Raw genomic sequence first — 224,228 nt, 5'->3', positions numbered from 1 at the left:
GCTCGCCGAACGAGACCAGGCTTGGCGCGACGGCATCGAAGTCGTCGCGATGGACGGCTTCGCCGGGCTTGAGACCGCCACCACCGAAGAGCTACCCGGCGCGGTGTCGTTGATGGATCCCTTCCACCGGCCCCGCCGCCCGGCCGCGCGCCGGGCGGCGGGGCTGGGTGGCGCGGCGCCGTGCGCCGCCGGCACTGGGGACGGCCGCCAGGGTGCGGCGCAGCGTGCCGGTGCGTCCGCGCAGCGCCTCCTCGGCACCGGGCAGCGAACGGGCCAGGGAGAGCAGCAGCCCGATGCCGATGAGCGCCGCGATGAGCGCCGACCCGCCGCTGGAGACCAGCGGCAGCGGCACCCCGATGATCGGGAGCATGCCGATGACCGAGCCGATGTTGATGAGTGCCTGGCTGAGGAACCACACGAGGATGCCCGCGGCCGCCAGCCGGGTGAACATGTCCTCCGCCTGGGTCGTGACGCGGAAGCAGGCGTAGGCCAGCACGGCGAAGAGCCCGAGCACGGCCAGGCTGCCCGGCAGGCCGAGCTCCTCCCCGATGATGGCGAGGATGAAGTCGTTGTGCGGCTCGGGCAGGATGCCCCACTTCTCCCGGGACTCCCCCAGTCCCAGCCCCCACCAGCCGCCGTCGGCGAGCGCGTACTCCGCGTGGACCTTCTGGTAGCAGCCCTCGACGTGCGGGCTGTCGCAGATGCCGCCGATCCAGGTCTGGATGCGCTGCATCCGGTTCGCGCTGCCCACGGCCAGCACGGCCACGCCGACCGCGGCGACGGCACCCAGCCCCACGAACCACCTGGCCGGCAGCCCGGCCGCCCACAGCAGCCCGACGACGATGGCGAGCATGATCATGCCCGTGCCGAGGTCGTGGCCCTGCAGGACCAGGCCGACGAGCAGCAGGCCGAAGGGGAAGACCAGCGGGACAGCGGCATGGAGGGGCTTGTGGATGACTCGCCTCTTGGCGGCGAGCACGGCGGCGCCGAACACCACGAGGGCGAACTTGGCGAACTCCGAGGGTTGCAGCGAGAACCCGCCGAACGAGATCCAGTTGCGGTTGCCCTGGAAGTCCATGCCCAGGGGGGTGAAGACCGCGACCTGCAGCGCCAGGGCGAGGAAGACACCGGGCCAGGCCAGCTTCTTCCACAGCTGCACCGGGAGCCGCGAGCCGATGACCGCTAGCACCACACCGACCGTGCCGAAGGTCAGCTGGTTCAGGAAGACGGTGTAGGAGCTGCCGTTCTCCCGGTAGGAGCCGACGCTGGACGCGGACAGGACCATGACCAGGCCGAGCCCGGTGAGCACCGACGCGGACACCAGGGCGAGGTAGTAGGGCGCCACCGGCGAGCGCAGCCACGCGCCGACCGACCGCAGGCTCCAGCCCGCCGTCTCCCCGGCGGTGCCGTGGGACGCCGCTCCCTGGGGGCGGTCGAGGATGGTGGTCACGGGCGCGCCTCCCCCAGCCGGCGCCGCACGGCGGCGGCGAAGGTGTCTCCGCGGCTGCCGTAGCTGGGGAACATGTCGAGCGAGGCCGCCGCGGGCGAGAGCAGGACGACGTCACCGGGCCGGGCGCGCTCGGCGCACCGGGCCACGACGTCGTCCATCACCCGGTCCAGCGCAGCCATGTCCCCATGGTCGGTGACACCCGCGTCGTGGACCGGGACCTCGGGCGCGTGTCGGGCCAGCGCCTCGGCGATCCGCCCCCGGTCGGTCCCGAGGAGCACGACCGCACGCAGCCGGGGGGCGACCTCGGCCACCAGCTCCTCCACCTCGGCCCCCTTGAGCTGGCCACCGGCCACCCAGACGATGTCCGGGTAGGAGCGCAGCGCGGCGAGGGCGGCGTGCGGGTTGGTGGCCTTGGAGTCGTCGACCCAGGTGACGCCGTCGCTCTCGCCGACGACGCTCATCCGGTGCGCGTCGGAGCGGAAGCGGCGCATGCCCTCGCGGACGGCGGCCGGGGTGATGCCGGCCGCGCGCGCCAGGGCGGCGGCCGCGAGCGCGTTCGCCACCAGGTGCGGCGCGGGGGCGGTGGTGCCGTCCCCGCCGGAGGCCTGCGCGAGGTCGGCCAGGGTGCCCAGCTCGGCCGCCGAGGTGCGTCGCTCCTCGACGAAGGCCCGGTCGGCGAGGACGTCGTCGACCAGCCCGAGCATGGACAGGCCGGGCGTGCCGAGGGTGAAGCCGACGGCCCGGCAGCCCTCCACCACCTCGGCCTGCTCCACCATCGCCTCGGTCTGCGGGTCCTGGACGTTGTAGACGCAGGCCACCTGGGTGCGCTCGTAAATGCGCGCCTTGTCCGCGGCATACGCCTCCAGCGACCCGTGCCAGTCGACGTGGTCGGGCGCGAGGTTCAGCACGCAGGAGGCCAGCGGGCTCATCGAGTGGGTGAAGTGCAGCTGGAAGCTGGACAGCTCGACCGCCACCAGGTCGTAGGGGTCCGGGTGCTGGACGGCGTCCAGCACCGGGGTGCCGACGTTGCCGGTCGCGATGGCCCGCAGGCCGGCGGCCTGCAGCATGGAGGTCAGCAGCTGGACGGTGCTGGTCTTGCCGTTCGTGCCGGTGACCACGAGCCAGGGCGCGGCGCCCACCCGGGGCCGCAGCCGCCAGGCCAGCTCGATCTCGCTCCAGACGGGTATGCCGCGCTCCAGCGCCGCCGCCAGGACCGGGTGGGTCGGCGGCCAGCCCGGGGAGGTCACCACGACGTCGACCTCGAGCGGCCCCCGCGCGTCCTGCGGCCATGCGGCCACGTGCTCCGGTCCGCGGCGGACGTCGGCGCCGAGGATGCCGAGGATCCCGGCCTGGGTCTCCTGCTTCTCGGTGGCGTTGCCGGGGTCGAGCACGGTCACCTGCGCACCGTGCTGCAGCAACGCGTCGGACGCGGCGAAGCCGGTGACCCCGAGACCGGTGACGAGGGCGCGCAGCCCGCTCCACCCGGCGTCGCGGTGGGTGAGGTCGTCGAGCGGTCTCACAGGTTGGCCACCCACTCGCCGTAGAACAGCCCCAGGCCCACCGCCACGCAGATGCCGGCGATGATCCAGAACCGGATGACGATGGTCACCTCGGCCCAGCCGAGCAGCTCGAAGTGGTGCTGCAGCGGCGCCATCCGGAACACCCGCTTGCGGGTGAGCTTGAAGCTGGCGACCTGGATGATGACCGACAGGGTGATCATGACGAAGAGGCCGCCGAGCACCGCCAGCAGCAGCTCGGTGCGGGTGGTGATGGCCAGCCCGGCGAGCCCGCCGCCGAGGGCGAGCGAGCCGGTGTCGCCCATGAAGATCTTGGCCGGCGAGGCGTTCCACCACAGGAAGCCGAAGCAGGCGCCGGCGACCGAGCAGGCCACCACCGCGAGGTCCAGCGCGTCGCGCACGTCGTAGCAGTTGGGGCCGGGCGCGAGCTGGCAGTTCTGGTTGTACTGCCAGATCCCGATGACCGAGTAGGCGGCGAAGACCATGACCGAGGCGCCGGTGGCCAGGCCGTCGAGGCCGTCGGTGAGGTTGACGCCGTTGGAGGCGCCCGCGATGAGCACGTTGGCCCACAGGATGAACAGGATCACCCCGAGCACCGGCCCGGCGAAGGCGAGGTCGACCGCGGTGTCGCGCACGAAGGAGATCGCCGTGGACGCGGGGGCCCGGGTGCTGTCGCCCTCCAGCAGCAGCGCGAGCAGCGCGAAGACGATGGCCACGACCGTCTGCCCGGTGAGCTTCTCCGCGGAGGTGAGGCCGAGGCTGCGCTGCTTGGAGATCTTGGTGTAGTCGTCGAGGAACCCGATGAGGCCGAGGCCGGTGATGAGGAACAGGACGAGGATGGCGCTCAGGCTGAAGCGTGAGTGGGTGACCTCGAGGATGCCGGTGACGTCGAGCAGGATGAGCAGCACGTGCGAGAGCACGTAGCCGGCGAGGGTGGCGCCGATGATGACCGCGCCGCCCATGGTGGGCGTCCCCCGCTTGGTGTGGTGCGAGGTGGGCCCGTCGTCGCGGATGAACTGGCCGTAGCCGCGGCGCACCAGGAACCGGATGAACAGCGGGGTCCCGAACAGCGAGAAGACCATGGCCACCGCCCCGGCCAGGAGGACGTTGACCATCAGCCGCCCACCCCGGCCAGCTCGTCGCCGAGCAGTCGCAGCCCGGAGTCCCGGCTGCTCTTGAGCAGGACGACGTCGCCGGGGCGCAGCGTCTCCTGGAGGTGCTCCCGCGCCTCGTCGCGGTCCGCGACGGTCGTCACCCTGGTGCCGCCGGCCGCCTGGTATGCCGTCGCCGCCGGGCGCGCGACCAGGCCGACGACGACGAGCTCGTCCACCCCCAGCTCGGCCGCGTGGGCGCCGACGCGCTCGTGCTCGAGGTCGCTGTCGGCCCCGAGCTCCAGCATGCCGCCGACGGCAGCCACGGTGCGGCCCTCGCCACGGCGCATCGCCGCGAGGGCGCGCAGCGCGGCCCGCATCGACTCGGGGTTGGCGTTGTAGGCGTCGTTGACCACGGTGACGCCGTCCGGGCGCTCGGTGACCTCCATCCGCCACCGGGACCGGGGCGCCGCGGCGGTGAGCGCGGCCGCGACCTCGCGCCACGGCATACCCCACTCGGCGGCGACCGCGGCCACGGCCAGGGCGTTGCCGACCTGGTGCTCCCCCGCGAGCTGCAGGGTCACCGGTTCGGCCACCCCGCCGGGCGCGGTGAGCACGAACGACGCGCGGCTCAGCGCGTCCAGCCGGACCTGCTCCGCGCGGACCTCGGCGTGCGCCCCGAGCCCGACGAGCACGGTGCGGGCCCCGACCCCAGCGGCCACGTCGGCCATGGCGCTGACGACGTCGTCGTCGGCGTTGAGGACCGCCAGCCCGCCCTCGGGGAGGGCGGCCACGATCTCGGACTTGGCCAGGCCGATGGCCTCCCGGGAGCCGAACTCGCCCAGGTGGGCGCTGCCGACGTTGAGGACGACCGAGACCTGGGGCGGCGCGACCTCGGTGAGGTGGGCGATGTGCCCGGCGCCCGAGGCTCCCATCTCCGCCACGAGGTATGCGGTGTCCTCGGTGAGCCGGCACACGGTCAGCGGCAGCCCGACCTCGGAGTTGTAGGACGCCTCCGGCGCCAGCGTGGGCCCCAGGTCCACCAGGACCTGGGCCATGAGGTCCTTGGTCGAGGTCTTGCCCGAGGAGCCGGTGATGGCGACGGTGCGCAGGCCCCCGTGCGCGGCGCAGCGCTCGTGCACCTCGCGGGCGAGCGCGGCGAACGCCCGGGTGACGGCGTCGTAGGGGGGCCGGTCCGGCCGGGGCGAGAGGCGGGCCGGGTCCTCGTCGACGACGACGCAGGGCAGGTCGTCGACGGGTCGGTTGGTGAGGGCCGCGACGGCACCGCGCTCGGCGGCGGCGGCGACGAAGTCGTGCCCGTCGGCGCTCTCTCCGCGCCGGGCGACGTAGAGACCACCGGGCCCGGCCTCCCGCGAGTCGGTGACGACCGGGCCGGTGACGCGCAGCGCGGCACGGTCGGACGAACCCGGGTGCACGCGGCCGCCGGTCAGGCGCGCGACCTCACCGAGGGTCAGGGGGATCACCCATCGGTCCTTTCGTCCTTGATGGCGAGGTCTCCCAGTGTGACACCCTTCTGGCCGGGCACCGGCTCGTCGGGGTCGAACTCGATCTCGAACTCCGCGGGCGGGGTGGTGGCCGGGGCGATGCCCTCCTTCTGCAGCGCGTAGCGCATCAGGTCGGCGAAGACCGGACCGGCGATGACCCCGCCGAACTCGCTGATGCGGGTGGGGCGCTGCACGACGACGGCCACGACGTACTTCGGGTCGTCCGCGGGCGCGAAGCCCATGAACGAGGACGTGACCCCGCCGTTGTAGCGCCCGGTCTCCGGGTCGACCCGGGTGGCGGTGCTCGTCTTGCCGGCGACGTGGTAGCCGGGGACCGCGGCGAGCGGCGCCGTGCCCTGGGTGGAGGGGACCTGCTGCATGATCTCGGTGAGGCTCTGGGCGGTCTCCTCGGTGATGACCCGCCGGTCCGGTTTCTGCGCCTCGGCGGAGTACCGGCCGTCCTCGTCCACCGTGCCGGCGACGATGCTCGGGGGCACCATGACGCCGTCGTTGGCGATCGTCTGGAAGACACCCATCTGCTGCAGCAGGGTGCCGGACAGGCCCTGGCCGAACATGAAGGTGTAGCGCGTGGTGGCGCTCCAGGTGGACGGCTCGGGCACCAGTCCCGCGGACTCGCCGGGCAGGCCCAGACCGGTCCGGTCGCCGATGCCGAAGCGGCGCATCCAGTCGTAGAGCTGCTGGTCGCTCAGCTTCTCGCCGTAGAGGATCGTGCCCATGTTGGAGGACTTGGCGAGCACACCGCCGAAGGTGAGGTACTCCACCGGGTGCGGCTCGGCGTCCTTGAACCGGGTCCCCGCCCGGCTCATCGTCACCGGCACCTCGATGGGGGTGTCCGGCTCCATGATGCCCTCCTCGAGGGCGGCCGCGGCCGTGATGAGCTTGGAGGTCGAGCCGGGCTCGTAGACGTCCTCGATCGCGGCGTTGCGCATGGCCGCCGCGTCCTGGGTCGTCTCCGAGGGGTCGAAGGCCGGGTAGCTCGTCAGGGCGCGCAGCTGACCGGTCTCGACGTCCATCACCGCCGCGTAGCCGGAGAGGGCCCCCGCCTCCTTCACCCGGGTGCGGACCGCGTCGTAGGCGCGCCACTGCAGATCGGCGTCGAGGGTGAGGCGCAGGTCCTGGCCCGGCTGGGCCGGGTCCTCCTCGTAGACCCCGGTGCTGATGCGCTGACCGTCCTGCCCGATCTCGTAGAGCGCCTCGCCCGGCTCGCCGGTGAGCTCCTCGTCCTTGACCAGCTCGATCCCGCCGGCGGCCATCTCGCCCGAGCCGATCCAGCCGAGCAGCGGGGCGGCGGCCTCGCCGAGGGGGTACTCGCGCCGCATGAGCTCCTCGCTGGACACCCCGCGGATGTTGGCGGCCTTGATCTCCTGCCACTCCTGCGGCGAGGCGTCGGCGACGAGGACGGCGTACTGCTCGCCCAGCGGCTCCACCAGGCGGCTCAGCACCTCGGACTGGTCGGCCCCGGTGATCTCGGACACCACCTGGGCGGCGGCGGCATACCCTGTCCCGACGACCCGGCGCTCGCCGTCCGGACCCTCCTCCTTGCGCTCGTAGTCGACCACCAGGGTGGGGTCGGCGACGATCCGGCGGCGCTCGACGCTGACCGCGAGGTCGCCGCCGTGGACGTCGGTGATGCTGCCGCGGGCGGCCGGGATGGTGCGGGACTGCAGCCGCTCCCCCAGCGCCGCCGCGGAGACGCTGGCGGCGTCCAGGCCCTGCAGCCGCACGAGCTGCGCGGCGAACAGGCTGAGGACGATGAGGACGCCCAGCATGAGGGCGCGGGCCCGGCGGGCGGGGTGGGCGACGCCGGCCGCGACGGCCGGGGAGGACGGGGAGCGGGGGCCGGTGCGCGGTCGTGCCACGGTGCTCACCCCTTGTCAGTCGTCCTTCGCCGGAGCCGTGCCCGTCGAGGGCAGGTCAACGGTAAGCGTGCGCGAACCGTCCACCTTGGACGCCACGCCGGTGATGGAGCCGTCGGACAGGCGCAGGGTCGCGGTGGACGTGGAGGGCACCATCTTGAGCTTCGTCGCGGCCTTCGCCAGGCTGTCCGAGGACTCCTTGCCCGCCAGCTCGTCGGCCAGGGTGACCTTCTGATCGTGCAGCGCGGTGGCCTCCACCTCGAGGTTGCTCAGGACGTAGGACCCCTCGGCGCGCACCGTGTTGAGCAGCAGCACGGCGGTGAAGGTGAGCGCGACCAGGAAGACGCAGAGCAGGCGGAAGCCGTTGTTGGCGGTGGCCGGCGCGGCGTCGACGGCGCGGGCGCGGGCGCGGCTACCCGACGCGGGCGCGGAGACCCGGCCGATCCGGCTGGAGATGGTCATCTGGCTCATGGTGTCGGGGGCTCCTCGCGCGTCGTGCGGGTGGGACGGACGGACTGGTCGGGGGTGGTGCGGGTGCGCTCGGCGGCCCGCAGGCGGACCGAGGCGGACCGAGGGTTGGACTCCTGCTCCTGCGCGTCGGCCCGCTCGGCCCCACGGGTGAGCAGCCGCAGCCAGGGCTGGTGCTCGGGCAGCTCCACCGGCAGGTCCGGCGGGGCCGAGCTGGTGGCCCCGGCGGCCAGCCCCTGCTTGGTGATGCGGTCCTCGAGCGAGTGGTAGGACAGGACGACGATGCGGCCACCGGTGGTCAGGGCGCGCAGCGCCGCGGCCAGCCCGGCCCGCCAGGTCGACAGCTCGGCGTTGACCTCGATGCGCAGCGCCTGGAAGGTGCGCTTGGCGGGGTGCCCGCCGCTGCGCTGCGAGGCGGCCGGGACGACGTCGTGGAGCAGCTCCACCAGGGGGCCGGAGGTGGTGAACGGCTGCTCCTCGCGACGGCGCACGACGGCCCGGGCGATGGGCCGCGCGAAGCGCTCCTCGCCGTACTCGCGCAGGATGCGGGTGAGGTCGCGGACGTCGTAGGTGTTGAGGACGTCGGCGGCCGTGCCCGGGACCGACTGGTCCATCCGCATGTCCAGCGGGGCGTCGGCACGGTAGGCGAAGCCGCGCTCGAGCTCGTCCAGCTGCAGCGAGGAGACGCCCAGGTCGAAGAGCACGGCGTCGGCGCCGTCGACCCCGACCTCGGCCAGAAGACCCGGCAGGTCGTCGCTCACCGCGTGCACGGGGGTGAACCGCTCGCCGAAGGGCGCGAGGCGGGCGGCCGCGAGCGCCAGGGCCTGCGGGTCTCGGTCGACGCCGACGGCGCGGGCCTGCGGGCAGGCCCGCAGCAGCGCCTCGGTGTGACCACCCATGCCCAGGGTGCCGTCCACGAACACCGCGCCCTCATGCTGCAGGGCGGGGGCGAGCAGCTCGACGCAGCGCTCCAGCAGGACCGGGACGTGCCGGTCCTGCGTCGGGCGCGAGGTGTCTGCTGCCATCGCCGTCGGTCCCTGGTGGCTCGTGGCCCCCGGTGGCCGGACCCTGGTCCCCCACCGTCCGCCTGGTCCCGGCCCGGGGGAAGTCGGGTCGGGTCCGAGGTGGTCCCGGCTCCGGGGAAGAGGAGTCGGGCGACGACGGACGGGGGGAGGCCAGGGCGCGGCCCCCGCGGTCACATGAGTCCGGGGACCACCTCCTCGGACAGGTCGGCGAAGGAGTCCTCGTGCTCTGCGGTGTAGGACGCCCAGGCCTGGGTGTCCCAGACCTCCAGGCGGTTGCCCGCACCGATGACCGTGCAGTCCCCGGTCAGCCCGGCGTAGGACCGCAGCAGCGGGGGCACGGTGATGCGTCCCTGCTTGTCGGGGATCTCGTCCGAGGCGCCGGAGAGGAAGAAGCGCTGGTAGTCCCGGACCGTCTTGGACGAGGTGGGGCTGTCCTGCCACTGCTGGACCAGCCGCTCGAAGTCGGCCTGGGTGAAGACGTAGAGGCAGTGCTCTTGGCCCCGGGTGATGACCAGGCCGCCGGCGAGCCGCTCGCGGAACTTGGCCGGCAGGATCATCCGGCCCTTGTCGTCGAGCCGGGGCGTGTAGGTGCCGAGGAAGAGCACGTCACCACCCCTTCGGTCGATCGGCCGGCGTCTCCAAGTGTCCCCACTCTACTCCACATCACCCCACCTGGACCAGCAAACCGCGGTCATCTTCGCATGATCTTCCTCGTCCTCGCAGGTCAGCCCCGGTGGGGCGAGGTGGGGGGTGATCTCGCACCCAGGGGTGGCCCGGAAGCACACCCCCGACGTGCGCCAGCAGGCTGTGCCGCATCACCGCAGGTCAGACTGTCGACCCGACCAGTCCGGCCCCTGCCGCAGCCCCTGGTCCCCCTCTCCCGAGGCGGGGGTGGGGAGAAGTGGGGGAAGACGCCCGGGGTGTGGTGAGGGCGGGACCACGGCGCGGCCCGGCGCGACGTTTGGCAAGATCGGGTCATGTCTGTCATCCCGTCCGCGCCCGACACCGTCGACCTGGAGGCGGTCAAGTCCGTGGCCGGTGCGGTGCACCGCGCCATCGCCACCGTCATCGAGGGCAAGGACGAGGCGGTCGCCACCGCGGTGACCGCGCTCCTGGCCGAGGGGCACCTGCTCGTCGAGGACGTGCCGGGGGTCGGCAAGACCATGCTGGCCAAGGCGCTGGCCCGGGCCATCGACTGCCGGGTCAGCCGGGTGCAGTTCACCCCCGACCTGCTCCCCAGCGACATCACCGGGGTCAGCGTCTTCAACCAGGACTCCCGCGAGTTCGAGTTCCGCCGAGGCGCCATCTTCGCCAACGTCGTCGTCGGCGACGAGATCAACCGGGCCTCGCCCAAGACGCAGTCCGCGCTGCTGGAGTCGATGGAGGAGCGACAGGTCACGGTCGACGGGCAGACCTACCCGCTGCCCCGCCCCTTCCTCGTCATGGCCACCCAGAACCCCATCGAGATGGAGGGCACCTACCCGCTGCCCGAGGCGCAGCGCGACCGCTTCATGGCCCGGATCTCCATGGGCTACCCCTCCGCGAGCTCGGAGATGACCATGCTGGAGTCGCACGGCTCGGTGAGCCCGCTGGACCGGCTGACGCCCGTCACCACGGCGGCCGACGTGGAGCGCCAGATCGACAACGTGCGCGGCCTGCACATCTCGACCGCGCTGCGCCAGTACGTCGTCGAGCTCATGTCGGCCTCCCGCAGCCACCGGATGCTGCGCCTGGGCGCCTCTCCCCGGGCCGGCCTGCAGCTGCTGCGGGCGGCCCGCGCCCACGCGGCGCTGGCCGGACGCGACCACGTCCTGCCCGAGGACGTGCAGGCAATGGCGGTGCCCGTCCTCGCCCACCGGGTCCTGCCGACCGGGGAGGCCTCGCTCGCCCACCGCGGCACCGCCGACATCGTCCGAGACCTGGTCGAGCGCACCAGCGTCCCCTCCGGACGATGAGGCCGGACCACCCCCGATGACGCCTGGCACCGGCCCCTGGGGAGCGCTGACGACGCGCGGCAAGGCGTTCCTCGTCCTGGGTCTGCTCATGGCCTTCGCCGGCGTCGTGCTGGGCTACGAGGACGTCACCCGCATCGGTCTCGCCCTCGTCGCGCTGCCGGTGCTCGTGCTGCTGCTCATGCCCCGACGCGCCCCGCGGATGACCGTGGCCAGGGAGGTGGACCCGCCACGGCTGGTCCCGGAGGAGCGCGGGGAGGTCGAGGTGCGCTTCCGCAACCTGGGGCCGCGGTCGGCGGTCTACCTCGCCGAGGAGCACGTGGACTACCAGCTGGGTGAGCGTCCGCGTTACATCCTGCCGCGCATGGTCACCGGCGAGGAGCGCCGCCTGCGCTACACCGTCCGCTCCCGGCACCGCGGGGCCTACGCGCTCGGCCCCATCGTCCTGCGCCAGCGCGACCCCTTCGGCCTGACCTTCCGCACCCTGCAGCTGTCCTTGCGCACCGAGCTGCTCGTCCTGCCCCGGGTCGTGAGCCTGGGCGAGGACCGGATGCGGGGCAGCTCGCGCGGCAGCGAGGGCGAGATGCCGCAGATGATCGCCCTGCACGGCGAGGACGACGTCAGCATCCGGACCTACCGCGACGGCGACGAGCTGCGCCGCGTCCACTGGCCGGCCACGGCGCACCGCGGGGAGCTCATGGTCCGCCAGGAGGACCGTCCCGCGCGCCGCCGGGCCGTGCTGCTCCTCGACTCCCGGGCGCAAGCCCACCCCGGCTCCGGCCTGCGCCCGTCCTACGAGTGGGCGGTCAGCGCGCTCGCGTCGGTGACGCGGCACCTCGTCGCGGACGGGTTCGTCGTCCACCTCCTCACCGACGCCGCGCTGCGGGACGGCAGCGTGCAGCATCCCGTCGAGCTGGGCCCGGCGATGGACGCGCTCGCGCGGGTGCAGCCGGAGACCGACGCGCGGCTCGACCGGCTCTCGGCGGCCGCCTCCTCCTTCACCTCCGGCGGGGTGCTGCTCGTCACGGCCGTGGTGGCGCACGACGAGCACGAGCTGCGCACCCTCGCGTCGATCCGCCAGCCCGGCTCCCGCGCCCTGGCCTTCGTCCTGGACCCGGCGCGCTTCGGTGGCACCGCCGCCCCGGACGCCCCGACCGGGGTCCTCGCCGACGCGGGGTGGCGCACGGTGACGGTGGGGCCGCACACCGGCATCCCCGAGGCCTGGACCTCGCTGCGCGCGACCGCGGTCGGGAGGTCGGCGTGAGGCACGACGAGCGCGACTGGGTGAGCCGCGGCCTGTGGGCCGAGGGGCTCGTCGCGGCCCTGGCGACGCTGTCCGTCGCGTGGCCGCTCACCGACCTGCTGCGCGAGGGCAGCTGGCTGGCCCCGGCGGTGACGATGGTCGTGCTCGTGGCGCTCGGAGGAGCCGTGCTGCGCTCCCTCGACGTCCCCCCGACCCTGGTCGCGCTGGGGCAGCTCGTGCTCGGCCTGGCCGGCCTGGCGGTCATCTACCTGCGCGAGACCCTGTGGCGGGGCGTCCTCCCGACCCGGGAGACGATCGAGCTCGTCGGAGCCCTGCTCGCGCAGGCGGGCACCGTGCTGCAGACGTATGCCGCGCCCGCCCCCACCACGCAGGGGGTCTCCTTCCTCGTCGTGGCCGTCCTCACCCTGACCGCGGTCTCCGTCGACTCGATGGGGGTGACCGGGCGCGCGCCGGCGAGCGCCGGCATACCGCTCGTCGCCGGCTTCCTGGTCTCGGTGTCCAACACCGGGCAGGCGATGGAGCCGTGGTACTTCGCCGCGGTGCTCGTCATGTGGCTGCTCATGCTCGCCCAGCAGGGGCGGCGGCTGAGCCTGTCGTGGCCCTCGGCGGGCCGGCGCGAGTCCCGCGGCGCGGGCGACGTGTCCGAGGGGCCGCGCAGCTACCGCGGTCTGGCGCAGGTGGTCGGTGCCCTGACCGTGGTGGCGGCGGTCCTGGGCGCGTCCTTCCTGCCGCACCTGCCGCCGACCTTCTTCGGCGACGGGCTGGCCCGCAACCCCGAGGCCCGCGACGTCGACGCCGACGCGGGCGACGTGGCCTTCACCGAGACCATGGACCCGGGGCAGGACCTGCGCAACCAGTCCCGCGCGCCGGTCCTGACCTACCGCACCACCGCCATCAGCCAGCCGCCGTTGCGGGTCACCGCCACCGAGCGCTTCGAGGACGGTCGGTGGGTGGCCCCCGAACGCCTCACCTCGGCGCTGCTGCCGCAGGACGCGCCGATCCCGGACCCCCCGGGTCTGGGCGAGGACGTGCCGGCCGGGGAGGCCGAGTTCCAGGTCCTCGACAACGAGCTCGAGCCGCCGCACCTCGCGGTGCCCCCGCTGCTCACCGGGCTGCAGCTGGACGGCGCCGGATACCGCTACGACCCGCGGGACGCCACCGTCGTCCTCCAGGGGCAGCCCGAGCAGTACGACGCGACCTACCTCACCCTGGACCCCGGCGGCGCGCTGCCGGCCGGGGTCGGCGAGCAGCCGGCGCTGGCCGAGCAGTTCGACGAGGACCTGCTGGCCGTGGACGAGGTGTCCCGTGACCAGGTCGCCGCGCTCGTCGAGGAGGTCGTCGGTGACGAGGACAACGCCCTGCAGACCGCGGTGCTCATCCAGTCCCACCTGCGCACCGACGGCGGCTACGAGTACTCCCTGGAGCTCGAGCCCCCGGCCGAGGCGGGGGCCGACGACCCCATCGGCGGCTTCCTGGAGACCCGCCAGGGGTACTGCGTGCAGTTCGCGACCGCCATGGTCATGATGGCGCGCCACGAGGGCATCCCGGCGCGGATGGCGGTCGGCTTCCTCCCCGGCACCACCCAGGAGGACGGCACCCGCCAGGTCGTCGCGGCCGACGCGCACACCTGGCCCGAGCTGTGGATCGACGGCCTGGGGTGGACCCGCTTCGAGCCGACCCCCGGTGTCCGGGCGGGCACGCCGCCGGCCTACGCGCGGTCGACCGACGAGGGGGACGCCGCCCCCAGCACCTCGGAGGTGCCGCAGGAGCTCACCCCGACGCCCGAGCCCACGGCGGCGCCGGCCCCGGCCGACCCGACGCTGCTCGACCGGCTCGGCGACCTGCTGCCCACGGTGCTGCGCACGCTGCTCGCGCTGCTGCTCCTCGGGGCGCTGGCGACGGTCCTGCCCTGGGCGGGCCGACGGCACCGGGAGGCCGGGGTGCGGGCGGCCACCACCGCGTCCGAGCGGGTCGAGGGCGAGTGGCAGCGGCTCACCCGCTCGCTGAGCGACCTGGGGGTGAGCACTCCCCCGGAGCGCAGCCCGCGCAGCATGCGCCGGCACTACCTGGGCGGCACGACGATGGAGGAGTCCGGCGACCGGGCGCTCGGTCGCGCGGTGGCCACCCTCGAGCGCGCCCGGTATGCCGCACCCGGCACCCTGGGCGAGGACGAGGCGGACCGGATGGGCGACGACGTGCGCACCGTGGTCGACGAGGTACGGCATACCTCTCCCTGGAACCAGCGGGTCAACGCCGTGCTGCTGCCCGGCAGCGGCGTCGCGGGGCTGCGCGAGGGCGCGCGTCGTCTGCTGCGCCGCTGACCGGCCCCGGCACCGCCGTCCCGGGCCCGGGGTGGCGTCGGGCAGCGGGAGACGACAGAGTGGTGACCCATGACCGCCCCACTGACCGTCGTCCTCTTCGGTGCCACCGGCGACCTGGCCCGCCGCAAGCTCATCCCGGGCGTGCTGCACCTCTTCCTCTCCGGGCTCGTCGACGACCTGCGGGTCGTCGGAACCTCGCTCGACGACCTGTCGGCGGACGAGTTCCGCGACCTGGCGCTGGAGGCGGTCAAGGAGTTCAGCGTGCGCGAGGCCGAGAACTCCGACCTGCGCGACTTCGCCCAGCACCTGGACTACGTGCCCGGCTCGGCCGGGCCGGACGCGCTGCGCTCGGCGGTGGACCGCAGCGAGGAGCAGCTCGGGGGCGGTGAGCCGCTGCGGTTGCACTACCTGTCGGTGCCCCCGAGGGCGGCGCTGAAGGCGGTCGGCACCATCGCCTCGGCCGGGCTGGTCGAGCGCAGCCGGATCATCATGGAGAAGCCGTTCGGCACCGACTACGCCTCGGCCGTCGAGCTCAACGGGCGGCTCCACGAGGTGTTCGACGAGGACCAGATCTTCCGCATCGACCACTTCCTGGGCAAGGAGCCGGCGCAGAACATCCTGGCCTTCCGGTTCGCCAACGGGCTGTTCGAGCCGATCTGGCACCGCAACCACATCGACCACATCCAGATCGACGTGCCCGAGACCCTGGGGTTGTCGCAGCGGGGCGACTTCTACGAGCAGACCGGCGCCTACCGCGACATGGTGGTCACCCACCTGTTCCAGATCCTGGCGTTCACCGCCATGGAGCCGCCCACGTCGCTGGAGCCCAAGGCGATCAGCCGGGAGAAGAACAAGGTCTTCCGGTCGATGCTGCCGCTGGAATCCAGCGACGTCGTCCGCGGCCAGTACGTCGGCTACCGCGACGAGAGCGGCGTCAGCGACGAGAGCCAGACCGAGACCTTCGTGGCGCTCAAGTGCTTCGTCGACAACTGGCGCTGGGCCGGCGTGCCGTTCTACCTCCGGACCGGCAAGCAGCTGGCCGAGGGCGCCCGCATCATCTCCATCGCGTTCCGGGAGCCGCCGCAGTCGATGTTCCCGCCCGGGTCGGGGGTGGGCGACCACGGGCCGGACCACCTGACCTTCGACCTGGCCGACCGGGCCCGGATGTCGTTGAGCTTCTACGGCAAGCGGCCCGGGCCGGGGATGAAGCTGGACAAGCTGTCGATGCAGTTCTCCATGCAGGACACCGACTGGGCCGGCAGCGTGCTCGAGGCCTACGAGCGGCTCATCTACGACGCGGCCCGCGGCGACCGCACGCTCTTCGTCACCGCGTCCGGCATCGAGCGGCTGTGGGAGATCAGCCAGCCGCTGCTGGACAACCCGCCCGTGGTGCGGCCCTACCAGAAGGGGTCCTGGGGGCCCAACCAGATCCACCAGCTCATCACCCCCTTCACCTGGCGGCTGCCCTTCGAGCGGCAGTGGCGCGAGTCGTCGGGCCAGGGCCAGCGCAACTGAGGCCGCGCAGCCTTCCCCGGGGCTGGACACGTCGGCGCCCCCGCTCCGTCCTGCGGAGCGGGGGCGACGTCGTGCGGTCCTGCTAGGTCACCGGGCCTGGCGTCGGGCCACGACCAACCCACCGGTCCCCACCAGGACGGCCAGGCCGCCCGCGGCGATGAGGCCGAGGTTCTCGGGTCCCGCCGTGGGGCCCCCGCCCGTGGCCACACCGCCCTGGGGCATGGCGGCCATCTGGTCCTCCTCCCCCGACGGGACGGTGGCGCTGCCCCCGCCGAAGTAGGTCTCGCAGGCGATCCCGTCGTCGTCGGCGTCCAGGCCGTCGGGGTCGTCCGCGTGCGCCAGGAAGTGCCCCTGCGCCTCCGCCTGGGTGGCGAAGTCGGCGCAGTTCAGGTCGTAGCCGTGGTCGGCGCTGGCCGGGGACGCGACCAGGAGCGAACCTGCCAGGAGGAGTCCGCTCGCGGCGGTGGTGCGACGTACGGTGCGCATACACATCAGTCCTTCACATCGGTCGACTATGACCCCGGCGAGGCTACGTGGCGACAGCGAAGGATGCGCGCGCAAGCGACACGGGTCCTGGTATGGCGTCGGCGCGGTCGCTCCAGGACGTCCGGAGCGCACCGCTGCCGGACCGACGCCGGTGACGCGACGAGCCCGACCGCCCGGCAGGTCGCCGGATGGTCGGGCTCGTGGGGACGGGCTCAGTCCAGGTAGTCGCGCAGGACCTGCGAGCGCGAGGGGTGGCGCAGCTTGGACATCGTCTTGGACTCGATCTGGCGGATCCGCTCGCGGGTGACGCCGTAGACCTTGCCGATCTCGTCCAGCGTCTTCGGCTGACCGTCGGAGAGCCCGAAGCGCATCGACACCACGCCCGCCTCACGCTCGGAGAGCGTGTCGAGGACGGAGTGCAGCTGCTCCTGGAGCAGGGTGAAGGACACGGCGTCCGCGGGCACGACCGCCTCGGAGTCCTCGATGAGGTCGCCGAACTCGCTGTCGCCGTCCTCGCCCAGCGGGGTGTGCAGCGAGATGGGCTCCCGGCCGTACTTCTGGACCTCGACGACCTTCTCGGGCGTCATGTCCAGCTCGGCGGCGAGCTCCTCGGGGGTGGGCTCGCGGCCGAGGTCCTGCAGCATCTGCCGCTGGACGCGGGCCAGCTTGTTGATGACCTCGACCATGTGCACCGGGATGCGGATGGTGCGGGCCTGGTCGGCCATGGCCCGGGTGATGGCCTGCCGGATCCACCACGTGGCGTAGGTCGAGAACTTGTAGCCCTTGGTGTAGTCGAACTTCTCCACCGCGCGGATGAGGCCGAGGTTGCCCTCCTGGATGAGGTCCAGGAAGAGCATGCCGCGGCCGGTGTAGCGCTTGGCCAGGGAGACGACCAGCCGCAGGTTGGCCTCGAGCAGGTGGTTCTTGGCGTTCTTGCCGTCGTTGGAGATCCACCACAGCTCGCGCTTGAGCTTGGCCTCGATCTTCTCGCCGGAGTTGAGCTTCTCCTCGGCGAACAGCCCGGCCTCGATGCGCTTGGCGAGCTCGACCTCCTGCTCGGCGTTGAGCAGCGCCACCTTGCCGATCTGCTTGAGGTAGTCCTTGACCGGGTCCGCGGTGGCGCCCGCGGTGACGACCTGCTGAGCGGGGGCGTCGTCGTCGTCGGCGGTGGACAGGGTGAAGCTGTCCTCGTCGCCCTTGGTGGCGGGGGTCTTGGGCTTGGCGACCTCCGGGGTCTCGGGGGCCTCCTCGACCTCCTCGAGCTCCTCCGCCTCGACGTCCTCGGGCGAGGGCGCCTCGACGATCTCGTCGACGACGTCCTTCTTCTTGCGGCCCCGTCCCTTGGCCGGCGCGGCGGCCGGCTCCGTGGGGGTGGTCGCGGCCGAGGCGGCACGGGTGGTGCCCGCCTTGGGCGCCGCGGCCTTGCCGGTGGTCGAGGTCTTCGACGCGGACGAGGTCTTCGTCGCCGGCGTCGTGGCCTTCTTGGTGGTGGACGTCTTCGCGGCGGACGGGGACGACGTTCTCTTGGTCGTGGAACCCGTGCCCGCCTTCGTCGAGGCGCCCTGGGCCGCCGTCGTGCTCTTGGCAGAGCTCTTCGTCGATCGGGTGGCCCGCTTGCGGGCGGGGGCGGGCTCGGCGCGCACCTCGATGGCCTGGTCGCTGAAGACCCGGAGCACCTTCTTCTGGGTCGCGGCGGAGGTGACGTCCGCGGCCTCCAGGGCCGACTTGACCTGCTCGGCCTCGACGTAGCCCTGCTCCGTCCCGGTCATGAGCAGGGCGCGCAGCGCCTCGTGCTCGAAGGCAGGCGGGAGCTCGGGGGTGCTCGTGCGGGTCGTCCTGGCTGTCACGGGGTGGACCAACTCTCTCTGAGGCAGCAGGTGTGGCGCAGCGGGCATGACGGAACCCGACACGGCTCAAGAAGTGGAGATCGGTGCCGGGTGCGGCACGCGGCTCATACCATTATAAAACCTGCACCCCCCTCCGCACATTCCCCGGGGCGGTGCAGACCTGCGCGGACACCCGCGACGGCCCGGAGGACGGGCCCCACGGACGGCTCAGTCGCCCTCGCCGGCCTTGACCGCCAGCACCGGGCACTGCGCCTCGAGGAGGATCCGCTGGGCGTTGGAACCGAGGATGAGCTTGCCGATGGGCGTGCGGCGGCGCAGCCCGATGACGATGAGGTGGGCGTCGGTGTCCGCGGCCACCTCGATGAGGTCCTCGGCCGGCTCGTTGCCCCTGGCCAGCGCCCGCACCTCGTGCTCCACGCCCGCGCCGTCCAGCTCCTCGCCCACCGCGGCCAGCTCCTCCTCGAAGCGCCGCGCCTCCCCCGCGTCGAAGTCGCGGCCACCCCGGTGCGAGTTCACCACGATGAGCTTCACCTTGCGCAGCAGCGCCTCGGTGCGGGCGGCGACGAGCGCCGCCCTGCCCTCGCGGGTGGGGATGTAGCCAACGATGATCGACATGGGCGGCGCCCTCCTGCGTGACGAGACTTGCCGCGAGGCTACACCTCAGGCCGCCGGTCGCCCGCCCGGTCGCCCCCCGGCGCGTCGGTCGGCTCGCCGCACGCCCGCGGGCCGGGGCGGGCGCAGCCCGACCTCGAGCGCCCGGCGGAGCAGACCCGCCAGCCGGGAGCCGGGGTCGACCTCCAGGGCCAGGTCGCAGGCCTCGTTGGCGACGGTCCCGTCCCCCCGCGTCCAGGCGACCATCGCTGCGAGCGTGAGCAGCGGGCCCCCGAGGTCGCGGGGCACCTGCGACACGAGGGTGAGCAACCGGTCCAGCCCCTCCTGGTATGCCGTGGTGGGCCACGGCCGGAGCTGCCGGGCCACCGCGCCGAGGTCCTCCGGGAGCGGCACGTCCGCGACCCAGTCGAGGTCGGGCAGCCAGCGCGCCAGCACGGCGTCGCGCACCCACCGGTCGTGCAGCACCAGGGCGATGCAGGCCCGCTCACGGGCCGTCGGCGCGGTGCCGCGGTGGACCCAGTCGGCGAAGGCCTGCAGCGCCGCGGGGTGGTCCATCCGGTCGGGGGCGAGGTCGAGCAGGCTCAGGGCCACCTCGGTGGCTCCGGTCGCGGCCTCGTCGCGCCGCCGCACCACGTCGGCGACCGCCGACCGCGACGGCAGCACCGAGCGGCCGTGCAGGACGAGGTCCGCCGCCGCGGGCACGTCCCGGGCAGGGGGCACGGGCTCCCAGCGACACCCACCCTCGGTGGCGTCGTCTCCCCCGGAGACCACCGGGCACAGCTCGCGGCCGTCGCGGACACCCCGGACGATCAGGAGATCGTGCACGTGGCTCCCGGTCGCGTCGGCCAACCGACGGGACGCCTCCAGCAGGGCGGTCACCGCGTCGTCGTCGACCTCGCCGTCCGGTCGCGCGGGCAGGTCGTAGCCGACGACCGTCAGCAGGGTGACCCCCGGGGCCGAGTCCACCGTCTGCTTCACCGAGAAGCCCAGGGTGCCCAGGGCGGCGTCCAGGTGGTGGGTCGCCGGCAGGTCGATCCTCCCGGTGAAGACCAGCTCGCCCAGCGAGGAGCGCGGCCGCAGGGCGGTCACCACGACGACGAGGCTGCGCTCCAGGCGGTAGCCGAGCAGGTGCGGCAGGACGGCCAGCATCTGGCCGGCACCGGCGAGCCGCAGCGGAGGGTCCTGCGCCGGGGCGGGGGTGCAGACCGCGTCAGCGGTGCCCGCGGTATCGGTGGACGCCGCGCCAGCGGCGGTGGTGGACGTGGTGTCGGTGGTGGACGTGGTGTCGGGGAGGTCGGGCTCCGGCGAGCGCCCCCCGGGCTCGTGGTCGGTCATACCCCCAGCGTGCCGCGAGCGGGCCCGCCGTGGCGGACCCGCTCGCGATCTGTGGATAACCCTCAGCCGGCGGAGGCGTCCGCCTGCCGGTCGGTGAACTCGCGGCGCGCGTGGTCGGCGATGCGCTTCATGAGGTAGCCGTCCAGCCCGGCACCGATGACGCCCCCCGCCACCGGGACGAAACGGACGACCCGGCCCAGGGCCCGCCCACCGACGGCCGTCAGCAGCCGGAACCCGACGGCCTTGTTGACCATCATGGCCGCGGCCTTGGGCATCCGGGACGTCGCCAGCCTGGCCAGCCGCCCGGACCCGGTCATCCCCATGGCCGTGGTGACCCCGGCCTTGCGCATGAGCTCGTCCGCGTCCGCACCCACGAGCGAGAGCAGGACGGCGGACCGGGTGGACCGGCTGCTCACGTCGTAGCCCCGCTCCTCGGCGATGGCGGCGACCATGCGGGTGGCGAAGGTGTAGAACTCGAGCACGTTGACCGGGATGGCCACCGGCATGGTGAAGATGCCCCCCACGCCGGTGACGAAACCGCCGACCGCACCCTTGCGGATGTGCTCGGAGACGATGGCGTCGACCACCTGGTCACGGTCGTCGCCGTGCTTGCGCCGCACCCGGGCCAGGACCTCGCTGGAGGACTGCAACGGACCGATGCCGTCCACGCCGAAGTCCAGCAGCTTGCCGATGAAGGCGTTCGCCAGGGCATCCAGCCGGCCGCCCTCCTCCAGCTCGGGGTCGGGCTTCACGGCCACGTCGGACTCAGGTCCAGCCACGGCGTCTCTCCTCTTCTCGGGGCTCAGCATCGCGCTCATCCTGACACGCGGTGGGTTAGGTTGCGCGGTATGACGTCACGCCGGCGGACGGCCGGAGCCGGGCTGCTCTGGCCCCTGGCCGCCCTGCTGTGCCTCGTCGGTCTGGTGCTGCTGGGCCTCGGGGTCGTCGGCACCGCGGGTCGCGACGACCCCGACATGGTCGGGGTGGTCCCCGGGCAGCACGTGAGCGTGCCGCCGGAGGGCATGTCGGTCTGGTCGCGGTCGCCGCAGACCCGGGAGAGGACCGCCTGCACGGTGGGCGACACGCTGCTGCTGCGCCCGGAGCAGGACTTCACCACCCGGGTCGCGGGGCAGGACTTCCACGAGGTCGCGCGCACGGGGCCCGGCCAGGCCGGCAGCACGGGGGCGCTGGTCTGCGACATGGCGGACGCGCTCTACGCCGGGCCGTACGGTCCGGCCACGGCCCCCACCGGCCTGCGCGGCGGCACCGGCCTCACCCTCGGCCTGCTGCTGCTCCCCCTGGGGCTGGCCTGCGGCGCCCTGGCCCTGCTGGCCCGCCGTCGCGAGACCGTCGAGCGCGGCCCGGACCCCGGTGCCTACACGCCGGCGCTGCGGCATACCGCCGCACCCGGCGGCAGCCGGGCCCGCACGACCGCGACCGATGCACCCACCGGCCCCCGCTACGACCTTCCGCCGCCGTCCTGATCCTCGGCCGGCGGCGTCGGACCCTCGTCGTCGCCGCCGTCGTCCTCGTCGACCGAGTCCGGGTCGCGCAGGAACGCCTCGAACTGCGCACCGATCTCCTCGGCGCTGGGCAGGTTGGCCACCTCGGCCGCCAGCAGGCTCCGGCGCCGCTGGCCCTCGACGAAGTGGTCGTACCTCTTCTCCAGCCCCTCGACGACCTCGCGAGCCTCGTCGTTGGTGGCCAGCTCCTCCTCGATCCGGCCCCGGGTCAGCCCCGCCATCGCCACCAGGTCGGCGGTCGGCAGCACGAGCCCGCTGAGGTCCATGATGGCGTCCGCCGCCGCCACCACCGCGTCACCGAACTGCGTCTCGGCGAGGTAGTGCGGCACGTGGACGGCCACGCCCATGGTCAGCAGCCCGGACTCGGCGAGGCGCAGGTGCAGCAGGGAGTCCGCGCTGGACGGGATGCGCACCTGGCCGAAGAGCGGCGTGTAGTCGCCCAGCACGCTGTTGTCGCTGGCGAAGCGGGTGGTGCCCACCGGCCGGGTGTGCGGGACGGCCATCGGGATGCCGTGCGCGCTGACCATGCGGCGCACCCCGAAGGCGAGCCCCAGCTGGCGGACCGCGTCGACGAACGCCTCCCAGCGGTAGTCCGGCTCGATGCCGTGCAGGAGCAGGAACGGCTCCCCGGCGGCGTCGACGACGCGGTACAGGACCAGGGAGGGGTCGTCGTAGTCGGTGTAGTGGTCGGAGTCGAAGGTCATGAGCGGCCGGCGCGAGCGGTAGTCCACCAGCTCGTCCACGTCGAAGGTGGCCACCACCTCGTGCTCGAGGGTGTCGAGCAGGTGCTCGGCGAGCGTGGACCGCACCTGACCGGCGTCGAGGAAACCCTCCAGCGACACCAGCAGCAGCGGGGCTGGCTGGGGCTGGCGGGCGGCGTCGGCCTCCAGCGTGAACAGTGGCGAGTGCGTCGTCACGGTGTCTCCTCTCTGGTCTGCCCTCTCAACGCGCCGACCCGGTGGGTGATTCCGTGACGACGGAGGTCGCCGGGACGGGTGGTGGGGGTGTCGGACCCAGATGATAGGAACGGAGGTATGACGTCGCCGGCGACCCCCTTCCACGACCTGTCCCACTACGTCGCGCTGCCCCGGGTCTCCGGGCTGGCCCTCAGCGCGGACGGGAGCAGGCTGGTGACCTCGGTGTCCACGCTCAACCGGGCGGGCACCGGTTACGTCTCCGCGCTGTGGGAGCTGGACCCCGCCGGTGAGCGGGCGGCATACCGCATCACCCGCAGCGCCAAGGGCGAGACCGGGGCCGCGTTCAGCGCCACCGGCGACCTCTACTTCACCTCGGCCCGCCCCGACCCGGACGGCGGTGACGAGGGGGAGCCGTCGGCGGCCCTGTGGCAGATCCCCGCGCACGGGGGCGAGGCCCGGGTCGTCCTGCAGCGGCCCGGTGGGGTGTCCGGGGTGGCCTGCGCGCGGGACGCCGAGCGCACCCTCGTGGTCGCCGGCCTGCTGCCCGGGGCGTCGAGCGAGGCCGAGCACAGGACGCTGCACGAGGGGCGCACCAAGGCCAAGGTCGACGCGATCCTGCACTCCTCCTACCCCGTCCGCTTCTGGGACCACGACCTGGGGCCGCACGCGCCGCAGGTCTTCGCGCTCGAGGACGGCCCGGACCCCGACGACGAGACCGAGACCGAGGACGACCTGCCCGGCACGGTCGACCAGCGCCGGGACGTGCACCTGCGGCTGCTCACCGGCGGTCCGCACGCGCCCCTGCACGAGCCGAGCCCCCGGCTGGCGCCGGACGGGACCTTCGCGCTCGTCGACGTCAACGTGCCGATGGGGCGCGCGGAGCTGCGCGCCACCGTCGCCCGGATCGACGTCGGGACCGGTGGGCTGCGCACCCTGGTGGACCAGGAGGGGAGGGAGGCGCACGCCGGGCCGGTGAGCCCGGACGGCACCCGGGCGGTCGTCGTCGTCGGCGAGATGACCGCCCCGGACCGCCCGCCGCACCCGCGCCTGCACGTCATGGACACCGCCACCGGCGAGCTGACCCCGCTGGCCCACGACTGGGACCGGTGGGCCCAGCCGGTCGCGTGGACGCCGGACGGCGCGTCGCTGCTGGTCCTGGCCGACAGCGAGGGCCGTCGCCCGGTCTTCCGCATCGACGTCGGCAGCGGCGCCGTGGAGCAGGTCACCCACGACGACGCGGCGTGGAGCGACCTGGTCGTCTCCCCGGACGGCGCGACCGCCTACGGCGTGCGCTCGTCCTACCTCTTCCCGCCCGAGGTGGCCCGGCTCGACCTGGCCTCCGGCGAGGTGACCCCGCTCCCGGGTCCGGCCGAGCGCCCGCAGGTCCCCGGCCGGCTCGAGGAGGTCGAGACCACCGCCGAGGACGGCAGCCGGGTGCGGGCCTGGCTGGCGCTGCCCGAGGGCGAGCCGGACGCCGCCGGCCACCCGCTGCTCCTGTGGATCCACGGCGGTCCGCTGGGGTCCTGGAACGCCTGGACGTGGCGGTGGAACCCCTGGTTGATGACGGCGCAGGGGTATGCCGTGCTGCTGCCCGACCCGGCCCTCTCCACCGGCTACGGCCAGGAGTTCGTGCAGCGCGGCTGGGGCGCCTGGGGTGACGCGCCCTACACCGACCTCATGGCGGTCACCGACGCGACGGTCGGGCGCCCTGACATCGACGCCGACCGGACGGCGGCCATGGGTGGCTCGTTCGGGGGCTACATGGCCAACTGGGTGGCCGGGCACACCGACCGGTTCAAGGCCGTCGTCACGCACGCCTCGCTGTGGGCGCTGGACGGTTTCGGTCCCACGACCGACGCGGCGTACTACTGGCGGCGGGAGATGACACCGGAGATGAGCGCGGCCCACAGCCCGCACCGGTTCGTCGACCAGATCGTCACCCCGGTGCTCGTCATCCACGGCGACAAGGACTACCGCGTGCCCATCGGCGAGGGCCTGCGGCTCTGGTACGAGCTGCTCTCCCAGTCCGGCCTCCCCCAGGCCGAGGACGGCACGACGCCGCACCGGTTCCTCTACTTCCCGCAGGAGAACCACTGGATCATGAGCCCGCAGCACGCCAGGGTCTGGTACTCGGTCGTCAGCGCATTCCTGGCCGAGCACGTCCTCGGCGAGGAGCCGCCGCCGGCCGCCGAGCACCTCGGCCTCACGCCCCCTCCCGCACCGGACGCGTCCTAGGGTCGCACCGGACGCACGGTCAGGCCGCACCGGACGCGTGGTCGGGACACACCAGACGCGTGGTCGGGCCGCACCAGACGCATGGTCAGAACACACTGGACGCGTGGCCAGGCCGCACCGGACGCACGGTCGGGACACACGTGAGACGCGCGCCGGTGGCAGGACCGTCAGCCCACGCGGAGGCGCAGCCGCGCCGCCGACGCCGGGTCCGCCGAGGCGATGACGACCTCGTCGGACGCGCCTGAGGCTCTCCCGTCGACGCCGGCCTGCCCGTCACCGGTCAGCACGAGCAGGCCACGACGGTGCAGACCGTGGCGCGCCGCTGGTTCGTCGAGAATGTCTGGGTCGACGCCCTCGCCGAGCGGCCGCCCGAGCGCGGCCTCGACCCGGGCGCGGAGGCGTTCTCCCTCACCGGCGCGGGCAGCCCCGGGCGCCGCCGATCCCGGTATGCCGTCCGCCAGGTGGTCACGGAACGGCACGATCCGGCCGGACCACAGGTCGTTGACGCGTGCGTGCAGGTCGTCCAGGGTGCCCGCGTTGTCGAGGAGCACGTCGGCCGCGGCCCGTCGCTGCTCGTCGTCGGCCTGCGCCCGGATCCGTGAGCGGGCCGCCTCCTCGTCCATGCCCCGCAGCTCGACCAGCCGGCGCAGCCGCTCCTCCTCGGGCACGTCGACGATGACGGTGAGGGCGTAGTCGGCGCCCATCCCCAGCTCGACCAGCAGCGGGACGTCGTGCACCACGACCGCGTCGTCCGGGGCGGACTCGAAGAGCTCCTGCGACCGGCGACGGATGAGCGGGTGGGTGATCCCCTCCAGGTCGCGGCGGGCCCGGGCGTCGCCGAACACGACCTGCCCCAGGGCGGGGCGGTCCAGGCTGCCGTCCGCGGCGATGACGTCAGGGCCGAAGCGGTCCGCGATCTGGGCCAGCCCGGGCGTCCCGGGGCCGACGACCTCACGGGCCACCGTGTCGGCGTCCACGACCACGGCACCGAGCGACGCCAGCTGCGCCGACACCGTCGACTTGCCCGAGCCGATGCCGCCGGAGAGGCCCACGCGCAACGTCATACCGGCTGCTCGCCGCTGCCCTCGCGGCCCTGCCACGTGCACACGCACACCTCGTTGCCCTCGGCGTCGGCCAGCACCCACCAGGACGGGGCGAACTCGTCGGTGACGAGGCGGCCCCCGGCGGCCACGGCGGCCTCCACCCGCTGCCGGGCGACATCGTGCGGCACGGTGATGTCGAGGTGGAAGCGGCCCCGCCCGGGGCGCGCCTCGTCCATCTGCTGGAACCACATCGGCGCGAGCCTGGCCGCCGCGTCCACGAGCTGGTCCTGGCCGTCGGCCTCGTAGCCGAGCACGGCGGCCCAGAACGGCTCCACCGCGGACCCGTCGAGGACGTCGAGGGCGATCTCCACCGCGCTGACCTGGTGCGGCGCGGCCTCGACCCCCTCCTCCCGGGCGAGCCGGCTGATGGCCGACGCCAGCCGGCGGTCCCGGCCGGTCAGCCGCCCGACGTCGTGACTGATGGTCGTCACCGTGACGTGCGTGTGGCGCAGGTCGACGTCCGGGTGGTGGTCCAGCTCGTCGGCCAGGTCGGCGATCCGCGCGACCAGGCGCGCCCCGGTCGCGAAGTCACCGGTGAGCAGCCGGGTCTGCAGCCGGCCGAGAATGACCCGCCAGTCACCGAGCTCGGGGTCGGTGGACAGGTCGTGGTCGCTGGGGCCGGTGGCAGGCATACCCCGACTGTGCCAGACGGGCCGACCACTGCGCGCTCACCACCCTGCGCGACCCCGGTGCAGGTCCCAGCAACCATTCGCGACGCCCGGTGCAGGCCCAGCCAACCATTCGCGACGCCCGGTGCAGGTCCAAGCAACCATTCGCGACGCCCGGTGGGAAAGTCAGGTCAGGTCGCGGCCTCGGCGCGGTCCATCGCGGCGTAGATGCGCTTGGCCGAGACCGGGGCGGGGGTGCCGAGCCGCTGGGCGAAGAGCGAGACCCGCAGCTCCTGGACGGACCAGACGACGTCCATGACGTCGGGGTCCTGGCGCCGGTGCGGCGGGAGCGCCTGGAGGAAGTCGGCGAGGTCGCGCTCGACGACGTGCACCTCCTCCATCCGCTGCCGGTCCCGCGGCAGGTCCTGCACGCCCTTGTCCAACCGCTCGGTCATCGCCCGCAGCCAGACGACCATCCGCGGCAGCCGGGCGTACCCGACCTCGGTCACGAAGCCGGGCCGCACCAGGGCGTCCAGCTGACGGCGCAGGTCGGTCGCGAGGTCGGCGGCGGCCGGGGCGTCCAGCCGCTGCAGCCGCAACGACACCTCCCGTGCGGTGTCGAGGATGGGCACGAGCGACTCGACGATCTCCAGCACCCGGGGCACGCTCTGCTGGCGCACCCCGGTGAGCGCCGCCTCGAACTGCGCCGGGTCGCGGACCGTCGCGCCGGGCTGCTCGGCCACCACCGAGTCCACCGCCGCGGCGAGCGCGTCCTCGAGCAGCGCCGGGACCGACCCGTGCGGGTTGTGGCCGAGGGAGAGCTTCTGGCTGTTGCTCAGCAGGGCCAGCAGCCGCTTCCACGGCGGGGTCGTGCCCAGCAGGAGCAGGCGGCGCACCCCGCGCAGCGTCTCGCGGTCGGCCTCCGACCGGGTCGCGAGCACTCGGACGTCCACGGCCGCCCCGGTGTCGACCAGCGCCGGGAAGCCCTGCACGGTGCGCGGCCCGACCGTCCGGCTGAAGCTCTCCGGCAGCGGGTCGAGGTCGGTCGGCCACGCCGTGAGCCCGGTGCGCTCGACCCCGGACGCGGCGGCCGCCATGGTGCTGCGCACCTGCCCGGCGAGCCGCTCCTGCAGCACCGCGAGGTCCTTGCCCTCCCCCAGCACCTCGACCCGGCCCCGGCCGCGCCGGCCCTTGCCGCCGCGCTGGCCCTGCTGCGCGCCACCGCTCTTCCCCGCACCGCCACCCTTGTCCGCGCCTCCGGACCGGGACCGACCGCCGTCCCCCGGACGCACCGCCCGCTCCACCCGGAACGTCATCCGCAGGTGGTCGGGCACCCGGGCCCAGTCCATGTCCTGCGGCGAGACCCGCACGAGCCCGCGCCGGGTCAGCTCCTCGGCGAGCGCCTCCCGCACCGGCGCGACGCCGACCGTGCCGGCCTCCCGCATACCCCGCAGGGCGGCCCGCGCGTGGTCCGGCGCCGGGACGAAGTTGCGGCGCACGTCCTTGGGCAACGCCTTGACCAGCGCCGTGACCAGCTCCTCGTGCATGCCGGGGACGAGCCAGTCGAAGCCGTCCGCGGAGACCTGGTTGAGCACCTCGACCGGCACGTGCGCCGTCACGCCGTCGGCGTCCGCGCCGGGCTCGAACTGATAGGTCAGGCCCAGGGTGAGCTCCCCCTGGCGCCACCCGGTCGGGAAGTCCTGGGCGCTGACCTGGTCACCGGCGTCGCCGACGAGCAGCTCCTCGGTGAAGGTGAGCAACCCGGGGTCCTGCTTCCGGGCGGTCTTCCACCACGTGTCGAAGTGGGCGCCGGAGACGACCTCGGCCGGGATCCGCGCGTCGTAGAACTCCACCAGCGTCTCGTCGTCGACGAGGATGTCGCGCCGCCGGGCCCGCGCCTCGAGCTGGCCGAGCTCCTTGACCAGCCGCCGGTTGGCGTGGAAGAACTCGTGCCGCGTCTCCCAGTCCTCCTCGACGAGGCCCTGGCGGATGAAGAGGTCCCGGGCGGTCACCGGGTCGATGCGGGCGAACGGGACGGTCCGTCCGGCGACGAGCGGTATGCCGTACAGCGTCACCCGCTCGTCGGCGACCGCCGACCCGGCCGAGCGCGACCAGCGCGGCTCGCTGTAGGACCTCTTGACCAGGTGCGCCGCCGCCCGCTCGACCCATGCGGGGTCGACGACCGCGTTGGTGCGCGCCCACAGCCGGGTCGTCTCGACCAGCTCGGCGCTCATCACCCAGTCGGGGTTGCGGCGGTGCAGCACCGAGCCGGGCTGCAGGACGAAGCGGGCGTTGCGCGCGCCCAGGTAGGCCCGGGCCTCCCGGTCCCACATGCCGACGTTGGACAGCAGGCCGGTGAGCAACGAGGTGTGCACCTGGTCGGCGTCCGCCGGGTGCTGGTTGACCTCCAGCCCGAGCTGCTTGGCGGCCCGCTTGAGCTGGGTGTGCAGGTCCTGCCACTCCCGCACCCGCAGGTAGTGCAGGAACTCGGCCTTGCAGAGCCGCCGGAAGGCGCTGCCGGACAGGTCCTTCTGCTGCTGCTGCAGGTAGCGCCACAGGTTGAGCACGACGAGGAAGTCGCTGTCGACGACGTCCTTGGCGGACGCCTCGCCCTCCTCCCGCTGACCGCCGCGGCGGGCCGGGCCGGTGGCGCCCCCGACCCGGCGGAAGCGGGCGTGCGCCTGGTCGGCCTGCTGCTGGTGGTCGGCGGGCCGCTCGCGCACGTCCTGGATGGACAGCGCGGCCACGACGACGAGCACCTCCTTGAGAGCGCCCTGCCGCTCGGCCTCGATGAGCATGCGGGCCAGGCGCGGGTCGACCGGCAGGCGCACGATCGCCCGGCCGTAGGCCGTGAGCCGCTGGCGCGGCAGGTGCGCGGGGGCGGTGGGGTCGATGGCCTGCAGCTCGGTGAGCAGGCGGACCCCGTCGGCGACCTGGCGGGAGTCCGGCGGCTCGAGGAAGCCGAACCTCTCGATGTCGCCCAGCCCCAGGTTGGTCATCTGCAGGATGACGCTGGCGAGGTTGGTGCGCAGGATCGCCGGGTCGGTGAACTCGGGGCGCGCGGCGAAGTCGTCCTCGCCGTAGAGGCGGATCGCGATCCCGTCGGCGAGCCGGCCGCAGCGGCCGGCGCGCTGGTTGGCGGACGCCTGGCTGATCGGCTCGATGGGCAGCCGCTGGACCTTGAGCCGCTGGCTGTAGCGGCTGATCCGCGCGGTGCCGGTGTCCACGACATACCTGATGCCGGGGACGGTGAGCGAGGTCTCGGCCACGTTGGTCGACACGACGATGCGGCGCCCGGCGTGCCGGGAGAACACCCGGTGCTGCTCGGCGGCGGAGAGGCGGCCGTAGAGCGGCAGCACCTCGGTGCCGGGCAGGTCCAGCCCGGTCAACGCGTCGCAGACGTCGCGGATCTCCCGCTCGCCGGAGCAGAAGACGAGGACGTCCTCACCCAATCCGTCGCGGCCGGTGGCCTCGGTCCACAGCTCCTCGACCGCCTCGACCACCCCGGTGACCTGGTCGACCTCGATCTCGGTCGCCGAGCCGTCCTTGCGCGGCGGGCCCTCGCGCACCAGGGGCCGGTAGCGCACCTCGACCGGGTAGGTGCGGCCGGAGACCTCGATGACCGGGGCCGGCTCGCCCTGGGCGTCGGCGAAGAACGCGGCGAAGCGCTCGACGTCGATCGTCGCGGAGGTGATGACGACCTTGAGGTCGGGGCGGCGCGGGAGCAGCTGCTTGAGGTAGCCGAGGATGAAGTCGATGTTGAGGCTGCGCTCGTGCGCCTCGTCGATGATGATCGTGTCGTAGCGCCGCAGGTCGCGGTCGCGCTGCAGCTCGGACAGCAGGATGCCGTCGGTCATCACCTTGACGAGGGTGTCGTCGCGGGAGACGTCGGTGAAGCGCACCTGGTAGCCGACCACCGTGCCGAGCTCGACCCCCAGCTCCTCGCTCACCCGCTCGGCGACCGAGCGCGCGGCGATGCGACGGGGCTGCGTGTGACCGATCATGCCCTCGATGCCACGCCCCAGCTCCAGGCAGATCTTGGGCAGCTGCGTGGTCTTGCCGGACCCGGTCTCGCCGGCCACGATGACGACCTGGTGGTCGCGGACCGCCGCCAGCAGGTCCTCGCGCCGCTCGCTGACCGGCAGCTCGGGCGGGTAGTGCAGCGCCCCGGGGGCCGGTGCGGCAGCCCGCCGGGCCTCGATGCCGGCCGAGGAGGGGGTATGCCGTGCCTCACGTCCGCCCCGACCCCGGCCTGAGCCCCCGCCGCGGCCTGCGCGCCCTGCGCGGTCTGCCCCTCCACCCGGGCGGCCGCCTCGACCCCGCCCGCGGCGGCCCTCGCCGGTGCCTGCCGGTGACCCGCCTCCGGTGCTGCCGGACCGGTCGGGTCGCGGTCGTCGGTCAGGCTCGGGCACGTCTCCCACTGTAACCAGCGGGCACCAGCGGGTTCCCGCCCGTGCGTGCGGGTCAGGCGGCGCCGTGCCGGCGCGCGAGGCCGTGCGCCACCGGCAGGTGCGTCACCCCGGCGTGGGTGGCGAGGTAGGTGCCCCACAGCGTGAGACCGGCCGCCGCGCACGCGTCCAGGGCGTGCTGGTGCAGGCGCCGGTCGGCGTCACCCACCAGCCCCCTGGCGCGGGCGACCGCCAGCACGAAGCCGGGGGTGTCCGGCAGGTGGGCGACGACCTCGACCATCCGGTCGACGACGACGAGCGGGTCCTCGCCGCGCAGGTCGCCCACGACCACGGGCTGCGCCAGGGTGCCGCCGGGCCGGCACAGCAGGAAGCCCAGCGCGCCGGCGCTGCGGTCGGCGTCGCTGACGACCAGGTCGACGACGTCGGCGGTCACCACCGGGTCGTCCAGCACCCGGGCGGGCCAGTCACGGGGAAGGTCCTCGAAGCTCATACCCCAGAGCCTCCCGCCGACCCGCGACCGCGCGCAGAAGTTGTCCACAGGGTCGGCGCGGGCATTCGCCCCCCCGGGGGCCGTCAGAGCAGCTGGGACAGCGCGTGGATGGTCACGCCGACGAGGGCGCCCACGACGGTGCCGTTGAGCCGGATGAACTGCAGGTCACGACCCACGTGCAGCTCGATCTTGTCGGAGGCCTCCTGGGCGTCCCAGCGGCGGATCGTGCCGGAGATGACGGAGGTGAGCTCGGTGCCGTAGCGCTCCACCAGGGCCACGACCGTGTCGGCGGTCCAGGCGTCGAGCCGGGCCTGCAGCCGCTCGTCCTCGGCCAGCTGGCGCCCCAGGCCGAGGAGCGCGGAGTACATCCGCGTGCGCAGCGCGCTGTGCGGGTCCTCCAGCGCGCCCAGCACCGAGGTGACCAGCGTCTCCCCGAGGGCGACGCCGGTGGCGCTGACCTGCGGGTGCTCCAGCACGCGCTGCTTGAGCGTCTCGAAGCGCTCCTGGGTGCGCGGGTCGTGCTGCAGGTCCCGACCGAGGTCCGTGAGGTAGGCGTCGAGCGCGTGCCGGACGTTGTGCTCCGGGTCGTCCTTGACGTCCTTGGCCCAGCGCAGCACCTCGGTGTAGACCCGCCGGGTGACCTGGTCGTTGACCCAGGTCGGGGCCCAGGCGGGGGCGCGGGAGCGCACGATCGACTCGACCTGGTCCTGGTGCAGCGCCAGCCAGGCGTGCAGCTCACGGGCCAGGAGGTCGACGAGGCCACGGTGCGAGCCGTCCTCGATGACCCGCTCCAGCAGGTGGCCGGCCACGGGTGAGAGCGGCTCTCGGCGCACCCGCGGCAGGATGACGTCGTCCACGAGGACCCGGATCTCCTCCTCGTCGACCCGCTCGACCGCCCGCACCAGGAAGGGCACGGCCTCGGTGACGACGCGCTCGGCGTGCTCGGGCACGCGCAGCCACTCCCCCAGCCGCCGCACGACCTGGGCGTCGAGGATCTTCTCGCGCAGCACCGGCGCGGTGAGGAAGTTGTCGGAGACGAACTGCTCGAGGCTGGCGCCGAGGTCGTCCTTGCGGCGGCGCACCAGCGCGGTGTGCGGGATGGGCAGGCCCAGCGGGTGCCGGAACAGCGCCACCACGGCGAACCAGTCCGCGATCGCGCCGATCATCCCGGCCTCGGCGCCGGCGTTGACGTAGGCCCACACGCCGGTCCGGTCGTGGGTGAGGACGTAGACGACGGCCATGAGCACGAGCAGCCCGGTCGCGACGACCCGCATCTGCCGCAGCCCGGCCCGACGCTCGGCGTCGTCGAGGCGTGTGCCGCTGCTCTCCACCGGTCCTCCTGCCGCCGCGCGCGGTGGTCGCCGTCCGGGCGACCTCATGACGCTCCAGCCTAAGCCGTGGCGGTCCCGACCCTTCCGGCAGCAGCGGCGCCAGCCGGCCAGGGTCACGTCCCGCGCTGCCCTGACCTGCAGGCATACCGCGCCGTTATGCCTCTTCCGTCACCAGGCGCGTTGTGCCGGCCGGGGCGGTTCGGCACGCTGGGCGCCATGACCACGCAGAGCCCGGCGCCGCCGACCACGACGTCCGACCCCGGCGACCACCCGCTGCTGCGCCGGATCCGCGAGTCGGTCATCGGTGAGGACCACGTCATGACGACGCCGTACGGCCGCCGCCGGGTCACCTACGCCGACTACACGGCGTCCGGCCGGGCCCTGACCTTCATCGAGGACGCGATCCGTGACGTCGTCCTGCCGGGCTACGCCAACACGCACACCGAGTCCAGCGGCACCGGGCTGCAGACGACGCGGCTGCGCGAGGACGCCCGCGCCGCCATCCACGAGGCGGTGGGCGGCGACGAGGACACCGTGGTGCTCTTCGCCGGCTCCGGGTGCACCGGTGCGATCGCCAAGATGGTCGGGGTCCTCGGGCTGCGGATCCCCTCCGTCCTGGAGGACGCGCACCACCTCTCGGCGCACATCCCCGCCGACCAGCGCCCGGTCGTCCTCATCGGACCGTTCGAGCACCACAGCAACGAGATCCCCTGGCGCGAGAGCATCGCCGACGTCGTGCAGGTGGCGATGGACGCCGACGGGCACATCGACACCGCCGACCTGCGCGCGACGCTGGAGCGGTATGCCGACCGTCCCCTGGTCGTCGGGTCCTTCTCGGCGGCGTCGAACGTCACCGGCATCATCACCGACACCCACACGGTCACCGAGGTGCTGCACGAGCACGGCGCCCTGGCGTTCTGGGACTTCGCCGCCGCCGGGCCCTACGTCGACATCGAGATGAGCGCCCCGGCCGGCCGCTCGCAGGCCTACAAGGACGCGGTCTTCCTGTCCCCGCACAAGTTCATCGGCGGGCCGTCCACCCCCGGTGTGCTGGCCGCCCGCCGGGAGCTCTTCACCAACCGGGTGCCGGACGTGCCGGGCGGGGGCACGGTGGCCTACGTCAACCCGGCCGAGCACTCCTACCTCGCCGACCCCGAGCACCGCGAGGAGGGCGGCACCCCGGCCATCGTCGAGGCGATCCGGGCCGGTCTCGTCTTCCGGCTCAAGGAGGCGGTGGGCGTCGCCACGATCCGGGCGCGGGAGGACGAGTTCCTCGGCCGGGCGGTCCGCGCGTGGTCGGCCGAGCCCGACCTGCAGCTGCTCGGCAACCTCGACGCCGAGCGGCTGTCGATCCTGTCCTTCGTGGTCCGCGGCCGGCAGCGGGCCTACCTGCACCACAACTACGTCGTCGCCCTGCTCAACGACCTCTTCGGCATCCAGGCGCGCGGCGGCTGCTCCTGCGCGGGGCCCTACGGGCATACCCTCCTGGGCATCGACACCGACCGGTCGCACGCCTTCCAGGAGCGGATCACGAGCGGGTGCGAGGGCATCAAGCCGGGCTGGGTCCGGGTCAACTTCAACTACTTCATCTCCGACACCGCGGCCGACTACGTCGTCGAGGCGGTGCGGATGGTCGCCCGTGACGGCTGGCGGCTGCTCGGTCACTACCGGTTCGACGTCACGACCGGGCTGTGGAGGCACCGCGAGGGCGTCGTGGAGCCGCCGGTGCGGCTGGCCGACATCACCTTCGGCGCCGACGGCGCGGTCACCCTCCCCGAGCCCGGCCCGACCGGTGGCGAGGACCTGCTCGCCGAGCACCTGGAGGACGCGCGCCGCGTCCTGGCCGCTGCCACCGGCGAGCCCCTCCCCGAGACCGGGGACGAGCAGGCGGGCGGCGCCCCGGAGCTGCGGTGGTTCGACCTGCCCGAGGTATGCCTGCGCTGACCCGCCGGGCCGACGCCGTCCACGGCCGCAGCGGAGCGCGGGCTCAGGGAAGCACCACGCGTCACTTCGGTACCACGGGCATCGCGGTGCAGAGATGTTGCCCTTTGCCCGGGATATCACCCCTGCGTACGGCAACGTCCCCGCACGGTGGTGAGCCTGTGGCTTCTGGGGCGGGTGTGCCGGGGCGAGCGGGTGGACCGACCGCGTCCCACCCTCCTGACCAGCCGGGCAGACTCAGACGAAGACGATCTGGGCGCCCTGCGCGATCTCGATGAAGTCGCCGGCGCTGATGACCCCTTCGACGCCGGGGTGCAGGTCCGCCTCCAGCATCTTGGCCATGTCGAAGCTGAGCTTGCAGGCATACAGGTGCGCTCCCGAGGCCTGCAGGAGGTCGAGGAACTCCGGCACCGTCGGGATGTCCTGCTCGGCCATCTGCCGCTTGAGCATCCGGGTCGCCATGCCGGTCATCCCGGGCAGGTTGCCCAGCGCCTGCGGCATCGACGCGTGCTCCAGCCCGGGCCGGACCCGGCCGAGATCGTCGAGGTGCATGGCGGTGTTGCCGGCCATGGTGAAGCGCAGCTTGTCGTTGGTCTTCGTGTTGATGATGTCCAGGCCCCAGAAGGTGAAGAAGAGGTGGACCTCCACCCCCTCACCGAGGGCGGCGTTGCCCATGATGAGCGCGGGGTAGGCCATGTCGAGGTTGCCCTTGGAGCAGATGAAGGCCATCTTGCGCGGGCCGTCGTAGCTCGTCGTGGTGGTCACCGCGGAGGACTCGCCGGTCTGCACCGTCCGGGTCGTGCGCGGGGCGTCCCCGAAGTCGGGGAGGATGAAGCCCTCGGGCAGGGTGCTGGTGGTCGTGCTCACGGGGGGTGCCTTCCTAGACGCAGCCGACGGGTTTGCGCAGACCGGCCAGCCAGGCCATCTTCTTGGCCGGCTTGCCGGGGTAGAGCGCGAAGAGGGTCTTGATGTCGAAGCCCCCGACGGTCTGCATCCGGCGCAGCGTCGGGGTGACGCCGGTGCGCGCGGAGTCCTCCCGCATGAAGCGCAGCGGAGCCAGGTGCTCCTCGTCCAGCTCGATCCCGATGAGCGCGGCGAGCTCGGTCGCGAGCTCCTCGCTCCACTGGTCGCGGTCGGTGAGGAAGCCCTCCTCGTCGACGGCGAAGGACCGTCCGTTCAGGGTGTTGGTGGGCATCTCGGTCAGTCCTCCTCCGGCGGCTTCTTGCCGGCCATCGACATGTGGGCGGTGACGGGGAGCCGGTGACCGGGCAGCAGGACCTTCCAGTAGAGCTGCTCGAAGACGAGCTTGCCGAGGTGGTTGGCCCGGGAGGGGGTGAGCAGCCGCATCGGCCCGGCGACGGGCACCGGGAAGGCGCCCTTGAGCGGTTGGGTGTCGTAGTTGAAGTCGAGCAGCAGGGCCTGGCCGCGCCCGGACTCGACGAAGCAGTTCGCGTGCCCGTCGAAGGAGTTCGGCAGCGGCCGCCCGGCGACGGCGGCCAGGAAGTTGTCGACGAACAGCTCGGTGGCGAAGTGCGCGACCGAGCCCGCCTTGGAGGTGGGTATGTCGCTCGCGTCGCCCAGGACGAAGATGCGCTCGTGCTCGAGGCTGCGCAGCGTGTGCTTGTCCACGGGCACGAACCCGGCGTCGTCGCCGAGCCCGGAGTCGGTGACGAACTGCTGGCCGGTGTGCGGCGGCACCGTCACGAGCAGGTCGAAGGGCAGCTCCCGGCCGTCGTAGGCGACCAGCCGTCGACGCTCGTTGTCGATCCGCTCGACGGCGAAGTCGGCGGCGAGGCGGATGCTGCGGTCCTCGAGCAGGCCACCGAGCTCGGCGGAGGCGACCGGCTTGGTGAAGGCGCCGTCCAACGGGGTGACGTAGGTGATGTCCACCTGGTGCCGGATCCGGCGCCGGCGGTAGTGGTCCTCGGCCAGGAACGCGAACTCCAGCGGCGCGACCGGGCACTTGATGGGCATCTCGCTCACGTGGACGAGCAGCCGACCGGAGTCGAAGCCGGCGAGCGCGTCCCTCAGCGCGACCGCGCCCTCGTGGGTGTAGAACTCGTGCACCGCGTCCCGCCACAGCGCCCCGTCGCCCATCCCCGGCACGAGGTCGGGCCGGGGCACCGTGCCGCTGGCGATGACCAGCCAGTCGTAGTCCAGCAGGTCGCCGCCCGCGAGCTCGACCTGCCTGCGCTCGGGATGGACCAGCCGGACGGCCTCCTGCCGGAAGGTCGCCCGCGCGGGCAGGAAGTCGCGGCGGTCCTTGACCACCCGGTCCGGCTCCATCCAGAACGGCACGAAGAGGTACCCGGGTTGGTAGTGGTGGTGGACGTCACGGTCCACCACGGTGATCGACCAGTCGTCGTCGAGGACCTTGGCGAGGTGGTTGGCGGCCATCGTGCCCGCGGTGCCCGCCCCCAGGATCAGGAGCCTGTTCATGTCGACATACTACGGCATGTCGTAGGCGGGCTGGGCAGCGGGCTCCCGGCTCCTCACGGACAGCCCTGGTCCGCCCGGCGCACTAGCGTGGCGGCATGGACGAGCCCCCGGACCTGGAGTTCACCGGCGAGGTGGTCGAGTGGCGCGGGCCGGCGCCGTACCACTTCCTCGTGGTGCCGCAGGAGGAGGCCGCGTGGCTGACCCAGGTCATGCGGGAGGTCACCTACGGGTGGGGCATGGTCCCGGTCACCGGCCAGGTGGGGGGCACCGGCTTCACCACCTCGCTGTGGCCTCGCCAGGGCACCTTCTGGGTGCCGCTGAAGGACGCCGTCCGCCGCGCCGAGGGGATCGAGCTGGGCGACGTCGTCACCGTGGCACTGACGATCCGTACCTGAGGGTGGTGGCCCCCGTGTGAAAAGGTGGAACTCGGGACACAATGGGCACGTCGCAGCGGGTGCGCCCGCGTCCCGACGGGGGCGTCGGCCCCCGCACCAGGCACCTCGAGGAGAGACGATGACCGACCAGCCGCAGCCGCTCGCCGCGCCGGAGCCCCAGGCGGAGCCCCTGGTGCTGACCGCCCCCTCCCCGTCCGAGCCGGTCGCGCAGACCGCGGCCCCCCGGATGGCGCCGCAGGTGGACCCCGAGGCGATGCCGGCCCTCGACGCCAAGGTCGAGGCATACCTCACCGGGCTGACCCAGACCGAGACCCGGTCGCCGGAGTTCGCGCAGCGGGCCGCGGACGTCCGCACGATGGGCGACGCCGACATCCGGGCCGCCGCCGAGACCTCGAACCGGCTGCTCAAGTCCCCCGTCCGCGCGATCCAGCAGGGCGGGGTCTCCAAGGAGTCCAAGGTCGCCCAGACGCTGACCGAGCTGCGGCACACCGTGGAGGACCTCGACCCGGCGCAGGCCACCGGGGTCAAGAAGTGGTTCGAGCGGCTGCCGTTCTCGGACCGCATGACGAAGTACTTCCAGAAGTACGAGTCCGCGGAGAAGCACCTCGACGCCATCCTGCACGCCCTGCGCAGCGGGCAGGACGAGCTCGGCAAGGACAACGCGGCGCTCAACCTGGAGAAGCAGCAGCTGTGGGAGTCGATGGGGCGGCTCAACCAGTACGTCTACATCGCCGAGCAGCTGGACGCCAAGGTCGCCGCGACCATCGCCGAGCTGGACGCCAGCGACCCGGACCGCGCCAAGGCGATGCGCGAGGACGTGCTCTTCTACGTCCGGCAGAAGCATCAGGACCTGCTCACCCAGCTGGCCGTGTCGATCCAGAACTACCTGGCCATCGACATCGTCATGAAGAACAACATCGAGCTCATCAAGGGCGTGGACCGCGCCTCGACCACGACCGTCTCGGCGCTGCGCACGGCGGTCCTCGTCGCCCAGGCGCTGAACAACCAGAAGCTCGTGCTCGACCAGATCACCGCGCTCAACCAGACCACGTCGCAGATGATCCAGAGCACCAGCGAGCTGCTGCGGGACAACTCGGTCGCCATCCAGGAGCAGGCGGCCTCCTCGACCCTCGGGCTGGAGCAGCTGCAGGCGGCGTTCGGCAACATCTACGCGACCATGGACGCGATCGACGAGTTCCGGGTCCAGGCGCTGGACGGCATGTCGCAGACCATCGGCGTGCTCGAGGGCGAGGTCGAGAAGTCCCGCAGCTACCTCGACCGCGCCCGCCGCACCGACATCCGCCTCGCCGGCGGCCAGCTGGACCTCGACGGTGGCCGGCCGGGCGGCTCGCTCTCGTCGGGACCGCGCTGAGGTGGGCTTCTCCGACCTGCTGGACCGCATGCTGGGGCGGTCCGCGCCCGCGGACGACCGGCTGACGCTGCCCGCACCGCCGACCGCGCAGGACGTGCACGACGCGCTGGCCTCGACCGAGGAGCTCCTCGGCTCCAGCGCCCTGCCCTCGGTCGTCGTCGCCCGGGGCACCCGGGTCATCGACACGGTGCGCGACACGCTGCCGCGCCTGGAGAAGCTCAGCGGCAGCGACCTGGGCTACACCGTCGTCGCGACCGCGACCGACTACCTGCCCGAGGCGATCGGTGCCTACCAGCGGCTGCCCCGCCGGTATGCCGACACGCGCCCGGTCGACGGCGCCAAGACCTCGCTCATGGTGCTCGTCGACCAGCTCGACCTGCTGGGGCTGACGATGGACCGGGTCTTCGACGCGGTCTACCGCCAGGACGCCCGCGAGCTGGTCGCGCAGGGCCGGTTCATCGCGGAGAAGTTCGGCTCCGCCGGCAGCGGCGGCTCGCTGCGGCTCGACGAGGACGACCACGCGCCCGTGCCGAAGGAGCCGACCCCGGCCCCCGTGGCCACCCCGCACCTCGACTCCGCCGAGGCCGACGGCGTCAGCCCGCTCGCGCCGCCGCAGGCAGGCACCCGATGAGTCAGGTCGGCGACGCGGTCGAGCTGCTGGCCCGGGTCGGCCGGGAGGCCGGCCTGGACGAGCGGGCGGCGCGCGCCGAGGGCCAGGTCATCGCCGCGGCGGTGCTCGAGCAGCCCGGACCCAGCAGCGCGCACACCCTGTGGGCCAGTGCGTTCGACCGGCCGGCCAGCGACTTCTTCGGCGCGGTGCCCCGGGGCCGCCGGTACGCCTCGATCCCCACCCCGCTGCTGGCGACCCTCGTCGCCGAGCGCAGCCCCCGGGCGGCCGGGTATGCCCAGGCCCTCGCCGACGTGGCGACCGCGGCCTGCGCGCTGCCCGAGGCGGGGCAGCTGAGCCTGGGCAAGGCGACCTCGGTCGCACGGACCCAGCTGGCGGCCGCCGGGGTGGCACCGGCCCACGGGCCGGGCACGCCCACCGAGGGCCTGACGCCGCCAGGAGTCGGACCGACGTCCCCCGGATCAGGCACCGGCGCGGGCGCGCTCGACCCGGGTCAGCTGCATACCTGGTCCAGCGAGCTGCTGCGGCGGGCCCAGGAGCAGTCCGCGCGCCTGGGCGAGCTCCTGGGCCGACCATCCGCGGCGCCCGGTGGGGACACAGGCCAACCATCCGCGGCGCCCGGTGGGGGTGGTGGCCCGGCGGCGGGGGTGCCCGAGCCGGAGCCGGAGGGCGGACAGGTCGCGTCCCAGGACGGGACCGAGGACGGGTCCGGGACCGACGCCGAGACCGAGCCCGAGCCGGAGCGCTCGGTCGAGGAGCTGCTGGACGAGCTGGACGAGCTCATCGGGCTCGAACGGGTCAAGGCGGAGATCCACCGGCAGGTCGCGCTGCTCAAGATGGACGCCCGCCGGCAGGAGGCGGGCCTCAAGGTGGCCACCCTCACCCGGCACCTGGTCTTCGTGGGCAACCCGGGGACCGGCAAGACGACGGTGGCCCGGCTGGTCGGCGGCATCTACCGCGCGCTCGGCCTGCTCAGCAAGGGCCAGCTCGTCGAGGTGGACCGCAGCGAGCTGGTCGCGGGCTACCTCGGGCAGACCGCCGCGAAGACCGCCGAGGTGGTGGGGAGCGCCCACGGGGGCGTCATCTTCATCGACGAGGCGTACAGCCTCGGTGGCGACCAGTACGGCAAGGAAGCCATCGACACCCTCGTCAAGGAGATGGAGGACCACCGGGACGACCTCGTGGTCATCGTCGCCGGCTACCCCGACCCGATGGCCGACTTCGTCGCGACCAACCCGGGTCTGGAGAGCCGGTTCCGCACCATCATCGACTTCGCCGACTACACCGACGGCGAGCTGCACGCGATCCTGCGCCACCTCGCGGCGCAGATGGACTACGACCTCAGCGAGGACGCGCTCACCCGGTTCGGCGAGATCCTCGCCGCCACCCCGCGCGGCCCCAGCTTCGGCAACGGCCGGTTCGCCCGCAACATGCTCGAGGCGGCCATCGGCCGGCACGCGTGGCGGCTGCGGGACACCGACGGCGCCACCGTGGAGCAGCTGCGCACCCTCGAGCAGGAGGACTTCGAGGACCGCGACGCCGTCGACCTGTCCGTGGAGGGTGCGAGCCCCGACGACCAGGACCAGCCGTGAGCGCCCCCGCCGGCGGGTCGTCGGCGTCGGCCCGACCCGCCTCCACGACCCAGGGACAGGCGGCGTCCGCGAGCCCCGCCGCCCCGCAGACCCAGGGCGTCGCCCAGACCCAGGGCCCGGCGCAGCAGCAGGGGCAGCCGGCGAATCCCCAGCAGGGAGCCGCCCGCCCCGCGCCCGCAGGGCAGCCCCGGTCGCGGGGTCGCGACGAGGTCTCGAGCACGCCCCGGCTGCTGCGGCTGGCCCGGGCCGGGGCGGCCGCGGCCGCGCTGCTCACCGGCGTCGTCGCGACCGGCACCTTCTCGACCGACGGGATCAACTCGACGCCCAACGTCGTCGCCGACCAGTGGGCCGCGGCGGAGCAGGCCCGCGTCGACATCCCGCGCGCGGACCTGCTCGCGGCGCAGCGGGTCACCGACCCCGCGTCGGCCGACGAGCAGGCGCTGGAGGGCTACGACGAGGCGCTGCGGGCGGTGGCGACGGACCTCAGCCGGGGAGGAGACGACACGGGGGCGGCCGCCGCGGACTGGAGCACCTTCGTCACCGGGGTGGAGCGCGCCGCCGCGCAGGAGTCCACCGAGGGGTATGCCGAGGCCTCCGCCGCGGCAGCGGCGGCCACCGAGCGGGTCGCCGAGGTCGCGGACGCCCGGGCCGACGACCTGCTGACCGGGTCGCGCTCCATGCTCACCACGGTCGTCGGGACCCTGGGCGTGGTGGTCCTGGTCGGCATCATGGTCTGGCTGGCGCTCCGCACCCGGCGCATCCTCAACCTCCCCCTCGCGGGCGCCGCCCTCATCACCGCCGGCCTCACCTGGCTCTCGGTGAACCCGGGCGCCCTGCCGCTGGACTACGACCAGTACGTCCAGGACACCCGGGCCTCGACGACGGCCCTGCAGGAGGTCTATCAGGCGCGCGCCGCGCAGGTCGCCGCGGCCGCGGGCGTGCAGGTGGACGTCGACGCCGCCATGACCGAGGCCACGGAGGCGCTGGAGCGGGCGGACCTCGTCGACCTGGAGCAGGACTGGTCCACCGTCGCCGCCGCGGAGGGGCCGCAGGACGCCGCCGAGGCCTACGGACGGGTCGAGGCCGCGCTGTCCGGCCGGGTGGCGGACGACCTGTCCAGCGTCGACCCGGGGGTCAGCGCACCGGCCGTCCTCACCGCGGCCGGGGCGCTGCTGCTCGGCGTCGTGGCGGCCGGGCTCGCCTGGGCCGGGGTCACCCAGCGGCTGAGGGACTACCGGTGAGCGGCGACGGTCGGCGCGGCGGCGGTCCCGAGCTGCCGCCGATGACCATCCTCGGCGAGGACCGACCCGACGTCGAGGACACCACGGTCGAGGAGCTGCGGGCGCAGCAGGAGCAGCTGGAGCAGGCCCGACGCGACCTGGCCGACCGCACCCGGCAGGAGCGCGAACGCGCCGCGCAGCAGCTGGCCGCCGAGCGCCGCCGGGCCGAGCGTGAGCTGGCCCGCCGGCAGCGCGAGATCGACGACGCCGAGCGGCGGCTGCTGCGCACCGAACGTCGCCTGCGCAGGCAGGGGGCGGGCTCCGGCGCGAGCGTGGACCTGACGCCGACGACGCGGCGGCGCCGCAGGTCCCGCCGCGCCGACGACGACCTGCTCGACGCGGCCCGGGCGGAGGCGAGCACCCGGGTGCCGCGGCTGTGGCTGGCCGCGACCCTCGCGCTCGCGGCCGGGCTCTCGCTGGCGCTCGGCAGCGCCCTGTCCGCGGAGCGGGTCGAGCGCGGGCAGACCGGGACGCTGACGGTGCTGGACACCGCGCAGGCCGATCTGCGCGACGCCGTGTCGGTCCTCGACACCGAGCTGGTGCGCTACGCGACCGGTGAGCCCGTGCCGCTCGACGGCGCCGGCCAGCTGCCCAGCGTGACGACCGCGCAGGAGGTCCTGGCCCGCGACGGGCTCGACCCCTTCGCCGCCGAGCGGCTGGCCGAGGTCGAGCCGGCGCTGGCCAGCGACACCGTGAGCCCGGTGCGGGCGGCCACCGTCTGGCGGGACACCCGGCTCGACATGGCGTATGCCGTCTCGTCGTGGGACGTCGAGCGGGAGCTGGAGGCGATGCGGCCCGGCTCGGCCCTCGGCACCACCCTCCTCTGGGCCGGCGGCCTCCTCCTCGCGGTCGGGGCGGTGGTCCTGCTGCGGGCCGGCGCCCGGGTCGCGGGCGCCTTCGTCGCGCTGGCCGCCCTGGCGACGTCGCTGCTGGTGGTCCAGGACACCCAGCCGGGGTGGCGGGAGGCGGTGACGGCCCACGAGGACGCCACCGACCGCCCCGGGGACCTGCAGAGGGTCGTCCAGGACGACCTGCAGGTCCTGGTCGGGCTGCGCTCGGTCGAGCCGTGGGAGGCCGACGACGAGTACGGCTACTGGAACCAGCACTACGCCCTCGAGGAGGGCGCCGACCCCGACGGCACCGTGGCGCAGGTCCGCGCCGACCTGGGCCGCACCCTCGCGCAGGAGGGCGGCCAGGAGGCGCAGCGCACGGCGGCCCTCGACCTCGTCGCCGCGGCCGACGCGGCGCGGGCCCCGCTGGAGGCCGACCTCGTCACCGCCCGCGAGGCCGTCGTCGCCGAGGCCACCACCGGCCCGTCCACCGCGCTCCTGGCCGCCGGGCTCGGGCTGGCCGTGCTGCTGCCCTTCGCCGGGCTGGGGGCGGAGTCGATCGCCCGACGTCGGAAGGAGGAGGCGTGAGCACCGCGCACGCGACCGCGCCCGCGGCCCCGGGCAGCATCGGCGCCGACGTCCCGGACACCGAGCTGCTGGCCTACCTCGACGCCATGCTGCGGTGGAAGGACCGCCGGCGCACCGAGCTGGCCGCCCTCGACGAGGCGGCCCTGGGCCTCGAGGACGCGGGCGAGCGGGCCAGGGTCACGCCCGACGTCACCCTGTCGATGACGCTGTGGCAGGCCGTGGCCGACCGGCTGGCGCTCATCCAGGCGACGTGGGACAGCGGCCGGGTGGGCGAGCAGGAGCGTCGCCGCATCACCACCCTGGTGTGGGGCACCCTGGAGCAGCCGGGGACCCGCGGTGCCCAGTCGCTGGCCGTGTCCCTCCCCGAGGCCTGCCGCCTCTCCGACTCCCTCGCCTCCTCGCTGCGCTCCCGGCTGCGGCTCGACGGCGCGGACCCCGATCTCGCCGGGCGGCTGCGCGCCCTGCGCCAGCAGGTGGAGCGGATCGCCGACCAGGTCGCGCTCATCCCCGACGCGCGCGCGGGGTCGGCGGCCCGGGCGCACCGCGAGCTGGACGACCGGCTCACCGACGTCACCGACCGGGCGGCCCGCGGCGCGGACGTCGGCGGGCTCCTCGGGCCGCTGGAGTCGCAGGCCGCGACCGTGGAGCGCGACCTCATCGTCGCGGCCTCCGCGCGGGCGCACGCCAAGGCCGACCACGCCCAGGCCACCCGGGAGGTCGCCGAGCTGTCCGCGCGCGGCGAGGCGGTCCGTGCCCTGGCGCACCGCGCCCGCGCCACCGTCACCCCCGCGCCCCGGCTGGGCGTCCCCGACGTCGCCGCCCTCGGGCCGGTGCCCGGGGACCCGGGCGAGCTCACGGCATACCGGGCGCGGCTGGAGCGCGTCGAGCGGGCCCTGACGATCGCGCAGACGGAGTATGCCGCCGCGCTGGCCCACCTCGAGGACCTCACCGAGCGCGCCGCCCGGGTCCGGCAGCGGCTGACGGAGGGGCCCGGCGACCCGGAGCCGGCCATCGTGGCGCTGGCCGACCAGACCGACACCCTGCTCGCGGGCCGGCCCACCGACCTCACCCGGTTGCAGGCCCTCGTGCAGGCGCAGGAGAGCTTCGCCGCGGCGATGGGAGGACGACCGTGACCGCCTGCCTGGAGCCGGGGTGCACCGGCCACTACGAGGACGGCTGGTGCAACGTGTGCGGCTCCCCCGAGCCGCGCCAGGCACCCATCGAGGCCACACCGGCCCACCCGGACCCGGTCCGCGCCGCGGATGCCGCCTCGGCGCCCACCCCCGCTCCGTCCGGGTCCGCCGCGGACCCGGCCCGGGGGTCGGCGCAGGGGGTGGCCACCCCGGCACCCGGGCAGACCCAGCAGGCCGTCCGCGCAGCCCGGGTCCGGCGCCAGCGGGCCGGCGCCGCCGGGCGACGGTCCCGGCTGGGTCTCGGGCTCACCGACGTGCCCGACGTGCCGGTGACCGACCCCACCGAGAAGCTCATGGTCGACCCGCGGGTCCCCGAGGACCGGCGGACCTGCCCCGCCTGCGGTGCCGACGTCGGCCGCGCCGCCGGCGACGCGGAGGGGCGCCAGCAGGGCTTCTGCCCGCAGTGCCGGGCGCCCTACTCCTTCACCCCCAAGCTGGAGCCCGGCGAGCTCGTCGCCGGGCAGTACGAGAACGTCGGGGCCCTCGCGCACGGCGGGATGGGCTGGATCTACCTGGGCCGGGACAAGAACGTCTCGGACCGCTTCGTCGTGCTCAAGGGCCTGCTCAACACCGGCGACGAGGACGCGCTGGACGCCGCGGTGGCCGAGCAGCAGTTCCTCGCCCAGGTCAAGCACCCGCTCATCGTCGAGATCTACAACACCGTCCAGCACGACGACGACGCCTACACCGTCATGGAGCACGTCGGCGGCCGCTCCCTCAAGCAGCTGCTGCAGGACCGGATGCGGCAGGCCGGCCGCTACACGCCCTTCCCCGTCGACCAGGCGCTGGCCTACGTCATCGAGGCGTTGCCCGCGTTCACCCACCTGCACGAGCTGGGCCTGCTCTACTGCGACTTCAAGCCGGACAACCTCATCCACGAGGGCGACGGCATCAAGCTGATCGACCTGGGCGGCGTGCGCCGGCAGGACGACCTCGACTCCCCCATCTACGGCACCGTGGGCTACCAGGCGCCGGAGGTGGCCGAGGTGGGCCCCTCGGTGGCCTCGGACATCTACACCATCGGGCGCACCCTGTGCGTGCTGACCTTCGAGTTCCGCGGCTACCAGAGCGAGTACGTCCACTCCCTGCCGCCGATGTCCCAGGTGCCGGCATTCACCGAGCACGACGCCTTCTACCGGGTCGTCGCCCGGTGCTGCGCGCCGGACCCCAACGACCGGTTCCTGTCGGTGGAGGAGCTGCGCAGCCAGCTGGTCGGCGTGCTGCGGCAGGTGGTGGCGGCCAGCGGCCCGGACCGCCCGGCGACCCTGTCGGCGCACAGCCCGGCCTTCGACCCGCCGGTCACCACCGGCGAGACCCTGTCGTGGTGGGAGCTGCCCGAGGTCAAGCGGGACGACACCGACCCGATGCTCGACTGGATCTCGGGGCGGTCGACCAACGACCCGCAGACCACCTACGAGGCCCTGGGCGCGGCACCCGAGGAGACCCCCGAGGTCTTCCTGGCCCGGGCCCGCGCCGGCATCCGGGTGGGGCAGCGCGGCTGGGTCGACGACGCCGTCCGCGGCCTGCTGGCCGAGGACCCGTGGGACTGGCGCGGGTCGTGGGTGCGCGGGCTGTGGGCGCTCTCGCAGGCCGAGGGCGAGCACGTCCAGCAGCGCGCGCAGGAGGCCGGTGGTCACTTCGCCGCCGTGCGCGACGCCCTGCCGGGGGAGATCGCCCCGCGGATGGCGTTGGCGCTGGCCACCGAGCTGGCCGGCTACGACCAGGCGGCCGAGCTCGACTACGAGCGGGCGTGGCGGACGGACGCGGCGTACGTCGCGCCCGCCGCCTTCGGTCTGCACCGGGTGCGGATGCGGCGTGGCGACGTCGACGGTGCGATCAGCGCCCTCGACTCGGTGCCGGCGAGCAGCCGCGCCCACCCGCGGGCGCGCTGGCTGCGCGCCGAGCTGCTGCGCCGCCGGGGCGGTCTGGCCGACCTGCGCGAGTCCATGCACTCGGTCCAGCGGCTCACCCTCGACCCCCGCCAGCGGGCGCAGTTCAACGCGGTCATCTACGAGCAGGCGCTCGACCAGGTCACCGAGCACGGCCCGAAGCCGGACTGGCGGGTGGGCGAGGTGCCGCTCACCCGGGACGCGCTGCAGCGGGCCCTGGAGCGGGAGTACCGCGTGCTCGCCGACTACACCCCCGACCCGCAGGAGCGGGCCGGGCTCATCGACCGCGCCAACGCGGTCCGTCCCTGGAGCTGGACATGAGCGACCCGACCCCGGGCCCGATGCCCGACGACCCGACTGAGCCGATCCCGGCACCCGGCACCCGCCCGGGCGGCAAGCCTGGCGCCGGCACGGGTGGGCGGCCGCAGGAGCCGGCTCCCACGACGGCAGGGGACGAGCAGCCGGAGGGGCCGGGCGGGCAGCCGGGCCCCGACGAGGTGGAGGAGGAGCCGGAGCCGTTCAGCGACGGGCCTCCCCCGCTGCCCGAGCCCATGCTCGTCCTGGACGGCGCGCTGCCCCCGGCGGACGCAGCCCCTCCCCGGCCGGCCGACCACGGGACCTGCGCCTCCTGCGGCGGGGCCTACGACGAGGAGGGGTGGTGCACGCAGTGCGGGGAGCGCCGCCCCGACCCGCGCCACCACGTGATCGCGACCCCGTCCGCGGCGGTGGCCGGGGTGTGCGACCGGGGCCGCCGGCACCGGGACAACGAGGACGCCATGGCGCTCTGGGCGGACGACGACGAGCCCGGCCGGGCCGTGCTCGTGGTGTGCGACGGGGTCTCCAGCGCGCCGCGGTCGGCCGAGGCGAGCCTGGCGGCGGCCGAGGCCGCGCGGGAGCAGCTGCGCGGCACCGGCGACGCCACCGAACGGCACGAGCGGGCGGCGCGCGCCGCGGCGGACGCCGTGGCCGAGGTCGCCGCCGACCACCCCCGCGACTCGCCGTCGTGCACCTACGTGAGCGCCGTCGTGGAGGGCGGGCGCGCCAGCATCGCCTCGATCGGGGACAGCCGCGCCTACTGGCTGCCGGACCAGGGCGAGCCGCAGCGGCTCACCAGCGACGACTCGATGGCCGAGGAGCAGGTGCGGGCCGGCATACCGCGGGCCGAGGCCGAGGCGGGCCCGCTGGCACACACCATCACCCGCTGGCTCGGCCCGGACTCCCCCGACCACCGGCCGGGGACGACCGAGCACGACGTCTCGGCCCCCGGGTGGCTGCTGCTCGCCAGCGACGGCCTGTGGAACTACGCCTCCGAGCCGGCCGACCTCGCCGCCGTCGTGCGCGCGGTGGCCGCTCGGGTGGGCGGGTCGCCCGGCGCGCTGGCCCAGGGGCTGGTGGACTGGGCCAACGAGCAGGGCGGGGCGGACAACATCACGGTCGCCCTCGCCCGCTGCGGTGACGAGAGGCAGGATGGGGCGCATGGCTGAGTTCACCTCGACCGTCCACCAGAACGAGTTCCTGCCCGACGGCGGGACCGACGTGCACGCCATCGTGTCGGTCACCTGCTCGGGGGCCGGCGAGGTGGCCGCGTGGACCGGGTCCGGCGGCGACGCGGGCGAGGTCATCATCGTCGACGTGTCGGGCTCCATGGACGTCCAGGGCGTGCAGGCCGCGGCGTATGCCGCCTCCGCCGCGCTGGACGAGATCGTGGACGGGGTCTGGTTCGCCATCGTGGCGGGCAACCACGAGGCCGCCCTGTGCTACCCCACCGGCACGTCGGCCGCCATGGCCCGGATGTCGCCGCAGACCCGGCTGGAGGCCAAGCGTTCCCTCCAGCGGCTGACCCCGGGCGGCGGCACCGCCATGGGCCGGTGGCTGCTGGCCGCCGGGCAGCTCTTCGCCACGGTGCCCTCGCTGTCGAAGCGCCACGCCATCCTGCTCACCGACGGCGCCAACCAGCACGAGACGCCGCAGGAGCTGAGCTGGGCGCTGGAGCAGGTGCGCGGCCGCTTCCAGGCCGACTGCCGCGGTCTCGGCGCGGCCTGGCAGGTGGCCGAGGTCCGCCGGATCGCCGAGGCGCTGCTCGGCAGCGTCGACCTCATCCGGACGTGGGACGGGCTCAGCGAGGACTTCCGCTCGCTCATGGCCTCCTCGATGGGCAAGGGCGTCAGCGACGCCCAGCTGCGGGTGTGGGCTCCGCAGGGCGCGGAGGTGCTCTTCGTCAAGCAGGTCAGCCCCACCCTGGAGGACCTCTCCGGCCGCAGGGTGGAGGTCAACGCCCTGACCGGCGGCTACGACACCGGCGCCTGGGGCGACGAGACCCGCGACTACCACGTGGCGGTGCGGCTGGCCCCCAAGGCGGTCGGCCAGGAGCAGCTCGCGTCCAGGGTGCAGCTGGTGGTCGGCGAGGAGGTCCGCACCCAGGGCCTGGTCAAGGCGGCCTGGTCCTCGGACGACGTGCTCACCGCGCAGATCAGCCCCGAGGTCGCGCACTACACCGGCCAGACCGAGCTGGCGTCGGCCATCCAGGAGGGTCTGCGGGCCAAGGCCATGGGCGACGACGTCACCGCCACCTCACGGCTCGGGCGGGCCGTGCAGCTGGCCCGGCAGACGGGTGACGACGCGGCGACGTCGCGGCTCTCGCGGGTGGTCGACATCGACGACGCGGCCACCGGGCGGGTGCGGCTGCGCCGTCACGTCGACAAGCTCGACGAGATGGAGCTCGACACCGCCTCGACCAAGACGACCCGGGTCCGGCCCGGCTGATGGTGCGGTGCCCCGAGGGCCACGAGAGCCAGGCCACCGACTACTGCGACACGTGCGGCACCCCGATCGGGGCGACCCCCGTGGTCGCTTCCGAGCCGTCGGGCGGGTCGGCCGCCGCGGCGCCTGGTGGGTCGGGAGGCGGGTCGGTCCTCGACCTCGACGAGCCGGTGGCGCAGACCCAGACCTGCCCGCACTGCGGCGGCGTCAACGTCGCGGACGCCCTCTTCTGCGAGGCCTGCGGCTACGACTTCACCACCGGTGCGCTCCCGCTGGGGGCCGAGCCGGAGGTGGAGCCCGAGCCCGACCCGGCACCGACGTCGGTTGCCGAACCCGCACCTGAGCCGGCTCCCCGGCCAGGACCCGCGCCGCAGCCCGAGGCCGAGGAGGCACCTCAGCCAGGGCCTGAGCCCGAACCTGAGCCGGGCCCTGACCCGCAGCCCGAGGCCCGTCCCGAACCCGAATCCGAGCCTGACCCGGAGCCCGAGGCGCCTCCCGCCTCGCCGGCACCGCAGCCGCGCCCGGCGGCGCACCCGAGGCCACGGCATACCCCGCCCTCCCGCGACCTCGCGGACACCTGGGTCGTCGAGGTCTGGGTCGACCCGGACTGGTATGCCGTGCAGCAGACCGCGGAGGCGTGCCCGAGCGCGGGCGTGCCGGACGTCGTGGTCGTGCGGCGCAGCGTGGTCATGGTCGGGCGGCCCTCCGGCAGCCTCGGGGTGCGGCCCGAGGTCGACGCGGGGGCCGACAGCGCCGTCTCCCGGCGCCACGCCCAGCTGACCAGCGACGGGACCCGGTGGTGGATCGAGGACCTCGGCAGCAGCAACGGGACCTACGTGGGCGTGGTGGGTGAGCCGTTGCCGACGCAGGCGCTCACCCCCGGGCAGCGGGTGGAGATCGACCGGGACGACCGCATCTACGTCGGGGCCTGGACCCGGCTGGTGCTGCGGCAGGCGACGCCCGCCGAGCGTGCCGGCCAGGGCTGAGCGCCGGCCGGCGCGCTCGGCGGGCGTGCCGCACCCTGCGTCAGCCCGGCCGCTGCGCCTAGAGTCGTCCCCATGCCCACCGACCCCCCGGCCCCGACGTCCCGCAGCAGCCGGGCGCGGCTGCGTCGCTCCGGTCGTCACCTGGTGCGCCTCGGCAGCCTGCTCGCCGTGGTCTCCCTCGTCGTGACCCTGGTCGGGGGGTGGGCGACCCGCTCGCTGCTCGAGCACCTGCAGTCCAACTCGGCCGAGCTGCTGGACGGCACCGCGACGGTCTCGCTGACCGAGGGCACGCAACGCACCCTCTACGTCACCGGTGGCCTCGTCGCGCCCGGCGAGATCGCCCCCACACCGGTCGAGCAGATCAGCTGCACCATCACCGGCCCGGGCGGGGAGCTGCCGTTCACGACCCTCGCCGAGCAGGGCCGCCGGGTCGGGATCGACACCGCGCTCGCCCGCTTCCAGGTGGTGGGCGAGTTCACCGCCACCGACACCGGCGAGCACCGGATCGACTGCGAGGGCCTGGGGGTCGTCGTGGCGCCCGAGGTGGGCCCGGCCAACGCTCTGCTGCGGCTGGGCGGGCTCGCCCTGGGCACCCTCGGGAGCTTCGTCGGGCTGTCGATGCTGCTCATCGGGGGCGTCCTGCTGCTGCTCGTCCGTGCTCCGCAGGACGGTGAGGGCGCCGACGAGATCGTCGACGACGCCCCACCCGCCGAGGGCGCCGACGAGTGGTGGGAGGACGAGGCCGGTGACGGGGCGGCTGGCGCCGACGGTGGGCCCGACGGGCCGACCGGCGCGGACGACGGCGACTTCGTCGACCTCACCGACGAGGAGCTCGAGGCTCTCTCGGACGAGCAGATCGCCGAGCTCGTGGCCTCGGGGCAGCTCGTCTTCGTGGACGACGACGAGGACGACAGCGCCCGGTCCTGACCCGACGGACGCGGGGCCCGCGCCGCCACGGCGGCTGCGGCTAAGGTCGTGCCATGAGCTATGCGAGCCCGCCGGTGCGCCGGCGCAGCGGCCTGACCACGGCCGGCAAGTGGATGTTCATCATCGGCCTGGTCCTGTCGGTCGTCGTCGGGATCGCCGTCGTCTGGGGTGGCGTGCAGGGGGCCCGGATGATCAGCGGCTTCCAGGACGGCGGGACCCCCATGGAGGGCGGGCAGGCGACCGTCGCGATGGACGAGGGGGACTTCCGGCTGGTCACGACCGAGGCCTCCGGAGCCACCCCGACCTGCACGGTCACCGCCCCCGACGGCACCGAGTCGGCGCTGACGCAGGACGGCACCTTCGACACCGGCGACCCGCAGGCCGACGCCGCGGTGGTCGGGACCTACCAGGCCACCGTCGCCGGCGAGCACACCTTCACCTGCGAGGGCGAGGCCACCACAAGCCTCTCCCCCAACGTCAGCCTCGGCGCCACGGTCGCCCTGGGGGTGGCCGCCCTGGGCCTGCTGCTGCTCATCCCGCTGCTCATCATCACGGTCGTCGGCCTCGTCATGTGGCTGGTCGGCCGCAGCCGCGACAAGAAGGCCGTGGACGGGCCGCCCGGTGGCTACGGCTACGGCACCGGCCACGCCTACCCGCAGCAGGGCTACGGCCCGCCGCAGGACAGCGGCTACCCGCAGGCGCCCCAGCAGGGCTACGGCCAGCCGCCCTCCGGCGAGCCGGGCTACGGGCAGGGGAGGCCGGGCGAGGGCCCCACGCCGCCTCCCGGCCAGGACCCGCGCGACCCCTACCGCCGCGACTGACCCGGCCGTCGCGACCCGGACGACCGCCGACCGCCGCGGGAGCGCGGACGACACCGACGTCATACCTCGAAGGACAGGAGAGCACGATGCACCCTCGCACCACCCGCAGGATCGTCCCGGCCACCCTCGCGCTCGGCGCGCTCGTGGCGGCCCCCGTGGCCGCCGGCGCGGCGCCCGACCGGCCCGGTGAGCCGAGGTATGTCGAGGGGGCCGCCGGCGCGGGCGACCCCTACCTGCCGCTCGCCGGCAACGGCGGCATCGACGTCGAGCACTACGACCTGGACCTGCGCTACGAGCCGCCCGCCGCGGACGGGCCGCTGGAGGGTCGTCTGGACGGGGTGGCCACCCTGACCGTGACCGCCACCCAGGACCTGCGCTCGTTCAACCTGGACCTGCGCGGGCTGCGGGCCTCCTCGGTGACCGTGGACGGCAAGCGGGCCCGGATCGACGCCGAGCAGGGCAACGAGCTGGTCATCACCCCGCGGCCCAAGCTCAAGGCGGGGGACACCGTGGAGGTCGAGGTCACCTACGGCGGCACGACCGGCCGGCCCACCGACCTCGAGGGTGCCCTCTACGGCTGGGTGACGACCCGCGACGGCGCGATGGTGGTCAGCCAGCCCGACGGCTCGGCGACCTGGTTCCCGGTCAGCGACCACCCCACCGACAAGGCGAGCTACACCTTCGAGGTGACCGTGCCGGACGGCCTGGTCGCCGTGGCCAACGGGCTGCTGGAGGGGTCTGAGACCGAGGACGGCTGGACCACCTGGTCCTGGGACGCGCCCGACCCGATGGCCGCCTACCTCGCGACGGCGTCGGTCGGGAACTTCGAGCTCAGCACCTCCACCTCGCGCAGCGGGGTGCCCATCATCGACGCGGTGGACGCCGACCTGCCGGACTCCGCGTCGGCCAACCTGGCGCTGACCGGGGAGATGATGACCTTCTACGAGGGGCTCTTCGGCGAGTACCCGTTCGTGGCCTACGGCGCGATCGTCGACGACGACTCGGTGGGCTACGCCCTGGAGACGCAGACCCGCTCGTTCTTCTCCCGGCGCGCCAACGAGAGCACCGTCGCGCACGAGCTGGTGCACCAGTGGATCGGCGACGACGTGGCGGTCCACCGGTGGGCCGACATCTGGCACAACGAGGGCTGGGCGACCTACGGCAGCTGGCTGTGGGCGGAGGAGCAGGGCGGCGCCACGGCCCAGGCGCGTTTCGAGTCGGTCATGGCCATCCCCGCGGACGACGACTTCTGGGCGCTGGAGATCGGCGACCCGGGCCCGCTGAACCTCTTCCACCCCGCGATCTACAGCCGCTCCGCGGCCATGCTGCACGCGCTGCGCGCCGAGATCGGTGAGGACGCCTTCTGGGAGCTCACCCGCACGGTGGTCGAGGACTACGCCGGCTCGGACATCTCGACCAGCGAGTACCGCGAGCTGGCCGCCGAGATCTCCGGCCAGGACCTCGACACCTTCTTCACGGTCTGGCTGGACACCCCGGAGAAGCCGACCGACTGGTGAGCAGCACCGTGCCCCGGCCGGCGGGAGCCGACCGGGGCACGGGCACCGCACGCGGGGTGGCGGTCAGGGGCTGTCGGCACCGCCGTTGACGTTGAGCGTCTCCCCCACGACGTAGCTGCTCTCGGCGGACGCCAGGAAGACGTAGGCCGGGGCCAGCTCGACCGGCTGGCCGGCGCGGCCGAGGGGCTGGCCGAGGCCGAACTCCGGGATGGCCTCCTTGGGCTGGCCCGCGACGACCTGCAGCGGGGTCCAGATCGGCCCCGGCGCGACCATGTTGACCCGCACGCCCTTCGGCGCGAGCTGCTTGGCCAGGCCCTTGCCGAAGGTGTTGATGGCGCTCTTGGTCATGGCGTAGTCGAGGAGGTGCTCGCTGGGGCTGTAGGCCTGGATCGAGGTGGACAGGATGATCGTCGACCCCGCCCCGAGGTGCTTGACCGCGGCCCGGCACATCCAGAACATGGCGTAGACGTTGGTCTTGACGGTCAGGTCGAACTGCTCGTCGCTGATCTCCTCGATCGACGGCGTGCTCACCTGCTTGCCGGCGTTGACGACCAGCACGTCGAGCCCGCCCAGCTTCTCGGCGGCCTGGTCGACGACGCGCTCGGCGGTCTCCCGGTTGGTGAGGTCCCCGGGCAGCTGCACGCAGGTGCGCCCCTCGGCCTCGACCAGCTCGCGGATGCGGTCGGCGTCCTCCTGCTCGTCGGGCAGGTAGTTGATCGCGACGTCGGCACCCTCCCGGGCATACGCGATCGCGACGGCGCCGCCGATCCCGGAGTCGCCGCCGGTGACGAGCGCCCGACGCCCCTCCAGCCGGCCGGTGCCGCGGTATGACGTCTCGCCCCGGTCGGCGGGCGGGTCCAGCTCGGCGTCCAGGCCGGGCATGGGCTGGTTCTGCTCGGGCGGGGAGACGCGGGGGTGCCGGGTCGTCGGGTCGTCGAAGGTCAGCTGGTCGGTGTCCTTGGCCATGCCCCGATCCTCCCCCGGGCGCGGCCCCCGCGCAGCGTCAAGGTGCCCGGCTAGTCGCGCCCCACCGGGCGCCCAGAGCTCATCGGCTGCCCTCGTCGACGACGGCGCGGGCCAGGGCGATGCGGTCGCCGCCGCCCTGGAAGGCGTCGATGTCCAATGCCTCCTGGACGACCCCCACCAGTGCGGACCGTTCTGCGGGGTGCATGGCCTGCGTCCGCACGGCCTCCTGTGCCGCGCGAAGGGCCTGGTACTGCTCGAACCCGCTGCGCGAGGACAACAGTGCGTCACGCACGCTGGCGAGGTCGAACAGCTGGGGGCGAGCCTGCATCAGCGCGAGCGCCGTGGCCCGGTCACCCTCGGTGCTCCTGGCGAAGAGCTGGATCACCTGCTCCCGGGACGCTTGGGTCGGCATCTCGCTGCCCCGCACCTGCGCCATCAGCCGCTCGAGCTCGGCCGTGCGCCGCCAGCTGGACGGCATCGCTGTGCGCAGGGTGTTGATGTCCCGGGAGACGTCGCCGGCGGCGGTCAGGAGCTGGACGCCGGAGGAACGCAGCTGCTCGGCCTCCTCGGGGCGGCCGTCCTGCTCGGCCTTCTCGGCCCGCTGCAGCGCCAGCAGGCCGAGCTTGACCCCGGCGGCCTCCACCGTGGAGACCCGGTCCCCGAAGACGGCGACGAGCAGCAGCCCCACGCCGGCGGCGATGAGCGTGGCGGCACCGGTGTCCTTGCTGGTGACGAAGACGGCCAGGACACCGAGGCCGAAGGAGATGATCCCGAGCGCGACGACCAGACCCGTGAGGGGGGACAGGCCGCCTTCCCCGCCACCGCCCCTGAGCAGAGACCTCATGGCTCAAGGTCCCACCAGGGCATACCCGTGTCAACGGTGCACGCAGCACCGCCGGGGCTCCCCGGTGCCTGCGGCGGTCAGGCCTTGAGGTCGTCCTCGCCGCTGCCGGGCTGGACCGTCCACTCCGGGGGGACGTCCTTGCCCGAGTCCTCGTCGGCCTCGGCGTCCTGCGACGTCTGCTGCACGATGCCCTGCGCGTGGTGCGAGGGGGCGTAGACGGCATACAGCTGCAGCGGCTCGTCACCGGTGTTGACGACGTCGTGCCACGCGCCGGCCGGCACCTGGATCGACCAGCCGTCGGAGACGTCCTGGGTGAAGTCGAGGTCGTCCTCGGCGGGCCCCATGACGCAGCGGCCCCGGCCGGCGTCGACCCGCAGGAACTGGTCGGTCTCGGGGTGCGCCTCCAGCCCGATCGACTGGCCGGGCGGGATGGACATGAGGGTGACCTGGAGGTACTTCCCGGTCCACGCGACGGTGCGGTAGGTGTCGTTGTCCCGGGTGGCGGTCTCGATGTCGAAGGCGTTGGGGCGGGGTCCGGGGTCGTCGACCATGGTGCGCGTCCTCTCGTGCTGGTGGGTTCTCGCACCCAACCTAGCGGCCCATCCCCGCCTCGCGCGCCCGGGCGATCGCCTCCGCCCGGCTGCCGGCGTGCAGCTTGGCGTAGATGGACGAGACGACGTTGCGGACGGTCTTGCCGGAGACGTAGAGCTCCCCGGCGATGGCGTCGTTGGTCCGCCCCGCCGCCAACCTGTCCAGGACCTCACGTTCGCGCTCGGTCAGCTCGGGGAACGGCAGGTCGGCCGGTCGCGCCCCGCCCGCCCGGCCGAAGACGTCGGCCACCCGGGCGGCGAGCGAGGCGCCGAAGACCATACCGCCGGCGGCCGTCGCGCGGATCGCGCGCTCCACCTCCTCGGCACCGGACCCCTTCAGCAGGTAGCCGCTGGCGCCGGCGCGGACGGCGGCGAGGATGGTGTCGTCGTCCTCGTTCATCGTCAGCATGAGGACACGCACACCCGGGTGCCGCCCGGCGATGAACCGGGTCGCCTCGACCCCGTCCAGGCGCGGCATCTGGATGTCCATGACGACGACGTCCGGGGTGGTCTGGGCGACGAGGTGCAACGCCTCGCGTCCGTCGGCGGCGGACCCGACGACCTCGATCCCGTCGAGCGCGCCGAGGAGGGCGACGAGCCCGTCCCGGACGATCTGGTGGTCGTCGACGACGGCGACGCGGATCATGGCTCCTCCAGGGGCAGCTCGGCACGGACCAGCGTGCCGCCGTCGGGTGGGCAGGTGACCTCGGCGAGGCCTCCGAGCTCGGCAGCCCGCTCACGCATCGACAGCAGGCCGACCCCGGACTCGGTGTCGTCGGCGATGCCGACGCCGTCGTCCCGCACGGTCGCCACCAGCGAGGGCCCCTCGACGGCGAGTCGGACCTCGACGCGGGTGGCCCCGGCGTGGCGGGTGACGTTGGTCAGCGCCTCGCCGACGATCCGGTAGGCGGCCACCTCGACGGCGGCGGGCAGAGTGCCGAGGTCCTCGGCGCACACGGTGGTCACGGGGCCGGCCACGCTCATGCGCTCGGCCTGCTGGCCGAGGGCACCGACCAGACCTCGGTCGTCGAGGGCAGGCGGCCGCAGGTCGTGGACGAGCCGCCGGACGTCGGCGACCACGTCCTGGACCAACGTCGTGGTGGTGGCCAGCTGCTCCCTGGCCCGCTCTGGCTCCCGCTCCAGCAGCAGACGGGCCGACTCCAGCTGGAACACCACTCCCCCGAGCGCCGGGCCCAGCCCGTCGTGCAGGTCGCGGCGGATGCGGCGCCGCTCCTCCTCCCGGGCCAGGACGAGGCGCTCCCGGCTGGCCTGCAGCTCCTCGGCGAGCCGGCTGTTGCGGGCGGCCGTGGCGGCCTGTCGGACGAGGTCACCGAGCAGCTCCTCGTCCCGGGCGGTGAGGCGGCTGCGGAGCCCACGGGCGGGCAGCACGAGACGCCCGACGGACTCGCCGCGGTAGGAGATCGGAAGGCTGCGCGTCTCGGCCGGTCGGTCCCCCACCGTCGTCACCAGGCGCTCACCCCTGCCCCGATCGACCTCGACGCTCACGAACGGCACCCGGAAGGCGTCCGCCACCGCACGCGCGACCGCGGCCAGCTGCTCGCTGCCCTCGTCAGTGGTCTCGAGGGTGGCGGCCAGACCGGAGACCGCGTCATACCGGTCGGCCCGAGACCCCAGGACGAGACGGCGGACCCAGCGGGTGAGACGCCCCCTCACCGGAAGGTAGACGAGGACGGTGAGGAGGACGACCGCGAGCACGGCCTGGCGCGGCTCGAGCCGGTCGCCGAGGAGGGTGCTGAGCAGGCCGAGCCCGACGAGGTCGACGACGACGAGGATGGCCCCCAGCGCGCCGTAGAGGACGGTGCGGCCGAGGAGCTCCTCGATCGAGACGAGAGTGGGATCGACGATGGCGACCGTCATGGCGGCGGCGGGGACGGCCATGACGAGGATGACGGTGACATCCTGCAGCGCACCGACGTCGGCGACGAACGAGACGGCGATCAGGACGGTCATCGCGAGCACCGCCCAGAGCAGCCAGCGCATCCGGTCCCGGTCGAGGCCGCTCGACCGGCGGTAGCGGACCACGACGCTGAGCATGGCCACGGCCAGCCCGGCGACCGAGGCGACGATGGTCAGCGGCAGGGCGACGTCGGTGACCGCGCGCGGCAGGGCCAGGGCGCCGAGGTTGACGTCGACGCCGGGGACCTCGGCCTGCGGGACGCCCCGCACGGGCGCGACGACGACGACCAGGGCGGAGAGGAGCATGGCCAGCGCCGCGGCCCACGACGCGACCCGCCAGCGTCCGGGCAGGAAGCGTCCGGTCGGGAAGAGCAGGAGCAGCAGCGCCACGGTGGCCGGCAGGAACGCCCCGACCCGGTTGAGGAACCAGAGGGCCAGGTTGGCGCCCGCCAGCACCTCGTCATCCCCGATGGCGAAGCGGACCCAGGACTGGGCGAGCCCGTCGAGGGCCCAGAAGCAGCCGAGCCAGGCGAGCCCCCAGCCGAAGCCCTGGCGCGGGTCGCGGACGAGGATGACCGTCGCGCAAGCCGCGAGGATCGGGCCGAGGAGCGCGTAGGGCCACCCGGGGCCGAGCGCGAGAACCGCTCCCGGGCCGGTCGGGTCGGTGCGCAGGTCGAGCACCACGCTGGCGACGAGGACCGCCCCGGTGACCAGCACGAAGCCGGCCCCCGCCCCACGGGCGACGGCCGGCTCCGGCGAGCGGGCGAGCAGCACGGTGCTCACTCTGTCAGTCGATCAGGCGTTGCGGAATGCCCGGTCGCCGGCGGTGAAGCCGACGGCGGTGACGAGCAGCCACAGGACGCCGGCGGCGCCGGACAGGTACTCCAGCGGCGAGATGCCCAGCAGCAGCGTGAGCCCGCCCAGGACCAGCCCGACGGTGCCCAGCCAGCGCGGCACGGCGCGAGCCCGGGCGGCGAGGAAGACGCTCACACCGGTGAGCCCGGCGAGGGTCCACAGCCACGGGATCGTCCCGATCCAGTGGTTGTACATCGCCGCGCTGGAGGGTGCGACGGCGCCGTCGGCGAAGGCGAAGGTCATCATGAACTCGGTGTCCAGACCCGAGCCCAGGATCGAGACCACGCTGGTGCCGACCAGACCGGCGAACGCCACGAGAGGCAGCGCGCTGCCCGACGGCAGGGACGCGGTCAGCCGACGGAAGAGCCCGGCGGCGAAGACGACCATGAGCAGCGCGCCGACGACGGTGATCGAGTGGAAGGCGAACATCCACGGGGCGAGCTCCTCGAGCCGTGCCGCCAGCTCGACCGGCTGGTTCACGAGGGTGGGGTCGTAGACGGCGTCGACGGCGCTGCTGGTGACGATCGTGCCCATGCCGGCGAGCGCGGCGGCGACACCGGCGACGGCCCAGAGCCGGCTCTGCCGCAGACGGCCGGGGGTCGGCTCGACGGCGACGTCCGACCGGACCGGGTTGGTGGTGGTGATGGTGGTCATGAGGTGTTCCTTCTCATCGGTGGGGTGGTGCGGTGAGACCAACTCTGGCCCGCGGGTTGTCCCCTGCGGCAGGGACAGCAGGGCAGCAGATGTCCCGGGTCTGTCCCGGTCGCCGGGACGGGGCGAGCCACGCCCGAAAGGAACCGGACCGGCCCCGCCGGCGTCGGTACGGTGAGGACGCCGTCGAGGATCCCGGCCGGGACGCCGGGAGGAGGAGGGACATGTCGAACGTGCACCGTGCGGTGGTGGGTGGAGTCGCGCTGCTGGGGGTGGTGGGGACCAGCGTGGGGCTCTTCGTCGCGCAGGCCCCGGAGCACGCTGCGAGCAGCCTCGTCGTCGACGACGGCGCCCAGGTGCTGGACCTGCCGACCCTGGAGGCGGGGGCGGAGGAGCTGCGCTTCCACGAGCCCACCGACGTCGCCGTCTTCACCACCCTGGGTGGTGAGGCGGCGCGCACCGACGACCTGGCGCTCAACACGGCGGTGCTCGAGCACGCGCGGGCCGAGCGGACCGAGTGGCTCTCCGCCGACGGACAGACGTGGGCCGACGACCTGTTCGTCTTCGCGGTCGACCCCGAGGGTCGGCTGGTGGGCACGTACTTCGGGGAGAACCGCACGGTGGACCCGGAGGAGCAGCTGGAGATCCAGGACGCGGCCAAGGACGACTTCCGCGCCGCGGACTGGACCGACGGCACGCTGGCCGGTCTCGAGGCCGGGGCGGACCGCATCGAGCGGCCCTTCGTGCGGTCGGCCGGTGGGGTCGTCGTCGCAGGGCTGCTGTCGTTGCTCACCGCGGTCGGCCTTGGCAGCTGGCTGGGGGTCGGGGTGCACCGTGCCCGGGTCAGCCGCGACATGCGGGCCGAAGGGGACCGCAGGATGGCTGACGTGATCGGGTCGATGGACGAGACCGAGCTGCGCGCGCGGCTCATCCCGGAGGACTCCCGCTACGGCGGGCGCGTCCTGCGGCGCTACGACGAGTTCACCCGCGGGGTGCGGGAGCTCACCGAGCTGGGCAACGAGGCGCGCGCCATCCCCGGGTCCGCCTACAACCGGAAGGCGTCGCAGACCCGGCTGACGGCATACCGGGACAAGGCGGCCGAGCTGGACGACCTCGACGACGTCATCGCCGACACGGCCGTCTTCCTGGGCCGCGAACCGACCTGGAACGAGGCCTGGGCCCGCCAGGAGGGCCCGCTGCGCGAGGACCTCGAGCAGGTCGACACGGTGCTGAGCGACGACGTCCCGGCCGAGGCGCGCGGGCTGCCCGAGGCGCAGGAGCTCCGGGAGTTCGCGAGCGACGCCCTGGCCGAGCTGGACCGGCTGCGCGGACGGTTGGAGGCCCAGGAGGTCTCCCCCGACGACGCGCTGGACGTGCTCCGCTCCACCCGCGACGGGTTGAGCGAGCGGCTGGACCGGCTCGCCGGCGCGGTGGCCGAGGAGGTCGGCGACACCGCGGAGGAGCGGGAGGCGATGAGCGAGGCGATGCGCGGTGAGCGCGGACGCCGCCGGGCGGAGCCCTCGATCATCGGCGCCGCCTACCCGTCGTGGGGCTGGTACCACCTGGGTGCGTTCCAGAGCGGCCTGCACTCCGGCTCCGCCGCCGTGGAGCAGTCACGGGCGAGCTCGAGCGGGGCCACGTCGGGCTACTCCGGCGGCGGCAGCTTCAGCGGGGCCGGGAGCTCCTCCCGGTTCTGACCGGGCGACGGCGCGCGCGGGCGCCCGCACCGTGTCGGTGCGGGCGCCCGGGGTATGCCGTGGGGCGGGGTCAGCCCGCCAGCGTCGCGGTGTCGATGACGGCGCGGTAGCGCACGTCGCCGGCCACGACCTTGTCGTAGTAGTCGTCGACCTGGCCGGCGTCGATGACCTCGACCGTGGCGGTGATGCCGTGCTCGGCGCAGAAGTCGATCATCTCCTGGTGCTCGGGCAGGCCGCCGATCATGTTGCCCTTGATCGAGCGACGGTTGGCGAGCAGCGAGAAGGCGCTGACCTGCAGCGAGTCCTCCGGCGCGCCGACATTGGCCAGGACCCCGCCGCGGTCCAGGAGGCCCATGTAGGAGTCCAGCGGGATGCCCGAGCCGACGGTGTTGACGAGCAGGTCGAAGCTCCCGGCGAGCTCCTCGAACGCGGTGCCGTCCTCGGTGGCGCGGAAGTCCTTGGCCCCGAACGACATACCGTCCTGCTTCTTGCTGTCGGTTCGGCTCAGCACGGTGACGTCGGCACCCATGGCCGCGGCGATCTTGACCGCGACGTGCCCGAGGCCGCCCATGCCGATGACGCCGACGCGCGAGCCCGGGCCGACACCGGCCTCCTTGAGCGGGTGGTAGGTCGTGATGCCGGCGCACAGGAGCGGCGTCACGCCCGCGTAGTCCGCCTCGTCGTAGGAGTCGGGGATCTTCACGACGAAGTGGTCCCGGACGACGACCTCCCCGCTGTAGCCACCCTTGGTGACCTCGCCGTGGTAGTCCTCCTGGCCGTAGGTCTGGACGGCGCCCTTGAGGCAGTACTGCTCCTCGCCGTCCTGGCAGGGCTGGCACTCGCCGCAGGAGTCGACGAGGCAGCCGACGCCGACGACGTCGCCGACCGCGTGGCCGGTCACGTCCGCACCGACCTCGGTCACGGTCCCGAGGATCTCGTGGCCGGGGGTGAGCGGGTAGACGGTGCCGCCCCACTCCTCACGGGTGATGTGGATGTCGGTGTGGCAGATGCCGGCCCAGCGGATGTCGATGCGCACGTCGTCCGGTCGCAGGTCGCGGCGCTCGATCTGCACCCGCTCGAAGTCGGCTCCGGCCGAGGCGGCGGCGAGTGCTGGCGTGGTGGTCGTCACTGATGCTCCTCTGTGGGGTTCGGTGAACAGCAGAGCCACGACAGGCGCCGTGGCTCACCCCCGCTCCAACCACGTGGGCGCTGACGCGGATTCCCGTGCAGCCCGGCCCGCAGATATTCCCGAGCCGGGTGAGCGTTCGCTCACTCCTCCGGGCGTGTCCGCACGATCGTGCACCGGTGACCCTCACGGAGGTCTAGCGTCGGGCCATGAGCACGCAGACGGGGCAGGGGTTCATCCGGCAGCTCGGGCGCTGGGACGCCCTCGCGATCGGGTTCGGGGCGATGATCGGCTTCGGCTGGGTGGTGCTCACCGGGGAGTGGCTGGTCGCGGCCGGCACCCTGGGCGCGGTGCTGGCCTTCGTGGTCGGCGGGGTCATCATGGCGCTCGTCGGGCTGACGTATGCCGAGCTCGTCGCCGCGATGCCGCACGCCGGGGGCGAGCACAACTACGTCATGCGGGCGATGGGGTCGCGGTGGGCGTTCGTGGCGTCCTGGGCCCTGGTCGGCGGCTATGTGACCATCGCCGCCTTCGAGGCGGTCGCGCTGCCCCGCACCGCGGCATACCTCTGGCCGGCGCTGGAGTCGGTGGAGCTGTGGTCGGTCGCCGGCTCCCCCGTCTACCTCGGCTGGGGCGTCATCGGCACCGCGGCCGCCGTCGTCCTCACCGTCATCAACGTCGTCGGCATCCGACCCGCGTCGGTCGTGCAGACCTTCATCGTGCTCTTCCTCGTCATCATCGCCGTGCTCATGCTCGTGGGAGTCGGCGTCGGCGGGTCGCTGGAGTATGCCGAGCCGCTGGTCACCGGAGGCTTCGCCGGCTTCGCGGCGGTGCTCGTGGTGGTGCCCTTCCTCTTCGTCGGCTTCGACGTCATCCCGCAGTCCGCCGAGGAGATCGACCTGCCGTTCCCGCTCATCGGCAAGCTCATCGTGCTCTCGGTGGCGCTGGCAAGCCTGTTCTACATCGTCATGGTGGGCGCCTCGGGGCTGGCGATGGACCATCAGGAGCTGGTCGACTCCGACCTGGCCACGGCCGACGCGATGGCGGCCCTCTGGGGCTCGCAGACCTTCGGGACCATCCTCGTGGCGGGAGGGCTGGCTGGCATCCTCACCTCTTGGAACGCCTTCCTCATCGGCGGGTCCCGGCTGCTCTACGCGATGGGCCGGTCGGGCATGCTGCCCGCGGCGTTCGGGCGGCTGCACCCGCGGTTCCGCACGCCCACGGCCGCGCTCCTCTTCATCGGCGTGCTGTCCGCGGCGGCGCCCTGGCTGGGGGCGGACGCGCTCGGCTGGCTGGTCGACTCCGGGTCGCCCTCGATCGTGCTGGGGTACCTGCTCGTCACGGTCGCCTTCCTCGTGCTGCGCCGGCGCGAGCCGGAGATGGACCGGCCGCTGCGGATCGGCGGCAGCGGTGGCGGTGGCGTGGTCATCGGTGTCGTGGCCCTCGTGCTGGCCGCCGGGCTGGCCTCGCTCTACCTGCCGGGGATGCCCTCGTCGCTGCCGCTCGAGCCGTGGGTGCTCTTCGGGCTGTGGTGGCTGCTGGGGCTGGTGCTGCTGCTGCGGGTCCCGGCCGTGTCCGGGGGCCCGGACGCCGAGGAGAAGGTGCTGGCCCGGCGGGAGGCCTCCTGAGCGAAGGCGGCGCCCAGGCGGTCGGCATACCTCACCTCCGGCGGCGACCCGGCCCCACGCCGCACGGAGAGCGCACGAGGCGCCGGGCACGCCATACCTCTAGCGCACGCTTGTGCGGTTCGTCGTGCGGTATGTCGTGACGCGCGCGTGCCTCTGACGACCTCGTGACACGAGCTACCGCACGAGCAGATGCACAAGGGTGCTCGTGCCCGGCCCGGCACCGGCCGCGCCGAGCTTTGTCTGGCGCTACCCCTGGTCGAAGGCGGCGTCGAAGGAGGCCGTGGAGGGCGGGAAGTCGAGGGCGCGCAGGTAGTCCAGCGCCTCCTTGGCGCCGTGCAGGCGATCCATGCCGGCGTCCTCCCACTCCACCGAGATCGGCCCCTCGTAGCCCGCGCCGGCGAGCGCCCGGAAGCAGTCCTCCCACGGCACGTCGCCGCGGCCGGCGGAGACGAAGTCCCACCCGCGGCGCTGGTCGCCCCACGGCAGGTGCGAGCCCATCCGCCCGTTGCGCCCGCCGCCGACCCGCATCCGGGTGTCCTTGCAGTCGACGTGGTAGATCCGGTCGGCGAAGTCGGTGATGAAGGCGACCGGGTCGATGTCCTGCCACATCATGTGGCTCGGGTCCCAGTTGAGCCCGAACGCCTCGCGGTGCCCGATGGCCTCGAGGGTGCGCACGGTGGTCCAGTAGTCGTAGGCGATCTCGCTGGGGTGCACCTCGTGCGCGAAGCGGACGCCGCACTCGTCGAAGACGTCGAGGATGGGGTTCCACCGGTCGGCGAAGTCCTGGTAGCCCGCCTCGATCCGGTCGGCGGGCACGGGCGGGAACATCGCGACGTACGGCCAGATCGAGGAACCGGTGAAGCCCACGACGGTGTCCACCCCCATCCGCTGCGCCAGCCGGGCGGTGAGCTTCAGCTCCTCCGCGGCCCGCTGCCGCACCCCCTCGGGGTCACCGTCACCCCACACCTTCGCCCCGACGATGGAGCGGTGCCGCTCGTCGATGGGGTCGTCGCAGACGGCCTGCCCCTTGAGGTGGTTGGAGATCGCCCAGACCCCGAGCCCGTGGCGGCGCAGGATCTCCAGCCGCCCCTCGACGTACTCCTCGTCGTCCCAGCGCCACGCGTCCAGGTGCTCCCCGGACACGGCGATCTCGAGCCCGTCGTAGCCCCAGCCGGCCGCCAGCCCGGCGACCTCCTCCAGGGTGAGGTCGGCCCACTGGCCGGTGAAGAGGGTGAACCTGCGTGCCATGTGCGTCTCCTTCGTCGTCAGGTCAGCGTGTCAGGCGGGGATGTCGACGGGTATGCCGCCGCGCCCGCTGCTCGTCTCGATCGCCTCCAGCACCCGCTGGACCGCGAGGCCGTCGGCGAAGCTCGGGTGGATGTCGTCGCCGGTGGCGATGGCGCGCAGGAAGTCCGCGGCCTGCGAGGTGAACGTGCTGTCCCAGCCCAGGACGTGTCCGGCCGGCCACCAGGCGCCGAGGTAGGGATGGTCGGGCTCGGTGACGAGCACCGTCTCCGCTCCCCCGGTGGCTCCGGTCACGACGAGCTCGTTGAGCCGCTCGAGGTCGAAGCGCAGGGACCCGGCCGAGCCGTAGACCTCGATCTGCAGCGCGTTCTTGCGGCCGGTGGCCATGCGGCTCACCTCCAGGCTGGCCACCGCCCCCGAGGAGGTATGCAGCGTCGCCCAGGCCGCGTCGTCGACGTCCACCTGCTCCCGGTGGTCGCCGTCCGCGGACGGCCGCTCGGTGACGAAGGTCCGCAGGTGTCCGCTGGCGCGGGTGACCTCCTCGCCGAGGAGGAAACGCAGCTGGTCCACGGCGTGCGAGCCGAGGTCGCCGAGCACCCCGGACCCGGCGGTGTCCTTGCGCAGCCGCCAGCTCATCGGGGCCTGGTCGTCGGCGAGCCAGTCCTGCAGGTAGGACAGCCGCACCTGACGGACCTGTCCGACCCGGCCCTGCGCGACGAGGTCGCGGGCGAGCGCCAGGGCGGGCACCCGGCGGTAGTTGTGGCCGAGCATGGACCGGCCGGCGCCGGGCGCGCGGGCCGCCTCGACCAGTCGCTCACAGTCGGCCACCGTGTTGGCCAGCGGCTTCTCGACGAGCACGTGCTTGCCGGCGGCGAGCGCGGCGAGCGCGACCTCGGCGTGCAGGTGGCCGGGGGTGCAGACGTCCACGACGTCGACGTCGTCGCGCTCCAGGACCTCCCGCCAGTCGGTGGCGGCGTCGGCCCAGCCGAGCTGCTCGGCGGCCGCGCCCACCCGGGCCGCGTCACGCCCGACGAGGGTCTGCATGCGCACCTGCGGCAGGTCGTCGTAGAAGGCGTTGACGTTGCGCCAGGCGTTGGAGTGGGCCTGCCCCATGAAGGAGTAGCCGATGACGGCGACCCCGAGGGTCGCGGAGGGGTCCGCCGCGGCCGGCGGCTCGGCCGCGGCGGAAGATGTCGCGCTGGACGGCGCGGGCGCTGTGGACGGCGTCGGGGCGGCGGAGGGCTCCCGGACCGCGGCTCGGCCGACGGTCGCGGTGGCAGCGGGGGCCGTCGTGGCGGCGCCGGTGCTGCTGCGGTCAGGCATGGTGCTCCCCCTGGGTGAGGCGGCGGAGGAAGGCGAGGCCGTCGGCGGCCAGGTCGTCCTGGGTCGGGGCCAGCGGCCGCCAGATCGAGGCGGCCGTGGCGATGGTGTCGTTGTCGGCGGTGAAGGACTCGATGACGAGCGGGCCGTGGTACCCCACGTCCACCAGCGCGGCCAGCACGGCCGGCCAGTCGGTCTGGTCGCCGCCGGGGGCGCCGCGGTCGTTGCCGCAGACCTGCACGTGCACGAGGTGGTCGCCGGCGCGGCGGATCGCGTCGGCGCTGGAGCGCTCCTCGATGTTGAGGTGGTAGGTGTCGAGCGCCAGCCCGACGTGGGCACCGAGCGGCCCGTCGAGCAGCTCCCCCAGACCCTCGAGCGCCTGGTCGACCGTGTTGACCAGCGACGTCTCGTAGCGGTTGAGCGGCTCGATCCCGATCCGCACCCCGGCGGCCGCGGCGTGCTCGAGCACCGGCACGAGGCGCTCCCGCCACTGCGCGTAGGCGTCCTGGCGCTGGTCGGGCGACATGCGCCATACCCTCCCGGTCGCGGCGTAGAAGGGCCCGCAGACGGCGGCGGCGCCGATGCCCTCGGCGAGGTCGACGCAGGCCTTGAGGTAGTCCTGGGTGGACCGGACGGTGGCGGCGTCGGCGTCCACGAGGTCGCGCCCGGGGGCCATCGCCCCCACGACGCACGGGGTGAGCCCGGTGTCGGCGAGCGCGGCCCGGGTGGCGGCGACGGTGAGGTCGCCGGGCTGCTCCAGCGGCAGCTCGACCGCCTCGAAGCCGAGGTCGGCGACGTGCTGCAGCAGGCCCGGGGCCTGGGCGTCGCGCAGCGGCGACGCCCAGACCCAGGTGTTGACGCCGATCATCACGGGATGACCCGCTCCTGCCAGACGTCGGGGTAGCCGGGCAGGTCCTCGCCGCCGAACTTGGCGTAGTGCCCGTCGGGCATGCCGTCGTTGGCCTCGAGGAAGTCGGCGCGCTCGTCCTCGGTGATCGGCACCTGCGGGAGCACCCACTCGGTGGGCACCTCCTCGCCGGCGAAGATCTGCTCCACCGCGAGCAGCGGGGTGCGCCACTGGAAGTTGGAGTAGACGGGGGCGAGGCCGGTGAGGCCGGTGTCGTCCCACTTGCGCAGGAAGCTCATCTCGTCCTCCCCGGTCATGACCGGGTAGTCCTGGCCGGCGTCCTCGAAAGCCTCGATGGCCGCGACGGCGCCGTCGCCGGCGTCCATCCACACGCCCTGGATCTCGCCGGTGGCGAGCTCGTCGGAGATGAAGTTCTTGATCTCGGTCGGGTCGGCGCCGGTGAAGAAGTCGACCGCCTCGATGCCGTTCTCCTCGAAGATCCGCTCGGCCGCGGCCCAGCGGTGCTCCAGCACGTCGACGCCGGGCAGGATGCGCAGCGCGACGACCTTGTCGCCCTCCTCGAGGTTCTCGACGAGGAACTCGGCGGTGTCGATGCCCCAGGCATACCCGCCGATGGGGTGGATGAAGGTGGTCGGGCAGTCGGTCTCGACCCCGCGGTCGAAGACGACGACCGGCAGGCCCGTGTCGCAGGCCCGTTCGACGGCCGGCGTGAGCGCGGCGGTGGAGTTGGGCGAGATGACGAAGGCGTCGCAGTTGCCCTCGCTGATGAAGTAGTCGATGTCGGCGATCTGGGTGTTGTCGTCCGCCTGCGCGTCGCGGGTCTCCATCTCGGAGATGACGCCGTCGTCCTGCAGGACCTGGAGCTGCTGGTTCATGGTGATCCAGCCGGTCTGCCGCCACGGGTTGTCGATGCTGGCGTTGGAGAAGCAGACCTTCTTGGCGCCGTCGGAGGCGAACTCGGAGGTGTCGGTCATCTCGCCGTCGATGTACTGCAGGTAGGGCTGCTCGGGGTCGCCCTCGAAGGTGGCCGAGCGCTGCTCGTCCTGCTCGTCGTACTCGCTCTGGTCGAACCACTCGTCGTCGCTGCCGGCCTCGGCACCGTCGTCCGAGCCCTCGCCCTCCTCGGCGCCCTCGTCAGCGCCCTCCGCGGCGCTCTCGGTGGCCGGCTCGTCGAGGGACTCGTCGGTGGAGCATGCCGCCAGCATGGCCAGCGCGCTCAGGGCCGCGACGCTGCGGCCGATCGTCGTCCTGCGCATTGATCTCTCCCTTAGGTGGTGCCCGGGTCGGGCGGGGTGGTGGGTGCGGACCCGGTATGCCGTGGCTCGGCACCGGGGGTGGTCGGTTCGGTGTTGCGTCGTCGGCGGCCGCCCTGCCAGGCGCGGGCCCCGATCGCGACGGCGACGATGATGATGACGCCCTGCACGGTGTCCCTCCAGGTGGAGGCGACGCCGACGAAGTTGAGCAGGGTGAAGAGCAGCTCGAGGGCGAAGGCGCCGGCGGCGGCGGAGAGCACCCAGCCGCGTCCGCCGCCGAGGACGACGCCGCCGACGACGACCGCGGTGATGGCGGTGAACTCGTAGCCCTGGCCGACGGAGGGGTGCACCCCGGCATACCCGACGAGGATGATGCCGGCGACCGTCGCGGCCAGCGAGGACAGGACGAACGCGCGGGTCTTGAGCCACCACGTGGCCGAGCCGGACAGGTGCACGGCCTGCGGGTTGTCGCCGACGGCGACCAGGGTGCGGCCGAAGGGGCGGCGCATCAGCCAGACCGCCGCGACGGCGAGGACCAGCAGGATGATCGCCGGGTAGGGGATGACGTCGAGGACGGGGACGCCCTCGATGCCGCCGCGGCCGATCTGCCGGAAGGAGTCGACCGGGTTGCCGGTGGCGGCGCCGCCGGTGAGGTAGAGGACCAGGCCGGACAGCGCGAGCATCGTGCCGAGGGTGACGATGAAGCTGGGGACCTTGAGCATCGTCGTGGCGAGCCCGTTGACGACCCCGACGAGCGCGCCGAGGACGAGCATCAGCAGCATGACGGGCAGGATCCGGCTCTCGTCCTGGCCGATGAAGTTGCCGGCGATGACGACCTGCATGGTCACGACCGAGCCCATGGACAGGTCGAACTCGCCGGAGACGATGACGAAGTACTGCCCCATGGCGGCGATGGCGATGGGCGCGGTGCGACCGATGAACCGGATGAGCGAGCCGGGCTCGCCGAAGCTGGGGTTGGCCGCGACGACGCCGACGAGCAGGACGGCGACGAGGACGAAGACGGCGCCGCCGGGGGTGCGCAGGGTGCGGCCCAGACGGGCGGCGGTCCCGCCCTCGCTCATGGGCAGGGTGGCGCCCCGGGTCGTGGTGGCGTCGGCGGTCGTCATGCGGCACCTCCCGCGGTCGTGGGGGCGGGGGTATGCCGTGCCGCGCCGGACCGCTCGAAGCGGGCCGGGCGCAGGTCGGCGTTGCGGCGGGCGTAGACCGCGACCGCGATGACGATGACCAGGCCGCGGACGACGTCCTGGAGGAAGGCGTTGAGCTGCATGACGCTCATGACGTTGTCCATGACCGCGAAGATCGCGACGCCGCCGAGGGTGCCGAGGATGTTGCCCTTGCCACCCGCGAGGACGGTGCCGCCGAGCACGACGGCGGCGATGGACATGAGGTCGTAGCCGCCCTGGGTGCCGATGGTGGGGCTGCCGACCGAGAGGCGGGCCAGCAGCAGCAGACCCGCCATCCCGGCGAGCACCGAGCACAGGACGTGCGCGAGGACGACCGGCGGCTGGGTGCGGACCCCGGAGAGGCGGGCGACGTCCTTGTTGCCGCCCACGGCATACAGGTGGTGGCCGATGCGGGTGCGGCGCAGCAGCAGGATCACCAGGACCGCGCAGCCGAGCATGATGATCGTCGACAGCGGCACCGGGCCGATGTTGAGGGCGCCGATGAGGCGGAAGTCGCGGGGCGCGGAGCCGGCCGAGCCCTTGTAGGTGGTGCCGAGGTAGCCGGCGAGGATGAGGCCCATGCCGAGGGTGGCGATGAAGCCGTGGACGTGGAGGTAGGCGACGACGAGGCCGTTGACCAGGCCGATGAGCGCGGCGACGCCGAGGGCGGTGACGACGGCCAGCGGGATGTTGCCGGTCTGGCCGGCCATCGTGACGCCGCCGAGGAGGCTGGCGAGGCTGGCGACGTAGGGCACCGAGAGGTCCAGGCTGCCGGCGAGGATGACGAGGGTCTGGCCGATGGCGATGAAGCCGAGGATGCTCGTGCCGGTGAGGATCGCCGAGATGTTGCCGCCGCTGAAGAAGTTGCGGCCCGAGGCGGCGGTGATGACCGCACCCAGGACGAGGACCAGCACGAGGACGAGGTAGACGATGCCGGTGCTCGTGAGCTGGGTGGGCCGGAGGCGGGCGAGGGCGTTCACGCGACGATCTCCTCGTGCTCGGCCGCGCCGGTGGCCAGGGCGAGGACGTCCTCCTCGGTGGCGCCGCGGGGCAGCTCCCCGGCGAGGCGGCCGTCACGCATGACGAGGATGCGGTCGGACATGCCGATGACCTCGGGCAGCTCGCTGGAGACCATGAGGATGCCGACGCCGTCGGCGGCCAGGCCGCGCATGAGCTCGTAGATCGCGTGCTTGGCCCCGACGTCGATGCCGCGGGTGGGCTCGTCCATGAGCATGACGCGGGGGTCGACCGAGAGCCAGCGAGCCAGGACGACCTTCTGCTGGTTGCCGCCGGAGAGGAACTGCACCTCCTGGTCCAGCGAGCGGGCGGCGACCTCGAGGGAGGACAGGACCCCCGGCATACCGGAGCGGGCGTCGCCGGTGCGACCGGGGAAGACGGAGCGGACGACGCCGAGGGCGTTGTCGAGGACGGACTGGCCGAGCGCGAGCCCCTTGGCCTTGCGGTCCTCGGTGATGAGGGCGAGGCCGCGGCGGATCGCCTGCCGGGGTGAGCCGATGGTCGTGGTCTCGCCGTCGAGGGTGAGGGTGCCGCGGGTGAGCGGGGTGACGCCGAAGACCGACTCGACGAGCTCGGTGCGGCCCGAGCCCTGCAGCCCGGCCAGACCGACGATCTCGCCGGCGCGCAACGTGAGGTCGATGCCGTCGACATACCCGTTGCCGGCGCCGGAGAGGGTGAGCAGCGGCTCCCCCACCTCGGTGCCGGGGGTGGGCTCGGGGAAGAAGGCGGACATCTCGCGGCCGACCATGAGGCGCACGAGGGCGCCTTCGTCGAGCTCGGAGGCCGGCTGGGTGGTGACCTGCTGGCCGTCCTTGAGGACGGTGATGGTGTCGCAGAGGTCGAAGATCTCCTTGAGCCGGTGGGAGACGTAGAGGATCGCGACGTCGCGGTCGAGGAGCCGGCGGATGATGGCGTAGAGCAGCTCGACCTCGTGGTCGGCGAGCGCGGCGGTCGGCTCGTCCATCGAGATGATGCGCGAGTCGTAGCTGACCGCCTTGGCGATCTCGACGATCTGCTGCTCGGCGACCGACAGGGAGCGCACGGTGCGATCCGGGTCGAGGCCGGTGACGCCGAGGCCGTCGAGCAGCTCGGCGGTGGCGCGGCGCATCGCGGCGGTGTCGACGAGCGGCCCCCTGCGCGGCTCGCGACCGAGGTAGATGTTCTCCGCCACCGTGCGGTCGGGCAGGAGGTTGAACTCCTGGAAGACCGTGGACAGGCCGGCCTGCTGCGCCTGGATCGGGTGGGTGAAGTGCTGGGTCTCACCGCCGATCTCGACGCTGCCCTCGTCGGGCTGGTGCACCCCGGCGAGGACCTTCATGAGGGTGGACTTGCCGGCGCCGTTCTCCCCCACCAGGCCGTGGACCTGGCCGGGGTGCAGCTCGAGGGTCACGTCCTCGAGGACGGCGTTGCCGAAGAAGCGCTTGGTCACCCCGGTCGCGCGCAGCACGGGCTGCGTCGGGGTGCTGGCCGTCGGTGCGACGGCGTCGTTGGACGTCACGGTCTGGACTATGGCACGGTTCCGAGGCTTTTGTCGATAGTTCGGCAGAAGTTGTTGGTTGAGCGTGTCGAAGTGGCGTGGTTCACTTCCGGGGTGCGCACCAGCGATGTCTTCGAGCTCCTGAGGGACGGGCGTCCGCGCACGCGTGCGCAGCTGGCCGAGGAGACCGGTATGGCGCGCAGCACCGTCGCGGCACGGGTGGACGTGCTGCTGCGGATGGGCCTGGTGGCGCCGGTGGGCGGGGCGCGGTCGACGGGAGGGCGGCCGCCGGCGCTCATCGCGATGAACCCGGCTGCACGGGTCGTGGCCGGGGTGGACGTCGGTGCGACGCACGCCGTGGCGGCGCTGACCGACCTGGCCGGGACGGTGCTCGGTGAGCGGCGGGCCGAGCTCGACGTGGCCGACGGCCCGGAGGCGGTGCTGGGGTGGGTGACGTCGGTGGTCGGTGAGCTGCTGGAGGACGCGCGGCGGCCGGTGGGTGAGCTGGCGGCGGTGGGGCTGGGACTGCCGGGACCGGTCGAGCACTCGACCGGCCGGCCGATCAACCCGCCGATCATGCCCGGGTGGGACCGGTATGACGTGCCCGCCCACCTCCAGCGGACGTATGCCGTGCCCGTGCTCGTCGACAACGACGTCAACATCATGGCCCTGGGCGAGCGGGGCGCCTACCTGCCGTCGGTGGACGACCTCATCTTCGTCAAGGTGGCCACCGGCATCGGCGCCGGGATCATCTCGGGCTCACGGCTGCAGCGGGGCGCGCAGGGCACGGCCGGCGACCTCGGTCACGTGCGGGTCAGCAGCGGCGAGGGTGTCATGTGCCGGTGCGGCAACGAAGGGTGCCTCGAGGCCATCGCGGCCGGCCCGGCGCTGGCGACCGCCTTGGCCGCGGGCGGCGTGGCGGTCGACTCGACCGCGGGGGTCGTCGAGCTGGTGCGCGCGGGGAATGCTGCTGCCGTGCAGGAGGTGCGGCGGGCCGGGCGTGACATCGGCGAGGTGCTGGCAACCATGGTCAACCTCATGAACCCCTCCGCCGTCGTCATCGGCGGGCGCCTCGCTGAGGCCGGCGAGCACCTGCTGGCGGGGATTCGCGAGGTCGTTTATCAGCGGTCGTTGCCCTTGGCGACCGAGCACCTGCGGATCGTGGCGTCCAAGGCGGGGGCGCAGGCTGGCGTGCTCGGTGCTGCCACCATGGCGGCCGAGCACGTGCTCTCCCCCGAGGCGATTGAGGCGGCCAGCGTGACGGTGGCGTGACATCGGGCCCGACAGACTCCACCCGGCTGCCGCTCTCGCGTCTGCGAAGAGATTAGCCACCAAGGCTGTCACGGTTCCCTGGCCGCGCAAGCATATCTGCTCTTTCGAGAGTGGCTCCTCGAGCGGCGCGCAAGCAGGCTAGTCCGCGCTCATCACCATCTGCCGCCGACACCATCGCCGCGGGGGGCAACGTCGCCTGGGGCTAGTTAAGGACCCGGGTATCGACTCACGATTGAGTCCCAGGTATCCCGGATCGCCACCGTCCTGGACTCACTCGTCGAGTAGATGAACTGCCGCCCCTGGACTGCGCCGGTCGGGGCTTAACCTCCCGGGGTGCTGGCCCTGCGGGTTGTTGCCTTGAGCACTCCATGGCATCGTCGACACCGTGGTCGATTCGTGCGCATCGTGGGCCACCTCGCCGGCTGTCCGCAGTAGCATGCGCGCCAACAAGCAACGGGACACGGCGCCCGAGCTGGCACTGCGTAGGGCGGTCCATGGACTGGGCCTCCGGTACCGCGTGGATTACCGACTCCCGCTCCCGGGTGTTAGACGCCGAGCTGACTTGGCCTTCACCCGAGTGAAGATCGCAGTCTTCCTCGACGGCTGCTTCTGGCACGGCTGTCCCGAGCACTTCACCGTCGCAAAGAGCAACGCTGAATTCTGGGCCAGCAAGGCGATGCGCAATATCGAGCGCGATCGAGACACCGATTTTCGGTTGGCTGCCGTGGGTTGGGTTTCGATTCGGGTATGGGAGCACACAGACCCGGAGGAGGCCGCCAACCGTGTGGCCTTCATCGTGCGCGGACGTGGTCAGGATACAGACTGACCGTGTGTCCAGTGTGGCCAAAGGTGAAGCACCTCGCGGTGACGCCATAGTCTCGATCACCGCAAGGACGGCAAGAGTGCTTGACGACTTCACCCCAATCGTTCCGCCTTGAGCGCTGACTGAACCCCGCGTGCCCTCACCTGCGCTAACACAGCGTCCAGCAACCCAGGCACGTTTCCTCCGCCGAGCACCAACTGCCGGTCGAGAAGCCTGTTCGACGTCTCGCATGAGGTCTCGCTGACCAGCGAACAACCGTGACACGCAGAGAGATTGAGACTTGAAGAACCCTGACGGTCGCTCTCGATGCAGACAGGGTCATTGGAGCAGACGTCAGCGTCGTCGAGCGCGGCAATCAACAGGGGAATTAGTTTGACGGGATCGGCGAGACGTACCAGCCCGCCCAGAGTGCCTTGCGCGTCACCCGCCGCTGTGAATATCAGGATGCCAGCGGTTGGGTCTGGCCGATCGGAGCGCGCATAGACCCGCTCCTGGAGTGACGCGGAAGAGTATCCGCTCGCGTAGGCGAGGCGGCGTATGAGCAGGTGCGCAATGGTGTGCAGGGCTAAATACCTCGCCTCCGGGATGTCGAGTCGCTGGGCCCACATCGTTTCTCGACGTCGGTTGGTGAGGATTGCGGCGCGCGCCTGAACCTCCGGTAGGGACTCCCACCTGGCGAGGTGCTCTTCGTTGAACTGGAGAAAGATGCCCTCGCCAAACATCTCGGTTGCCGGATAGACAGGCTTACGCTTGCCGTCAATGCTTAGGTCGGCGGAGATAAGCTCGGCGGCGGCAGAGTGCCGACGAAAGCCCTTGAGGGCACGCACCTCGCGCACGCGGTGGACTTGCCCAACGGCTACCACTGCGTGCGTTAGGGCATCAGGCGCCTCGGGATGATCAGCGAACCGCCACCCGTCGACCACGAAGTCTCCCCCGCCACGGTCGCGACCTCCCCTCTCGAACTTCTTCAAGAATGCGGCCCATTCGCCGTCCTTGAGGTCCAGGAGCACGTCATCTTCGGCGGCGTCGTTTCCGTCTGCGGCCACCTTGAGCACATCTTCGGGAGTCACGCCAAGCTCGTTGGCGATCCAACCTGCGACCATCTCAGCCTGCGGTCCTCCGTTGTCAGCGACAACTTTCTCAAAGAACATATGCCCACGGATCCGTTCGGCCTTGCGGGAGGAGCGTGGGCGCTCCTCGGGGATGTCGAGAGCGGAGATCCGTTCTGCGAGATAGTTCCCCGTTGCGCCGCGCTGCACAGCGGTCAATGGGGACTCGCACGGTTCAGAAGGCGTGACGTCCTCCCATGGTTGGGTGCCATTGCAGCGAATGCCATCGCGACGGAGTGATTCCTTGGTCACAAGGTCGCTCAAAGAACGTGTGCGTTTGCACCCGCTGCAGGCGACCCGCAACGACCCCAGCCCTTCACCATGCTTCGAAGACCGAACGAACTTCAGCTCCTTGAAGGAGCGGCAATGCCGCACGGCCTCGGTGACGCCCGCGTCCTGCCCTCGGTGGGACCACTTGAACCACTCGATGTCTTGAATGTGGCTACCCGTCTGGCAGACCGCCACGTAGCGCATAGGGACGAGTGATCCCCCACACCCGCAGGTGTTCGTCCATTTCCCCTTCTTACGACCAGTTATGCGCGAAAGGCTTGTGCATCGCTCGCAGAAGCGCCACTCAGGAAAGCGCCAATACAGTAGGCCACGGGTCTCCCTGGCGGCACGACCAGAGTGCGATGGGGCTTCTCGCAGCGTGCTAGGGCCAAGGCGACGCACCAGGCGTTCGCAATGGACCTCAGGTGCGAACTGCTTGTCCCACCACGACGTGTCGGGTGCGATCAGGGACTCCCCGCGGATGTCGACGATCGCACCGACGCCGAAAGGAGAGACGGTCTCGGACAGGCGTAGGTCATGCAGGATGCGTTCCACGGGACTCCTCTTCGAATGGCTCACGCACCGCCACTGCAACATTTGGCTCGACTGACCGCATGGAGTCGGCCACGACCCATCCCTCGCCGGCCTGCGCGAATCGCTTGAGCAGGGCCAGGTCATCGACCTTCTGCCGGTCGTACTGCAGGGTCTCGCTCGTGATGCGGGCGTTGCTGGCTCGTCGGTCCCAGTCACGCATTAGCGCCCATAGCTGGGCACGCGCCTCGTCGGTCTCTAGCGGGTCCGCGAGCCCAACTTGGTTGAGCAAGCGCTCCACGAGGGCCTCGATCGTGGTCAGCTGCGACGGGTCCTCCAGATCCAGTCTCCTCGCCGAGTCGTTCGGCGCAAGCATTGGGATCGTGTTCCGTATCAAGACCACGAGCGCTCCAGCCAGAGAGCGGTCGCGTGAGGCCAGAGACCAGGGCGTGACAGAAGTCGGTTCAACGCTGCGGTAAAGCGCCTCATGGTAGCCCCGGAATGTCTCGAAATGGGATCTGTCGCGGGCACGGTTTGCACGGAACAGCGTGGTAATGACGCCCTTGACCTGACCCCGCCCGACGCGGCTGGTGGCCTGAATGTACTCGGCCGTCGTCTTAGGCTGGCCGACCATGAGCATCAGTGCGAGGCGCGGTATGTCGATGCCGACCGATAGCATGTTGGAGGACAGCACAACGTCGATTGCCTCCTCGGAGTCCGCGGTGCGCTTCAGCGCACGCAGATCGTTAGGCAACTCCTCAGGACCTCGCCGGCTGGTGAGCTCCAGCACTCTGTCGGCGCGTACCCGCCGCAACCGTAGACCGAGTCGTTCGGCACGCGGCTCTAGGCGACCATTGACGTCGTCGACCACCAGCGTGCCGGTGCGACCCAGCTCCCGCAGGCTGTTGTGGTAAAAAACGGCGGTCCAGTATGCATCGCGCGTTGTGTCGACTCCTGCAATTGAAGGGAGGACCTCGGGGATCTCGATCAGGGGTGACGCGGCAGAGACCACCGCGGACACCTGCGAGAGGGACTGGGGCATCAGGCCGACGTACAAACGACCCTCGCCACTCGACACCGGCCGAGAGAAGAAGGTGCGGTCGTCGTCGAGGCCAGACGGTGGGTACAGTGCGACGGACCGACCGTAGAGTCCTCGAACCTGTTCGTCCGAGGCCCGAATCGTTGCGGTGGAAGCCACGATCTTAGGGGTAGATCCGCCACTGGCCAGCAGGATCTGGATCACGGCGTCGAAGACCGCGACGGTGGTTCCGAGTGGACCTGACAACAGGTGAAGCTCGTCCTGGATGATCATCGACGGCTGCCGGAATGCGGTATTGAGTCCAAGCAATTTCCCGGCCTCGGGACGGTACTGCAGTCGGGCGAACTTGTCTACGGTCGCCAGGAGGAACGTTGGGGGATCCTCGTAGAGAGACTCGTCGACCACCGCGACTGGCAGCTCGTCTTTGAACTCACAGCTCGGCCGAGTGCAGTGGACGACGACGTCGTTTCCCACGAGCCGAAGACCGTATGCGGCACGGTTTGCCGTACGGTTCGCCGGCAGCAGCGCGGCACTGCACCACGGGCACGATTCGACCTGGAACTGATTTGCCTCCTCGGGCCGTGCCGCCTTATGCAGTCGCTCAAGTGCCGCCTTCGCGTCTCTGCGGGTGCCTGGCGTTACTTCATTGCCAACCCAGAGACCGATTGTAAAAGGGAGCATGCCACGCGCCCGCTGATCGGCCAACCGATCCGGGCGACGCAGCAGCTCCATTGCGCAAATGAGCGACGCAGCACGTTGGAACTGCTGCGCCGTAAGGAGTCGGAGGGTGTAGCGGGTGATGACCGCGGTGCCACCGCCAGACGCCCCGTGAAGGAGGCGACGATAAAAGATCTCGATGGCAGCCAGACCGAGGTATGCCTCAGTCTTTCCGCCGCCCGTGGGGAACCAGATGAGGTCGACAAGCCCTCGATCCACATGCGTGTCGTCGATGGTGGAGGGAAGCGCGAGGAGGAGGAAACCAAGCTGGAACGGACGCCACGCAGGCGGAGACTCCTCACCGCGGCCAAGCGCGGCCTGGTGCATCTGCAGGCGCATTGCTTCCATGCCGAGCGCGAAGGCGGTGCGCAGGTCCGTTTGAGCTGGACAACGGAGCAGGTCCACAGACTCACGCATTCGGGTTAACGCTGTCTCCGAACGGCGAACGATCTGCTCCGCGACCTGGCTGCTGTTCCCGAATGCGGCGACGCGTCCGCGTTCCGCAGCGACCCAACTTGCGAAGGCCTCAACGAAGGCGTCGAGGGAAACGAGGACGTCATCGGTTGCGGTGTCGATGTCTGCGAGGTGGTCCAGGCGCAGGGCACGTGCTTCGGTGGTACCGCTCTTGAAGCCAGTCGTCTCGATTGCGGGCACAACGAAGGAAGGGACAGGGTCGAGCCACACCCTGGTGCACCGATTATCCGTGAAATGCCAGTCTGCGGCCATACCGTGGCCGACGGCGTATACCTTCCGCTCCCGGTACCGGAGGCGCAGCTCGGCCGCCTCGTCGTCGAGGTCGAAGGAACGGTTGGTGTCGTACTCGTAAATGGTCCCACCTTCGGTGGGTTGCACACTGAGGGCCACCTGATAGAGGCTCGCGGCAGCATCTGCGCGGGCTTCACCCGACGCTTTGGCAAGTACGCGGGCGTGGACGGTAACCAGGTGGTGGTCACCGAGATCGCGCCAGCGGGCGCCCACCTCGATCGGTACCGCGCCAGCGTTTCGCTCCTTAGGGCCAGCACCCTCGCCCAACTCGAGCCCTTCGAAAGCGAAGGCGTGCCTTCGCCAGCGCGGCGGACCGTCGTCATCCACCTGAGCATAAGTGGCTCCACTCAAGTCGCAGCGGACCGAAGGACGGTCTGTGACGAACGAGATCGCGATCGACGATGGTCGCCAGTCTTCGGCGATCGGCACGCCAGCACCCTGTTCCTCGACCTCGCCTGTCGCCGCGACGTCTGCCTTGATGTCTTGGTCCTCGTTCGAGAGGGCGTGCCCCGCACCGTCGTCGGTGACGGGCTGGCCGTTCTCTCGAGGGAAAAGCAAACCCACGGCGTACTGCCTGTTGGGGAGATTCTCGATTGTCTCGTCATCGCCACCGTCTGGCCCGACGTAGGCGGAGCGAAGATGATCGAGTACTGCCTTCTGCGCACGGGTGAGGGTCATTCGGTCACCATCCGCTGTCGAACAAGCTTCTGGAGGCGCTTCTTGTCGTCCTTCGACGCCAGGATGTGCAGCGAGACCCGGGCGCGAGTGACAGCAACGTAGAAAGCGGCGATGCTCGCCCTATCGAAGTCGACCGGGAGCCCACACACGAGAGCATGCTCCACCTCTAGCCCCTTCGCGTACCTCGGGCTGGTAACGGTGAATCCTGCCGCGCTGGTGCGTGGGGCATCGCTGGACGCGACATCGATGATCCAGGTCTGATCCCGACGTGCACCGTCTGCGAGGAGCTCCTTCGCCAGGGCTTCTGCGTCTGCAACGGATGCGTCCCCCGGGGTCGTGTGCCACGCGACCTTCTCGCCATGGACGATGCCGGGGTCGCCGATGTCGGCGCCGAGGTATTCCTGGACGACGTGAACGATCGCGCGAGTGTTACGGACGTTGAGATCCAGGTCGACCGAGATGGCTTCGTCAGCTACCAGGGCGGCGACGTCCTCGTCGTAACCACCATCCACGTGCGCCTGATTGTTCGGGTCGAGGAACATGCGCCAACGTCCTGCCGCACGCCCACCGTCAATCACAGTGTCGATTCTGTCCATGGCCTCAGCTGTCATCAGGTCCTGCGCCTCATCGACCAGCACGACGTCGTGCGGATGGACACGTGCGAGGTTCTCGAAGGGAACTAGATCGATGTCACGATCAGCGATGTGCGGGGAGAAGAACTGCACAAGACCTGGCGACCGGAAAGTGATCAGAACCGATCTGCCCTGGTCTGCCTCCTGCTTAGCGGCCTCGACAAGGACAAGCGACTTGCCGGTTCCGGCGCCACCGAAGACAAGCACGCGCTGGTTCCGGGCCAAGGCGGCGAGGACTCGGGCCTGGCCCGCTGTCGCGCGTGTCTGCTCCTCGATCACGGCGCCACGCTGTGCATCGATGACGGGCATGCGCGTAAACTCGCCGAACAGCCGGGTCCGCAGGTCACTAGTGCGCGCACGCCTCTGGCTGGACGGCGGTGTTCGCGCGCCGGCGACGACGGCGTCGAGCGACGCTGTGAGCTTGGCGATCGTCATGTCGTCACGCGCGAGCCAATGTGTCGGTAGCCAGCCGACCGCGTGTGGAGGAGCGTCGATGTCTGGCGTCACGACGACGGACTCATGTGCAAACCAGCCGATGCCCTCCTCGCGCAGGATGTCACGCAACGCGAAGGCCGCCGACCGCGCCTGCTCCATCGGTGAGCCGATCAGCTTGTGCCAATCACCGCGGCGGTCCACCGAGTACCAGATACCGTCGTGCCTCCGCACACCGCCGCCCTTGATCTCGATAACCACGACGGTCCCCTTCCAAAGCACGACGAAATCAGCCTCGGCCTGCTGCTTGTAGGAGTGCGAACGCAGGTCGACGGAATGGAATGCCACCGCGTCGGCGTCTCCGACGACATCTCGCAGCAGACGGGCGAATGCGCGTTCAGCGGGACTCGTGGCGCGTTGTTCGATGTCGGCGAGCGCGGGAACGAGGATCATCAGCCTTGCTCCTTCCAGAGGTCTTCATACTCCCGATAACCTAGAAAGTCGTTCATTGCTCCCCAGTTGTCGGCCACGTCAACGATGCGGCACTGCTCCTTGCCGCCGTTCTCCTTTCCGCGCAGCCCTCGTCCCGCCATCTGGATATAGGCACTCGGGCTGAACGTCGGACGGGCGATGTATAGGGCCCGGACGCCAGGGGCGTCGAAACCCTGCACGAGCAGATCGCAGTTCGCAAGCACTTGAATCTTGCCCTCTTGGAAGTCTCGAATGACACTGCGTCTCTCCTGACGGCCCGTCTGACCGCTTACTGATTTTGCTTTATGGCCGCGGTACCTCAGGGATGCGGCGAGTACCTGAGCTGACAGGACGCTGGGAGTGAAGACAAGTATCGGCCAGTCGGGGTCTTGATCAATGATGTGCTCCACCAGGACTTTCATGCGAGCTTCACTGCGACCGATCCGCTCGTAGAGGTTTCGGTCGATGAGTCGCGTGGATTGGAGCGTGGCTCGCTCGACGGAATTGAGAGGGATCTCAAAGCCCGTCGGCAAAATCTCATGCTCGACCCTCGCGAGCACGCCGAGCCTCACCAGTTCCTGGTACGCGTTGGTCTGGAATGCGGCTAAACGATTGTGGCCGAAACGAGCAGCCAGATCCCTGGTCCCCTCCGCGTTCTCGACGCTGCCTTTGAACGGCGTCGCTGATAGACCGACAAGCGGACGCTCCCAGCTCCGTCCATCGACACCGAGCCACCGCAGGATCCGGGTGTATCTGCTGGATCCTCCGGCCCGATGCGCCTCGTCGATGAACACTGCTACCGGAAACTTGAGCCACCCGTATTCCGGCAGGCCCATGACGGCTTCCAGCTTGGCGTCCGTCGCAACCACGACGGCGAACTCCGTGTCGGGCTCGTGGACAGTGTTTCCCTCCCATAGGCGGCCGATGGTGAGCGGCCGCTCGTCGCCAAGGTACCGCCACACCGTCTGGAAAGTCTGAACGGCCTGCTCACAGAGTTCAACCGACTGGGCGATCCACAGGACCGTCCCCGCAAGTACCTCGTCAATCAGAAGCTTGAGCATCGTCTCTGTCGCGACGCGCGTCTTGCCCGCGCCGGTTGGAAGTTCGACCATGCCTTTCTGAGCAGGGCCGTTCGCCGAAGGTTGAGTCAACACAGTTCGGAGATCTTCGCCGATCTTCTTCTGGTAACCGTGTAGCTTGTTGAGACGGACGGCGCCTGGGACAACAAACTCCTCGGGCTGTGCCTGTCGCCGCTGCCCGGCGTACTCGGCACCAAATCCCATCTTGCGGACCCAGGAGATTGCCGCTGGCGTCCCTGCCCAGGCAGATGGCACATCCGAGTACCCCTCGTCCCGGAAACGATCCGCGAGGATACGCAGTGAGTCGGATCCATAGACGGTGAGGAGCAGATCGGCCACAGGTGTGTCATCGTCCACGAGCCCCTGCGCGGCCAAAGCCGACCAAAGGCCTTTGGGCAGGGCCTCCTTGAGGTCGTCTGGCCCGATATAGAGGTCTAGCCGCTCAGCGTCCGACTCCACGGAGCGCGCCTGCTGGCGGAGAACTTCCAATTTGTAATTGAGTCCGACTTCCATCACATTGGAAATCTGGGCGTTGTCTAGGCTCAGGTCGAATGCATCGCTGACGAACTGCAGCACCTGCTTATCATCGGCGTCGCTTCGCACAACGAGGTCGACACCATCGACGTACCAGTCCGCCGGCTGGTCCTCGACGCCGTCCTCTGTCGTCACGCGCCGAGCGATAGTAAGGGCACGGGCTACCTTCGAGTTTGCTACGCGCTCCCTCCACAGGCCGTTGCGCAACCCCGTGAACTTGTCTGTGATTGGCTCGCCGTCCCGCTGCCCCTCGATGACCATCGAGAAGGAGAAGCTGTCCTCGAACCGGCGGCAGCCCACGACCTGCACCAGTTCCTCGACCTCGCCCGAGGATGCCCGTAGGTAGGGGCGTTGCCTCAAGCGCAGAAACTCCTCCTGCTCTTCGGTCGTCGCGACGTACACGGCGTTGGGTGGACGGGGCTCGACCATCTGCTTGACGCGTGCCGGGATGCTCGCGGGCTTGCCACCCCCCAGACCGATGCGGCTGGCGGTCACAACGAACTCGACAAGTACGTCGTCGTCGACACGAGGGAAGACTTCACCCTCGAGCATCTCCCGCAGCACGCGTGGAGACACAGACTCAAGCTCGTCCGGCAGGCGAAGCAGATCCACTGCCTGCCTTGGACCCTGATACAAGGGGAGCAATCCGCTGTAGCGGACGAGCGACGGGGCCACAACGTCCGGTGGCGGCCGAAATCCGCGGCCTGTTCTGAGCAGGCCAGCCTGCTCCACGGCCCAGCGGAGGGGCGAGGTGACAGAGTAGGTCCGCTGTGTGTCTCGGTCCTCGCAGATCCACTCTTCGTCGCCGAAAGCAAGCATAGCCGTGGTCCAGGCCTCCCGGACCGGAGCGGGAGCGCCGGCATCGCGGAGCATGAACAGCACAGAGAACGGGCCAGGCCCCTCGCCGGGAGTCAGTTCGATCGAGTCGATGGGGCGGTCACCGGGGCCCAACTGAGCATTCAGGTCGGTAAGCACCCCCTGCTGGTACAGCTCCAAGAACGGCTCGTCCTCGAGAGGGAAATCCTTCACCGGGTGCCGAATCACTCCGATCCCTGTGGCGACGTCAGGCACGCAGCGATTTCGATGGAGCAGTTTCGAGGCAAACTGCTCGCCCAGGTCGACGTCCACGTCTATCACTTGGCGCGGCCAGGCCCATCCGCCGTCCTGAGTGGGCACCATGATCGGTGCAGTGGAGGCGCGTATCGTCTTAACGGCCTCGTGAACGGACAAATCGAGAACGGCGTCCCAGACTTTCGTGTAAGCCTCGTCGCCCGCGGTAACCGATAGTGTGGCCAGCCGCGCATTGAGGATTGCCTGAGGGTCGAGATTGCGGAAGCCGCGGTCTCGCAGCAGCCTCTCTACGTCTTTCTCAGCGAGGAAGGCAGTGTCGACGAAAACAGCCCCATCAACCTCGAGGTCGGCCTCGCGGCTCAGAAATACAACGTTGCGATCAGTCAGAGGCCGCATGCCGTCGGTAGTCGGGATGACTTTGGCCCCTTCGATGCCATCGATACCAGAATTACGGGCCACGGTGCGGAAGGCGTTGGCCGCCGACTGAGGGTCATCCCCCTCTGCCCACTCTCGAAGCCAAGACAGCAGTCCGCGCTTGGGCAGCGTGTCGAGCGCGCGCTTGACGTCACGCGAACTGGCGTCGACGTCGCCCGCGACCACCGAGGTGAACAGATCACGAAGACGCGTGGCTCGAGTGGGCGTAGAGTAGCAGCGCCAGTGAGGGACGTCATCGCCCGTGTTGGGTGACCTGATCCACGCTTGATGGACGTCAACATCGAAGCCAACACGGAAGTCGAGCGGCTTGAGATCAGCACCGTTCCGGAGGGCTCCACGCGCATCGGGTATCAGTGCTCGAACGGCAGCTAGTTTAGGAACGTTGATCGTCAGCAGGCGGTCCCCGAAGCCACGAATCTCTTTGCCTCGGGCAGGCATGTAATCGAGATGCGCCGCTGGATCCGTGGTGTGCGAAAGCCTCGGCAGCAGCCCGACGAACATCTCACTAAGGCAGCGGAGAATCTCCCGGTTGTAATCATTTTCCAGCAGTGTTGTACGGTCGTCGTTGACGCTCCACGGCGCATTAAAAAGCCCGGTAGCTGTCGTCCGGTCTTGCAGGGGGAAGTAGGACCAAAACTCACCCAACCCCAACTGACTGAACCGTGTTGGCACAGCGACAGTCACCTTTACCACGGAGCGCGAGACAGCCTCTCCGACTTGCCTGCGCGCCTCCGTCGAGGGAGCATGCATTCGACTCTTGACAATCCAGTCGTCGCCCTCACCCTCGGGCCGCTCAATTCGGAAAAGGTCGCCGCCGAGATCGCGAGAGAGATGCCGTGTTTCGAACGGTTCGGAGCCGATGACACGCAGCCTCACCTCTCGAACTGCAGCAACAAACAAAAGGAACTCAGACTGGAAGCTCTCGATCTCGCTCCGTAGCCTCTCGATGTTTGTCACAGCGGGGAGCTTGATGATCGTCGTCGCCCAAGAGGCCAGGCCTGCCAGCACTGGGTCGGTTCCGAAGGCCGCGGCGGCGTCGATCAGCGTTGCCGTGCGAAGCACGGGATACCGCTTCGCTGCTGCCAACTTCTGAAGTTCGGTGCGTGCGCGGAGCGAGTTGAACTCGAAAGAGACAGACTGGCTGAAGACCTGGGGAGCTTCGGTTACAGCAAGCACGGATTTGAAGCCCAGGCCAAACCGACCGATTTCGTCCCCGCGCTTGTCGGACAGATGCGCCATACTTATGGCTACGATCCCCTTTGCAGAAAAAGGACGTCCCGCGTTCGCGCAGTACAGCACTCCCTGATCGGTGTCGAGGACGATCTCCACTCTACCTGCGAAAGGGACTCCTGGCTCTCCCGTGCCGGCTAACGCATCTGCAGCGTTCTGCACAAGCTCGAGAAGCGTTCGGCTGGAATAGCCGCCGGTACGGATGGATTCCTCGTGATTCGCGTGCTCGGAGACGAGGTCAGGATGTATCCGGTAGGACTCGATCGTCCTGCCAAACTGGGCCTCGACCTCGCGAGCAAGGCCTGCGTCAGGTTTCCACGACTGGGGGTCGAATGTCACTCGCGCGCACGCTCCTCGGGTCAGCGCCGACCACCCCAAGCGTCATCCAACCCGCCGTCTGCCTCGCCTGGCAGCGTTAAAACGAGCCTTACCCCTCAGGCTAGCCATGAACATCGACGCGTCCGCGTCGACAGCTGGCTTGGATGCTACCTGGGGTGGACTGCGATTGCAGAGCGGGGTCCCGTAAACGGTCATCCCCAGCCATGGCGAGCCTCTCGTGACCGCCTGCTGACCCGTGAGAAGGTAGGAGGCATGTCAGAGCTGCTGCGCCTCGTCGATCTCTTCAGCGGTTGCGGTGGCCTGACGGACGGCTTTATGCAGACAGGGCGCTACGTGCCAGTCGCCGCTGTTGAGATGGACGCGTCGGCTGCCGCGACCTACGCGCAGAATTTTGGGGACCACGTCCATGTGGGTGACATCAGGGACTGGGTGCAGGGTCCACTGCCGCTCGCTGAGGTCGTGATAGGCGGCCCCCCTTGTCAGGGCTTCTCCCCACTCGGCAAGCAGGATCCCGATGATCCCCGAAATAATCTGTGGCTACAGTATGTCGATGCAATCCGACGCATCAGGCCAGTCTTTTTCGTCATTGAGAATGTTCCACAGTTTCTCAAGTCTGGTCAGTATGCCCTGCTTGAGAGAGAAACCACAAGCCCCAAGGGCAATCTGCGTCAGTGGAGACTAGAGACGCATATCTTGCGCGCTAGCGATTACGGTACTGCTCAAGTACGACGCCGCGCCATCGTCGTAGGTCGCCCCAAAGACTTGCCACCCCTTGGCGCTCCAATGCCCCACTTGCGCATCCCCACGGTTCGCGATGCGCTGGCGAAAGTGTCGCCCGACGTGAGTGCCATAAACCCCCCATCGCCCCGAGCGATTGAGTTCAGGGGCAATGCTTACCCAGGCGCCTATTTCACTCATGAGTTGCATTTCACTCGTCAGCCTACCCCCATCTCGCTGGCGCGCTATCAGGCGATACCACCTGGCGGGAATCGACGCGACCTCCCCGACGAACTTCAGATGGACTGTTGGCGACGCCACACCTCGGGTGCTGGCGATGTGATGGGGAGGCTGACATGGGACAAGCCCTCCGTCACGATCCGTACCGAGTTTTTCAAGCCTGAGAAGGGACGTTACCTTCACCCAAGTGCTGACCGAGCGATAACGCACTACGAAGCTGCGCTGATCCAGGGATTCCGAGAAGACTTCCGGTGGGTCGGGTCCAAAGCAGCCATTGCGCGCCAGATCGGCAATGCCGTTCCACCTCCGATGGCGCTTTCCATAGGCAATCTCTTGGCCAAGCACATTCTGCGCCGCGCCGCCTAAGAGCCAACTGAGAGGCGTAGGGATGGGTTAATCCCAGCCGAGTTGGTTCTTTACAAGTGAGGTTTCCAGTTCCCATAGAGCGTCACTTCTCCGAGGATACGGTTGCTTCTCAGCCCAAGTGCATTAGCTGGTGCTCCCGCCAATGCATGCTCAGCCAGTCCACCTGCTCGTCCCGTAGGCGCAAGGTCAGTGGTTGGTTATGCAGTCGAGCGTATTGAGGAAACCTCTCAAGGGTCGGAGCGACGTCGATTCTCATGTTTGACGGCTGGACTGCAAGCATCCCATCGTCGAATAAGCGATGGATGTCTCTACGAAGCATCATTCCGCCGTGTTCGAAGTGAGTACCGACCTGGGCGTAGCTGTACAGATGCCCTGCCTCTAGGACCTGGCTAGGTGCACCCCCAGTGAAAGCGCAAAGGTTTCCCTGGGCTGCTAGAAGATGCTCACGAAAATGCCGCTGTCCCCTGCGGACTCGGACAAGGGATTGCATAAACCCTTGAGGTGCCATGGGCAGCCCACGAGAGGACGCCCAACTGTTGTCTACGCGTGCTGCCACTCGGTCGACCGCACGTCCAGCTCCCTTCGCAATGAGCGCGTTTCCGAAGGCTGCCCAATCGATCGGACGCATTGCGTTGATGTCACCCTTATTCACCGCGTAGGACCGAACTGCTTTTTGGTCAAATAGCCCATCGAGCGACACCCATGCCGCGTCGTACCTCCCTCTATATAGGTCAACTTCGACAATGTCGACAAGGGGTTTCACGAACTCATAGCGACATTTCATGCAACGATACCGGGGCTCGACTTTCTTTCGCTCACTGATTCGAGTGGTGTTGCATGCGGGGCAACGGTAAAGAAGTTTCGAACCGCGCGTGATCTCAATCTCCTCGAGCACCGAGATGCCGAGTAGGCGCTCTTTGTCCCATAGAGCGACAGGATCGCCCACCCGAAGCTTGCTGTAGTTCGGAACGTTGCTGTCCCATGAGTAATGCGCGTCGTACTGGTCGTCGTATCCTGCGTTGCCCCCGTGTCCGCGTTTGTCCCCCGCAGCCATGAGTAGCCACGCTCGCTGAGGAACGCTACTGTCCATGATGCACAGCTTGGCACAACGGCCTTGTTCCAGCCGACAACGGCCTTGTTCCAGCCGACGCCGATCGAATGCCGATGGTGGGTCGGTGACTCCACGGGTTGAGGACAGGATAGATCAGATTGCGTGAGCGGCCAGTCTGCTTCATCGTCTGTCCAGGCTCACAGTTTCCCGTGACGTTGTCCCTCTCGTCGCGGAGTTTCTGGGGGAGGGCTTGAGCACTATGCACATCCTCCAAGACGCCTCACAGCGTCACAGATCAGATGCCACCTGACTGTGCAGCAGCCTCGCGCTTCTATTTCCATCGCTTCGGGACGCATTTGCCACCAGCCGACGTCCGAGCCTCACCTCGCTCTACCTGACGCCACATGGGCTGCCCGGAAACTCCGGACAGCCCATGTGGTCGACAAACAGTGTCAGCTGCAGCCGCTGGTGCTACCGCAGCCCTCGCAGACGTAGCAGGACCCAGCCGGACGCATCTTCGTCCCGCAGGTCATGCAGATCGGTGCGTCGGCAACCTTGCCCTGGAACTGCTCGAGCAGCTCGGCCGAGGAGTGGATCTCCGCGTCGACCTTGCGAGCGTCAGCGGCACCGGCACCGAACTGGTCGGCGACCTTCTCCACCTTGTCGGCCTTCTTGGCCGGCGTGGTGGCCGCGGTCTGGCTGTAATTCTCCAGCTCGTCCTCGTAGTCGTCGTCGTCGTTCGACGGCTCGAGCGGGGCGTACGACCCGGTTTCGAGCTGGCGGGCCCGCTCCTCCGCGGTGTGGATGCCCATGAACGACCGGGTCTCGAAGTCCAGGTAGTCCAGCGCCAGGCGGCGGAAGACGTAGTCCATGATCGACTGCGCCATGCGCACGTCCGGGTCGTCCGTCATACCGGCCGGCTCGAAGCGCAGGTTGGTGAACTTCTCGACGAAGGTCTCCAGCGGCACGCCGTACTGCAGTCCGATCGACACCGCGATGGAGAAGGCGTCCATGACACCGGCGAGGGTCGAGCCCTGCTTGCCGAACTTGAGGAACAGCTCGCCCAGGTCACCACTCTCGTAGGTGCCGGCGGTGAGGTAACCCTCCGCGCCGCCCACGGCGAAGCTCGTGGTCTGGCTGGACCGGCGCTTGGGGAGCCGCTTGCGGACGGGCCGGTACTCGACGACCTTCTCGACCGGGGCCTCGACCTCGTCGGTCTTCTTCTCCTTGTCCGCCTTGCCGTCGGACAGCGGCTGACCGACCTTGCAGTTGTCGCGGTAGACGGCCAGCGCCTTGAGGCCGAGCTTCCAGCCCTGCAGGTAGACCTCGGCGATGTCCTCGACGGTGGCCGACTCCGGCAGGTTGACGGTCTTGGAGATGGCACCGGACAGGAACGGCTGCACCGCGGCCATCATCCGCACGTGGCCCATCGGGCGGATCGCGCGGGCGCCCATGGCGCAGTCGAAGACCTCGTAGTGCTCCGGCTTGAGGCCCGGGGCGTCGATCACGTGGCCGTTCTCGGCGATGAACTCGACGATCGCCTCGATGGTCTCGTCGGCATACCCCAGGCGGTTGAGCGCCCGCGGGATGGTCTGGTTGACGATCTGCATCGAGCCGCCACCGACGAGCTTCTTGAACTTCACCAGCGAGAAGTCGGGCTCGATGCCGGTGGTGTCGCAGTCCATCATGAAGCCGATGGTGCCGGTGGGGGCGAGGACGGAGGCCTGCGCGTTGCGGTAGCCGTGCTTCTCCCCCGTCTTGACGACGGCGTCCCAGGCCTTGGTCGCGGCCTTGTGGACCGCGGAGTCCATCGTGTGCAGCGTGCGGATCTCGTCGTTCGCCGCCTGGTGCTTGCGCATGACGCGCTTGTGCGCGTCGGCGTTCCGGGCATACCCGTTGTAGGGGCCGACGACGCCGGCGAGCTCGGCGGAACGCTTGTAGGCCGCGCCGGTGAGCAGTGAGGTGAGCGACGCGGCGAGCGCGCGGCCACCCTCGGAGTCGTAGCCGTGGCCGGTCGCCATGAGCAGCGCGCCGAGGTTGGCGTAGCCGATGCCGAGCTGGCGGTAGTTGCGGGTGGTCTCGCCGATCGGGTCGGTCGGGAAGTCCGCGAAGCAGATCGAGATGTCCATCGCGGTGATGACCAGCTCGGCGACCTTCTGGTAGGTCTCCACGTCGAAGGTGTCGTCCTCGCGCAGGAACTTCATGAGGTTGAGCGAGGCGAGGTTGCAGCTGGAGTTGTCCAGCGACATGTACTCCGAGCAGGGGTTGGACGCGGTGATGCGGCCGGTCTCGGGGTTGGTGTGCCAGTCGTTGATGGTGCCGTCGTACTGGATGCCCGGGTCGGCGCACTCCCACGCGGCCTGCGCCATCTTGGTGAAGAGGTGCTTGGCGTCGACGGTGGTGACCACCGAGCCGTCCTTGCGGGAGGTGAGGCCGAACTCGGCCTCCTCCTCCACCGCACGCATGAACTCGTCGGAGACGCGGACGGAGTTGTTGGCGTTCTGGTACTGCACCGAGACGATGTCGTTGCCGCCCAGGTCCATGTCGAAGCCGGCGTCGCGGAGGGCGCGGATCTTGTCCTCCTCGCGCGCCTTGGTGTCGATGAACTCCTCGATGTCGGGGTGGTCGACGTCGAGGACGACCATCTTGGCCGCGCGGCGGGTGGCGCCACCGGACTTGATGGTGCCCGCGGAGGCGTCGGCGCCGCGCATGAAGGAGACCGGGCCGGAGGCGGTGCCGCCGGAGGACAGCAGCTCCTTGGAGGAGCGGATGCGGGAGAGGTTGAGGCCGGCGCCCGAGCCGCCCTTGAAGATGAAGCCCTCCTCCTTGTACCAGTTGAGGATCGAGTCCATCGAGTCGTCGACCGAGAGGATGAAGCAGGCGCTGACCTGCTGCGGGCTCTGGGTGCCGACGTTGAACCACACGGGAGAGTTGAAGGAGAAGACCTGGTGCACGAGGGCATACGTCAGCTCGTGCTCGAAGATCTCGGCGTCCTCGTCGGTCGCGAAGTAGCCGTGCTCCTTGCCCGCCTTGACGTAGGTGAGGACGACGCGGTCGATGAGCTGCTTGAGGCCGGTCTCGCGGGCGTCGGTGCCGACGGCGCCGCGGAAGTACTTCGTCGTGACGATGGTCGAGGCGTTGGCCGACCAGAAGTCGGGGTACTCCACACCGCGCTGCTCGAAGATCGTCTCCCCCGTCTTCCAGTTGGTCTGGACGACGTCCCGCTTCTCCCAGGTCACCTGGTCGTAGGGGTGGACACCAGGCGTGGTGAAGATGCGCTCGATGGTGAGGCCCTTGTCGCCCCGGCGTGCGCGCGTCTTCGCCCCGGTCGTCTCTGTCATGACTAGCTCTCCCTGTGTGTGGTGTCGTGCTCGGAGTTGCTGATATGAGTCAAGCGGTGGGTACTGACATACCCGTGTCTAGGGCGTCTGCCCTGGTGAGGCGGCCGCCACGTCGCGCTCGGAGCGCAGCAGCGTGATGGCCGACTCGAAGTCGTCGAGGTTGTCGAACGCCTGGTAGACGGACGCGAACCGCAGGTAGGCGACCTCGTCGAGCGCCTTGAGCGGCTCGAGGATGGCCAGGCCCACCTCGTGCGCGTCCACCTCGGCCTGACCGAGCGAGCGGATCGACTCCTCCACCTGCTGCGCGAGGAGCTGCAGCTGGGCGTCGGAGACGGGGCGACCCTGGCAGGCCTTCCGCGCGCCGGAGATGACCTTGTCGCGGCTGAACGGCTCGGTCGCGCCGGAGCGCTTGATGACCGAGAGCGTCGCGGTCTCGACGGTGCCGAAGCGGCGCCCGCACTCGGGGCACTGGCGACGCCGGCGGATGACGGTCCCCTCCTCCTGGACGCGGCTGTCGACGACCTTGGAGTCGGTATGACGGCAGAACGGGCAGTGCATGACTCGCCTCCTTCGGTCTCGCGGCAGCGCGGCGCGAACGCCCCCTGTGACGGGCGTTCTGTGGGTGGATCTGGGGACTGTGTGTGGATGACGTGTGCATACACGCTACCCGGTTGTGCACAAGATGTGGACGAACCACAGGCCTGTAACTACTAGATATGGGGAGCGTAGGTCAGTCGGCTACCAGATGCAAGGGTCCCGCGTGTCGCGGTTGGCGCCGGTCGGCGCGAAGCCCTGAACGACGCGGATCTCGACGAATCGGGGGCGCCGAGGTCTGGTCAGACCAAGCGGGAGTCTCTACTGTGGACAACGGTTCTGGAGGTCCGAGCTGGGGCAGACTGGGGCCAGACCACGGTCGCTGGGGAGTCGCGGCTGCAGGATCCAGAAGGGGTATGCCGTGAGACGCACCGCCATCGCCGTCGTAGCTGGTCTCGCACTGCTCACCGCCTGCACGCAGGAGAGTGAGCCCTCCCCCATGCCGACGCCCGAGGAGGCGTTGACGACGGCCACCCAGGAGCCGGACGACGTGGCTGTGACGTCTGCGCCCGCTGAGACGGCGACGGAGGAGCCGACGGAGGATCCCGCGGCCGAGGGGCCTCCGGAGATGCCGGCTGAGGCTCGGGAGCAGACCGAGGAGGGGGCGGAGGCGTTTGCCCAGCACTACATCGATGTTCTGAATTGGGCCTACAGGACAGGCGAAACCGGGCCGGCAGAGGAACTCAGCGGCTCAGAGTGCGACTCGTGTTCCGGCCTCATTGAGGAGGCCAGTCAGTATCAGACCACCGGCGATTATGTCATCGCGAAGGATGCGAGAGGCCTCCTCTCAAGTGATGGAGCACGGGTAGAACTCGAGATCGAGCAGCTGTCAGGACCCGGCGCCGGGAATGCGGATATCGTCGTTCGACTGACTCCCCGCCAATCGAATTGGATCGTTGATGAAATTACGTTAGTGGAGTAGTTGTGGGAAACCACTCAAGACTCAGCATCATTGGTACTTCTCTTCTGTCAATAGTTTTGTCTACCCCCGGCCCGACCCTACTAGCAGAGCCACCCGGCACGGACCCACCACCGGGCGGGTTCAAGAAGAAGATTCGCGACGGCGGCGGGACTGAGGTCGGCTTGACGGTCGCCGAAACTAGGGCGAAAGCCAACTACTGGCCGCCCGGAAGCAGCGCTGATTCTCCGCGGTCCTGGTACGAGTACCGCGCGGTTATCGATTGCATGCCACCAAACTCAGTCGATGAACCGCGCCTGGACATCTGCCAAGCGGCTATCGACGCGTGCCTAAGTCAACCGGAGCCCTCCCTCGCTATGTCGATCATTTACAGGCGCGTCGTTTCGGCCGAGGGTCCCCAGACCTCGTGGGAGCGCGACGGGCAAACGTGCTTCACAGACTCAGTCCCGCCGCGTTCTGGGGAACAAGCCGACGAAGAACTCACTGAGGCCATGATCATCGAGCAGTTCCACCGCACCCAGTTCGCGCTGCCGCAGACGGTGATGGAGCCGCCGGGCAACCGCACACTGGTCAATTTGCCGGTCTACTTCGAGCTGGCCTGGCCTGAGGGCGGGTTCGAGCCGCAGGAGGTCGACGTCACGACGCTCATCGGCCACGAGGTGCGCATCAGGCCGACCCTCATCGGGGCCACCTATGTCACCGGGGACGGCGCCGTGCTCGGCCCGACGACCAGCCTTGGCGGCCCCTACCCCAATGGTGACATCACCCACGAATACGCCGCTGCCGCGGAGGTCAGCCCCTACATCTCCGTCGAGTACGGCGGCGAGGTCAGTGTCGACGGCGGTGAGTGGAGCACCATCCCCAGCAGCGTCACCATCGACGGACCGGCCACTCCCCTCGAGGTCCTGACCTCGAGGAACCGGCTCTACAGCAACGACGGCTGACACCCGAACGGCCTCAGAGCCAGCCGCGGTCCTCGGCGAACTTGGCCGCCTCCACCCTGGTCGTCGTGCCCGTCTTGCCGATCGCCGAGGACAGATAGTTCCGCACGGTCCCCGGCGAGAGGAAGAGCCGGCCGGCGATGACCTGGATGGGTGAGCCGTCGAGGGCCGCGCGCAGGGCCTCCCGCTCACGGTCGGTGAGCGGGTTCGGGCCGCCCAGCAGCGACTCGGTGGCCAGCGCGGGGTCGACCACCCGCACGCCGGCGTGCACCCGGCGCACCGCCTCGGCCAGCTCTGATGCCGGTGTGTCCTTGACGACGAACCCTCTCGCGCCGGCGTCCATCGCCCGCCTCAGGTAACCCGGCCGGCCGAACGTCGTCACCATGAGGCAACGGGTCGGCATACCCTCGGCGCGCAGCTGCTCGAGGACGCCGATGCCGTCGTTCCCCGGCATCTCGATGTCGAGCAGGCACACATCAGGTGCGGCGGTGCGAACCGCCTGAAGCACCTCGTCACCGCGGCCCACCTGCGCGACGACCTGCATGTCGCGCTCCAGGTCGAGGAGCGCGGCCAGGGCGCCACGCACCAGGGCCTGGTCGTCGGCCAGCAGCAACCGGATCACCACCGCACCTCCAGCACCGTGCCGGCGCCGTGCCCGCCCGGGCCGACGGCCAGCTGTCCACCCGTCTCGCGCACCCGCTCGCGCGCGCCACACAGGCCGTTGCCCTCGACCACGCCGCCCACCCCGTCGTCACTCACCCGCAGCCAGGCGTCGCCGAACTCGACCGTGCACCTGCGTGCGCCGCTGTGCCGCACCACGTTGGTCACCGCCTCCCGCAGCACCCAGGCCAGGGTGATGCGGTGACGAGGGTCGACGTCGGTGACCGCACCGCATACCTCGGCCTCGATCCCCGCCCCCGCCAGGGCGACGTGCGCCGCCTCGAGCTCGTCGGCCAGCCGCGCCACCCTGAGCCCACCCACGGTGGCGCGGATCTCGGCGAGCGCCTGTCGGGAGAGGTCCTGCACGTCGGCGAGCTCACGCTTCGCCGCAGCGGGGTCGACGTCGATGAGGCGCTGCGCGAGCTCGGTCTTGATGGTCACCACGGTGAGCGAGTGCCCCAGCACGTCGTGCACGTCCCGAGCGACGCGCTCGCGCTCCTCGGTGAGCGCGAGCTGCCCCTCGACCTCGCGCGTCGACTCCTGGCGCTCCTCGAGGTGGCGGGACAGCACGCTCGTGCTGAGGACGAGGAGCGCGATGGCCCAGAGCATCGCGGACGGACGCGCGCCCCAGGCGAGGGTGCTGGCGACCACCCCGACCGCGAAGAGGGACAGCGACGTGATCCACACCCCGCGCCAGGGCAGGAAGAACACCGGCACCGCCACGATGAACGGGAAGGCGGTCATCGAGTACGGGCCGATCTGCACCGCCAGCACGACGGCGATGACCACCATGGCGGCCAGCCCTTCGAGCCCACCGCGGGCGGCGCTGGAGTACCTCCCGGCGGCGACGAGACGGGTCGCCTGGCGCACGGTGACCAGGTAGGCCGCCATGAAGGCCACCACCAGCCCGGTCGCGAGCACCCGCCACAGGGTCGATGCCTCGGTGGTCCAGATGTGGGTGAGCGGGAAGGCGAAGAAGAACAGCCAAATGCCGCCGAAGAGCCAGCCCCACCTGGCCCACGGGTCGGCGCTCGGCTGCTCTGATGTCATGCCACCAGCCTGCCACTGCGGCGCGCGCGGGCGCGTGACGTCTGTCATGGGCGTCGGCGCAGGTCAGCGGGTCTGTCGGTGGGGGGTGCTTCAGTGGGGGTATGGAGTACTTCTCGGGGGGCGAGCGGGGCGGCGCGGGGGCGTCGCTTGCCGAGGGCGCGTCCTTCGTGGTGGACGAGGGGTGGGGCGAGGCACTGGACGAGCTGGACGCGATGGGTGCGGCGGACTACCAGGCGCTGATGGCCGAGGTATGCGTGGCGCTGGGTGAGATGCACGGGCACGACGGTGCGGGCCTGCCGGAGGAGGAGCTGGCGGCTGGCCTCGACGGCGCCTCGCTCTCGCTGGGGCGTGCGGCTCTGGGAGCGGGCGACGTCGTCATGGTGCAGGACGAGGGGCTGACGGCGGCGATAGAGGCGGTGGGGAGGCTGCAGACGCAGCTGGGGGCGATCGGCTTCCGGCTGGCCCAGCAGGCGGCAGCCAGAGGTCTGCACCGGGAGTCGGGGATGACGCTGCTGGACTGGCTGCGCGTGCGGTGCCCCTGGCTGAGCACCCAGGACGCGAGCCAGGTCACGGCCGTGGTCGCGGCGTCCGACGCCCCAGCGGGAGCGCAGATCGGCGAGGCGGTCGCGAGCGGTGACGTGCCGCTGCACCGCGCGGCGACCGTGGCACGGACGATGACGCGGCTCCAGGAATCGCTGGACCCGGACCAGCAGGAGTCCTACACCCGCATCGCCACGGCCGCTGCGGGGCGCACGGACGTCTCCGACAAGGACCTCTCCACCGTCTGCCACCGGCTCATCGAGGACCTGCTGCACGAGAAGGCGCCGGGTGAGCGCGAACGGGCGGCGATCGCCCTGCGCGGCGTCACATCACGGCGGATCGCGCCGGGGCTCACGCGCTTCACCATCGACGCACCCGACGGAGCGGCAGCCACCATCAACGGCGTGCTCACCTCCCAGCTGGCGGCGCCGGCTCCAGACGAGACCACACAGGAACCTGACCCCCGGACCGCCACGCAGCGTCGCTTCGACGCGCTGACGAGCGTCATCAACCGGGGCATCAGCCGCCCCGGCGCGCCTCCGTCGACCGCCCGAGCCACTGTCATCCTCACCATCCCCTTCGACCCCGAGCGAGGCCTGCCGTCCGGACCCGCCACGACCGCGGACGGCGGATACGTGCCACCGCGGCAGGCCTCGGAGATGGCGTGCTCGGCCGAGCTCACCCCTGTGTGGATGGCAGCCGACGGTGAGCCGCTCGCGCTGGGGCACAAGGCCCGCTACGCCACACCGTCGCAGTGGCTCGCGCTCGTTGCTCGGGACAAGGGGTGCAGCTATCCCGGGTGCAGCGCCCTCCCCCAGTGGTGCGACAGCCACCACGTGGACTGGTGGAGCCGCGGTGGCGAGACCGATGTCAGCCGGATGGCGCTGCTCTGCGGGCGGCACCACACCGTCGTGCACCAGCACGACCTGAGCGCCTCGGTCGACGGGGGCACCGTGACCTGGCACGTCTAGGGCCCCCGCTCCGGAGCCGGCCCTGACGGGGTCGGCCCGGACCGCTGCCCTGGGACCGGAGCCTGCGAGGGCAGCGCTTCTTTCCTGAGGGCCCGGGGCCGGGTCGACCTGGTGGGGTCAGGTGAGGGTGGCCCCGGTGACGCTGGCCAGTGGGATCGGGTGGGGGCGGCCTCATGGCACGGCGCATCCTCGACGCAGAGAGGTGCTGACGCGGGCGTAGAGGCATACCCGCCGTCCGTTCGGCGTTCAGGTCACATGCCCACCACACGCATCCCGCTGTCCGTGCTCGACCTCGTCCCCCGTTCCCAGGGGATGACGGCGGCCACCGCCATCGAGGAGTCGGTCGCGCTGGCCCGGGAGGTCGACGAGCTCGGCTACCGCCGGTTCTGGATGGCCGAGCACCACGGGTCGGAGGCCTTCATGTCCTCCGCCACCGCGCTGCTGCTCGGCCACGTGGCTCAGGCCACCGACCGCATCCGCCTCGGCTCGGGTGGGGTGATGCTGCCCAACCACTCGCCGCTCATGGTCGCGGAGTACTACGGCACCCTGGCCACGATCCATGGGGACCGTTTCGACCTCGGTCTCGGGCGGGCGCCGGGGACCGACCCGATGACGGCCGCTGCGCTGTCCCGGTCCAGCGGGCACCTCCCGGACTTCGCGTCCGAGGTCGCGGACCTGCAGGGCTACCTCGGGGAGCCCCGCGCCGGCGCGCGCGTCCGGGCCCTGCCGGGTGAGGGGACCCGGGTGCCGCTGTGGATGCTGGGCTCCTCGACCGGGGGCGCGCAGGTCGCAGCAGCGCTGGGACTTCCCTTCTCCTTCGCGTCGCACTTCGCCCCGGACCAGCTCAAGGAGGCGCTGACGATCTACCGGGACCGGTTCCGCGCCGACGCCGCGACCGCCGAGGTCGACCGGCCCACCACCATGGCAGGCGTGAACGTGTTGGTGGCACCCACGCAGGAGGAGGCGGACCACCTCTTCACCACCGCACAGCTCATGGCCATCCGCATCCGCTCCGGTCAGCCGGCGCCGCTCGACCCGCCGGTGGAAAGCCTGGCCGCTGTCGTGCCGACCGAGCTGCTGCCCCTGGCGAACGCCCACCAGTCGGTGCGGATGGTCGGCACCCCGCACACCGTGGTCGACCAGCTCGAGACCTTCGCCGCCACCCACGAGCTGGACGAGCTCATCGTGACGACGTACACCTTCGACCCGCAGATGCGCCGCCGCAGCTACCGAATGCTCGCCGACGCCTGGGGCCTGTCCTCCGCCTCCCCCGTCGAGATGGCCTCCTGAGGTCGGTGCCATGACGACGACGCGGACGCTCTCTGTCCGATGAGAACTCCGGACTGCTGACGCGGTCGGGGGTGCGGTGACAGCGTGGGTCCCATGACACCCCCTTCACCGTCGACGACCGGCGCAGACATCCCCGACCATCCCGGCACCGCGGAGTGGAGCGTCCTCGGCGACGGTGCCGTCGCGTGGTTCTCCGCCGGTTCCCACGCGCAGCCAGGGTCGCTGGCGTGCGACGTGCTGGACCTGTGCACCGGTGCCGGAGCGGCCCTGCCCGACGTCGACGTACGCGACACCGGTGTCCGTATCCGGCTCCGCGACGGCGACGGGTCGGTCGCCGCACGTGCAGACCTGGCCACGGCGGTCTCGACCGCCGCCCGCCGCCTCGGCCTGGAGCCGCAGCCGGAGGTCCTGCTGGAGGTGGGGCTCGTGGTCGACACCGGACACGAGGACGACGTGTCGGCCTTCTGGCAGTCTGCGCTCGGCTACGACCGGGACGGCCGGCACGGTCTCGTCGACCCGCTGCGTCGCCACCTGCCGCTCCGGTTCCAGCCGTTGGACTCCCCCCGGCCGTTGCGGAACAGGCTGCACCTCGACTCCGTGGCCGCCCAGCCGGTCGCCTCCGGGACGGTGGACCACCTGGCCCGGGCAGGCGCCCAGGTCGCCCACCACGGCTACTACGCGACGCTCGCGGACGGGGAGGGGAACGAGGTCGATGTGCTCCCCCTGCCGACGGATGCCGACCGCTGGGGTGAGCCCGACACCGACGACTGGAGGTTGGTCTTCTCCGCCGTCGCCGTCTACCCGACCGCCACTCCCGTAGCGACCGCCCAGCTCGTGAGGGTGTCCGCCGAGCTCGCCGACCGGGCGAGTCTCCCGCTGTTGGTCGACGTGCGAGGTACCGGCACGCCTCGACACCACGATGACGAGAGGCCCCAGGCGGTCGTGGTGCTCGACACGGGCAAGGACCGCTGGGAGATGGACGAGCGCTACCTCACGCTGTGCCAGCAGATCCAGCGTGAGGCCCGGACGCTGGGGCTCACCGCTACCCCGGAGCGGGCGCGGTTCGTCCAGGTCGGCATCGACGCCGCCGACGTGCCGGCGACCCGGTCCTTCTGGCAGGCGGTCCTGGGCTACGAGCCCGACCCCCGGCAGGACGTCACCGACCTCGTCGATCCACGCCGGCTCGGACCGGTCCTCTTCTTCCAGCCCCTGGACCGCGAGGACACGGCGCGTCGTGCGCAGCGCAACCGCCTCCATCTGGAGGCCGTCGTCGCCCACGACGACGCCGAGGCCCGGACGTCGACGGCGCTGCGGGCCGGAGGCTCCGTCGTGCGCGACCGCGGCCCTGCCGGGTGGACCCTGGCCGACCCCGAGGGCAACGAGGTCGACGTCGTGGTCGGCTCGGGGCGGGAGGAGGGCCAGGTCTGACCCGCGCCCCGGCACAATGGGCCCGGTGACCACCACCTTCGCCGACACCCACCCTGGTCCGCGCAGCCTCCTGCCCGCGGCAGGTGTGTCGGTGTCCGCCCTGCTCCTCTTCGGCGTCCACCTCCCCTGGGCCGGCTACGCCGTGCTCGTCGTCAGCCTCGTGGCGGCCTTCCTTCTGGACCGCCCGCTCTTCCGTGACCTGCTGCTCATCGCCCTGGGCATCGGCATCGTCTCGACCACCTCGGTCGAGGCTGACATCAGCTGGGACATGTTCTTCCTGCTCGGCGCGGTCCTCACGGCGGCGGTGGCCGCCCCCGTGCTCGTCGACCGGATCGTCTACCGACGCCAGGCCATCACCTTCCCGTGGATCACCCGCCGGCGGTGGACCCGGCTGCAGTGGGCCTACGTGGTCGCCGTACCCGTGCTCGGCTACCTGATCCTCCCCGCCTACTTCATCCACTCCGGCAGCTACCAGAACTGGCCGCCCATCCAGACGCCCAGCGAGTTCGGCCGCTTCTTCGTCGGCGTCAACGCCGTCGGCCTCTGGGACGAGCTGTTCTTCATCTGCATCTGCTTCGCCCTGCTGCGGCGACACTTCCCGCTGTGGACCGCCAACGTCCTGCAGGCCACGATCTTCGTGTCGTTCCTGTGGGAGCTGGGCTACCGCTCCTGGGGCCCGCTCCTGACCATCCCCTTCGCCCTGCTGCAGGGCTACATCTTCACGCGCACCAAGTCGCTGACGTACGTCGTCATCATCCACCTGCTCTTCGACGCGGTGGTCTTCCTCGCCATCGTGCACGCGCACGACCGCAGCATCTTCCCGTTCTTCATCTACTGAGCGAGACCCTCACCCGTCGACGGCCAGCGCCAGCGGCAGCACCGCCTCGGCCCCGGCCCGCCGCAGCGCCCGCGCGGCCACCGTCACGGTCCACCGCGAGTCCACGACGTCGTCGACGAGCAGGACGGGTCCGCGGGCGTCGCGCAGGGCTCCCGCCAGCTCGGGGCCGACGACGATCCTGTCCCAGACGTTGGCCAGGCGGAAGGCGCTGTTGCCGCCCGGCTCGCCCACCGGTCCGCCGTGCGCCAGGTCGAGGCTGCCCAGCAGCGGCAGCCGCCCGATCTGGCTGATCTGCTCGGCGAGCGACCCCACCACGGCTGGGCGGCGTCGCGAGGGCATGGCCACGACACCCACCGGTCTGCTGGTCCACCCCCAGCCGGAGAGCACCTGGACGACCGCCCGGACCACGTCCTCGGGCACCGGCTCTCCTGCTGCCATCTCCTTCTCGGGGTCCTCCGGGTCGGCGACCCGGGAGGTCCCCGCCTCGAGGACGGCCCGCAGCCGTTGCCCCCAACCCAGGTCGGACAACCGGGCTAGCGCGCGGCCCGCCCCCGCCTGCTCCTCCGGAGCGATCTTGCCCTTGACGTCCACGCCGAGCCGCGGCATCCCCGTCGGCCACTGGCCGCGTGGCTCCACGAGCACACCCACCGCACCCAGGCGCTCGCGGGCCGCCCCCACGGCCTCCGTCGGCACCTCGGTCGGGAACCACGCCCCGGCACACCGGTCGCACCGACCGCACGGCTGCGCACTGGGGTCGTCGAGACACTCCTGGAGGAACTCCATCCGGCACCGCTCGCCCTGCTGGTAGGCGACCATGAGCTCGGCCTCACGCACCCGGGCCTCGGCCACCCTGGTGTAGCGCTCCCGGTCGTAGACCCAGGGCTGGCCGGTGGCCGTCCAACCCCCGCGCACCTTCTCCACCGCCCCGTCGACGTCCAGCACCTTGAGCAGCAGCTCCAGGCGGGTGCGCCGCACGTCCACGATCGTCTCGAGCGCCGGTGTCGACAAGGGCCGGTCGCTGTCGCCCAGCGCGCCCAGCACGACGTCGGCCTGGTCCTGCCGCGGCATGGACACCGTCGCGAAGTAGTTCCAGATCTCCCGGTCCTCCGACCCGGGCAGCAGCAGCACGTCGGCCCGCTCGGTGGCACGCCCGGCACGACCGACCTGCTGGTAGTACGCGACCGGCGAGCTCGGCGCCCCGAGGTGCACGACGAACCCCAGGTCCGGCTTGTCGAAGCCCATGCCCAGCGCGCTCGTCGCGACCAGCGCCTTCACCTGGTTGGCCCGCAGCGCCCCCTCCAACCGCTCCCGGTCCTCGGCGTCGGTGCGGCCCGTGTAGGCCGCCACCTCGTGACCGGCGGCCGCCAACGCGTCGGCGACGTCCTCGGCGGCCGACACGGTGAGGCAGTAGATGATGCCGCTGCCCGGCAGGCTCTCCAGGTGCGCCAGCAGCCACCCGAGCCGCTGCTCCGGGGTGAGCCTCGGCAGCACCCCCAGGCGCAGGGAGGACCGGGCCAGCGGGCCGCGGATGGTGCGCACCTCCCGGCCGCCCACCCCCAGCTGCTCGACGACGTCGTCGACGACCCGCTCGTTGGCGGTCGCCGTGGTCGCCAGGACCGGCGTGTCCGGCGCCAGGGCGTCCAGCAGCGTGCGGATCCTCCGGTAGTCGGGGCGGAAGTCGTGGCCCCAGTCGCTGATGCAGTGCGCCTCGTCCACGACCAGCAGGCCGCACCGGGCGGCGAGGTCGGGCAGCTGCTCCTCACGGAACCGGGGGTTGTTGAGCCGCTCCGGGCTGACGAGGAGCACGTCCACCTCGTCCGCGGCCAGGGCCGCCCGCACCTCGTCCCACTCCGTGGCGTTGGCCGAGTTCATGGTCACCGCGCGCACCCCGGCCCGCCCGGCCGCCGCGATCTGGTCTCGCATCAGCGCCAGCAGGGGCGACACGATCACGGTCGGCCCGGCGCCCTCCGCCCGGCGCAGGGCCGTCGCGACGAAGTAGACCGCCGACTTGCCCCACCCCGTCCGCTGAACGACCAGCACCCGGGAGCGTTCGCGCACCAGCGCCTCGACCGCCTCCAGCTGCCCGTCCCGGAAGTCCGCGTCGTCGCGCCCGACCAGGCGGCGCAACGCCTCCCTCGCCGACCTCGCCAGCTCCTGCCCGCTCACCTGCTGCATACCCCGACCGTAGCCGCGACCACCCACAGCCCGTCCTCCCCGTCCACACCCTGCCTCCGGCGACACCCGCAGCCCACCCGGGCCGCCCCTTCCACCGACCCCGCCCACCGGCCGGCCTCCACTAGGGTGTCGTGAGTGAACTGGGAGCCGGTGTCCGCAGTCCTCTTCGACCTCGACGGGGTCCTCACCCCCACCGCGGACGTCCACATGCGTGCGTGGGAGGTGATGTTCACCCGCGTCCTGGACCAACAGCCCACGTCCCAGGATCCCTACACCGACCAGGACTACTTCGCCTACATCGACGGCAAGCCCCGCTACGACGGGGTGCAGTCCTTCCTCGACGCCCGCGGCATCGACCTGCCCTACGGCCAGCCCTCCGACCCGCCCGAGCTGGCCAGCGTCTGCGGCCTCGGGAACCGCAAGAACGAGATCTTCAACGAGGTGCTCGCCGAGGAGGGCATCACCGCCTACCCCGGCTCGCTGCGGCTCATGGACGTCCTCGAGGAGCGCGGCATCGCCATGGCCGTCGTGTCGTCGTCCAAGAACGCCCCCTCTGTCCTCGCCACGGCGGGCCTGGCCGACCGTTTCCCGGTCGTCGTCGACGGGTCGGTCGCCAGCCGGGAGCAGCTCGCCGGCAAGCCGCGCCCCGACACCTACCTGTATGCCGCCACGCAGCTCGGGCAGGACGCCGCCCGCTGCGTCGTGGTCGAGGACGCCGTCTCCGGCGTCCGCGCGGGAGCCGCGGGCGGGTTCGCCCGGGTCATCGGGGTGGACCGCGGCGCCGGCCGCTCGGCGCTGCGCGACGCCGGCGCCGACGAGGTCGTCTCCGACCTCGCCGAGCTCATCTGACCTGCCCTCCCCCGCCCTAGAGGAGACCCTCGATGGCCACCATGTCCGACCACCGCCCCCCGGCCCCCGTCGACCCGCTCGACCGCACCCGCTTCCCAGCCGACCCGTGGCAGCTGTCGGAGACGGCCTACGAGGACGGCGACCTGGGGGTGACCGAGACTCTCTTCGCCACCTCCAACGGCTTCCTCGGCCTGCGCGGCAACGTCGAGGAGGGCCGTGACACCTACGCGCACGGCACCTTCGTCAACGGCTTCCACGAGACCTGGCCCATCCGCCACGCCGAGGAGGCGTTCGGGCTGGCCCGGGTCGGCCAGACGATCGTCAACGTCCCCGACCCCAAGACCATCAAGCTCTACGTCGACGACGAGCCCCTGCTGCTGTCCACCGCCGACCTCGACCACTACGAGCGCACCCTCGACTTCCGGGCCGGTCTGCTGCGCCGCTCGGTCATCTGGCGCACCAGCGCCGGCAAGCGGGTCAAGATCACCTCGTCCCGGATGACCAGCGTCGTCGAGCGCCACCTCGCCGTGATGACCTTCGAGGTCGAGATGCTCGACGGTCACGCCGCGCTCGACATCTCCAGCCAGATCCTCAACCGGCAGGACGGCTCGGACGAGTACCACGTCACGAGCGCCGCCATGGGCGAGGGGATCGACCCGCGCAAGGCGGAGGGCTTCGAGCACCGGGTGCTCGACCCCGTCCTCGCCGAGGTGCGCGACCACCGCCTGCTGCTGGGCTACCGCTGCCACAACTCGGGGATGACGATCGCCACCCTGGCGCAGCACACGGTCGAGACCGACAACGCCTGGACCGAGCAGCTCTCCGTCACCGACGACCTCGCCAAGCACGTCGTCCGCGTCGAGGCCCGCGAGGGTCGGCCGGTGCGCCTGGAGAAGCTCGTGTCGGTGCACACCTCGCGCGGGGTTCCGCCGCAGGAGCTCGCGGACCGCTGCTCGCGCACCCTCGATCGGGCGGCCGACCGGGGCGTCCCCGCGCTGCACGCCGAGCAGGCCGAGGTCTGGGCCCGGTTCTGGGACGAGTCCGACGTCGAGCTGCCCGACCAGCCGGCCCTCCAGCAGGCCGTGCGGTGGAACCTCTTCCAGCTCGGCCAGGCCTCGATCCGCGCCGGGTCGCACGGCATACCCGCCAAGGGGCTCACCGGGTCCGGCTACGGCGGGCACTACTTCTGGGACACCGAGTGCTACGTCCTGCCGTTCCTCGTCTACACCCACCCCCAGGCCGCCCGGAACGCGCTGCGGTTCCGCCACGGCATGCTGGAGGCGGCACGGCGGCGGGCCGCGGAGATGGCGCAGTACGGCGCCCTCTTCCCCTGGCGGACCATCAACGGCGAGGAGGCGTCCGCCTACTTCGCCGCCGGCACCGCGCAGTACCACATCAACGCCGACGTGGCCTACGCCCTGATGAAGTACTCCCGGGCCACGGGCGACGACCAGTTCCTGCTCGACCAGGGCGTCGACATGCTCGTCGAGACGGCCCGCCTCTGGGCCGACCTGGGCTTCTGGCAGACCAACGGCAACCGGCAGTTCCACATCCACGCGGTCACCGGCCCGGACGAGTACACGACGATCGTCAACGACAACCTCTTCACCAACGTCATGGCCCAGCTCAATCTGCGGGCCGCGGTCGAGGCGGTGCGCCGGCTCCAGGTCGCCGACCCGTGCCAGTTCGCCCGCGCCGTGGCGCGCCTCGACCTGGGCGACCACGAGGTGGAGTCGTGGCAGCGGGCCGCCGACGGCATGCACATCCCGTTCGACGAGGAGACCGGCGTCCACCCGCAGGACAGCCACTTCCTCGAGCGCGAGGTCTGGGACCTCGACGCGACCCCCGCGGACAAGCGGCCGCTGCTCCTCAACTACCACCCGTTGGTCATCTACCGCTACCAGGTGCTCAAGCAGGCGGACGTCGTCCTCGCCCTCTACCTCGCCGGCGACGCGTTCACCGCGGAGGAGAAGCTCACCGATTTCGCCTACTACGACCCCATCACCACGGGCGACTCCACCCTCTCCGCGGTCGTGCAGTCGATCGTCGCGGCTGAGGTGGGCTACCACGACCTCGCGCTGCGCTACTTCTACGCCGCCCTCTTCGTCGACCTGGACGACCGCCACGGCAACGCGAGCGACGGGGTCCACGTCGCCTCGACGGGCGGCGTGTGGAGCGCGCTGGCCGCCGGCTTCGGGGGCATGCGCGACCACGGTGGCGTCCTGTCGCTCGACCCGCGGCTCCCGGCCTCGTGGCCCGGGCTCACGTGGCGTATGCGGTGGCACGGCTCCCGCCTGCGCGTCACCGTCGAGCAGGAGCAGGTCAGGCTGGTCGTCGAGGTGGGCGACCCCGTCACCCTCGAGGTCCGCGGCGAGCAGGTAGAGGTCGCCGAGGAGGAGGTCACCGTCCCCCTGGACGGCCACGGGTTGCGGCGCGACGGCGCCCCCACCTCGGAGGCGGTGTCCTCCGGCAGCATCCCGACCGACCGCAGCAAGGGTATGCCGGGCCGGCCCACCGGCGTGGTCCCGCACAGCTGGCCGGAGGAGGAGTGGGACTCCACGGGGCCGGTCCCCCGCGTCCGCGTGGGCTCAGAAGCCGAGGCTCCGGGCCGCGCGACGCAGTGAGTCGGCGCCGGCCTCCAGCCCGGACTGCTCCTCCCCGGAGAGGGTGGGCGCCAGCGGGCGCTCGGCGCCCCCGGCGCCCACGACGGTCGGGATCGACAGGCAGACGTCCTCCAGCCCCAGGGTCCCCGAGAGCAGGGTGGAGACCGGCAGCACCTGCCGCTCGTCCCGTAGCACGGACTCGATGATCCGGCTGGCCGAGGCGCCTATGGCGTAGTTGGTGGCCCCCTTGCCGGCGATGATCTCGTACGCGGCGTGCACGACGTCGTGGGCCATCTGCTCCCGCTGCTCGGCGGTCGTGAGCTCGGTGATCGGCACGGCCCCGACGGTCGCGCTGCTCCACAGCGGGACCTCGGAGTCCCCGTGCTCGCCGACGATGTAGGCGTGGACGCTCTGCACCGCGACGTCGCAGGCCTGGGCCACCAGCCCGCGCAGCCGGGCGGAGTCCAGGACGGTGCCGGAGCCGAACAGCCGGGCCGGGGGCAGGTCGGTGACCTTCTGCGCGACGTAGGTGATGACGTCCACGGGGTTGGTCACCATGACGAAGGTCGCGTCCGGTGCCACCTCGACCAGGCGCGGCATGAGATCGACCATGAGCCGGGTGGTGGAGGCGGCCAGGTCGAGCCGGCTCTGGCCGGGCTGCTGCTTGGCGCCGGCGGTGACAGCCACGACGTCGGCGCCGGCGCACACCGAGACGTCCTCCGACCCGTCGACGTGCGCCGCCGGCATGAACTGCAGGCCTTGTCGCAGGTCAAGCGTCTCCGCCCGGACCTTCTCCGCGTCGATGTCGTGCAGGACGACGTGCCGGGCGACCCCCCTCAGGAGGAGCGCGTAGGCGAGGGTCGAACCGACCGAGCCCGCTCCGACGATGGCCACCTTGGGTCCCGAGATGCTGTCCGTCACCGCTCCATCATGGCAGTCTCAAGGACGTCGGCGCCGTCGCGGGATTAGCCCTGCAGCCCGGGGTGTGGTCGACTACAGGACATGAGTGAGCCCACCGACCTCCCCTTCCAGGACGACGAGCGTCGGCCGGAGTCCATCTACGAGGGTGAGCGTCCGGTGGAGAAGCACGCGGACCGCAGCGGTGATGATCCGGCACCTCGGCAGGGCGACCGGGAGGCGACCGGTGGCGGATCGACCCCGGGCACCACCCGCCTCGGCCAGCTGTCCGAGCCCGAGGAGACGGAGACCGACGTGCTCGCCGCCCGGGTCACCGGGCCGGAGGACCACGAGGGCATGACCCGTCTCTGGCGCGCCACCATGGACCTGCCGCACTGGTGGTTCGTCGCCGTCGGCGACGCGGGGTCCGAGTCCCCCGCCGCGGCGCAGATCGACGGCCAGATGATGCTGCTGACCTTCACCAGCGCCGAGCGCGCCCGGCACTTCGCGGTGCAGAACGAGATGGTCGCCCCCGACGAGGACCTGCGGGCCATCGCCCTGACCCCCCGTGAGCTCGTCGACTCCTCCCCGACCTATGCGGACGCGGGGATCGCCGGTCTGATGTTCGACCCGCACCTGTCCGGCTACTTCATCCCCACCGACCAGCTGCCGGTCGTCTGGGACGCCGTACACACCGCGTCCGACGACCCCGGTACGTCCGGTCCACAGAACGCCTCCTGACCGGGGCCCGATCCGTCCGCTCGACGCGTTCGAGCTGCCACGGCCGCGGCTCGGCCAGGCGGGAACGCCACCGACCGCGGGTCAGCGACCGGGGATGACCAGCTCCTGACCCGCCGCGATCGAGGTCGTGCTCAGGTCGTTGGCGCGCTGGATCGCGGTCACGGCCCGGCTCAACGGGAGCTCGGGCAGCTGCTCGCTGGCGATCTGGCTCAGGGTCGTCCCGCGCTCCACGGTGATGGACGTCGTGGCCCCGGCGGGACCGAGCAGCCCGACCACGGACCAGATGACAGCCGCCAGCACCAGGGTGGTCGTCGCGGTGACGGCCAGGCGGCCACGCCTGGTGAGCCGCAGGTGACCGGCCCGGAGACGTCGCCTCGCGGCCCTCGCCGGGCGCCGCTCCAGCTCACCCACCAGTCGCAGGTGGGACGGCCGGGGCGAGGCCGCGCCCGGGCTCGGGAGCGGGCTCAGGATGTCGTGCGCGATGGCGGTGCTCATGGTGTTCACCTTCCTGGGGGCGGTGCGATGCGGACAGGTGTCCGATAGCACGTCTGTCCTATTGATAGCACACCTGTCGGACGACGTCGACACGCCGACCGAACACATGTTTGTCTCCGGTCCTCGTCGGACGTACGCTGTTTCCATGTCAGGAACTCAAGCACCCGCCACTGACATACGCTCTGACCAGCGATGATGCAGTCGCGGCCGGTCAGCCGCGATGGTCGGGGAGTGGGGCCCGTACGAGGGGATGGAGAACATGGCCACGATTCACGAGATGCCGGACCGCGACGGCGGTGCCGAGCTGACCAACCGACAGCGGCGCGTCCTCGACGTCATCCGCGACGCGGTCGACCAGCGCGGCTACCCCCCGAGCCTGCGCGAGATCGGTGACGCCGTCGGCCTGACCTCACCCAGCTCGGTCGCCCACCAGCTCAAGACCCTCGAGCGCAAGGGCTTCCTGCGCCGCGACCCGCACCGTCCGCGCGCCATCGAGGTCGTCACCCCGGGTCAGGAGGGGGCCGGCTACCGACGCGCCGAGCAGGATGCCGCGCTCGGACCCGTCTCCAGCGAGACCATCGACGAGACCGGCATCGGTGACGCCCGCCCTCAGCCCTCCTACGTCCCCATGGTCGGGCGCATCGCGGCCGGCGGGCCCATCCTCGCCGAGGAGGCGGTCGAGGACGTCTTCCCGCTCCCCCGCCAGATCGTCGGCGACGGCGAGCTGTTCCTGCTCAAGGTGGTCGGCGACTCGATGATCGACGCCGCCATCTGCGACGGGGACTGGGTGGTCGTCCGCCGGCAGCCGACCGCCCTCAACGGCGAGATCGTGGCCGCGATGCTCGACAACGAGGCGACCGTCAAGACCTACCGCCACCGCGACGGCAAGACGTGGCTCATCCCCCACAACCCCGCCTACGAGCCGATCGACGGCGACCACGCCGTGGTCCTCGGCAAGGTGACGGCGGTGCTCCGCCGGGTCTGACCCCGGCGCCCCAGACCGCGGCGCCGCCCCCGGCCCCTCCATCCTCTCCGGGGGTGGCGCCGCATCCTCACCCCGACGGGGCAGGGCCCTCGTCGATGGAGTAGTAGTCGTAGAGTTGCTCCTCCTCGTCCTCGGTCAGGTGCCCGTCGCACGGGATGTCCGGGGCGTTCTTGATCATCTCGACCGGGTAGGGCACCTCGATGTGCCCGTTCCGGATGACCGCGTTGGACACCGGGCAGAGGATCTTCCGCCCGCCGAACCATCCGGTCCGGACCGACACCCAGGCCGGTGCCCCCGTCCCGTTGTCCAGGTAGACCTGGTCGAGTCCTCCGACCTTGTGGCCGTCCTGATCGACGACCTCCGCGTCATACATCTCACCCAGCTGCTCGTAGGTGACCACAGTGGACCTCCTCGTCGATGCCCCGGTTGGCCGGTTCCCCCAGCCTAACCACCGAGGTCGGCGGCGAGACCGGGCAGCACGTCGCCGACGAGCGCGTCCAGCCGGATCGTCGTCTCGGCATCCCCCCGGGTGCTGCCGCGGGTGACGACGGCGACCGGTATGCCGTCACGCGCCGCGCGGCGCACGAACCGGTAGCCGCTCATCACCTGCAGCGAGGAGCCGAGCACGAGCAGGGCGCTGGCCCGCTCCAGGTGGCCGAAGGCTCGCTCGACGACCTCCTTGTCCACCGACCCGCCGAAGAAGACGACGTCCGGCTTGAGCCGGTCCTGGCCGCACACCAGGCACCGCGGTGCACGGAAGCTACGCACGAGCTCCTCGGGCAGGGCGACGTCGCCGTCCGGGCGCACCTGGGCGGGGGCGTCGACGCTGCTGATGACGTCCGGGTTCGCGTCGCGCAGCCACGCCTGCACCTGCTCCCGGGAGGTCCGCTCCCCGCAGTCCAGGCAGGTCACCGCGGCCAGCGTCCCGTGCAGCTCCAGCACCCTCCGGCTGCCGGCGCGCTGGTGCAGGCCGTCGACGTTCTGGGTGATGACGTGCCGCAGCAGCCCCAGCCGCTCGAGGTCGGCGACCGCCTGGTGGGCCGCGTTCGGCTCGGCCGCGGCGAAGCGACCCCAGCCCGCGAAGGCCCGGGCCCAGTAGCGCTGACGCCCCTCGGCGGAGCGCACGAACTCGCCGTGCTGCATGGGCTGCACCCGCCGGTTCCCGTCCGGGCCGCGGTAGTCGGGGATGCCGCTGGCCGTCGACATCCCCGCGCCGGTGAGCACCACGACGTCCCCGTCCGCGAGCAGGTCGCGCAGCTCGCCCAACCGAAACGGGTCGACCGGAGCCGCCGGGGGCATGGTGAGGGCCAGGTCGAGCGGCCCGGCAGTGCTCACGCCGCCGCCCTGGGCCGGGGCGGCTGCAGGCGCGCGGGCTCGACGGGGGCGCGGGCTGGGGCTCCGGGAGGCGCAGGCATGGTGCCTCTCATCCTGCCAGCCCGAGCCGGCTCAGGCGCCCCGGGAGCTACCGACGGCCGAGGGCGGTGACCCGTCCCGATCCCCGCAGCGCGCTCACCACGTCCGAGGGCCCGGCCACCTCGGGGTGCGGCGGGCGCAGCGGCGCGTCCAGGTGCACCGAGGCGGGGTTGTGCCGCCGCACCGAGGCGTCCGCGACGAGGTACCCGTGCCGCTCCAGCACCATCTGTTCCCCGGGGCTGAACGCGTCCAGGTCGGTCCGGACCGCGTGGATCGCGCCCAGGACCTCAGGCGCGTGATCGTCGAGGACACCCCCGCCGAGCTCATGGCCGGGCACCCGCGCCAGGTCTCCCGGCGACTCGAGGGACCACGTGGCGCCGGACAGGGTGCCCCGTGCGAAGCCGGCCCGCAGCCACCGGAGCCGCGCGGTCTGCCCGCCGCTGGAGGCGATGGACAGCAGCCGCCAGAGCCGGGAGAGCAGCGAGCCCGGCGGTCGGCCACGGAACACCGCGCCCCCATCGCTGACCAGGACCGTGTCGTGGTCGGCCCAGACCGGCTCCAGCGCCAGGTTGTCGTAGACCCCTCCGTCCACGAGCTGGATGCGGCGCCGGATCGCGGCCCGGACGTCCTCGGGCTCGTCCGGGTCGGGGGCGCCGCCGACCAGCCCGAGCGCGTCGCCGTCGAGCTCCAGCGGCGCGAAGAACGGCGGGTAGGCGCACGACGCCGCCACCGCGTCCACGATGCGCAGCCCCGGCGGCGGGGCGCAGTGCCCGAGCCGGTGGTCGCCCATCCTGCCCCGGGGTCCGGCCGAGTACGGGTCGGCGAAGACCCAGGACACGCCATACCCGATCTCGGTCGCGCCGGTGAGGACGACGGGACCACGGCTGCGGGCGTGCTCGCGCAGGTCCGTGCCCCACCACGGCACCGCCCGCTCCAGGCCGGCGGCGAGCACGCCCACGCTCGCGTCCGGCCGCCCCCACCCGCTCGGCCGGACGCGCGACAGCAGCGCGGGGGTGCGCAGGTTGCGCCCGGTGAGCTCGCGCAACGGTTCGGCGACGAGCTCTTCGAGGCCGCCGACCCGGCCCGGGCCCTGCCGGGGGTCGGGCCAGTCCAGGTCGGGGTGCAGCAGCAGGTTGGCCAGGACGGCGCCACCGGACACCGCGCTGATCGTGCGCAGCGACCCGAGGACCCCGAGCTCGTCGAGACGCCGCACGGCGCCGAGGTGGAACAGCGACGCGCGGAACCCGCCTCCGGACAGGCACAGCGCGCTCCCGTGCCGGGGTCGGAGGGCCGAGGGCCCGTGGTGCGCGGTCGCGCGGGCGGCCTCGAGCTGGGCCAGGGTGGGGTCACCGGGCGGAGGTGGCGAGGGCATGTGCTGGTGCGGGGCAGGCACACCGCCAGCACAGCGTCCGCGGGTGGCCGCAGCGTGAACGCCGGCCGTGGTGTCGGCGTCGCTCTGGTGACGAGCGCCGCGCCGACTACGATGCTGGTCATGTTCGACGCCGCAGGGCTGCGCGTGATGCGCGCCATCGCCGAGGAGGGGTCCTTCACCGCGGCGGCGACCTCCCTCGGCTACACCCAGCCGGCGGTGTCGCAGATGGTGCGCCGCCTCGAGCAGCGGGCGGGCACGGCCCTGGTGGAGCGCATCGGCCGCACCGTGCGGCTCACCGAGGCGGGGAGGCTGCTGGCCCGGCGGGCCGCCGAGATCCTGGACCGCATCGACGAGGCCGAGGCGGAGGTCGTGGCGATCGCCGGCCTCAAGGCCGGGCGCGTCCGGCTCATGGCCTTCCCCTCGTCGTCGGCCACGCTGGTGCCGCGCGCCCTGGCCCGGCTGCGGACGAGCCACCCCGCGGTCACCGTCCAGTTCAGCGAGGCCGAGCCGCCCGAGTCCCTCGCCGCCGTGCGGGCCGGGGCGGTGGACCTGGCGGTGGCCTTCGCCTACGAGGGCACGGATGCCGGCCGCGGCGAGGACGACCTCACCGGGCTGGTGGTCATGGACGTGCTCGACGACCCGGTGATGCTCGTGCTCCCCCGGGACCACGAGCTCGCCGAGCAGGACGAGGTGGACCTGGCCGACCTGTCCGCCGAGCGCTGGATCGCGGGCTGCCCGCGCTGCCGCGGTCACCTGCTCACCCTGGCCGACGGGGCGGGGTTCAGCCCGGACGTGACCTTCGAGACCGAGGACTACGTCGCGGTTCTCGGTCTCGTGGCGGCGGGGCTCGGCGTCGCCCTCGTCCCGCAGCTCATCCTCAGCACCGTCTCGCACCCCGACGTCGTCGTCCGGCCGGTGTCGCCGCCGTCCCGCCGGACCGTCCAGGTGGTGACGACCCCCGACCTGCGACGGGTGCCGGCCGTCGCCGCCACCCTCGACGCCCTGTGCCACAGCGCCCGGGAGCTCGGCGGCTCGCCGTGCGCCCACGTGACCCCGGCCTCCTGACCCCCGCGACGTCGCCCGGCGTCCTCACCCACCCTCCCGCGCGTGCGGGACGAGTCGTCGGCCGTCGCGGACGACGGCGATGTCGCCGTGCAGGTCCGTGCGCAGCACGACGGCCCCAGCCTCGGAGAGCAGGCTGAGGGCGCTCGGGGCGGGGTGGCCGAAGTCGTTGTCGGCCCCCACACCGATGAGCGCGATCTCCGGACGGGCCTGCAGCACCAGCTGCTCGTCCTGCGCGGCCGAGCCGTGGTGGGCCACCTTGAGCACGTCGTAGTCACGGCCCGCCGTCACCCGGCGGACCATCCGGGCGCTCTCCGGCTCCACGTCGCCGGTCAGCAGCACGCTCGTGCCGGACACCTGGGCATCCAGCACGATGCTGGCGTTGTTGGCCGCGGAGCCGCCGACGGGCGGGCGCTCCGGGGGCCACAGCACGGTGACCGAGGTGGTGCCCCAGGTCCACCGGTCCCCGGTCCGCGCCTGGCGGAGCGGTATGCCGGCAGCGCCCACCTGGGCGGTCACGGCCGCCGCGGACTCGGCCGGGTCCTGCACCGGCGTGACCAGGACCTGCGCCACCTCGGTGGAGCTGAGCACCGCGGACAGCCCGCCGACGTGGTCGCTGTGGAAGTGCGTCAGCACGAGCAGGTCGACGCGCCGCACGTCGAGGGACCGCAGGCACGCCGCCATCGCCTGCGGGTCCGGCCCGGTGTCGACGACCACCGCCCGCCCCGGCCCGGTGGGCAGGACGAACGCGTCACCCTGCCCGACGTCGCAGCCGACCGCCACCCACCCGGCCGGTGGCCAGCCGGAGAGCCCGGGCAGCGGCGCGACCCAGACCAGCAGCGCCCCGACCGCCGAGGCCGTGACCCAGGGACGACGGCGCACCTGTCGGCTCCACCACCCCCAGCTGAGCAGCAGGGCCAGGGTCACCGCGGCCAGCGCCCACGCGCCCAGCACGCCGTCCCACCACTCCAGGGTGCCCCCGGGCAGCCGCGAGCAGACCCGGGCGATCCGCCCGATGACCCAGGCGGGCACGGCCGCCAGCCAGGCCACCGCTGTCGCCAGCCGGACCGACAGGGGCGCCAGCAGGGCGGACACGACACCCAGGACGGTGGTGGGTGGGACCAGCGGGGCGGCCAGGAGGTTGGCGAGCACGGCCACGGTGGTGACCGTGCCCTGCAGCAGCACGATGACGGGCGCGCAGATGACCTGCGCCGCCAGGGGGACGGCGGCGGCCCGGGCCGGCAGCCTCGCCCACCGGGGCACCGCCCTGGCCATCGCGAGGCCCCAGGGACGGGCCCAGAGCACCAGACCGAGCGTGGCCAGGGTCGACAGCGCGAAGCCGTAGGAACGGGCCAGCCAGGGGTCGATGCAGAGCAGGGCGATGACGGCCGCCCCGAGGGTCGGCAGGCTGGCCCGACGCCGGCCCCGGGTCAGCGCCATCAGCCCGACGGCCCCCATCACGCCCGCGCGCAGCACGGAGGGCTCAGGCCGGCAGAGCAGGATGAACCCCAGCAGCGCCAGGAGCACCACCGGCAGCCGCCAGCACCGGGGCAGCCCGAGCCGCGCGGCCAGCAGCGCCACACCTCCGGCCACGATGGCGACATTGCTGCCCACCAACGTCGGGAGCAGGTATGTCAGGGCCCCGCCCTACCTTCACCCCCATGAGGGCACTCATCTACGCGCGCGTCTCCCTCGACCTCCACGAAGGCCGCTCCACCGCCGAACAGGAAGCCGAGTGCCGAGCCTGGGCCGACCGAGAAGGGTGGGACGTCACCCGCGTCATCACCGAGACCGGGTCCGCTTCACGCTACGCCTCCGGCACCCGCGCCCGCACCCGATGGGCCGACCTCACCGCCGCCATCACCTCCGGCCAGCACGACATCCTCCTCACCTGGGAAGCCTCCCGCGCCACACGCCAGCTCGCCGAGTACGCCGAACTCGCCGACCTCTGCGCCACCCACCACGTCCTCTGGGGATACTCCGGCACCGTCCACGACCTCGCCACCCGCGACGCCCGCTTCCGCACCGGCCTCGACGCCCTCCTCGCCCAAGACGAGTCCGCCCGCACCTCCGAACGGGTCCGCCGCTCCTCCCGCGCCCGAGCCGCCGCCGGCCGCCCCCACGGGAAACTCCCCTACGGGTACCGCCGCGAGTACGACCCCACCAGCGGCGCCCTCCTCCGCCAGGTCCCCGACGAGGACACCGCTCCCATCGTCCGAGAGATCTACGCCCGCATCCTCGACGGCGACGGGTGCGCCACCATCGCCAAGGACCTTACCCGCCGCGACATCACACCCCCCAGGCCGCCCACCTCCCGCACGTGGCCGGCCCAGCAGTGGCTGCCCGTCACCGTGAAGAGGATCGGCACCTCACCCACCTACGCAGCCCGCCGCGTCCACCAAGGCACCATCGTCGGCGACGCCGACTGGCCGCCGCTCGTCACCGTCGACACCTGGGAGCGTGCCGTCGCCGTCCTCACCGACCCGGCCCGCAACACCCGCACCGGCGACTCCACCGCCACCCACCTCCTCACCGGCATCGCCACCTGCGGGGTCTGCGGCGCCCCCGTGCGGCGCATCAAGAACCGCGGCATCCACTCCTACGCCTGCCCCCGCACCGGGTGCATGGCCGTCGTCCGCTCCATCGCCCCCACCGAGGCCTGGGTCACCGACGTTCTCCTCGAGCTGCTCACCGTCCACGGCGCCCAGCTCGCCGCCGGCACCACCACCGACGACCGCCCGGACGTGACCGCGGCCCGCGACGAGCTGCAGGGCCTGCGCACCCGCCTCGACGGGTTCGTGTCGGCCGCCGCCGACGGGCAGGTGTCCCCCGCGACCCTGGCCACCATCGAGGCGCGGCTCACCCCGCAGATCCGGGCCGCCGAGTCGAGGGTGCGACAGCTGCTCACCCCCCGGGCCCTCGACGGCATCGACCTTACCGACCCCGCCGCGGCATGGGACGGCCTGGACCTGGCCGAGCGGCGGCACCTGCTCCGGTCGGTCGTCGACGTCGTCATCCACCGCCGCACGACCCGGAAGCAGCCGCGGGTGTTCGAGCGGGAGACGGTCGTCGTCACGCCCCGCTGGTAGACCGACGCCGGCCCCTGGCGCCCGTGGCGCGGCGGCGCCGCTGCAGCAGGTCCATCGCGACCGGCTCGGCCTCCCATGCCTCCTGGTCGGCCATGAGCTCGGCGAGCCGTTGCCACGTCTTGGCCAGGCTCATCCCGGAGGCGTAGGTCAGGGCGGCGAGCTCTTCGCTGGCGTCCCGGTGGGTGCCGGCCGCGGCCCGGATGATAGCGCGGTCGCGTTCGCTCAGCGGCTGGTGACCGTCGGTCGTCATCAACACTCCCCGTCGAAGAACTCCATGATCTGGCGTGAATCGAAGCTCTCCCCCGCCTCCTCCACGAACATGTCCGCGACCAGCTCCGGGGCAAGCACGTAGAACTCGCACAGCGAGCTCTGTTCATCACTCTCCATGTTGGACCACGCCACCTCCAGGGCGAGAGCGGCCATCTCGTCCGACATCTCACCGCTCAACGCGTCGCCCATGTCCTCCGCCTCCGCTTCTGCCTCAACGGTCACCGTCTCGGTGACCGTCTCCGTAACCTCGACATCTCGTGTCACCTCGACCTCCTCAGTCGCAGTCACCGTCGCCGTAACCGTGGGGGGAGCTGCCGCAGGCTCACTCTCCGCGCTGTCACACCCCGCCAACATCAGGCCAGCCCCTGCCACAATCGCCCATCTCGCACCCATCGTCTGCTCCTCATTCATCGTGGTTCTGCTTGCCCCAAGGCTCACTGTGAAGCCAACGGGAGGTCTCAGTGCCGCCTGGCCCTGCCGAGCACGACTGCCCGTTCCGTGGGGTGCAGGTGCTTCATGCGGGTGTAGAGCACGTCCGGCGACACCCACAGCTCGTCCGCGGCCTCGAGGTCGTCGTTCGCCCACGCCATCACGTCCCCCAGCTGGTGCACGTCCGGGATGAGCAGGCGCGCCGTCTCCTGCCGCACCGCTGTCTCCGCCTTCGCGTGCTGGTGGCCGCGGTGCCCGTGATGCAGGTGTCGCAGCTCGTGCGTGAGGACGCACCGCCGCTCGACCTGGGACAGGGTGTGTCGCATCCAGATCGTGGAGTGCCCGTCCGTCATCGCGCGCACGCCGGCAGGCAGGTCGTCGACCCAGTGCAGGGTCACGTGGTCGAGCGCACGCAGGGTGCGCCACGGATGGTAGGTCACGGCTACTCATCACTTTCTCTCGACGTCGAGCAAAAGTTGAAGCATTGAGTAGATCATGTGCCGCCACGGCAACCCCCTCACCCTTGCGGGTGACCATCCTCCCCCTGCTGCATAGCCCGGGCTGCGTCCTCCCGGGTGTCGTCGTCCTGCACCTGGCTCGCCGCCAGGTCGTAGTAGTCCTGCCTCGCGCGGGCGTCACCCGCAGGGCTGGTGGGGGCGGCGTCGCCATCGCCATCACGCTCCTCTGTCCTGAGCCCGACCCCCAGCCTGTCGGCCAGGGCCCGGACGATCTGCTCGTCGGAAGCAGTGGACAGAGACGCCTCGCCCCTCGCGACGTCCAGGTCATAGCCCATCGCCTCGAACGCGATGGCCGTGACCACGGACTCACTCACTGAGAACGCCCGTGCGATCGCTGCCAGCGTCTCCCTCTTGGGAGCCTGCGGCAGGACCTCACGGTCGTCGGTGAGCATCTGCGAGACCCGTTGCTTCGTGAGCCCACTGCGGCGCGCGAGCTCCGCCGGCTGCCACCCACGGGCGTCGAGCCCGTCCTGCAGGTAGCGGCGGAGTGCGTGCATGAGGTGAGGCTCCTTGGCGCGGGGTAAGCGCGTCCAGTCGTGACAGGACGCCGTGTCAAGCAGAGTAGCAACGAGTCAAGGCATCACACGTCAAGCAACACGCGACCGAGCATCATCGCAGGTCAAGGACCACCTGCGGAACTACAACCGTGTGAGTTGTTGACAGGATGACAAGCGTTGTGCGACTTTTAGTCCTGCACCGCTTGACAACCAACACGGAGGAGCGCAGGATGAGAGAACAAGCCCAGCGACGACGTCGCAGCGCGAGAGGACGATGGATGAAGCTCAAGGACCGGGCACTGCTGCTCGAGTACATGAAGCTCGGCGACTTCTCCCAGGCCCGCCTCGGCCGCTACGCCGGAGTCAGCCGCCAGTTCATCAACCAGCTCTGCCGAGGCGAACGGACCACCTGCACCCCGCAGGTCGCCGCGCGCATCGAGGAGGGCCTGCGCGTGCTCCCCCGCACCCTTTTCGAGCCGTCGAAGTCGCACGCTGCTGGACAGAACGTCACGACCAAGGCGACCGCGGCATGAGCGCCGAAGCCCGCGAGGTCGTGAAGCGGATGGTCGCCGACCACGGCCCGATGCCCGACCACCTGGTGCGCGACGTCGCGAAGCGACTGGCCCGCGCCACCCCCACCACCCAGGCCCCGGTCAAGAAGCCGGCCTGACCCCAGACAGCCGGAGACCCGGCCCCACCGCCAAGCAGAACCGGGTCTCACGAACGACAGGAGTATCCCAGATGACGACGACCGTCAGCCCCGTCACTGCCACCCCCGAGGTGCGCACCCTCCCCGACCTCGACGCCGAGGACATCGCCCGCGCCGTCATCGGCCGGCCCCTCGCCAACGCGACCGGGCAGCCCGTCCAGCACCACGGCGACGTCTACCGCATCACCAAGGCCGAGCCCATCCGCGACGGCATCCGCGTCGTCATCGAGGACCGCGACACCGGCACCGCCGTCTACGCCACGCTCCTCCTCGCCGCGCACGGGGTGGTGTCCGCATGAGGCTCCTCACCCACTCCGACGACATCAACACCCTCGTCGACTCCGGCGACCTCATCGGTGCCCTCGCCGGCATGGTCACCGACCGCTACGACCGCGCCGAGGCCGACTGCGACGCGCGAGACGCCGCAGAGGCCCGCGCAGCTGCACGCCGCGCCCAGATCGACGCAGACCCCCAAGGCCAGGCGGACGCCATCGCCTGCGCCACCAACCAGCCCATGACCGGCGGGGCGCTGTGCCCCTGCTGCTTCACCACCCACACCGAAGGACGTGCGCGATGACCAACACCGACCTCGACCCCCAGGTCCTCGCCGACAAGCTCGCGGGCCTCCGCGACCGCTACCACCAGCTCACCGCGGCCCGCGACACCATCGACGGCGAGCTCGAGGAGATCAAGGCCGCCATCCGCGACCTCGTGCCCGAGGGCAAGCACCCCGCCGGTGACGGTGAGGTCACCGTCACCCCCAACCGGCGCTTTGACGAGAAGAAGGCCCTCAAGCTCATCCCGGCCGAGGTCCTCCCGGTGCTGACCTACCCCGAGACCCGGGTGCACAAGGACGCCCTGCGCGACCTCCTGCCCGACGTCTACGACGCCGCCCAGGTCACCTATACGCCCCGAGTGAGCGTGAAGTGACCACCGCGACCGCCCCTGCCCCCGGCCCGGCCGTGGTCGGTGACTCCTCGTGGAAGCACCTGCGCGAGGTCATCGAGCACACCATCCTCACCGACCCGCGCACCCTGCAGGTCGCGCTCGGCCCCTCCGAGATTGGCACCGCGTGCGACCGGTGCCTCGTGCACCTCCTCGCCGGGCACAAGGCCACCGAGTACGTCGCGCCCTGGCTGCCCACCATCGGGCACGCCGTCCACGCTTGGCTCGACAAGGCCATGCGCCTGCACGCCCTCGCCAGCGACGACGGCGACAGGTGGCACGTCGAGAGCCGCGTCACCGTCGGCCAGATCGGCGGCGTCGACATCAAGGGCAACGCGGACCTGTTCGACGAGGTCACCGGCACTGTCACGGACTGGAAGATCAGCGGCAAGCCGAAGATCGACAGCGTCCGCCGTCACGGCGCGTCCCTGACCTACCAGCGCCAGGCGCAGCTCTACGGCAAGGGTTACGAGGACGCCGGCCACACCGTCCGGGCGGTCCAGGTCATCTTCCTGCCGCGCAACGCCGTCAGCCTGCAGGGCGGTATCTGCTGGTCCGCCCCCTACGACCGGCAGGTCGCCCAGCACGCCCTCGACCGGGCGAACGCCCTCCACGCCGGCATCACCTCCCTCGGTGCCGAGGCCGTGCTCGCGATGAGCCCGCCCCACACCGGGCAGGAGTTCGACTGCGACCGGTGGCCCGGCGAGGCCACCCCGTCGACCGACCGTCAGCTCGACGGGCTCATCCCCCAGACCCCCGGCGCGACCGCGACCGGGTCCACCGCGCCCACCACAGCGCACCAGTAGGAGACGACAACTATGACGACGCACACGCACGACGCCAACGCCCTGCTCATGGGTGGCGGCGGCGCCCCCACCTGGAAGTTCGACACCGAGGGCATCCGCAAGGTCGGGACGGTCACGTCCCCGCCGGAGGCCCGCCAGGAGCGCGAGTACGACCCCGGCAACCCCGGCGGCGGCGCCCCGAAGTTCTTCCCCTCGGGCGACCCCATCATGGGCATCCTCGTCGAGGTCCAGACCGACGAGCGCGACCCCTCCCGCGACGGTGACGACGGACGCCGCACCTTCTACATCGAGGGCAAGCGCCTCAAGGACGCCGTCAAGGCCGGCATCCGCGCCGCGGGCGGGTCGGGGCTCGAGGTCGGCGGGGTCTTGGACGTCACCCTCACCCGGTACGACGTGCCCGGTGACCGGCGCTCGGGCCGCAACTGGCAGATCGCCTACACCCCGGCCGGCAACGCCCAGCTGATGAGCGAGCAGGCCCCCGCCCCTGCCGCCCAGACGGCGCCGGTGGCTCAGCCCCAGCAGCAGCCGGCCCCGGCAGCCAGCCCGGCCCCGCAGGCGGCCGCCCAGCCCGCCTCGGCGGGTCAGCCGACCCCGGAGGCCCTGGCCGCCTTCCAGGCGTGGCAGGCCAGCCAGCAGCAGCAGGCGGGCTGACCGGCCCTCTCACGCCCGGGCGGCAGTCACGTCCGGGCGTGGGAGAGCCAGCCAGGCCACCCACCCACCACGAAAGGGCCGAAGCGTGAGCCCCACCGTCCTCAACCTCGCCGCCGACGTCGTCGACTTCATCGGCAACGTCGCCCAGCAGGAGGCCATCGGCGCCCTCTGGGGCCTGTTCGCCCTCGTCGCCATCGGCCTCTATCTCCCCCGCCGGTCGACCATCCGCGATGCCCAGACCCGCGCGCCCCTCGCCCCCGACTTCAAGGTCAACGGCGTCGCCGTCTGGAACCCGCACACCGACGGGCCCGCACCCATGACCGACGAGCAGGCCCGCCGCCACATCGACGGCCTCATCGCCAGGGGCGAGCACTGATGGCCACCGACACCCAACCCCAGCCCGCCCCCAAGCCGGCGAAGCCCATGCGGTGCCCGCACTGCGACCACCAGCGGTTCAAGCGGCACTGCCCCGAGACCAACAACGCCTGCCGGTGGCTGACCTGCCGGGCCTGCAGCGCCCGCATCGACACCCGCACCGGCCGCCACACCCACGCCGACCACCCCGGCACCGACCTCCGCTGCTACCCAGGAAAGGCCACGCCATGACTACCACCCTCGACCGGCCACGGTTCACCACCGACGCCCGCGGCCACTACCCCTGCCCCGCCCCCGAATGCCGCCGCACCTTCAACGCAGCCGCCGGCGTCGGCCGTCACTGGTCCACCCAGCACGCCACCACCCCGGCACCCGTCGAGACCAAGGCCGAGCAGGGCACCGGCGAGGACCAGGTCGACACCTGGCACCGGCAGATGTACCCCGACGCCTACGACGCCGACGGCAACCTCATCGACGACACCCCCGACGAGGACGAGGCTCCCTCCGCCGCGTCCCCCGCGCCGCCCCAGCGCGAGGCGGAGGTCGAGAGCCCGGGCGAGGCGGTCGAGGCGAGCCCTACGCCTCCCGCCCGCCCGGGCGTCTCCCTCCTCACCTGGGAGCAGCTGGCCGAAGACCGCCCCGGCCGGGTGGCCGAGCTCGTCGAGGGCGTCGACATCCTCAGCTCTGCGACGGCGCGCCTCGTCGGCGTCGGCTACGACCCGGACGTCGCGCAGGAGTACGTCCTGCACCTCATCGACCTCCTCGTCGAGGTGCGCTCGTGAGCGCCCTCGCACCGCTGCTCCCTGGGCACGCACCCGGGTGGAAATGGCGCAAGGACTACGCCGGCGTCCTTGAGCAGCCCTGGCCCGAAGACCTCCCAACGCACGTCAACGGGCTCTGCGAGAGCGGATGGCACCGCGACTGCCCGCAAGCGCCGCTGCTCGTCGCGACCCCGGGCACCTGCTCGTGCCCCTGCCACCGCGGTGCCACACCTGAGGCGGCGTCGTGAGCACCTCCACCAGGCAGCGCCAGTGCAGAGCGCACTCCGAAGGCCGCTACCGCTGCGACCGCACCACCGGGCACGACGGCGACCACCACTACTCCTGGACCCCCCTGCACCCCGTCAGCTGCGGATGCGGCTTCGTCGGCACACCCCAAGAGCTCGCCTACCGGGCCACCGACCACCTCGAGCAGCACCAGGCGTCCACCGCATGCGCGCTCTCCCCGAACTACCTCACCCCCGAGGAGCGCCACCACCGCCAGACCGCCAAGGCCAACACCGCCGTCCGCACCCGCCCGTCCGCCAACCCGGCCACGGCCGACCGGTGCACCGTCACCGGCTGCCGGCGCCGCGTCACGAAGGGCCGAGGCACGACGGGCCTGTGCGAGCAGCACCACCAGGAGCTCGTGCACGACACCGAGTCACCCCTCGACCTCACCGGCACGGGCCGGTGGGTCAGCCGCCGCGGCATCCGCGTCTGGCAGCCCAGCACCACCACCAGCGGCACCGCCGCCTGAACCGGACCGGAGGACGCCATGTCACGCACCGCGAGCAAGCCCTACGACCCAGCCGAGGACCACGACCCGCTCATCGAGCTCGACGCCGTCGCCCAGACCGCACGGAACGACGAGAACGCCAACAAGCGCAGCCCGCGGCCGCGCGCCGTCGCCTGGACCTCCTGCCCCGACTGCGCCAACCCCAACATCGGACTCGTCCAGTCCAACGGGCACCTGCTCTACAAGGAGCACGAGAAGGCGACGTTCTCGGGCGCGCGGATGCAGTGCCGGGCGTCCTGGTCAGCCATCTGCACCAACCCGCCTGGGGGCGGCCTCGTCAACGGCCACGGCGACCGGACCTACGTCCGCTGCAGCCACGACCAGGCGGCCACCGGGTGAGCAACAGCACCGCCCTCGAGGTGATGGTCACCGACCTCGTCACCGCCTCCGAGCGGTACCGGGCCAACAACTCGGCACCGCACCTGCAGGACGACGGCCCATGCCTCAGGGACCACCTCGTGCCCGTCCACGTCACCCACCAATGTCCCCAGGAGGTCCCCGCGTGATGTCGGCCCCCGACGACACCCCCACCACCGGCCCCTACGGCGACCACGCCCTCCACTACCTCCGCGCAGGCTGGGCGCCCCTCCCCCTGCCCCCGCGCGCCAAGAAGCACCCACCCGCCGGGTGGACCGGACGCGACGGCGCCACCCCCTCCGGGCCCGACGTCCATGCCTGGACCGAAGACCACCCCGACGGCAACATCGCCCTCCGCATGCCCCCCGACGTCCTCGGCATCGACGTCGACGCCTACGACAGCAAACCCGGCGGCCTCGTCCTCGACCAGCTCGAAACCACCCACGGGTCCCTGCCCGCGACGTGGCGGTCCACGTCCCGCGACGACGGCACCTCCGGCATCCGCTTCTACACCGTCCCACCCGGCCTGCGGTGGCCCTCCGTCCTCGGGCCCGGCATCGAAACCATCCGCCGCGAACACCGCTACGCCGTCGCCTGGCCCTCCACCCACCCCGACCACGGCGGCACCTACCGGTGGATCAGCCCCGACGGCACCACCACCATCGGCACCATCCCCACCCCCGGTGACCTCCCGGCCCTCCCCGACGCATGGGTGTCCCACTTCACCGGTGGCGAGCTCGCACCCGACACCACCACCGCCGGCCTCACCACCGCAGCGACCACCGCCTGGCTCGACCAGGCACCACCCGGGCACCCCTGCCGCGCCGTCCAGGCCGCCACCACCCGCGCCCACACCGACCTCACCAACAAGGCCGGCGCCCGCCACGACACTGCCCTGCGCGCCGTGCACCGCCTCGTCTGGCTCGCCGCCGAAGGACACCCGGGCACCACCACGGCCCTCGCCGAGATCCAGGCAGCGTTCCTCGCCGCCACCGGCACCGACCGGGCACCCGGGGAAGCCGAGGCCGAGTACGCCCGCCTCATCACCGGGTCCATCGACATCGCCGCCGCCCACCACCCAACCCCGGCCACCACCCCGGACCCGTGCACCGACCCGTTCGCCGGCCTCATCGACAGGAGCACCACCCCATGCCCACCACCCGCGACCTCGTCGCACGCACCCTCGGCTCCGTTATCGAGCTCCTCGAGCGGGCTTACTGCGCCGTCGACGGACACGAGTGGTTCATCTGGCACGGCGGACGCACCTGCCACCGCTGCAGCCGAACCGAGCGCAACGGCTGACCCGGACACGGTCGAGCGGACCACCTGGTGGCCACGCGACAACGACCTCGCCCTCGACGACGACACCCCCGAACCACCACCAGCCTTCCTCACCCGCGACGACGGCCACGCCCTCTTCTACCCAGGCCGCGTCAACGGCATCGTCGCCCCCTCCGAATCCGGCAAGACCTGGATCGCCCTCCTCGCCGTCGTCCAAGCCACCCAGGCCGGACACCGCACCACCATCCTCGACTTCGAAGACTCCCACCGCGGCATCACCAGCCGCCTCCGCGCCATGGGCCTCACCCGCGACCAGATCCGCGCCCACATCGCCTACATCGGCCCCGACGAACCCTTCTCCCCCTACCTGCCCACCGGCCGCGACCTCCACCAACACCTCGCCGACTGGACCCCCCACCTCGTCATCGTCGACGGCTTCAACGCCGCCATGACCCTCCAGGGCCTCGACCTCATGTCCAACAAGGACGCCACCAGCTTCTCCCAGACCATCCTCAAACCCCTCGCCCACGACGGCGCCGCCGTCGTCTACATCGACCACACCCCCAAAGACACCGAGAACAAGTCCAGCGGCGGAATCGGAGCCCAAGCAAAAAGGGCCATGACCACCGGGTGCGCTATTCGCGTCGAAGTCATCAAACAATTCGGGAAAGGCCAAGAAGGAAAACTGCGGCTGCGCGTCGACAAAGACCGCCAAGGCGACGTCCGCGGCGCCTCCCTCCCCGGCAAGACCGGCCACTGGGCCGGCGACATCACCATCGCCCCCGGCGAGCACGACGACGCCATCGACGTCCAGCTCCACGCACCCGGCACCGGACAGGCCGGCGACACCACCACCGGCGAGCGCCCGGCGTTCCGGCCCACCGCCCTCATGGAGCGCGTCAGCACCTTCCTGCAGACCTGCGAAGGCGGCGCCTCCCGCCGGGTCGTGACCAAGGAGGTCCGCGGCAAGGAGGAGTACATCGTCCAGGCCCTCGACACCCTCGTCGCCGAAGGCTACGTCGACCGCCACGAAGAGACCGGCCGAGGCGGCGCCCGCATGGTCCACACCCACGTCCGCGCCTTCGTCGAGCTATCCGACCCAGGCCCACCCGAAAGCGCCTCCCAACTGCCTCCCAAGTGCCTCCCGGGCGGCGGTTCGAGTGCCTCCCCCGGAAGTGCCTCCCCGTCTCGCTCCCCCTACGGGGAGACGGAGGCGCTTCGGACGGCACGGGTCGACCAGGAGCCACCACCAGACACCCCAAGTGCCTCCCGCATCGTCGAGCGCACCATCGCCGGCCAACGAGTCCGCATCAACCTCGACACCGGAGAGGTCATCGACTGATGGACCCACGCGCCCTCAAGCACGCGATCGACCAAGGCCACATGGACCGCGAGCGCGTCACCACCACACCCACCCGACGTCACTGCCGAGCATGCCGCCGCACCGTCCTCGTCGCCCTCGCCGACGACGGCCCCCAGGTCACCGGCATCCGCGTCACCCTCGACCCCCGACCCCTCACCCCCCTCGGCGAGCTCCAAGCCCTCACCGCCGGCCTCGCCACCTACGCCCACGTCGCCGGCGCCCTCACCTGGCGCTGCACCATCCGCATCGCCACTACCCCCGCCAGCGCCACCTACGACGTCCACCACACCCACACCTGCACCCCACCCCCAGGGATCGAATACACCACCCATTCCCACCAAGACACATTCACCGCCCGGCAATACGACCACATCCCATTCTGAGAAAGGCCACGCAAATGCAGATCACCGGCATCGACCCATCACTCACCGGCACCGGCATCGCCCGCGTCGCCATCGGCGACCACTCACGCGTCATCGAACGCGACGTCATCACCTCCCGTCCAGACGGCACCACCGTCACCGACCGCGGCGAACGCCTCCACCAGCTGCTCGAGCAGATCCTCGACCACACCCGCGGGACCGACCTCGTCGTTATCGAAGGCCCCGCCTACTCCCGGTCCAACCCCGGCACCTGGGACCGCGCCGGCCTCTGGTGGCTCACCATCGACACCCTCCTGCGCGGCGACGAGCACCCCGTCGCCATCGTCCCCCCGACCACCCTCAAGAAGTACGCCACCGGCAAAGGCAACGCCACCAAGCCCGACATGCGCATGGCCCTCTACCGGCGCCTCCACATCGACGAGCCCGACGACAACGCCGTCGACGCCACCTGGCTCGCCGCCACCGGAGCCGACTGGCTCGGCCAGCCCCTGGCCACGCTCCCCGCCGCCCAGCGGGCCGTCCTCGACGGAGCCGAGTGGCCCGAACGTTCCGCCGGTGGCTCGCGTGTGGGGGGCCTGGCGGGAGTGGGGCTGGTGCGATGAAAACCCATCCCTTAGACCTAGACCACCATCGAACGCCGCTTCTCGGTTTCTGTGACGGAGCGCCAGGCCGAGGGGGCGTAGGTCACCCTCAGCCCGTCAGCGGGGGTACAGATCAGCACCCCGCCGTCGGTGACCTTGTAGTTCGTGACTTCGATCGTTCGGGCGATGTTCGAGTCCGGGAAAAGCACTTTGATCTTCATGATGGCCAGGTTGCCACCGGCCACCGACAGACCCGCAGTCGCGCGGAGATGAGCCGCACGGTGCCTCCCTGGAAGTCGCCTCGGCTGGAGCCTCAATCCGATGTCTCGGATGAGGGGTCGGAGTGCAGTGAGGTCCGCTGCCACGGACAGGGCGGAAGGGACCTTCGTGGCGAGCTGAAGGAGCTCAGCGGCGAGCTCTTGGGGTGTCATTGGCGTCTCTCGGGTGCTCGGGGGCACTTCTGGCCCGTTCTCTCCTTTCGCGTTCTCACCGCGCATCCGACAGGTGACCACCGGTGCCTGACCTGACCGCCACCCGCGCCCTCGTCGCAGCCGCCCACCTCGACGCGCTCGGCCGGTCTGACCTCGCCGACACCGTCCAGCACGGCACCGACCAACGCCACGAACTCACACCCACCACCGAGCCCCAGGAGGACACCCAGCCATGACCCGCCCCGAGCTCCTCGCCGCCGACCACATCCGCGAGCTCACCCAGCACCACACCACCACCGAGAAGCGCCCACGGCGCGTCCCCGTCCCCACCACCATCGGACCCCGACACCACACTGCCTGGACCAACGACCCCTCCGGGAACACCGAGCTCCACGTCGTCACCCACCCGCCCCTCCTCGCCCAGCTCCGGGACGCCATCACCGGCTCCACCGCCCTGTCCGACGAGTCAGCCGGAACCCGGTTCGGGTCCAAGCCCGCCGGCCACCTCGAATCCCTCGACCTGGTCGCCCGCATCGACCGCCAGTCCACCGACCTCGCCAACGAGCACGGCATCGACCAGCCCGACCTCACTAAGCGGCTCCTCGCCCTGTCCGGGTTCATCGGGCACCACCCGCACCGCCTCGTCCGGTCCTGGTGGGCCTCCGCCCGCGTCATCACCCAGCACGACGCACCCCCCTACCGGCCGCACGCCCCCTGCCCAGCCTGCGACGAACCCGACACGCTGCGCATCCGTGTCGACGACGAGCTCGGGCACTGCACCTCGTGCGGCGAGACATGGGACACCACCGGCCAGCCCGACTCCCGTCCCCTAGCGCTGCTCGCCCAGCACATCCGGTGGTGCACCGACCACGAGGTCACCCGCCCGAGGCACTGGCTGACCGACGCCGGCGGTTACCCGGTGGAGTGCACCGAGTGCCTGGAGTTTCGGGAGGCGAGGGCGACCCGGCGCGCCGCGCAGGGTCAGGCTGTTGCGCGTGGTGCGTGATGTGTCATCATGGGCCCAGCGATTCGTGCTGCCCTGAGACCCCTAGGCACGCGGGTCGACTGTCCAGGCAAAGCTGTCCTGCTGCGCGATGATGTCCGCGTGTTTCCCATACGGCGTCGCCCCCGCACTCCGCGCTTTGTCGACAGCAGCACGACCAGGCCCGAACTGATCAGTTACGAACTGCTGATGCTGCGGCTCTATGAGCAAGACGCCAAGATGTGGCAAACACCCACAATGGCCTTCACCGCCCAGGCGTTCCTACTGACCATCGGCCTCGGCAGCACCATGCACACGCCACTCGAGCGGGCCGTCGCCGCGACCTTGAGTCTGGTCATCGCCCTTCTCAGCATCCAGTTGATGGCGAAGCACCGCTACCACTCAGCGCTGGACAAGCGCGCTGCTCAGGAGTTTGAGCACGACCCAGCTCTCGGCCTCCTGCCGTTGGTGGTCCGAGAAGCGCACGAGGACGTGCCCACCACAGTCCTGACTCGGCACAGTGCCTACCTGGTCTGGCAGAGCGGGCTGGCCCTCTTCGGACTCGTGAGTCTGTGGATCACTGTGCAAGCCGTGGGCATTCTCCTAGGACTCTGGTAGTCCCGCCCACCCTCAAGCACCACCCGGACGGCCAGGCGCCGCACCGGCCCCCCATGACCGTCCCGAGGTGGTGACCCGATGGCCACACCCCGATGGACCCAGGCAGACACCGACCGCCTCACCGACCTCCACTCCCAAGGCCTGTCCCTCGGGAAGATCGCCGAGCAGATGGGCCGCGGGAAGGCCACCATCAGCACCCGGGCGAAGGCAGCCGGCCTCACCTGGGACCGCGACCAGGTCGCCGCCGCCACCCAGGCGAAGACCCGCGACGCCAAGGCACGCCGCGCCGACATCAAGCTCCGCCTCCTCACCCGCGTCGAGGCCAACCTCGACCGGCTCGACGCCGACACCTTCCACACCCTCGTCCCCTCCGGGCCCGGCATCCACGACCCCCGCCAGCTGTCGTTCGTGCCGCCCGACGACGAGAAGCACCTCGCGACGTCCATCACGTCCTACCTCGGCGCCTACGACCGGCTCGAGAAGCTCGACGGAGACGGCGGGGTCGCGGACGCGGTCGGCATGCTCGACAAGATCGCCGACGCCATCAAGGGCGCCGCGCAGGCCCTCGACGCATGACCACCGCCGGCACCACCCGAGCCGTCCTCGAAGCCCTCACCCCCGCCCAGGTCCGGTCCGTCGCCCAAGCCGACGCGCCCATCAACTTCTGGCACGGCAGCATCTCGAGCGGCAAGACGATCGGGTCGCTCCTCGCGTGGCTCATCTACGTGTCCCACGCCCCCCGCGGCGGCGAGCTCGTCGTCGTCGGCCGCACCCGCGAGTCCATCGCCCGCAACGTCTTCGGGCCCCTGTCCGACCCGTCCCTCTTCGGCGCCCTCGCCCTCCAGGTGTCCTACACCCCCGGCGCACCCACCGGGAAGATCCTCGGACGCACCGTCCACGTCCTCGGCGCATCCGACGCCCGCTCCGAGAACGTCCTCCGCGGCCTCACCTGCGCCGGCGCCTACGTCGACGAGGCCACCCTCGTCTCCGAGGCGTTCTGGACCCAGCTCCTCGGCCGCATGCGCGTCACCGGCGCCCGGATCTTCGCGACCACCAACCCCGACGGGCCCGCGCACTACCTACGGAAGCAGGTCATCGCCCGCGCCGACGAGCTCGGCTACCGGGTGTTCAAGTTCCAGCTCGCCGACAACCGGGCCAACCTCGACGACGCCTACTACGAGCGGGTCCAGAAGCAGTACACGGGTCTCTGGTACCGCCGGTTCATCCTCGGCGACTGGGTGCAGGCCCAGGGCGCCGTCTACGAGACCTGGGACGAGTCCCGGCACGTCATCCCCGCGGCGGCCCTGCCCCGCATGGACCAGGTCCTCACCGTCGGCGTCGACTACGGCGACGTCCACCCCACCCGCGGCTACCTTCTCGGCATCGGCCCCGACACCACCCCCGCCGGCGGGTACCGGCTGTACGTCCTGTCCGAGTGGGCGCCCGGGCCCGGCACCATCGGGCAGCACTCGACGTCCCTGCGGCAGTGGCTCGCGGGCCAGCCGGAGCCGTGGCGGCACCCCGAATGGGTCGCCGTCGACTCCGCCGCTGCATCGTTCAAGCGACAACTGTTCCACGACGGCATGGTCGGCGTCCGCAACGCCCACAAGAACGTCCTCGCCGGCATCCGCACCGTCGGCGGCCTCCTCGGTGTCGACAAGCTCGTCGTCGCAGACACCTGCACCCACCTCATCGACCGGCTCCCCGGCTACGTCTGGGACGAGAAGGCCGCCGCCCGGGGTGAGACGAAACCGGTGAAGGACGCGGACGACGAGGTCGACGCGCTGCGCTACGCGGTCTACACCTCCCGCCTCGACTGGCAGGACCTCATCCCTCTCGCACCGGCCGCCGCGCCCGACCAGGACCAGGAGGACGACACGCATGCCGCTTCCTGAGACCCAGAAGACCCAGACGTGGCCGCCCCCGGCGAACGCGCACATCCTCACGAAGATGGCCGAGTGGGACGCCTGGTACACCGGCTCCCACGACGCCCTCACCCGCGCCTACGCAAGCGCGACGCACACCCGCGCGCCCCTGTCCCGGCCGTCGCAATACGCCGGCGGGGTCGTCGGGACCCTCGCCCGGTTCCTGTGGGGCCGGCCGGTCGCCGACGGGCAGCGCGACGGGCGCCTCCACATCCCCATCGCCGCGGACCTCGCGCAGGCGTCCGCGGACCTGCTCTACGCCGACCCCCCGAAGGTCACCAGCGAGGACCAGAAGACCGCCGACCGGCTCGCGGACTACGTCGACGACCACATGGCGACCGTCCTGTCCGCCGGGTCCGAGATCGGCGCCGCCCTCGGCGGCCGCTACCACCGCGTCACCTGGGACCGGGAGCTCGCCGACCGGCCCTTCCTGTCGACCGTGCACGCCGACGCCGCGATCCCCACCTTCCGGTGGGGCCGGCTCGTCGCGGTCACGTTCTGGACCCGCCTGGCCCACAACGGCGGCAACGGGACGGTCCTGCGGCACCTTGAGCGGCACGAGCTCGTCAACGGCACCGGTCTCGTCTACCACGGGCTCTACCAGGGCACCGACTCCGACCTCGGCCGGGTCATCCCCCTCACCGAGCACCCCGCCGTGCGGCACCTCGCCACCCAGGTCGGGGCGGACGGTGCGCTCACCGAGGGCCGCACCCCGGGCCTCGCGGTCGCCTACATCCCGAACCTCACCCCGAACCGGATCTGGCGCACCGACCAGGCCGGGAAAGACCTCGGCCGGTCGGACTACGAGGGCGTCGAGCCCCTCATGGACTCCCTCGACGAGACCTACTCCTCGTGGATGCGGGACATCCGGGTCGCGAAGTCGCGCCTCCTGATCCCGGAGTACATGACCCAGACCGGGAAGCCCGGCGAGGGCGTGTCCTTCGACCTCGACCAGGAGGCCTACACCACCATCCGGGCCGCGGCCGGTGAGGACAGCGACGCGCCCATCACGCCCATGCAGTTCGCCATCCGCGTCGACGAGCACCAGCGCACCGCGCAGGACCTCGTCGAGCAGATCCTCCGCTCCGCCGGGTACTCCGCGTCCACGTTCGGCGAGGAAGAGTCCGACCCGGCCACGGCGACCGAGACGCAGGCACGCAAGGGCCGGTCCCTGCTCACCCGTGGCCGGAAGGTCCGCCTCGAGCGGCCCGCGCTGGCCGGTCTCGCGACGAAGATGCTCCTCGTCGACCAGGCCGTCTTCAACACCCCCGGGCTGGACCCGTCCAAGCCGGTCGACGTGGACTTCGGGGCGACGGTGCAGGACTCGCCGTTGCAGCTGGCGCAGACCGTGGAGGCGATCTCCCGGGCGCAGGCCGCGTCGGTCGAGACGAAGGTGCAGATGCTGCACCCCGACTGGTCACCGGACCAGGTCGAGACCGAGGCCGCGAAGATCCGGGACGAGCAGGGCATCGGGCCCGTCGCGGACCCGGCAAACCCTGGCCTCTTCGGGTCCTGACCGCTTACCCTGACCGGATGGAGCACCCCGACCCATGCCCGTCGACCCCGGTTACGGTGAGCGGCTAGCAGTCCGCGTCTCCTCCCTCTACGCGGCCGCCGAGCTGTCCCTCCTGCGCCGCATCGCCCGCGCCCTCGCCGCCGGCGACGACGGCCCCGCCTGGGCGGTCGGGAAGCTCGCCCAGCTCGACCTCATCCGGGCCCGCGCCGGCACGGACATGGCCGCCCTTACCCAGCAGGCCGCTGGCGAGGTCCGGTCCGTCCTCACCGAGGCGTTCACCACCGGGCAGGCGCTGGCCGTCGGCGACCTCGACCGGTACGGGCTCGACGTCCGCCTCGCCCCCGCGAAGGCCAACGCGGTCGAGCGGCTCGCCGCGGAGACCCTGCAGGTCCTCGCCCCCGTCGGTGCCCGCATTCTCCGGGCCTCCCTGGACATCTACACCCAGGTCGTCGCCGAGGCGTCGTCCACCATTCTCCTCGGCGCGAACACCCGCCGCGACGCCGCCCAGCAGGCCCTCGACCGGCTCACGACCAACGGTGTCCGGTCCTTCACCGACACCGCCGGGCGGCGGTGGCAGGCCGAGTCCTACGTCGAGATGGCCGTGCGCACCAGCGCCGGGCAGGCCGCCGTGCAGGGCCACGTCGACCAGCTGCAGGCCAACAGCCTCGACCTCGTCATCGTGTCCAACTCGCCGCGCGAGTGCGACCTGTGCAGGCCGTGGGAGGGCAAGGTCCTGTCCCTGTCCGGTGGGGTCGCCGGCACCATCGAGCGGCAGTCGCTGACCACGGGCGAGCTCGTCACGGTGCGGGTCGCCGGCACCCTCGACGATGCGCGCCGGGCCGGGCTGCAGCACCCCAACTGCCGGCACGGGGTCAGCGCCTACCTGCCCGGGGCCACCACGGTCCCGCGGAGCACCGAGGACACCGACGAGCGGGTCGCGCAGGAGCAGCGGCAGCGGGCGATCGAGCGGAACATCCGCCGGTGGAAGACCCGCCAGGCCACCGCGCTCACCCCGGAGGCCGAGGCGAAGGCCACCGCGAAGGTCAGGCAGTGGCAGGCCGCGATGCGGGAGCACCTGGCCGCGACCGAGGGCCTGACCCGGAAGAGCGCGCGGGAGCAGGTCGGCCGGGCGCGCTAGGCGTCGACGTCGTCGGACTGCAGCGCGACGGTGACGTCGGTGAGGGTCCGCAACTGGCCGCTGATCTGCCAGAGCAGGAGCACCACGACTGGGGCCGCGACGGTCACGACGAGCGACGCGACGATGACGAACCACCAGACCATGCAGTCACCATACCCGCCAGGCGCGGGCCACCACCATGCCCAGGAGGCAACCCACCATGTCCACCACCGCCACCGAGACGAGCGCCACCGCGACCGACACCGGCCAGGGCACCCAGCAGCCCGCCGAGCAGACCCAGACCACGGCGACCCCCGCCGACGTCGCCGCCCAGCAGCAGGCCACCCAGCAGACCCAGGACCCCGCCCCCGCCGGCGACAACCCTTGGGCGGACCCCGACAAGGCCAAGGCCGAGATCGAGCGCCTCCGCCGCGAGAACGGCGCCGAGCGGACCACCGCGAAGCAGCAGGCCGCCGACCAGGCCCGCACCGAGCTCCTCGCGTCCCTGTCCCCCGCGCTCAAGGCCCTCGGCCTCGACATCCCCGGCGACGAGCAGGTCACCCCCGAGGCCCTCGCCGAGCAGGCCCGCACCAACAAGGCCGACGCCGACAAGGCCCGCGACGACGCCCGCGAGGCCCGCGTCGAGCTCGCCGTGTTCCGCCGCGCCGACACCCACAGCGCCGACGCCCAGGCGCTCCTTGACTCCCGCACCTTCCTGGCGAAGGTCGCGGACCTCGACCCGTCGTCCGACGACTTCGGGTCCAAGCTCGACGACGCCATCAAGACGGCGGTGTCCGACAACCCCAAGCTCAAGGCGGCCCCGGTGGTCGGCTCGAGCAGCGCAGACCACGCCGGCGGGTCCGGCGAGGGCGCAGTCACGCAGGAGGCCTTCGACAAGATGTCGGGCGCCGAGCGGAACCACCTGCACCGCACCAACCCCGCCCTCTACGCGCAGCTGTCCGGCCGCGCGTAGCACCCGCCCCAGGAGGCACCCATGGCAACCACCCTCTCCACCGACCTCTACACCCCGGAGGTCTGGGCCGACCTGTCCCAGTCGAAGTTCGCCGGCAAGGCGATCGTCGCGACCTCCCCCGCCGTGCTCGTCGACGACCAGCTCGTCGGGCAGCCCGGCGACACCGTCAACTTCCCCAAGTGGATGAACATGAGCGAGATGCAGGACCTCGCCGAGACGGACGTCCTGGTCCCCGAGAAGCTCAAGCAGAGCAACAGCCAGGCCACCATCAAGGAGGCCGGCAAGGCCGCCGAGTGGTCCGACAAGGCCAAGCTCACCGGCATCGGCAACGTCCAGGACGAGGCCATCCGCCAGTTCGGCATCCTGTCCGCCCGCAAGGTCGACGCCGACCTCATCGCCGCGGCCACCGCGGTCGTGGCCGGCGGCATCACCTACGCCGACGGGACCGCCGCGACGAGCTCGGCGCCGCTGTCCCTGACGGCGACCGGTGGCCTGACCTGGGCCAACATCGTCAAGGCCGGGCTGCTCTTCGGGGACGACTTCGACCCCACCGAGTTCGCCGGCCTGTACATCCCCTCGGTCGCGTCCGAGGTGATGCTCAACGACGACAAGTTCATCCAGGCCGCGCAGACCGCGCAGGGCAACAGCCTCATCAACACCGGGCTGCTCGGCACGAAGAACGGCCTGCGCGTGTTCATGACGAACCGGCTGGCCAACAACAAGGCCGTGCTGCTCAAGAACAACAGCCTGGGGCTGATGTACAAGCGGCGCCCGATCGTGGAGCAGGACCGGGACATCCTGGCCCGCACCACGGTCGTCGCGACGAACATGCACTACGCCGTGAAGCGCCTCGCCGACGACGGCGTGGTCGACATCACGCTCGCCGCGGGCGCCTGATCGTGGGCATGCTGAACCGGCGCCATCGTGACCGGCTCAAGGAGTTCGCGCGGCCCCAGGCGGGTCAGCCGGACTACCGGGAGGGCACGATGGGCGCCGCGGTGACCGAGCCGGGCGGCCCGTCCGGGGCCGGCCAGTCTGAGGGCGGCGAGGGCGAGCAGTTCGACCCCGCCGCCCACACCATCCCCCAGGTCCTCGACCACCTGGGGGTCAGCGACGGCCACGACCCCGTGACCGTCGAGGAGTTCGACCGTGTTGTCGCGGCCGAGCGTGACGGCAAGGATCGCAGCACCCTCCTCAAGCAGCTCGAGGAGTACGCCGCGGCCCGCGACGCCGAGGGTGAGCAGTTCGACCCCTCGGCCCACGAGGTTGACGAGGTGCTCGCCTACCTCGCCGAGCTCTCCGACGAGGACGCCGACGCGCACGACGCCGAGGTCGCCCGCGTGGTCGAGGCCGAGAAGGCCGGCCAGGGCCGCGCCGAGGTCATCGAGTCCGTCGAGGGCACCCCGGGCGACGGCGACGCCTGACCAAGTCCACCCCGCCCGACCCGGCACCACGGCTGGCCGGGCGGGGTGGCACCCCACAGCTTGCGGGTGGGGCGTCAACGGGTCCCGGGCAACGGCACCGACCGTCCGCGATACCTGACCCGAAGGCCGCTTGGGGGCGTTCACGCCCGGTCCTTTCCGCCCCTGCAGCAGCGCGTCCTGCGCCCCACCCGTACCCCCAGGAGGTCGACCCGTGCCCCTGACCTACGCCACCACCGCCGAGCTGCAGGGATGGCTCCCGCCCAGCTACCCGTGGCCGGACAACGCCGACCAGCTCATCCGTACCGCGTCCCAGCTGGTCCGCTCCGCGACCCGCACCGCGATCTACGACACCACCCCCGCCGGGCTCCCCGCGGTCGGGTCCGACGCCGCCGACGCGATGCGTGACGCGACCCTCGCGCAGGTCGAGGCGTGGCTGCAGCTCGCGATCGACCCCGCGAAGGGCGCCGCCGACGACGGGACGAAGACCGTGGCGTCCAAGACCATCCGCGGCGCGACCATCAGCTACGCGGTCTATGCCGGCGTCGCGCAGGCCCGCGCGGACGCCGCGACCCACCTGTGCACCGAGGCGGCCCTCATCCTGGGCAACGCCGGGCTGACGTCCGGGGCAGTGCAGGTGCGCGGGTGAGCGGCGCCGACGAGCTGGCCGACTTCTACGTGCACACCGTCCAGGTCGAGCCGAAGGTCGGGATCTACGGCGACTACGGCCCCGCGGTCCCCGTGCCGTGCTTCGTCGACGAGCAGACCCGGATCGTGCGGGCCGCGGATGGCACCGAGCAGACGTCGTCCACCACCATCGTCGCCCACCCCGACCACGCACCCACTCTCGTCGCGGGGTCGCGGGTGACGCTGCCATCGGGGGACCGCACGACGATCCTGTCCCGGTCCCTCGCGGACTCCGGGCCGCTGGACCTACCCGACCACGTCGAAGCGGCCTGCGAGTGAGCGACGAGCCCGTCTACGAGGTCGCCCGCATCGTCATCACCCGGGAAATCCACCCCGGCCCGAACGGCGACCAGGTCGCCATCACCATGCCCGACGACCTCAGCGCGCTCGAGGCGCTGGGCATGCTCGCCATGGCCCAGGACTACGTCCTCCACGGCCGCGACGAGCAGGACTGACCCGTGGGCGTCATGCGCCGTGTCGGCGGCCCCACCGGAGACCCCCGCCGCGCCGCCCGCGAAGGCGCCGAGCGCGGCGTCTACCTCGCCGGCGAGCACCTCCTCACCGAGTCCCGCGCCAACGCCCCCATCGACGAGGGCACCCTCCGCGGCACCGGCGCCGTCTACCACGACGGCCTCACCGCGACCGTCGGCTTCGACGGGCCCTACGCGGCACGCCAGCACGAGGAGCTCGACTGGCACCACCCCCGCGGCGGGCAGGCCAAGTACCTCGAGGAACCCATGCAGACCGAGCAGCCCGTCATCCGGTCGCTCATCGCCCAGGCCATCCGATCCCGACTCGCCCAGTAGGAGAAGCCCATGTTCGTGCACCACCCCGACCCCACATTCACCGGCACCGCCCAGGTCGGCGCCTACCGCATCCCCTTCGAGAGCGGCCGCGCGCGCGTCACCCAGCCCCGCGTCCTCCTGCACCTCCAGCACGCCGGCTACCGCGTCGGCGAGGAGGGCCAGGTCCCCACCGACGACGGCGACTTCGTCGACATGAACACCCTGACCGTCGCCCAGCTGCGCGAGTACGCCGCCGAGCACGACATCGACGTGACCGGCGCGAAGCGGAAGGCCGACTACGTCGACGCCATCGCCAGCGCGTCCCCGACCGTGGACGCCGTCGAGCACGAGGCCGAGGGCACCGGCGACCCGGGCGAGGGCGTCGAGGTCGCCGCGGACGGCACCGTGCACGAGCTGACCGTGGGCGATGGCGACACCGACTGACCTCCTCACCGGCCTCGCGGAACGCCTCGACGCGGCCGGCCACGGCACCTGGTCCGAGCAGGGCATCTGGACGCCCGGCCAGACCGCTATCACCCACAAGCTCATGCCCACCGCCCCCGACCGGGTCATCGCGCTCACCGCCTACGGTCCCACCGACGACCTCGTCGGCGGCCGCATCCAGCGCATCCAGGTCCGCACCCGCGCGCCCGGGCGACCCACCGACGTCGACGACCTCGACGAGGCCATCTACCAGGACCTCCACGGCCTCGCCGACGTGGTCATCGGCGGCGTGCACGTCGTCTCCCTGGAGCGCATCAGCCAGGCCTCGCTCGGTCGCGACGCCGACGACCGGTGGGGCCTGTCTTCGAACTACGCCGCGCAGATCGGCGCGCCCACCGCTCACACCGACTGAGCCCACCAGCCCCGGGCAGGAAGCCTCCTGGCCGGAAGCCCCACCCCCCACCCAGGAGGAACCATGAGCACGCCCGCACCCGAGACCGTCCCCACCACCAACCGGCAGTGGCGCATCGACGTCGACACCAGCGCCACCGAGACGCCGGAGTGGACCCAGGTCCGCGGGGTCACCAACTTCGTGCCGTCCCAGACCGACCAGATGGCCGACGACACCGACTACGACGACGGCATCTGGACGTCCATGGGCGTCCAGTCCCGGTCGTGGGCGCCGACGGTCACCGTGCGCCGCAACATCGACGCCGACAGCTCCTTCGACCCCGGCCAGGAGGCCCTCCGTGCGGCCGCCGACGCCGGCCTGCCGGCGCACGTCCGGTACTACAACCGGGCCACCCCCGAGGGTGAGGCCTACGAGGGCATGGTCCAGGTCGGCTGGTCCCCCACCGGCGGCGCCGGCCCGGGCTGGCAGGAGGTCGGGGTCACCCTCACCGGCCGCGGGGAGCGCAAGACCATCGCGCACCCCGACGCCACCCCCTGACCGACCCCCACCCCCTGACCGGAAGGACCATCCGTGAGCAACACCCTCACCCTGCCGGTGGCTGGCCGGGAGTACGTCATCCCCCAGCCACCGGCACGGGTCGGCCTCGCCCAGGTCGCCGCGTTCACCATTTCCCGCTGCCGGCGCCAGAACATCGACCCGCCCGCCTACGCCGTCGAGCGGTGGCAGGCCCGGTACGGCACCCGCGAGCACGACATGGACGAGGACGCCCTCGGACCCGTTGCGTGGGAGCGGATGCAGGACGAGCTCACCATGGTCGACCTCAAGCGTGCCGCCGCGGCTGCGCACATCTGGATCGCGACCGGGTCCGAACGCGCCGCCCTCCTCATCCTCGACCCCACCCGCTACCTCGAGCAGGACGGCGGTGAGGACGAGGCCCCAAAAGCCTCGACGAGTGCGGACGCGGCGAGTACGACCCCGACACCGGACTCTACGAGTGGTACGAGGTCCCCGAGCAGCACCGGGACCGCCTGACCGGGAAGCAACCCGACCCGGTCACCTGGGTCGACTTCTTCCGGCTCTGGGAGCTCGTCGAGCTCGACCTGCACCAGGTCTTCGGGATCGCCGACGTCGACGACCCTGAGCACACCGAACGGCCCTGGCGGTGGCTCCGGGCCCGCATCGAGGGCCTGCTCACCGAGCCCACCTCCCGCACCTTCATCGCGACGACCAAGAGGGGGGTGAGCAGGTGAGCACTGGACCCATGGACCTTGGCTCCATCAAGGGCTCCGTCGAGCTCGACATCGCCGACTTCGAGCGGAAGTACGGCGACGTCGACCGGCTGCTCCTGCAGCTGGAGGGCCGCCGGGTCAAGGACGTCCAGGTCGGCGCCGACACCGAGACCGCGACGCGGCAGCTGACGTCGTTGGAGTCCCTGCTCAAGGGCGCCATCGACGGGGCCCGCGCCGAGGTCGACGTGCTCGCCGAGACCGGCAAGGCCGACGCCGAGCTCACCAACTTCCGGGGCCTCCTCGACCGGCTCGACGCCGAGGTCGCGTCTGTGCGGGTCGACGCGGACACCTCCCCCGCGGAGGCCGCCTTCGACGACCTCGCCGACGAGGGCGAGCAGGCCGGCGACGACGCCGGGATGGGCATGGCCGCCGGCATCCTCGCCGGGCTCGCGTCCATTCCCATCGCCGGGGCCGTCATCAAGGTCGGGCAGGCCATCGGTGAGGGCCTCCTGGACGGCGTCATGGCCGGGCTGCAGCAGGAAGCCACCCGGGACCTCTTCTCGGCCCGCACGGGGCTCGACGCGGCCACCGCTGACCGGTTCGGGCGCGCCGCCGGCAACGCCTACGGGCAGGCGTGGGGCGAGTCCATCGAGACCAACCTCGACACCGCCCGCCTCGCGCTGCAGGGCGGCCTCATCGACGCCGACGACACCACCGCCGAGGTCGAGGAGATCATCGCGTCCCTGTCCGGGGTGTCCGAGCTCCTCGGCGAGGACATCCCCCGCCTGTCGCGCGCCGTCGGCGTGATGATGAAGACCGATATGGCCCCGGACGCCCAGGCCGCCCTCGACATCCTCGTCTCCGGCATGCAGGCCGGCGCGAACGTGTCCGAGGACCTCCTCGACACCTACACCGAGTACCCCGCCGTGTTCGAGCGGCTCGGCCTCGACGGGCAGACCTCTATGGGCCTCATCTCGCAGGCGATGCAGGCCGGTGCCCGCGACACCGACTACGCCGCGGACGCCCTCAAGGAGTTCCAGATCCGGGCGACCGACGGGTCCGAGGCGTCCGCCGACGCCTACAAGCTCATCGGGCTCTCGGCGGAGGACATGACCGCCAAGATCGCGAAGGGCGGCGCCGACGCCGAGGAGGGCCTCGGCATGGTCCTCGACGCGCTCCGGGCCATCGAGGACCCGGTGCTGCGGAACCAGGCCGCGGTCGGCCTGTTCGGCACCAAGGCCGAGGACCTCGGCGACGCGCTCTTCGCGATGGACACCAGCACGGCCGTGTCCGAGCTGGAGGAGCTCGGGGACGTCGCCGGCCGGTCTGGTGAGGCCCTCGACACCATGGCCGACAACACCGCCTCCTCGGTCGAGTCCGCGAAGCGGTCCATCGAGGTCTCCGCCCAGGGCATCCAGGGTGCCCTCGCCGTCGCCTTCTCCGACCCCCTGACCGAGCTGTCCGCCTACGTCTCCTCGAACCGGGCCGGGGTGCTCGAGTTCATGGGCCTCATCGCCAACGGGTTCTTCGACGCCGGCCGGGCCGTGGTCGAGTTCGCCGCGACCGGCCTGCACTCCATGGGCGACTTCATCAACCAGGGCATCATCCCCATGATCGAGGGCGTCGAGCAGGTCGTCTACGCCCTCGACGGCATCCCCGGGGTCGACCTCGACGCGGAGGCCTTCACCGAGACCACCAACGGCATGGTCGACGACCTCCGCGGCGTCGCGTGGGACGCCTACGCCGCCTCGGACGACATGCGCACCGCGTTCATCGACGAGGGCATCGACCCCATCCAGGACCGGTTCAACGAGGGCCTCGACACCGAGATCATCAAGGCCCAGGTCCACGACGCGACCACGGCCATGCAGTCCAGCATCGGCGACCTCGGGGAGTCCTTGGAGGACGTGTCCCAGATCGAGCTGTTCGAGGACGGGTCCTTCAAGACCGCGACCGAGGACGCCCAGCTCCTCGACGAGCAGCTGCGCACCGCGGTCGACTCCATCGGGGCCGTGCAGGAGTCCGCGAAGGCGGCCGGGGAGTCCCAGTCCGAGCTGAACGCCCGGTGGCAGGCCGGCCGGGACGCGCTCGTCGCCCAGCTGGAGGCCATGGGTTTCACCACCGAGCAGGCGCAGCTGCTCGCGGAGGCCTACGGTGCCGTCCCGGAGCAGATCGAGACGTCCGCGACCCTCGACACCGCCCCGGCGAAGACCAACCTGGGCGACCTCGTCGTGGAGATCGACGCGGCCACCGGCACGGTCACCGTCAACGGGGACAAGACCCCCGCCGACACCACCCTCGGCGAGCTCGTCGGCAACGTGAACGCCTCCGACGGCACGGTGAAGATCCTCGGGAACAAGGTCCCGGCCGACATCACCCTCGAGCAGCTGCTCGGCGCGATCGGCAGCTCGTCGGACACGGTGACCATCAATGGGCAGGACTACCCCGCCCGGTCTGAGCTGGGCCAGCTCCTGCAGGCCGTGCGCGCCTCGTCGGCGGACATTCGGGTCGGCGCCAACACCTACTCGGCGACGTCCGCGCTGGACAACATGATCCGCACCTACAACGGGCGGACGATGACGGTCTACACGATGATGAAGACCATCGGGCAGGCCCCCGTCGCGACCGGCGGCTACGCCGACGACGTGGCCACCGCCTACGGCCTCGCCGGTGGCGGCACCCCGCAGAGCTTCACCGGCCGCATGGTCACCGGCCCGGGCACCCCGACGTCCGACGAGGTCGACGCGCGCCTGTCCCGGGAGGAGTTCGTGCAGCGTGCCGCGGCGGTGGACTACTACGGCGTCGACAAGATGTACGAGCTCAACGCCATGACGATCCCCCGCGAGTGGCTCGACGGGGTCATGGCGCAGCCCCTCGCCGCGGGTGGCCGGCCCGGGGCCGCCGCCCCCTCCATGGTGTCGTCGCCGGCCGGTGGCCACCAGGACCTGTCCGGGCTCGCCGCGCAGGTCGCCGCCCTGTCCGCCGCCGTGGCGTCCATCCCTGACCGCATCGAGGCCGTCGTCGAAGTCGACCGGCAGGCCATCGCCCGCGGCGCCCGCGCAGGCCTGCAGGAGATCGGCGCCCCGGCTACCTGGGGCGACCCGTCACGACAGATCGGGGGTCGCCGGTGAGCACGTGGTTCGGGCAGCTCGGGTCCATGGTCGAGGTGATGTGCGAGTCCCGCCGGTCCCGCCGGCAGGAGGACCGGTGGCTCTTCGCCGGCGGCGAGGGCACCCTCTCCCCCGTCGAGGCGCTCATGGTGACCCAGCACGGCGCCGGCGCCCGCCGGTGGGACCTCACGAAGGCCAACCACGCCATCGCCGAGAGCAACGCTCTCGCGTCGCTCGTGCGCGCGCAGCAGCTCGCCGGGCAGGGCCTGCGCATGGTCCCGCACGGGGCGCAGCACATGAACATGCTCACCCCCGGCGCGTCCGAGGAGATGGTGCCCCCGAACGGCGCCACGAGCGCTGAGGCGTCCCGGTACTGGACGGGTGCCCTGACCCGGGCGGGCCTCGTGGCCGTCGTCGAGCCGGTCTACTCGACCCGACTGGTCCAAACCGGGGAGACCGTCCTGACCGACGACACCGTCCTCGACGACTCCCTCATCCTGCGCGGCCCCCGGTGGACCACCGAGGACGTCGCCGCCGACGAGACGACCTACGCGTCCGCGTCGGTCACCCTGCCCCCCAACCAGGCCGCCGTGTCCCCCGTGGTGCCCCTGCTCGGGCAGCGGCAGGCCCGGTTCGGGGTGTTCCTGGCGCACGCCGGGCCCGGGGGGTCGGTCACCGTGACCCTGCAGGGCGTCACCGCAACCGGCACGGTCGTCTCCTCGGCCACTCGCACGACCACCCCGTCCGCCGTCATGCGCCGCGAGACGTGGCTCTGGGACGGCATCCCCACCTCCGCGGTCGGTGCCCGCATGGTGATCTCCCACACCGCGGACTCCCTGCGCCTGGCGTGGCCGTCCATCACCCTCGGCGACCGCCTGACCCGGTGGGTCCAGGGCCAGTGCGCCGACCAGGTCGTCATCTTCCCCCCGACCCAGGACCCGACCCTCCTCACGCCCGGCCGGTCCATGGCGTCCACGTCCTACCAGGTGATGGAGGTGGGCGTGTGATGGGTGCCCGCCTAGTCCACTACGAAGCCCGGACAGGCCCCCAGTACGACCCCACCCGCATCCGAGGGTGCTCGTGGAACTACGGCATCGTCCTCAACAGCGGGCACGTCGCCGGCCTGGACGGGAAGGTCGAGTGGGGCGACCCTGGCCAGCCGTCCCCGGTGGCCGGGACGTGGACCCGTGAGGCCGGGCACTACTTCGAGCTCGACTGCACCGACCACCGCGGCACCACCCGGGTCATCACCGGCCGCGTCGACGACTCCTCGGGCGGCACCGACCAGCCCCAGGCCACGTCCCGCCTGACCGACTGGACGTCCCGGCTGCAGGCCCGCCTCGACCTGCGCCCCCTCGGCTACTACATGCCCGCCAACCCCATGCTCACCGGCGCCATCAAGCGCAAGCCCGGGCTCTTCTCCTGGTGGTTCACCCACCAGGCCCTCACCCGCGCCGGTTTCTACCCCTCCCAGGCCGTGCAGGGTTACTCCGTCCTCTACGTGTCCATGTGCGGGTCCGCGTGGCCCATCCCCGACCTCAAGCACGCTTTCGCGCCACTGGGTGAGTGCCGCCAGGTGCACCGCCTGTCCGACAACACCGTCGCCCCCACCCCCGTCCCGGGTGACGAATGCCCGGTCACCAGCGACGTCTACGGCCTCTACCTGACCCGCCCCACCAACTCCGTCCTCCCGTGGCAGCTCACCGTCGACCTCGGTACCGCGACCCCCGCACCGGGCGAAACCGGCCGCGTGTCCATGCGCCGCTCGTCCGCCTACGCCGGGCTCGAGCTCGACTGGATCCAGGACAAGGTCCGGGTCTACCGGCTCAACGTCGGCGGCACCAAGACGCTCCTGTCCGAGCACGAGCGCGCCCGCTCCGGGGTCTACCGCACCCGGTGGTCCCTCGTCGGCCGCCCGGACGGCACCGGCCGCCTCATGTGCGAGGACGACACCTCCGGGAACCGGACGTGGAACGCGGTGGCCACCTACGGCGAGCACGGCGCGGAGATGCCCACCGGGTCGGTCCGCATGGGCGTCAAGGTCGAGGCCGAGGGCCGCATCGGCGCCGTGCAGGTCGCCCGCGCGGACTCCCCCGGGCACGTCGAGCGCATCACCGGCGCCACCATCCTCCGCGCGCCCGCCGCGTACTCCGTCACCGAGCGGTCCCTCATCGCCTGGGGGTACGTCGCGAAGCGCGAGGCCGGCGACATCCTCGCCCTCCAGGCCAACGCCGAGCGGGGCCTCCGAGGGCTGCCGCTCATGCAGTGGATTCACAGCGACGGGCGCCTCATCAACGCCGACTTCGAGTCGCTGCAGAGTGGCGCCCGCAACCCCTCCGGGCAGCCCGTCGAGTCCGTCATCTCCACCACCGACACCCCCACGAGGCTGCACAACCTGTGGTGGACCGAGGAGAGCAACGGCCCCTGGGCGTCGCACACCGTCACCTACATGTCCATGCGCCGCAGCGGCGACAACGCGACGATGCCGACCCGGCTCCTCGCGCAGGGCCGCCAGGAGACCATCGAGCGGGGCGACGACTGGTCCATCTTCCTCAAGCCCAACGAGGGCGAGATCTGGCTCGAGCCGGAGCTGCGGCCACGCCTCGCCGGCCACCCGTACGGCGGCACCGAGGGCAAGTACCTCGACCGGGCCATCGGCACCTTCCTCGGTGGCTCCCGACGGGACGGCGACGGCAACCCGCAGGGGTGGCTCCTCGCGTCCGACATGGGCTGGACCCAGGACGCCAACGGGCTCGTCGTGGGCGCGTTGACGATGCTGGACCCCGAGACCGTGGTCATGTCGGGCACCGTCAACACCCCAGCCGGGCTCGACATGTCGACGATGCCGTCGGAGAACTCCGCCGGCCTCCCCGAGCCGCGCAAGCAGCAGCCGCTCCCGCAGCTGCGCGGGCCCGCGAAGGTCACCGAGATCCCGTCCGAGGTCACCATCACCGTGTCCGGCAACGACCGGCACCCCATCTCCACCCACGACTGCGGCGCCTGGGTGCAGCGAGACCCTCACGCCCAGTACGTCGCCTCAGAGCAGGCCGAAGCCCTCACCGACCCCGTCCGGGTCATCAAGTTCGCGTGCTCCGCCGACCCGTGGATCAAGCCCGGCCAGGTCCACCAGGTCCACAAGGTCCGCCCCGACGGCTTCACCGAGATCCAGCAGGGCGTGGTCGTGCGGGTCGAGGGCGCGACCTGGCGGGCCGACATGACCGTGCACATGGCCGTGACCGACACCGACGTGGTCGCCCCGGCCGAGCCCCCGAGCATCGCGCCGCCGCTGCCGGCCTGGTTGCGCAACCTCGAGCCGCCCCCCGGTTTCGACCCGTTCCCCATCGAGCTCACGTGACCCCCGGAGGCCCGCAGTGACTGACCTCGCCCCCCTGCCCACCACCATCACGGGCACCGCGACGGTCTCGTTCATCAACGAGATCATCCGCCGCATGAACGCGGCCGGCGGCACGAACATGCCGGAGGTCCCGGACGGGTCCATGTGGGGCTACGTGCGCCCGGTCCTCGACGCGATCGAGGACCGCCTGGCCCGGTGGGAGCAGTTGACCCCGGAGATGGCGGACGTCCTCTACGCCTACCAGCAGGGGCAGGACGCCACCGACACGGCAGTCGCCGCGCTGCTCGGCGACCCCTCGAGCACCCGCGCCGCCATCGAGTCCATCGCCAACGCGACGGTCTCCGCCATCGCCCCAGACGGTGGTGTGCAGGCGGTCGGCAAGGACGAGGTCACCCGCAACATGACCGACTACGGCGTCGTCGGCGACTACGCCGGCGACTTCGCCGCCGCCACCGACGACACCGCCGCCATCAACGCCTGTCTCGCCATGGGCGGCCGGTGGCTGCTCCCCGGTGACCGGCAGTGCAAGATCACCGGGCCCTTGCGCGTGACCCAGTCGCACACGGTCGTCGAGACGCAGGCGGGCACGACCCTGTGGGTGCCCCCGGGGTATGCCGGCGACGTAGTGCTCGTCGGCGACACGACCACGCAGATCATCAGCTGGAAGCTGGACGGGCCCGCCGCCATCAAGGAACCGGGCAAGTCTGGTGGCCGCACCACCCCGCCCGGGGCGTGGACCGCGTTCCACATCTTCGGCAACAACACCGGCGTCACCGATGGCCGGATCCAGTGGACGTCCTGGTGGCCCGACCGGCACGTCCTCTGGGAGGTCGTCGGCCTCGGCTGGGTCAACGTGTGCGACGTCACCGGCCCCTCCTGGTACTACCGCACCTACATGGAGTGCAAGCGCAACGGGTCCACCGCAGTCGGCTTCGCCGGGAACACCGTGGGTCCGGTCAAGGGCCAGTCCGGCAACTTCACCGAGTTCGGCATCAAGAAGCTCACTGGCCGCAACTGGTCGCTCCGTGACGTCAACCTCTTCGACATCGGCTACAACCCGGCGGCCGTGTCGCTCGACGTGGACGCCGACGCCCGGTCCATCAACATCCAGGGCGGGCTCCTCGGCGCGCAGAACGTGCAGAACCGGGCGCCCGCCGGCGAGGTGACGATCCAGGACCAGTTCACCATCGCGCCGTGGTCGGCCACGCAGCCCCCGATCGGTGCCCCCGAGATGGAGGTCGATCTCTCGCGGCCCGTCGCGGCGACCTGGGACATGCGTCGCAACGCGCCCGCGTGGCGCTTCCCCAACAACGGGCTCTCCGGGGTCACGTTCACCATGCGCGTCCCGCCCCGCGCGACGAAGGCCACCATGGTCCTCCACGTCGCCGGCGTCGGCGGCACGACCGGGAAGGCGTCCCTCGCGATCTCCGCGGCCCCCGTGGCCGGCGCAGGCACCAACCTGCAATCCACGACCAGCACGACGTCGCGCACGGCCCTGGTCGACATGGTCGGCGACGACATCCTCGTGGAGGTCCCCCTCGCGGAGTACGTGACCAGCCCAGGGCAGGTCCTCGGCATCCGGGTCTACCGGATCGGCACCGACGCCGCGGACACCTACGAGGGCCCGGTCGTCCTGACCGCCGCGACCATCACCTACCGGGCCTGACCAGCTTCTGCTCGGAAGCGGCCGCGACCCTGCGCTCCACCTCGTGAGCGTGGGCCGTGCACAGCAGCGTCCCCCCGAACCACGTCTCACCGGACTCCCGGCAGTCCAGCACCATGCACGCCTGCATCCCACGACCTCCTTTGGCTCCCCCAAGAGTAAAGGTTTGGTAAAGAACTCGCCGTGCGAACGGCCCTTACTCGTCATCGACCAGGAGGCCACATGAGCCGCATCAAGGGCTCGCTCACCAGCATCGAAGCGTGGGGCGCGCGCACCTGGAGGTGGGTCGAGCGCGACAGCTTTCGCGAGACCATCGCCCTCATCCTCGCCGCCGGGTCCGTCGTCCTCGGCGCCGTCATGCTCTTCGACCCCGGCCCCTTCAATCGGCCCACCTTCGCCGTCGCCATGCACTGGATGCCCGCCCAAACGTGGGGCGTGTTCTTCATCCTCACCGCGACCGCGATGGGCCTCACGATCCTCACCTCACGCCGCGACGCCTACTGGCCAGCCGTTTTCCTCACCGGCCTCTACTGCGGGTGGTCCGCCGCCGCGCTGCTCTCGACGACCGACCCGTCCGTTGTCCTGTCCGCGGTCGTCATGTACTCCCTCGCCTCGGTCCTCTGCGCCGTCACCGCCCTGTCCTACTGGCGCGAGTCCCGGCCGTGACGCAACCGCTCACCGTCACCTCCCCCGGGCACGCGGTCGCCCGAGCCGGCTACGGCATGGCATGGGTCCTCGGCATCGCCTACATGACCGGGTGGGCCGAAGCCACCTCCCTCGAGGAGCTCACCGGCAAGGTCTTCGTCGGCATCTGGTCCATCTGCCTCGGCGCCGCCGGCGCGTGGGGCGTCCTGTCCATACGCGCCGCGACCTACTCCAAAGGCTCTGCGAAGCCGCTGCTCGGGGCCATGCGCGACGAGGCATGGTCAGCGGCCGGCATCGCCGTCGCGCTCCTCGGCTACGAGGTCGTCATCCTCCGCAACCTCGGGCTCTTCGACGGTGCCGCCACCCAGATCCTCGTCACCGGCATCGGCCTCGGCTGCGCGTTCCGGGTCCGCCAGATCCGCAGCGAGATCCGGGACGTCCGGGCATCCCTGGACAACCCCGTGGCCGCGGACCCCGCGCCGCTCGGGAGACCCGACGCAGACGAGGAGTGAGGCGTGGAGCTGTGGACGCTCGCCATCCTGCCCGTGCTCCTGGTCCTGGCCCCGCTGGTGTGGAAGGACCTGATCTCCCCCAGGGTCAACCCCGAGCGGGACAAGCCTGACGAGTCCACCACGGTCGTCGTCGGGCAGCCCGTGCAGGGCATCGACTGGGACGCGCGCCTCGTCGACGACTTCGACCGTGAGCAGCTCGAGCACCGCCTCTGCCACTCCGTGATGCGCGACCACGGCATCACCATCCCGCACGACTGAGGAGCACCCCCATGTCCGAGACCACCCTCCCCGCCCACATCGGCTGGGGCTACGTCCGCGGCCGCGTCATCGCGTCGGTCGCTGACACCGCCGAGGACGCCGACGAGTACCCCCAGGCGCGCCCGCTCGCCGGCAAGGTGTTCTTCACCGACGACGTCGACGTGTCCTTCGGGTCCCCCGACCAGGCCGGCACCACCGGGTACGCGGACATCGTCTACCACGACGTCATCGAGGCGTCCCTGTCCTCGTCCGGGCGCATCCTCGACGGCGAGGGCCGGCAGGGCATCTGGCTCCCCGAGGGGTCGTGGGCCGTCCGGGTGGAGCCCGCGAGCAACGGCAACGAGCCGAAGCGGAAGCCGCTGGAGGGTCGCCTCACCATCGGCCCGGAGCACACCCTGGAGACCCCGCAGCAGCTCTCCCGCGCGTTCCCCTACACCGCACCGGCTGGGGCGACGGTCCAGACCCTGGTGGTCCCGGACGACGGTGTCCCGGGGCAGCTGCTGACCCGCGACGTCGCGGGTGAGCTCGCGTGGGTCGACCCCGTCCAGGCGGGAGCCACCTACGACGACTCCGGCGTCATCGCGCGCCTGGACGCGCTCGAGGGCGAGCCCGCCCCTGACCTGTCGGGGTACGCCCAGACCTCGAGCCTCGCCACGGTCGCCACCACCGGCGCCTACGGCGACCTCACCGGCAAGCCCACCATCCCCTCGACCCCCGGCGAGGTCGGTGCGCAGCCGGCCGGGTCCTACGCCACCCTCGTCGGCGGCGTCATCCCCTCCTCTCAGATCCCCGCGCTTGCCCTCACGAGCACCAACGTCGTCGCCTCCCAGGCCGCGATGCTGGCGCTCAGCAACGTGCAGACCGGGGACATCGCCGTCCGCACCGATGGCGCGGGCACGTTCATCCTGTCCGGGGCGAACCCTGCGCAGATCGGGTCGTGGACGCTGCTGTCCTCCCCCACCGACGCTGTCACGTCCGTCAACGGGCAGACCGGGGCCATCACCCTGTCCGCGGCCAACGTCGGCGCCGCGCCGACCACCCGCACCATCACCGCCGGCACGGGCCTGTCCGGTGGCGGCGACCTGTCCGCGAACCGGTCCCTGTCCGTCAACTACGGCACCACGGCGGGCACCGCGGCGCAGGGCAACGACTCGCGCCTGCAGGCCGCGGCAACGGCCGTGCAGCCCGCGGACGCGACGCTGCTGCAGCCCACCATCCTCGCGGCCGGAGCCACCCCACCCTCCGACGGGATCTGGCTGAGGGAGCGCGCCTGATGGCCATTGGCACCCCGACGCTCCTGGCGACCTACCAGTCGACAGCGAACGTCACCACCGGGCAGATGGCCGTGGGTGTCGCCGTGCCCGCCGGCGAGGTCGTCGTGGTCACTGCCCACGCCGGCGGGGCCGCGGACCTAGCCATCGGCGACTCCAAGGGCAACACGTGGGCCGCGGGGCCGTTGATCACCCAGGCCACCGCGCCCGGGTCGACGACCCGCATCTTCACCGCGCTTATCACCGAGCCCCTGGAGGAGTCAGACACCATCACTGTGGCCCGTGCCGGGTCCGGCGGCCTGGTCTGGCACGCCCTCCGCATCACCGGGGCGTCCGGCGCGGTCGGGTCGTCGGTCACCAACACCGGCACCACCGCCACCATCGCCACCGGGGCTGTCCCCTCCGCCGCCGGGAACATGGTCATCATCGCCGCCACGTCCGCGGCGTCCGCGACCCTCACCGGGTCCACCGGCACCACCGTCATCGGCACAGGCGCAGCGACCGGCGGCAACTCCAACCGGTCCGGGTGGGCCGCGCACCGCCTGTCCACCGACAACAACCCCGTCACCCCCACCGTGACGATGAACAACGGGTACGCCTGGTCCGCCGCGGCCGTCGAGCTTGTCGCCGCACCCACCGCACCCGGGCAGACCGGCGACTACGAGGTCGTCCGCAGGGTCGGCGGCGTCACCACCGTCCTCGACGTCGTGCGCCGCGCCGGCGGCGTCACCACCGTCCTCGAGCTCGTGGCAGACGGGGGCACCTCACCCGAGCCTGCGACCGCGCTCACCGGCCTCTACTACGGCACCGTCAACGCCACCACCGACCCCGTCGCCAACACCCAGTCCGGGTTCGGCGTCACCCCCCAGCTCGTGTCCGCCTACCTCCAGTGGGGCGAGAACTTCGACCTGACCACCCAGTCCGGCACCGACCGCCTCAACATGTTCAAGGCCGTCATCGACGCCGGCACAGCGGTCTACCTCACCGTCCAGGCGAAGGACGGCGCACCCCACTCGTACAACGACATAGCGGGCGGCAATACCGCTGCCCTCGCGCGCCTGCAGAAGTGGTGCGAGTTCGTGCAAGCCCTCGCCGACTACTCCCCCCAGCAGACGTACATCGGCATGGGCTCCGAGTTCGAGGTGCAGGTCAACCAGGGCCTCATCACGGGCGTCTCCAACCAGACGTTCGCCCAGGCACACGACCTGTTCTGCACCTACGCCCGCCAGCACGCCCCCGACTGCCGCACCGTCTACCACGTCGGCCACTTCGACGCGACCGCCATCCTCGAGATCCTCGGGCACAAGCAGGTCGGCATGGACGTCATGGGCCTCGACCCCTACCGCGGCGGCGGCGGCAACCCCTCCACCACCGTCCGCCAGATGATGAACGGGAAGAACCTCACCCCCGCCAACGTCCGCTCCAACACCAACATCATCCGCCTCGGCAACGAGAAGGGCTCCCCCGTCGCGGTCGCCCTCACCGAGTACGGCACCGACCGGTCATACACCGACTCGTCCATCGCCGGGTTCATCTCGTCCACGCAGGCAGCGATCGACGCCGAAGACCTCGAGTTCACCATCTACTGGAACTCCGACAGCGGCCCCAACAACAACTCCCGCGTCGACGTCACCGGGTACGACCTGTCACGGGCCGCGCTCGCCGCGCTCGTCTCCATCTGACCCACCCCAACCCGCGACCCCGCACCAGCGGGGCGCTCCGTCCTGCCCAGGAGGGCGACATGGCACAGCAGAAGACCGTGACCGACTACCAGGCCGAGGCCGTCCGCCTCCTCGCGCTCGCCGGCGACGCCGAGCACCCCGAGGACCAGCACCGCCTTAAGGCCCGCGCGCAGCAGCTCGCCGCGCAGGCCGAGGCCGAGAAGCTGGAGGACTGACATGCCCACCGCACGCGACTTCCTCGACCAGTGCGCCAAGCACGTCGGCGAGACCGGCGACAACTCCACCTGGCTCGGCCTCGCCGCCGAGGTGCCCGACGCCTCACTCAAGCGGTGGGCCGACTGGGACTCCCCCTACTGCCAGGGCGGCATCCAGCTGGCCATGATCCGCGTCGGCATGGGCCTCGTCCCGTGCACGCTGCCCTACTACGTCCCGTCGATGGAGCAGTACGCCCGCAACCAGGGGGCCTGGGTCGACTTCGACGACATCCAGCCCGGCGACTTCATCATCTTCGACTGGGGCGGCGACGGCATCGGCGACCACATCGGGCCCGCCCGAGCGCGCCCGCAGGGCAACTCCGTCGCGACCGTGGAGTGGAACACCTCGAAGGACGACTCCGGCTCCCAGAGCAACGGCCGCGGCTGTTGGAACCGGACGCGCTACCGCTCCCAGATCCGCGGGGCCTACCGGCCACCGTGGACCGCCTACTCCCAGCACGGCTACGACCTGGCCCACTGGCGGCAGGTCCAGATCGACCTCACCACCCTCGGCCGCGACCCCGGCCCGGCCGACGGCGTCAACGGCCCGAAAACCAACGCAGCCGTCAAGGCGTTCCAGTCCCGGTGGGGCCTCGAGCGGGACGGCATCCCCGGCCCGATCACCCAAGCGGAGATCCGGCGCCAGCTCAAGGCCCAGTCCGAGCCGAAGCCGCCGCCCGCCCCCGAGCCGCCCATGCCCACCCCCGCTCCCGCTCCCGAGCCGGAGCCCGACCTGGAGGTGCCCGACGTGGTCGACCCCGACGCCCCCAACTTCACCCGCCTCGGCGGCGAGACCAGCATGGCCACCTCGGTCCTGCTGCAGCAGCTGGACCCGCCGGCCGACGGCGAGGCGCGGGCCTACCTGGTCGCGCACGACTCGCCCGTCCACGGCCTCATCCCCCGCGACGGCGTCGTCCTGCTCGGCCGCCGCGGCGCCGGGACCCTGGCCCCCGAGGTGCGCGACTTCCTCGCCACCGCCAGGGCCACCGAGCTCGTCGTCGTCGGCGGCCCCAACGCCGTCACCCCCATCCTCGCCGCCACCGTCTACCAGGAGATCAGCGCATGAGCACTGCCACCCAGACCCGCCACCCGTGGCGCGCGGTCGTCCGCACCTCCCTGCAGGTCGGCGTCCCCGCCGTCCTCGCCCTCGGCCTCGTCGTACCCGAGGTCGTGCGCATCGTGCTCGAGGAGGTCGGCGCCCGCACCGACGTCCCCGACTGGCTCCGGGTCGCCCTGCTCGGCACCGCGGCCGTCGTCACCGCGGTCTCCGCGATCCTCGCCCGGGTCATGGCCATCCCCCAGGTCGAGGCCCTCCTCGAGCGGGTCCGGGCCCTGTCGTGGATGGCCGCCGAACCGCCGGCCGCCCGGCATACCGACCACGACGGCGACGGCGTCGCGGACCACGCGCAGACCTGACCCCATGGACCGGCTCGACGCCTGGACCTGGGTCGTCTTCGCGTTCCTCATCGGCCTCCTCCTCGGCCTCGCCACCTGACCGCACCCGCACCACGGCGCCCCCACCCTCCACGCGAGGGTGGGGGCGCCTCGTCAGGTAGCAGGGCATGATGGCGCGATGGAGCACGGACGGAGAACCAGCATATTCACTGGCGTGGCGCTACTGTCACGCTTCGAACAAGACCAAAAGTTACGAAAAGCCGCATGGCTTGACAACGGGGCCAACTACCCGGATCTGCTTTACCATTACACGAGCCTGGACGGCCTAGAGGGGATCATCACCTCATCGTCGATATGGGCGTCGGATCCGCGCTTCTTGAATGACTCTTCTGAACTGACCTACGCGGCGGGTCTAGTAGATGAGTGGGTACAGGAGGCAGTTTCTTCATCGACCAGCGTGTCAGAACAAGTAAAGTCGTACTTGCCGGACCTTCACGGCCTGGTAGACATGCCAGCCATGGGCCTGCATCCGTTCATTGCCTGCTTCTGCGAAGAGGGAGACTTACTCTCTCAGTGGCGCGGCTACGGCTCTTCACAGGCGCCAGTATCCATCGGCCTTTCACTCCGCCCTTCGGTGAGCCGGCTGAGACTGCCCAACCAGACCACCTTGGAGAAGGTTGTCTACGACCCAAATCAACAGCGCGCCGCCGTAACAGAGGTCGTCGAAACGTGGCTTATCACCCTGGCAGCGCTCCTCGATGATGGATTCCCGAGGTCCGCCCTGCTCCCGGAGCCGGCAAGGGAGGCCCTAATGCGCGCATTGAGGGAGCAATATCTATGCTTCAAGCATCCCTCGTTCTCCGAGGAGCGTGAATGGCGACTTATCAAATTGATAGATGTCGATGCAGAAATAGAACACGCACTCAATGTGGAATCTGACAAAATGGTCGCAGCAGCCGCTCGGAAAATGAAGGCCTTAGGTCGGACTTTCGAAAGACCCCCAAATCTAGCTGCATCGCGCGAAGGCGTGCGTGTGAACTTCAGAAAATCAGCCATTGGCCTTATACCTTACGTCGAATTGAAGCTGCACGAAACTTCGCTTCCACCGCGGCTGCCGCTGCGCAGCGTTCGACATGGCCCTACAGCTCATCCGGACCTGGCAGTGGACTCGCTACGGATGTTTCTTCGCAGTTGCGGATACAACCCTGCAGTCGCAGTCAACGCGTCAGCAGTGCCGCTCAGATTCTGACCTCCCGGAGTGGCTTTGACCTCTCGTAGCCTAGCCTGAACGAGTGCCCTACCCTGGCCGCACCTCCACCCACGAGCCCGACCCCGAGCTCGCACGCTGGGCAGCCCCCGGCCACAACCTCCCCGACGACGTCAAGGCCTACATCGTCCGCGAGTATCAGGCAGGCCGGTCCCTGCGCGAGCTCGCCGAGATCACCGGCCGCTCTCACGGCGCCGTCCGCAACATCCTGCAACGCGCCGGCGTGCCCCGCCGGGGCCGCGGGGCCTCGCGCCTCACCAGCTGACACGACTACCCTCAACAGACATTCACCCCGCTGACCGCACTCAGGTGGGTCATGCCGGTGTCCCGCATGGCCTGGGTCAGGTCCGGCGGGGTGAGCGAGGTGTCCCCGATGACCAGCCCGGGCACCAGTCCGCGGGCATCCACCGGCAACGGGTCCACCGCCCGGCGGAACCGTTCCCTGACCTGGTCGACGCCCCGCAGCAGGGCTGCCGGCCGGTCCAGCGTCGTGGGCGGCCCGCGGGGCGTGAGCACGGCTACGACGCGGTCCCCCTGTTCGGCGGGAGCCCAACGGCCGGCCGCCTGCAGACGGCTGCGCCAGGCCACGTCGTCCCACCCCTGGTCGGCCGTGGCGATGACCAGCACAGGGGTGCGGGGGCGCGAGGTCTCGCCCCGGGCCGAAGCCCTCACGACCCGCGCCTCGAGGATGACGAGGGGGTCCCGCTCGTCCGCCCGGGCCACCACCCGCGGCTCGGTCGTGACGACCAGCTCGACCTCGGTCACGGCACGCTCCTGGGCCCAGCCCTGGACCGGGCCGGCGCGGGCGGCCGCCAGGTGCAGCGCCGCGGCTCCGCAGACCAGGCCCACGGCCGCTGCCACCAGCGCGACGACGAGCAGGACGGGGCTCGCCCTCCCGACGCTGATGCTCCCTCCGACGCCGGCCCGCCGGCGGACCCGGTGCCTGGCGAGGACCGCCGAGGCCAGGGCCAGGGCACCGGCCGCGACGACAGCGGGCAGCCAGCTCGGTCCGGGCAGGGCGGCGACCAGGACCGCCCACGCCACGACGGCCGGCAGCAACAGGCGTGCGTCGTGCGGGCTCTCCTCCTCCGGAACAACACCGTCGGGGTCGTGGCGGTCGTCCGGGTCCTGGCGGTCGTCTGGGTCGTGGCGGTCGTCTGGGTCGTGGCGGTCGGCCAGGTCGTGATGGTCGGCCGCCGGCGGTCCGTCGGGGCCTGGCTGCCCACCCCCGCCCTGGCCGCAGCCCTCCTGGCCCCCGCCACGATGGCGCGAGGCGACGACCGGGCTGGGCTGCGTCACGAACCGACCGTGACCAGCGGCTCGAGCTGCTCCAGGGTCCGATCGCCGATGCCGCTCACCTCCAGCAGCTCCTCGACGGTGGTGAACCCGGCGTGCTCCTGGCGCCAGGCGAGGATGCGGCCGGCCGTCACCGGGCCGATGCCCGGAAGCTCCTCGAGCTCGGCCTGGGTGGCCCGGTTCAGGTCGACCAGGGCCGCCGGTGCCTCGGTGCCGGGCACGGGGCCACCCGTGGCGACCGGCGACGCGCCTGCGGCGGGTGCCCCCGCGGCCCACGCGGCGGGAGGCTCCTCACCGGGCGCTCCCACCCAGATCTGCTCCCCGTCGGTCACGACGCGGGCCATGTTGAGCGACCCGGGGTCGGCACGGTCGGTGAGACCTCCCGCCGCGTCGACGGCGTCGACCACGCGCGAGCCGGCCCGCAGCTCGACGACACCGGGTGCGGCGACCTGCCCGACCACGTGCACCAGGACCGGCCCGGCCGCGGCGGCCTCCGTCGTCCCTGCCACCGACGGCGCGGCGCCGCTGCCCTCGGGCTGCCCGGACTCCGCCGGGGCCGGCCCACCGGCCCCGTCCGGGACGCCCGTCGGTGGCGCCTCACCGGCGCCCTCGTCGGTCGGTGGCCCTGACGGAGCAGTCCCCTCGCCCGCGACGCCCCCTTGCTCCGCCGGGGCGACGCTCGGGACCGCCGTGGCCTGCTGCTCGACCCACCACCACCGGCCGCCCAGGACCACCAGCAGGACGACGGCCACCAGCAGCAGGCCGCCCACGGACCGGGCCCCCACGCCGAGCGCGGCAGCACGCCCCGCCCCCGGCACCGGGACCAGCCGCACCTCGGAAGCTCGGTCGTCCCCGGCGCCGACGTCCTCGGCAGCTCGGGGGTCCCCGGCACCCTCGGCGTCCCCAGCCCTTCCGGTCTCGCGCAGACCTCCGGGGCCTGCGGCGGCCCGCGGGTGTCGCTCCTCCTCGTCACCGCGACGCGCCGACCGCGCCGGCGACTCGTCCTCCGCTGCACGCCGCACGCGGTGCCTGCCCTGGTGCAGGGCCTCGATCTCCCCCGGGTCCATGGTCGGCACGCTAGGCACGGCGGGGTCACCCGGACAGGGGCCGCGAGGCATCTGTGGACGGCCCGCCCGTCAGGCCGAGGCTGTGGACGACGCCAGCAGGTCGGCTGACGTCAGCAGGTCGGCCGACGTCAGCGGGTCAGCCGGCGTCGGCGACCACCACGCCCAGGGTCCCCGGCCCGGTGTGCACCCCGAGGCTGGGGTCCACCGGCAGCACGACGGGGTCGACGTCCAGCCGCTGCGCCAGCCGGTCCGCGAGCGCCGTCGCCGCGTCCTGGGCGTCCAGCTCGTGCACCGCGAGACGGGGCCGCCCACCGGTCTCCCGCATCTGCCCGACCGCCTCCTCGACCAGCGTCTCCAGCCGCGCGAGGGCCTTGCCGCGGGTGCGCACCCGCTCGGCGAGCACCACCTCCCCCTCGACCACGGTCAGCAGCGGCTTGATCGAGAGCGCCGACCCGAGGACCGCCTGCGACCGACCGAGACGACCGCCCCGACGCAGGTGCTCCAGCGTGTCGACGTAGAACCAGGCCCGGGCCCCCGCCAGCCGGCGGTGCACCAGCTCCTCGACCTGCTCCAGGTCCCCGCCCTGCGCGGCGAGCGCGGCGGCGTCCTGGGCGGCCCAGCCCAGCGCCATACCGACCGAGCGGGAGTCGACGACCCGCACGTCGACCTCGTCGGCGACCTCGGCCGCCGCGAGCCGGGCGGCCTCGACCGTCCCGCTCACCCCACCCGACAGGTGCACCGACACGACGGCCCGGCAGCCGGTGCGGGCGACCAGCTCACGGTAGGCCTCGGCGAACTCGCCCGGGGACACCCGGCTGGTCGAGACCCCGGCCCGGGGCCCGGCGGAGCGCAGCGCCTCGACCACCTCGGCGTGGCCGACCTCGCGCGAGTCGCCCCTGCGCCCGGCGACGACGACGTGCAACGGCACGACCGTCAGCGCCCCCTCCGCCCCCGGCGGGAGGCAGCTGGCGCTGTCGGTGACGAGGGCGACCTCCATGGCAGAGCGGGGGGGCCGGCTCACACGACGATGTTGACCAGGCTCGGGGCCCGCACGACGACCTTGCGCACCGGCGCCCCGTCGAGGAAGCGCTGGACCTTCTCGCTGCCCAGCGCCAGCGCCTCGAGGTCGGCCTCGGAGATGTCGGCCGCGACGTCCAGCCGGTCGCGCACCTTGCCCTTGACCTGCACCACCGCGGTCACCGTGTCCTCCACCAGCAGGGCCGGGTCGGCCTGCGGGAACGGCGCGTAGGTCAGGTCCTCGTGCCCGAGCCGCTCCCAGAGCTCGGCCGCCAGGTGCGGGGCGACCGGGCCCACCATCTGCACCAGCGGCTCCACGGCGGCGCGCGGCACGGCGTCCAGCTTGGTCAGCAGGTTGTTGAGCTCGATCATCCGCGCGACCGCGGTGTTGGTGCGCAGCGCCGCGTAGTCCGAGCCCACGGCGTCGATGGTCCGGTGCAGCGCCTTCGCCAGCTCGGGGCTGAGCGCCTCGTCGGTCACCGTCAGCTCGCCGGTGTCCTCGTCGACCACGTTGCGCCACAGGCGCTGCAGGAAGCGCTGGCTGCCGACGACGGCCCGGGTCTCCCACGGCCGGTACTGCTCCAGCGGACCCATGCTCATCTCGTAGACCCGGAAGGTGTCGGCGCCGAACTGCTCGACCATCTCGTCCGGCGTGACGACGTTCTTGAGCGACTTGCCCATCTTCCCGTACTCCTGGGTGACCGGCTGCCCGTTCCAGGTGTAGGTCGAGGGCCCGCCGTCGGAGGAGGTGTGCTCCTCGACCTCCTCCGCGGGGACCGGGAAGCCCCGGGCGTCGCGGTAGACGTAGGCCTCGATCATGCCCTGGTTGATGAGGCGACGGAACGGCTCCTCGCTGCGCACGTGGCCCAGGTCGAAGAGCACCTTGTGCCAGAAGCGGGCGTACAGCAGGTGCAGCACCGCGTGCTCCACCCCGCCGACGTAGAGGTCGACGCCGCCCGGGTCGACGGCACCCTCGGGGGCACCGGGCACGGTCTGCTCCCGCGGGCCGATCCAGTACTCCTCCACCCCCGGGTCGACCGGTGCCGCGGTGTTCTCCGGGTCCAGGTAGCGCAGGTAGTACCAGCACGACCCGGCCCAGTTGGGCATGGTGTTGGTCTCCCGGCGCACCGGCACCGGCCCGCGCCCGTCCCCGAGGTCCATCGTCGTGTGCACCCAGTCGGCGGCGCGCGCCAGCGGCGCCTCCGGCTCGGAGTCGGCGTCGTCGGCCTCGAAGGTGCGCGGCGCGTAGTCCGGCACGTCCGGCAGGGTCACCGGCAGCTGGTCGTCGGGCACCGCGTGGGCGACGCCGTCCTCGTCCCAGACGACCGGGAAGGGCTCGCCCCAGTAGCGCTGCCGGCTGAAGAGCCAGTCCCGCAGCCGGTAGGTCACGGTCGCGCGCCCGCGACCGGTCTCCTCCAGCCAGCCGATGATGCGCTCCTTGGCGTCGGCGACGCCCAGCCCGTCCAGGCTGACCTCGTCGTTGGCGGAGTTGATCGCCGGGCCCTCGCCGGTGAACGCCTGGTCCTCGGGGTGGCCTGGCGTGGGCTGCACCGTGCGCACGACCGGCAGGTCGTAGGCCCGGGCGAAGTCCCAGTCGCGCTCGTCCTGGCCGGGCACCGCCATGATCGCGCCGGTCCCGTAGCCCATGAGCACGTAGTCGGCGACGAAGACCGGCACCTGGTCGCCGGTGACCGGGTTGGTCGCCCAGGCGCCGCTGAAGACGCCGGACTTCGCCTTGCCCTCGGTCTGCCGCTCGACGTCGCTCTTGGTCGAGGCCTGCCGCTGGTATGCCGTCACCGCCTCGCGCGGGGTCGGCGCGCCACCGGTCCACGCGTCCTTGGTGCCGGCCGGCCACGCGTCCGGGACGATCTGCTCGACCAGCGGGTGCTCGGGGGCCACGACCATGAAGGTCGCACCGAACAGGGTGTCCGGGCGGGTGGTGAAGACCTCCAGCCGGGCCTGCTCCCCCGCGGCGGTCGTCGTCGCGAAGGCGACCTGCGCGCCGGTCGAGCGGCCGATCCAGTTGCGCTGCATGAGCCGCACCCGCTCCGGCCAGTCCAGCCGGTCGAGGTCGTCGGTGAGGCGGTCGGCATACGCGGTGATCCGCATCATCCACTGCGACAGGTTGCGCTTGAAGACCGGGAAGTCGCCCCGCTCGGACCGACCGTCGGCAGTGACCTCCTCGTTGGCCAGGACCGTCCCCAGGCCGGGGCACCAGTTGACCGGGGCCGCCGAGACGTAGGCCAGCCGGTAGCCGTCCAGCACCCGGGCCCGCTCCGCCTCCGACAGCTCCACCCACGGGCGGCCGTCCGGGGTCTGCCGGGTCCCCTCGGACAGCTCGGCGACCAGCTCGCTGATCGGGCGGGCCCGACCGGGCGCCGCCTGCCCCGACCCCTCCCGCGGCGCGGCCTGCGGGTCGTACCACGCGTCGTGGATGCGCTGGAAGATCCACTGCGTCCACCGCACGTAGTCCGGGTCGATGGTGGCGAAGGTGCGGCGCGGTTCGTGCGACAGCCCGATCATCCGCATCTGCCGGCGGTAGGTCGCCATCGCCTGCTCGGTCGTCACCCGGGGGTGCTGGCCGGTCTGCACGGCGTAGTGCTCGGCGGGCAGGCCGAAGGCGTCGAAGCCCATGGCGTACATGACGTTGGCGCCGGTCGTCCGCAGGAACCGGGCGTGGACGTCGGTCGCGACGTAACCCAGCGGGTGCCCGACGTGCATGCCCGCGCCGGAGGGGTAGGGGAACATGTCCATGACCACCCGGTGCTCGCGCCCCTGCGCCAGGCGCGGGTCGTCCGGCGCCGCCCACGGGCCGGCCGGGTTGGCCGAGGCGAAGGTGTCGTCCTGCTCCCACCGGTCCTGCCAGCGGCGCTCGATCTGGCCGGCCAGCTCGGCGGTGTAGCGGTGCTGCGGGATGCGCTCGCTCATCGTCTGCCCTCGTCTCGTTCTCGCTGCGGGTGCGTGCTCACCGTGCCCGGTGCATACGAAAGCCCCTCACGCAGGAGGGGCTGGCCGCGCTCGCAGGTATGTCGTCTGCTCAGCGCGGCCCGGTAAGCAGCAGCTCGCAGCGGGTCGCCATGGTGCGGCCATGGTAGCGCAGCGGGCGCCCACCCCGGTGGGGGTGGACGCCCGGTGCCGTGCTGCGGCGGGCTGTGCTCAGCCGCCGAGCGCGTTGAAGCGCTTGGCCATCGCCGACTTCTTGTTGGCGGCCTGGTTCTGGTGGATGACGCCCTTGGTGACCGCCTTGTCCAGCTTGCGGGACGCGGCGTGCAGCGCGTCCTGGGCCTTGCCGGTGTCACCGCTGTCGGCGGCCTCGCGGAACTTGCGCATGAACGTGCGCAGCTCGGACTTGTGGGCGCGGTTGCGCTCGGTGCGGGCCGCGTTGGTCTTGACGCGCTTGATCTGGCTCTTGATGTTTGCCACTGAGAACTTCCTGGTCAGTCGTTGGTCAGATGTCGTGAGGGCGACGCCCGCGCGGGGCGAACTGGCGTGGGGATGCCTGGCGATGCCCGGTGCGCGGGATGGTGCGGGTGGTCCTGCGAGCGCGCACGACCGAGCGCGCACGCAACAGCCAAGGCTAGCAGCGCGCAGCCTCCCGGCCCAAGTCGCACCGGTCAGGAGTTGCGCTGCCGGCAGACCTCGAGGACGGCCCGCTCCACGGCATACTCCGGGCTGCGCACGGCCGCCTCGGTCCGGACGCCCCCCTTGACGTCGACGTCGGCCTGGGCCACGGCCTGGATCGCGCGCCCCAGACGCTCACCGTCCCAACCCTGGCTGGTCCGGCGCGCGGCGTCCACCTGCCAGGGGGCCATGCCGAGGTCGCGGGCGAGCTGGGCCGAGCCGCCGCGCCCGGCCGAGGCGACCTTGCCGACCTGCCGCAGCTGCAGCGCCAGCACGGCGACGATGGGCACCGGGTCGAGGCCGCCGAGCATGGCGTGGCGCAGCAGGGCCATGGCCGTGGCCTCGTCTCCGCTCAGTGCGGCCTCGGCGACCCGGAAACCGGTGGTCTCGACCTTCTCGCCGTAGTAGGTGGTGACGTCCTCGACCTCCACGAGGCCCTCGACGTCCCGGATGAGCTGCTCGCACGCGGAGGCGAGCTCGCGCAGGTCCTTGCCGACGGCCAGCACCAGCGCAGCCACGGCCTCCGGGGCGATCTTGCGCCGGGCGCCGCGGAACTCCTTGGTGACGAAGTCGTGCTTGTCGCGCTCGGTCTTGACCGCCTTGGCCTCGATGACCCGGGCGTCCGCCTTCTTCAGCGTGTCCAGGACCCGCTTGCCCCTGTTGCCGGTCTTGTGCCGCACCACCAGGGTGACCGCGTCGGCGGGCTGGGCGAGGTAGCCGGTGAGGTCCTCGACCAGGGCGTCGTCGGCCTCGTCCAGGTCGTGGACGACGATGACGGTCCACCCGCCGAAGAGGCTGGGGCTGGCGTGGACCAGCAGCTCCCCGGGCTGGTAGCCGGTCGGGTGGACGCGCACCACCTCGGCGTCCGGCTCGACCGCGCGCACCGCGGCGACGACCGAGTCGACGCCGCGCTCGGCGAGCAGGTCCTCCGGGCCCGACACCAGCGCGAGCGTCGGTAGGGCGCTCACCGGTCGTCCTCGGTGCCGGGAGGCTCCCAGGGACCGAGCTCGAGCCACCCCTTCTCCACACGGGCGGGACGCACGCGCCGCACGGCGGCCACCGGCAGCGGCCCGTAGAGGTGGGGAAAGTGCTCGGAGCCAGGATCGGCAGGGTCCCCTGGCTCGACGCGGACCTCCACCTCGTGCCGGGCGAGCACCGCCGGGTCGATCTCGAGCACCAGCAGGGGCTCGCTCACCCCGGCGTAGAGAGCACGGGCGACCCCGGGCAGCTGCTCGGGTCGGCTCGCGTGGATGAAGCCGACCTCCGCCAGCCCGGCGCCGCGGGTGGACCGGTCATAGCTCCCGGAGCGCCGCGCCCGCTCCCAGTCGGTCTCCTCGGCGAGGTGCCACAGCGCCTCGGAGACCTCCCCCGGCTGCTCCTGCTCACTCATGGGTGCCACTCTGCCACGCGGGTCGGACACACCAGTCAGGCTCGCGTCACGCCCGGACGGGGGGCAGCGGGGCGCGGGCCCAGACCTGGCCGCCGGCCGCGACCACGAGCACCTCGGCGACGTCCTCGCGCAGGATCGCGGCGTTCATCTCGCAGTCGAGCGGGTCACGGGTGCCGAGGAAGCTGCCCGAGCCGGTCCGCCCGCCGGAGCGGTCGACGAGCACGACGTCGTAGACCTCGCCCGGCTGGGCGCCGTCGACGAGCCAGACCGTCTCGGTGCCCCAGGTGTGGGCGATGATCCCGAGGTCGACCTCCGCGCCCGGGGCGACCCCCTCAACCGCGGCCTGCTCGAGGGCCCCGAGGGTGCCCGGGTCGCCCTCCGGGGTGCCCGGGCGCAGGCGGCGCACGACGTCCTGCCCGACAGCCCCGGGCGCCACCAGCCCGGCGGCCGCGAGCCCGAGCAGGGCCCGCCGCCCGGGCCGGGCACCGCCGTGACGGCCGGCGTCAGCGCCGTCGGCACGGCCGTCGGTCGTGCCCGCCCCGGCGCCGGCACCCCCGCGCCGCAGCGGCTCACGCCCCTCGGTGGCGACCTGCTGCTGGGCGCGCCGGAGGACCAGCGGGGACGGCGTGAGGTCCATGGCCTGCTCGTCCCAGCCGTCCAGCCGGCGCACCGCGTCCAGCGTCGCGCGCAGCTCGGCGATCTCCTCGTCCACCGTCGGGTCGTCCGCCCGCAGGGCGTCCAGCCGCGCCCGTTGTGCGTCGTCCAGCGTCCCCTCTGCGGCGGCGAGCACCAGCTCGTCACGGTCACCCACGGGGGTCGTCATGGTCAGCCTCCTCGGTGAGCAGGGCGCGCAGCGCGCGCAGGGCGTAGTACATCCGGCTCCGCAGGGTCCCCACGGCCACGCCGGTGCGCCGGGACAGCTCCTCGTAGGACAGACCGCGGACCTGCACCTCGACGACCACCTCCCGGTGCTCGGGACTCAGCCGGGCCAGCCCGGCCAGCAGGGTCACCCGGTCGGCCACCTGCGTGTCCACACCGGGCTCCGGCCCCGGCTCGGGGGGCTCGGCCCGCACGTCGAGGGGCCTGCGGGCCCGGGCGCGCAGGCTGTCGATGATGACGCGGCGCGCGATGGCGACCACCCAGGTGCGCTCCGAGCCCTGCTCGGGGCGGTAGGTGTCACGGGCCCGCCAGGCGCGCACCAGCGTCTCCTGGACGCAGTCCTCCGCCGCGTGCCGGTCGCCGAGGGCGTTGACGGCGAGGCCGAGGAGCAGGGAGCCGTGCTCGTCGAAGACGCGCGCGACGTCGAAGTCCGGTCCGCTCAGCGGTCTCGCCTCCCCTTCGGCAGCGTCCTCCAGCACGGCGAGGCCGGCGCTCGTCATGGTCCGCTCCCTCCTGCCGTGGTCAGAGGGGTATACGTCGCCGGGCTGCCCGACGTTCGACCAGTCTCCCAGAACGGACCCGGGCGCCGTTGAACGCACCTGCCCGTGCCGACGTATACCCCTGCACACCGGCCTCGACCGCGGGGCCGACGACGATGGGAGTCAGCATGAGCACGACGACGATCACGACCCGCCGCGCCCGCCGCGGCCTCACCGCCGCCGGGGGCGGCCTCGGGGCGCTGGCCCTGGTGGCCGCCGGCACCCTGCCGGCCTCCGCCGAGACCGAGGTCGAGATGCCCGACACCTTCACCTCGGCCTACTCGGTGACCGCCACGCCGGAGAACGTCGTGGACGGCGACGGCAACCCGGCTCCCGGCGAGGAGGGCGCCATGGGCATGTTCACGTTCATGATCAACTCCGACGAGGAGATCATCTGCTACGAGATCGAGCTCACCGGCGTCACCGGGGAGTACGACAGCCCGGCCAAGACCGCCACCCACGTCCACCAGGCGAACGCCGGCGAGGGCGGCCCGCCGCGCCTGGCCTTCCCGAACCCGACCGGTGACGGCGACGTGCGGACCAGCTCCGGCTGCCTGCAGGGTCCCTTCACCACCGGGCTGGAGGGGGACGACGGCAACGACACCGGCGAGGGCTTCTCGCTCGCCGAGATCGAGGCCGACCCCGCGGGCTTCTCCGCGGACACGCACACCTCGGAGTTCCTGCCCGGCGCCGTGCGCGGCCAGCTGCAGGAGATCCCGGTCGGTGGCGCGGAGACCGGCGGCGAGGCCCCCGGGACCGGGGACCCGCTGCTCATCGGCCTCGGCGCCGGTGTGATGGCGCTCGGGCTGGGCGGTGTGCTGCTGGCCGCCCGGGGGCGTCACCAGCACTGAGCCGCACCCCGCGGCTAGGCCGACGTGGTCGCCGCCCCGGCCTCGTCCAGCTCGAGACCGAGCTGGGTGAGGCGGGCGGTGACCTGGTCGGGCGCCAGCCCGAGGTGGTCGGCCAGCTCGGTCAGGCCCACCCCCGACTCGACGCCGTCGCGGAGCTCCTCGTCCTGCTCGTCGGTCCAGGCGTGCCCGCCGGTGACGGCGGTCCGGGGCGAACGGGCCACCGGGACGGCGCCGGCCGTGGCCACGAGCGGCGCCCCGCCCAGGCCCCGCGCCCCGGGCTGGGCGACCGGCACCGGGTCGGGCGCCGTCTCGTCGAGCCGGCGCAGGGCACCCAGCACGAGCGCCGTGTCGGTGGTGGGCCAGAACGGCGGCAGCGAGCGCTGGAGGAACCCGGCATACCTGGCGCTGATCATCCGGGAGTCGAGGAAGGCGACGACACCGCGGTCGTCACCTCGGCGGATGAGCCGACCCGCGCCCTGCGCGAGCCGCAGCGCGGCGTGCGTGGCGGAGACGGCCATGAAGCCGTTGCCTCCCATCCGGCCGATCGCCTCGGTGCGGGCCGAGGTGAGCGGGTCGTCGGGGCGGGGGAAGGGGATGCGGTCGACCAGGACGAGCTGGCAGGCGGACCCGGGCACGTCCACGCCCTGCCACAGCGACAGCGTCCCGAAGAGGCAGGCCTGCGGCTCGGAGGCGAACTCGCGCACCAGGGTGGGGAGCTGGTCGTCCCCCTGGCAGCGGATGGTGATATCGGTGTCGGACAGGCGGTTCCGCATCTCCTCGGCCGCCGCCTCGGCGGCCCGGCGCGAGCTGAACAGGCCGAGGGTGCGACCGCCGGCCGCCCGGACCAGCTGCTCCATCTCGTCGAAGACCGCCGGCCCGGCGCCGTCCCGGCCCGGGGGCGGCAGGTGCGCCGCGACGTAGGCGATCGCCTGCGCGGGGTAGTCGAACGGCGATCCGACGTCGAGGCCCTCCCAGGCCGGTGACCCCGGCCCGCGTAGCCCGATGGTGCCCGCGACCGCGTCGAAGGTGCCGCCGAGCTCCAGCGTCGCCGAGGTGAGGACGACCGTGCGCTCCTGGAAGATCTTGTCGCGCACCATCATCGCCACGCTCATGGGGGCCACCCGCAGGATGCTGCCGCGGCGTTGGTCCTGGGTGATCCAGACGACGTCCAGCTCGGCCTCGCCGAGCACCCGCTCGCTGGTGTCGAAGACCTCCTGGACCGCGGCCATGGCCACCTGCGTGGCGCCGTCGGCCTCGGCGCCCTTCTCCGGCTTGATCTCGCTGAGGGTCGCTCGGGCGGCGTCCCGGACCAGCTGCAGCGCGGTGACGACCCGGTCGGGCAGCGCGGCCAGCTTGCCCTCGGGCAGGTCGGCGAGCGCGGCCTCCAGCACCTCGGTCGTCTCGGCCAGCCGCTCGGCGGCCTCGCCCCGGCCCGCGCGGCGAGCCGCCACCGACACGGTCGAGGAGGTCAGCTCGTCGGTGATGGTCGAGGTGACCCGGTCGGTGAGCTCGTGCGCCTCGTCGATGACGAGCAGGTCGTGCTCGGGCAGCATGAACCGGCCCTCGAAGGCGTCGATCGCCATGAAGCTGTGGTTGGTGACGATGACGTCGACGTCCGCCGCGGCCTCGCGCGACTGCTCGACGAAGCAGTCGGCGACGACGGGGCACCGGCTGCCCAGGCACTCGTGCGCGGTGACCGACACCTGCCTCCAGGCCCGGTTGCTCACCCCCGGGACCAGCTCGTCCCGGTCGCCGGACTCGGTGACCTCGGCCCACTCCCGCAGCCGGGTCACCTCGTCGCCCAGCCGGGACCGCTCGCGGTCGACCTGTCCGACCCCCAGCAGGGCGTCCTCGTCGTCGTCCGGGAAGCCACCCACCAGCTTGTGCTGGCACAGGTAGTTGGACCGGCCCTTGACCAGCGCGAACGTCGGCCGCCGACCGAGCAGCGGGGCGAGGGCCTCGGAGATCCGCGGCAGGTCGCGGTCCACGATCTGCGCCTGCAGCGCGAGCGTCGCGGTCGCCACGACCGTCGGCTTGCCGGTCCGGACCGCGTGCGCGATGGCCGGCACGAGGTAGGCCAGGGACTTCCCGGTCCCGGTCCCCGCCTGCACGAGCAGGTGCTCCTCGCGCTCGACGGCCCGCTCGACCGCGCGGGCCATCTGCAGCTGGCCGGGACGCTCGGTGCCCCCCACCCCGCCGACGGCGGCCGCGACGAGGTCGTCGAGAGCGGCGGTCGAGGGCATGGCCCCAGGGTATGCGGTGCCGCCGCCCCTCGCCGACGCCGTCCACAGGCCGCCGCCCCACGCCTGAGCAGAGAACCGTGCCCGACGCAGGGGTCGCAACCCCTGCCTGGGCGACCTTTCTCTGCTCAGGGTGGTGTGCGGGCCGACTTCCCTGCGCTGGGTGCCGTTTCTTGCTCAGGTGGGTGCGCGGGCAGGCTCAGCCCTCGGGGGCCAGGACGCGCTCGCCGCGGGTGTAGACGTTGAGGCTCTGCCCGCGGTTGAAGCCGATGACGGTCAGGCCCACCTCGTCGGCGAGGTCCACCGCCAGCGACGAGGGCGCGGAGACGGCGGAGAGCACGGGGACCCCGGCGAGCGCGGCCTTCTGCACCAGCTCGAAGGACGCCCGGCCGGAGACCTGCAGGACCGAGCCGGCGAGCGGCATACCCCGCTCGCGCAGCGCCCACCCGACGACCTTGTCGACGGCGTTGTGCCGACCGACGTCCTCCCGCAGGCAGGCCAGCCCCAGACCCTCCCCGTCGTCCGCCGGCACGAACAGCCCGGCGGCGTGCACCCCCCCGGTGCGGTCGAAGACGGCCTGCGCCTCCCGGAGCCGGTCCGGCAGGGCGAGCAGGTCGGCCAGCCGCAGCCGTGCGCCGTCCGCGCCGGGGTCGTGGATCCCGTTGCGGCGCACCGACTCGATGGAGGCGGTGCCGCAGACGCCGCAGGAGGACGAGGTGTAGACGTGACGCTCCAAGGAGGGGTCGGGCGGGGCCACCCCCTCGGCCAGCCGCACATCGACGATGTTGTAGTCCCGCAGGCCGTCCGCGCCGATCCCGGACCGGTAGTCGATCGCCGCGACGTCGTCCCACGAGGTCACGACCCCTTCGCCGTGCAGGAAACCCACCGCCAGGTCGAAGTCGTGCCCCGGGGTGCGCATGGTCACCGAGAACGACCGGCCGTCCACGCGGACCTCCAGCGGCTCCTCCCCGGCGAGCACGTCGGCCCGCTCCCGCACCGCCCCCTCGGCCGTGAGGCGGCGTACCCGCCGACGCTGGGTGACCCTCGCCATACCCCCACGGTATCCCCTAGGTTCGGGTGATGGACCCGGCCAAGGACACCCTGCTGCGCTACCTGCAGGCGGGCCGGGACGCGGTGGTGTGGAAGGTCGAGGGGCTGGGCGAGCACGACGCCCGCCGGCCCCTCACCCCGACCGGCACGAGCATGCTGGGGATCGTGACGCACCTGGCCTGGGTGGACTGCGGCTACCTGGGGGCCTGCTTCGGCCGCCCGTTCCCCGAGCCCGAGCCCTGGGACCTCGACGACCCCGCGACCGACCCCGACGCCGACCTCGTGGCGGACCCTGACCTGAGCATGCGCCAGATCCTGGACCACTACCGTCGCGCGGCGGCGTGGTCGGACGAGACGGTGGCCCCCCTGGAGCTGGACGCCCCGGGGACCGTGCCGTGGTGGCCGCAGGAGCGTCGCCACCCGACGTTGCACACCGTGCTCGTGCACCTCACGACCGAGACGCACCGGCACGCCGGGCAGCTGGACATCCTGCGCGAGGGGCTCGACGGCCGCGTCGGCGCCCGCCCCGACCTGCTCAACCTCGACATGGACACCGACTGGGCCGCCCACGTCGCCGCGGTCCAGGAGGCGGCCGACCGGTTCCGCTGAGCCGCTAGCGGTTCGGTATGCCGTCCGGCGCGCAGATGAAGTGCGCCACGAGGGCGGTCCACCCGGTCTGGTGCGACGCGCCGAGCCCGCGGCCGTCGTCGCCGTGGAAGTACTCGCTGAAGGTCGGGTGGGCGTCCCACAGCGGCCCGCGCGGGTGGTGCCGCGGGGTCCCCGGGCGGCGGCCGTCGGGCCCCGGCCGGAACAGCGACACGAGCCGCTCCTCGATCTCGTGCGCGACCTGCGGCATGTCCCGCGTGCGCCCCGAGCCGGTGGGGTACTCCACCTCCACCCCGGCACCCGCACCCCGGCCGTAGATCCGCAGGGCGTCCAGCAGCAGCGCGTTGACCGGCATCCAGACCGGCCCGCGCCAGTTGGAGTTGCCGCCGAACATCCCCGAGTCGGACTCCCCCGGCACGTAGCGCAGCGAGAGGTCGGCGCCGTCCACGTGCGCGCCGACCCCGTCGCGGTGCGCCGCCGACAGCGACCGGACGCCATACGGGGAGAGGAACTCCCTCTCGTCGAGCAGCGGCCGCAGCAGCGCCGACCACTGGTCGCGGGACACCAGCGAGAGGGTGCGCCGGGCATACCCCCGATGGTTGGTGTGGATGAGCGCGTCCGCGAGCTCGGGCCGCCGCTCGGTCCACCCCTGGAAGAAGTCGGTGAGGTCCGGGAGCTCGGTGGCCACCCAGTCGGGCACGATCGAGATGCCGGTGAGCGGCAGCAGCCCCACCATCGAGCGCACCGGCATCCGGTGCGCGGTGCCGTCCTCGTCGACGAGGACGTCGTGGAAGAACTCGTCCACGGGGTCCCACAACGAGGTGTGGTGGGTGCCGAAGTCGTCCAGCGCCTCGGCGATCGACAGGAAGTGCACGAGGAACTTCGTCGACACCTCGTCCCAGGCCCCGTCCTCCCGCGCCAGCTCGGCCGACATCCGGAGCATCTTGAGGCAGAACATGCCCATCCACGCCGTCGCGTCCGCCTGCTCCAGCCGCTGCCCGCCCGGCAGCGTCTCGCTGCGGTCGAAGAGCCCCACGTTGTCCATCCCGAGGAAGCCGCCCTCGAAGACGTCCGAGCCCTCGGAGTCCTTGCGGTTCACCCACCACGGGAAGTTCAGCAGCATCTTCAGCACGACCCGCTCGAGGAAGTCCCGGTCCCGCCCGCCGTCGATGCTGTAGACCTGCCACGCCGCCCACGGGTGCACCGGCGGGTTGACGTCGGAGAAGTTCCACTCGTAGGCCGCCAGCTGGCCGTTCGGGTTCATCACCCACTCGCGGCACATGAGCAGCAGCTGCCACTTGGCGAAGAACGGGTCGACGTGCGCGAGCGCGACACAGTGGAAGGCCAGGTCCCAGGTGGCGAACCACGGATACTCCCACTCGTCGGGCATCGAGATGACCTCGGCGAGGTTGACGTGCCGCCAGCGGGTGTTGCGCCCCGTCTGCCGGGTATGCCGTCCCGGCGGCGGGGGCGGCTGGCCCGGGTCGCCCTCGATCCAGCGCGGCACGTCGTAGAGGTAGAGCTGCTTGCCCCACTGCAGCCCGGCGAAGGCCCGGCGCGCGATCAGGGCGTCCTGCCCGCTCGTCCCGTCGGGCAGCACCGCGGCGTAGAACTCCTCGCACTCGCGGGCCCGGGCGGCCAGCACCTCCTCGAAGCCGACCGCCGGCGAGGGGCCGTCAGGGGTCTGCTCGCCGGTCCCCTCCGCGGTGAGCCGCAGCCGCACGCTGACGCTCGCCCCCGGCGCCACCTCCCCGACCGCCCACCACAGGCCGACCTTGGTGCCGGTGCGGTCCGGGTTGCCCGCGTCCGTCTGCCCGTGGACGACGGCGCGGCCCACCGCGTCCTTGGGGTGGGCCGCGCCCCGCCCCCGGGCCGCCTCCTCGCCGTAGAGCGCGGCCAGGTGGGTGTCGTTGTCGCAGAAGACGAGGGCCGGCGCCACCCCCTCCAGCCCCGCGCCGCCCTCGGCGGCCAGCCGCACCCGGCCGAGCGCGTGGTGCTCGGCCAGCACCTCGGCATACCCCTCGCCCTGCTCGCCGGCCCACAAGCGCGGCCGGCGGTCGTCCAGGCCCCACGACCAGGTGTTGCGGAACCACAGCTGCGGCACGAGGTGCAGCGGCGCGGCCTGCGGGCCGTGGTTCGTCGCGGTGACCTCGACGCACAGGTCGTCGGGCCCGGCCTTGGCGTGGGTGACCCGGACGTCGAAGAAGCGGTCGTCGGCCAGCAGACCGGTGTCGGCGAGCTCGTACTCCTCCTCGTGCACGCCGCGCTCGCCGTTGACGCGCACCAGCTCGGCGTAGGGGAACGCCGCGTGGGGGTAGCGGTAGAGCCAGGAGGCGTAGCTGTGCGTCGGGGTGCCCTCCAGCGCCCACCAGTACTCCTTGACGTCCTCGCCGTGGTTGCCCTGCGGGTTGGTCAGCCCGAAGAGGCGCTCCTTGAGCCGGTCGTCCTGGCCGTTCCACAGCGCCAGGCCCAGGTTGAGGAAGCCGTCCACGTCGCACACCCCCGCCAGTCCGTCCTCGCCCCAGCGGTAGGCGCGCAGGTGGCTGTGGTCGAACGGGAAGGAGCCCCACGCGTCCCCGTCGGCGCTGTAGTCCTCGCGCACCGTGCCCCACTGCCGGGCCGAGACGTAGGGCCCCCACCGGCGCCACGGGGCGCGCGAGTCGGCGGAGTCGGCGAGGCGGTCGTGCTCAGCGGTGCTCACGCCCAGCAGCGTGACACACCGTCCGGCCCCCGGCGTCCCGGACCGGGCGCCGACAGGACGCCGGGCGCGCGCCCGTCTAGGTTGACGGTATGCCGCAGCGAGACCTCTTCGACCTGCGCGTGGCCGTCGTGGGCGCCAGTGGCGCCCTCGGGTCGCGCATCGCCCACCAGCTCGCCGACCAGGGCGCGCGCCTGCTGCTCGTCGGGCGCGACGAGCAGCGCGTGCGGGACGCCGGACCGGACGCGCCGGTCGTCGTGGCCGACCTCGTCGACGCGGGCGCCGGCGACCTCGTCGCCGAGGCCGCCCGCGAGCACCTCGGTGGGCTGGACGGCGTCGTCAACGCCGCGGGGGTCGCGGCGTTCGGCGCCCTGGTGGACACCCCCGACGAGGTCATCGAGGAGGTCTTCGCGACCAACGTCATCGGCCCGGCCTTCCTGCTGCGCCGGCTGCTGCCGCTGCTGCAGGAGTCGCAGGGCTTCGTCGTCAACCTCAGCGCGGTCCTGGCCGAGCGGCCGATGGCAGGCATGGGCGCCTACTCGGCGAGCAAGGCCGCGCTCACCGCCCTGGACCGTGCCCTGGCGAGCGAGCTGCGCCGCGCCAAGGTGCGGGTGCTCGACGTCCGGCCGCCGCACACCGAGACCGGCCTGGTCGACCGGGCCATCCACGGCCAGGCCCCGCGGCTGCCCGACGGCCTGGAGCCGGACGCGGTCGCGGCCCGGGTCGTGCTGGCGGTCGCCGAGGACGCTTCCGACCTCGGCTCGGACGGCTTCGACGGCTGACCCGGGCCGCCCGGGCGCCGGGCGCACCGGCGCCGGCGGGTGCCACACTGGGCCGGTGGGACGGGTGATCGTGGTCGGGGCCGGGGTGGTCGGGCTCAGCTGCGCGGTGCGGCTGCTGGAGGCGGGCCACGGGGTGAGCGTGGTCGCCGCGGACCGGCCGGAGGGGACGACGTCGGCCGTCGCGGCGGCCCTGTGGTACCCCTACCGCGCTCTGCCCCAGGACCTCGTCACCGCCTGGTCCGCCCGCACCTACACGGCCCTCGCCGAGCTCGCCGGCGACCCGGGCACGGGGGTCCGGATGCGCGTCGGGACCGAGCTGGTGCGCGAGCCGCAGCCGGACCCGTGGTGGGCCGCCGCCGTGCCCGACCTCGCGCGGGCCACCGCGCTGCCGGGGTATGCCGGTGGCTGGCGGTTCACCGCCCCGGTCGCCGAGATGGGGGTCTACCTGCCCTGGCTGGTGCGGCGCGTCGAGGAGCTCGGTGGCACCCTCGTCCACGCCCGCCTGGACCGGCTGCCCCGGGGCGAGGGCGCGGACCTCGTCGTCAACGCCTCCGGCCTGGGCGCGCACGAGCTGGCGGACGACCCGGCCGTGACCCCGGTCCGCGGCCAGGTGGTGGTCGTCGAGCAGGTGGGTCTGGAGGAGTGGTGGCTGGACCCCGGCCACCCCGGCGGCCCGACCTACGTCGTGCCCCGCGGCCGGGACGTCGTGCTCGGCGGCACCGACCAGGAGGGCCAGCACGACCTCACGCCCTCACCCGCCACGGCGCGCGACATCGTGCAGCGGGCCCGCCGGCTGGTGCCGTCCCTGGCCGGGGCGCGGGTGCTGCGGCACGCCGTCGGGCTGCGGCCGGTGCGCCCGGCCGTGCGCGTCGAGCGCGTCGGGGACGTCGTGCACTGCTACGGCCACGGTGGCGCCGGGGTGACGCTCAGCTGGGGCTGCGCCGACGAGGTGGTCGAGCTGGCCGGGTGAGCCTCAGACGGCGTAGCCGCTCAGCTGGCCGTGCAGGTCGGGGTCGACCTTGGCCTCCACGCGGGTGCCCTCTGCGGTGTGCTCCTCGGTGAGGATCTCGCCCTCGTCGTAGAGCCGGGCGACCAGGTCGCCGCGGTCGTAGGGCAGCAGCACGTCGACGAGGATCTCCGGCCGGGGCAGCGCGGCCTCGACCGCCTCGAGCAGCTCGGGGACCCCGTCGCCGGTCTTGGCCGAGACGACGACCACCCGCGGGTAGGCACGGCGCAGCCGGTCGAGGACCTCGGGGTCGGCGAGGTCGGCCTTGTTGACCGCCACGATCTCGGGGATCTTGAGGGCCGAGCCCTCGTCGATCTCCGCGAGCACGGCGTGCACCGCGTCGACCTGCCCCTCGGGGTCCGGGTGCGAGCCGTCGACGACGTGGAGCAGCACGTCGGCGTCCGCCGCCTCCTCCAGGGTGGACCGGAAGGCCTCGACGAGCTGGTGGGGCAGCCGCTTCACGAAGCCGACGGTGTCGGACAGGGTATAGGTGCGGCCCTCCTCGCTCTCGGTGCGCCGGACCGTCGGGTCCAGGGTCGCGAAGAGCTGGTTCTGCACCAGGACTCCCGCCCCGGTCAGCCGGTTGAGCAGCGAGGACTTGCCGGCGTTGGTGTAGCCCACGATGGCCACGCTCGGGACCCGGTGGCTGCGCCGCGAGGAGCGCTTGGTGTCGCGGACGGTCTTCATCGCCGTGATCTCCCGGCGGAGCCGGGCGATGCGGGTGTTGATCCGCCGACGGTCCAGCTCGATCTTGGTCTCACCGGGGCCGCGGGAGCCGATGCCCTCACCGCCGGCCACCCGGCCACCGGCCTGGCGGGACATCGACTCGCCCCAGCCGCGCAGGCGCGGCAGGAGGTACTGCAGCTGGGCCAGCTCGACCTGGGCGCGGCCCTCCTTGCTCTTGGCGTGCTGCGCGAAGATGTCGAGGATCAGCGCGGTGCGGTCGATGACCTTCACCTTGACGACGTCCTCCAGCGCGCGCCGCTGGGACGGGCCGAGCTCGCCGTCGCACACGACGGTGTCGGCGCCCTCCGCGGCCACGATCTCCCGCAGCTGCGCGGCCTTGCCGCTGCCCAGGTACGTCGCGGGGTCCGGCTTCTGCCGCCGCTGGATGACGCCGTCGAGCACGGTCGAGCCGGCGGTCTCGGCCAGCGCCGCGAGCTCGCGCAGCGAGTTCTCCGCGTCCTCGAGGGTCGTCTGGCCGTTGTCCTCCCACACGCTCGCGAGGACGACCCGCTCGAGGCGCAGCTGGCGGTACTCGACCTCGGTGACGTCCTCGAGCTCGGTGGACAGACCGGCGACCCGGCGCAGCGCGGCGCGCTCCTCCCGGTCCAACTGGTCGCCGTCCCGGTCCTGGTCGGCGCGGTCGGTCTCCTCGGACTCGCCCCACGTGCCCCAGTCGCCCTCGCGCAGGTCGATCGCGTCGTCGTCGATCAGCGCCTCGGCGCGGCGGTCGAGCAGGCGGCCACCCTCGGTGCCGGTCGGGTCGGTGCGTGGTGCGGTCATGGTCTCCTTCGGGTCGTGCAGACGGTATGCCTGCGGCCGGCTCCCCGCCAGCCTCTCACCGTGTCAACGCCGCGGGCCACCGATTTGTTGCCTCCCGCTCCCGTGGAAGACTGGCCACCGATGAGCGAGGACAGCGACGGGCCGGGCTCCGCGCAGCCGGCCGACCACTACTTCTCCGCACGGCCGGCCTCGGCCGACGCGCTGCGGCAGATGCCGGTCCGGCTGGCCGGACGTCAGGTCGAGGTCGCCACGGCCGCGGGGATCTTCTCCCCCGACGGCATCGACCGGGGCACCCGCGTGCTGCTCGAGGAGGCACCCCCGCCGCCCGCGCAGGGGACCTTCCTGGACCTGGGCTGCGGCTGGGGCCCGCTGGCCCTGACCCTGGCGCTCGAGGCGCCCGGGGCGACCGTGCACGCGGTGGACGTCAACGAGCGCGCGCTGGACCTCACCCGTCGCAACGCCGCGGCCCTGGGGTGCGACGGCATCCGGGTGGACCGCCCGGACGACGTCCCGCCCGAGGTGCGCCTCGACCTCCTCTGGTCCAACCCCCCGATCCGGGTCGGCAAGGAGGCGCTGCACGAGATGCTGCTGCGCTGGCTGCCGCGGCTCGCCGACCACGCCGACGCCGCGGCATACCTCGTCGTCCAGAAGAACCTCGGCGCGGACTCGTTGCAGACGTGGCTCTCCTCGACCCTGCCGGGAGCCATGGGGCCGGTCCAGGTGACCCGCGAGGCCAGCAGCAAGGGGTTCCGGGTGCTGCGCGTGACCCGCGACTGACCCTGGCCGTGAGGGTGCGCCGACCACCACGGCGTGGCACGCTGGCGGGGTGCGCGTGCTGGTCACCGGTGGTGCGGGAGACGTCGGTTCCCGCGTGGTCCGCGCCCTGTCCGCGGCGGGCCACGACGTGGTCGCCGGCTCACGGCGCACCGGTGTCGACCTGGTGACGGGAGCCGGCCTCGGGGCGGCCCTCCAGGGGGCCGAGGCCGTCGTCCACACCGCGAGCTCGGACCGGCGGGTCAGGCGGGTGGAGGTCGAGGGACTGCGCCACCTGACCGAGACGGCCGCCCGCACCGGGGCGCGCCCGCACATCGTGACCGTGTCGATCGTCGGTTGCGACCGCATCGCGATCCCCGTCTACCGGGCCAAGGTCGAGGCGGAGCGGGTGCTCCAGGCCTCGGGGCTGCCCGGCACGGTCGTCCGGGCCACCCAGTTCCACGCGTTCGCCACCTACGTCGCGCAGGTGCTGCGCCTGGGCCGCGCAGCCTTCAGCATCGGTTCGATGCGCATCCAGCCGGTCGACGTGGAGTGGGTAGCGCGCCGACTGGCCGAGCACGCCGTGGGTCCGGCGCCGACGGGCTTCTGTCGCGGCCGCGACCTCGCCGGACCGACCGTCTACGACCTGCGCGACCTGACCGGTCTCCTCGCCGAGCACTCGGGCGCCCGGACGCCCCGCGTGGTGCGGGTGCCCCCCATCCTGCGCGCCATGCGAGACGTGTCCCAGGGTCGGTTGCTCGCCGGCCGGGAGGCCTTGGTGGGCGGCCGCACCTTCGAGGAATGGCTCGAGCAGCAGCCCACCGTCCTGCCGCGTCAGCGCCGCGTGCCGGGCTGAGCCGCCGACGTCGCCGGCGCCGGGCGCGCGAGGAAGGGGAACACGAGCACCGTGACCGCGCCGGCGGCGACGAGCACCGCGGCGAGCTCGCCCGGGATGAGGTCGCGAGCGACGCCGAGCTCGGTGACCGCGACGATGATGGGCAGCCCGGTCGCCGAGTAGAGCGCCAGACGCAGCCGGTCGGCCGGCTCGGTCAGCCCGCTGCCGGTCCGGGTGAACCGCTCGCGCAGCCAGACGGGCCCCCCGCGTAGCGCCAGGATCATGACGAGCAAGGCCACCAGCAGGAGCGGCTGCTCGACGACCGCCTCGACGTCGACGTTCATCCCGGACGTGACGAAGAAGACCGGCACGAAGAACCCGTAGGCGGCGCCCTCCAGGCGCTCCTCGTAGGCCTCGAAGCCGCGGGGGCGGACGGCCCGGACGATGAAGCCGGCGGCGAAGGCCCCGAGCACGACGTCCAGCTCGAAGACGCTCGCCGCCGCCATGAGGGTGAGCAGCAACCAGAAGGTCACCCGTATGGCCGTCTGAGCCGTGGTGTCGGCGCCCTCCACCAGGGCCGCCCGGATGCCCGGGACCCGCATCACCAGGCGGTGCGGCACGACCGCCACCAGCGCCGCGACCGCGAAGAAGGCCAGCAGGACACCCGCCGACACCCAGGTCGACCGGGTCGAGAGGAGCAGGGCCATGGCCAGGACCGGCATGAGCTCGCCCACGGCCCCGTGGGTGAGCACCGACGTCCCGAGCGGGGAGTCCAGCTGGCCGCGATCCTTGAGGATGGGCAGCAGGGTCCCGAGCGCGGTGGAGGTGACCGCGATGGCCAGCACGATCGCGGCGGCCAGGCTCTCGTCCGGTATCAGCGCCCACGCCAGTCCCAGGGCCAGCACGAGGCACAGCAGCCAGGTGAGCGCCGCCTGCCGGCCCTGGCGCGCCCGCAGCGTGGCAGGGTCGATCTCGGTGCCGGCGAGCAGGAAGAGCAGGCCCAGGCCCAGCTCTCGCACCAGCCCCACCCCGGGCCCGACCTCCGCGAGCGCCAGCACGCTCGGCCCGATGAGACACCCCAGGGCCAGCAGCACGACGACGTCGGGCAGCAGCCCGCGCGAGGCCCGCACCAGGACCGGGGACACGACGAGGACGCAGCCGATCCAGAACATCGACAGCAGCGCGGTGTCCGAGGTGGGGGACGCCGAGGCGGAGAGCGGGACCAGCTCCATGACGGTCATCCTGCCCTCCCGGCCGCTAGCGCGACCAGGTCGAGGGCTCGGGCGAGCAGGTCCGGGTCGTCGTGCTCCAGCCAGACGACGCGGGGATCGGGGCCGAACCACGACTGCTGGCGCCGGGCCAGCCGCCGGGTCGCCGCGGCGGTGTCCGCGACCGCCTCGCGCTCCTCGAGCTCGCCGTCCAGCTGCCGCAGCGCCTGCGCGTACCCCACGGCCCGCGAGGCGGTCCGGCCCTCGCGCAGCCCTGCCGCCTCCAGGCGGCGGACCTCCTCCAGCAGCCCGTCGGACCACATCCGGGCCGCCCGGTCGTCGATGCGCCGGTCGAGCACCTCCCGGTCGGCCCGCAGCCCGAGCAGCACCGTCGGCTCGACCAGCTCGCGGGTCGGCATCGTCGCGCTGAAGGGCCGCCCGGTCAGCTCGACCACCTCCAGGGCCCGGACCACCCGTCGGCCGTTGCGGCGCTCGATGCGGGCCGCCGCCCCGGGGTCCTGCCGGGCCAGCTCGTCGTGCAGCGCGTCGACGCCGCGCGTCTCCAGCTCGCGCTCCCACCGGGCCCGGACCCCGGGGTCGGTGGGCGGGATCTCCAACCGGTCGAGCAGCGCCCGCACGTAGAGCCCGGACCCGCCGACGACGACCGGCACGCGGCCGCGCGCGCGGATCGCGGCGAGGTCCGCCCGGGCCGCCTCCTGGTAGGCCGCGAGGCTGGCCTCCTCGCGCACGCCCAGCACGTCGAGCTGGTGGTGGGGCACGCCCCGGCGCTCGGCCACGGTCAGCTTGGCGGTCCCGACGTCCATCCCGCGGTAGAGCTGCGAGGCGTCCGCCCCGACGACCTCCCCGCCGAGCTCGAGCGCCAGCCGCACGGCCAGGTCGGACTTGCCGGTGGCCGTCGGGCCCACCACCGCCACGACGGGATGCGGGGGCGCGGCGTCGTCGACCGTGGGGGTGAGGCGCTGCATACGCGAAGTGTGACATCTGATGCGTGACGCGAGGGGCGGATGGTACTACCGTGGCTCCCATGACCTCACAGCAGCCCTACGGCACCCCCGACCAGCCACGTCGCACCCCCGAGCCTGCGGGGCTCAAGGCGCTCTTCGACTACAACTTCGACACCTTCATCACCCCCAGCATCGTCAAGATCGTCTACATCATCGCGACGGTCCTGGTGGCCCTGCTGACGATCGGCATCGCCATCAGCGGCCTCACGACGATGTTCCAGGGTGGCGGCGCCATCTTCCTGGGCCTGCTCCTCATCATCGCCTCCCCGATCATCGGCCTGGTCTACCTCGCGTTCGTGCGCATGAGCCTGGAGCTGTACTACGCGGTGATCCGCCTCTCCGAGGACGTCCACCACCGCGGCGGGATGTGAGCACCCCCGCGCCATGAGCCAGCAGCCGCACGGGCAGGAGACCGAGGACCCGACCGGGGCGGCGCAGCCGCTCGTGCCGGACCCGGCGCAGGAGGCCGAGACCACCGGCGACCCCGCCGACCTGGACACCGACGTCGAGGGGGTCGCGAGCGAGGAGGCGCCCGGGGACCGCAACGACCCGGTCTGAGCGGGTCGAGGGCATACCCTCGGCGACATGGCACGCCCACCCGTCGAGCTGCACATCATCGCCGACTCCACCGGCGACACCGCCGCCCGCGTGGCCCGCGCGGCCGCCGCGCAGTACGCCGACCACGACGTGCGCATCATCCGGCACCCGCGGCAGTCCTCGCTGGACGGGCTGCACGACTCCTTCGCCCGGATGCGTCCCGAGCAGGTCCGCACCGTCGTGTTCTCCACCGTGGTGGACGAGACCCTGCGCGTCCGGGTCACCCAGCTGTGCGAGGAGCACGGCCTGCCCCACGCCGACCTGCTGGAGCCGGCGGTCACCGCGCTCTCCGCGGTCACCGGCCAGGCGCCGGAACGCGTGGTGCGCCCCGTCGGCGTCGGCGAGGACTACTTCAAGCGGGTGGCCGCGATGGAGTTCGCCGTCGCCAACGACGACGGCAACCTCTCCAACCACCTGCGCGAGGCCGACATCGTGCTCATCGGGGTCAGCCGGACCGGCAAGACCCCGCTGTCGATGTACCTCGGCTACCTGGGCTACCGCACCGCCAACATCCCCCTCGTCCCCGGCATCGCCCCGCCGCAGCAGCTGCAGGAGGTGCAGCGGTGGAAGATCGTCGGCCTGACCATCGACCCCGAGCGCCTGCAGCAGATCCGGGGCCGCCGGGTGCGGGCCATGGGCAGCCCCCAGAGCCATCGCGACGGCTACACCGACCTGGTGAAGATCTTCGACGAGCTGGACGAGGTCGCCCAGCTCCAGCGCAGCCTCGGCTGCCCGGTCATCGAGACCACGGACCTGGCGCTCGAGGAGGCCGCAGGACGGGTCATCGAGGTCGTCCAACGACGTCGTGAGGCTGCGTCCGGCGGGAGCTCGCTCTCCCGGTAGGCTCCGTGCCACAGGACGGCTGGGGCAGCGGGGCCCCGCCCCGACCGCGAGGAGCGCAGAGATGGCCGGGCAGACACAGACCTACCTCTACGACATGTCCGAGGGCAACGCGCAGATGCGCGCCCTCCTGGGTGGCAAGGGCGCCAACCTGGCGGAGATGAAGCGCCTCGGCATCCCCGTCCCCGACGGGTTCACGGTGAGCACGGCCGCGTGCATCGCCACGACCGAGGCCGGTGGCGAGTGGCCGGAGGGGCTCTGGGACGACGTGCTCGCCTCGCTCGCCCGGCTGGAGGAGCGCACCGGCCGCACCCTCGGCGGGGAGCACCCACTGCTGCTCTCGGTCCGCTCCGGTGCCGTCGTGTCCATGCCCGGGATGATGGACACCATCCTCAACCTCGGCATCGGCGAGGACACCGTCGAGGCCCTGGGCGCGGAGGCGGACAACCCACGCTTCGCGTGGGACTCCTACCGCCGCTTCCTGCAGATGTACGGCGAGGTCGTCGAGGGGGTCGCGCCGCACGCCTACGAGGACGAGCTCACCGCGCTCAAGGCCCGCCGTGGGGTCGAGCAGGACACCGACCTCACCACCGAGGACCTGCAGGAGCTGGTGCGCACCTACCTCGAGGTCTCCCGTCGCGAGCTCGGCCGCGACCTGCCCACCGACCCCCGCGAGCAGCTGCGGGGCGCGATCTCCGCCGTCTTCAACTCCTGGGACACCCCGCGGGCCCGCGTCTACCGTCGGGCCAACGGCATCCCGGACGACCTCGGGACGGCGGTCAACGTCATGCAGATGGTCTTCGGCAACCGCGGCGACACCTCCGCGACCGGGGTGTGCTTCACCCGCAACCCCTCGACCGGCGTCCAGGAGCTCTACGGCGAGTTCCTCGTCAACGCCCAGGGCGAGGACGTCGTCGCCGGGATCCGCACCCCCAAGCCGCTCGCCGAGATGGAGGAGGTGCTGCCCGAGGCCTACACCCAGCTGGTGCAGACGATGCACGACCTCGAGGCCCACTACAAGGACATGCAGGACATCGAGTTCACCGTCGAGGACGGCACGCTCTACCTGCTGCAGACCCGCAACGGCAAGCGCACCGCGGCCGCCGCGCTGCGGGTCGCCCGCGACCTCGTCGAGGAGGGGGTGCTGACCCAGGAGGAGGCGCTGCAGCGCATCGAGCCCGGCCAGCTGGACCAGCTGCTGCACCCCGCCATCGACCCCGAGCACGGCCGCAGCCCGGTCACCAAGGGCCTGCCGGCCTCCCCCGGTGCCGCCGTCGGCGAGGTCGTCTTCGACGCCGACACCGCCGCCGCCCGCGGCGGGGCCGGGGAGCCGGTCGTGCTCGTCCGCTACGAGACGACGCCGGACGACATCCACGGCGTCATCGTCGCCCAGGGGGTCCTCACCGCCCACGGGGGTATGACGTCGCACGCCGCGGTCGTCGCGCGCGGCATGGGCAAGCCGTGCGTGGCCGGGGCCAGCGGCATCCGGATCAACACCACCGACCGGACCCTCACCGTCGGCGGGCACACCTTCGCCGAGGGCGACCTCATCACCCTGGACGGGTCGACCGGCGAGGTCTACGGCGAGGCGCTGGAGCTGGTGCCGCCGCAGATCAACGAGGACTTCGAGGCCATCGTCACCTGGGCCGACGAGGTGCGGCGGCTCGGGGTGCGGGCCAACGCCGACACCGGCGAGGACGCGGCCAAGGCGCGGGAGCTGGGTGCCGAGGGGATCGGGCTGTGCCGCACCGAGCACATGTTCATGGCGGCCGACCGGCTGCCCGCGGTCCGGCAGATGATCCTCGCCGAGACCGAGGAGGACCGTGCGGCGGCCCTGGAGACCATCCTGCCCATGCAGCAGGAGGACTTCGAGGCGCTGTTCACGGCGATGAAGGGGCTGCCGGTCACCGTCCGGCTGCTGGACCCGCCGCTGCACGAGTTCCTGCCCGACCTCGTCGAGCAGTCGCTGCTGGTGCAGCGCCTGGAGCTGACCGGCGGCGACGCCGACGAGCTCACCGCCGCCAAGGCCCTGCTCGGCCAGGTCAAGCGCCTGCACGAGCAGAACCCCATGCTCGGCACCCGGGGCTGCCGGCTGGCGATGCTCTACCCGGAGATCCCCGAGATGCAGACCCGGGCCATCATCCGTGCGGCCCTCGCGGTCCGTGAGCGCGAGGGCGAGACGGCCGGCGTCGAGATCATGGTCCCGCTCGTGGCCTACGCCGCCGAGCTGCAGGCGCAGCGGGCGGTCGTCGAGCGGGTGGTCGCCGAGGAGCTGGGGAGCGCCGGCGCCGAGCTCGACGTGACCGTCGGCACGATGATCGAGCTGCCGCGGGCGGCGGTGGTGGCCGACCAGATCGCGCAGCACGCCGACTTCTTCTCCTTCGGCACCAACGACCTGACGCAGACCGGCATCGGCATCTCCCGCGACGACGCCGAGGGCGGCTTCCTGTCGGCCTACGTCTCCGACGAGGTCATCCCGCACAACCCGTTCGAATCCATCGACCGCGACGGTGTCGGGGGCCTCGTCCGGCTGGGAGCCGAGGGCGGGCGGTCGGCCAAGCCCGACCTCAAGCTCGGCGTGTGCGGCGAGCACGGCGGCGACCCCGCCTCCATCCTGCTGTTCGAGGAGCTGGGGCTCAGCTACGTCTCGTGCTCGCCCTACCGCGTCCCCATCGCCCGGTTCGCCGCCGCCCGCGCGGTGCTGGCCGGGCGGGAGTCGTCCTGAGCCTGGGCGCCGTGCTGGTCGACCTCGACCGGCTGGGCGGCTTCTTCGTGCTCGCCGACCCGGCCGGGAGCGACGCCGTGCCGTGGCCCGAGCTGCTCAGGGAGGACCGGCTGGCCGCCCGGCTGGCCCAGGTGCGCGCGGCCCTCGCAGGCAGCACCGGTCAGGACCCGGGCGACGTGGACCCGAAGGTGGCCGCGTCGGCCCTGCAGGTGGGCCTGGCCTCCCGGCTGCTGTCGGTAGGCCTGGCCACCGCGGTGCTGCACGGCCGGGTGCCCGACCTGCTCTCCGGGCACCTGCTCGGCTCCCCCGGTCACCGCGGCGAGGTGCCGCTGGCACTGGCGCCGGACACGCCCTGGACCTCCGTGGCGACCCTCGACGAGGCGGCCGACCGGCTGGCGCGGACCCTCGTGGCCGGCAGCCTGGCCGACCTGGACGCGGCGTGCGCCCGGGTGGGTGGCGTCGCCCCCCGGGTGCTGCTGAGCAACACCACCTCGAGCCTGGTGGGGGCGGCACGGGTGCTGGCCCACGCCCGGCCGGGCTGCGGCCCTGCCGCGTGGGAGCTGGCGCGGATGCTGCTCTCCTCGCCGGGACTCGCCCCCGGGGGCGGCACCCGCCTCCGCTCCGGCCTGCCGGACGGGGTCGGCGGCGCGATGGAACGGCCCGACGAGGCCTTCGTGCGCCGCGGCTGCTGCCTCTTCGACCGCATCCCCGGGCACGGGCTGTGCCCCGACTGCGTCCGCGCGCCGAGCCACCCCCACCTGGTCACGCCGGGCCACTGACCGGGCGGTCCGGGCCCGGGAGGGCCGGGTCCGCCCGCCCCGGGTCAGCGGGGGCGGACGGTCCCGGTGCCGGACTCGCGGTCGTAGGAGTAGACCTCGACCCCGTCGATCCACGTGCGCAGCACCCGCGACTGCAGGTCGAGCCAGTCGCCGGACCACAGGGCCAGGTCGGCGTCCTTGCCCACGGTGAGAGACCCGAGGCGGTCCTCGACCCCCAGCACCCGGGCGGGGTTGATGGTCACGGCGCGGAGCGCGGCGTCCCGGTCCATGCCCTCGCGGACCGCGAGCGCGACCTGGGTGATGAGGTGGTCGATGGGCACCACCGGGTGGTCGGTGATGATGGACACCTGGACCCCGGCCCGGTCCAGGATCCCGGGCGCCTTCGGGCTCCGGTGGCGCACCTCGACCTTGGAGCGGCTCACGATCATCGGGCCGTAGAGCACCGGGATGTCGCGCTCGGCGACGAGGTCGGCGACGAGGTATGCCTCGGTCCCGTGGTCGAGCACGAGCCGGTAGCCGAACTCCTCGGAGAGCCGGATGGCGGTGGCGATGTCGTCCGCGCGGTGGCAGTGCTGGCGCCAGGGGATCTCCCGCTCCAGCACCGCGACCAGCGCCTCGCTGACGAGGTCGGTCTCGACCGGGCTGTCCCCGGCCGCCGCGAGCTTCGCCTGGTAGGACCGGGCGGCGGCGAAGGCCTTGCGCAGGACGAGGGCCACGCCCAGGCGGGTGGCCGGCGTCTTCTTCTGCTCGCCGTAGACCCGCTTGGGGTTCTCCCCCAGGGCCGCCTTGATCCCGGAGGGGTTGCGCAGCACCATCTCGTCCACGTAGCGCCCGTAGGTCTTGAGCGCCACCGCCTGGCCCCCGATCGGGTTGGCCGATCCGGGGTTGACGTTGACCGTGGTCACCCCGGCGCCCAGCGCGTCGTCGAAACCCTGCTCGCGCGGGTTGATGGCGTCGATGGCGCGGGCGGCCGCCATGACCGGGTCGGTCGTCTCGTTGCCGTCCAGCCCGGCCCAGCCCTCGCCCTCCTCCCACACGCCCAGGTGCACGTGCGCGTCGACGAGCCCGGGCAGGAGCCACGACCCGGCCCCGTCCACCACCTCGACGCCGTCCGGCACGTCGACCTCCGCACGGGGGCCGACGGCCGCGATGACCCCGTCCTGGACCAGGACGGTGCCGTCCTCGATCACCTCCCCGTCGACCGGGACGACGTGGGCACCGACGATGGCCAGGGACGGTCGTGGGCTGGGCATACGAGCTCCTCCAGTAGCATGGGACAGGATTCTCGTCACCCTACGCAGCGACCCGCGCAGGCCTCCCGGCGCCCCCGTCGACGGGGGCGGCCTGTGACGGATGTGACTCATCCCTCACCCCGCCCCGGGGGCCCGCCGGTCATTCACCCTTGTGCTACGGCGTGTCGCGATGGGAGGATCGGGAACACTGTCCCTGGGCCTGGCGTTGGCCCAAGCAGAGACCGCGGAGCCACCACCCTGACCCGGCACCGCTCACCCAGACGGAACAACGAGGTGTCGTCGCCCACCGGACGCCTCTGACGTCCGGCCGCGGGCGGCGGCGAGAGGGCGCCCCCGAAGGGCGCAGACCAAGGAGTACACACTGATGGACTGGCGCAACCGCGCGGCGTGCCTGGAAGAGGACCCCGAGCTCTTCTTCCCGATCGGCAACACCGGCCCGGCGCTGCAGCAGATCGAGGAGGCCAAGGCCGTCTGCCGCACCTGTCCGGTCATCGACACCTGCCTGAAGTGGGCGCTGGAGACCGGCCAGGACGCCGGTGTCTGGGGCGGGCTGTCCGAGGACGAGCGCCGGGCGCTCAAGCGACGCAAGGCCCGGGCCCGGCGCGCGAGCTGACCCCCCCTGAGCACTCCGTCACCGGAGGAGGCCGTGACCCTCAGCCGGTGGCGGAGCCCCGTAGCCGCACGGTGAACCGCACGACGGTCCCGTGCGGCTTCGTCGTCTCCCAGCTGATCTGACCGCGCAGGTCGCTGATGAGCGCCTCCACGATCTGGGTGCCGAGGCCCGACCGCGCGGTCGCGTCGGGGGCGTAGCCGCGGCCGTTGTCCGCGACGCCGACCTCCAGCACGTCGGTCCCGTCCTCGTCCTCGGTCCGCCGGGCGCTGACCACCACCCGTGGCGCGCCGTCCGGCCGGTCCCCCTCCTCGAAGCCGTGCTCGACCGCGTTGTGCACCAGCTCGGCCAGCACCATCGCCAGGTGGGTCGCGTCGTCCGGCGGCAGCCAGCCGAACGAGCCCTCGAGCTCGGTCCCGACGACCGCCTGGGTCGAGGCGACCTCCACGGTCGCGCGCAGGATCCGTGAGGCCACGTCGTCGAAGTCGACCCGCTCCGAGAAGGCCTGGCTGAGGGTGTCGTGCACCAGGGCGACCGTCGACAGCCGACGGCCGGCCTCCGCCAGGGCCTCCTGGGCCTTGGGGTCGTCCAGCCGCCGGGACTGCAGCCGCAGCAGCGCGGCCACGGTCTGGAGGTTGTTCTTCACCCGGTGGTGGATCTCCCGGATCGTCGCCTCCTTGCTCAGCAGCTCACGCTCCCGGCGCCGGATCTCGCTGACGTCGCGCATGAGCAGCAGCGCGCCCACCCGCCGCCCGGCGTGGGTGAGCGGCACCGAGCGCAGCGTGAGGTTGACGGTGGAGGTCTCGATCTCGGTCCCCCAGGGCGCGCGCCCGGTGAGCACGAGCGGGACGGTCTCGTCCACGGTCGCACCGGGGGTGAGCCGGGTGGAGACGATCTGCGCCAGGTCGGCGCCGTTGACGTGGTCGGTGTGCCCCAGCCGGCGCAGCGCGGAGACGGCGTTGGGGCTGGCGTAGTCGATGATCCCGTCCGCGGTCAGCCGCAGCACGCCGTCCCCCACGCGGGGCGTCCCCCGCCCGACGCCGGTCGCCACGTGGTCCATGGGGAAGGCCCCCTCGGCGATCATCGAGAACAGCTGCTGGCTGATCTGCAGGTAGTTGACCTCCAGACCTCCCTGCTGCCGCATGTTCTGCAGGTCGGTGTGCCGGACCAGCACCGCGATGGGGCGGCCCGTGCGGACCACCGGCACGTACTGCTCGCGGACGTAGCCGACCTCGTCGGGCGTGAGCGGCCGACCGGTCTCCATGACCTGGGTGAGCAGGCGCTCACGCGGCGCTGCCGGGGCCTCCCCGATGACGTCGTCGTGGTAGAAGTTCGGCCCGGTGGACGGCCGCGCGTGGGCGGCCAGGAACCACGGCGACAGGTGCGGGTCCGCGGCGTCGTCGCGCTGCACCGGCAGCCACAGCGTGAGGTCCGCGAAGGCGAGGTCCGCCAGCATCTGCCAGTCACCGACCAGACGGTGCACCCAGTCGACGTCGTCTCCCGACATCGACGACCGCGACAAGGTCTCCCGCAGAACAGCCACGAGGAGATTGTCGCAAAGCTCAGTCGGCCGAGCCCTGGCGGACCAGCCCGCGCAGGGTGCGCAGCGCGACCGAGAGCGGCGCCAGGTCCGGCTCGCTCATGCCGCTGACGGTGCGCAGCACCTGGCTGGTGCGCACCAGCGCCTCGCGGTTCTCCGCCATCCACTCGCGCACCCGCTCCAGCGAGTCGTCCGCGTCCCCGGCATCGGTCCGTTCCACGACGGTGCGGGTCAGCCCGCGCATGACGCCGTAGAGGTCGTCCCGCAGCGCCCCGCGGGCCAGGGAGGACCACCGGTCCTCGCGCGGCAGGTGCGAGACGTGGGTCAGCAGGTCGTCGATGCGGAAGGCCTCGGAGACCCCGAAGTAGATCTCGGCCACCTCGGTGACGTCGCGGTCGATCTCCCCGGCGAGCTCGGCGACGTCCAGCAGCGAGTAGCTGTCGAGCAGCGAGGCGAAGGTCTGGGCGAGGTCCTCGGGTATGCCGTTCGAGCGCGCCCACTCGGCCCGCTGCGCCCACCGCTCGTGCTCGTGGCCCTGCAGCAGCTCACCCAGCTGCGGGACCAGGGTCTGCACCGGCTCGGCGAACCGCTCGATCTCCTCGTCCATGCCGGTGGACAGCGACCGGTTGTTGAGGAACCACCGGGTGGCGCGGTCCAGCAGCCGGCGCACCTCGAGGTAGAGCTCGGTCTGGACGTCGGTCGGCACCTGGTTGTCCAGCGCCTCGACGGCGGCGGTGTAGTCGGCCAGCCCGAAGACCGAGCGCACCACGTGGAAGGCGCGGGTGATCTGCGTCACCGTGGCGCCGGTCTCCTCCTGCGCCCGGAAGGCGAAGGAGACGCCGCCGCGGTTGACCATCGCGTTGGCGATCTCGTTGACGACGATCTCGCGGCGCAGCGGGTGGTCCAGGATCTGCTCCCTGGCCCGCTCGCGCAGGGGCCCAGGGAAGTAGTGCAGGAGCGAGCCGAGCAGAGCCGGGTCGTCGGGCAGCTCGGTCTCGATGAGCTCGGTCTTGATGCCGAGCTTGGCGTAGGCCACGAGGACGGAGAACTCGGGCGCCGTGAGCCCGGTGCCGGCCTGCTCGCGGCGCGCCCACTCGGCGTCGTCGGGCAGGAACTCCAGCGCCGGGTCCAGACCCGCGTGCTCACCGAGGTAGCGGATGAGCCGCTGGTGGACCGAGGCCATGACCCCCTTCTGGAGCCGGCCGTTGCCGATGAGGACGTTCTGCTCGTAGTTGTGCCGCAGGACCTTGTGGGCCACCTCGTCGGTCATCGAGGCCAGCAGCTCGTCGCGGTCCTCCATCGACAGCTCGCCGTCCTGCACCAGCGGCGTCAGCGCGATCTTGATGTTGACCTCGTGGTCAGAGGTGTCCACCCCGGCCGAGTTGTCGATCGCATCGGTGTTGACGTGCACTCCCGCGAGCGCCGCCTCGATGCGGCCGCGCTGCGAGAGTCCCAGGTTGCCGCCCTCGCCGACCACGCGGACCCGCAGCTCGCGCCCGTCGACCCGGATCGGGTCGTTGGCGCGGTCGCCGATCTGCAGGTCGCTCTCGGTCGACGCCTTGACGTAGGTGCCGATCCCGCCGTTCCACAGCAGGTCCACCGGCGCCAGCAGGATGCCCCGCAGCAGCTCGTTCGGGGTCAGCGAGCTGACCCCCTCCTCCAGGCCCAGCCGCTCCCGGACCTGCGGGCTGACCGGGATCGACTTCTGCGAGCGCGGGTAGACGCCGCCGCCCTCGCTGATGAGGGAGGTGTCGTAGTCCGCCCAGCTGGACCGGGGCAGCTCGAACAGCCGCTGCCGCTCGGCATACGAGGTCGCGGCGTCGGGGTCGGGGTCCAGGAAGATGTGGCGGTGGTCGAAGGCCGCGACGAGACGGATGTGCTCGGAGAGCAGCATGCCGTTGCCGAACACGTCGCCGCTCATGTCACCCACCCCGACGACCGTGAACTCGGTGCTCTGGGTGTCCAGCCCCAGCTCGCGGAAGTGGCGCTTCACCGACTCCCACGCCCCGCGGGCCGTGATGCCCATGCCCTTGTGGTCGTAGCCGGCCGACCCGCCCGAGGCGAACGCGTCGTCCAGCCAGAAGCCGTAGTCGCGCGCCACGCCGTTCGCGATGTCGGAGAAGGTGGCCGTGCCCTTGTCCGCCGCGACCACGAGGTAGGGGTCGTCCCCGTCGTGCCGCACCACCCGTTGCGGCGGCTCGATCTGCGTGCCCACCCGGTTGTCGGTGACGTCCAGCATCCCGCTGATGAAGGTGCGGTATGCCGCCTGCCCCTCCTCCAGCCAGGCAGCGCGGTCGGCGGCCGGGTCGGGCAGGTTCTTGGGGAAGAAGGCACCCTTGGACCCGGTCGGCACGATGACGGCGTTCTTGACCATCTGCGCCTTGACCAGACCCAGGACCTCGGTGCGGAAGTCCTCGCGCCGGTCGCTCCACCGCAGTCCGCCACGGGCCACCGGGCCGAACCTCAGGTGGCTGCCCTCGACCCGCGGCGCGTAGACCCAGATCTCGAAGGCGGGGCGCGGCTCCGGCAGCATCTCGAGCTCGCGCGGCAGCAGCTTCAGGCTGACCCACGCCTTGGGCCGGCCGTCGGCGTCCTGCTGGTAGAAGTTGGTGCGCAGGGTGGCCTGCACCACCGCCGCCAGGCCCTGCAGGATGCGGTCCTGGTCCAGACTGGCGACCTCGTCGAGGGCCCTGGTGATGTCCTCGTCCACGGCGCGGCTGCGCTCGGCCCGCTCCTGCTCGTCCTCGAACGCGTCGGGGTCGAAGCGGGTCTCGAAGAGCGTGATGAGCAACCGGGCGATGTCCGGGTTGGCGACGAGCGCCTCCTCGAGGTAGTCGAGGCTGAACGTCCCGACCTGGCGCAGGTAGCGGACCAGGGTCCGCAGGATGACGACGCGGCGCCAGTCCAGGCCGGCGGTGAGGACGAGGGAGTTGAGGGTGTCGGACTCGGCGGCGCCACCCCAGACGGCGGTGAAGGCGTCCTCGAAGGCCGCGGCCACCTCGTCCTCGGTGCGGTGCTCACCACCGCTCCACACCGACTCGGCGGGGGCCCGCAGGCCGAAGTCGTAGATGTAGTCCGAGGAGCCGTCCTCATTGCTGCCGTCCAGCTCGTAGGGCCGCTGGACGGTGACCTCCAGCCCCAGGTCGGCGAAGACGGGCAGGACGTGGGTGAGCGACATCTCCTCGGAGCGGTACACCTTGAGCCGCCGCTCGGTCGGGTCGTCCCCCGGCCCGCGGTAGACGTGCGGGCGGGCCGAGGCCTCGCTCCCGTGCAGCTCCCCCAGACGCTGCAGGTCGAGGTAGGCGGCCTCGCCGTCGAAGTCCTCCTTGTAGGCCTCGGGGAACGCGTCGGCGTACCGGGCGACCAGGTCCCCGGTCACGCCCTCGTCCTCCACGTGGGCGGCGACCGCGTCGGCCAGACCCTCGACCCAGGTCCGGGTGACCGCGGTCAGCCGCTGCTGCAGCTCCTGCTGGTCGACGTCGGGCAGGTCCTGGTCCCGGGGGACGGTGATGACGAAGTGGAGCTGGGCGAGCGGTCCGTCGCCGACCCGGGTGGCGTAGTCGGCGAGCTGCCCCCCGTAGGTCTCCTCCAGCAGCTGCTGCACCCGCAGCCTGTTGGCGGTGTTGTAGCGGTCGCGGGGCAGGTAGACCAACGCGCTGACGAACCGGCCGAACTCGTCCCGCCGCACGTAGGCCTTGGCGGCGGGGCGCTCGAGCAGGCGCACCACGTCACCGGCCGTCGCGGCGAGGTGCTCGACCGGCGCCTGGAAGAGCTCGTCCCGGGGGTATGCCTCGAGGACGCTCAGGAGGTCCTTGCCGGAGTGGCTGTCCGGGGCGAAGCCGGACTCGGCCAGCACCTGCTTGACCTTGGCCCCGACGATGGGCAGCCGCTGGCTGGACTCCGCGTAGGCGCTCTGGGTGAACAGGCCCAGGAAGCGGTGCTCCCCCACCACCTCGCCCCGCTCACCGAAACGACGGACGCCGATGTAGTCCAGCGGCACCGACCGGTGGACGGTGGCACGGGTGTTGGCCTTGGTGACGGTGAGCAGCCGCGGGTCCCGCGCGGTCCGTGCGGCCTCCGGACGGAGGAGGGTGGGTGCGGCGCCGTCGTCCTCGCTGCGCAGGATGCCGAGCCCGCTGCCCGGGACGGCCTGCAACGCCAGCCCCTCGTCGGTGTCGACGAGGTCGTAGCTGCGGTAGCCCAGGTAGGTGAAGTGGTGGTCGTCGATCCAGCTGAGGAAGTCGACCGTCGAGCTCACCTCGTCGCGGTCCACGGTCTTGGGCGGGCCGATCTCGAGCTCGTCGACGATGGCCCGGGCCCGCTGCCGCATGGTCCCCCAGTCCCGGCAGGCGCGGCGGACGTCCAGCAGGACCCGCCGCAGGTCCTCCGCGAGCTCCTCCCGCTCCTCCTCGTCAGGGACCCGGTCGATCTCGACGTGGATCCACGACTCGACCCGCTGGCCCTCCCCGACGTCCTGCGGGTCGATGTCGAGGACGTCGCCGGAGGCCTCGTCGACGACGACCTGCGGGTGCAGGAGCTGGTGCACGCCGAGGCGGTGCCGGGTGACCTCGCCCAGCACCGAGTCCACGAGGAAGGGCATGTCGTCGGTGACGACCTGCACCACCGTCTGGCGGCTCGTCCACCCCCCGACATCGTGCGTGGGGTTGAGGATGCGGATGGCGGCCCGGCCCTCGCCCCGCTCCTCGGACAGCTCGGCCATCGAGCCCGCCATCGCCTCGCGCTGCTCCCGCTGGCGGCCGGCCAGGTCGGTCGCGGCCAGGTGGTGGAAGAACCGGTCGGTCAGCGTGTCGGTCGACGTCATCGTGCGCGTGCACTCCTCGGGTCGCGGGCGGTCGGCGCACCACGACGTGCGCCTGGCGCCACCCTACTCGGCCGGGGCGGCGTCGCCCGCCTGGGGACAACCCCGGTGTCGGGCGTCCCGGCCCCTCTAGGGTGGACCGCATGACCGGGACCGACCGGCCCCCGGGGCCCGCCGCGCCGGGGATGCGGGCCACGGACCGACCCGCGGCGTCCGCCCCGCCCACGGCGCTGCTGCGCGCGGCCGACGAGGTGGCCGGGCTGGCGCCCGACCTGGGGTGGTCCGAGGCCAGCGGTCTCGTCGAGGGCCTGCTCGACGGCCTCGCCCACGTGCTGGCCGACGCGGCCACCGACCGCGACCAGCCGCGGCCCCAGCCGCTCGTCGTCGGGGCCATCGGCGGCACCGACCGGACTCCCGACCACGCGAGCTGTCGGGCCACCGCGGGCCGGCTGCGGGTCCTCGCCGTCGAGCTGGCACGGCACCCCGCGCCCTGGGCCGGGGAGGCCTCCGGCGTCATGACCGACCTGGGCGACCTGCTCGACCAGGTGGCCGACCGGACCCGCCGCGGGGCGCTGACCCGCGCCGACAAGGGTGTCGTCCTGCGCCGGTTGCACGGGCTGCACCGACGGCTGCGCGAGGTCCTGCCCACGCACCCCGGCCAGGACGTACGGTGAGCCCATGAGGATCACCGAGACCATCCGCCACCCGGCGGACCCGCAGCGCACCTTCGAGATGCTGACCGACCACGCCTTCCAGGTCCGGCGCTGCGAGCGCGCGGGCTCGCTGGACCAGACCGTGCACGTCGAGACGGCGCCGGACGGCACCACCACGGTGACGACGCAGCGTCACCTGCCGACGGACGGCATACCCGACATGGCCAAGGGGCTCGTCGGGCCGCGGCTGCTGGCCGTGGAGACGGTGCGGTGGGGGTCGCCCGACGCCGACGGGGAGCGGGAGGGGGCGATGAGCCTGGAGATGCCCGGCCTGCCGATCACCTTCACCGGCGGCATCCACCTGCGCCGCGGAGCCGAGCCCCAGGTCACCGAGCACGTCGTGGACGGTGACCTGGAGGCACGGGTGCCCCTCATCGGCCGGCGCGTCGAGGCGATGGTCGCCGAGCGCATGCGTGACGTCGTCCGGCTGGAGGAGCAGGTCGCCCGGGAGTGGCTGGCCGGGGGCTGAGACCCCGGCCGGCCGGTCAGCCCATGTACGGGTAGCGGTACTCCGTCGGCGGGACGAAGGTCTCCTTGATGACCCGGGTGTTGACCCAGCGCTGCAGGTTGGCCGCGGACCCTGCCTTGTCGTTGGTCCCGGACGCCCGGGCCCCGCCGAAGGGCTGCTGGCCGACGACCGCGCCGGTCGGCTTGTCGTTGATGTAGAAGTTGCCCGCGGCGAAGCGCAGCCGCTGCGCCGCCTCGCTCACCGCGGCCCGGTCCTGGGCGATGACCGCGCCGGTCAGGGCGTAGGGCGCCACCGACTCCATCTGGTCGAGCATGGAGGACCACTGGCGGTCGGGGTAGACGTGGACGGTGAGGATCGGGCCGAAGTACTCGGTCCGCAGCATCTCGTGCCCGGGGTCCTCGACGACCGCGACCGTGGGCCGCACGAACCACCCCACGGAGTCGTCGACCGTGCCGCCCGCGACGACCTCCACGCCGGAGTCCGCGTGCGCCCGCTCGATGACCCCCCGGTGCTTGGCGAAGGCCTTCGCGTCGATGACCGCGCCCATGAAGTTCGACAGGTCGCGCACGTCACCGACCGGCAGGCCCTCGGTGGTCTGAGCCAGCTCGTCGCGCAGGGTCTTCCACAGCGAGGCGGGGACGTAGGCGCGGGAGGCGGCGGAGCACTTCTGCCCCTGGAACTCGAAGGCGCCGCGCACGAGGGCGGTCCTGAGCACCGCGGGGTCGGCGCTCGGGTGGGCCACGATGAAGTCCTTGCCACCGGTCTCGCCCACGATCCGCGGGTAGGAGCGGTAGGTCGACAGGTTCGAGGCCACCCCCTTCCAGAGCAGGTTGAAGACGTCCGTCGAGCCGGTGAAGTGGATCCCGGCGAGGTCGGGGCTCTCCAGGACCACCTCGGAGACGGCCGGACCGGTGCCGGTCACCATGTTGACCACCCCGTCCGGCAGGCCGGCCTCCATGAGCACGTCCATCACGACGCTCGCGGCGCGCTGCTGCGTCGGCGCCGGCTTCCAGACCACCACGTTGCCCATGAGCGCCGGGGCCGTGGGCAGGTTGCCCCCGATGGCGGTGAAGTTGAACGGCGTCACCGCGTAGACGAAGCCCTCCAGCGGACGCTGGTCGATGCGGTTCCAGGTCCCCGGGGAGTTGCGGATGGGCTGCTCGGTGAGCAGCTGCCGGGCGTAGTGGACGTTGAAGCGCCAGAAGTCCGCGAGCTCGCAGGCCGAGTCGATCTCCGCCTGCTGGGCGGTCTTGCTCTGCCCGAGCATGGTGGCGGCGTTCACCCGGGCCCGCCAGGGGCCGGCGAGCAGGTCGGCCGCCTTGAGCAGGATCGAGGCGCGCTCGTCGAAGGACATCGACCGCCAGGCCGGTGCCGCCTCCAGGGCCGCCTCGACCGCCGCGCCGGCGTCCTTCTTGGTGGCGTCCCGCAGGGTGCCCAGCACCTCGGCGTGGGCGTGCGGCTGGACCACGTCGATCGCGGCGCCGCCCCCGGTGACCCGGGTCCCGCCGATGACGTGCGGCAGGTCCACCGGGCTGGCCGCCATCTCGGCGAGCGCGGCCTCCAGGGCGCCTCGCTCGGCGCTGCCCGGCGCGTAGTCCAGCACGGGCTCGTTGAGGGGGCTGGGGACGTCGACGATGCCATCCATGGCTCGATCTCCTCGGGTCGGTCGGTCAGTATGTCAGTCGGTCGGCGGAGCGGTCGAGGGCCCGGAGGCGGGGCTGTCCGGCAGGTCCTGCTCCAGCCGCCGGGTCAGCTCGAGCACGTGGTCCAGCTCGGTGGTGTCGAACCACGAGAGCTCGATGTCCTCCCCCTCGTCGCCCGGGAGAGACGACGCGTCGCCCGTGACGACGTCGTCGCCCAGGTGCAGGGCCGCGACCCGTGGCAGCTCGACCGAGGCCACCTCGATCCACACGTCGTCCGCGGCGGGCGCCGTCACCAGCCGGGTGTCCACGTCCACGGCGGCCAGCACGACGGGTGACCCGGAGCTCGCGAGAGCGGCAGCGGCCACCTGGGTCGCGGCATACTCCAGCTCGTCGGTGTCCGCGCCCGGCTCCTGCGCCCGCAGCGCGTCGGTGACCGCGGTCGCCCGCAGCGGACCGGCGAGCCGGCGGTCCTGCCGCAGCGCGGCGAGCCGCTCTCCGGACAGCGGCACGTAGCACCGCACGGTCGTCATCGCCGACCTCCTCCTCCGGGTCACCAGGGGCGGCCGCGAGCGCGGCCGTACGGTCATGGTGTCAGACGTCGCCGCCGTCGAGGAGGGTGGGGCGACGGTCCGTCACGTCCGGGCCCGACCGCGCGCCCACCACCGCCCCGGGGCCGCCTCGGCCGAGCCGCGACGTCCGCTCACCAGGTGGGCCAGCGTGCGGATGGCCGCCCTGGCCTGACTGGAGGTGCGTGACTCGGCGAGCGTATGCCCGTGCAGCAGCGCCGCGTCCAGGGCGTCGCGGTCCTCGGGGACGACGTGCACCTGTCCGACCCCGGCGAAGCGTCGCAGCGTGTCGGTGATGCGGCGACCCGGGTCCGGACCCACGGGGCCCGGGCGGACCCGGGTGACCACCACCTGCGCCGGTGCCCCGGTCACCGCGGGCACCTGGTCGAGGCAGCGGACCAGCCGCTGCAGGCCGACCGGGTCGCCGGTCCCGACGACCACGACCTGGTCGGCCTCCTGCAGCGCGCACAACGCGGCCCCGTTGCGCCGCGGGGCGCTGGTGTCGAAGGAGATCTCCTCGTCCTGCTCGACCGTCGGGGCGATGTCGACGACGACCCATCGGGCGACGGCACGGGCCTGCTGGAGGATGTCGGCCAGCGCGGTCTCGCGCAGCTCGGTCCACCGGTCGGCCCGGGGAAGGCCGGTGAGCACCAGCAGGCCGGGACGCACCTGGGGGGCGAGGCGCAGGAGGCTCCCGGCGTCGAGGGTGCCCTGGTCCGCGGCGCGGGCGGCGGCCGCGACCCCCGGGGACTCGTCCAGCACGGCCAGCGCCTGCGCGACACCGGCGCCGTAGGTGTCGGCGTCGACGAGCAGGACGGGGACGGTGGGCGAGGCCAGCTCGGCGGCCAGGTTGACCGCGACGGTCGTCCGACCGGTGCTGCCGTGCGGGCCCCACACGACCACGACCTGCCCCTCCGGCGGGGCGCCGTCAGGGGCCCGGCCCGACCCGCCCCCGAGCGCGTCGTCGGCCGGCGCACCGGCCACCTCCCCCGAGCCGCCTGGTCCCTCCGCTGCGGGCTCGACGAGCAAGGACGCCCGGCCGACGCGGGTCGCCGGGCGCGGCTCGTCGCGGTCCTCGCCGTGGGTGAGCTCACCACCGGGCGCCTCGCCGTCGGCGCCGCCCGCGGACCGGTGCCCGAGGGAGGCGAGCACCGTGTCGAGCTCGGTGGTGCTGCTGTCCGTCCCCACCAGCACGGCGACGCCACGCCGCTGCAGGGAGCGCGCCGCGTCCATGTCGTCGCGTGGGTGCAGCCCGACGAGGTGCACCCCGGCGCCCTCCAGCGCCGCGACCGCGTCCCGGTCCAGCCCACGCAGGTCGTGGGAGACCAGGACGATCTCGGCCAGACCGGCCCGCGTGACACCGAGCAGCTCCGGCAGGTCGGCGCACCGGCGGACGAGGCGCGCCTGGACCGAGCCGGCGAGCAGGCCCGCGACCTGGCTCTCCCACCGCGGGGCCACGGCCGTGACCAGCGGACGGCTCACCCGTCCTGCTCCCCCTGCGTACGCGGCGCCGGGACCAGGGTCAGCCGGGCGGCCTGGTCCACCGCGCCGATGACGCCCCCGACCCGGTCCGCGGGGACCACGAGCGCCACCGAGGTCCGGCCCAGCGAGGCGCCCAGCCCGGCGGACTGGTCGGCGACCCGGTCCACGACGGCCCCCGACAGCAGCAGCTCGGGGTCGAGGTAGACCTCGCCCGTGGCCCCCGGGTCCCGGCGGCTCACCCAGACGTCGACCTCCGTCCCCACCTGCAGCCCGGAGACGGCCGATGCCTCGACCGGGACGTCGACCGTCTTGTCCAGGGCCTGGCGCTGCGTCCCGACCGCGGCCGCGGGCAGCAGCTCCCCCGCCGCGACCCGGCGCAGCAGGTAGGTGCCGTCGGCGACCGGGTCGGAGGCATCGAGGTAGTGCTCCGCGGCGTCCGCGAGGCGCACCTGGACGGTGACGAGGTCGCCGTCCCGCAGCGGTTGACCGGGCAGCAGGTCACGGGCCGCGGCGTGCACCGGCTGGGTGTCGTCGAGGCCTGAGACGAGGCGGGCGCCGCCCGCCACCGAGAGCACCACGAGCAGCACGCCCACGACCAGGCGCAGGTCGCGCCACCCGGGCGCCTGCAGCCGGCGGGCCGTGCGCCCCGGCCCGTCCTGCCGCGTCCCTGTGCGTCCCATACGAGGTCCCCTTCGTCCCTGCCGGCCGGAACCGAACCATAGCGCCCCGCAGGCGTCCGTGGTGCTCTGTCCACAGGCGCCCCCTGGGACGGTCGAGGGATCCGTACCATCGTCATCAGGACCGACGAGAGGAGATGCCCGTGACCGGGCCGAGGTTCCTGACGCTCACCGACGTGGCGGACACGCTCAACGTGTCCCTGTCCCAGGTCAAGGCGCTCGTCCGGTCCGGTGACCTCGCCGGCGTCAAGCTGGGCGGGCGCGGCGTCTGGCGGGTCGAGGCGAGCGAGCTCGAGGCCTACATCCAGCGGATGTACGCGCAGACCCGCGAGTCGCTGCACCTGGGTGACGGCCCCTAGGGCCGACCCGACCGGCGGTCACAGCCGCTGGATGACGGCGATGGCGTCGTAGGGCAGGGCGACCGTCCCACGGACCGCGGTCGAGCGGCGCGGCTCGTCGTCCGCGTGCCGGGCCAGGTCCAGGTGGTCGGCCAGCGCCCGGTCCACCGTGCCGGTCAGGTGGTCGCCGTCGCGGTCGTGCACCCGGACCCGTGCCCGGTCCCGGCCCAGCGCTCGCACCGCATGGCGCAGCCCGAAGCGACGGGGCCGGTCGTCCACCCGCCCGCTCAGGCCCTCGACCGACACGAGCGCGGCCGTCACGAGCAGGCGTTCCTGGTGCGGCGAGGAGCGTTCGTCGCGCAGCAGCACCCAGTCCGGGCCGACGTCCACCAGCCGGCCCTCCAGACGACCCACCCCGCGCACACCCATCCCGACGCCACGGCCCACGTCCGCCGCGAGCCGGTCCCCCAACCGGACCCGGCCCTGCTCGGCGCGGGTGTGCTCGGCCGCCTCGGCCAGCCGCTCGCGTCGGTCGGCCTCGGCCAGCTGGGCCTCCAGGTCCGCGAAGAGCTGCTCCCACCGCACGCGGCCCATCGTGCCACCCGGCGCACCGCCGGAGGAGCGCGTCCACAGGCCTTGACGCCGGGTGGGGCACGTCATACATTTCCGTCAGTGAACACAAATGACCGCAAACGACCATAAAGGTCATAGGGTGGTCAGGGAGGGGACACCATGAGGACGACGTCATCGGACCGGTCAGGGGCACCACCGGTCGGCTGGCGGGCCAGCGCCTGGGGAGGGCTGGGGGGCCTGCTCGCCCTGGGGGCGGCGGCCGGGCTGGGCCGGCAGGCGGTCGCAGGGTGGCCCACCACCGGCACCTCGGGCCCGGGCCAGGCCGTGCTCGCGGCCATGCTCGCGCTGGCCGCCGTCCTGCTCGTCCGGGTCGCGGCCGTCATCCTCGTCGCGGCCTGGGAGGTCCGTCCGGTGACGGGTCCGGTGGCGCCGCGCCGGTCGTCCTCGGCGGCCGTCCGCGTCGCCGCGTCCCTGCTGGTCTGCCTCGCCACCGGGACCGGTGGCGCCGGCGCCGCACCGGTCCCCGCGGTGGTGACCACGGTGGGGGACGACACCGGCCGTGGCGACCGGGGGCCGGCCGCCGAGCAGGCTGCGGAGGGGGTGCCACCTCCCGGTCCGGCGCAGGTCCCCCTGCCGGGGTGGACGCCGGCAGCCGCAGCCTCCCCTCCCCGCCCCCAGGGAGAGGTCGACCTGGTCGGGGGTCGCGACGCGGCGCGCGGGGAGCTGCCGACGCACGTGGTCGTGAGGCGCGGCGACACCCTGTGGGACCTGGCCGGTCGTCATCTCGGCCCCGAAGCCACCTCCGCGGACGTCGCGCAGGAGTGGCCGCGGTGGTACGCCGCGAACCTCGAGGTGATCGGCCCCGACCCCGATCTCATCCTCCCGGGGCAGGAGCTGCGCGTCCCGGGCACCGAGGGGAGCCGAGGATGACCGGCACCGCAGGAGCACCCGGGGTCCTGCACCTGCGGCTCGTGGACGCCGCGGAGCCCGCCGCCGAGGGGGCCGACTGGACCCGCGCGGGCGCGGGGGCTCAGGTCGAGGACGGCGACTTCGTGCAGGGCACCCTGGCGGTCGACTTCCGGCACGAGGCCTACGACAGCTTCTTCGGTCCGCAGGCCACGGCCACCGGCGACCTCCCCGAGGCCCGCGCCTGGGCGGGCCGGACCATCCGGGCCCTGCTCGAGATCTGCGCCGGTGCCCGCCCCGTGGAGCAGCTCTCCCGGTGGCTGGCCCCCGACGTCCGCGAGGGGATCGCGCGGCGGGCCACCCTGGCCCGTCGGCGCGGGCACTGCCGCAGCGGGCCGCCGGTCGTGCGAGCCCTCCTCGTGTGCCACCCTGCCGACGGCGTCTGCGAGGTCGCGGCGGTGGTCCACCTGGACGGGCGGGTCCGGGCGCTGGCCCTGCGCATGAGCGGCGTCGACGGGCGGTGGGTCGTCACCGCCCTGGAGCTGGGCTGAGCCCGGTCAGCTGCGGCCGCGCTGGGCGGCGGCCCGCCGCTGCGCCCGGTTCCCCTGGCCCGGGCCGGCCGGACCCGCTCCCTGCTGCGTCCCGTCGCTGTGGCTGCCGTCGGACCGCACGCTGCTGGCCTGCACGTCGCCTCCCTCGCCGGGCGCGACGAAGGTCAGCCCCTGCCGGGGCGCGGCCTGCTCGGCCTGGGGCGCCCCGCCTGAGGACAGCTGGGCGTGGAAGAGCAGGCGCACCGACTCCTCCTTGATCGCCTCCATGACGGCCTGGAAGAGCTGGTAGCCCTCGCGCTGGTACTCGACGAGCGGCTCGCGCTGCGCCATCGCGCGCAGCCCGATGCCCTCCTTGAGGTAGTCCATCTCGTAGAGGTGCTCGCGCCACTTGCGGTCCAGGACCTGCAGGACGACCCGCCGCTCGAGGTTCCGCATGACCTCCTCGCCGAGCTCGGTCTCCCGCTCGTCGTAGGCGTGCTGGGCGTCGCTGGTCAGCTCCTCGACGAGCAGGTCCGTGGTGACCCCTGCGCGGCTCCCGGCGCGCTCCACCACCTGCTCGATCCCGAGCCCGACCGGGTAGACCTGCTCCAGCTCGTGCCACAGCGCCTCGAGGTCGATCCCGTCGGCCAGCCCCGCGCCGCCCGCGCTGGTGACGTAGTCGCCCACCACGTCGTTGACGAAGTGGCGGACCTGCTCGTGCAGGTCCTCACCCTCGAGGACGCGTCGCCGCTCGGCGTAGATGACCTCGCGCTGCCGGTTGAGCACGTCGTCGTACTTGAGGACGTTCTTGCGGGTCTCGAAGTGCTGGGCCTCGACCTGGCTCTGCGCGCTGGCGATGGAGCGCGACACGATCTTGGACTCGATGGGCACGTCGTCCTGCATACCCGAGGTCGACATGACCCGGTCGACCAGCGCGGCGTTGAACATCCGCATGAGGTCGTCCTGCAGGGACAGGTAGAACCGGGACTCCCCGGGGTCGCCCTGTCGGCCGGCCCGACCCCGCAGCTGGTTGTCGATGCGCCGCGACTCGTGCCGCTCGGTGCCGAGGACGTAGAGACCGCCGAGCTCGGTGACCTCCTCGTGCTCGGCCTCGACCGACGCCTCGGCCTGGGCGAGGGCGTCGTCCCACGCCGCCTCGTACTCCTCCGGGGTCTCGTGCGGGTCGAGCCCGCGGGCCTGCAACGCGGCGACCGCCCGGAACTCGGAGTTCCCGCCGAGCATGATGTCCGTGCCCCGCCCGGCCATGTTGGTCGACACGGTGACCGCACCCTTGCGTCCCGCCTCGGCCACGATGGAGGCCTCCCGCTCGTGGTGCTTGGCGTTGAGCACCTCGTGCCGGACGCCCCGCCGGCGCAGCTGCTCGGACAGGTACTCCGACTTGGCGACCGAGGTGGTCCCGACGAGGACCGGCTGGCCCGCCCGGTGACGCTCGACGATGTCGTCGACCACCGCGCCGAACTTGGCCTCCTCGGTGCGGTAGACGAGGTCCGGCATGTCCTGGCGGATCATCGGCTTGTTGGTGGGGATCGACAGCACGCCGACCTTGTAGATCTGGTGCAGCTCGGCGGCCTCGGTCTGCGCGGTGCCGGTCATGCCGGCGAGCTTGTCGTACATCCGGAAGTAGTTCTGCAGGGTCACCGTGGCCAGGGTCTGGTTCTCGTTCTTGATCTCCACCCCCTCCTTGGCCTCGATCGCCTGGTGCATGCCCTCGTTGTAGCGCCGGCCCGGCAGGATGCGGCCGGTGTGTTCGTCGACGATCATGACCTGGCCGTCCATGACGACGTAGTCCTTGTCGCGGGTGAACAGCTCCCGGGCCTTGATGGCGTTGTTGAGGTAGCCGATGAGGGGGGTGTTGGCCGACTCGTAGAGGTTGTCGATGCCGAGGTAGTCCTCGACCTTCTCGATGCCGCGCTCCAGCACGCCCACGGTCTTCTTCTTCTCGTCGACCTCGTAGTCCCCGCTGGACTCGATCCCGCGCAGCGGGTCCGCGGCCTCGCCGCGCTCCAGCCGCCCGACGACCTTGGAGAACTCGGTGTACCACTTCGTCGCCTGGTCGGCCGGGCCGGAGATGATGAGCGGCGTGCGGGCCTCGTCGATGAGGATGGAGTCGACCTCGTCGACGATCGCGAACTGGTGCTCGCGCTGCACGAGGTCCTTGAGCGAGGTCGCCATGTTGTCGCGCAGGTAGTCGAACCCGAACTCGTTGTTGGTGCCGTAGGTGATGTCCATGGCGTACTGCTCGCGGCGCTGCGCGGGCGTCATCGAGGACAGGATGCAGCCGGTCTCCAGACCCAGGGCGCGGTGCACGCGGCCCATGAGCTCGGACTGGTACTGCGCGAGGTAGTCGTTGGTGGTGATGACGTGCACGCCCCGGCCGGTGAGCGCGTTGAGGTAGGAGGGCAGCGTCGCGACCAGCGTCTTGCCCTCACCGGTGCGCATCTCGGCGACGTTGCCCTGGTGCATCGCGGCCCCACCCATGAGCTGCACGTCGAAGTGACGTTTGCCGATGGTGCGCTTGCTGGCCTCGCGCACGGCGGCGAACGCCTCGGGCAGCAGCTGGTCCAGCGTCTGGCCGTCGGCCAGGCGCGCCTTGAACCGGTCGGTCTCCTCGCGCAGCTCCGCGTCGGACAGCCCCTCGAAGTCCTCCTCGAGGGCGTTGACCTGCTTGGCGACGGTCTCCAGGCGGCGCAGCGCGGACTTCTCGCCGGCACGCAGCATCTTCTCGAACAGGTTCGGCACGCGTCTAGGCTAACCGGCATGGCTGAGGATGCCGCATCGAGCGCGGGCCCGGTGCGTCAGCGGGAGGGGCTGCGCATCGTGCCGCCGCACGACGGGCACACCGGGCTGCTGGTGGGGCTGGGGGCCGACGAGCAGGCGCGCCGGTGGGGTGACGCGGTCCCGGTCCGGGACGCGACCGCGGCCCGTGCCTGGGTGGGCGTCGCCCGCGAGGCGTGGGCCGGGAGGCAGCGGTGGGCGCCCCGCCGCTGGGTCGTCGAGGTCGCCCAGGAGGCCGCCCAGGGGGCCACCCCCGGCACCGCGGCCCCGGCATGGCGTCCGGCGGGGACGGTGGAGTACCGGCCGGACGGGCACGGGGGCGCCGAGGTGGGGTACGCCGTGCACCCGGACCACCGGGGCCGAGGGGTCGCCACGCAGGCGCTCGGCCTGGCCCTCGACCACGCCTTCGCCGAGGACGAGGTGGTGCTCGCGCGGTGGCGGGCCGAGGTGGGTCACTGGGCCTCCCGGCGGGTCGCCTGGCGGCTCGGGTTCTCCGTGCCGGCGCAGGTCCGCGGGCTGCTGCCGGGGTGGGGCCAGGACCGCGCCCCCCGTGACGGGTGGTGGGCCACGCTGCACCGGGACGACCCGCGGGAGCCGGCCTACCCGTGGCGGCAGGTCCCGGTGCTGGCCGAGCAGGGCGGCGACCTCCGCCTGCGTCCCTGGCGCGCCGACGCCGACGACACCGCTGCGCTGATGTCCGTGGACGACGTGGCCCGGCAGTGCGTCGGTCCGCTCCCGCCGGGGCCCGGGGAGGAGGCCGTGCAGGCCTGGACGAGGGGTCGGCTCGAGTCGGCCGTGCTCGGGCACAGCCTGACCTGGTGCATCGCCGACGCCCGCTCCGACGCTGCGCTCGGCAGCATCTGCCTGTTCGACCTGGTGGACCCGTGCGCCCACGGGTGCGCCGAGGTCGGCTCCTGGCTGCTCCCCGCCGGCCGAGGCCGGGGGGCGGTGACCCGGGCGTTGGGCCTGGTGACCCGGTATGCCGTGGCCGAGCTCGGCGTGCACCGGATCGCCGCCCGGACCGACGAGCGCGACGCCGCCTCGCACCGCGCGCTCCTGCGGGCCGGCTTCCGGTGGACGGTCACCGAGCCGCAGTCGCGCGTGGACGAGCGGGGCGGCGAGCGGCACGGCACCGCCCGCTTCGCCCTGCTCACCGAGCCGTCGGCCGGGTGAGGCGGCGCTCAGCCGACGGGCAGGTCCACCCGCCCCAGGCCCAGCCAGCCGGCCATCGCCTCCAGCTCGGCCAGCAGCCGGGGCGCGGCCCGCGACACCTCGGTGCCGGGCTCCCAGTGCACGGCCCTGGCCAGCAGCACCCCGGCCTCCCGGTCCGCCTTGAGGTCGACCCGTCCGACCAGGTGCTCGTCGAGCAGGAAGGGCAGGACGTAGTAGCCGTGCACCCGCTGGGGGGCGGGCACGTAGATCTCGAGGCGGTAGCGGAAGTCCCAGAGCTGCTCGACCCGCTCGCGCTGCCACACCAGCGAGTCGAACGGGCTGAGCAGGGCGGCACCCTCGACCCGACGTGGCCGGCGGGCCTGCGGGTCCAGCCACACGGGCCGGTCCCAGCCGCGCACCTGCACCCGCTCCGCGCGACCCTGCTCCTCCAGGACCTGCAGGGCCGCCGGGACGACCGGTCCGCGCACCCGGAAGTAGTCGGCCAGGCACCGCATGCTGCCCAGCCCGTGCGCGCGCAGCGAGACGGCCAGCAGCTCGACCACCGACTCCAGCTCGTCCGGGGCGTCGCCCTCCCCCGGCGCGCGTCGCACCACCTCGGGCGGCAGCACCCGCTCGGTGAGGGCATACCGCCGCTCGAACTGGCTGGTGCGCCCGGCGCTGGTGAGGTCGCCGGTCGCGAAGAGGGACTCCAGCGAGGTCTTGACCGCTGACCAGTTCCACCCCCAGTGGTCGTTGCGGCGGGTCGCGCCGTGCGGCAGGTGCACCTCCACCTCCCGGGCGGTCGACGGGCCGTGCTGCGCCACCACGTCGACGACGGCGTCGAGCAGACCGGGATGCTGCTCGCGCAGCTCCTGGCGGCGGGCGAGGACGCGGGGACGGCGCATCCGGAAGCCGAGCAGCGGCCAGGTCTGCACCGGCACCAACGAGGCCTCGTGCGCCCAGACCTCGACCATCCGACGCCCCGTCCGGGACCGGCCGTGCCGGCCGGACCCGTCGCGCATCCGGTCCAGCAGCGCCGTGTCGTAGTCGCCCAGCCGGGAGAAGAAGGGCAGGTAGTGGCTGCGGGCGAGCACGTTGACGCTGTCGATCTGGACGACGCCGAGACGGTCGAGCACCCCGGTCAGCTGGCGGGTGCCGGGCGCCTCGGGCCGGGGGCGACCGAGACCCTGCGCCGCGATCGCGATGCGGCGGGCCTGGGCGCGGGTGAGGGTCAGCACACCGACCAGCCTGCCAGGGGCCACCGACGGACCGGCCCCGGGGACACCTCGTGCAGGTGCTCCCCGGGGCCGGTCCGTAATGGTCGCGGCGACCCGTCCGCCCTCAGGAGGCGACCGCCTCGGTCCGCTCGCCGGCGGCCCCGTCGCCGTCACTGTCGGTCCCGGCGTCGACGCAGTCCAGGCGCAGCACGCCGTAGGACCATCCCCGGCGGCGGTAGACCACGCTCGGCCGGTCGGCGTCGGCGTCGTGGAAGAGGAAGAACTCGTGGCCGACGAGCTCCATCTGCGACAGCGCCTCACCCACGGTCATGGGCGGGGACGCGTGCACCTTCTCCCGAATCTCGATCGGGCTGTTGCCGCGGGTCTGCAGCGCCTCGTCGACGGCCTCCTCGGGGCTGCGGCCGGTGGTCTGCTCGTCGCTGTCGTCCGGCGTCGCGAGGGGGTCGGTCGGCAGCCCGAAGGTGGCCTCGGCGACGGAGGGCAGGCGGTGCTTGCCGGTGTGGGAGACCCGCCGCTTGTCACCCAGCCGCCGCAGCCGCTCGGTGAGCTTGCCCATCGCGAGGTCGAGCGCGGCGTACTCCTCGTCCGCGGCGGCCTCGGCGCGGACGACCGTCCGGTGGACGTAGCAGGTGATCTCGCAGCGCTCGGCCTCCTTGGCCTGGCGGGGGTTGGACTCGTGGGTCAGCACCACCTCGGTGCGGCGCACCCGGGGGGCCAGCTGCGGGACCTTGTCCAGCTTGTCCTCGATGTGGCGGCGGAAGCGCTCGGGCACGTCCCGCTTGCGACCAGTCACGCTGAGTTCCATCAAAAACCTCCATGCAGGGCGGTGTGGTTCGGGGTATGGCGTCGGCTGAGACGCCTGCTCTCGTCCGGCCTCACCCCCTCACAGCTGCTCGCGAGGTGCTCCATGAACCCACACTAGTCCGGCCCACCCGCGGGCGGTAGCGCGGGCCGCCGCGCGGTCGCGGACCGGCGGGGTGTCGCGGCCACGGTGGCCGCCACCACCCCTCCCGTCCCCGCCTCCCGCAGCGCCCGGGCGCACTCCGCCAGCGTCGCCCCGGTGGTGACGACGTCGTCGACGACGACGCAGGGGACGCCCGCGAGCGCGCCCGCGAGCCCGGGGCGCAGCCGGACGGCGCCGCCCAGGTTGGCGGCCCGCTGCCTGGCCGAGAGCCCGGCCTGGTCGGCGACGGTGCGGGTCAGGACGAGGGCCGGGACCACGGCGCGCCGGGCCCCGGCGGCCACGACGGCGAGCTCGCGCACCGGGGACCGGCCCCGCGCACGGGTGCTGGACCGTGCCGAGGGGGCGGGGAGCACGGCCACCGGCGAGGACGCCAGGACGGCGTCCCGGTGCTCGGGCGATCCGGCGAGCGCGGAGCCCACCGCCCTCCGGAGCACCGCGCCGAGCACCGGGGTGAGGTCCACCCGGTCCTGCTCCTTCCAGGCGACCACGACCGCGGGCACGACACCCTCGTAGGCGGGGCCGGACCAGGTCGGCGGGAAGCCCGGCGGGCAGGGCGTGGGGCGCCAGGGCCGAGGCCCGGTCAGGCCCAGCTGCCACCGGCAGTCGGGGCAGAGCCGGTGCGCCGCCCGCCCGCAGCCGGCGCAGCCGGCCGGGGCCACCAGCTCCAGCAGCGCCCGCAGGTCCTCACCCGGGCGCCACGGCATACCCCAGGGTCGCAGGGTGGAGGCCCCCGGTGCCGCTGTCCACAGCCTGGCTCAGCCGCCCGGGACGACCACCTGGTCGGCGTTGCGGACGGGCTGCCAGCCGCGCTGCCCCTCGGGGACGTAGACCCCGCCGTCCTGGGTCCGGGCGATGACCTGGACGCCGGTGACCCTCGGGACGGGGACCGCGTCGACGAGGCCCGGCAGCTCGCCCAGGTGCTCCAGCCAGCCCCCCAGCCGCAGCCGGAAGGCCTGGGGCTCGACGTCCCCCTGCCGCTGCCCGACGACGACCAGCTCGCCCGCCGCGCCCCAGTGGGCCGCGGTGACGTCGCGCAGGTGAGCGGCCACCGGCAGCGGTGCGGTGAGCTCCCGGGGCCGGCCCGCGGAGTCCCGGACGATGCCGCTGACCAGCAGGCGGTGCACCACCGGCTCCTCCGTGTCGGTCTGCGCCGGGCCCACCACGAGGGCGGCCCTGCTGCCGTCCGGGGAGATGGACACCATGTGCACCCGGTCCTCGTCCTCGAGCCAGTCGGCGGTGACCGGTCGCGCCACGGAGTCCAGCTGGGCGGCGTCGACCACCCAGACGCGGGGGGTCTGGCTGCTGCGGTGCACCCCACCGACCCAGAACGCCCCCTGCGGGTCGACGGCCGGGGCGCTCAGGCCGTCACCGATGCCCTCGTTGGTGTAGACCCGCTCGCCCCGCCAGCGGCGGAACGCGGTGCCGTCGACCGACACCGCAGCCAGGTCGTCCATCCCGTCGGTGGCGGCCAGCCCGGTCCAGCGCAGCTCTACCTGCGGCAGGTCGACGTCGTCGGGCGCGTCCAGGTCGCGCAGCGCGTACTGGGAGGGATCGACGAGGGTCAGCTCCTCGCCGACCCGGAGCAGCACCTGCGAGACCTGCCGGTCCACGTCGGAGTACGGCAGCTCGGTCGTGGCGGTGATCGGCCCCTCGGCACCGTCCAGCCGCAGCGGTTGGCCGGAGGCCTGCACGTCCACCCCGGCCACCGAGGTGAGCCCGAGCAGGCTGTGGGCCAGCTGGCTGCTGAGGCCGTCGGCGCGGGTCTCGTCCTGGGCCAGCGTCGCGCCCTGCAGGTTGACGGTGGCGACGAGCGTGGAGGGGTCGACCGGCACCGCCGGTGTCGCCAGCCGTACCGACTCGTTGGCGGCGGTGGAGACGGCGCCCTCCAGGTAGCCCGGCAGCGGCGCGAGCTGGGCCCGGGTGACCGCGGTGGGCAGCCCCTCGCTGTCGGCCAGCCAGCGCAGCTCGGGGACGAAGACGTCCTCCTGCGTGTTGAGGTAGGACAGGACGGTCGGGCGGAAGGAGCGCTCGAAGGCGGTGTCGGAGAGCCAGAGCCCGGAGTCGTCCGGGAAGGTGCTGATGCGCGCCTCCCCCCCGACCTCGGTGAGGTCGAAGGTCTGGGTCAGCGACTGCGGGGCCTGCTCGGTGAGCCGCCCGTCGGCGTCGACCCGGCCGACGACCTGCAGCTCCACGCTGACCTCGTCCTCGTCGACGAGGGTGATCTCGGCGTCACCCGTGTAGACGAGGACGCTCGCGGTCGGCACCCAGCTGCTGGCCAGCTCGGAGGTGAGGTAGGACCGGGACACGTCGTCGTCGCCGGCGAAGCCCTCGCTGGCCCGCAGGAACCCCTCGACGATCTCGACCGGCCCGGCGCCGGGCGGGGCAGGGGGGAGCAGCCGGTCGACCTCGCGCTCCGACTGCTGTGAGACCGGCAGACCGGCCCGGGGCGCCGACGTGGTCGGGAGCTGGCCGGAGCAGCCGGTGAGGACCAGCGCGGTCGCGGCAAGCAGCGCGGTCAGGGGTCGGGGCATCAGTCGTCCTCCCAGGTGGCCAGGGCCAGCACCACCGGCGGCACCTGGGCGTCGCGGGCGGCGGTGGCGCCGCCGTCGGCCCCGGGTCCGGACGGCACCGCGGGGGGTGGGTCGGCGATGACGTGGGTATGGGCGCGCGGCAGCAGCAGCCGGAAGCAGGCCCCCTCGCCGGGCCGGCTGCCCACCTGCAGCCACCCGCCGTGGACCCGGGCGTCCTCCTGCGCGATGGCCAGCCCGAGCCCCGTGCCGCCGGTGGTGCGGGTGCGGGCCGGGTCGGCCCGCCAGAACCGGTCGAAGACCTGGTGCAGCTGCTCCTCGGTCAGGCCGATCCCGTGGTCGCGCACGCTCACCGCCACCACCTGGGCGTTGCACGCGACGGTGACGTCCACCGGGCGCCCCTCACCGTGCTCGACGGCGTTGGTGAGCAGGTTGCGCAGGATGCGGGAGACCCGGCGGCCGTCCATGCACACCTCGACCCGTTCCCCCGGCACGTGCACCCGCAGCACCGTGCCGACCTTCTCCGCCAGGGCCTCCACCCCCTGCACGGCGGCGAGGACGGTCGGCAGGATGTCCTCCTCGTGCCGCTCGACGGTGGCCGCCCCGGAGTCGAAACGGCTGATCTCCAGCAGCTCGGCGAGCAGCTCCTCGAAGCGGTCCATCTCCTGGTCGAGCAGCTCGGCGGACCGGGCGACCGGCGCCGCGAAGTCCTCCCGGGAGGCGTGCAGCACGTCACCGGCCATCCGCATGGTCGTCAGCGGCGTGCGCAGCTCGTGCGAGACGTCGGAGACGAAGCGCTGCTGCAGCTGGGACAGCGAGCGCAGCTCGCGGATCTGGTGCTGGATGGAGTCGGCCATCGTGTTGAACGACGTCGCGAGCTGGGCGATCTCGTCGTTGCCGACGACGGGCAGGCGTTCGTCCAGGTGGCCCTGCGCCACCTCCTGGGACGCCTTGGCCACCTCCTCCACGGGCCGGGTGACCATGCGGGTCGCCAGCAGCGCCAGCCCCACCGCCAGCGCCACGAGTCCGAGGCCGCCGAGGAGGAAGAGCTGGCGGACGAGGTCGAGGGTCTCCTGCTCCCGGAGCAGGGGGTAGACCAGCACCAGGTCGTAGGGGCCGGCGCGCAGGAGCGAGACCCGCGACCCGACGACCACGGAGGTCACCCCCTCCTGTTCCTCCCCGAGGGGCACCGGGACCACCATGACCTGCTGGTTGGCCGGGTCCTGGGCGATCGCCTCCTGCAGCGTCGGGGGGATGTCCTCGGCGGCCACCCCGGTGGACATGCGCTCCACCACGCCGCTGGTGTTGCTCAGGGCCGGGAGCAGCAGGGCACGTCGCCCGTCCGCCGCCGAGGGGCCGCTCATCGACTGGAGCTGCTCCTCCGCCAGGCCCCGCAGCCCGCTGTCGTCCCGGCGGTCGGTGGAGTCGAAGGCTCGCTGGGCGGTGGCCACCTGCTGGGAGGCGTCCCGCTCCGCGCTGTCGACGGCCTGCTCGACCAGGCCGCGGGAGATCTGCTGGTAGAGGAGGCTGCCCAGGAGGACGGCGAGCAGCGAGCCCAGCAGCACGGTCGACGTGACGACCCGGGCCCGCAGGGAGCCCCGCCACCAGGTCAGCACCCGACGTCCGGCGCCGAGCTGCTCAGGGGTGTCCGGCCTTGTACCCGACGCCACGCACCGTCACCACGATCTGGGGGTTCTCCGGATCCTTCTCGATCTTGCTCCGCAGCCGCTGCACGTGCACGTTGACCAGCCGGGTGTCGCCGGCGTGGCGGTAGCCCCACACCTGCTCCAGCAGCGACTCGCGGTCGAAGACCTGGGAGGGCTTGCTCGCGAGCGCCACGAGCAGGTCGAACTCCAGCGGGGTCAGCGGGATCTGGTCGCCGTCGCGGGTGACCTGGTGCCCCGCCACGTCGATGAGCACGTCCCCCACCTGCAGCCGGGTGTCGTCACCGGTGTCGGTGCGCCGCAGCCGGGCACGGATCCGGGCCAGCAGCTCCTGGGGCTTGAACGGCTTGACGACGTAGTCGTCGGCGCCCGCCTCCAGGCCGAGGACGACGTCCTTGGTGTCGGTGCGGGCGGTGAGCATGACGACGGGGATCCCGGACTCGCCGCGCAGCTCACGGCATACCTCGATGCCGTCCTTGGAGGGGAGCATGACGTCGAGGAGCACCAGGTCGGGGCGGAACTCGCGGAACATCGGCATGGCCCGCCCGCCATCGGCGCAGCTGGCGACCTCGTAGCCCTCCTTGCGCAGCACGATGCCGAGCATCTCGGCGAGGGCCTGGTCGTCGTCGACCACGAGTACTCGAGCGCTCACGGGTTCCTCCTGCGTCGTCGCCCCTGCACCGGCATCAGTAGCGGTAGTGCTCGGGCTTGTAGGGGCCGGCCACGTCGACCCCGAGGTAGCTGGCCTGCTCCTTGGTGAGCTCGGTGAGGTCGGCGGCCACCGAGCCCAGGTGCAGGCGCGCGACCTCCTCGTCGAGCTCCTTGCGCAGCGTGTGGACGCCCAGCGGGTATGCCTCGACCCGGGTGTGCAGCTCGATCTGGGCGAGCACCTGGTTGGCGAAGCTCGTGGACATGACGAAGCTCGGGTGCCCGGTGGCGTTGCCGAGGTTGAGCAGGCGCCCCTCGGACAGCACGATGATGGAGCGACCGTCGGCGAAGGTCCACTCGTGCACCTGCGGCTTGATCTGCACCCGCTGCACGTCCGGCACCCGGGCCAACCCGGCCATGTCGATCTCGTTGTCGAAGTGCCCGATGTTGCCCAGCACCGCCTTGTCCTTCATCGCCGCCATGTGCTGGGGCGTCACGACGTCCTTGCACCCGGTCGCGGTGATGACGAAGTCCGCGGCACCGACGACGTCCTCGAGCCGGGCGACCTGGTAGCCGTCCATCGCGGCCTGCAACGCGCAGATGGGGTCGATCTCGGTGACCACCACCCGGGCGCCCTGGCCGCGCAGCGCCTCCGCGCAGCCCTTGCCGACGTCGCCGTAGCCGCAGACGACGGCGACCTTGCCCCCGATGAGCACGTCGGTGGCCCGGTTGAGGCCGTCGACGAGGCTGTGCCGGCAGCCGTAGGTGTTGTCGAACTTGCTCTTGGTCACGGCGTCGTTGACGTTGATGGCCGGGAAGAGCAGCTCACCGGCCTCGTGCAGCTGGTAGAGCCGGTGCACCCCGGTGGTCGTCTCCTCGGACACCCCCCGGATCCCCTCGGCGACCCGGGTCCAGCGCTGCGGGTCCTCGGTCAGGGAGGTCCGCACCGTCTCCAGGATGACCTTCCACTCCTCCGGGTCCTCCTCCTGCGGGCTGGGGACGGCTCCCTGCCGCTCCCACTCCCTGCCCTTGAGCACGAGCAGCGTGGCGTCCCCGCCGTCGTCGAGGATGAGGGTGGGGCCGGCCCCGTCCGGCCACCGCATGATCTGCGTGGTGCACCACCAGTAGTCCTCCAGCGTCTCCCCCTTCCAGGCGAAGACGGGGACGCCCTGCGGGTCCTCGGGGCTGCCCTGCGGCCCGACGACCACCGCGGCCGCGGCCTCGTCCTGGGTGGAGAAGATGTTGCACGAGGCCCACCTCACCTCGGCCCCGAGCGCGACGAGGGTCTCGATGAGCACGGCGGTCTGGACGGTCATGTGGAGCGACCCGGCGATCCGGGCACCGGCCAGCGGCTGCTCGTGGGCGAAGCGCTCGCGCAGGGCCATCAACCCGGGCATCTCGTGCTCGGCCAGCCGGATCTGGTGGCGTCCCTGCTCGGCGAGCGCCAGGTCACGGACCCGGTGCTCGAGCGCGGCGCCGGCCGTCGTCATGGTGTCGGACATGGGGTCATGCTACGTGGCGGCCCCGACGTCCTCCGGCACCCGCAGGCCCAGCAGGGCGTTCTCCAGCACCTCCGAGAGCGCCGGGTGGATCCAGTACTGCCCCCGCGCGAGCTCGTGGGCGGTGACCGACGGGCCCATGCTCAGGGCCTGGATCGCGGGCTGGATGAGGGTGCTGGCCATGGGCCCCATGGCGTGCACGCCGAGCAGCCGCCCGGTCGCCGCGTCGCCGACCGCCTTCAGCAGGCCGGTGGTGTCCTCCATCGCCCAGCCGTACGCCGTGTCCCCGAACCGCTGCACCTTGGTGGTCACGGCATACCCCTCGTCGTGCGCCTGCTGCTCGGTGAGGCCGACGCAGGCCATCTGCGGGTGGGTGAAGACGGCGGCCGGCACGAACCGGTGGTCGAAGGCCCGCAGGTCGTCGGGGTGGGCGAGGTTGTGCGCGACCGCCCGCGCCTCGTGGTTGGCCACGTGCTTGAGCTGGTGCTCCGAGGAGGCGTCGCCGAGCGACCACACCCCGGCGACGTCGGTGCGCCCGAACCGGTCGACGGCCACCCGGCCGTCGTCGTGCCGGCGCACACCGGTGTGCTCCAGCCCCAGGTCGTGGGTGTCCGGGGTGCGGCCGGTCGCGACGAGCAGCACCTCGCCGCTGACGACCGACCCGTCGGTGAGGGTGAGCTCGATCTCGGACTCCCCCTGGGTGATGCCGACCCCCTCGACCCCGGTGCGGACGTCCCACTGCGCCCGCGCCAGGTCGGTCCACGCGGCGGCCAGCTCGCCGTCCAGGGCGCGCAGGAGACCGTCTCCCCGGTTCACGATGCGGACCGCCACCCCGAGCGCGGAGAAGATGTGCGCGAACTCCGCCGCGATGTAGCCGCCCCCGAGGATGACCAGGCTGGCCGGCAGCTCGGGCAGCCGCATGACGGTGTCCGAGGTGTGGAAGGGCACGCCGGCGTCGAGGACGACCTGGGGGACGTGCGGTCGTGAGCCGGTGGCGATGACGATCTGGTCCCCGGTGATCCGGTGCACCGAGCCCAGCTCGTGGTGGCCCCCGGGCCGGGTGATCTCGATCTCCAGCTCGTGGTCGGAGACGAACCGGGCGTGCCCGAGGTAGGCCTCCGTGTCCTCCCCGTCGACCCGGTAGTCGCGGCCCCCGTCGCTGATGGGGTCGATGCGGCCGAACACGCGGTCGCGGATGTCGGCCCAGCGCACCTGGTCCAGGGTCGCGTCGATGCCGAACCGCGCGGCGTCCCGGATCGTGGACGCCACCTCCGCGGCGTAGACGAACATCTTCGTGGGGATGCACCCGACGTTGAGGCAGGTGCCGCCGAAGACGCCGCCCTCCACGACGGCGATACGCCGCCCCTGCAGCTCGGGGGTGACCAGCGAGTTGCCGGAGCCGGTGCCGATGACGACGAGGTCGTAGTGGGAGGAGTCGCTCACCCGGCCAGCCTAGATCGGGCCGTGCGCGCGGTCGCAGCGGAGGGGCTCAGCCCCCACGGTCCGCCCCTCAGGCCGGCTGGCTGCGCTCGAGCTCCTCCCGGACGGCCTCCAGCCCGCGCCACACCTCGACGAAGCTGGTGGACAGCGGTGAGAGGCCCAGGCGCAGCCCGTCCGGCGAGCGGAAGTCCGGGATGACCCCCCGCGCCCACAGGCGGGGACAGACGTCCTCGAAGGCCGGGTGGCGCAGGGTGAGGTGCCCGCCGCGCCGCTCGTGCGCCCGGGGGCTGGCGACGACGACGCCCAGCTCGGCGGGCCAGGACTCGACGACGGACCAGGCCAGGTCGGTGAGCAGCAGCGACTTGCGCCGCACCTCCTCGATCCCCGCCTCGGCGAGCATCTGCGCCCCGAGGCGCACCGGCACCATCCCGACGATCGGCGGGGTCCCGCTGACGAGGGACCGGATGCCCGCGGCCGGCTGGTAGCCCTGCTCCATCCGGAAGGGGTCGCGCCGGCCCATCCACCCCTGCACCGGCTGCCGGAGGGTCGGGAGGTCGTGGTGGCGGCGGGCGAGGTAGGCGTGGGCCGGCGCGCCCGGCCCCCCGTTGAGGTACTTGTAGTCGCAGCCCACGGCCGCGTCCCAGCCCCACTCGTCGGCCCGCACAGGCACCGAGCCGGCGCTGTGGCAGGTGTCCCAGAGCACGAGCGCCCCGGCGTCGTGGACGATTTCGGTGATGGGGGACGTGTCGGCGACGAAGCCGGACCGGTAGGCGACGTGCGAGAGCAGGACCACCCCGGTGCGCTGGCCGACGACCTCGGCCACCTGCTCGGGCGTCACGCCGGCGGCCGGGTCGACGTCGATCCAGCGCAGGGTGAGGTCGCGCTCGGCCGCGACGCCCTCGGCGACGTAACGGTCGGTCGGGAAGTTGTCGGTGTCGAGCACCAGCTCGCGACGGCCCGGGTCGAGCGCCAGCTGGTGGTCGACGAGCGCCCGGAGCACCTTGTAGAGGAGCACCGTGGTGGAGTCGGCGACCACGGTCTGGCCGGGCTCCGCGCCCAGGGCGGCGGACCCGACGAGGTCCCCCACCTCTTCCGGCCACCGCATCCACCCCTCGTCCCAGGAGCGGATGAGGCGGGTCCCCCACTCCTCGCGGACGAAGCGCTCCATCTCCGCCGCCGCCCCGGCGACCGGCCGGCCCAGCGAGTTGCCGTCGAAGTAGGCGACGACGCCCTCGGCGCGCTCGAAGCGCGGCACGAACCGTGCGAGCGTGTCCTGGGCGTCGAGCTCCTGCGCGCGCTGCAGACCGGTGGTCTCACCCACGGCCGTCACCTCCGTGGTAGCCCTCGTGGGCGACGTCCGCCTCGACGATCGCGGACCGGACGTCGTAGAGCTCGGGGAAGAAGGTCAGGTCCAGCGCGCGCCGCAGGAACGGCACCCCGCTGGAGCCCCCCGTGCCCCGCTTGCTGCCGATGATGCGCTCCACCGTCTTGAGGTGACGGAAGCGCCATACCTGGAAGTTGTCCTCCAGGTCGACGAGCTCCTCGGCGGTCTCGTACTCAGCCCAGAACCGCTGCGGGTCGGCGTAGACGCGTCCCAGCGCCGCGACCACGCCGGGGTGCGGGTGGTAGGGCTGCGCGACGTCCCGCTCCAGGACCTCCGCCGGTATGGCGTGCCCGCGCCGGGCCAGCCAGGCCAGCACCTCGTCGTAGAGGCTCGGCTCGTGGAGCAGCCGCGACAGCTCGGCGTGCTGCGCCTCGTCGTGGGCGAACACCGGCAGCATCCCCGCGTTCTTGTTGCCGAGCATGAACTCGACCGCGCGGTACTGCCAGCTCTGGAACCCCGACCCGGTGGCGAGGTAGGCGCGGAACTGGGCGTACTCGCTCGGGGTGAGCGTCGCCAGCACCGACCACTGCTCGGTCATGGAGGCCTGGATGTGCTTGACCCGGGCGATCCGCTTCAGCGCCTGCCGGTGGTCGTCGGCCGCGAGCAGGGCGCGGGCGCTCGTGAGCTCGTGGATGACCAGCCGCAGCCACAGCTCGGTCGTCTGGTGCTGGATGATGAACAGCAGCTCGTCGTGCTGGGGCGGCGACGCGCGGGGGTGCTGCGCGGACAGCAGGGTCGGCAGGTCGAGGTAGGCGCCGTAGGAGAGGTTCTGCCCGAAGTCGCGCTCGATGCCACCCTCCAGGTCGCGCTCGGCCCGGGTGTGCCGGGCGACCGGGTCCTCGCCGTGCGGCCGGTCCGCCGCGGGCTCCGGCCCGCTCACCGGGTGCGGTCCCGCAGGTCGGCCACGTGCGGGGACACCGAGGGGTCCAGCCCCAGCCCGATGGCGAGATAGGTCGCGGCGAAGTCCACGGCGGCGACGTGGTCGGCGAGCCGGACGATCGGAGGGCCGCTCTCGGCCTGGACCTCCATGACCCGGACGCCGGCCTCCCGGGCCGTGCTGAGCACCGCGTCCGTCAACGCCTCCGCCTGCACCGACTCACGGGTCGCCGGCTCCACCGGGGCGTCCCGCAGCATGAGCAGCCCCAGCCGCGGCGGGGCCGGCCCGTCGAGGTAGGGGTCGGCGAAGACGTCGTCCCGGCGGGCGCCGTCGCCGGGCCCGGTGGGCCGCTCCATGAGCTCGCCCTCCGGCTCGGCGAAGTGGTGCGGCTCCCACCGCGAGGTGTCGATGTCGCCCAGGCGGATCCGCGCGTCGTCGTAGGTGCCCGGGCGGCGGCCGCCGATGGCGGTGTAGGGACCGTCGAAGCAGGCGACGATGCCGCTCGCGGCGTCGGGCAGCTCGCCGAAGGTGGCGGGGACGCGGGCGGTGCGCGCCAGCATCGAGGCCGCGCGGGCCGCCGCCACGCCGCCGAGCGGGCCGTCCCCGAGGACGACCGGGACGGTCTCGGCCAGCTGCACGGCGAGCACCTTGGCCGGGTTGACGAACGCGTCGGAGGAGGGACGGAACTCCTCGGCGCGGGTGTCCAGCCGGTCGGCGACGCCGACGATCATCTCCGGGGAGGCCTCGAGCAGACCGAGACGGTCGGCCCCGATGAGGACCGGCGTCAGCAGGGTCCACAGCGCCGTCCGCGAGCTGGTCCGCCCCCCGGTGCCGACCCCGACGTGCACGCCGCGAGCGCGCCGGCACACCTCGGCCAGCGGCGAGTCGTCGGCACCGACGGTGAGCAGCATGGCGCCCCGGCGCGCCGCCTCGGCGGCCACGGCCAGCGGCCCGGGCGCGCGCCCGGACAGCGACACGGCCACGACGAGGTCCATCGGGCCCACCCACCCCGGCAGCGGCAGGTTGCGTCGGGCCTGGACGGGCACCGGCGAGCCGGGCTCGGCGAGCAGCTCCAGGACCTCGGCGACGATCGAGGAGCCGCCGATGGCCGCCACCAGGACCGATCTCGGCCGCTCGCTGCTGGCCAGCCGGTCGATCCCGGCCTCCTCGGTCAGCGTCATCGCCTCTCGCACCTGCGCGCCCGCGCTGGCCAGCGCGCGCAGGGTGTCCCGCGAGTCCTTGCGGGCCAGCTCGTCCGGGTCGTCCAGCAGCGCTTCGTCGATGTAGGGCACGAGACCTCCGCAGCCTTCTCAGTCGGTGAGGTCGACGACGTCGGCGTCGTCGACCAGGAGCACGGGGATGCCGTCCCGCCAGGGGTAGCGCCGACGCCGACCCGGTGCCCCGCAGTCCTCGGCGCACTGCAGCACGGGGTGGCCGTCCTGGTCGGTCTCGTCGACGAGCTCGTGCTGCCCCACGGGGCAGCGCAGGATGCTGCGCACCCAGGGGTCGTACTCCGGTCGCGCCACCTTCAGGCCTCCTGTCTCACCAGCGCCAGGACGGCGTCCCGGACCCGGCCCATCGTCTCACCGTCCCGCGCCTCGACGTTGAGCCGCAGCAGCGACTCGGTGTTGCTGGCCCGCAGGGACACCCACCAGAAGGGGTCCCCCTCGTTGCTCATGAGCAGACCGTCCCCCTCGACCTCGCGGGCCCCCTCGTCGCTCGCCCACCGCCGCACCCGCTCGACGGCAGCCGCGACGTCGCCCACCCGGCTGTTGATCTCGCCGGAGGCGGCGTAGCGGTCGAGGGGCGCGAGCAGGGCCGAGAGCGGCCCGTCCTGCCGCCCCAGCGCGGCCAGGACGTGGAGGGCGGCGAGGAGCCCGCTGTCGGCGTACCAGAAGTCGCGGAAGTAGTAGTGGGCCGAGTGCTCGGCCCCGAAGACCGCCTCGTGCTGCGCCATCCGCGCCTTGACGAAGGAGTGGCCGACGGGTGAGCGCACGAGCCGCACGCCCAGCTCGTCCATCGTCTCCAGCACGCCACGGGAGACGACCGAGCCGTGGACCACGGCGATGTCCTCGGGCCGGCGTCCGGCCCCGACGTCCCGGGCGACCTCACGGGTGGCGATGAGGGTCGCCACCGCGCTGGCGGGCACCTGCCGGCCCCGCTCGTCGACCAGCACGACCCGGTCGGCGTCGCCGTCGAAGGCCAGACCGAGGTCGGCTCCCGAGGCCACGACGGCCTCCTGGAGGTCTCGCACGTTGGCGGGGTCGAGGGGGTTGGCGTCGTGGTGGGGGAAGGTGCCGTCGAGGTCGAAGTAGAGCGGGTCGACGGTGAGCGGGAGGCCCTCGATGCCCAGCACGGCGGGGACCGTCAGCCCGGCCATGCCGTTGCCGGCGTCGACGACGAGGCGCAGCGGGCGGACGCCCTCCAGGTCGACGAGGGAGTGCAGGTGGGCGGCGTAGTCCGGCAGGACGTCGAGGTGCCGCAGGGTCCCCCGCGGGCCGGTGGGCAGGGTGTGCAGGTCGCCCCGGTCGAGGAGCCACTGGGCGAGGTCGCGGATCTCGCCCAGGCCGGACTCCTGGCCGACCGGGCGGGCCGCGCCGCGGCACAGCTTGATGCCGTTGTAGCCCGCGGGGTTGTGGCTCGCCGTGACCATGGCCCCGGGCTCGTCCCGGGAGCCGCTGGCGTAGTAGAGCGCGTCGGTGGAGCAGAGCCCCACCAGGGTGGCGTCCACCCCGTGCTCGCGCAGCCCGTCGGCGAAGGCGTCGGCCAGCCCGGGGGAGGTCTCACGCATGTCCCACCCGAGGACCGCCCCGCGGTGCCCCTCCGGCAGGACGACCACCTGCGCGAACGCGGCGCCGAGGACCCGGGCGACCTCAGGGGTCAGCGGCTGGGGCGTGCGGCCCCGGATGTCGTAGGCCGTGATGACGTCGGCCACCTGCATGTCGTGCTCCGTCCGCGGGCCGGTGGTCAGCGGTCGCGCAGGACCCGAAGGTGACCACGACGGGCGATCTCGGTGACCGTCGCACCCTCCCGCTCGGCAGCGGCGCCGGGGTCCACCCGCACGATGGTGCCGCGGTGCTCGCGGACGGCGTCGGCGAGGGCGGCCAGGTCGTCCACCGGCGGGCGGGGCTCGCCCTCGGGCAGCTCCAGCCGCACCACGTCCCAGCCGCGCGGGGCGGTGAGCCGCGTGGCGTGCTCCTCGCAGAGGTCGTAGCTGTGCGGCTCGGCGTAGGTCGCCAGCGGCCCCAGCACGGCGGTCTGCTCCGCGTAGACGTAGGTGAGCGTCGACGTGGCGGGGCGGACGCACGCCGTCTTCGAGCACTGGCGAGTCAGGGTCACGCCCGACACTCTAGGCGTCCGCACCCACCAACCTGCGGTGCCACCCCGTCCCGGGCGGTGCCCGGTGCCCTAGGGTCACGCTCATGACGACGCGTCGGGACCGCCGTGGGCACGGGCTGCGGGGACCGCTCGCCCGACCGGGCGTCCCGGTCATGCGGACCCGCCGGGACCGCTTCGACGAGCTCGTGCTGGACGCCGTCGAGACGCTCGAGCGCCGCCTGGACACCACGCTCGGTCTCGAGCTCGCCGTCGAGGAGGTGCCGCCCTCGGACCCGGCGCCCTGGGAGCACGGCGTGGCGCTGGGGCGGTTGTTCCCCGCCGAGCGCGACGTGCCGGCGCGTCTCGTCGTCTACCGCCGCCCGGTCGTGCACCGGGCCGCCGACGAGACCGAGCTGGCCGCCCTCGTCACCGAGGTGGTCGTCGAGCAGGTGGCCCGCATGCTGGGGCGGGACCCCGACGACCTGGTCTGAGAGGGGGCCGGTCGGGCCGGTCCGGTCCGGTCGGGCCGGTCCGGTCCGGTCGGGCCGGTCGGACCGGTCGGACCGGTCGGACCCTCGTCAGGGCAGCACGCTGGAGACCTGGCTGACCTCGCGGGTCCACGGCACCGGGCGCAGGGTGGTCGCGGCGAGGTAGGGACCGAGATCGTCCTGGCCGGTGAGGTGCAGCGCGGCGGCGACTCCCGGCATGGCCGGCCGGGCGGGTCGGACCCAGAGCGCGGTCGTCCCCTCGGGCACCTCGACCAGCGCGCTGGAGTCGTTGCCCAGCTCGACCGTCCTCGACGTGGTGCCTCCCTCCCCGGTCCGCAGGAGGACCTCCGCCGTGGTGGCGTCGAGCCCGACGAGCGACAGCTGCAGCCGGGCCCCCGGGACGTCGGCGAGGTCCGGGACGGCCATGCCCACTGGCTGGGTGGAGAGGGAGGTCGCCGGCAGCCAGGCGAGGTCGCCGGCGGGACGTATCACCTGGGGCCGGTCGCCGGGGGCCCTGGTGGTCGAGACGGCGTCGTCGGCACCGGGCCGGGCGGTGGCCGTCGCGTCCTCCGCGGGGGCGTCGTCGGCGGGGGTCGCCCGGACCTGCAGCGCTGCCGTGACCGGGACGTCCGAGCGCAGCCGCAGGCCGGCCGCGCCGTCGGCGAGCTCGTCCAGCGGCACGTCGGTGGTCGACCCGGCGGCCACCCGCACGGCCGCGGTCCTGGGCGTCACCCGACCGGCCTCGGTCAGGACACCGAGCTCCACGACCGCCGGAGCCTCGGGCGCCAGCACCCGCAGGACGAGGTCCGTGGGCTCACCGGCGGGCACGGCGGGGACGACCAGGTCGCGCGCCGGGGTGGCCGCCGGGGAGGTGACGGCCACGCCCAGCTCGGTGGTGCCGTCCCGGTAGGTCTCGACCAGCTGGGCCGCGACCGGGCCGCCCTCCGCGCTCACCCTCAGCGCGGGTGCCTCGACGCCGCCGGCCAGCGCGTCGAGCGGTCGCACCAGCCGGTCACCCGGCGCCACCACGAGCCCCGAGCCTCCGGTGACGCGGACCGGCCCGTCCTCGCCCCGCAGCTCCAGGTCGACGCGCACCGGGTCGGCCCCGGGGTTGGTGAGCACGAGGCTCTCGGTCCGTCCCGCCGCCGGTCCCCCGGCCAGCACCCAGTGCTCCTCCCCGGGCTGGACGCACCCGGACAGGCCGATCCCGCGCGGCGCGCTGCCCCCGGCCACGCTCCCGGCGTCATCCTCGCCCCCGTCGGCCTGCTCCCCGTCGGTGTCCTCGTCGGCCTCGCCGGCACCCTCGTCGCCGTCGCTGCGGGCTCCCGGCCCGGGACCGACCAGGACCTGCCCGGCCACCAGCCCCGGCGCGGCACCCCCGGTGGCGGTGACCGACGCCGAGGCCTCGGTCTCCAGCCGCGCGGAGGCCGGCTCCCCACCGTGGACGAACGGCACCGGGTCCGCAGGAGGGCCCTGTGGGCCCAGGAGGTCCAGGCCGCCCGTCCCCGCCCCTCCAGGGGCCACGAGCTGCTCCGGCGCCGTCACGGCTCGCACCTGCCCGGACAGGACGTCGTGTCCTGCACAGCCCAGGGCGGCCTGCTCGACGAGGACCGCCTCGGCGTCGTCGACGACGGGGCCGGAGCGGGTCGCCGCGTCCGTGCTGGCGGTCCCGTCTGCACCCCAACCGCCGGGCAGCGTCGCGGTCCAGGCGAGGGCGGCCACGGCGGCCGCCCCCAGCGCCGTCCTCAGCCACGGGACGCGCGGGCCCGGGTCGGTGGTCCCGTCGGTGGTCCCGTCGCTGCTCACCGCGCCTCCTCGGACCGGTCCTCGGTGCGCCCGACCGGCAGGGCGAGGAACGCCGTCAGCGCGGCGAGCACGAGCGCCACGAGGTGCCGGACCAGCCCGGGACGGTCGAGCTCGACCTCGACGGTGTGCCGGCCCTGCGGCAGCGGGACGCGGGCCGGGTCCTCGACCTCGACCCTCCGGCCGTCGACGAGGACCCGGCCTGCGTCAGCCCACCCGGCGGCCTCGGCGACGGCCAGCACGCCACCGGCCGGGACGTCGACCCGACCCGAGGCCTGGCCGTGCGGGCCGTCCGTCGGCACCGTCACGGGGTCGTCGCCGTCGTCGTCCAGCACCCGGGTGCGGGCGGGTCCGCCGTCGACCATGCGCCACAGGACCGAGCCCTCGGGGCTGGAGACCCGGCTGAGCCCGGACACCCGGTCCAGCTCGCCCGTCGACGGATGGGTCTCGTCCGCCTCCAGCAGCACATAGCCGACCCCGAGGCCCAGCAGCCGCTCCTGGGCCTCATCCGCCGGGGCACCACCGACCAGGGCCCCGACGACCTCCTGCACCGCCTCCTGCTGGGGCCGGGGTGCGGGGGTGCCCAGCTCGACGGTCCGGTCGCGCTGGAGGCGCGCCGGCTCCGGCTCGGCGCCCTGGAGGTCGACGACGAGCCCCTCGCCCTCAGGACGCAGCAGGAGGGTGCGCAGGGCCTCGGGCCCGTGCGCCTGCTCGACCGCGACGGCGGGCAGCGGGTGCTGAGCCACCCGCAGGGCCGGCCGGTCGAAGGTCCACACCGCCGACACCGCCACGACGAGCGGGGCCACGAGCATCACGACCGCCGCCGCTGCCGCGGGCCGGGCGACCCGCCGCGGACGTGCGGCACTCAGGAGGGCGTCGACGGTGACGGCTGCGGCCAGCAGCAGCGCCGCCCCGGCCAGCGACAGCAGCGACCCGGCCCACAGGGTGACCGACAGACCCTGCTCGGGGTGCCCCTCCGGCAGGACGCCCAGCGCGGTCCGGGCCGCCAGCTGCGCCACGACCAGGACGGCGAGGGCACCGAGGACGAGCGCGCCGGCCCGACGCCCGGCGCGGCCGGGCAGCAGCAGGCCCGCGAGCGCCGCCAGCCACCAGGACGCGACCAGCCACGGGAGCACACCACCGCCCCCGGCGCCCCCCGGGTCCAGCAGCAGGTGCCGCCACAGGGGTGCGGGGGACGGGAGGCCGGACCCGGCGCTGGTGGCGCCCGCGCCCCCGAGCAGACGAAGCGGTTCCGCGGCCAGGGCGCCCCACCACGGCAGCATGAGCACCCAGGGCAGTGCCGCGACGACGGCCCCGCGCCAGCGCGCGGCCCCCCGGCCCGCCACGAGGACGACGACCCCGGCACCGCTGCCGACGAGCAGCACCGTGGGCACCCACTGGGCGGCGAGGGCCAGGCCCAGGGCGGTGGCGAAGGCGGCCGCGGCCCGGCGGGGCCGGGTCCCGCCGGCGTCCGGCTCTGCTCGGTCACGGTGCTCCTGGCGTGGGGGCTGACCACCCTGGCCGCCATCGTGGCCGGGGTCGAGTGGCAGCTCGCGCTGCTCATCGGCGCGCTGCTCGTGGTCACCGGCCCGACC

Annotated in this window: 202 protein-coding genes and 2 pseudogenes; 106 read left to right on the top strand and 98 right to left on the bottom strand. The window is 72.5% G+C overall.

Annotated elements, in window-relative coordinates:
• A pseudogene (locus EUS26_RS05895) lies at positions 1 to 127 on the top strand (transposase); the annotation flags it as partial.
• On the opposite strand, the gene ftsW reads toward EUS26_RS05895, so the two are convergent.
• The 8 genes from ftsW to mraZ form a co-directional block, all read right to left on the bottom strand.
• The gene (ftsW, locus tag EUS26_RS05890; protein WP_130012253.1) at positions 92 to 1,450 is read right to left on the bottom strand and encodes a putative lipid II flippase FtsW; all 1,359 of its coding nucleotides are present in this window, start codon (positions 1,448 to 1,450) and stop codon (positions 92 to 94) included. The pseudogene EUS26_RS05895 and the gene ftsW overlap by 36 nt on opposite strands.
• Positions 1,447 to 2,970: a UDP-N-acetylmuramoyl-L-alanine--D-glutamate ligase gene (gene murD / locus EUS26_RS05885; RefSeq protein ID WP_130012252.1), complete on the bottom strand. Its 1,524-nt coding sequence runs from the start codon at positions 2,968 to 2,970 to the stop codon at positions 1,447 to 1,449. Before murD ends, ftsW begins: the two co-directional genes overlap by 4 nt.
• Positions 2,967 to 4,082 carry a phospho-N-acetylmuramoyl-pentapeptide-transferase gene (gene mraY, locus EUS26_RS05880; RefSeq protein ID WP_130012251.1) on the bottom strand — a complete coding sequence of 372 codons (1,116 nt, stop codon included), beginning with the start codon at positions 4,080 to 4,082 and terminating at the stop codon, positions 2,967 to 2,969. Before mraY ends, murD begins: the two co-directional genes overlap by 4 nt.
• Positions 4,082 to 5,542, bottom strand: a complete 1,461-nt coding sequence (locus EUS26_RS05875; protein WP_130012250.1) for a UDP-N-acetylmuramoyl-tripeptide--D-alanyl-D-alanine ligase — start codon at positions 5,540 to 5,542, stop codon at positions 4,082 to 4,084. Before EUS26_RS05875 ends, mraY begins: the two co-directional genes overlap by 1 nt.
• Positions 5,539 to 7,443, bottom strand: a complete 1,905-nt coding sequence (locus EUS26_RS05870) for a peptidoglycan D,D-transpeptidase FtsI family protein (RefSeq protein WP_130012249.1) — start codon at positions 7,441 to 7,443, stop codon at positions 5,539 to 5,541. The genes EUS26_RS05875 and EUS26_RS05870 overlap by 4 nt, the downstream gene beginning before the upstream one ends.
• A 15-nt stretch (positions 7,444 to 7,458) precedes the next feature.
• Positions 7,459 to 7,902 (bottom strand): cell division protein FtsL, encoded by a 444-nt coding sequence (gene ftsL / locus EUS26_RS05865; RefSeq protein ID WP_238148821.1) that lies wholly within the window; start codon positions 7,900 to 7,902, stop codon positions 7,459 to 7,461.
• Positions 7,903 to 7,907: 5 nt separating this feature from the next.
• Positions 7,908 to 8,933 carry a 16S rRNA (cytosine(1402)-N(4))-methyltransferase RsmH gene (gene rsmH / locus EUS26_RS05860; RefSeq protein WP_130012247.1) on the bottom strand — a complete coding sequence of 342 codons (1,026 nt, stop codon included), beginning with the start codon at positions 8,931 to 8,933 and terminating at the stop codon, positions 7,908 to 7,910.
• Between the two features lie 170 nt (positions 8,934 to 9,103).
• A complete protein-coding gene (mraZ, locus tag EUS26_RS05855; protein WP_130012246.1) occupies positions 9,104 to 9,538 on the bottom strand; it encodes a division/cell wall cluster transcriptional repressor MraZ in 435 nt (144 codons plus the stop codon).
• A gap of 372 nt (positions 9,539 to 9,910) precedes the next feature.
• On the opposite strand from mraZ, the gene EUS26_RS05850 reads away from it, so the two are divergent.
• The 4 genes from EUS26_RS05850 (at position 9,911) to zwf (ending at position 15,985) form a co-directional block, all read left to right on the top strand.
• A complete protein-coding gene (locus tag EUS26_RS05850) occupies positions 9,911 to 10,888 on the top strand; it encodes an AAA family ATPase (RefSeq protein WP_130012245.1) in 978 nt (325 codons plus the stop codon).
• Positions 10,889 to 10,904: 16 nt separating this feature from the next.
• Positions 10,905 to 12,149, top strand: coding sequence for a DUF58 domain-containing protein (locus tag EUS26_RS05845; RefSeq protein WP_130012244.1), 1,245 nt, complete (start codon positions 10,905 to 10,907; stop codon positions 12,147 to 12,149).
• Positions 12,146 to 14,470, top strand: a complete 2,325-nt coding sequence (locus tag EUS26_RS05840; RefSeq protein ID WP_130012243.1) for a transglutaminase TgpA family protein — start codon at positions 12,146 to 12,148, stop codon at positions 14,468 to 14,470. Before EUS26_RS05845 ends, EUS26_RS05840 begins: the two co-directional genes overlap by 4 nt.
• Before the next feature lie 69 nt (positions 14,471 to 14,539).
• Positions 14,540 to 15,985 (top strand): glucose-6-phosphate dehydrogenase, encoded by a 1,446-nt coding sequence (gene zwf, locus EUS26_RS05835; protein WP_130012242.1) that lies wholly within the window; start codon positions 14,540 to 14,542, stop codon positions 15,983 to 15,985.
• An 87-nt stretch (positions 15,986 to 16,072) separates the two neighbouring features.
• On the opposite strand, the gene EUS26_RS05830 is transcribed toward zwf, so the two are convergent.
• From EUS26_RS05830 to EUS26_RS05810, 5 genes are all read right to left on the bottom strand, one after another.
• Positions 16,073 to 16,471, bottom strand: coding sequence for an excalibur calcium-binding domain-containing protein (locus EUS26_RS05830; RefSeq protein WP_130012241.1), 399 nt, complete (start codon positions 16,469 to 16,471; stop codon positions 16,073 to 16,075).
• A gap of 212 nt (positions 16,472 to 16,683) precedes the next feature.
• Positions 16,684 to 18,318, bottom strand: a complete 1,635-nt coding sequence (locus EUS26_RS05825) for an RNA polymerase sigma factor (protein ID WP_420329990.1) — start codon at positions 18,316 to 18,318, stop codon at positions 16,684 to 16,686.
• Positions 18,319 to 18,525: 207 nt separating this feature from the next.
• Complete coding sequence (locus EUS26_RS05820) at positions 18,526 to 18,933, bottom strand: universal stress protein (RefSeq protein WP_130012239.1); 408 nt, start codon at positions 18,931 to 18,933, stop codon at positions 18,526 to 18,528.
• A gap of 45 nt (positions 18,934 to 18,978) precedes the next feature.
• Entirely contained in the window at positions 18,979 to 20,265 is a 1,287-nt protein-coding gene (locus EUS26_RS05815) for a DUF4192 domain-containing protein (RefSeq protein WP_130012238.1), read from the bottom strand.
• A gap of 62 nt (positions 20,266 to 20,327) precedes the next feature.
• Entirely contained in the window at positions 20,328 to 21,044 is a 717-nt protein-coding gene (locus EUS26_RS05810) for an EcsC family protein (RefSeq protein WP_238148820.1), read from the bottom strand.
• 69 nt (positions 21,045 to 21,113) lie between these two features.
• Between EUS26_RS05810 and EUS26_RS05805 the strand changes: the two genes are divergently transcribed.
• The gene (locus EUS26_RS05805; protein WP_130012236.1) at positions 21,114 to 21,749 is read left to right on the top strand and encodes a hypothetical protein; all 636 of its coding nucleotides are present in this window, start codon (positions 21,114 to 21,116) and stop codon (positions 21,747 to 21,749) included.
• Here the strand turns inward: EUS26_RS05805 and EUS26_RS05800 are convergent.
• Complete coding sequence (locus tag EUS26_RS05800) at positions 21,725 to 22,705, bottom strand: PAC2 family protein (RefSeq protein WP_130012235.1); 981 nt, start codon at positions 22,703 to 22,705, stop codon at positions 21,725 to 21,727. The genes EUS26_RS05805 and EUS26_RS05800 overlap by 25 nt on opposite strands.
• 117 nt (positions 22,706 to 22,822) lie before the next feature.
• Between EUS26_RS05800 and EUS26_RS05795 the strand changes: the two genes are divergently transcribed.
• On the top strand, positions 22,823 to 24,940 hold the full coding sequence (locus EUS26_RS05795) for a prolyl oligopeptidase family serine peptidase (RefSeq protein WP_130012234.1): 2,118 nt from the start codon (positions 22,823 to 22,825) through the stop codon (positions 24,938 to 24,940).
• 167 nt (positions 24,941 to 25,107) lie between these two features.
• On the opposite strand, the gene coaE is transcribed toward EUS26_RS05795, so the two are convergent.
• From coaE to EUS26_RS05770, 5 genes are all read right to left on the bottom strand, one after another.
• Positions 25,108 to 26,004, bottom strand: coding sequence for a dephospho-CoA kinase (coaE, locus tag EUS26_RS05790; protein WP_130012233.1), 897 nt, complete (start codon positions 26,002 to 26,004; stop codon positions 25,108 to 25,110).
• Positions 26,001 to 26,675, bottom strand: a complete 675-nt coding sequence (locus EUS26_RS05785) for a VOC family protein (RefSeq protein ID WP_130012232.1) — start codon at positions 26,673 to 26,675, stop codon at positions 26,001 to 26,003. The genes coaE and EUS26_RS05785 overlap by 4 nt, the downstream gene beginning before the upstream one ends.
• Before the next feature lie 167 nt (positions 26,676 to 26,842).
• Positions 26,843 to 31,063 carry an ATP-dependent RNA helicase HrpA gene (gene hrpA / locus EUS26_RS05780; protein ID WP_238148819.1) on the bottom strand — a complete coding sequence of 1,407 codons (4,221 nt, stop codon included), beginning with the start codon at positions 31,061 to 31,063 and terminating at the stop codon, positions 26,843 to 26,845.
• Between the two features lie 52 nt (positions 31,064 to 31,115).
• Complete coding sequence (locus EUS26_RS05775) at positions 31,116 to 31,550, bottom strand: hypothetical protein (protein ID WP_130012231.1); 435 nt, start codon at positions 31,548 to 31,550, stop codon at positions 31,116 to 31,118.
• An 83-nt stretch (positions 31,551 to 31,633) separates the two neighbouring features.
• Entirely contained in the window at positions 31,634 to 32,929 is a 1,296-nt protein-coding gene (locus tag EUS26_RS05770) for a DUF445 domain-containing protein (protein WP_238148818.1), read from the bottom strand.
• Positions 32,930 to 33,097: 168 nt separating this feature from the next.
• Here EUS26_RS05770 and EUS26_RS05765 point away from each other — a divergent pair, with 168 nt between their 5' ends.
• Complete coding sequence (locus tag EUS26_RS05765) at positions 33,098 to 34,825, top strand: aminotransferase class V-fold PLP-dependent enzyme (RefSeq protein ID WP_130012230.1); 1,728 nt, start codon at positions 33,098 to 33,100, stop codon at positions 34,823 to 34,825.
• Positions 34,826 to 35,059: 234 nt separating this feature from the next.
• On the opposite strand, the gene EUS26_RS05760 is transcribed toward EUS26_RS05765, so the two are convergent.
• The 3 genes from EUS26_RS05760 to sqr are packed head-to-tail and all read right to left on the bottom strand — an operon-like array spanning position 35,060 to position 37,261.
• Positions 35,060 to 35,689, bottom strand: a complete 630-nt coding sequence (locus EUS26_RS05760; RefSeq protein ID WP_238148817.1) for a DsrE/DsrF/DrsH-like family protein — start codon at positions 35,687 to 35,689, stop codon at positions 35,060 to 35,062.
• Between the two features lie 13 nt (positions 35,690 to 35,702).
• Positions 35,703 to 36,017, bottom strand: coding sequence for a TusE/DsrC/DsvC family sulfur relay protein (locus EUS26_RS05755; protein WP_130012229.1), 315 nt, complete (start codon positions 36,015 to 36,017; stop codon positions 35,703 to 35,705).
• 5 nt (positions 36,018 to 36,022) lie between these two features.
• The gene (gene sqr / locus EUS26_RS05750) at positions 36,023 to 37,261 is read right to left on the bottom strand and encodes a type III sulfide quinone reductase, selenoprotein subtype (RefSeq protein ID WP_130012228.1); all 1,239 of its coding nucleotides are present in this window, start codon (positions 37,259 to 37,261) and stop codon (positions 36,023 to 36,025) included.
• Positions 37,262 to 37,356: 95 nt separating this feature from the next.
• On the opposite strand from sqr, the gene EUS26_RS05745 reads away from it, so the two are divergent.
• From EUS26_RS05745 to EUS26_RS05680, 14 genes are all read left to right on the top strand, one after another.
• Positions 37,357 to 37,656 (top strand): DUF1905 domain-containing protein, encoded by a 300-nt coding sequence (locus EUS26_RS05745; RefSeq protein WP_130012227.1) that lies wholly within the window; start codon positions 37,357 to 37,359, stop codon positions 37,654 to 37,656.
• Between the two features lie 118 nt (positions 37,657 to 37,774).
• Entirely contained in the window at positions 37,775 to 39,028 is a 1,254-nt protein-coding gene (locus tag EUS26_RS05740) for a toxic anion resistance protein (protein ID WP_130012226.1), read from the top strand.
• Between the two features lies 1 nt (position 39,029).
• Positions 39,030 to 39,659: a hypothetical protein gene (locus tag EUS26_RS05735; RefSeq protein ID WP_130012225.1), complete on the top strand. Its 630-nt coding sequence runs from the start codon at positions 39,030 to 39,032 to the stop codon at positions 39,657 to 39,659.
• A complete protein-coding gene (locus EUS26_RS05730; RefSeq protein WP_130012224.1) occupies positions 39,656 to 41,248 on the top strand; it encodes an AAA family ATPase in 1,593 nt (530 codons plus the stop codon). Before EUS26_RS05735 ends, EUS26_RS05730 begins: the two co-directional genes overlap by 4 nt.
• A complete protein-coding gene (locus tag EUS26_RS05725; RefSeq protein WP_130012223.1) occupies positions 41,245 to 42,489 on the top strand; it encodes a hypothetical protein in 1,245 nt (414 codons plus the stop codon). The genes EUS26_RS05730 and EUS26_RS05725 overlap by 4 nt, the downstream gene beginning before the upstream one ends.
• On the top strand, positions 42,486 to 43,946 hold the full coding sequence (locus EUS26_RS05720; RefSeq protein ID WP_130012222.1) for a hypothetical protein: 1,461 nt from the start codon (positions 42,486 to 42,488) through the stop codon (positions 43,944 to 43,946). The genes EUS26_RS05725 and EUS26_RS05720 overlap by 4 nt, the downstream gene beginning before the upstream one ends.
• Positions 43,943 to 45,079: a hypothetical protein gene (locus EUS26_RS05715; RefSeq protein WP_130012221.1), complete on the top strand. Its 1,137-nt coding sequence runs from the start codon at positions 43,943 to 43,945 to the stop codon at positions 45,077 to 45,079. The genes EUS26_RS05720 and EUS26_RS05715 overlap by 4 nt, the downstream gene beginning before the upstream one ends.
• Positions 45,076 to 47,349: a serine/threonine-protein kinase gene (locus EUS26_RS05710; protein ID WP_130012220.1), complete on the top strand. Its 2,274-nt coding sequence runs from the start codon at positions 45,076 to 45,078 to the stop codon at positions 47,347 to 47,349. Before EUS26_RS05715 ends, EUS26_RS05710 begins: the two co-directional genes overlap by 4 nt.
• Entirely contained in the window at positions 47,346 to 48,512 is a 1,167-nt protein-coding gene (locus EUS26_RS05705; protein WP_130012219.1) for a PP2C family protein-serine/threonine phosphatase, read from the top strand. The genes EUS26_RS05710 and EUS26_RS05705 overlap by 4 nt, the downstream gene beginning before the upstream one ends.
• Entirely contained in the window at positions 48,505 to 49,791 is a 1,287-nt protein-coding gene (locus tag EUS26_RS05700) for a VWA domain-containing protein (RefSeq protein WP_130012218.1), read from the top strand. Before EUS26_RS05705 ends, EUS26_RS05700 begins: the two co-directional genes overlap by 8 nt.
• Positions 49,791 to 50,774 (top strand): FHA domain-containing protein, encoded by a 984-nt coding sequence (locus tag EUS26_RS17525; RefSeq protein WP_130012217.1) that lies wholly within the window; start codon positions 49,791 to 49,793, stop codon positions 50,772 to 50,774. The genes EUS26_RS05700 and EUS26_RS17525 overlap by 1 nt, the downstream gene beginning before the upstream one ends.
• Positions 50,775 to 50,846: 72 nt before the next feature.
• A complete protein-coding gene (locus tag EUS26_RS05690) occupies positions 50,847 to 51,701 on the top strand; it encodes a hypothetical protein (protein ID WP_130012216.1) in 855 nt (284 codons plus the stop codon).
• A 53-nt stretch (positions 51,702 to 51,754) separates the two neighbouring features.
• Positions 51,755 to 52,522, top strand: a complete 768-nt coding sequence (locus tag EUS26_RS05685) for a hypothetical protein (RefSeq protein WP_130012215.1) — start codon at positions 51,755 to 51,757, stop codon at positions 52,520 to 52,522.
• Between the two features lie 86 nt (positions 52,523 to 52,608).
• The gene (locus EUS26_RS05680; protein ID WP_130012214.1) at positions 52,609 to 54,039 is read left to right on the top strand and encodes a M1 family metallopeptidase; all 1,431 of its coding nucleotides are present in this window, start codon (positions 52,609 to 52,611) and stop codon (positions 54,037 to 54,039) included.
• Positions 54,040 to 54,102: 63 nt separating this feature from the next.
• Here EUS26_RS05680 and EUS26_RS05675 read toward each other — a convergent pair whose 3' ends face one another.
• The 6 genes from EUS26_RS05675 to EUS26_RS05650 all read right to left on the bottom strand — a co-directional run bounded on the left by EUS26_RS05675 (position 54,103) and on the right by EUS26_RS05650 (position 59,865).
• On the bottom strand, positions 54,103 to 55,005 hold the full coding sequence (locus tag EUS26_RS05675; RefSeq protein WP_130012213.1) for an SDR family oxidoreductase: 903 nt from the start codon (positions 55,003 to 55,005) through the stop codon (positions 54,103 to 54,105).
• Positions 55,006 to 55,084: 79 nt separating this feature from the next.
• The gene (locus EUS26_RS05670) at positions 55,085 to 55,849 is read right to left on the bottom strand and encodes a hypothetical protein (protein WP_130012212.1); all 765 of its coding nucleotides are present in this window, start codon (positions 55,847 to 55,849) and stop codon (positions 55,085 to 55,087) included.
• A 77-nt stretch (positions 55,850 to 55,926) separates the two neighbouring features.
• The gene (locus EUS26_RS05665) at positions 55,927 to 56,400 is read right to left on the bottom strand and encodes a cupin domain-containing protein (protein WP_130012211.1); all 474 of its coding nucleotides are present in this window, start codon (positions 56,398 to 56,400) and stop codon (positions 55,927 to 55,929) included.
• A 40-nt stretch (positions 56,401 to 56,440) separates the two neighbouring features.
• On the bottom strand, positions 56,441 to 57,085 hold the full coding sequence (locus EUS26_RS05660; RefSeq protein WP_202865064.1) for a response regulator transcription factor: 645 nt from the start codon (positions 57,083 to 57,085) through the stop codon (positions 56,441 to 56,443).
• A complete protein-coding gene (locus EUS26_RS05655) occupies positions 57,082 to 59,139 on the bottom strand; it encodes a GAF domain-containing sensor histidine kinase (protein ID WP_130012210.1) in 2,058 nt (685 codons plus the stop codon). The genes EUS26_RS05660 and EUS26_RS05655 overlap by 4 nt, the downstream gene beginning before the upstream one ends.
• Positions 59,140 to 59,151: 12 nt before the next feature.
• On the bottom strand, positions 59,152 to 59,865 hold the full coding sequence (locus EUS26_RS05650; RefSeq protein ID WP_130012209.1) for a hypothetical protein: 714 nt from the start codon (positions 59,863 to 59,865) through the stop codon (positions 59,152 to 59,154).
• A 221-nt stretch (positions 59,866 to 60,086) separates the two neighbouring features.
• Here EUS26_RS05650 and EUS26_RS05645 point away from each other — a divergent pair, with 221 nt between their 5' ends.
• Positions 60,087 to 61,559 (top strand): DUF5129 domain-containing protein, encoded by a 1,473-nt coding sequence (locus tag EUS26_RS05645; protein WP_165368521.1) that lies wholly within the window; start codon positions 60,087 to 60,089, stop codon positions 61,557 to 61,559.
• A 70-nt stretch (positions 61,560 to 61,629) separates the two neighbouring features.
• Here EUS26_RS05645 and EUS26_RS05640 read toward each other — a convergent pair whose 3' ends face one another.
• Positions 61,630 to 62,688 carry an NAD(P)-dependent alcohol dehydrogenase gene (locus EUS26_RS05640; RefSeq protein WP_130012207.1) on the bottom strand — a complete coding sequence of 353 codons (1,059 nt, stop codon included), beginning with the start codon at positions 62,686 to 62,688 and terminating at the stop codon, positions 61,630 to 61,632.
• Between the two features lie 206 nt (positions 62,689 to 62,894).
• Between EUS26_RS05640 and EUS26_RS05635 the strand changes: the two genes are divergently transcribed.
• The gene (locus tag EUS26_RS05635; protein ID WP_130012206.1) at positions 62,895 to 64,313 is read left to right on the top strand and encodes an APC family permease; all 1,419 of its coding nucleotides are present in this window, start codon (positions 62,895 to 62,897) and stop codon (positions 64,311 to 64,313) included.
• A 246-nt stretch (positions 64,314 to 64,559) separates the two neighbouring features.
• Here the strand turns inward: EUS26_RS05635 and EUS26_RS05630 are convergent, their stop codons facing one another.
• Genes EUS26_RS05630 through EUS26_RS05600 form a run of 7 tightly spaced genes read right to left on the bottom strand, consistent with a single transcriptional unit; the run spans position 64,560 to position 72,698 of the window.
• Positions 64,560 to 65,561 (bottom strand): sugar phosphate isomerase/epimerase family protein, encoded by a 1,002-nt coding sequence (locus tag EUS26_RS05630; RefSeq protein ID WP_130012205.1) that lies wholly within the window; start codon positions 65,559 to 65,561, stop codon positions 64,560 to 64,562.
• Positions 65,562 to 65,591: 30 nt separating this feature from the next.
• Positions 65,592 to 66,881 carry a Gfo/Idh/MocA family protein gene (locus EUS26_RS05625; RefSeq protein WP_202865063.1) on the bottom strand — a complete coding sequence of 430 codons (1,290 nt, stop codon included), beginning with the start codon at positions 66,879 to 66,881 and terminating at the stop codon, positions 65,592 to 65,594.
• Entirely contained in the window at positions 66,874 to 67,746 is an 873-nt protein-coding gene (locus EUS26_RS05620; protein ID WP_130012263.1) for a sugar phosphate isomerase/epimerase family protein, read from the bottom strand. Before EUS26_RS05620 ends, EUS26_RS05625 begins: the two co-directional genes overlap by 8 nt.
• Complete coding sequence (locus tag EUS26_RS05615) at positions 67,746 to 69,002, bottom strand: substrate-binding domain-containing protein (RefSeq protein WP_130012204.1); 1,257 nt, start codon at positions 69,000 to 69,002, stop codon at positions 67,746 to 67,748. Before EUS26_RS05615 ends, EUS26_RS05620 begins: the two co-directional genes overlap by 1 nt.
• An 11-nt stretch (positions 69,003 to 69,013) precedes the next feature.
• Positions 69,014 to 70,126: an ABC transporter permease gene (locus tag EUS26_RS05610; protein ID WP_130012203.1), complete on the bottom strand. Its 1,113-nt coding sequence runs from the start codon at positions 70,124 to 70,126 to the stop codon at positions 69,014 to 69,016.
• Positions 70,123 to 71,163 (bottom strand): ABC transporter permease, encoded by a 1,041-nt coding sequence (locus EUS26_RS05605; RefSeq protein ID WP_130012202.1) that lies wholly within the window; start codon positions 71,161 to 71,163, stop codon positions 70,123 to 70,125. The genes EUS26_RS05610 and EUS26_RS05605 overlap by 4 nt, the downstream gene beginning before the upstream one ends.
• Positions 71,160 to 72,698: a sugar ABC transporter ATP-binding protein gene (locus EUS26_RS05600; protein ID WP_130012201.1), complete on the bottom strand. Its 1,539-nt coding sequence runs from the start codon at positions 72,696 to 72,698 to the stop codon at positions 71,160 to 71,162. The genes EUS26_RS05605 and EUS26_RS05600 overlap by 4 nt, the downstream gene beginning before the upstream one ends.
• A gap of 93 nt (positions 72,699 to 72,791) precedes the next feature.
• Between EUS26_RS05600 and EUS26_RS05595 the strand changes: the two genes are divergently transcribed.
• Together EUS26_RS05595 and EUS26_RS05590 are read left to right on the top strand one after the other, a co-directional pair.
• Positions 72,792 to 73,949 carry an ROK family transcriptional regulator gene (locus EUS26_RS05595; protein WP_130012200.1) on the top strand — a complete coding sequence of 386 codons (1,158 nt, stop codon included), beginning with the start codon at positions 72,792 to 72,794 and terminating at the stop codon, positions 73,947 to 73,949.
• 385 nt (positions 73,950 to 74,334) lie between these two features.
• Positions 74,335 to 74,775 (top strand): very short patch repair endonuclease, encoded by a 441-nt coding sequence (locus EUS26_RS05590; protein WP_272947949.1) that lies wholly within the window; start codon positions 74,335 to 74,337, stop codon positions 74,773 to 74,775.
• A gap of 89 nt (positions 74,776 to 74,864) precedes the next feature.
• Here the strand turns inward: EUS26_RS05590 and drmB are convergent, their stop codons facing one another.
• From drmB to EUS26_RS05570, 4 genes are read right to left on the bottom strand one after another with little or no spacing between them, the layout of a single operon-like run.
• Positions 74,865 to 76,706: a DUF1998 domain-containing protein gene (gene drmB / locus EUS26_RS05585; RefSeq protein ID WP_130012198.1), complete on the bottom strand. Its 1,842-nt coding sequence runs from the start codon at positions 76,704 to 76,706 to the stop codon at positions 74,865 to 74,867.
• Positions 76,687 to 79,881 (bottom strand): helicase-related protein, encoded by a 3,195-nt coding sequence (locus EUS26_RS05580; protein ID WP_130012197.1) that lies wholly within the window; start codon positions 79,879 to 79,881, stop codon positions 76,687 to 76,689. The genes drmB and EUS26_RS05580 overlap by 20 nt, the downstream gene beginning before the upstream one ends.
• The gene (locus EUS26_RS05575) at positions 79,878 to 81,398 is read right to left on the bottom strand and encodes a nuclease-related domain-containing DEAD/DEAH box helicase (protein WP_130012196.1); all 1,521 of its coding nucleotides are present in this window, start codon (positions 81,396 to 81,398) and stop codon (positions 79,878 to 79,880) included. The genes EUS26_RS05580 and EUS26_RS05575 overlap by 4 nt, the downstream gene beginning before the upstream one ends.
• The gene (locus EUS26_RS05570) at positions 81,398 to 86,104 is read right to left on the bottom strand and encodes a DEAD/DEAH box helicase (protein ID WP_130012195.1); all 4,707 of its coding nucleotides are present in this window, start codon (positions 86,102 to 86,104) and stop codon (positions 81,398 to 81,400) included. The genes EUS26_RS05575 and EUS26_RS05570 overlap by 1 nt, the downstream gene beginning before the upstream one ends.
• 252 nt (positions 86,105 to 86,356) lie before the next feature.
• On the opposite strand from EUS26_RS05570, the gene EUS26_RS05565 reads away from it, so the two are divergent.
• Positions 86,357 to 87,427 carry a DNA cytosine methyltransferase gene (locus EUS26_RS05565; protein ID WP_130012194.1) on the top strand — a complete coding sequence of 357 codons (1,071 nt, stop codon included), beginning with the start codon at positions 86,357 to 86,359 and terminating at the stop codon, positions 87,425 to 87,427.
• 109 nt (positions 87,428 to 87,536) lie between these two features.
• Here the strand turns inward: EUS26_RS05565 and EUS26_RS17665 are convergent, their stop codons facing one another.
• The 3 genes from EUS26_RS17665 to nrdR all read right to left on the bottom strand — a co-directional run bounded on the left by EUS26_RS17665 (position 87,537) and on the right by nrdR (position 92,377).
• A complete protein-coding gene (locus EUS26_RS17665; RefSeq protein ID WP_420329991.1) occupies positions 87,537 to 87,917 on the bottom strand; it encodes an HNH endonuclease in 381 nt (126 codons plus the stop codon).
• 1,013 nt (positions 87,918 to 88,930) lie between these two features.
• A complete protein-coding gene (locus tag EUS26_RS05555; protein WP_130012192.1) occupies positions 88,931 to 91,819 on the bottom strand; it encodes a vitamin B12-dependent ribonucleotide reductase in 2,889 nt (962 codons plus the stop codon).
• Between the two features lie 78 nt (positions 91,820 to 91,897).
• Complete coding sequence (gene nrdR / locus EUS26_RS05550) at positions 91,898 to 92,377, bottom strand: transcriptional regulator NrdR (protein ID WP_130012191.1); 480 nt, start codon at positions 92,375 to 92,377, stop codon at positions 91,898 to 91,900.
• 397 nt (positions 92,378 to 92,774) lie between these two features.
• On the opposite strand from nrdR, the gene EUS26_RS05545 reads away from it, so the two are divergent.
• Positions 92,775 to 93,335 carry a DUF6318 family protein gene (locus tag EUS26_RS05545; protein WP_130012190.1) on the top strand — a complete coding sequence of 187 codons (561 nt, stop codon included), beginning with the start codon at positions 92,775 to 92,777 and terminating at the stop codon, positions 93,333 to 93,335.
• A gap of 488 nt (positions 93,336 to 93,823) precedes the next feature.
• Positions 93,824 to 94,276, top strand: a complete 453-nt coding sequence (locus EUS26_RS05540; protein WP_130012189.1) for a hypothetical protein — start codon at positions 93,824 to 93,826, stop codon at positions 94,274 to 94,276.
• A 13-nt stretch (positions 94,277 to 94,289) separates the two neighbouring features.
• Here EUS26_RS05540 and EUS26_RS05535 read toward each other — a convergent pair whose 3' ends face one another.
• Together EUS26_RS05535 and EUS26_RS05530 are read right to left on the bottom strand one after the other, a co-directional pair.
• On the bottom strand, positions 94,290 to 94,895 hold the full coding sequence (locus EUS26_RS05535; RefSeq protein WP_202865062.1) for a response regulator transcription factor: 606 nt from the start codon (positions 94,893 to 94,895) through the stop codon (positions 94,290 to 94,292).
• A complete protein-coding gene (locus EUS26_RS05530; protein ID WP_130012187.1) occupies positions 94,892 to 95,983 on the bottom strand; it encodes a sensor histidine kinase in 1,092 nt (363 codons plus the stop codon). The genes EUS26_RS05535 and EUS26_RS05530 overlap by 4 nt, the downstream gene beginning before the upstream one ends.
• Before the next feature lie 101 nt (positions 95,984 to 96,084).
• On the opposite strand from EUS26_RS05530, the gene EUS26_RS05525 reads away from it, so the two are divergent.
• The 4 genes from EUS26_RS05525 to EUS26_RS05510 all read left to right on the top strand — a co-directional run bounded on the left by EUS26_RS05525 (position 96,085) and on the right by EUS26_RS05510 (position 101,050).
• Positions 96,085 to 97,494: an HNH endonuclease signature motif containing protein gene (locus EUS26_RS05525; RefSeq protein ID WP_130012186.1), complete on the top strand. Its 1,410-nt coding sequence runs from the start codon at positions 96,085 to 96,087 to the stop codon at positions 97,492 to 97,494.
• A gap of 255 nt (positions 97,495 to 97,749) precedes the next feature.
• Positions 97,750 to 98,784 (top strand): LLM class flavin-dependent oxidoreductase, encoded by a 1,035-nt coding sequence (locus tag EUS26_RS05520; RefSeq protein WP_130012185.1) that lies wholly within the window; start codon positions 97,750 to 97,752, stop codon positions 98,782 to 98,784.
• 93 nt (positions 98,785 to 98,877) lie between these two features.
• Positions 98,878 to 100,212 carry a VOC family protein gene (locus EUS26_RS05515; RefSeq protein ID WP_130012184.1) on the top strand — a complete coding sequence of 445 codons (1,335 nt, stop codon included), beginning with the start codon at positions 98,878 to 98,880 and terminating at the stop codon, positions 100,210 to 100,212.
• 16 nt (positions 100,213 to 100,228) lie between these two features.
• A complete protein-coding gene (locus EUS26_RS05510) occupies positions 100,229 to 101,050 on the top strand; it encodes a CPBP family glutamic-type intramembrane protease (RefSeq protein ID WP_130012183.1) in 822 nt (273 codons plus the stop codon).
• Positions 101,051 to 101,059: 9 nt separating this feature from the next.
• Here the strand turns inward: EUS26_RS05510 and EUS26_RS05505 are convergent, their stop codons facing one another.
• Complete coding sequence (locus tag EUS26_RS05505; protein ID WP_130012182.1) at positions 101,060 to 103,225, bottom strand: RecQ family ATP-dependent DNA helicase; 2,166 nt, start codon at positions 103,223 to 103,225, stop codon at positions 101,060 to 101,062.
• Positions 103,226 to 103,360: 135 nt separating this feature from the next.
• Between EUS26_RS05505 and EUS26_RS05500 the strand changes: the two genes are divergently transcribed.
• Both EUS26_RS05500 and EUS26_RS05495 read left to right on the top strand, forming a co-directional pair.
• Positions 103,361 to 104,074, top strand: a complete 714-nt coding sequence (locus tag EUS26_RS05500; RefSeq protein WP_130012181.1) for an HAD family hydrolase — start codon at positions 103,361 to 103,363, stop codon at positions 104,072 to 104,074.
• A 32-nt stretch (positions 104,075 to 104,106) separates the two neighbouring features.
• Positions 104,107 to 106,698 carry a glycoside hydrolase family 65 protein gene (locus EUS26_RS05495; RefSeq protein WP_130012180.1) on the top strand — a complete coding sequence of 864 codons (2,592 nt, stop codon included), beginning with the start codon at positions 104,107 to 104,109 and terminating at the stop codon, positions 106,696 to 106,698.
• On the opposite strand, the gene EUS26_RS05490 is transcribed toward EUS26_RS05495, so the two are convergent.
• The gene (locus tag EUS26_RS05490) at positions 106,663 to 107,598 is read right to left on the bottom strand and encodes an L-lactate dehydrogenase (RefSeq protein WP_202865061.1); all 936 of its coding nucleotides are present in this window, start codon (positions 107,596 to 107,598) and stop codon (positions 106,663 to 106,665) included. The two genes, EUS26_RS05495 and EUS26_RS05490, sit on opposite strands and share 36 nt — an antisense overlap.
• Positions 107,599 to 107,679: 81 nt before the next feature.
• Between EUS26_RS05490 and EUS26_RS05485 the strand changes: the two genes are divergently transcribed.
• Entirely contained in the window at positions 107,680 to 108,315 is a 636-nt protein-coding gene (locus EUS26_RS05485) for a hypothetical protein (protein WP_130012179.1), read from the top strand.
• Positions 108,316 to 108,396: 81 nt separating this feature from the next.
• On the opposite strand, the gene EUS26_RS05480 is transcribed toward EUS26_RS05485, so the two are convergent.
• A complete protein-coding gene (locus tag EUS26_RS05480) occupies positions 108,397 to 108,810 on the bottom strand; it encodes a LysM peptidoglycan-binding domain-containing protein (RefSeq protein ID WP_165368519.1) in 414 nt (137 codons plus the stop codon).
• Between the two features lie 259 nt (positions 108,811 to 109,069).
• Here EUS26_RS05480 and lexA point away from each other — a divergent pair, with 259 nt between their 5' ends.
• A complete protein-coding gene (lexA, locus tag EUS26_RS05475) occupies positions 109,070 to 109,795 on the top strand; it encodes a transcriptional repressor LexA (protein WP_130012177.1) in 726 nt (241 codons plus the stop codon).
• A 67-nt stretch (positions 109,796 to 109,862) separates the two neighbouring features.
• Here lexA and EUS26_RS05470 read toward each other — a convergent pair whose 3' ends face one another.
• The 3 genes from EUS26_RS05470 to EUS26_RS05460 all read right to left on the bottom strand — a co-directional run bounded on the left by EUS26_RS05470 (position 109,863) and on the right by EUS26_RS05460 (position 112,601).
• Complete coding sequence (locus tag EUS26_RS05470) at positions 109,863 to 110,195, bottom strand: PRC-barrel domain-containing protein (RefSeq protein ID WP_130012176.1); 333 nt, start codon at positions 110,193 to 110,195, stop codon at positions 109,863 to 109,865.
• A gap of 44 nt (positions 110,196 to 110,239) precedes the next feature.
• The gene (locus tag EUS26_RS05465; protein WP_130012175.1) at positions 110,240 to 111,130 is read right to left on the bottom strand and encodes an NAD-dependent protein deacetylase; all 891 of its coding nucleotides are present in this window, start codon (positions 111,128 to 111,130) and stop codon (positions 110,240 to 110,242) included.
• A gap of 127 nt (positions 111,131 to 111,257) precedes the next feature.
• A complete protein-coding gene (locus EUS26_RS05460; RefSeq protein ID WP_238148815.1) occupies positions 111,258 to 112,601 on the bottom strand; it encodes a patatin-like phospholipase family protein in 1,344 nt (447 codons plus the stop codon).
• 99 nt (positions 112,602 to 112,700) lie between these two features.
• Between EUS26_RS05460 and EUS26_RS05455 the strand changes: the two genes are divergently transcribed.
• Positions 112,701 to 113,645, top strand: a complete 945-nt coding sequence (locus tag EUS26_RS05455) for a LysR family transcriptional regulator (protein WP_130012174.1) — start codon at positions 112,701 to 112,703, stop codon at positions 113,643 to 113,645.
• 24 nt (positions 113,646 to 113,669) lie between these two features.
• Here EUS26_RS05455 and EUS26_RS05450 read toward each other — a convergent pair whose 3' ends face one another.
• On the bottom strand, positions 113,670 to 115,256 hold the full coding sequence (locus EUS26_RS05450) for a ComEC/Rec2 family competence protein (protein WP_165368518.1): 1,587 nt from the start codon (positions 115,254 to 115,256) through the stop codon (positions 113,670 to 113,672).
• Positions 115,257 to 115,303: 47 nt separating this feature from the next.
• On the opposite strand from EUS26_RS05450, the gene EUS26_RS05445 reads away from it, so the two are divergent.
• The gene (locus EUS26_RS05445; protein ID WP_165368517.1) at positions 115,304 to 116,731 is read left to right on the top strand and encodes a recombinase family protein; all 1,428 of its coding nucleotides are present in this window, start codon (positions 115,304 to 115,306) and stop codon (positions 116,729 to 116,731) included.
• Here EUS26_RS05445 and EUS26_RS05440 read toward each other — a convergent pair.
• The 4 genes from EUS26_RS05440 to EUS26_RS05425 all read right to left on the bottom strand — a co-directional run bounded on the left by EUS26_RS05440 (position 116,715) and on the right by EUS26_RS05425 (position 118,445).
• Positions 116,715 to 116,981, bottom strand: coding sequence for a DUF3263 domain-containing protein (locus EUS26_RS05440; RefSeq protein WP_130012171.1), 267 nt, complete (start codon positions 116,979 to 116,981; stop codon positions 116,715 to 116,717). The two genes, EUS26_RS05445 and EUS26_RS05440, sit on opposite strands and share 17 nt — an antisense overlap.
• Positions 116,981 to 117,412 carry a hypothetical protein gene (locus EUS26_RS05435; RefSeq protein ID WP_130012170.1) on the bottom strand — a complete coding sequence of 144 codons (432 nt, stop codon included), beginning with the start codon at positions 117,410 to 117,412 and terminating at the stop codon, positions 116,981 to 116,983. The genes EUS26_RS05440 and EUS26_RS05435 overlap by 1 nt, the downstream gene beginning before the upstream one ends.
• Before the next feature lie 47 nt (positions 117,413 to 117,459).
• Entirely contained in the window at positions 117,460 to 117,870 is a 411-nt protein-coding gene (locus EUS26_RS05430) for an ImmA/IrrE family metallo-endopeptidase (RefSeq protein WP_130012169.1), read from the bottom strand.
• A gap of 77 nt (positions 117,871 to 117,947) precedes the next feature.
• The gene (locus EUS26_RS05425; RefSeq protein ID WP_130012168.1) at positions 117,948 to 118,445 is read right to left on the bottom strand and encodes a helix-turn-helix domain-containing protein; all 498 of its coding nucleotides are present in this window, start codon (positions 118,443 to 118,445) and stop codon (positions 117,948 to 117,950) included.
• Between the two features lie 278 nt (positions 118,446 to 118,723).
• On the opposite strand from EUS26_RS05425, the gene EUS26_RS05420 reads away from it, so the two are divergent.
• From EUS26_RS05420 to EUS26_RS05355, 16 genes are all read left to right on the top strand, one after another.
• Positions 118,724 to 118,978, top strand: a complete 255-nt coding sequence (locus EUS26_RS05420; RefSeq protein ID WP_130012167.1) for a helix-turn-helix transcriptional regulator — start codon at positions 118,724 to 118,726, stop codon at positions 118,976 to 118,978.
• Positions 118,975 to 119,115: a hypothetical protein gene (locus EUS26_RS16895; protein WP_165368516.1), complete on the top strand. Its 141-nt coding sequence runs from the start codon at positions 118,975 to 118,977 to the stop codon at positions 119,113 to 119,115. The genes EUS26_RS05420 and EUS26_RS16895 overlap by 4 nt, the downstream gene beginning before the upstream one ends.
• Positions 119,116 to 119,186: 71 nt before the next feature.
• Positions 119,187 to 119,453 (top strand): hypothetical protein, encoded by a 267-nt coding sequence (locus EUS26_RS05415; protein ID WP_130012166.1) that lies wholly within the window; start codon positions 119,187 to 119,189, stop codon positions 119,451 to 119,453.
• Entirely contained in the window at positions 119,450 to 119,731 is a 282-nt protein-coding gene (locus EUS26_RS05410) for a hypothetical protein (RefSeq protein WP_130012165.1), read from the top strand. Before EUS26_RS05415 ends, EUS26_RS05410 begins: the two co-directional genes overlap by 4 nt.
• On the top strand, positions 119,728 to 120,084 hold the full coding sequence (locus EUS26_RS05405; RefSeq protein WP_130012164.1) for a hypothetical protein: 357 nt from the start codon (positions 119,728 to 119,730) through the stop codon (positions 120,082 to 120,084). The genes EUS26_RS05410 and EUS26_RS05405 overlap by 4 nt, the downstream gene beginning before the upstream one ends.
• Positions 120,081 to 120,905 (top strand): hypothetical protein, encoded by an 825-nt coding sequence (locus EUS26_RS05400; RefSeq protein WP_130012163.1) that lies wholly within the window; start codon positions 120,081 to 120,083, stop codon positions 120,903 to 120,905. Before EUS26_RS05405 ends, EUS26_RS05400 begins: the two co-directional genes overlap by 4 nt.
• 12 nt (positions 120,906 to 120,917) lie before the next feature.
• On the top strand, positions 120,918 to 121,556 hold the full coding sequence (locus EUS26_RS05395) for a hypothetical protein (RefSeq protein ID WP_130012162.1): 639 nt from the start codon (positions 120,918 to 120,920) through the stop codon (positions 121,554 to 121,556).
• 85 nt (positions 121,557 to 121,641) lie between these two features.
• Positions 121,642 to 121,932 (top strand): hypothetical protein, encoded by a 291-nt coding sequence (locus EUS26_RS05390; protein ID WP_130012161.1) that lies wholly within the window; start codon positions 121,642 to 121,644, stop codon positions 121,930 to 121,932.
• On the top strand, positions 121,932 to 122,162 hold the full coding sequence (locus EUS26_RS05385) for a hypothetical protein (RefSeq protein WP_130012160.1): 231 nt from the start codon (positions 121,932 to 121,934) through the stop codon (positions 122,160 to 122,162). Before EUS26_RS05390 ends, EUS26_RS05385 begins: the two co-directional genes overlap by 1 nt.
• A complete protein-coding gene (locus tag EUS26_RS05380; protein WP_130012159.1) occupies positions 122,159 to 122,713 on the top strand; it encodes a hypothetical protein in 555 nt (184 codons plus the stop codon). Before EUS26_RS05385 ends, EUS26_RS05380 begins: the two co-directional genes overlap by 4 nt.
• A 223-nt stretch (positions 122,714 to 122,936) precedes the next feature.
• The gene (locus EUS26_RS05375; protein ID WP_130012158.1) at positions 122,937 to 123,449 is read left to right on the top strand and encodes a hypothetical protein; all 513 of its coding nucleotides are present in this window, start codon (positions 122,937 to 122,939) and stop codon (positions 123,447 to 123,449) included.
• A gap of 18 nt (positions 123,450 to 123,467) precedes the next feature.
• Complete coding sequence (locus EUS26_RS05370) at positions 123,468 to 123,827, top strand: hypothetical protein (RefSeq protein ID WP_130012157.1); 360 nt, start codon at positions 123,468 to 123,470, stop codon at positions 123,825 to 123,827.
• Positions 123,824 to 123,994, top strand: coding sequence for a hypothetical protein (locus EUS26_RS16890; RefSeq protein WP_165368515.1), 171 nt, complete (start codon positions 123,824 to 123,826; stop codon positions 123,992 to 123,994). Before EUS26_RS05370 ends, EUS26_RS16890 begins: the two co-directional genes overlap by 4 nt.
• Positions 123,994 to 126,468, top strand: a complete 2,475-nt coding sequence (locus tag EUS26_RS05365; protein WP_272947950.1) for a bifunctional DNA primase/polymerase — start codon at positions 123,994 to 123,996, stop codon at positions 126,466 to 126,468. The genes EUS26_RS16890 and EUS26_RS05365 overlap by 1 nt, the downstream gene beginning before the upstream one ends.
• Complete coding sequence (locus EUS26_RS05360) at positions 126,468 to 126,872, top strand: hypothetical protein (RefSeq protein WP_130012155.1); 405 nt, start codon at positions 126,468 to 126,470, stop codon at positions 126,870 to 126,872. The genes EUS26_RS05365 and EUS26_RS05360 overlap by 1 nt, the downstream gene beginning before the upstream one ends.
• Before the next feature lie 14 nt (positions 126,873 to 126,886).
• Entirely contained in the window at positions 126,887 to 127,474 is a 588-nt protein-coding gene (locus EUS26_RS05355) for a RuvC family protein (protein ID WP_130012154.1), read from the top strand.
• A 17-nt stretch (positions 127,475 to 127,491) separates the two neighbouring features.
• On the opposite strand, the gene EUS26_RS05350 is transcribed toward EUS26_RS05355, so the two are convergent.
• Positions 127,492 to 127,698: a hypothetical protein gene (locus tag EUS26_RS05350; protein WP_130012153.1), complete on the bottom strand. Its 207-nt coding sequence runs from the start codon at positions 127,696 to 127,698 to the stop codon at positions 127,492 to 127,494.
• 269 nt (positions 127,699 to 127,967) lie between these two features.
• On the opposite strand from EUS26_RS05350, the gene EUS26_RS16885 reads away from it, so the two are divergent.
• The 7 genes from EUS26_RS16885 (at position 127,968) to EUS26_RS05320 (ending at position 134,063) form a co-directional block, all read left to right on the top strand.
• On the top strand, positions 127,968 to 128,120 hold the full coding sequence (locus EUS26_RS16885) for a hypothetical protein (protein WP_165368513.1): 153 nt from the start codon (positions 127,968 to 127,970) through the stop codon (positions 128,118 to 128,120).
• Complete coding sequence (locus EUS26_RS05345) at positions 128,117 to 128,890, top strand: DUF7341 domain-containing protein (protein ID WP_130012152.1); 774 nt, start codon at positions 128,117 to 128,119, stop codon at positions 128,888 to 128,890. Before EUS26_RS16885 ends, EUS26_RS05345 begins: the two co-directional genes overlap by 4 nt.
• Before the next feature lie 186 nt (positions 128,891 to 129,076).
• On the top strand, positions 129,077 to 129,484 hold the full coding sequence (locus EUS26_RS05340; protein WP_130012151.1) for a hypothetical protein: 408 nt from the start codon (positions 129,077 to 129,079) through the stop codon (positions 129,482 to 129,484).
• Positions 129,485 to 129,562: 78 nt separating this feature from the next.
• The gene (locus EUS26_RS05335) at positions 129,563 to 130,060 is read left to right on the top strand and encodes a helix-turn-helix domain-containing protein (protein ID WP_130012150.1); all 498 of its coding nucleotides are present in this window, start codon (positions 129,563 to 129,565) and stop codon (positions 130,058 to 130,060) included.
• Entirely contained in the window at positions 130,057 to 131,379 is a 1,323-nt protein-coding gene (locus EUS26_RS05330) for a PBSX family phage terminase large subunit (protein WP_130012149.1), read from the top strand. Before EUS26_RS05335 ends, EUS26_RS05330 begins: the two co-directional genes overlap by 4 nt.
• Positions 131,366 to 132,925 (top strand): phage portal protein, encoded by a 1,560-nt coding sequence (locus tag EUS26_RS05325; protein ID WP_130012148.1) that lies wholly within the window; start codon positions 131,366 to 131,368, stop codon positions 132,923 to 132,925. The genes EUS26_RS05330 and EUS26_RS05325 overlap by 14 nt, the downstream gene beginning before the upstream one ends.
• A 34-nt stretch (positions 132,926 to 132,959) precedes the next feature.
• Complete coding sequence (locus EUS26_RS05320) at positions 132,960 to 134,063, top strand: phage minor capsid protein (protein ID WP_130012147.1); 1,104 nt, start codon at positions 132,960 to 132,962, stop codon at positions 134,061 to 134,063.
• Here EUS26_RS05320 and EUS26_RS16880 read toward each other — a convergent pair.
• Positions 134,060 to 134,206 carry a hypothetical protein gene (locus tag EUS26_RS16880; protein ID WP_165368512.1) on the bottom strand — a complete coding sequence of 49 codons (147 nt, stop codon included), beginning with the start codon at positions 134,204 to 134,206 and terminating at the stop codon, positions 134,060 to 134,062. The genes EUS26_RS05320 and EUS26_RS16880 overlap by 4 nt on opposite strands.
• A gap of 56 nt (positions 134,207 to 134,262) precedes the next feature.
• On the opposite strand from EUS26_RS16880, the gene EUS26_RS05315 reads away from it, so the two are divergent.
• The 25 genes from EUS26_RS05315 to EUS26_RS05190 all read left to right on the top strand — a co-directional run bounded on the left by EUS26_RS05315 (position 134,263) and on the right by EUS26_RS05190 (position 155,670).
• The gene (locus EUS26_RS05315; RefSeq protein ID WP_130012146.1) at positions 134,263 to 135,015 is read left to right on the top strand and encodes a hypothetical protein; all 753 of its coding nucleotides are present in this window, start codon (positions 134,263 to 134,265) and stop codon (positions 135,013 to 135,015) included.
• 21 nt (positions 135,016 to 135,036) lie between these two features.
• Positions 135,037 to 135,912: a phage major capsid protein gene (locus tag EUS26_RS05310; protein WP_130012145.1), complete on the top strand. Its 876-nt coding sequence runs from the start codon at positions 135,037 to 135,039 to the stop codon at positions 135,910 to 135,912.
• 8 nt (positions 135,913 to 135,920) lie between these two features.
• Positions 135,921 to 136,439, top strand: coding sequence for a hypothetical protein (locus EUS26_RS05305; RefSeq protein ID WP_130012144.1), 519 nt, complete (start codon positions 135,921 to 135,923; stop codon positions 136,437 to 136,439).
• Positions 136,440 to 136,650: 211 nt separating this feature from the next.
• Entirely contained in the window at positions 136,651 to 137,085 is a 435-nt protein-coding gene (locus EUS26_RS05300; protein WP_130012143.1) for a hypothetical protein, read from the top strand.
• Positions 137,082 to 137,402 carry a hypothetical protein gene (locus tag EUS26_RS05295; protein ID WP_130012142.1) on the top strand — a complete coding sequence of 107 codons (321 nt, stop codon included), beginning with the start codon at positions 137,082 to 137,084 and terminating at the stop codon, positions 137,400 to 137,402. The genes EUS26_RS05300 and EUS26_RS05295 overlap by 4 nt, the downstream gene beginning before the upstream one ends.
• The gene (locus EUS26_RS05290) at positions 137,399 to 137,578 is read left to right on the top strand and encodes a hypothetical protein (RefSeq protein ID WP_130012141.1); all 180 of its coding nucleotides are present in this window, start codon (positions 137,399 to 137,401) and stop codon (positions 137,576 to 137,578) included. Before EUS26_RS05295 ends, EUS26_RS05290 begins: the two co-directional genes overlap by 4 nt.
• Before the next feature lie 3 nt (positions 137,579 to 137,581).
• Positions 137,582 to 137,929: a hypothetical protein gene (locus tag EUS26_RS05285; protein WP_202865060.1), complete on the top strand. Its 348-nt coding sequence runs from the start codon at positions 137,582 to 137,584 to the stop codon at positions 137,927 to 137,929.
• Between the two features lie 9 nt (positions 137,930 to 137,938).
• Complete coding sequence (locus tag EUS26_RS05280) at positions 137,939 to 138,352, top strand: hypothetical protein (RefSeq protein WP_130012140.1); 414 nt, start codon at positions 137,939 to 137,941, stop codon at positions 138,350 to 138,352.
• The gene (locus EUS26_RS05275) at positions 138,336 to 138,764 is read left to right on the top strand and encodes a minor capsid protein (protein WP_130012139.1); all 429 of its coding nucleotides are present in this window, start codon (positions 138,336 to 138,338) and stop codon (positions 138,762 to 138,764) included. The genes EUS26_RS05280 and EUS26_RS05275 overlap by 17 nt, the downstream gene beginning before the upstream one ends.
• Before the next feature lie 63 nt (positions 138,765 to 138,827).
• Entirely contained in the window at positions 138,828 to 139,301 is a 474-nt protein-coding gene (locus tag EUS26_RS05270; protein ID WP_130012138.1) for a phage tail tube protein, read from the top strand.
• A gap of 33 nt (positions 139,302 to 139,334) precedes the next feature.
• On the top strand, positions 139,335 to 139,796 hold the full coding sequence (locus EUS26_RS05265; RefSeq protein WP_130012137.1) for a DUF7426 family protein: 462 nt from the start codon (positions 139,335 to 139,337) through the stop codon (positions 139,794 to 139,796).
• Positions 139,797 to 140,010: 214 nt separating this feature from the next.
• A complete protein-coding gene (locus EUS26_RS05255) occupies positions 140,011 to 143,124 on the top strand; it encodes a phage tail tape measure protein (RefSeq protein WP_130012136.1) in 3,114 nt (1,037 codons plus the stop codon).
• A complete protein-coding gene (locus EUS26_RS05250; protein ID WP_130012135.1) occupies positions 143,121 to 144,110 on the top strand; it encodes a hypothetical protein in 990 nt (329 codons plus the stop codon). Before EUS26_RS05255 ends, EUS26_RS05250 begins: the two co-directional genes overlap by 4 nt.
• Positions 144,110 to 146,458, top strand: coding sequence for a hypothetical protein (locus EUS26_RS05245; protein WP_130012134.1), 2,349 nt, complete (start codon positions 144,110 to 144,112; stop codon positions 146,456 to 146,458). Before EUS26_RS05250 ends, EUS26_RS05245 begins: the two co-directional genes overlap by 1 nt.
• 16 nt (positions 146,459 to 146,474) lie before the next feature.
• On the top strand, positions 146,475 to 148,124 hold the full coding sequence (locus EUS26_RS16875) for a hypothetical protein (RefSeq protein ID WP_165368511.1): 1,650 nt from the start codon (positions 146,475 to 146,477) through the stop codon (positions 148,122 to 148,124).
• 219 nt (positions 148,125 to 148,343) lie between these two features.
• Positions 148,344 to 148,787 carry a hypothetical protein gene (locus EUS26_RS05235; protein WP_130012133.1) on the top strand — a complete coding sequence of 148 codons (444 nt, stop codon included), beginning with the start codon at positions 148,344 to 148,346 and terminating at the stop codon, positions 148,785 to 148,787.
• A complete protein-coding gene (locus EUS26_RS05230; RefSeq protein WP_130012132.1) occupies positions 148,784 to 149,278 on the top strand; it encodes a hypothetical protein in 495 nt (164 codons plus the stop codon). The genes EUS26_RS05235 and EUS26_RS05230 overlap by 4 nt, the downstream gene beginning before the upstream one ends.
• 3 nt (positions 149,279 to 149,281) lie before the next feature.
• Positions 149,282 to 149,536, top strand: a complete 255-nt coding sequence (locus tag EUS26_RS05225) for a hypothetical protein (protein ID WP_130012131.1) — start codon at positions 149,282 to 149,284, stop codon at positions 149,534 to 149,536.
• A gap of 11 nt (positions 149,537 to 149,547) precedes the next feature.
• Positions 149,548 to 150,810: a hypothetical protein gene (locus tag EUS26_RS05220; protein WP_130012130.1), complete on the top strand. Its 1,263-nt coding sequence runs from the start codon at positions 149,548 to 149,550 to the stop codon at positions 150,808 to 150,810.
• Positions 150,810 to 152,489: a hypothetical protein gene (locus EUS26_RS16870; protein ID WP_165368510.1), complete on the top strand. Its 1,680-nt coding sequence runs from the start codon at positions 150,810 to 150,812 to the stop codon at positions 152,487 to 152,489. Before EUS26_RS05220 ends, EUS26_RS16870 begins: the two co-directional genes overlap by 1 nt.
• A gap of 59 nt (positions 152,490 to 152,548) precedes the next feature.
• Positions 152,549 to 152,704: a hypothetical protein gene (locus EUS26_RS16865; RefSeq protein WP_165368509.1), complete on the top strand. Its 156-nt coding sequence runs from the start codon at positions 152,549 to 152,551 to the stop codon at positions 152,702 to 152,704.
• 1 nt (position 152,705) lies between these two features.
• Positions 152,706 to 153,809 (top strand): peptidoglycan-binding domain-containing protein, encoded by a 1,104-nt coding sequence (locus EUS26_RS05205; protein ID WP_130012128.1) that lies wholly within the window; start codon positions 152,706 to 152,708, stop codon positions 153,807 to 153,809.
• Positions 153,806 to 154,159, top strand: a complete 354-nt coding sequence (locus EUS26_RS05200) for a hypothetical protein (RefSeq protein ID WP_130012127.1) — start codon at positions 153,806 to 153,808, stop codon at positions 154,157 to 154,159. The genes EUS26_RS05205 and EUS26_RS05200 overlap by 4 nt, the downstream gene beginning before the upstream one ends.
• Positions 154,160 to 154,352: 193 nt before the next feature.
• Complete coding sequence (locus EUS26_RS05195; protein ID WP_165368508.1) at positions 154,353 to 155,387, top strand: DUF2971 domain-containing protein; 1,035 nt, start codon at positions 154,353 to 154,355, stop codon at positions 155,385 to 155,387.
• Positions 155,388 to 155,430: 43 nt separating this feature from the next.
• Positions 155,431 to 155,670, top strand: coding sequence for a helix-turn-helix domain-containing protein (locus EUS26_RS05190; RefSeq protein WP_130012125.1), 240 nt, complete (start codon positions 155,431 to 155,433; stop codon positions 155,668 to 155,670).
• Positions 155,671 to 155,681: 11 nt separating this feature from the next.
• On the opposite strand, the gene EUS26_RS05185 is transcribed toward EUS26_RS05190, so the two are convergent.
• The 9 genes from EUS26_RS05185 to EUS26_RS05145 all read right to left on the bottom strand — a co-directional run bounded on the left by EUS26_RS05185 (position 155,682) and on the right by EUS26_RS05145 (position 165,175).
• Entirely contained in the window at positions 155,682 to 156,704 is a 1,023-nt protein-coding gene (locus EUS26_RS05185) for a ComEC/Rec2 family competence protein (protein WP_165368507.1), read from the bottom strand.
• Positions 156,701 to 157,768 carry a helix-hairpin-helix domain-containing protein gene (locus EUS26_RS05180; protein ID WP_202865059.1) on the bottom strand — a complete coding sequence of 356 codons (1,068 nt, stop codon included), beginning with the start codon at positions 157,766 to 157,768 and terminating at the stop codon, positions 156,701 to 156,703. The genes EUS26_RS05185 and EUS26_RS05180 overlap by 4 nt, the downstream gene beginning before the upstream one ends.
• Before the next feature lie 136 nt (positions 157,769 to 157,904).
• Positions 157,905 to 158,789: a DegV family protein gene (locus tag EUS26_RS05175; protein ID WP_202865058.1), complete on the bottom strand. Its 885-nt coding sequence runs from the start codon at positions 158,787 to 158,789 to the stop codon at positions 157,905 to 157,907.
• Complete coding sequence (gene leuS, locus EUS26_RS05170; protein WP_130012123.1) at positions 158,786 to 161,713, bottom strand: leucine--tRNA ligase; 2,928 nt, start codon at positions 161,711 to 161,713, stop codon at positions 158,786 to 158,788. The genes EUS26_RS05175 and leuS overlap by 4 nt, the downstream gene beginning before the upstream one ends.
• Before the next feature lie 228 nt (positions 161,714 to 161,941).
• On the bottom strand, positions 161,942 to 162,208 hold the full coding sequence (gene rpsT / locus EUS26_RS05165) for a 30S ribosomal protein S20 (RefSeq protein WP_130012122.1): 267 nt from the start codon (positions 162,206 to 162,208) through the stop codon (positions 161,942 to 161,944).
• 191 nt (positions 162,209 to 162,399) lie between these two features.
• On the bottom strand, positions 162,400 to 163,374 hold the full coding sequence (gene holA / locus EUS26_RS05160; protein ID WP_130012121.1) for a DNA polymerase III subunit delta: 975 nt from the start codon (positions 163,372 to 163,374) through the stop codon (positions 162,400 to 162,402).
• Positions 163,371 to 163,796: a DUF952 domain-containing protein gene (locus EUS26_RS05155; RefSeq protein WP_130012120.1), complete on the bottom strand. Its 426-nt coding sequence runs from the start codon at positions 163,794 to 163,796 to the stop codon at positions 163,371 to 163,373. The genes holA and EUS26_RS05155 overlap by 4 nt, the downstream gene beginning before the upstream one ends.
• Positions 163,797 to 163,842: 46 nt before the next feature.
• Complete coding sequence (locus tag EUS26_RS05150; RefSeq protein ID WP_130012119.1) at positions 163,843 to 164,619, bottom strand: hypothetical protein; 777 nt, start codon at positions 164,617 to 164,619, stop codon at positions 163,843 to 163,845.
• Positions 164,600 to 165,175: an RNA polymerase sigma factor gene (locus tag EUS26_RS05145; RefSeq protein WP_130012118.1), complete on the bottom strand. Its 576-nt coding sequence runs from the start codon at positions 165,173 to 165,175 to the stop codon at positions 164,600 to 164,602. Before EUS26_RS05145 ends, EUS26_RS05150 begins: the two co-directional genes overlap by 20 nt.
• A 167-nt stretch (positions 165,176 to 165,342) precedes the next feature.
• Here EUS26_RS05145 and EUS26_RS05140 point away from each other — a divergent pair, with 167 nt between their 5' ends.
• Entirely contained in the window at positions 165,343 to 166,065 is a 723-nt protein-coding gene (locus EUS26_RS05140; protein ID WP_130012117.1) for a CHRD domain-containing protein, read from the top strand.
• A gap of 14 nt (positions 166,066 to 166,079) precedes the next feature.
• Here the strand turns inward: EUS26_RS05140 and EUS26_RS05135 are convergent, their stop codons facing one another.
• Complete coding sequence (locus EUS26_RS05135) at positions 166,080 to 168,308, bottom strand: ATP-dependent DNA helicase (RefSeq protein ID WP_130012116.1); 2,229 nt, start codon at positions 168,306 to 168,308, stop codon at positions 166,080 to 166,082.
• Between the two features lie 196 nt (positions 168,309 to 168,504).
• Positions 168,505 to 169,356, bottom strand: coding sequence for a formate dehydrogenase accessory sulfurtransferase FdhD (gene fdhD, locus EUS26_RS05130; RefSeq protein WP_130012115.1), 852 nt, complete (start codon positions 169,354 to 169,356; stop codon positions 168,505 to 168,507).
• Positions 169,357 to 169,385: 29 nt separating this feature from the next.
• On the opposite strand from fdhD, the gene EUS26_RS05125 reads away from it, so the two are divergent.
• The gene (locus EUS26_RS05125) at positions 169,386 to 169,964 is read left to right on the top strand and encodes a DinB family protein (protein WP_202865057.1); all 579 of its coding nucleotides are present in this window, start codon (positions 169,386 to 169,388) and stop codon (positions 169,962 to 169,964) included.
• A gap of 4 nt (positions 169,965 to 169,968) precedes the next feature.
• Here the strand turns inward: EUS26_RS05125 and EUS26_RS05120 are convergent, their stop codons facing one another.
• The gene (locus tag EUS26_RS05120) at positions 169,969 to 172,662 is read right to left on the bottom strand and encodes an MGH1-like glycoside hydrolase domain-containing protein (protein ID WP_130012113.1); all 2,694 of its coding nucleotides are present in this window, start codon (positions 172,660 to 172,662) and stop codon (positions 169,969 to 169,971) included.
• 89 nt (positions 172,663 to 172,751) lie between these two features.
• Between EUS26_RS05120 and EUS26_RS05115 the strand changes: the two genes are divergently transcribed.
• Both EUS26_RS05115 and EUS26_RS05110 read left to right on the top strand, forming a co-directional pair.
• A complete protein-coding gene (locus EUS26_RS05115; RefSeq protein ID WP_202865056.1) occupies positions 172,752 to 173,441 on the top strand; it encodes an SDR family NAD(P)-dependent oxidoreductase in 690 nt (229 codons plus the stop codon).
• Between the two features lie 55 nt (positions 173,442 to 173,496).
• Entirely contained in the window at positions 173,497 to 174,411 is a 915-nt protein-coding gene (locus EUS26_RS05110) for an FAD-dependent oxidoreductase (protein WP_130012112.1), read from the top strand.
• Between the two features lie 3 nt (positions 174,412 to 174,414).
• Here the strand turns inward: EUS26_RS05110 and hflX are convergent, their stop codons facing one another.
• Positions 174,415 to 175,953: a GTPase HflX gene (gene hflX, locus EUS26_RS05105; RefSeq protein ID WP_130012111.1), complete on the bottom strand. Its 1,539-nt coding sequence runs from the start codon at positions 175,951 to 175,953 to the stop codon at positions 174,415 to 174,417.
• 120 nt (positions 175,954 to 176,073) lie between these two features.
• Here hflX and EUS26_RS05100 point away from each other — a divergent pair, with 120 nt between their 5' ends.
• Both EUS26_RS05100 and EUS26_RS05095 read left to right on the top strand, forming a co-directional pair.
• Positions 176,074 to 176,730: a class I SAM-dependent methyltransferase gene (locus EUS26_RS05100; RefSeq protein ID WP_130012110.1), complete on the top strand. Its 657-nt coding sequence runs from the start codon at positions 176,074 to 176,076 to the stop codon at positions 176,728 to 176,730.
• A 49-nt stretch (positions 176,731 to 176,779) separates the two neighbouring features.
• Complete coding sequence (locus EUS26_RS05095; RefSeq protein WP_130012109.1) at positions 176,780 to 177,562, top strand: SDR family oxidoreductase; 783 nt, start codon at positions 176,780 to 176,782, stop codon at positions 177,560 to 177,562.
• Here EUS26_RS05095 and EUS26_RS05090 read toward each other — a convergent pair.
• The gene (locus tag EUS26_RS05090) at positions 177,541 to 178,773 is read right to left on the bottom strand and encodes a cation:proton antiporter (protein WP_202865055.1); all 1,233 of its coding nucleotides are present in this window, start codon (positions 178,771 to 178,773) and stop codon (positions 177,541 to 177,543) included. The genes EUS26_RS05095 and EUS26_RS05090 overlap by 22 nt on opposite strands.
• Before the next feature lie 5 nt (positions 178,774 to 178,778).
• The gene (gene miaA / locus EUS26_RS05085) at positions 178,779 to 179,735 is read right to left on the bottom strand and encodes a tRNA (adenosine(37)-N6)-dimethylallyltransferase MiaA (protein WP_130012108.1); all 957 of its coding nucleotides are present in this window, start codon (positions 179,733 to 179,735) and stop codon (positions 178,779 to 178,781) included.
• A 59-nt stretch (positions 179,736 to 179,794) separates the two neighbouring features.
• On the opposite strand from miaA, the gene EUS26_RS05080 reads away from it, so the two are divergent.
• The 5 genes from EUS26_RS05080 to EUS26_RS05065 all read left to right on the top strand — a co-directional run bounded on the left by EUS26_RS05080 (position 179,795) and on the right by EUS26_RS05065 (position 184,715).
• Positions 179,795 to 180,145: a DUF4282 domain-containing protein gene (locus EUS26_RS05080; RefSeq protein WP_130012107.1), complete on the top strand. Its 351-nt coding sequence runs from the start codon at positions 179,795 to 179,797 to the stop codon at positions 180,143 to 180,145.
• Positions 180,146 to 180,158: 13 nt separating this feature from the next.
• Positions 180,159 to 180,332 carry a hypothetical protein gene (locus EUS26_RS16860; protein WP_165368506.1) on the top strand — a complete coding sequence of 58 codons (174 nt, stop codon included), beginning with the start codon at positions 180,159 to 180,161 and terminating at the stop codon, positions 180,330 to 180,332.
• A gap of 27 nt (positions 180,333 to 180,359) precedes the next feature.
• On the top strand, positions 180,360 to 181,214 hold the full coding sequence (locus EUS26_RS05075; protein WP_130012106.1) for a pyruvate, water dikinase regulatory protein: 855 nt from the start codon (positions 180,360 to 180,362) through the stop codon (positions 181,212 to 181,214).
• 61 nt (positions 181,215 to 181,275) lie between these two features.
• Complete coding sequence (gene ppdK, locus EUS26_RS05070; RefSeq protein ID WP_130012105.1) at positions 181,276 to 183,936, top strand: pyruvate, phosphate dikinase; 2,661 nt, start codon at positions 181,276 to 181,278, stop codon at positions 183,934 to 183,936.
• A gap of 11 nt (positions 183,937 to 183,947) precedes the next feature.
• Complete coding sequence (locus EUS26_RS05065; RefSeq protein ID WP_130012104.1) at positions 183,948 to 184,715, top strand: (2Fe-2S)-binding protein; 768 nt, start codon at positions 183,948 to 183,950, stop codon at positions 184,713 to 184,715.
• A 44-nt stretch (positions 184,716 to 184,759) separates the two neighbouring features.
• Here the strand turns inward: EUS26_RS05065 and EUS26_RS05060 are convergent, their stop codons facing one another.
• Entirely contained in the window at positions 184,760 to 185,968 is a 1,209-nt protein-coding gene (locus EUS26_RS05060) for an amidohydrolase (protein WP_130012103.1), read from the bottom strand.
• A 364-nt stretch (positions 185,969 to 186,332) separates the two neighbouring features.
• Between EUS26_RS05060 and EUS26_RS05055 the strand changes: the two genes are divergently transcribed.
• A complete protein-coding gene (locus EUS26_RS05055; protein ID WP_010148753.1) occupies positions 186,333 to 186,581 on the top strand; it encodes a WhiB family transcriptional regulator in 249 nt (82 codons plus the stop codon).
• A gap of 40 nt (positions 186,582 to 186,621) precedes the next feature.
• Here the strand turns inward: EUS26_RS05055 and EUS26_RS05050 are convergent, their stop codons facing one another.
• Positions 186,622 to 188,121, bottom strand: a complete 1,500-nt coding sequence (locus tag EUS26_RS05050; RefSeq protein WP_130012102.1) for a sensor histidine kinase — start codon at positions 188,119 to 188,121, stop codon at positions 186,622 to 186,624.
• A gap of 19 nt (positions 188,122 to 188,140) precedes the next feature.
• Positions 188,141 to 192,940, bottom strand: a complete 4,800-nt coding sequence (locus tag EUS26_RS05045; RefSeq protein ID WP_130012101.1) for an NAD-glutamate dehydrogenase — start codon at positions 192,938 to 192,940, stop codon at positions 188,141 to 188,143.
• A gap of 140 nt (positions 192,941 to 193,080) precedes the next feature.
• On the opposite strand from EUS26_RS05045, the gene EUS26_RS05040 reads away from it, so the two are divergent.
• Both EUS26_RS05040 and EUS26_RS05035 read left to right on the top strand, forming a co-directional pair.
• Positions 193,081 to 193,611, top strand: a complete 531-nt coding sequence (locus tag EUS26_RS05040) for a hypothetical protein (protein WP_130012100.1) — start codon at positions 193,081 to 193,083, stop codon at positions 193,609 to 193,611.
• Positions 193,612 to 193,615: 4 nt separating this feature from the next.
• Entirely contained in the window at positions 193,616 to 194,119 is a 504-nt protein-coding gene (locus tag EUS26_RS05035) for a DUF2505 domain-containing protein (protein WP_130012099.1), read from the top strand.
• A gap of 16 nt (positions 194,120 to 194,135) precedes the next feature.
• Here the strand turns inward: EUS26_RS05035 and pruA are convergent, their stop codons facing one another.
• From pruA to EUS26_RS05015, 4 genes are all read right to left on the bottom strand, one after another.
• Entirely contained in the window at positions 194,136 to 195,764 is a 1,629-nt protein-coding gene (gene pruA / locus EUS26_RS05030) for an L-glutamate gamma-semialdehyde dehydrogenase (RefSeq protein WP_130012098.1), read from the bottom strand.
• A 33-nt stretch (positions 195,765 to 195,797) separates the two neighbouring features.
• A complete protein-coding gene (locus EUS26_RS05025; RefSeq protein WP_130012097.1) occupies positions 195,798 to 196,292 on the bottom strand; it encodes a DUF6912 family protein in 495 nt (164 codons plus the stop codon).
• Between the two features lie 102 nt (positions 196,293 to 196,394).
• Positions 196,395 to 197,810 carry a CpaE/TadZ family protein gene (locus tag EUS26_RS05020; RefSeq protein ID WP_130012096.1) on the bottom strand — a complete coding sequence of 472 codons (1,416 nt, stop codon included), beginning with the start codon at positions 197,808 to 197,810 and terminating at the stop codon, positions 196,395 to 196,397.
• A complete protein-coding gene (locus tag EUS26_RS05015; RefSeq protein ID WP_130012095.1) occupies positions 197,807 to 198,490 on the bottom strand; it encodes a CpaB family protein in 684 nt (227 codons plus the stop codon). The genes EUS26_RS05020 and EUS26_RS05015 overlap by 4 nt, the downstream gene beginning before the upstream one ends.
• Positions 198,491 to 198,630: 140 nt before the next feature.
• Between EUS26_RS05015 and EUS26_RS05010 the strand changes: the two genes are divergently transcribed.
• The gene (locus EUS26_RS05010) at positions 198,631 to 198,846 is read left to right on the top strand and encodes a helix-turn-helix domain-containing protein (protein WP_420329988.1); all 216 of its coding nucleotides are present in this window, start codon (positions 198,631 to 198,633) and stop codon (positions 198,844 to 198,846) included.
• Between the two features lie 18 nt (positions 198,847 to 198,864).
• Here EUS26_RS05010 and EUS26_RS05005 read toward each other — a convergent pair whose 3' ends face one another.
• On the bottom strand, positions 198,865 to 199,410 hold the full coding sequence (locus EUS26_RS05005) for a hypothetical protein (protein ID WP_130012093.1): 546 nt from the start codon (positions 199,408 to 199,410) through the stop codon (positions 198,865 to 198,867).
• Between the two features lie 147 nt (positions 199,411 to 199,557).
• Here EUS26_RS05005 and EUS26_RS05000 point away from each other — a divergent pair, with 147 nt between their 5' ends.
• Entirely contained in the window at positions 199,558 to 200,328 is a 771-nt protein-coding gene (locus tag EUS26_RS05000) for a LysM peptidoglycan-binding domain-containing protein (protein ID WP_130012092.1), read from the top strand.
• On the top strand, positions 200,325 to 200,855 hold the full coding sequence (locus EUS26_RS04995) for an Rv3235 family protein (RefSeq protein WP_130012091.1): 531 nt from the start codon (positions 200,325 to 200,327) through the stop codon (positions 200,853 to 200,855). The genes EUS26_RS05000 and EUS26_RS04995 overlap by 4 nt, the downstream gene beginning before the upstream one ends.
• A 6-nt stretch (positions 200,856 to 200,861) precedes the next feature.
• On the opposite strand, the gene secA is transcribed toward EUS26_RS04995, so the two are convergent.
• Positions 200,862 to 203,594: a preprotein translocase subunit SecA gene (gene secA, locus EUS26_RS04990; RefSeq protein WP_130012090.1), complete on the bottom strand. Its 2,733-nt coding sequence runs from the start codon at positions 203,592 to 203,594 to the stop codon at positions 200,862 to 200,864.
• 18 nt (positions 203,595 to 203,612) lie between these two features.
• On the opposite strand from secA, the gene EUS26_RS04985 reads away from it, so the two are divergent.
• A complete protein-coding gene (locus EUS26_RS04985; RefSeq protein ID WP_130012089.1) occupies positions 203,613 to 204,803 on the top strand; it encodes a GNAT family N-acetyltransferase in 1,191 nt (396 codons plus the stop codon).
• An 8-nt stretch (positions 204,804 to 204,811) separates the two neighbouring features.
• Here EUS26_RS04985 and EUS26_RS04980 read toward each other — a convergent pair whose 3' ends face one another.
• The 14 genes from EUS26_RS04980 to EUS26_RS04915 all read right to left on the bottom strand — a co-directional run bounded on the left by EUS26_RS04980 (position 204,812) and on the right by EUS26_RS04915 (position 220,363).
• The gene (locus EUS26_RS04980) at positions 204,812 to 206,020 is read right to left on the bottom strand and encodes a winged helix-turn-helix domain-containing protein (protein WP_130012088.1); all 1,209 of its coding nucleotides are present in this window, start codon (positions 206,018 to 206,020) and stop codon (positions 204,812 to 204,814) included.
• 103 nt (positions 206,021 to 206,123) lie between these two features.
• Positions 206,124 to 206,825 carry a ribosome hibernation-promoting factor, HPF/YfiA family gene (hpf, locus tag EUS26_RS04975; RefSeq protein WP_130012087.1) on the bottom strand — a complete coding sequence of 234 codons (702 nt, stop codon included), beginning with the start codon at positions 206,823 to 206,825 and terminating at the stop codon, positions 206,124 to 206,126.
• Between the two features lie 113 nt (positions 206,826 to 206,938).
• Positions 206,939 to 207,688 (bottom strand): ComF family protein, encoded by a 750-nt coding sequence (locus EUS26_RS04970; RefSeq protein WP_130012086.1) that lies wholly within the window; start codon positions 207,686 to 207,688, stop codon positions 206,939 to 206,941.
• Between the two features lie 51 nt (positions 207,689 to 207,739).
• Entirely contained in the window at positions 207,740 to 209,515 is a 1,776-nt protein-coding gene (locus EUS26_RS04965) for an LpqB family beta-propeller domain-containing protein (RefSeq protein WP_130012085.1), read from the bottom strand.
• Positions 209,515 to 211,182 carry an MtrAB system histidine kinase MtrB gene (mtrB, locus tag EUS26_RS04960; RefSeq protein WP_130012084.1) on the bottom strand — a complete coding sequence of 556 codons (1,668 nt, stop codon included), beginning with the start codon at positions 211,180 to 211,182 and terminating at the stop codon, positions 209,515 to 209,517. The genes EUS26_RS04965 and mtrB overlap by 1 nt, the downstream gene beginning before the upstream one ends.
• Complete coding sequence (gene mtrA, locus EUS26_RS04955) at positions 211,151 to 211,828, bottom strand: MtrAB system response regulator MtrA (RefSeq protein WP_130012083.1); 678 nt, start codon at positions 211,826 to 211,828, stop codon at positions 211,151 to 211,153. Before mtrA ends, mtrB begins: the two co-directional genes overlap by 32 nt.
• 34 nt (positions 211,829 to 211,862) lie before the next feature.
• Positions 211,863 to 213,326 carry an adenosylhomocysteinase gene (gene ahcY, locus EUS26_RS04950; protein WP_238148814.1) on the bottom strand — a complete coding sequence of 488 codons (1,464 nt, stop codon included), beginning with the start codon at positions 213,324 to 213,326 and terminating at the stop codon, positions 211,863 to 211,865.
• Positions 213,327 to 213,335: 9 nt separating this feature from the next.
• Positions 213,336 to 214,766: a mycothione reductase gene (locus EUS26_RS04945; protein ID WP_130012082.1), complete on the bottom strand. Its 1,431-nt coding sequence runs from the start codon at positions 214,764 to 214,766 to the stop codon at positions 213,336 to 213,338.
• Between the two features lie 67 nt (positions 214,767 to 214,833).
• Complete coding sequence (locus tag EUS26_RS04940) at positions 214,834 to 216,084, bottom strand: kynureninase (protein WP_130012081.1); 1,251 nt, start codon at positions 216,082 to 216,084, stop codon at positions 214,834 to 214,836.
• The gene (locus tag EUS26_RS04935; protein WP_238148822.1) at positions 216,077 to 216,949 is read right to left on the bottom strand and encodes a tryptophan 2,3-dioxygenase; all 873 of its coding nucleotides are present in this window, start codon (positions 216,947 to 216,949) and stop codon (positions 216,077 to 216,079) included. Before EUS26_RS04935 ends, EUS26_RS04940 begins: the two co-directional genes overlap by 8 nt.
• Positions 216,950 to 217,023: 74 nt before the next feature.
• Positions 217,024 to 218,316, bottom strand: a complete 1,293-nt coding sequence (locus EUS26_RS04930) for an SIS domain-containing protein (RefSeq protein ID WP_130012079.1) — start codon at positions 218,314 to 218,316, stop codon at positions 217,024 to 217,026.
• 18 nt (positions 218,317 to 218,334) lie between these two features.
• Positions 218,335 to 218,550 carry a Trm112 family protein gene (locus EUS26_RS04925; RefSeq protein ID WP_130012078.1) on the bottom strand — a complete coding sequence of 72 codons (216 nt, stop codon included), beginning with the start codon at positions 218,548 to 218,550 and terminating at the stop codon, positions 218,335 to 218,337.
• 2 nt (positions 218,551 to 218,552) lie between these two features.
• Entirely contained in the window at positions 218,553 to 219,965 is a 1,413-nt protein-coding gene (locus EUS26_RS04920; protein ID WP_130012077.1) for a phosphohexomutase domain-containing protein, read from the bottom strand.
• A 26-nt stretch (positions 219,966 to 219,991) separates the two neighbouring features.
• A complete protein-coding gene (locus tag EUS26_RS04915) occupies positions 219,992 to 220,363 on the bottom strand; it encodes a DUF3499 domain-containing protein (protein ID WP_130012076.1) in 372 nt (123 codons plus the stop codon).
• 83 nt (positions 220,364 to 220,446) lie between these two features.
• Between EUS26_RS04915 and EUS26_RS04910 the strand changes: the two genes are divergently transcribed.
• Complete coding sequence (locus EUS26_RS04910; RefSeq protein ID WP_130012075.1) at positions 220,447 to 220,833, top strand: metallopeptidase family protein; 387 nt, start codon at positions 220,447 to 220,449, stop codon at positions 220,831 to 220,833.
• 87 nt (positions 220,834 to 220,920) lie between these two features.
• Here EUS26_RS04910 and EUS26_RS04905 read toward each other — a convergent pair whose 3' ends face one another.
• Together EUS26_RS04905 and EUS26_RS04900 are read right to left on the bottom strand one after the other, a co-directional pair.
• Positions 220,921 to 222,636, bottom strand: coding sequence for a DUF5719 family protein (locus EUS26_RS04905; RefSeq protein ID WP_130012074.1), 1,716 nt, complete (start codon positions 222,634 to 222,636; stop codon positions 220,921 to 220,923).
• Positions 222,633 to 224,228 (bottom strand): annotated as a pseudogene (locus tag EUS26_RS04900) (hypothetical protein); the annotation flags it as partial. The gene EUS26_RS04905 and the pseudogene EUS26_RS04900, both read right to left, overlap by 4 nt.

It is taken from the genome of Serinicoccus sediminis (genome assembly GCF_004153545.1).
Lineage (GTDB): Bacteria > Actinomycetota > Actinomycetes > Actinomycetales > Dermatophilaceae > Ornithinicoccus > Ornithinicoccus sediminis_A.
Note: the sequence above shows the minus strand (reverse complement) of the source record. Positions and strands in the feature narration are given on the sequence as shown.

Bases quoted from the DNA above. Each gene is read 5' to 3' on its own strand.
- EUS26_RS05505 (WP_130012182.1), bottom strand. From the start codon at position 103,225: ATGCAGCAGGTGAGCGGGCAGGAGCTGGCGAGGTCGGCGAGGGAGGCG.
- EUS26_RS05410 (WP_130012165.1), top strand. From the start codon at position 119,450: ATGAGGCTCCTCACCCACTCCGACGACATCAACACCCTCGTCGACTCC.
- fdhD (WP_130012115.1), bottom strand. From the start codon at position 169,356: ATGGCGAGGGTCACCCAGCGTCGGCGGGTACGCCGCCTCACGGCCGAG.
- EUS26_RS16895 (WP_165368516.1), top strand. From the start codon at position 118,975: ATGAGCGCCGAAGCCCGCGAGGTCGTGAAGCGGATGGTCGCCGACCAC.
- EUS26_RS05435 (WP_130012170.1), bottom strand. From the start codon at position 117,412: ATGAATGAGGAGCAGACGATGGGTGCGAGATGGGCGATTGTGGCAGGG.
- EUS26_RS05555 (WP_130012192.1), bottom strand. From the start codon at position 91,819: ATGACAGAGACGACCGGGGCGAAGACGCGCGCACGCCGGGGCGACAAG.
- EUS26_RS05345 (WP_130012152.1), top strand. From the start codon at position 128,117: ATGACCCGCCCCGAGCTCCTCGCCGCCGACCACATCCGCGAGCTCACC.
- EUS26_RS05320 (WP_130012147.1), top strand. From the start codon at position 132,960: ATGCCCGTCGACCCCGGTTACGGTGAGCGGCTAGCAGTCCGCGTCTCC.
- EUS26_RS16860 (WP_165368506.1), top strand. From the start codon at position 180,159: ATGAGCCAGCAGCCGCACGGGCAGGAGACCGAGGACCCGACCGGGGCG.
- EUS26_RS05150 (WP_130012119.1), bottom strand. From the start codon at position 164,619: ATGACGACCCCCGTGGGTGACCGTGACGAGCTGGTGCTCGCCGCCGCA.
- EUS26_RS17525 (WP_130012217.1), top strand. From the start codon at position 49,791: ATGGTGCGGTGCCCCGAGGGCCACGAGAGCCAGGCCACCGACTACTGC.
- lexA (WP_130012177.1), top strand. From the start codon at position 109,070: ATGGCCACGATTCACGAGATGCCGGACCGCGACGGCGGTGCCGAGCTG.
- EUS26_RS05135 (WP_130012116.1), bottom strand. From the start codon at position 168,308: ATGCCCTCGACCGCCGCTCTCGACGACCTCGTCGCGGCCGCCGTCGGC.
- EUS26_RS05245 (WP_130012134.1), top strand. From the start codon at position 144,110: ATGGGTGCCCGCCTAGTCCACTACGAAGCCCGGACAGGCCCCCAGTAC.
- EUS26_RS05515 (WP_130012184.1), top strand. From the start codon at position 98,878: ATGACACCCCCTTCACCGTCGACGACCGGCGCAGACATCCCCGACCAT.
- EUS26_RS05275 (WP_130012139.1), top strand. From the start codon at position 138,336: ATGGCGACACCGACTGACCTCCTCACCGGCCTCGCGGAACGCCTCGAC.
- EUS26_RS05000 (WP_130012092.1), top strand. From the start codon at position 199,558: ATGAGGACGACGTCATCGGACCGGTCAGGGGCACCACCGGTCGGCTGG.
- EUS26_RS05040 (WP_130012100.1), top strand. From the start codon at position 193,081: ATGACCGGGACCGACCGGCCCCCGGGGCCCGCCGCGCCGGGGATGCGG.
- EUS26_RS05575 (WP_130012196.1), bottom strand. From the start codon at position 81,398: ATGATCCTCGTTCCCGCGCTCGCCGACATCGAACAACGCGCCACGAGT.
- EUS26_RS05740 (WP_130012226.1), top strand. From the start codon at position 37,775: ATGACCGACCAGCCGCAGCCGCTCGCCGCGCCGGAGCCCCAGGCGGAG.
- EUS26_RS05310 (WP_130012145.1), top strand. From the start codon at position 135,037: ATGGCAACCACCCTCTCCACCGACCTCTACACCCCGGAGGTCTGGGCC.
- hpf (WP_130012087.1), bottom strand. From the start codon at position 206,825: ATGGAACTCAGCGTGACTGGTCGCAAGCGGGACGTGCCCGAGCGCTTC.
- ahcY (WP_238148814.1), bottom strand. From the start codon at position 213,326: ATGTCCGACACCATGACGACGGCCGGCGCCGCGCTCGAGCACCGGGTC.
- EUS26_RS05565 (WP_130012194.1), top strand. From the start codon at position 86,357: ATGTCAGAGCTGCTGCGCCTCGTCGATCTCTTCAGCGGTTGCGGTGGC.
- EUS26_RS05415 (WP_130012166.1), top strand. From the start codon at position 119,187: ATGACGACGACCGTCAGCCCCGTCACTGCCACCCCCGAGGTGCGCACC.
- sqr (WP_130012228.1), bottom strand. From the start codon at position 37,261: ATGAACAGGCTCCTGATCCTGGGGGCGGGCACCGCGGGCACGATGGCC.
- EUS26_RS05520 (WP_130012185.1), top strand. From the start codon at position 97,750: ATGCCCACCACACGCATCCCGCTGTCCGTGCTCGACCTCGTCCCCCGT.
- zwf (WP_130012242.1), top strand. From the start codon at position 14,540: ATGACCGCCCCACTGACCGTCGTCCTCTTCGGTGCCACCGGCGACCTG.
- EUS26_RS05060 (WP_130012103.1), bottom strand. From the start codon at position 185,968: ATGCCCAGCCCACGACCGTCCCTGGCCATCGTCGGTGCCCACGTCGTC.
- miaA (WP_130012108.1), bottom strand. From the start codon at position 179,735: ATGCAGCGCCTCACCCCCACGGTCGACGACGCCGCGCCCCCGCATCCC.
- EUS26_RS05615 (WP_130012204.1), bottom strand. From the start codon at position 69,002: ATGCGCAGGACGACGATCGGCCGCAGCGTCGCGGCCCTGAGCGCGCTG.
- EUS26_RS05815 (WP_130012238.1), bottom strand. From the start codon at position 20,265: ATGACCGACCACGAGCCCGGGGGGCGCTCGCCGGAGCCCGACCTCCCC.
- EUS26_RS05610 (WP_130012203.1), bottom strand. From the start codon at position 70,126: ATGACGACCGCCGACGCCACCACGACCCGGGGCGCCACCCTGCCCATG.
- EUS26_RS05680 (WP_130012214.1), top strand. From the start codon at position 52,609: ATGCACCCTCGCACCACCCGCAGGATCGTCCCGGCCACCCTCGCGCTC.
- EUS26_RS05485 (WP_130012179.1), top strand. From the start codon at position 107,680: ATGAGTGAGCCCACCGACCTCCCCTTCCAGGACGACGAGCGTCGGCCG.
- EUS26_RS05525 (WP_130012186.1), top strand. From the start codon at position 96,085: ATGGAGTACTTCTCGGGGGGCGAGCGGGGCGGCGCGGGGGCGTCGCTT.
- EUS26_RS05495 (WP_130012180.1), top strand. From the start codon at position 104,107: ATGGCCACCATGTCCGACCACCGCCCCCCGGCCCCCGTCGACCCGCTC.
- EUS26_RS05745 (WP_130012227.1), top strand. From the start codon at position 37,357: ATGGACGAGCCCCCGGACCTGGAGTTCACCGGCGAGGTGGTCGAGTGG.
- EUS26_RS04985 (WP_130012089.1), top strand. From the start codon at position 203,613: ATGGCTGAGGATGCCGCATCGAGCGCGGGCCCGGTGCGTCAGCGGGAG.
- ppdK (WP_130012105.1), top strand. From the start codon at position 181,276: ATGGCCGGGCAGACACAGACCTACCTCTACGACATGTCCGAGGGCAAC.
- EUS26_RS05830 (WP_130012241.1), bottom strand. From the start codon at position 16,471: ATGCGCACCGTACGTCGCACCACCGCCGCGAGCGGACTCCTCCTGGCA.
- EUS26_RS05845 (WP_130012244.1), top strand. From the start codon at position 10,905: ATGACGCCTGGCACCGGCCCCTGGGGAGCGCTGACGACGCGCGGCAAG.
- EUS26_RS05055 (WP_010148753.1), top strand. From the start codon at position 186,333: ATGGACTGGCGCAACCGCGCGGCGTGCCTGGAAGAGGACCCCGAGCTC.
- EUS26_RS05155 (WP_130012120.1), bottom strand. From the start codon at position 163,796: ATGAGTGAGCAGGAGCAGCCGGGGGAGGTCTCCGAGGCGCTGTGGCAC.
- EUS26_RS05015 (WP_130012095.1), bottom strand. From the start codon at position 198,490: ATGGGACGCACAGGGACGCGGCAGGACGGGCCGGGGCGCACGGCCCGC.
- EUS26_RS05140 (WP_130012117.1), top strand. From the start codon at position 165,343: ATGAGCACGACGACGATCACGACCCGCCGCGCCCGCCGCGGCCTCACC.
- EUS26_RS05675 (WP_130012213.1), bottom strand. From the start codon at position 55,005: ATGGCCAAGGACACCGACCAGCTGACCTTCGACGACCCGACGACCCGG.
- EUS26_RS05850 (WP_130012245.1), top strand. From the start codon at position 9,911: ATGTCTGTCATCCCGTCCGCGCCCGACACCGTCGACCTGGAGGCGGTC.
- EUS26_RS05700 (WP_130012218.1), top strand. From the start codon at position 48,505: ATGGCTGAGTTCACCTCGACCGTCCACCAGAACGAGTTCCTGCCCGAC.
- EUS26_RS05090 (WP_202865055.1), bottom strand. From the start codon at position 178,773: ATGGAGCTGGTCCCGCTCTCCGCCTCGGCGTCCCCCACCTCGGACACC.
- coaE (WP_130012233.1), bottom strand. From the start codon at position 26,004: ATGACGTTGCGCGTGGGCCTCTCCGGCGGCATCGGCTCGGGCAAGTCG.
- EUS26_RS05650 (WP_130012209.1), bottom strand. From the start codon at position 59,865: ATGACCACCATCACCACCACCAACCCGGTCCGGTCGGACGTCGCCGTC.
- EUS26_RS05360 (WP_130012155.1), top strand. From the start codon at position 126,468: ATGGACCCACGCGCCCTCAAGCACGCGATCGACCAAGGCCACATGGAC.
- EUS26_RS05380 (WP_130012159.1), top strand. From the start codon at position 122,159: ATGACTACCACCCTCGACCGGCCACGGTTCACCACCGACGCCCGCGGC.
- EUS26_RS05305 (WP_130012144.1), top strand. From the start codon at position 135,921: ATGCTGAACCGGCGCCATCGTGACCGGCTCAAGGAGTTCGCGCGGCCC.
- EUS26_RS05325 (WP_130012148.1), top strand. From the start codon at position 131,366: ATGCCGCTTCCTGAGACCCAGAAGACCCAGACGTGGCCGCCCCCGGCG.
- EUS26_RS16865 (WP_165368509.1), top strand. From the start codon at position 152,549: ATGGCACAGCAGAAGACCGTGACCGACTACCAGGCCGAGGCCGTCCGC.
- EUS26_RS05785 (WP_130012232.1), bottom strand. From the start codon at position 26,675: ATGCCTGCCACCGGCCCCAGCGACCACGACCTGTCCACCGACCCCGAG.
- EUS26_RS05180 (WP_202865059.1), bottom strand. From the start codon at position 157,768: ATGGACCCGGGGGAGATCGAGGCCCTGCACCAGGGCAGGCACCGCGTG.
- EUS26_RS05765 (WP_130012230.1), top strand. From the start codon at position 33,098: ATGACCACGCAGAGCCCGGCGCCGCCGACCACGACGTCCGACCCCGGC.
- EUS26_RS04965 (WP_130012085.1), bottom strand. From the start codon at position 209,515: ATGCCCCGACCCCTGACCGCGCTGCTTGCCGCGACCGCGCTGGTCCTC.
- EUS26_RS05340 (WP_130012151.1), top strand. From the start codon at position 129,077: ATGCTGCGGCTCTATGAGCAAGACGCCAAGATGTGGCAAACACCCACA.
- mraY (WP_130012251.1), bottom strand. From the start codon at position 4,082: ATGGTCAACGTCCTCCTGGCCGGGGCGGTGGCCATGGTCTTCTCGCTG.
- EUS26_RS04970 (WP_130012086.1), bottom strand. From the start codon at position 207,688: ATGCCGTGGCGCCCGGGTGAGGACCTGCGGGCGCTGCTGGAGCTGGTG.
- EUS26_RS05510 (WP_130012183.1), top strand. From the start codon at position 100,229: ATGGGCCCGGTGACCACCACCTTCGCCGACACCCACCCTGGTCCGCGC.
- EUS26_RS05445 (WP_165368517.1), top strand. From the start codon at position 115,304: ATGAGGGCACTCATCTACGCGCGCGTCTCCCTCGACCTCCACGAAGGC.
- EUS26_RS05820 (WP_130012239.1), bottom strand. From the start codon at position 18,933: ATGTCGATCATCGTTGGCTACATCCCCACCCGCGAGGGCAGGGCGGCG.
- EUS26_RS05580 (WP_130012197.1), bottom strand. From the start codon at position 79,881: ATGACCCTCACCCGTGCGCAGAAGGCAGTACTCGATCATCTTCGCTCC.
- EUS26_RS17665 (WP_420329991.1), bottom strand. From the start codon at position 87,917: ATGCAATCCCTTGTCCGAGTCCGCAGGGGACAGCGGCATTTTCGTGAG.
- EUS26_RS05805 (WP_130012236.1), top strand. From the start codon at position 21,114: ATGACGTCACGCCGGCGGACGGCCGGAGCCGGGCTGCTCTGGCCCCTG.
- pruA (WP_130012098.1), bottom strand. From the start codon at position 195,764: ATGGATGGCATCGTCGACGTCCCCAGCCCCCTCAACGAGCCCGTGCTG.
- EUS26_RS05315 (WP_130012146.1), top strand. From the start codon at position 134,263: ATGTCCACCACCGCCACCGAGACGAGCGCCACCGCGACCGACACCGGC.
- EUS26_RS05755 (WP_130012229.1), bottom strand. From the start codon at position 36,017: ATGCCCACCAACACCCTGAACGGACGGTCCTTCGCCGTCGACGAGGAG.
- EUS26_RS05355 (WP_130012154.1), top strand. From the start codon at position 126,887: ATGCAGATCACCGGCATCGACCCATCACTCACCGGCACCGGCATCGCC.
- EUS26_RS05425 (WP_130012168.1), bottom strand. From the start codon at position 118,445: ATGCACGCACTCCGCCGCTACCTGCAGGACGGGCTCGACGCCCGTGGG.
- EUS26_RS05330 (WP_130012149.1), top strand. From the start codon at position 130,057: ATGACCACCGCCGGCACCACCCGAGCCGTCCTCGAAGCCCTCACCCCC.
- nrdR (WP_130012191.1), bottom strand. From the start codon at position 92,377: ATGCACTGCCCGTTCTGCCGTCATACCGACTCCAAGGTCGTCGACAGC.
- EUS26_RS05280 (WP_130012140.1), top strand. From the start codon at position 137,939: ATGTTCGTGCACCACCCCGACCCCACATTCACCGGCACCGCCCAGGTC.
- EUS26_RS05635 (WP_130012206.1), top strand. From the start codon at position 62,895: ATGAGCACGCAGACGGGGCAGGGGTTCATCCGGCAGCTCGGGCGCTGG.
- EUS26_RS05200 (WP_130012127.1), top strand. From the start codon at position 153,806: ATGAGCACTGCCACCCAGACCCGCCACCCGTGGCGCGCGGTCGTCCGC.
- EUS26_RS05480 (WP_165368519.1), bottom strand. From the start codon at position 108,810: ATGAGCACCGCCATCGCGCACGACATCCTGAGCCCGCTCCCGAGCCCG.
- EUS26_RS05705 (WP_130012219.1), top strand. From the start codon at position 47,346: ATGAGCGACCCGACCCCGGGCCCGATGCCCGACGACCCGACTGAGCCG.
- ftsL (WP_238148821.1), bottom strand. From the start codon at position 7,902: ATGACCATCTCCAGCCGGATCGGCCGGGTCTCCGCGCCCGCGTCGGGT.
- rsmH (WP_130012247.1), bottom strand. From the start codon at position 8,933: ATGGCAGCAGACACCTCGCGCCCGACGCAGGACCGGCACGTCCCGGTC.
- EUS26_RS16870 (WP_165368510.1), top strand. From the start codon at position 150,810: ATGGCCATTGGCACCCCGACGCTCCTGGCGACCTACCAGTCGACAGCG.
- EUS26_RS05335 (WP_130012150.1), top strand. From the start codon at position 129,563: ATGGCCACACCCCGATGGACCCAGGCAGACACCGACCGCCTCACCGAC.
- EUS26_RS05025 (WP_130012097.1), bottom strand. From the start codon at position 196,292: ATGACGACCGTGCGGTGCTACGTGCCGCTGTCCGGAGAGCGGCTCGCC.
- leuS (WP_130012123.1), bottom strand. From the start codon at position 161,713: ATGAGCGAGCGCATCCCGCAGCACCGCTACACCGCCGAGCTGGCCGGC.
- EUS26_RS05775 (WP_130012231.1), bottom strand. From the start codon at position 31,550: ATGAGCTTCGAGGACCTTCCCCGTGACTGGCCCGCCCGGGTGCTGGAC.
- EUS26_RS05420 (WP_130012167.1), top strand. From the start codon at position 118,724: ATGAAGCTCAAGGACCGGGCACTGCTGCTCGAGTACATGAAGCTCGGC.
- EUS26_RS05690 (WP_130012216.1), top strand. From the start codon at position 50,847: ATGCCCACCGACCCCCCGGCCCCGACGTCCCGCAGCAGCCGGGCGCGG.
- EUS26_RS05205 (WP_130012128.1), top strand. From the start codon at position 152,706: ATGCCCACCGCACGCGACTTCCTCGACCAGTGCGCCAAGCACGTCGGC.
- EUS26_RS05385 (WP_130012160.1), top strand. From the start codon at position 121,932: ATGGCCACCGACACCCAACCCCAGCCCGCCCCCAAGCCGGCGAAGCCC.
- EUS26_RS05665 (WP_130012211.1), bottom strand. From the start codon at position 56,400: ATGGTCGACGACCCCGGACCCCGCCCCAACGCCTTCGACATCGAGACC.
- EUS26_RS05370 (WP_130012157.1), top strand. From the start codon at position 123,468: ATGTCACGCACCGCGAGCAAGCCCTACGACCCAGCCGAGGACCACGAC.
- EUS26_RS04910 (WP_130012075.1), top strand. From the start codon at position 220,447: ATGACGACGCGTCGGGACCGCCGTGGGCACGGGCTGCGGGGACCGCTC.
- EUS26_RS05100 (WP_130012110.1), top strand. From the start codon at position 176,074: ATGAGCGAGGACAGCGACGGGCCGGGCTCCGCGCAGCCGGCCGACCAC.
- EUS26_RS05795 (WP_130012234.1), top strand. From the start codon at position 22,823: ATGACGTCGCCGGCGACCCCCTTCCACGACCTGTCCCACTACGTCGCG.
- EUS26_RS05395 (WP_130012162.1), top strand. From the start codon at position 120,918: ATGACGACGCACACGCACGACGCCAACGCCCTGCTCATGGGTGGCGGC.
- EUS26_RS05730 (WP_130012224.1), top strand. From the start codon at position 39,656: ATGAGTCAGGTCGGCGACGCGGTCGAGCTGCTGGCCCGGGTCGGCCGG.
- EUS26_RS05630 (WP_130012205.1), bottom strand. From the start codon at position 65,561: ATGGCACGCAGGTTCACCCTCTTCACCGGCCAGTGGGCCGACCTCACC.
- EUS26_RS05440 (WP_130012171.1), bottom strand. From the start codon at position 116,981: ATGACGACCGACGGTCACCAGCCGCTGAGCGAACGCGACCGCGCTATC.
- EUS26_RS05125 (WP_202865057.1), top strand. From the start codon at position 169,386: ATGGACCCGGCCAAGGACACCCTGCTGCGCTACCTGCAGGCGGGCCGG.
- EUS26_RS05405 (WP_130012164.1), top strand. From the start codon at position 119,728: ATGACCAACACCGACCTCGACCCCCAGGTCCTCGCCGACAAGCTCGCG.
- EUS26_RS05145 (WP_130012118.1), bottom strand. From the start codon at position 165,175: ATGACGAGCGCCGGCCTCGCCGTGCTGGAGGACGCTGCCGAAGGGGAG.
- EUS26_RS05685 (WP_130012215.1), top strand. From the start codon at position 51,755: ATGAGCTATGCGAGCCCGCCGGTGCGCCGGCGCAGCGGCCTGACCACG.
- EUS26_RS05540 (WP_130012189.1), top strand. From the start codon at position 93,824: ATGATCATCGAGCAGTTCCACCGCACCCAGTTCGCGCTGCCGCAGACG.
- EUS26_RS04920 (WP_130012077.1), bottom strand. From the start codon at position 219,965: ATGCAGGTGGCCGACGTCATCACGGCCTACGACATCCGGGGCCGCACG.
- EUS26_RS05035 (WP_130012099.1), top strand. From the start codon at position 193,616: ATGAGGATCACCGAGACCATCCGCCACCCGGCGGACCCGCAGCGCACC.
- EUS26_RS05770 (WP_238148818.1), bottom strand. From the start codon at position 32,929: ATGAGGTCGCCCGGACGGCGACCACCGCGCGCGGCGGCAGGAGGACCG.
- EUS26_RS16880 (WP_165368512.1), bottom strand. From the start codon at position 134,206: ATGGTCTGGTGGTTCGTCATCGTCGCGTCGCTCGTCGTGACCGTCGCG.
- EUS26_RS05645 (WP_165368521.1), top strand. From the start codon at position 60,087: ATGTCGAACGTGCACCGTGCGGTGGTGGGTGGAGTCGCGCTGCTGGGG.
- EUS26_RS05045 (WP_130012101.1), bottom strand. From the start codon at position 192,940: ATGACGTCGACCGACACGCTGACCGACCGGTTCTTCCACCACCTGGCC.
- EUS26_RS05660 (WP_202865064.1), bottom strand. From the start codon at position 57,085: ATGATCCGCGTCGCCGTCGTCGACGACCACCAGATCGTCCGGGACGGG.
- hflX (WP_130012111.1), bottom strand. From the start codon at position 175,953: ATGACCGCACCACGCACCGACCCGACCGGCACCGAGGGTGGCCGCCTG.
- EUS26_RS05625 (WP_202865063.1), bottom strand. From the start codon at position 66,881: ATGCCTGACCGCAGCAGCACCGGCGCCGCCACGACGGCCCCCGCTGCC.
- EUS26_RS05115 (WP_202865056.1), top strand. From the start codon at position 172,752: ATGCCGCAGCGAGACCTCTTCGACCTGCGCGTGGCCGTCGTGGGCGCC.
- EUS26_RS05365 (WP_272947950.1), top strand. From the start codon at position 123,994: ATGTCGGCCCCCGACGACACCCCCACCACCGGCCCCTACGGCGACCAC.
- EUS26_RS05455 (WP_130012174.1), top strand. From the start codon at position 112,701: ATGTTCGACGCCGCAGGGCTGCGCGTGATGCGCGCCATCGCCGAGGAG.
- EUS26_RS05220 (WP_130012130.1), top strand. From the start codon at position 149,548: ATGTCCGAGACCACCCTCCCCGCCCACATCGGCTGGGGCTACGTCCGC.
- EUS26_RS05670 (WP_130012212.1), bottom strand. From the start codon at position 55,849: ATGAGGTCTCTGCTCAGGGGCGGTGGCGGGGAAGGCGGCCTGTCCCCC.
- EUS26_RS04995 (WP_130012091.1), top strand. From the start codon at position 200,325: ATGACCGGCACCGCAGGAGCACCCGGGGTCCTGCACCTGCGGCTCGTG.
- EUS26_RS05235 (WP_130012133.1), top strand. From the start codon at position 148,344: ATGAGCCGCATCAAGGGCTCGCTCACCAGCATCGAAGCGTGGGGCGCG.
- EUS26_RS05080 (WP_130012107.1), top strand. From the start codon at position 179,795: ATGACCTCACAGCAGCCCTACGGCACCCCCGACCAGCCACGTCGCACC.
- EUS26_RS05620 (WP_130012263.1), bottom strand. From the start codon at position 67,746: ATGATCGGCGTCAACACCTGGGTCTGGGCGTCGCCGCTGCGCGACGCC.
- EUS26_RS05530 (WP_130012187.1), bottom strand. From the start codon at position 95,983: ATGACATCAGAGCAGCCGAGCGCCGACCCGTGGGCCAGGTGGGGCTGG.
- EUS26_RS05270 (WP_130012138.1), top strand. From the start codon at position 138,828: ATGAGCACGCCCGCACCCGAGACCGTCCCCACCACCAACCGGCAGTGG.
- EUS26_RS05075 (WP_130012106.1), top strand. From the start codon at position 180,360: ATGGCACGCCCACCCGTCGAGCTGCACATCATCGCCGACTCCACCGGC.